The organism is Saccharopolyspora kobensis (assembly GCF_900108315.1).
GTDB lineage: Bacteria > Actinomycetota > Actinomycetes > Mycobacteriales > Pseudonocardiaceae > Saccharopolyspora > Saccharopolyspora kobensis.
Genome location: NZ_FNVB01000002.1, coordinates 1 through 227393, shown reverse-complemented (window position 1 = coordinate 227393; position 227393 = coordinate 1). Strand labels below are relative to the sequence as shown.

The 227393-nt window shown below is 70.7% G+C and carries 200 protein-coding genes, 1 pseudogene and 1 riboswitch (1 of these 202 running past the window's edge); of the genes and pseudogenes, 115 read left to right on the top strand and 86 right to left on the bottom strand.

Annotation, left to right across the window (positions count from 1 at the left end; genetic code table 11):
• Both C4T78_RS00985 and hrpB read left to right on the top strand, forming a co-directional pair.
• Positions 1–766, top strand: the end of a protein-coding gene (locus C4T78_RS00985) for an amidohydrolase (RefSeq protein WP_093346156.1). Its footprint begins 854 nt before the window's first position; 766 of the gene's 1620 nt are visible here — the last part of the coding sequence; the start codon falls outside the window, past its left edge; its stop codon occupies positions 764–766.
• A 59-nt stretch (positions 767–825) separates the two neighbouring features.
• Positions 826–3234, top strand: coding sequence for an ATP-dependent helicase HrpB (hrpB, locus tag C4T78_RS00980; protein WP_093346160.1), 2409 nt, complete (start codon positions 826–828; stop codon positions 3232–3234).
• 7 nt (positions 3235–3241) lie between these two features.
• Here hrpB and C4T78_RS00975 read toward each other — a convergent pair whose 3' ends face one another.
• The 3 genes from C4T78_RS00975 to C4T78_RS36260 form a co-directional block, all read right to left on the bottom strand.
• Positions 3242–3847: a DsbA family oxidoreductase gene (locus C4T78_RS00975; RefSeq protein ID WP_093346163.1), complete on the bottom strand. Its 606-nt coding sequence runs from the start codon at positions 3845–3847 to the stop codon at positions 3242–3244.
• Positions 3844–5166 (bottom strand): amino acid permease, encoded by a 1323-nt coding sequence (locus C4T78_RS00970; protein ID WP_218161490.1) that lies wholly within the window; start codon positions 5164–5166, stop codon positions 3844–3846. Before C4T78_RS00970 ends, C4T78_RS00975 begins: the two co-directional genes overlap by 4 nt.
• A 652-nt stretch (positions 5167–5818) precedes the next feature.
• Positions 5819–5956: a hypothetical protein gene (locus C4T78_RS36260; protein WP_177247380.1), complete on the bottom strand. Its 138-nt coding sequence runs from the start codon at positions 5954–5956 to the stop codon at positions 5819–5821.
• A gap of 355 nt (positions 5957–6311) precedes the next feature.
• On the opposite strand from C4T78_RS36260, the gene C4T78_RS00965 reads away from it, so the two are divergent.
• Together C4T78_RS00965 and C4T78_RS00960 are read left to right on the top strand one after the other, a co-directional pair.
• Entirely contained in the window at positions 6312–6521 is a 210-nt protein-coding gene (locus C4T78_RS00965; protein WP_093346168.1) for a hypothetical protein, read from the top strand.
• 83 nt (positions 6522–6604) lie between these two features.
• Positions 6605–7270 carry a peptidylprolyl isomerase gene (locus C4T78_RS00960; protein WP_093346172.1) on the top strand — a complete coding sequence of 222 codons (666 nt, stop codon included), beginning with the start codon at positions 6605–6607 and terminating at the stop codon, positions 7268–7270.
• A gap of 25 nt (positions 7271–7295) precedes the next feature.
• Here C4T78_RS00960 and C4T78_RS00955 read toward each other — a convergent pair whose 3' ends face one another.
• Positions 7296–8747 carry a xylulokinase gene (locus tag C4T78_RS00955; protein ID WP_218161434.1) on the bottom strand — a complete coding sequence of 484 codons (1452 nt, stop codon included), beginning with the start codon at positions 8745–8747 and terminating at the stop codon, positions 7296–7298.
• Between the two features lie 167 nt (positions 8748–8914).
• Between C4T78_RS00955 and C4T78_RS00950 the strand changes: the two genes are divergently transcribed.
• From C4T78_RS00950 to C4T78_RS00940, 3 genes are all read left to right on the top strand, one after another.
• Positions 8915–10609, top strand: coding sequence for an ATP-binding protein (locus C4T78_RS00950; protein WP_093346177.1), 1695 nt, complete (start codon positions 8915–8917; stop codon positions 10607–10609).
• A gap of 55 nt (positions 10610–10664) precedes the next feature.
• The gene (locus C4T78_RS00945; RefSeq protein ID WP_093348347.1) at positions 10665–11498 is read left to right on the top strand and encodes a class I SAM-dependent methyltransferase; all 834 of its coding nucleotides are present in this window, start codon (positions 10665–10667) and stop codon (positions 11496–11498) included.
• A 496-nt stretch (positions 11499–11994) separates the two neighbouring features.
• A complete protein-coding gene (locus C4T78_RS00940) occupies positions 11995–12789 on the top strand; it encodes a mechanosensitive ion channel family protein (protein ID WP_093346179.1) in 795 nt (264 codons plus the stop codon).
• A gap of 168 nt (positions 12790–12957) precedes the next feature.
• Here C4T78_RS00940 and C4T78_RS00935 read toward each other — a convergent pair whose 3' ends face one another.
• From C4T78_RS00935 to C4T78_RS00920, 4 genes are all read right to left on the bottom strand, one after another.
• A complete protein-coding gene (locus tag C4T78_RS00935; protein ID WP_093346182.1) occupies positions 12958–13317 on the bottom strand; it encodes a hypothetical protein in 360 nt (119 codons plus the stop codon).
• Positions 13266–15959, bottom strand: coding sequence for an ATP-binding protein (locus C4T78_RS00930; RefSeq protein ID WP_093346185.1), 2694 nt, complete (start codon positions 15957–15959; stop codon positions 13266–13268). The genes C4T78_RS00935 and C4T78_RS00930 overlap by 52 nt, the downstream gene beginning before the upstream one ends.
• Positions 15960–16133: 174 nt before the next feature.
• Positions 16134–16874 carry an IclR family transcriptional regulator gene (locus C4T78_RS00925; protein ID WP_235862993.1) on the bottom strand — a complete coding sequence of 247 codons (741 nt, stop codon included), beginning with the start codon at positions 16872–16874 and terminating at the stop codon, positions 16134–16136.
• Positions 16875–16944: 70 nt separating this feature from the next.
• Entirely contained in the window at positions 16945–18282 is a 1338-nt protein-coding gene (locus tag C4T78_RS00920; RefSeq protein ID WP_093346190.1) for an MFS transporter, read from the bottom strand.
• A gap of 239 nt (positions 18283–18521) precedes the next feature.
• Between C4T78_RS00920 and C4T78_RS00915 the strand changes: the two genes are divergently transcribed.
• Both C4T78_RS00915 and C4T78_RS00910 read left to right on the top strand, forming a co-directional pair.
• Positions 18522–19688, top strand: coding sequence for an acyl-CoA dehydrogenase family protein (locus tag C4T78_RS00915; RefSeq protein ID WP_093346192.1), 1167 nt, complete (start codon positions 18522–18524; stop codon positions 19686–19688).
• Positions 19689–19926: 238 nt separating this feature from the next.
• The gene (locus C4T78_RS00910; protein WP_093346195.1) at positions 19927–21123 is read left to right on the top strand and encodes a CaiB/BaiF CoA transferase family protein; all 1197 of its coding nucleotides are present in this window, start codon (positions 19927–19929) and stop codon (positions 21121–21123) included.
• Here C4T78_RS00910 and C4T78_RS00905 read toward each other — a convergent pair.
• Positions 21120–22823, bottom strand: coding sequence for a right-handed parallel beta-helix repeat-containing protein (locus C4T78_RS00905; RefSeq protein ID WP_093346197.1), 1704 nt, complete (start codon positions 22821–22823; stop codon positions 21120–21122). The two genes, C4T78_RS00910 and C4T78_RS00905, sit on opposite strands and share 4 nt — an antisense overlap.
• A 128-nt stretch (positions 22824–22951) precedes the next feature.
• On the opposite strand from C4T78_RS00905, the gene C4T78_RS00900 reads away from it, so the two are divergent.
• The 7 genes from C4T78_RS00900 to C4T78_RS00870 all read left to right on the top strand — a co-directional run bounded on the left by C4T78_RS00900 (position 22952) and on the right by C4T78_RS00870 (position 29807).
• Positions 22952–23788, top strand: coding sequence for a TetR/AcrR family transcriptional regulator (locus tag C4T78_RS00900; protein ID WP_093346200.1), 837 nt, complete (start codon positions 22952–22954; stop codon positions 23786–23788).
• Positions 23789–23876: 88 nt separating this feature from the next.
• The gene (locus C4T78_RS00895) at positions 23877–24767 is read left to right on the top strand and encodes an ABC transporter ATP-binding protein (protein ID WP_093346203.1); all 891 of its coding nucleotides are present in this window, start codon (positions 23877–23879) and stop codon (positions 24765–24767) included.
• Positions 24764–25501: an ABC transporter permease gene (locus C4T78_RS00890; RefSeq protein WP_093346205.1), complete on the top strand. Its 738-nt coding sequence runs from the start codon at positions 24764–24766 to the stop codon at positions 25499–25501. Before C4T78_RS00895 ends, C4T78_RS00890 begins: the two co-directional genes overlap by 4 nt.
• Positions 25502–25515: 14 nt before the next feature.
• On the top strand, positions 25516–26574 hold the full coding sequence (locus C4T78_RS00885; protein ID WP_235862994.1) for a sensor histidine kinase: 1059 nt from the start codon (positions 25516–25518) through the stop codon (positions 26572–26574).
• Positions 26574–27185 (top strand): response regulator transcription factor, encoded by a 612-nt coding sequence (locus tag C4T78_RS00880; RefSeq protein WP_093346209.1) that lies wholly within the window; start codon positions 26574–26576, stop codon positions 27183–27185. The genes C4T78_RS00885 and C4T78_RS00880 overlap by 1 nt, the downstream gene beginning before the upstream one ends.
• A 123-nt stretch (positions 27186–27308) precedes the next feature.
• Positions 27309–28823: an amidase family protein gene (locus tag C4T78_RS00875; protein WP_177247381.1), complete on the top strand. Its 1515-nt coding sequence runs from the start codon at positions 27309–27311 to the stop codon at positions 28821–28823.
• Positions 28824–29156: 333 nt separating this feature from the next.
• Positions 29157–29807: a class I SAM-dependent methyltransferase gene (locus C4T78_RS00870; RefSeq protein WP_093346212.1), complete on the top strand. Its 651-nt coding sequence runs from the start codon at positions 29157–29159 to the stop codon at positions 29805–29807.
• A 214-nt stretch (positions 29808–30021) separates the two neighbouring features.
• Here the strand turns inward: C4T78_RS00870 and C4T78_RS00865 are convergent, their stop codons facing one another.
• On the bottom strand, positions 30022–31167 hold the full coding sequence (locus tag C4T78_RS00865; RefSeq protein ID WP_235862995.1) for a M20 family metallopeptidase: 1146 nt from the start codon (positions 31165–31167) through the stop codon (positions 30022–30024).
• Positions 31168–31381: 214 nt separating this feature from the next.
• Positions 31382–32890 carry an AbgT family transporter gene (locus C4T78_RS00860; protein WP_093348349.1) on the bottom strand — a complete coding sequence of 503 codons (1509 nt, stop codon included), beginning with the start codon at positions 32888–32890 and terminating at the stop codon, positions 31382–31384.
• Between the two features lie 168 nt (positions 32891–33058).
• Between C4T78_RS00860 and C4T78_RS00855 the strand changes: the two genes are divergently transcribed.
• Positions 33059–34090, top strand: coding sequence for an Lrp/AsnC family transcriptional regulator (locus C4T78_RS00855; RefSeq protein WP_235862996.1), 1032 nt, complete (start codon positions 33059–33061; stop codon positions 34088–34090).
• A 9-nt stretch (positions 34091–34099) separates the two neighbouring features.
• Here C4T78_RS00855 and C4T78_RS00850 read toward each other — a convergent pair whose 3' ends face one another.
• Positions 34100–34777 (bottom strand): response regulator, encoded by a 678-nt coding sequence (locus tag C4T78_RS00850; RefSeq protein WP_093346216.1) that lies wholly within the window; start codon positions 34775–34777, stop codon positions 34100–34102.
• Positions 34774–36003: a sensor histidine kinase gene (locus C4T78_RS00845; RefSeq protein WP_093348354.1), complete on the bottom strand. Its 1230-nt coding sequence runs from the start codon at positions 36001–36003 to the stop codon at positions 34774–34776. Before C4T78_RS00845 ends, C4T78_RS00850 begins: the two co-directional genes overlap by 4 nt.
• Positions 36004–36167: 164 nt before the next feature.
• On the opposite strand from C4T78_RS00845, the gene C4T78_RS00840 reads away from it, so the two are divergent.
• A complete protein-coding gene (locus C4T78_RS00840) occupies positions 36168–36584 on the top strand; it encodes a DUF6220 domain-containing protein (protein ID WP_093346219.1) in 417 nt (138 codons plus the stop codon).
• Positions 36581–38524, top strand: a complete 1944-nt coding sequence (locus tag C4T78_RS00835; RefSeq protein WP_093346221.1) for a multicopper oxidase family protein — start codon at positions 36581–36583, stop codon at positions 38522–38524. The genes C4T78_RS00840 and C4T78_RS00835 overlap by 4 nt, the downstream gene beginning before the upstream one ends.
• 50 nt (positions 38525–38574) lie before the next feature.
• Here C4T78_RS00835 and C4T78_RS00830 read toward each other — a convergent pair whose 3' ends face one another.
• Both C4T78_RS00830 and C4T78_RS00825 read right to left on the bottom strand, forming a co-directional pair.
• Positions 38575–39639 carry a DUF418 domain-containing protein gene (locus tag C4T78_RS00830; RefSeq protein WP_235862997.1) on the bottom strand — a complete coding sequence of 355 codons (1065 nt, stop codon included), beginning with the start codon at positions 39637–39639 and terminating at the stop codon, positions 38575–38577.
• Positions 39640–39772: 133 nt separating this feature from the next.
• On the bottom strand, positions 39773–40276 hold the full coding sequence (locus tag C4T78_RS00825) for a MarR family winged helix-turn-helix transcriptional regulator (protein ID WP_093346227.1): 504 nt from the start codon (positions 40274–40276) through the stop codon (positions 39773–39775).
• 267 nt (positions 40277–40543) lie between these two features.
• On the opposite strand from C4T78_RS00825, the gene C4T78_RS00820 reads away from it, so the two are divergent.
• A complete protein-coding gene (locus tag C4T78_RS00820; protein ID WP_093346229.1) occupies positions 40544–41821 on the top strand; it encodes a cytochrome P450 in 1278 nt (425 codons plus the stop codon).
• 212 nt (positions 41822–42033) lie between these two features.
• On the opposite strand, the gene C4T78_RS00815 is transcribed toward C4T78_RS00820, so the two are convergent.
• Complete coding sequence (locus C4T78_RS00815; protein ID WP_093346232.1) at positions 42034–43371, bottom strand: DUF3100 domain-containing protein; 1338 nt, start codon at positions 43369–43371, stop codon at positions 42034–42036.
• Between the two features lie 222 nt (positions 43372–43593).
• Between C4T78_RS00815 and C4T78_RS00810 the strand changes: the two genes are divergently transcribed.
• From C4T78_RS00810 to C4T78_RS00790, 5 genes are all read left to right on the top strand, one after another.
• The gene (locus C4T78_RS00810) at positions 43594–45069 is read left to right on the top strand and encodes a chlorohydrolase family protein (protein WP_093346235.1); all 1476 of its coding nucleotides are present in this window, start codon (positions 43594–43596) and stop codon (positions 45067–45069) included.
• 20 nt (positions 45070–45089) lie between these two features.
• Positions 45090–46298, top strand: a complete 1209-nt coding sequence (locus C4T78_RS00805) for an amidohydrolase (RefSeq protein WP_093346237.1) — start codon at positions 45090–45092, stop codon at positions 46296–46298.
• Positions 46299–46519: 221 nt separating this feature from the next.
• The gene (locus C4T78_RS00800) at positions 46520–46870 is read left to right on the top strand and encodes a VOC family protein (RefSeq protein ID WP_093346240.1); all 351 of its coding nucleotides are present in this window, start codon (positions 46520–46522) and stop codon (positions 46868–46870) included.
• A 212-nt stretch (positions 46871–47082) separates the two neighbouring features.
• Positions 47083–47700 (top strand): TetR/AcrR family transcriptional regulator, encoded by a 618-nt coding sequence (locus tag C4T78_RS00795; protein ID WP_235862998.1) that lies wholly within the window; start codon positions 47083–47085, stop codon positions 47698–47700.
• The gene (locus C4T78_RS00790) at positions 47697–49364 is read left to right on the top strand and encodes an FAD-binding dehydrogenase (protein WP_177247382.1); all 1668 of its coding nucleotides are present in this window, start codon (positions 47697–47699) and stop codon (positions 49362–49364) included. The genes C4T78_RS00795 and C4T78_RS00790 overlap by 4 nt, the downstream gene beginning before the upstream one ends.
• A 3-nt stretch (positions 49365–49367) precedes the next feature.
• Here C4T78_RS00790 and C4T78_RS00785 read toward each other — a convergent pair whose 3' ends face one another.
• Positions 49368–50726 (bottom strand): MFS transporter, encoded by a 1359-nt coding sequence (locus tag C4T78_RS00785; RefSeq protein WP_093346245.1) that lies wholly within the window; start codon positions 50724–50726, stop codon positions 49368–49370.
• An 86-nt stretch (positions 50727–50812) separates the two neighbouring features.
• The gene (locus tag C4T78_RS00780; protein WP_235862999.1) at positions 50813–51256 is read right to left on the bottom strand and encodes an Rrf2 family transcriptional regulator; all 444 of its coding nucleotides are present in this window, start codon (positions 51254–51256) and stop codon (positions 50813–50815) included.
• Positions 51257–51697: 441 nt separating this feature from the next.
• Here C4T78_RS00780 and C4T78_RS00775 point away from each other — a divergent pair, with 441 nt between their 5' ends.
• From C4T78_RS00775 to C4T78_RS36255, 5 genes are all read left to right on the top strand, one after another.
• A complete protein-coding gene (locus C4T78_RS00775) occupies positions 51698–52843 on the top strand; it encodes a GAF domain-containing sensor histidine kinase (RefSeq protein WP_093346247.1) in 1146 nt (381 codons plus the stop codon).
• Positions 52840–53466: a response regulator gene (locus C4T78_RS00770; RefSeq protein ID WP_235863000.1), complete on the top strand. Its 627-nt coding sequence runs from the start codon at positions 52840–52842 to the stop codon at positions 53464–53466. Before C4T78_RS00775 ends, C4T78_RS00770 begins: the two co-directional genes overlap by 4 nt.
• A gap of 203 nt (positions 53467–53669) precedes the next feature.
• Complete coding sequence (locus C4T78_RS00765; protein ID WP_093346250.1) at positions 53670–55691, top strand: CocE/NonD family hydrolase; 2022 nt, start codon at positions 53670–53672, stop codon at positions 55689–55691.
• 13 nt (positions 55692–55704) lie between these two features.
• Positions 55705–56994, top strand: coding sequence for an ATP-grasp domain-containing protein (locus C4T78_RS00760; protein ID WP_093346253.1), 1290 nt, complete (start codon positions 55705–55707; stop codon positions 56992–56994).
• A gap of 83 nt (positions 56995–57077) precedes the next feature.
• On the top strand, positions 57078–57215 hold the full coding sequence (locus tag C4T78_RS36255) for a hypothetical protein (RefSeq protein WP_177247383.1): 138 nt from the start codon (positions 57078–57080) through the stop codon (positions 57213–57215).
• 9 nt (positions 57216–57224) lie between these two features.
• Here the strand turns inward: C4T78_RS36255 and C4T78_RS00755 are convergent, their stop codons facing one another.
• Complete coding sequence (locus tag C4T78_RS00755; protein ID WP_093346255.1) at positions 57225–59915, bottom strand: AfsR/SARP family transcriptional regulator; 2691 nt, start codon at positions 59913–59915, stop codon at positions 57225–57227.
• A gap of 94 nt (positions 59916–60009) precedes the next feature.
• Between C4T78_RS00755 and C4T78_RS00750 the strand changes: the two genes are divergently transcribed.
• The gene (locus C4T78_RS00750) at positions 60010–61509 is read left to right on the top strand and encodes an MFS transporter (protein WP_093346258.1); all 1500 of its coding nucleotides are present in this window, start codon (positions 60010–60012) and stop codon (positions 61507–61509) included.
• A 222-nt stretch (positions 61510–61731) separates the two neighbouring features.
• On the opposite strand, the gene C4T78_RS00745 is transcribed toward C4T78_RS00750, so the two are convergent.
• A complete protein-coding gene (locus C4T78_RS00745; RefSeq protein WP_093346260.1) occupies positions 61732–62268 on the bottom strand; it encodes a CGNR zinc finger domain-containing protein in 537 nt (178 codons plus the stop codon).
• A gap of 75 nt (positions 62269–62343) precedes the next feature.
• Between C4T78_RS00745 and C4T78_RS00740 the strand changes: the two genes are divergently transcribed.
• The 3 genes from C4T78_RS00740 to C4T78_RS00730 all read left to right on the top strand — a co-directional run bounded on the left by C4T78_RS00740 (position 62344) and on the right by C4T78_RS00730 (position 65003).
• The gene (locus C4T78_RS00740; RefSeq protein ID WP_093346263.1) at positions 62344–63027 is read left to right on the top strand and encodes a haloacid dehalogenase type II; all 684 of its coding nucleotides are present in this window, start codon (positions 62344–62346) and stop codon (positions 63025–63027) included.
• A gap of 569 nt (positions 63028–63596) precedes the next feature.
• Positions 63597–64118 (top strand): type 1 periplasmic-binding domain-containing protein, encoded by a 522-nt coding sequence (locus tag C4T78_RS00735; protein ID WP_235863001.1) that lies wholly within the window; start codon positions 63597–63599, stop codon positions 64116–64118.
• A 78-nt stretch (positions 64119–64196) separates the two neighbouring features.
• Positions 64197–65003 carry a GNAT family N-acetyltransferase gene (locus C4T78_RS00730; protein WP_235863002.1) on the top strand — a complete coding sequence of 269 codons (807 nt, stop codon included), beginning with the start codon at positions 64197–64199 and terminating at the stop codon, positions 65001–65003.
• Here C4T78_RS00730 and C4T78_RS00725 read toward each other — a convergent pair.
• The 3 genes from C4T78_RS00725 to C4T78_RS00715 form a co-directional block, all read right to left on the bottom strand.
• Positions 64996–65703: a class I SAM-dependent methyltransferase gene (locus C4T78_RS00725; protein ID WP_093346265.1), complete on the bottom strand. Its 708-nt coding sequence runs from the start codon at positions 65701–65703 to the stop codon at positions 64996–64998. The two genes, C4T78_RS00730 and C4T78_RS00725, sit on opposite strands and share 8 nt — an antisense overlap.
• Before the next feature lie 203 nt (positions 65704–65906).
• Positions 65907–66182, bottom strand: coding sequence for a hypothetical protein (locus C4T78_RS00720; protein WP_093346268.1), 276 nt, complete (start codon positions 66180–66182; stop codon positions 65907–65909).
• Between the two features lie 60 nt (positions 66183–66242).
• The gene (locus C4T78_RS00715) at positions 66243–67724 is read right to left on the bottom strand and encodes a bifunctional phosphatase PAP2/diacylglycerol kinase family protein (protein ID WP_093348369.1); all 1482 of its coding nucleotides are present in this window, start codon (positions 67722–67724) and stop codon (positions 66243–66245) included.
• Positions 67725–67875: 151 nt separating this feature from the next.
• On the opposite strand from C4T78_RS00715, the gene C4T78_RS00710 reads away from it, so the two are divergent.
• The 4 genes from C4T78_RS00710 to C4T78_RS00695 all read left to right on the top strand — a co-directional run bounded on the left by C4T78_RS00710 (position 67876) and on the right by C4T78_RS00695 (position 71093).
• Positions 67876–68088, top strand: coding sequence for a ferredoxin (locus C4T78_RS00710; protein WP_093346271.1), 213 nt, complete (start codon positions 67876–67878; stop codon positions 68086–68088).
• Positions 68088–69443, top strand: coding sequence for an NAD(P)/FAD-dependent oxidoreductase (locus tag C4T78_RS00705; protein WP_093346273.1), 1356 nt, complete (start codon positions 68088–68090; stop codon positions 69441–69443). Before C4T78_RS00710 ends, C4T78_RS00705 begins: the two co-directional genes overlap by 1 nt.
• A gap of 17 nt (positions 69444–69460) precedes the next feature.
• Positions 69461–70681 carry a cytochrome P450 gene (locus C4T78_RS00700; RefSeq protein ID WP_093346275.1) on the top strand — a complete coding sequence of 407 codons (1221 nt, stop codon included), beginning with the start codon at positions 69461–69463 and terminating at the stop codon, positions 70679–70681.
• A 61-nt stretch (positions 70682–70742) separates the two neighbouring features.
• Positions 70743–71093, top strand: coding sequence for a hypothetical protein (locus C4T78_RS00695; RefSeq protein WP_093346278.1), 351 nt, complete (start codon positions 70743–70745; stop codon positions 71091–71093).
• Between the two features lie 104 nt (positions 71094–71197).
• Here the strand turns inward: C4T78_RS00695 and C4T78_RS00690 are convergent, their stop codons facing one another.
• Positions 71198–72382: a styrene monooxygenase/indole monooxygenase family protein gene (locus C4T78_RS00690; protein WP_093346280.1), complete on the bottom strand. Its 1185-nt coding sequence runs from the start codon at positions 72380–72382 to the stop codon at positions 71198–71200.
• A 334-nt stretch (positions 72383–72716) separates the two neighbouring features.
• On the opposite strand from C4T78_RS00690, the gene C4T78_RS00685 reads away from it, so the two are divergent.
• Positions 72717–73265 carry a TetR/AcrR family transcriptional regulator gene (locus C4T78_RS00685; RefSeq protein ID WP_093346283.1) on the top strand — a complete coding sequence of 183 codons (549 nt, stop codon included), beginning with the start codon at positions 72717–72719 and terminating at the stop codon, positions 73263–73265.
• 98 nt (positions 73266–73363) lie between these two features.
• Positions 73364–74383, top strand: coding sequence for an SDR family NAD(P)-dependent oxidoreductase (locus C4T78_RS00680; protein ID WP_093346286.1), 1020 nt, complete (start codon positions 73364–73366; stop codon positions 74381–74383).
• 103 nt (positions 74384–74486) lie between these two features.
• Here C4T78_RS00680 and C4T78_RS00675 read toward each other — a convergent pair whose 3' ends face one another.
• Positions 74487–75689, bottom strand: a complete 1203-nt coding sequence (locus C4T78_RS00675; RefSeq protein WP_093346288.1) for a cytochrome P450 — start codon at positions 75687–75689, stop codon at positions 74487–74489.
• Entirely contained in the window at positions 75686–77119 is a 1434-nt protein-coding gene (locus tag C4T78_RS00670; RefSeq protein ID WP_093346291.1) for an MFS transporter, read from the bottom strand. The genes C4T78_RS00675 and C4T78_RS00670 overlap by 4 nt, the downstream gene beginning before the upstream one ends.
• 264 nt (positions 77120–77383) lie before the next feature.
• On the opposite strand from C4T78_RS00670, the gene C4T78_RS00665 reads away from it, so the two are divergent.
• Together C4T78_RS00665 and C4T78_RS00660 are read left to right on the top strand one after the other, a co-directional pair.
• Entirely contained in the window at positions 77384–78031 is a 648-nt protein-coding gene (locus tag C4T78_RS00665) for a TetR/AcrR family transcriptional regulator (protein ID WP_093348372.1), read from the top strand.
• A gap of 72 nt (positions 78032–78103) precedes the next feature.
• Positions 78104–79261 (top strand): NAD(P)/FAD-dependent oxidoreductase, encoded by a 1158-nt coding sequence (locus C4T78_RS00660; RefSeq protein WP_235863003.1) that lies wholly within the window; start codon positions 78104–78106, stop codon positions 79259–79261.
• A gap of 42 nt (positions 79262–79303) precedes the next feature.
• On the opposite strand, the gene C4T78_RS00655 is transcribed toward C4T78_RS00660, so the two are convergent.
• The 11 genes from C4T78_RS00655 to C4T78_RS00605 all read right to left on the bottom strand — a co-directional run bounded on the left by C4T78_RS00655 (position 79304) and on the right by C4T78_RS00605 (position 91059).
• Complete coding sequence (locus tag C4T78_RS00655) at positions 79304–79495, bottom strand: hypothetical protein (protein WP_093346293.1); 192 nt, start codon at positions 79493–79495, stop codon at positions 79304–79306.
• A gap of 119 nt (positions 79496–79614) precedes the next feature.
• Positions 79615–80193, bottom strand: coding sequence for a TIGR03086 family metal-binding protein (locus tag C4T78_RS00650; protein ID WP_093346296.1), 579 nt, complete (start codon positions 80191–80193; stop codon positions 79615–79617).
• A gap of 35 nt (positions 80194–80228) precedes the next feature.
• Positions 80229–80714 carry a (2Fe-2S)-binding protein gene (locus tag C4T78_RS00645; protein WP_093346298.1) on the bottom strand — a complete coding sequence of 162 codons (486 nt, stop codon included), beginning with the start codon at positions 80712–80714 and terminating at the stop codon, positions 80229–80231.
• Positions 80707–81552 (bottom strand): FAD binding domain-containing protein, encoded by an 846-nt coding sequence (locus C4T78_RS00640; protein WP_093346301.1) that lies wholly within the window; start codon positions 81550–81552, stop codon positions 80707–80709. Before C4T78_RS00640 ends, C4T78_RS00645 begins: the two co-directional genes overlap by 8 nt.
• The gene (locus C4T78_RS00635; protein ID WP_177247384.1) at positions 81549–83903 is read right to left on the bottom strand and encodes a xanthine dehydrogenase family protein molybdopterin-binding subunit; all 2355 of its coding nucleotides are present in this window, start codon (positions 83901–83903) and stop codon (positions 81549–81551) included. Before C4T78_RS00635 ends, C4T78_RS00640 begins: the two co-directional genes overlap by 4 nt.
• Positions 83904–84201: 298 nt before the next feature.
• Positions 84202–85329: a magnesium and cobalt transport protein CorA gene (locus C4T78_RS00630; RefSeq protein WP_218161436.1), complete on the bottom strand. Its 1128-nt coding sequence runs from the start codon at positions 85327–85329 to the stop codon at positions 84202–84204.
• Between the two features lie 61 nt (positions 85330–85390).
• The gene (locus C4T78_RS00625; protein ID WP_093346308.1) at positions 85391–86140 is read right to left on the bottom strand and encodes a class I SAM-dependent methyltransferase; all 750 of its coding nucleotides are present in this window, start codon (positions 86138–86140) and stop codon (positions 85391–85393) included.
• Positions 86137–87633 carry an ABC transporter ATP-binding protein gene (locus C4T78_RS00620; RefSeq protein WP_218161437.1) on the bottom strand — a complete coding sequence of 499 codons (1497 nt, stop codon included), beginning with the start codon at positions 87631–87633 and terminating at the stop codon, positions 86137–86139. The genes C4T78_RS00625 and C4T78_RS00620 overlap by 4 nt, the downstream gene beginning before the upstream one ends.
• Positions 87634–87812: 179 nt before the next feature.
• Positions 87813–88601, bottom strand: a complete 789-nt coding sequence (locus C4T78_RS00615; protein ID WP_235863004.1) for an ABC transporter permease subunit — start codon at positions 88599–88601, stop codon at positions 87813–87815.
• A complete protein-coding gene (locus tag C4T78_RS00610; protein ID WP_093346311.1) occupies positions 88598–89545 on the bottom strand; it encodes an ABC transporter permease in 948 nt (315 codons plus the stop codon). The genes C4T78_RS00615 and C4T78_RS00610 overlap by 4 nt, the downstream gene beginning before the upstream one ends.
• Positions 89545–91059 (bottom strand): ABC transporter substrate-binding protein, encoded by a 1515-nt coding sequence (locus C4T78_RS00605; protein ID WP_177247385.1) that lies wholly within the window; start codon positions 91057–91059, stop codon positions 89545–89547. The genes C4T78_RS00610 and C4T78_RS00605 overlap by 1 nt, the downstream gene beginning before the upstream one ends.
• 253 nt (positions 91060–91312) lie before the next feature.
• Positions 91313–91484: riboswitch (cobalamin riboswitch) on the bottom strand.
• Between the two features lie 106 nt (positions 91485–91590).
• On the opposite strand from C4T78_RS00605, the gene lexA reads away from it, so the two are divergent.
• On the top strand, positions 91591–92244 hold the full coding sequence (lexA, locus tag C4T78_RS00600; protein ID WP_093346314.1) for a transcriptional repressor LexA: 654 nt from the start codon (positions 91591–91593) through the stop codon (positions 92242–92244).
• A gap of 11 nt (positions 92245–92255) precedes the next feature.
• On the opposite strand, the gene C4T78_RS00595 is transcribed toward lexA, so the two are convergent.
• From C4T78_RS00595 to kdgD, 3 genes are read right to left on the bottom strand one after another with little or no spacing between them, the layout of a single operon-like run.
• Positions 92256–93593, bottom strand: coding sequence for an enolase C-terminal domain-like protein (locus C4T78_RS00595; RefSeq protein WP_093346316.1), 1338 nt, complete (start codon positions 93591–93593; stop codon positions 92256–92258).
• A complete protein-coding gene (locus tag C4T78_RS00590; RefSeq protein WP_093346319.1) occupies positions 93590–95173 on the bottom strand; it encodes an aldehyde dehydrogenase (NADP(+)) in 1584 nt (527 codons plus the stop codon). The genes C4T78_RS00595 and C4T78_RS00590 overlap by 4 nt, the downstream gene beginning before the upstream one ends.
• 2 nt (positions 95174–95175) lie before the next feature.
• A complete protein-coding gene (gene kdgD / locus C4T78_RS00585) occupies positions 95176–96096 on the bottom strand; it encodes a 5-dehydro-4-deoxyglucarate dehydratase (protein WP_093346322.1) in 921 nt (306 codons plus the stop codon).
• A 196-nt stretch (positions 96097–96292) separates the two neighbouring features.
• On the opposite strand from kdgD, the gene C4T78_RS00580 reads away from it, so the two are divergent.
• Positions 96293–97168, top strand: a complete 876-nt coding sequence (locus tag C4T78_RS00580) for a LysR family transcriptional regulator (RefSeq protein WP_093346324.1) — start codon at positions 96293–96295, stop codon at positions 97166–97168.
• Positions 97169–97179: 11 nt separating this feature from the next.
• On the opposite strand, the gene C4T78_RS00575 is transcribed toward C4T78_RS00580, so the two are convergent.
• From C4T78_RS00575 to C4T78_RS00565, 3 genes are all read right to left on the bottom strand, one after another.
• Positions 97180–98664 carry a tripartite tricarboxylate transporter permease gene (locus C4T78_RS00575; protein ID WP_093346327.1) on the bottom strand — a complete coding sequence of 495 codons (1485 nt, stop codon included), beginning with the start codon at positions 98662–98664 and terminating at the stop codon, positions 97180–97182.
• A 114-nt stretch (positions 98665–98778) separates the two neighbouring features.
• The gene (locus C4T78_RS00570) at positions 98779–99246 is read right to left on the bottom strand and encodes a tripartite tricarboxylate transporter TctB family protein (protein WP_218161438.1); all 468 of its coding nucleotides are present in this window, start codon (positions 99244–99246) and stop codon (positions 98779–98781) included.
• Complete coding sequence (locus tag C4T78_RS00565) at positions 99243–100244, bottom strand: Bug family tripartite tricarboxylate transporter substrate binding protein (RefSeq protein WP_093346331.1); 1002 nt, start codon at positions 100242–100244, stop codon at positions 99243–99245. Before C4T78_RS00565 ends, C4T78_RS00570 begins: the two co-directional genes overlap by 4 nt.
• 366 nt (positions 100245–100610) lie before the next feature.
• On the opposite strand from C4T78_RS00565, the gene C4T78_RS00560 reads away from it, so the two are divergent.
• From C4T78_RS00560 to C4T78_RS00550, 3 genes are read left to right on the top strand one after another with little or no spacing between them, the layout of a single operon-like run.
• Complete coding sequence (locus C4T78_RS00560) at positions 100611–101984, top strand: MFS transporter (RefSeq protein WP_093346333.1); 1374 nt, start codon at positions 100611–100613, stop codon at positions 101982–101984.
• A gap of 32 nt (positions 101985–102016) precedes the next feature.
• Complete coding sequence (locus C4T78_RS00555; protein WP_093346337.1) at positions 102017–103147, top strand: L-talarate/galactarate dehydratase; 1131 nt, start codon at positions 102017–102019, stop codon at positions 103145–103147.
• A gap of 22 nt (positions 103148–103169) precedes the next feature.
• Complete coding sequence (locus C4T78_RS00550) at positions 103170–103481, top strand: nucleotide pyrophosphohydrolase (RefSeq protein WP_093346340.1); 312 nt, start codon at positions 103170–103172, stop codon at positions 103479–103481.
• 31 nt (positions 103482–103512) lie between these two features.
• Here the strand turns inward: C4T78_RS00550 and dctA are convergent, their stop codons facing one another.
• Both dctA and C4T78_RS00540 read right to left on the bottom strand, forming a co-directional pair.
• Complete coding sequence (dctA, locus tag C4T78_RS00545) at positions 103513–104910, bottom strand: C4-dicarboxylate transporter DctA (protein WP_093346342.1); 1398 nt, start codon at positions 104908–104910, stop codon at positions 103513–103515.
• A gap of 50 nt (positions 104911–104960) precedes the next feature.
• Positions 104961–106094, bottom strand: coding sequence for a glycerate kinase (locus C4T78_RS00540; protein ID WP_093346345.1), 1134 nt, complete (start codon positions 106092–106094; stop codon positions 104961–104963).
• Between the two features lie 157 nt (positions 106095–106251).
• Here C4T78_RS00540 and C4T78_RS00535 point away from each other — a divergent pair, with 157 nt between their 5' ends.
• Together C4T78_RS00535 and C4T78_RS00530 are read left to right on the top strand one after the other, a co-directional pair.
• Positions 106252–107169, top strand: a complete 918-nt coding sequence (locus tag C4T78_RS00535; RefSeq protein ID WP_093346347.1) for a LysR family transcriptional regulator — start codon at positions 106252–106254, stop codon at positions 107167–107169.
• Between the two features lie 98 nt (positions 107170–107267).
• Positions 107268–108353, top strand: a complete 1086-nt coding sequence (locus C4T78_RS00530; protein ID WP_093346350.1) for a tartrate dehydrogenase — start codon at positions 107268–107270, stop codon at positions 108351–108353.
• Between the two features lie 50 nt (positions 108354–108403).
• On the opposite strand, the gene C4T78_RS00525 is transcribed toward C4T78_RS00530, so the two are convergent.
• Positions 108404–108823 carry a DUF5997 family protein gene (locus C4T78_RS00525; RefSeq protein WP_093346352.1) on the bottom strand — a complete coding sequence of 140 codons (420 nt, stop codon included), beginning with the start codon at positions 108821–108823 and terminating at the stop codon, positions 108404–108406.
• A 61-nt stretch (positions 108824–108884) separates the two neighbouring features.
• On the opposite strand from C4T78_RS00525, the gene C4T78_RS00520 reads away from it, so the two are divergent.
• Positions 108885–109613, top strand: coding sequence for a LysR substrate-binding domain-containing protein (locus C4T78_RS00520; protein ID WP_235863005.1), 729 nt, complete (start codon positions 108885–108887; stop codon positions 109611–109613).
• A 3-nt stretch (positions 109614–109616) separates the two neighbouring features.
• Here the strand turns inward: C4T78_RS00520 and C4T78_RS00515 are convergent, their stop codons facing one another.
• Both C4T78_RS00515 and C4T78_RS00510 read right to left on the bottom strand, forming a co-directional pair.
• The gene (locus tag C4T78_RS00515; RefSeq protein WP_093346357.1) at positions 109617–110477 is read right to left on the bottom strand and encodes an NAD(P)-dependent oxidoreductase; all 861 of its coding nucleotides are present in this window, start codon (positions 110475–110477) and stop codon (positions 109617–109619) included.
• 48 nt (positions 110478–110525) lie between these two features.
• A complete protein-coding gene (locus tag C4T78_RS00510; protein WP_177247387.1) occupies positions 110526–111254 on the bottom strand; it encodes an alpha/beta hydrolase in 729 nt (242 codons plus the stop codon).
• Between the two features lie 42 nt (positions 111255–111296).
• Between C4T78_RS00510 and C4T78_RS36250 the strand changes: the two genes are divergently transcribed.
• A complete protein-coding gene (locus tag C4T78_RS36250; protein ID WP_143121793.1) occupies positions 111297–111476 on the top strand; it encodes a hypothetical protein in 180 nt (59 codons plus the stop codon).
• A 22-nt stretch (positions 111477–111498) separates the two neighbouring features.
• Here the strand turns inward: C4T78_RS36250 and C4T78_RS00505 are convergent, their stop codons facing one another.
• Complete coding sequence (locus tag C4T78_RS00505; RefSeq protein ID WP_093348385.1) at positions 111499–112773, bottom strand: SLC13 family permease; 1275 nt, start codon at positions 112771–112773, stop codon at positions 111499–111501.
• A 238-nt stretch (positions 112774–113011) separates the two neighbouring features.
• Here C4T78_RS00505 and C4T78_RS00500 point away from each other — a divergent pair, with 238 nt between their 5' ends.
• Positions 113012–113815, top strand: coding sequence for a DUF4365 domain-containing protein (locus tag C4T78_RS00500; protein WP_093346362.1), 804 nt, complete (start codon positions 113012–113014; stop codon positions 113813–113815).
• Positions 113816–113906: 91 nt separating this feature from the next.
• On the opposite strand, the gene C4T78_RS00495 is transcribed toward C4T78_RS00500, so the two are convergent.
• Positions 113907–114674 carry an HpcH/HpaI aldolase family protein gene (locus C4T78_RS00495; protein WP_218161439.1) on the bottom strand — a complete coding sequence of 256 codons (768 nt, stop codon included), beginning with the start codon at positions 114672–114674 and terminating at the stop codon, positions 113907–113909.
• A 306-nt stretch (positions 114675–114980) separates the two neighbouring features.
• Here C4T78_RS00495 and pdxA point away from each other — a divergent pair, with 306 nt between their 5' ends.
• The 8 genes from pdxA to C4T78_RS00450 all read left to right on the top strand — a co-directional run bounded on the left by pdxA (position 114981) and on the right by C4T78_RS00450 (position 121108).
• Positions 114981–115982 carry a 4-hydroxythreonine-4-phosphate dehydrogenase PdxA gene (pdxA, locus tag C4T78_RS00485; RefSeq protein ID WP_235863006.1) on the top strand — a complete coding sequence of 334 codons (1002 nt, stop codon included), beginning with the start codon at positions 114981–114983 and terminating at the stop codon, positions 115980–115982.
• Between the two features lie 12 nt (positions 115983–115994).
• Positions 115995–116807: a DeoR/GlpR family DNA-binding transcription regulator gene (locus C4T78_RS00480; protein WP_093346369.1), complete on the top strand. Its 813-nt coding sequence runs from the start codon at positions 115995–115997 to the stop codon at positions 116805–116807.
• Between the two features lie 63 nt (positions 116808–116870).
• Positions 116871–117503, top strand: a complete 633-nt coding sequence (locus tag C4T78_RS00475) for a maleylpyruvate isomerase N-terminal domain-containing protein (RefSeq protein WP_093346372.1) — start codon at positions 116871–116873, stop codon at positions 117501–117503.
• 201 nt (positions 117504–117704) lie between these two features.
• On the top strand, positions 117705–118202 hold the full coding sequence (locus C4T78_RS00470; protein WP_093346374.1) for an anthrone oxygenase family protein: 498 nt from the start codon (positions 117705–117707) through the stop codon (positions 118200–118202).
• Complete coding sequence (locus C4T78_RS00465) at positions 118199–118642, top strand: hypothetical protein (RefSeq protein WP_177247388.1); 444 nt, start codon at positions 118199–118201, stop codon at positions 118640–118642. Before C4T78_RS00470 ends, C4T78_RS00465 begins: the two co-directional genes overlap by 4 nt.
• A gap of 4 nt (positions 118643–118646) precedes the next feature.
• Positions 118647–119807 carry a sensor histidine kinase gene (locus C4T78_RS00460; RefSeq protein ID WP_093346377.1) on the top strand — a complete coding sequence of 387 codons (1161 nt, stop codon included), beginning with the start codon at positions 118647–118649 and terminating at the stop codon, positions 119805–119807.
• Positions 119804–120469: a response regulator gene (locus C4T78_RS00455; RefSeq protein WP_093346379.1), complete on the top strand. Its 666-nt coding sequence runs from the start codon at positions 119804–119806 to the stop codon at positions 120467–120469. Before C4T78_RS00460 ends, C4T78_RS00455 begins: the two co-directional genes overlap by 4 nt.
• Positions 120470–120517: 48 nt before the next feature.
• Positions 120518–121108, top strand: a complete 591-nt coding sequence (locus C4T78_RS00450; RefSeq protein ID WP_093346382.1) for a DUF1707 SHOCT-like domain-containing protein — start codon at positions 120518–120520, stop codon at positions 121106–121108.
• A gap of 23 nt (positions 121109–121131) precedes the next feature.
• Here C4T78_RS00450 and C4T78_RS00445 read toward each other — a convergent pair whose 3' ends face one another.
• Positions 121132–122397, bottom strand: a complete 1266-nt coding sequence (locus C4T78_RS00445) for an MFS transporter (protein ID WP_093346384.1) — start codon at positions 122395–122397, stop codon at positions 121132–121134.
• A gap of 286 nt (positions 122398–122683) precedes the next feature.
• On the opposite strand from C4T78_RS00445, the gene C4T78_RS00440 reads away from it, so the two are divergent.
• The 11 genes from C4T78_RS00440 to C4T78_RS00390 all read left to right on the top strand — a co-directional run bounded on the left by C4T78_RS00440 (position 122684) and on the right by C4T78_RS00390 (position 150352).
• Positions 122684–123481: a siderophore-interacting protein gene (locus C4T78_RS00440; RefSeq protein ID WP_093346387.1), complete on the top strand. Its 798-nt coding sequence runs from the start codon at positions 122684–122686 to the stop codon at positions 123479–123481.
• A 345-nt stretch (positions 123482–123826) separates the two neighbouring features.
• Positions 123827–125548 (top strand): N-6 DNA methylase, encoded by a 1722-nt coding sequence (locus C4T78_RS00435; RefSeq protein WP_235863140.1) that lies wholly within the window; start codon positions 123827–123829, stop codon positions 125546–125548.
• A gap of 257 nt (positions 125549–125805) precedes the next feature.
• Complete coding sequence (locus C4T78_RS00430; protein WP_235863007.1) at positions 125806–132060, top strand: protein kinase domain-containing protein; 6255 nt, start codon at positions 125806–125808, stop codon at positions 132058–132060.
• A 19-nt stretch (positions 132061–132079) separates the two neighbouring features.
• The gene (locus C4T78_RS00425) at positions 132080–134974 is read left to right on the top strand and encodes a DEAD/DEAH box helicase (RefSeq protein ID WP_235863008.1); all 2895 of its coding nucleotides are present in this window, start codon (positions 132080–132082) and stop codon (positions 134972–134974) included.
• Positions 134974–139101 (top strand): Eco57I restriction-modification methylase domain-containing protein, encoded by a 4128-nt coding sequence (locus tag C4T78_RS00420; RefSeq protein WP_093346392.1) that lies wholly within the window; start codon positions 134974–134976, stop codon positions 139099–139101. The genes C4T78_RS00425 and C4T78_RS00420 overlap by 1 nt, the downstream gene beginning before the upstream one ends.
• Positions 139101–140918 carry a DUF4357 domain-containing protein gene (locus tag C4T78_RS00415; protein WP_093346394.1) on the top strand — a complete coding sequence of 606 codons (1818 nt, stop codon included), beginning with the start codon at positions 139101–139103 and terminating at the stop codon, positions 140916–140918. The genes C4T78_RS00420 and C4T78_RS00415 overlap by 1 nt, the downstream gene beginning before the upstream one ends.
• Positions 140915–142108: an McrC family protein gene (locus tag C4T78_RS00410; protein WP_093346397.1), complete on the top strand. Its 1194-nt coding sequence runs from the start codon at positions 140915–140917 to the stop codon at positions 142106–142108. Before C4T78_RS00415 ends, C4T78_RS00410 begins: the two co-directional genes overlap by 4 nt.
• 11 nt (positions 142109–142119) lie before the next feature.
• On the top strand, positions 142120–144261 hold the full coding sequence (locus C4T78_RS00405; RefSeq protein WP_093346399.1) for a UvrD-helicase domain-containing protein: 2142 nt from the start codon (positions 142120–142122) through the stop codon (positions 144259–144261).
• Complete coding sequence (locus C4T78_RS00400) at positions 144258–145448, top strand: DUF6361 family protein (protein ID WP_093346402.1); 1191 nt, start codon at positions 144258–144260, stop codon at positions 145446–145448. Before C4T78_RS00405 ends, C4T78_RS00400 begins: the two co-directional genes overlap by 4 nt.
• 60 nt (positions 145449–145508) lie before the next feature.
• A complete protein-coding gene (locus C4T78_RS00395) occupies positions 145509–147230 on the top strand; it encodes a phospholipase D family protein (protein ID WP_143185725.1) in 1722 nt (573 codons plus the stop codon).
• Positions 147227–150352, top strand: a complete 3126-nt coding sequence (locus C4T78_RS00390; RefSeq protein ID WP_177247389.1) for a helicase-related protein — start codon at positions 147227–147229, stop codon at positions 150350–150352. Before C4T78_RS00395 ends, C4T78_RS00390 begins: the two co-directional genes overlap by 4 nt.
• Position 150353: 1 nt before the next feature.
• Here C4T78_RS00390 and C4T78_RS00385 read toward each other — a convergent pair whose 3' ends face one another.
• On the bottom strand, positions 150354–150977 hold the full coding sequence (locus tag C4T78_RS00385) for a TetR/AcrR family transcriptional regulator (RefSeq protein ID WP_093346410.1): 624 nt from the start codon (positions 150975–150977) through the stop codon (positions 150354–150356).
• An 81-nt stretch (positions 150978–151058) separates the two neighbouring features.
• Between C4T78_RS00385 and C4T78_RS00380 the strand changes: the two genes are divergently transcribed.
• From C4T78_RS00380 to C4T78_RS35900, 6 genes are all read left to right on the top strand, one after another.
• Positions 151059–152108: an NAD(P)-dependent alcohol dehydrogenase gene (locus tag C4T78_RS00380; protein WP_093346412.1), complete on the top strand. Its 1050-nt coding sequence runs from the start codon at positions 151059–151061 to the stop codon at positions 152106–152108.
• A gap of 100 nt (positions 152109–152208) precedes the next feature.
• On the top strand, positions 152209–154143 hold the full coding sequence (locus tag C4T78_RS00375) for a helix-turn-helix domain-containing protein (RefSeq protein WP_093346415.1): 1935 nt from the start codon (positions 152209–152211) through the stop codon (positions 154141–154143).
• 182 nt (positions 154144–154325) lie between these two features.
• Positions 154326–155603, top strand: coding sequence for a hydroxymethylglutaryl-CoA reductase, degradative (locus C4T78_RS00370; protein ID WP_093346417.1), 1278 nt, complete (start codon positions 154326–154328; stop codon positions 155601–155603).
• On the top strand, positions 155600–156025 hold the full coding sequence (locus tag C4T78_RS00365; RefSeq protein ID WP_093346420.1) for a hypothetical protein: 426 nt from the start codon (positions 155600–155602) through the stop codon (positions 156023–156025). Before C4T78_RS00370 ends, C4T78_RS00365 begins: the two co-directional genes overlap by 4 nt.
• Positions 156022–157398: a tripartite tricarboxylate transporter permease gene (locus C4T78_RS00360; protein ID WP_093346422.1), complete on the top strand. Its 1377-nt coding sequence runs from the start codon at positions 156022–156024 to the stop codon at positions 157396–157398. The genes C4T78_RS00365 and C4T78_RS00360 overlap by 4 nt, the downstream gene beginning before the upstream one ends.
• 621 nt (positions 157399–158019) lie before the next feature.
• Positions 158020–158802, top strand: a complete 783-nt coding sequence (locus C4T78_RS35900; protein WP_143185726.1) for a hypothetical protein — start codon at positions 158020–158022, stop codon at positions 158800–158802.
• A 54-nt stretch (positions 158803–158856) separates the two neighbouring features.
• Here the strand turns inward: C4T78_RS35900 and C4T78_RS36245 are convergent, their stop codons facing one another.
• Together C4T78_RS36245 and C4T78_RS00355 are read right to left on the bottom strand one after the other, a co-directional pair.
• Positions 158857–159000 carry a hypothetical protein gene (locus tag C4T78_RS36245; RefSeq protein WP_177247390.1) on the bottom strand — a complete coding sequence of 48 codons (144 nt, stop codon included), beginning with the start codon at positions 158998–159000 and terminating at the stop codon, positions 158857–158859.
• Between the two features lie 30 nt (positions 159001–159030).
• Positions 159031–159954 carry a LysR substrate-binding domain-containing protein gene (locus C4T78_RS00355; protein ID WP_093346425.1) on the bottom strand — a complete coding sequence of 308 codons (924 nt, stop codon included), beginning with the start codon at positions 159952–159954 and terminating at the stop codon, positions 159031–159033.
• A gap of 163 nt (positions 159955–160117) precedes the next feature.
• Here C4T78_RS00355 and C4T78_RS00350 point away from each other — a divergent pair, with 163 nt between their 5' ends.
• The 4 genes from C4T78_RS00350 (at position 160118) to C4T78_RS00335 (ending at position 165119) form a co-directional block, all read left to right on the top strand.
• Positions 160118–160921 carry an enoyl-CoA hydratase/isomerase family protein gene (locus C4T78_RS00350; RefSeq protein ID WP_093346429.1) on the top strand — a complete coding sequence of 268 codons (804 nt, stop codon included), beginning with the start codon at positions 160118–160120 and terminating at the stop codon, positions 160919–160921.
• Positions 160922–160950: 29 nt separating this feature from the next.
• Positions 160951–162564, top strand: coding sequence for an acetate--CoA ligase (locus C4T78_RS00345; protein ID WP_093346431.1), 1614 nt, complete (start codon positions 160951–160953; stop codon positions 162562–162564).
• 140 nt (positions 162565–162704) lie between these two features.
• Positions 162705–164030 carry an MFS transporter gene (locus tag C4T78_RS00340; protein WP_093346434.1) on the top strand — a complete coding sequence of 442 codons (1326 nt, stop codon included), beginning with the start codon at positions 162705–162707 and terminating at the stop codon, positions 164028–164030.
• Positions 164031–164228: 198 nt separating this feature from the next.
• Entirely contained in the window at positions 164229–165119 is an 891-nt protein-coding gene (locus tag C4T78_RS00335; RefSeq protein WP_093348395.1) for an aminoglycoside phosphotransferase family protein, read from the top strand.
• 68 nt (positions 165120–165187) lie between these two features.
• Here C4T78_RS00335 and C4T78_RS00330 read toward each other — a convergent pair whose 3' ends face one another.
• Together C4T78_RS00330 and C4T78_RS00325 are read right to left on the bottom strand one after the other, a co-directional pair.
• Entirely contained in the window at positions 165188–165511 is a 324-nt protein-coding gene (locus C4T78_RS00330; RefSeq protein WP_093346437.1) for a winged helix-turn-helix transcriptional regulator, read from the bottom strand.
• A 61-nt stretch (positions 165512–165572) separates the two neighbouring features.
• Complete coding sequence (locus C4T78_RS00325) at positions 165573–166388, bottom strand: NAD(P)-dependent oxidoreductase (RefSeq protein ID WP_177247391.1); 816 nt, start codon at positions 166386–166388, stop codon at positions 165573–165575.
• Between the two features lie 319 nt (positions 166389–166707).
• Between C4T78_RS00325 and C4T78_RS00320 the strand changes: the two genes are divergently transcribed.
• The gene (locus C4T78_RS00320) at positions 166708–167286 is read left to right on the top strand and encodes a TetR/AcrR family transcriptional regulator (protein ID WP_093346442.1); all 579 of its coding nucleotides are present in this window, start codon (positions 166708–166710) and stop codon (positions 167284–167286) included.
• Between the two features lie 49 nt (positions 167287–167335).
• The gene (locus C4T78_RS00315) at positions 167336–167812 is read left to right on the top strand and encodes a nitroreductase family deazaflavin-dependent oxidoreductase (RefSeq protein ID WP_177247392.1); all 477 of its coding nucleotides are present in this window, start codon (positions 167336–167338) and stop codon (positions 167810–167812) included.
• Here the strand turns inward: C4T78_RS00315 and C4T78_RS00310 are convergent, their stop codons facing one another.
• Positions 167813–168574: a sulfite exporter TauE/SafE family protein gene (locus tag C4T78_RS00310; protein WP_093346447.1), complete on the bottom strand. Its 762-nt coding sequence runs from the start codon at positions 168572–168574 to the stop codon at positions 167813–167815.
• Between the two features lie 256 nt (positions 168575–168830).
• On the opposite strand from C4T78_RS00310, the gene C4T78_RS00305 reads away from it, so the two are divergent.
• A complete protein-coding gene (locus tag C4T78_RS00305) occupies positions 168831–169016 on the top strand; it encodes a hypothetical protein (RefSeq protein ID WP_235863009.1) in 186 nt (61 codons plus the stop codon).
• Here C4T78_RS00305 and C4T78_RS00300 read toward each other — a convergent pair.
• On the bottom strand, positions 168973–169836 hold the full coding sequence (locus C4T78_RS00300; RefSeq protein ID WP_093346452.1) for a LysR family transcriptional regulator: 864 nt from the start codon (positions 169834–169836) through the stop codon (positions 168973–168975). The genes C4T78_RS00305 and C4T78_RS00300 overlap by 44 nt on opposite strands.
• 410 nt (positions 169837–170246) lie before the next feature.
• Here C4T78_RS00300 and C4T78_RS00295 point away from each other — a divergent pair, with 410 nt between their 5' ends.
• Entirely contained in the window at positions 170247–171293 is a 1047-nt protein-coding gene (locus C4T78_RS00295) for a glucose 1-dehydrogenase (RefSeq protein ID WP_093346455.1), read from the top strand.
• A gap of 102 nt (positions 171294–171395) precedes the next feature.
• On the opposite strand, the gene C4T78_RS00290 is transcribed toward C4T78_RS00295, so the two are convergent.
• Positions 171396–171746, bottom strand: a complete 351-nt coding sequence (locus C4T78_RS00290) for an ArsR/SmtB family transcription factor (protein ID WP_093346457.1) — start codon at positions 171744–171746, stop codon at positions 171396–171398.
• 80 nt (positions 171747–171826) lie between these two features.
• On the opposite strand from C4T78_RS00290, the gene C4T78_RS00285 reads away from it, so the two are divergent.
• The gene (locus tag C4T78_RS00285) at positions 171827–173065 is read left to right on the top strand and encodes an MFS transporter (protein WP_093346460.1); all 1239 of its coding nucleotides are present in this window, start codon (positions 171827–171829) and stop codon (positions 173063–173065) included.
• 1065 nt (positions 173066–174130) lie between these two features.
• On the opposite strand, the gene C4T78_RS00280 is transcribed toward C4T78_RS00285, so the two are convergent.
• The 3 genes and pseudogenes from C4T78_RS00280 to C4T78_RS00275 form a co-directional block, all read right to left on the bottom strand.
• Positions 174131–175039, bottom strand: a complete 909-nt coding sequence (locus tag C4T78_RS00280) for an NsdA family TPR-like regulatory protein (protein ID WP_235863010.1) — start codon at positions 175037–175039, stop codon at positions 174131–174133.
• 51 nt (positions 175040–175090) lie between these two features.
• Positions 175091–175261: pseudogene (locus C4T78_RS37365) on the bottom strand (helix-turn-helix transcriptional regulator); the annotation flags it as partial.
• A 150-nt stretch (positions 175262–175411) separates the two neighbouring features.
• Positions 175412–176188, bottom strand: a complete 777-nt coding sequence (locus C4T78_RS00275; RefSeq protein WP_093346465.1) for an IclR family transcriptional regulator — start codon at positions 176186–176188, stop codon at positions 175412–175414.
• A 156-nt stretch (positions 176189–176344) separates the two neighbouring features.
• Between C4T78_RS00275 and C4T78_RS00270 the strand changes: the two genes are divergently transcribed.
• The 4 genes from C4T78_RS00270 to C4T78_RS00255 all read left to right on the top strand — a co-directional run bounded on the left by C4T78_RS00270 (position 176345) and on the right by C4T78_RS00255 (position 179538).
• Complete coding sequence (locus C4T78_RS00270; protein ID WP_093159395.1) at positions 176345–177055, top strand: CoA transferase subunit A; 711 nt, start codon at positions 176345–176347, stop codon at positions 177053–177055.
• A gap of 33 nt (positions 177056–177088) precedes the next feature.
• A complete protein-coding gene (locus C4T78_RS00265; protein WP_093346467.1) occupies positions 177089–177733 on the top strand; it encodes a CoA transferase subunit B in 645 nt (214 codons plus the stop codon).
• Positions 177734–177874: 141 nt separating this feature from the next.
• Complete coding sequence (locus C4T78_RS00260; protein WP_093346470.1) at positions 177875–178777, top strand: NADP-dependent oxidoreductase; 903 nt, start codon at positions 177875–177877, stop codon at positions 178775–178777.
• A 41-nt stretch (positions 178778–178818) separates the two neighbouring features.
• Entirely contained in the window at positions 178819–179538 is a 720-nt protein-coding gene (locus C4T78_RS00255; RefSeq protein WP_093159403.1) for an alpha/beta hydrolase, read from the top strand.
• On the opposite strand, the gene C4T78_RS00250 is transcribed toward C4T78_RS00255, so the two are convergent.
• The 4 genes from C4T78_RS00250 to C4T78_RS00235 form a co-directional block, all read right to left on the bottom strand.
• Positions 179539–180558, bottom strand: a complete 1020-nt coding sequence (locus C4T78_RS00250; RefSeq protein WP_093346472.1) for a TerC family protein — start codon at positions 180556–180558, stop codon at positions 179539–179541.
• Between the two features lie 189 nt (positions 180559–180747).
• Positions 180748–181335 carry a DUF998 domain-containing protein gene (locus C4T78_RS00245; RefSeq protein WP_235863011.1) on the bottom strand — a complete coding sequence of 196 codons (588 nt, stop codon included), beginning with the start codon at positions 181333–181335 and terminating at the stop codon, positions 180748–180750.
• Positions 181323–182081 carry an ABC transporter permease gene (locus tag C4T78_RS00240; protein WP_235863012.1) on the bottom strand — a complete coding sequence of 253 codons (759 nt, stop codon included), beginning with the start codon at positions 182079–182081 and terminating at the stop codon, positions 181323–181325. Before C4T78_RS00240 ends, C4T78_RS00245 begins: the two co-directional genes overlap by 13 nt.
• A 137-nt stretch (positions 182082–182218) precedes the next feature.
• A complete protein-coding gene (locus C4T78_RS00235; protein WP_093346477.1) occupies positions 182219–182956 on the bottom strand; it encodes an ABC transporter ATP-binding protein in 738 nt (245 codons plus the stop codon).
• Between the two features lie 112 nt (positions 182957–183068).
• Between C4T78_RS00235 and C4T78_RS00230 the strand changes: the two genes are divergently transcribed.
• Both C4T78_RS00230 and C4T78_RS00225 read left to right on the top strand, forming a co-directional pair.
• Positions 183069–184172 carry a sensor histidine kinase gene (locus C4T78_RS00230; RefSeq protein WP_218161441.1) on the top strand — a complete coding sequence of 368 codons (1104 nt, stop codon included), beginning with the start codon at positions 183069–183071 and terminating at the stop codon, positions 184170–184172.
• Complete coding sequence (locus tag C4T78_RS00225) at positions 184169–184816, top strand: response regulator (protein WP_093348400.1); 648 nt, start codon at positions 184169–184171, stop codon at positions 184814–184816. Before C4T78_RS00230 ends, C4T78_RS00225 begins: the two co-directional genes overlap by 4 nt.
• A gap of 64 nt (positions 184817–184880) precedes the next feature.
• Here C4T78_RS00225 and C4T78_RS00220 read toward each other — a convergent pair whose 3' ends face one another.
• The gene (locus C4T78_RS00220) at positions 184881–185909 is read right to left on the bottom strand and encodes an Lrp/AsnC family transcriptional regulator (RefSeq protein WP_093346483.1); all 1029 of its coding nucleotides are present in this window, start codon (positions 185907–185909) and stop codon (positions 184881–184883) included.
• A 160-nt stretch (positions 185910–186069) separates the two neighbouring features.
• On the opposite strand from C4T78_RS00220, the gene C4T78_RS00215 reads away from it, so the two are divergent.
• The 3 genes from C4T78_RS00215 to C4T78_RS00205 all read left to right on the top strand — a co-directional run bounded on the left by C4T78_RS00215 (position 186070) and on the right by C4T78_RS00205 (position 189971).
• Positions 186070–187572 carry an AbgT family transporter gene (locus C4T78_RS00215; protein ID WP_218161497.1) on the top strand — a complete coding sequence of 501 codons (1503 nt, stop codon included), beginning with the start codon at positions 186070–186072 and terminating at the stop codon, positions 187570–187572.
• Positions 187573–187713: 141 nt separating this feature from the next.
• Entirely contained in the window at positions 187714–188901 is a 1188-nt protein-coding gene (locus C4T78_RS00210) for a M20 family metallopeptidase (RefSeq protein ID WP_235863013.1), read from the top strand.
• A gap of 194 nt (positions 188902–189095) precedes the next feature.
• Complete coding sequence (locus C4T78_RS00205) at positions 189096–189971, top strand: glycerophosphodiester phosphodiesterase (protein WP_093346485.1); 876 nt, start codon at positions 189096–189098, stop codon at positions 189969–189971.
• Between the two features lie 112 nt (positions 189972–190083).
• Here C4T78_RS00205 and C4T78_RS00200 read toward each other — a convergent pair whose 3' ends face one another.
• From C4T78_RS00200 to C4T78_RS00185, 4 genes are all read right to left on the bottom strand, one after another.
• The gene (locus tag C4T78_RS00200) at positions 190084–191007 is read right to left on the bottom strand and encodes a CU044_5270 family protein (RefSeq protein ID WP_093346488.1); all 924 of its coding nucleotides are present in this window, start codon (positions 191005–191007) and stop codon (positions 190084–190086) included.
• A gap of 1 nt (position 191008) precedes the next feature.
• Positions 191009–191578, bottom strand: coding sequence for an RNA polymerase sigma factor (locus tag C4T78_RS00195; RefSeq protein WP_218161442.1), 570 nt, complete (start codon positions 191576–191578; stop codon positions 191009–191011).
• A gap of 206 nt (positions 191579–191784) precedes the next feature.
• Positions 191785–192885: a M20 family metallopeptidase gene (locus C4T78_RS00190; RefSeq protein ID WP_093346493.1), complete on the bottom strand. Its 1101-nt coding sequence runs from the start codon at positions 192883–192885 to the stop codon at positions 191785–191787.
• Between the two features lie 12 nt (positions 192886–192897).
• A complete protein-coding gene (locus C4T78_RS00185) occupies positions 192898–193908 on the bottom strand; it encodes a LacI family DNA-binding transcriptional regulator (RefSeq protein ID WP_093346496.1) in 1011 nt (336 codons plus the stop codon).
• A gap of 154 nt (positions 193909–194062) precedes the next feature.
• Here C4T78_RS00185 and C4T78_RS00180 point away from each other — a divergent pair, with 154 nt between their 5' ends.
• From C4T78_RS00180 to C4T78_RS00170, 3 genes are all read left to right on the top strand, one after another.
• Positions 194063–194803: a glutamine amidotransferase gene (locus C4T78_RS00180; RefSeq protein ID WP_235863142.1), complete on the top strand. Its 741-nt coding sequence runs from the start codon at positions 194063–194065 to the stop codon at positions 194801–194803.
• A 99-nt stretch (positions 194804–194902) separates the two neighbouring features.
• Complete coding sequence (locus C4T78_RS00175; protein ID WP_093346501.1) at positions 194903–195910, top strand: DMT family transporter; 1008 nt, start codon at positions 194903–194905, stop codon at positions 195908–195910.
• Positions 195907–196944, top strand: a complete 1038-nt coding sequence (locus C4T78_RS00170) for a phosphotriesterase family protein (protein WP_093346504.1) — start codon at positions 195907–195909, stop codon at positions 196942–196944. The genes C4T78_RS00175 and C4T78_RS00170 overlap by 4 nt, the downstream gene beginning before the upstream one ends.
• Before the next feature lie 52 nt (positions 196945–196996).
• On the opposite strand, the gene C4T78_RS00165 is transcribed toward C4T78_RS00170, so the two are convergent.
• The 6 genes from C4T78_RS00165 to C4T78_RS00140 all read right to left on the bottom strand — a co-directional run bounded on the left by C4T78_RS00165 (position 196997) and on the right by C4T78_RS00140 (position 202508).
• Positions 196997–197752 carry a sulfite exporter TauE/SafE family protein gene (locus C4T78_RS00165; protein ID WP_093346506.1) on the bottom strand — a complete coding sequence of 252 codons (756 nt, stop codon included), beginning with the start codon at positions 197750–197752 and terminating at the stop codon, positions 196997–196999.
• Positions 197752–198321, bottom strand: coding sequence for a rhodanese-like domain-containing protein (locus tag C4T78_RS00160; protein ID WP_093346509.1), 570 nt, complete (start codon positions 198319–198321; stop codon positions 197752–197754). The genes C4T78_RS00165 and C4T78_RS00160 overlap by 1 nt, the downstream gene beginning before the upstream one ends.
• Before the next feature lie 36 nt (positions 198322–198357).
• A complete protein-coding gene (locus C4T78_RS00155) occupies positions 198358–199758 on the bottom strand; it encodes an MBL fold metallo-hydrolase (protein WP_235863015.1) in 1401 nt (466 codons plus the stop codon).
• Positions 199759–199828: 70 nt separating this feature from the next.
• Positions 199829–200098: a metal-sensitive transcriptional regulator gene (locus tag C4T78_RS00150; RefSeq protein WP_093159469.1), complete on the bottom strand. Its 270-nt coding sequence runs from the start codon at positions 200096–200098 to the stop codon at positions 199829–199831.
• Positions 200099–200214: 116 nt separating this feature from the next.
• Positions 200215–201144 carry an NADP-dependent oxidoreductase gene (locus C4T78_RS00145; protein ID WP_093346514.1) on the bottom strand — a complete coding sequence of 310 codons (930 nt, stop codon included), beginning with the start codon at positions 201142–201144 and terminating at the stop codon, positions 200215–200217.
• Between the two features lie 209 nt (positions 201145–201353).
• Positions 201354–202508: an alpha/beta hydrolase family protein gene (locus C4T78_RS00140; RefSeq protein ID WP_093346516.1), complete on the bottom strand. Its 1155-nt coding sequence runs from the start codon at positions 202506–202508 to the stop codon at positions 201354–201356.
• Positions 202509–202683: 175 nt separating this feature from the next.
• Here C4T78_RS00140 and C4T78_RS00135 point away from each other — a divergent pair, with 175 nt between their 5' ends.
• Complete coding sequence (locus C4T78_RS00135) at positions 202684–203451, top strand: SDR family oxidoreductase (protein WP_093346519.1); 768 nt, start codon at positions 202684–202686, stop codon at positions 203449–203451.
• Between the two features lie 38 nt (positions 203452–203489).
• On the opposite strand, the gene C4T78_RS00130 is transcribed toward C4T78_RS00135, so the two are convergent.
• From C4T78_RS00130 to C4T78_RS00115, 4 genes are all read right to left on the bottom strand, one after another.
• Complete coding sequence (locus tag C4T78_RS00130) at positions 203490–204926, bottom strand: MFS transporter (RefSeq protein ID WP_093346521.1); 1437 nt, start codon at positions 204924–204926, stop codon at positions 203490–203492.
• Positions 204927–205076: 150 nt separating this feature from the next.
• Positions 205077–205490: a nuclear transport factor 2 family protein gene (locus tag C4T78_RS00125; RefSeq protein WP_093346524.1), complete on the bottom strand. Its 414-nt coding sequence runs from the start codon at positions 205488–205490 to the stop codon at positions 205077–205079.
• Positions 205487–205981, bottom strand: a complete 495-nt coding sequence (locus tag C4T78_RS00120; protein ID WP_093346526.1) for a nuclear transport factor 2 family protein — start codon at positions 205979–205981, stop codon at positions 205487–205489. Before C4T78_RS00120 ends, C4T78_RS00125 begins: the two co-directional genes overlap by 4 nt.
• 12 nt (positions 205982–205993) lie before the next feature.
• On the bottom strand, positions 205994–206848 hold the full coding sequence (locus C4T78_RS00115; protein ID WP_093346528.1) for a TIGR03619 family F420-dependent LLM class oxidoreductase: 855 nt from the start codon (positions 206846–206848) through the stop codon (positions 205994–205996).
• Positions 206849–207046: 198 nt separating this feature from the next.
• Here C4T78_RS00115 and C4T78_RS00110 point away from each other — a divergent pair, with 198 nt between their 5' ends.
• Entirely contained in the window at positions 207047–207925 is an 879-nt protein-coding gene (locus tag C4T78_RS00110; RefSeq protein ID WP_218161443.1) for an IclR family transcriptional regulator, read from the top strand.
• A 213-nt stretch (positions 207926–208138) separates the two neighbouring features.
• Here the strand turns inward: C4T78_RS00110 and C4T78_RS00105 are convergent, their stop codons facing one another.
• Positions 208139–208654 carry a flavin reductase family protein gene (locus C4T78_RS00105; protein WP_235863016.1) on the bottom strand — a complete coding sequence of 172 codons (516 nt, stop codon included), beginning with the start codon at positions 208652–208654 and terminating at the stop codon, positions 208139–208141.
• A 176-nt stretch (positions 208655–208830) separates the two neighbouring features.
• On the opposite strand from C4T78_RS00105, the gene C4T78_RS00100 reads away from it, so the two are divergent.
• From C4T78_RS00100 to C4T78_RS00065, 8 genes are all read left to right on the top strand, one after another.
• On the top strand, positions 208831–209685 hold the full coding sequence (locus C4T78_RS00100) for an alpha/beta fold hydrolase (RefSeq protein WP_093346533.1): 855 nt from the start codon (positions 208831–208833) through the stop codon (positions 209683–209685).
• Positions 209686–209784: 99 nt separating this feature from the next.
• Positions 209785–210771 (top strand): ferredoxin--NADP reductase, encoded by a 987-nt coding sequence (locus tag C4T78_RS00095; RefSeq protein ID WP_093346536.1) that lies wholly within the window; start codon positions 209785–209787, stop codon positions 210769–210771.
• Positions 210772–210900: 129 nt separating this feature from the next.
• A complete protein-coding gene (locus C4T78_RS36860; protein ID WP_258958302.1) occupies positions 210901–211026 on the top strand; it encodes a hypothetical protein in 126 nt (41 codons plus the stop codon).
• Positions 211027–211050: 24 nt separating this feature from the next.
• Positions 211051–211959 carry an acetaldehyde dehydrogenase (acetylating) gene (locus C4T78_RS00085; RefSeq protein ID WP_093346538.1) on the top strand — a complete coding sequence of 303 codons (909 nt, stop codon included), beginning with the start codon at positions 211051–211053 and terminating at the stop codon, positions 211957–211959.
• Positions 211956–212990 (top strand): 4-hydroxy-2-oxovalerate aldolase, encoded by a 1035-nt coding sequence (dmpG, locus tag C4T78_RS00080; RefSeq protein ID WP_093346541.1) that lies wholly within the window; start codon positions 211956–211958, stop codon positions 212988–212990. Before C4T78_RS00085 ends, dmpG begins: the two co-directional genes overlap by 4 nt.
• Entirely contained in the window at positions 212990–214174 is a 1185-nt protein-coding gene (locus C4T78_RS00075; protein WP_093346543.1) for an acyl-CoA dehydrogenase family protein, read from the top strand. The genes dmpG and C4T78_RS00075 overlap by 1 nt, the downstream gene beginning before the upstream one ends.
• Positions 214175–214288: 114 nt before the next feature.
• A complete protein-coding gene (locus C4T78_RS00070; protein ID WP_093346546.1) occupies positions 214289–215206 on the top strand; it encodes a VOC family protein in 918 nt (305 codons plus the stop codon).
• 80 nt (positions 215207–215286) lie between these two features.
• Positions 215287–215931 (top strand): class I SAM-dependent DNA methyltransferase, encoded by a 645-nt coding sequence (locus C4T78_RS00065; protein WP_093346548.1) that lies wholly within the window; start codon positions 215287–215289, stop codon positions 215929–215931.
• Positions 215932–215986: 55 nt separating this feature from the next.
• On the opposite strand, the gene C4T78_RS00060 is transcribed toward C4T78_RS00065, so the two are convergent.
• Genes C4T78_RS00060 through C4T78_RS00050 form a run of 3 tightly spaced genes read right to left on the bottom strand, consistent with a single transcriptional unit; the run spans position 215987 to position 218179 of the window.
• Complete coding sequence (locus C4T78_RS00060) at positions 215987–216772, bottom strand: SDR family NAD(P)-dependent oxidoreductase (protein ID WP_093346551.1); 786 nt, start codon at positions 216770–216772, stop codon at positions 215987–215989.
• Position 216773: 1 nt separating this feature from the next.
• Positions 216774–217046, bottom strand: a complete 273-nt coding sequence (locus C4T78_RS00055; RefSeq protein ID WP_093346553.1) for a ferredoxin — start codon at positions 217044–217046, stop codon at positions 216774–216776.
• Positions 217046–218179, bottom strand: coding sequence for a 3-ketosteroid-9-alpha-monooxygenase, oxygenase component (locus C4T78_RS00050; RefSeq protein ID WP_093346556.1), 1134 nt, complete (start codon positions 218177–218179; stop codon positions 217046–217048). The genes C4T78_RS00055 and C4T78_RS00050 overlap by 1 nt, the downstream gene beginning before the upstream one ends.
• Before the next feature lie 414 nt (positions 218180–218593).
• Between C4T78_RS00050 and hsaA the strand changes: the two genes are divergently transcribed.
• Together hsaA and C4T78_RS00040 are read left to right on the top strand one after the other, a co-directional pair.
• Positions 218594–219748, top strand: coding sequence for a 3-hydroxy-9,10-secoandrosta-1,3,5(10)-triene-9,17-dione monooxygenase oxygenase subunit (gene hsaA, locus C4T78_RS00045; RefSeq protein WP_235863017.1), 1155 nt, complete (start codon positions 218594–218596; stop codon positions 219746–219748).
• 156 nt (positions 219749–219904) lie between these two features.
• Positions 219905–220513 carry a TetR/AcrR family transcriptional regulator gene (locus C4T78_RS00040; RefSeq protein WP_093346561.1) on the top strand — a complete coding sequence of 203 codons (609 nt, stop codon included), beginning with the start codon at positions 219905–219907 and terminating at the stop codon, positions 220511–220513.
• A 4-nt stretch (positions 220514–220517) separates the two neighbouring features.
• Here the strand turns inward: C4T78_RS00040 and C4T78_RS00035 are convergent, their stop codons facing one another.
• A complete protein-coding gene (locus tag C4T78_RS00035; RefSeq protein WP_093346564.1) occupies positions 220518–221447 on the bottom strand; it encodes a 3-oxoacyl-ACP reductase in 930 nt (309 codons plus the stop codon).
• 187 nt (positions 221448–221634) lie between these two features.
• On the opposite strand from C4T78_RS00035, the gene C4T78_RS00030 reads away from it, so the two are divergent.
• From C4T78_RS00030 to C4T78_RS00010, 5 genes are all read left to right on the top strand, one after another.
• Positions 221635–222753 carry a steroid 3-ketoacyl-CoA thiolase gene (locus tag C4T78_RS00030; protein ID WP_093346567.1) on the top strand — a complete coding sequence of 373 codons (1119 nt, stop codon included), beginning with the start codon at positions 221635–221637 and terminating at the stop codon, positions 222751–222753.
• A 1-nt stretch (position 222754) separates the two neighbouring features.
• Positions 222755–224953, top strand: a complete 2199-nt coding sequence (locus C4T78_RS00025; protein ID WP_093346569.1) for an acyl-CoA dehydrogenase family protein — start codon at positions 222755–222757, stop codon at positions 224951–224953.
• A 131-nt stretch (positions 224954–225084) separates the two neighbouring features.
• Positions 225085–225957, top strand: coding sequence for a MaoC/PaaZ C-terminal domain-containing protein (locus C4T78_RS00020; protein WP_093346572.1), 873 nt, complete (start codon positions 225085–225087; stop codon positions 225955–225957).
• Positions 225954–226571 (top strand): PaaI family thioesterase, encoded by a 618-nt coding sequence (locus C4T78_RS00015; protein WP_093346574.1) that lies wholly within the window; start codon positions 225954–225956, stop codon positions 226569–226571. The genes C4T78_RS00020 and C4T78_RS00015 overlap by 4 nt, the downstream gene beginning before the upstream one ends.
• A 210-nt stretch (positions 226572–226781) precedes the next feature.
• On the top strand, positions 226782–227393 hold a 612-nt coding region (locus C4T78_RS00010), incomplete at its 3' end, for a DUF222 domain-containing protein (protein WP_146075826.1).

Below are 227393 nucleotides of genomic sequence, written 5' to 3'. Positions count from 1 at the left end.
CACCTCCGGGGTGCTCTACCTCGACGCGAACGCGGTGGCCGAGCACCTGGTGGCCTGCACCCGGGCCGGTGTGCAGGCCGGCTTCCACGTGATCGGCGATGCCGGCGTGGCCGAGGTCTGCGCGGGCTTCCGCAAGGCGGCGCAGGTGGTCGGCGTCCCGGCGCTGGCGAGCCTGCGCCACCGGCTGGAGCACCTGGAGATGGTGGACGAGCAGCAGGCCGCCGAGCTGGGCCGCTACGGCGTGGTGGCGTCGGTGCAGCCGGCGTTCGACGCGGCGTGGGGCGGCTCCGGCGCGATGTACGCGCGCCGCCTCGGCGTCCCGCGCGGCACCCGGCTCAACCCGTTCTCGAAGCTGGCCGCCAACGGCGCGCTGCTCGCGCTCGGCTCGGACGCCCCGGTGACGCCGGTGGACCCGTGGCGCGCGGTGCAGGCCGCAGTGCACCACCGCACCAGCGGTTTCGGCATCTCGCCGCGCGCGGCGTTCACGGCTCACACGCGCGGCGGCTGGCGCGCGGCGGGCATCGACGACGGCGTGACCGGCACCCTCGTGCCCGGTGCGCCCGCGACCTACGCGGTGTGGGACGCCGGTGAACTCGTCGTGGCGGCAACGGATTCGCGGGTGCAGCGCTGGTCCACCGATCCGCGTTCCGGCGTCCCCCCGCTGCCGGACCTCTCGCCGCAGGCGCCGATGCCGCGCTGCCTGCGCACCGTCCTGCGCGGGGAGACGATCTACACCCGCTCCCCGGAGGACGACGAGCTCGTCTGACCGCCGCCGACGGCGCGCGGCCCGCGCTGCTGGGCGGATGACTTCGGAGGCAGGTTGTGATGGACCGGGAACTTCCCGATCTGCCGGTGCGGGCGGTGCTCGACGACGTCACCGGAGCGCTGGCCGAGCGCGGGACCGCGGTCCTGGTGGCACCACCCGGCACTGGGAAGACCACGCTGGTCCCGCTCGCGCTGGCCGAGCAGGGCTTGCGGGTCGTGGTCGCCGAACCGCGCCGGCTTGCGGCGCGTGCCGCGGCGGAGCGCATGGCGGGACTGCTCGGCGAGGACGTGGGGCAGCGCGTCGGCTACTCGGTGCGCGGTGAGCGCCGCCGGAGCGGGCGCACCGTGGTCGAGGTGGTGACCTCGGGCCTGCTGGTGCGGCGGTTGCAGGGCGATCCCGAGCTGCCCGGCGTCGACGTGGTGATGCTCGACGAGTGCCACGAACGCCACCTGGACGCCGATCTGCTGCTGGCGCTGCTGCTCGACGCGCGCGCCGGGCTGCGCCCGGACCTCCGGTTGCTGGCGACGTCGGCGACGGTCGCCGCCGGTCGCGTCGCCGAGCTGCTCGGCGACGCCCCGGTCATCGAAGCGCACGTTCGCACGCACCCGGTGCGCACCGCGCACGTGCCGCCCAACCGCGGTGAGCGGATCGAGGCCTGCGTCGCGCGGGCGGTGCGCACGGCGTTCGCGGAGCAGGACGGCGACGTGCTGGCCTTCCTGCCCGGTGCGGCCGAGATCCGCCGGGTGGCGGGGAACCTGGCCGGGTCCGATGTGGACGTTCTGCCGCTGCACGGGAGATTGCCGCGGTCGGAGCAGGATTCCGCGCTGCGGGTGGGGAAGCGGCGCCGGGTGGTGCTGGCGACGGCGGTCGCCGAGTCGAGCCTGACGGTGCCGGGAGTGCGGGCGGTGGTCGACTCCGGCCTGGCGCGGGTGTCGCGCGTGGACAACAGACGGGGGCTGTCCGGCCTGGCCACGGTGCGGGTTTCGGCGGCGGTCGCCGACCAGCGCGCCGGTCGCGCCGGGCGGCAGGGGCCGGGCGTGGTCTACCGCTGCTGGCCGGAGCACGAGCACAGCACCCTCCCGGCTTATCCGGAGCCGGAGGTCCGCACCGCCGAGCTGACCCGGCTGGCGCTGGAACTGGCGTGCTGGGGCACGCCGGACGGTTCGGCGCTGGAGTGGTGGGACGAGCCGCCGACCGGTGCGCTCGCCGCCGGCCGTGAGGTCCTGCGCGGGCTCGGCGCCCTGGACGCCTCCGGCGCGGTGACCGACCGTGGCCGCCGGATGGCCGAGCTCGGCCTGCACCCGCGGCTGGCCCGCGCGCTGCTCGACGGGTCCGAGCGGGCAGGCACCGACATCGCGGCGGAAGTGGTCGCGCTGCTCGACAACGACGCGTTGACCAACGACGTCGACGTGACCACGGCCCTGACCGGACTGCGGCGCGGCGGGCCGGGCAGCGACCGGTGGCGCAAGGAGGTGCGCAGGCTCCGCTCGATGGTGCCCGCGCATCGCGGGAACGGTGATGCCGCGCTGGTCGTCGCGCTCGCGCAACCGGAGCGCCTGGCCCGCCGTCGCGACGCCGAGTCGAACGTGTACTTGATGGCCTCCGGGACTGCCGTGCAGCTGCCGACCGGTTCGAGCGTGCGCGGATCGGAGTGGCTGGCCATCGCGGTCGCCGACCGGACGCCCGGCAGCGCCCACGGCACCGTCCGCCTGGCCGCCCCGGCGGACGAGCAGCTGGCGCGCGCGGCCGCACCCGCGCTGGTCAGCACCACCGACGAGATCGGCTGGGTGGACGGCGACGTGCGCGCGTTCCGCGTCGAGCGGATCGGCGCGATCGCGTTGAACCGGCGGAAGATCAGCGATCCCGATCCGGCCGAGCTCCGCCGCGCGCTGCTGGACGGCTTGCGGGAGGAAGGCCTGGAACTGCTGAACTGGAGCGACGACGCCCGACGGCTCCGGCAGCGCCTGGGCTTCCTGCACGACGCGCTCGGCGATCCCTGGCCCGCCACCGACGACGAATCCCTGCTGGCCTCGGTGGACGACTGGCTGGGGCCGGAGCTCGGCAGCGCCCGCCGCCGCGCGGACCTGCGGATCCCGGCGGCAACCGCCCTGCGCCGCCTGATCCCCTGGTCGGTGGCCGGGCGCTTGGACGAGCTGGCCCCGGACCGCATCGAGGTGCCCTCCGGTTCCCGGATCAAGGTCGACTACACCGACCGGCCGACGCTCCCGGTGAAGCTGCAGGAGGTCTTCGGCTGGACCGAAGCGCCGCGCATCGCCGACGGCCGGATCCCGCTGGTCCTGCACCTGCTGTCCCCGGCGGGGCGCCCGGCGGCGGTCACCTCGGACCTGAAGTCCTTCTGGGCCAACGGTTACCACCAGGTCCGCGCTGAACTCCGCGGCCGCTACCCGAAGCACCCGTGGCCCGAGGATCCCACCGCAGCCACCCCCACCCGCCGCACCAAGCGCTGAAAGCGCGTCAGCGGGGGATGGTGGTGTGCTTGTACTCGTTGAGGTCGGGATAGCCGGTCAGCAGGCCGAGGACCTTCTCGACCGCGGTGATCGACGGTTGGGGGTCCGCGCCTGCCGGGGCTCGGGTCATCAGGCGGACGAAGACGGCCTGGTCGTCGGCGATGAAGGTCGGCACGCCCCAGACGTCGTGGGAGGACACGAAGCGCTCGTGCTCCGCGCGGACCTGCTCCAGCGCCGCTCCGCTGTCGATGAGCTCGAACACCGCGTCGGCGGGAACGCCGTGGTCGGTGAGGACGCGGGCCACCACCGAGCGGTCCTCCAGGTGCAGGCCCTCGTCGTGGCGGGCCGCGAACAGCGCTCGGTGCACCGCCGGGAACTGCTGCGGGTACTCGTCGCGGACCACGACACCCGCCTGCAGCGCGACGATCCCGCTGTCCTGACCGGGTTCGTCCCACACGCTCGGGCCGTCTTCGACGTGCGCCTGGCCGAGCGAGAACGGCAGGTAGCGGACCTGCCAGTCAGCGCCTCCGGCCAGACCGGTGAGCAGGTGCTCGTGCGCGTTGCGGGCGAACGGGCACCGGTAGTCCCAGGTGACTGCGAACGTGGACGTCATGGTTTCTCAACACCTCCGGTCGGGCTCGTTGTTCCGCGGCGGCGGAACTCGTAGCCGGTGAGCACCACCGCCAGGGTCACCAGGCTCAGCCAGAACTGCGAGCGCGTTCCCGGCAGGACCGCCATCGCCGCGATCACCACGAGCATCAGGGCGATGGTCAGGTAGCTCAGCCACGGGAACAGCCACATCTTCAGCGGCAGCTGCGCCGGATCGGTCCGGTTGCGCAGGCGGACCTGGGAGATCGCGATGATCAGGTACACGAACAGCGCCACCGCGCCGTAGGAGTTGACCAGGAAGGCGAAGACCAGGTCGGGGGAGACGTAGGCGGCGATCACCGACAGGTAGCCGACGACGGTGCCGGCCAGCAGCGCGCGGCGCGGCACACCGCTGCGGCTGAGCTTGGTGAGCCCGCTCGGCGCGTCGCCTCGCCGGGTCAGCGCGAAGAGCATCCGCGAGGAGGTGTAGAGCGCGGAGTTCAGGCAGGAGAGCACGGCGGTCAGCACGATCGCGTTCATGATCGTGCTCGCGCCCGGGACGTGCAGCGCCCGCAGCACCGCCGCGTACGGGCTGACCTCGATCTCCGGGGAGTTCCACGGCACCACCGCGACCACGACCAGCACCGAGAGCACGTAGAAGGCGACCACTCGCAGGATGATCGAGCGCATCGCGTTGGCGACCGCGCGGCGCGGTTCGGCCGATTCCGCCGCGGCGATGGTGACGATCTCCGCCCCGGTGTAGAACGCGACGCACGGCACCACCGCGACCAGCACGGCACCGATGCCGTGCGGGGCGAACCCGCCGTGCGCGGTGAGGTCGCCGAGGCCGCCCGGAGCGCTCGGCCACAGGCCTGCGACGGCCAGCGCGCCGAGGAACAGGAAGACCACGATCGCGGCGACCTTGATGGAGGAGAACCAGTACTCGAACTCGCCGTAGGAGCGCGCCGACACCAGGTTGGTCAGCGTCAGCGAGGTCAGCAGCACCAGGCTGATCAGCCACAGCGGCACCTCCGGCAACCACAGCTGCACCAGCTTGCCCCCGGCCACCGCCTCGACGGCCACCACGATGACGAAGAAGTACCAGTACATCCAGCCCACTGCGAAACCCGCGCGCTCGCCCAGCGCCTCGCGGGCGTAGGCGTAGAAGGAGCCGAGGGCGGGGCGGGCCACCGTCATCTCGGCCAGCATCCGCATGATCAGCACGGTCAGCACGCCCGCGATGAGGAACGAGATCACCGCCGCCGGGCCGGTCGAGCCGATGACCACGCCGCTGCCGACGAACAGCCCGGCGCCGATCACCCCGCCGAGGGCGATCAGGCTCATGTGCCTGCGTTTCAAGCCCTGGGCGAGACCTGCGGTGTCGACTTCGGGCGCGTGCGGAGAAGGCATGGTGGATCCTCGAGGTGCGGGAGCGGGTGGCGCGGAGGCGTCACGCGCGACACGCGGCGCTGGTGATGCGGCACGTGTCGACGTGCAGCCGTGCCACCAGGAGCACTGATCTCGGGACCACGGCGCGGAATGCTACGCGGACGACGGCCCGCGGCGAGCCCGTCCCACATGCCGGACGGTCACCCCGGAGGACGTCGCGCCCAGGTTGTCCGGTTCCGCGTGGGAACGCGAATGCCGTTGCACCCCAAGGAAAACAGCGGGGTGTGGAAACGCGCATTGAACCAACACCGGAAGGGCGGCAGAGCAATGCCTTTCGTCCCCGGTAGCCGGAACGCAGCTGCGGGGCGCGATCTTTCGCAGGGGCCGCGGTGGAGCCGCGCTATGCCAGGTCGGTGCGAACCCGGATGCATCTCGCTCCGTTTCCGCTGTTCAGGACCCGTGAGTGTTTCGGGGTGCTATAGCACCCCAAAGCGCTCACGGGCGACCACCTGCGGAAACGGGGCTGCCGACGGCGATCGGCGCGCGGTCGGCGCCGCGCCGCCCGGTGGGGCGCCGACCGCGCACGAAATCGACCGGGGGCGGGTGGTCAGTCGTAGCCGCGGATGACGTGGTCTTCGTCGTGCACTTCTGCGGGCGGTTGCGGGGTTTTCGCTTCCGGGCTCGGCTGGGCGGTGTCGTGCGGGGTGGTCGGCGCGGTCGGGCGTTGCGCGGTCTGGAGCGGCACGGGTCTCCTTCGGGCCGGACACGTTCGTTGCGGAGAACGGTACGGCGGGTGGCCGTGCGGCGAGTTTGTGCTGAACGACGAAGTTCGGTGCGCGACTTGTGGGGGCGGACAAGCGGAACGCTGCGGTCTCGCGGGCGCGAGCGTCCGATCGGGGCCCTCCTGTCAGAACTTCTCCGGCTATCGAACATTCACTTACAGCTAGTTTCAGCAGGTGGAGGCGGTCTGAGTCGCCCATATACCGGCTATTTCAAAGTCACTTGGTTGTTGACGTGGGGAGCTGTTCGCGGTTACGGTGCGGATCTGGCGAGGCCGGTCGGCCTCGCGCCGGACCGTTGTTCCGAAGAGGTGGTGGGAGATGGCAGCGCGATCGCAGACCGACGCGGTGGGACCGTCCACGGCAGAGCCGTCGCTGACCTGCGCGATGGCGGCCACCTTCCTGGACGAGATCTACCGGAACCTCGACGAGACCTACGCCTCGCTCGGGCTCGCCCGCTGGAACCAGCCACCGGCGCAAGCCCTCTGGGAGGCCCGCAACCTGCCGCCCGCGGAGACCACCGCCGCCTGAAGCCCCGGACGCGGCCGCGAAGCACGCGCCGACTCGTCCGTTCGCCGGTGTGGCAGGTCCGTGCGGGTGATTAAGTTCGGCGCATGAAGTTGCGCTGGTTCGCTGGAATCTTCGCGGTCGTGCTGGCCGCCACCCCCGTCGCAGTCGCGCAGGCCGAGTCGCCGCGCCCACCGCACCGCACGACGTGCGAGTTCATCCCGACGCCGGAGAACCCGGCGGCCCGCGAGGTCGACCCGCCCGGGGAGAAGGCGAAGGCCAAGGGCACGGTGCGGGCCGAGATCGAGACCAACCGCGGTGACGTCCTGGTCGAGCTGGACCGCGCGAACGCGCCGTGCGCGGTGCACAACCTCGTGCACCTGGCGCGCAGCGACTTCTACGACCGGTCCCGCTGCTGGCGGCTGACCGATTCCGAGCGGCTCGGCGTGCTGCAGTGCGGTGACATCTGGTCGGTGGAGAAGGGCGGTCCCGGCTACCGGTTCGCCGACGAGGTGACCGGTGCCGAGACCTACCCGCGCGGCACCATCGCGATGGGCAACCAGGGCCCGGACACCAACGGCAGCCAGTTCTTCATCGTCCACTCGCACGCCAACATCAAGCCCGCCTACACGGTGCTGGGCCGCGTCCTGCGCGGCATGGACGTCCTGGACGAGATCGTCGCGGGCGGCATCGTCCCGGGCGAGAACGGCGACCCGGGCGACGGCGAACCGGCTCTCCCGGTGGAGATCGAGAACATCAAGATCCGCGGCTGACGCCCGCAGCTGGCGCAGCACGCGTTCACGGCGTGCTGCGCCAGGCGGTGAGGTGCGCGTGGATGCCGCGCAGGGCTTCGTGGGACTCGCGGTACGCCTCGAACAGCGGGTTCAGGCGGTCGGCGTCGGCAGCGGGCGTGAACACGCGGTCCACCGCGACCGTTGCCGCCGCCGCTGTGGCGATGTCCGGGTAGGTGCCGGTGCCCACGGCTCCCAGCAGGGCCGCACCGAGGACGGCGCTGTCGTGCACGCGCAGTCGCTCCACCGGGCGCTGCAGCACGTCGGCGTGGATCTGCGTCCACAGGTCGCTGCGCGCGCCGCCGCCGGAGAATGCCAAGGACGGCAACGGGAATCCGCACGCGCGCTCCACCGGCCCCAGCACGTGCCGCGCCGACATCGCCACGCCCTGCAGGACCGCCCGGGACAGATCTGCCCGCGTGGTCGCCGAATCGAGGCCGAAGAAGCTCCCGCGCACCTCGGAATCCCACAGCGGTGCGCGCTCGCCCATCAGGTGCGGGGTGAAGATCACGCCCGGCCGACCCGCTTCCGCCGAGGCCAGCACCTCCTCGACGTCGAGCCCGGAAACGCCGCACCACCAGCGAAGTGCGTCACCGGCCGCCTGCGTCGGCCCGGCGTGCACGAAGAGCCCGTCCTTCGGCGGGAAGCTCACGACTTCCGGCACCGGCACCGACTCGGCGGACGCACCCGCCACCACCAGCGACGTTCCGCACGACACCATGCCGCGCCCCGGCTCGGTGGTGCGAGTGCCGAACACCGCGCTGTAGGCGTCCATCGTGCCCACGACGACCTCGGCGCCGAGCTCGGTCGCGGGCCCCAGCACCAGTTCGGGAGCGGCGATCTCGGGCAGCTTGCCCAGCAGACCGTCGACCAGCTCGACCGCTTCGCGGAGGTAGCCGGTCGGGCCTGCGACGCGGACGGCGGAGAGCTGGTCGGTGGCGATCCGCCCGGTGAGCTTGGCGATGACGAAGTCCTTGGGGCTCAGCACCCACCGCGTCCGCGCCCACAGCTCGGGTTCGGTGCGGGCGAACCACTCCGCGCGGGAGCCGACGAAGGAGGCGTCCAGCACGATCGGGCCGCCCCAGATGCGCTTCTTGTCCGCCGCGGTCAGCCGGTCGTCGAGTTCCCGGGCAACTCCGGCGCAGCGCTGGTCCTGCCAGATGATCGCCGGGGCCAGCGGGCGCAGCTGGTCGTCGGTGAAGACGTGGGTGTTGACCTGGCTGACCACGCCGATCGAGCGGACCGCGTTCGCCTCCAGCCCGGCGAGGACGGCCCGGATGCCCGCCGCGCAGCCCCGCCACCAGTCCATCGGGTCCTGCTCGGCCCAGCCCGGCTGCGGGCGGTGGATCGGGTACGCCTCGGTGTGCGCGGCGACGAGGGTGCCGTCCAGTTCGAAGGCGGCCACCTTCACGGCGGTGGTGCCCACATCGATGCCCAACATCATCGCTGGTCGTGCCATGCACAAACATCTACCACGCCCGCTGAGCGATCTTCCGGCGCCGGACGTCGGTGGTCGTGCACCGGGAGGGGCGCCCGCAGTCCGGGCGACCTCCGAGGTTCCGCCACCGGCACCGCCGCGCAGGACGAGTGTGGAATCACTTTCATCTAGGATCGTTCGAAAAAGGCATGCCCGGAGATGGGGGCGGCATGGTCGAGGAATCCGGGACCCGCAACGAGCAGAGCGGTACCGTCAACGGCCCGGTGGCGCAGGTCGGCGCGGTCCACGGAGGCATCCACTTCAACACGCAGGCAGGGGAGCGGTTGGCGCCGGGGCAACTGCCGCCGGACATCGCTACTTTCGCCGGGCAGGCCGACGAACTCGCGGCGCTGCACGCCATGGTGGGCGATTCCGCTCGGGTGGCGGTGATCTCGGGAGCGCCCGGCGTCGGCAAGACGGCCTTGGCCGTGCACTGGGCGAACCAGGCCGCCCAGGACTTCCCGGACGGGCAGCTGTACGTGAACCTGCGCGGTTCGGATGCCGGGGACTGGCCGGTGAGCCCGACCGAGGTGCTGCGGAGCTTCCTGGAGGCGATGGGCGAAACGCGGATTCCGGCCGACGTGGCCGGGCGGTACCGCACCCTGCTGGCGAAGAAGCGGGTGCTGGTGGTGCTCGACGACGCCCGCGATCTGGCGCAGGTCCGCCCGCTGCTGCCCGGAGGCACCACCGCGTTCGTCGTGGTGACCAGCCGGAACCAGTTGACCGGCCTGATCGCCGACGGCGCTCGGTCGCTCCCGCTGGACGCGCTCGGCGCAGCGGAGTCCCGCGAACTGCTCGCACGCGCTCTCGGCGAGGAGCAGCTGGCCGGCGAACCGCGAGCGGTGGACGAGGTGATCGCGCTGTGCGCGGGATCGCCGCAGGCGTTGAGCACCGTTGCCGCGCACGCCGCCGGCACACCGATCGCCGTGCTGGCGCGGGAACTCGGTGAAGTCCTCGCCCCGCCGGGTGTCGGGAGCTGGTCGGAGCGGATGGCGTCGGTGCTCGACTGGTCCGCGCGGCGGTCGGCGACGCCACCGGCCTGGAAGGACCGCGTCGCCGGGCTGGGCTGGTTGGGCAACCGGAACGCCCTGTACGCGGCGGCCGTCGCTGCCTCGGTCACCACCGTGATCACCTACACCGACGTGATCGCCGCGTCGAGCTTCTTCGGGCTCGGCTACCTGCTGATCAGGTTCGCCCTGCTGCTGGTGGGTCTGGTGTGGTTGGAGCGCGACGGCGCTCGCGGGGCGACCGGTGCGGGCCTGGTCGTCGGAACCGCGGTCTTCTTCGCGGTGGATTCGCTTACCTCGCTGCACGGGGCAGCGACGGTCTGGGCGTGGTTGTACTTCTTCGCGGTCATCGCCTTCACCGCTGCGCTGGCATCGCGCCTGGCCCCGCTGCGCCGGGTGTTCCGCCGGAGGCGGCTCGTGCGGCCCAGCGGTCGGCCGCTGGCCTACGTGGTGCTGGGTGCGGTGGCGGTGCAGTTCGTGCTGCTGTTCGCCGGACTTCCGCTGGAGTACGGCAGCACGACCGTCATCGCCGGACTGGGCGCGCTGGGAGCACTCCTACCGGTGGTGTCCATCGGCGGCCTGTGCGCTGCGGTGGCGCTGACCGAGGTGAGCGACCGGGAGGAGCGGAGCCTCGCCGGAGCGGTCGTCGTGGCCTACCACGGCCCCGAAGTCCTGCTCATCCTGAGTTCTCTGCTGCTCGGCACCCAGTTCACCTACCTAGGTGGTGGTTACTGGGCGACTGGCGTGGAATTCGCGGCCTGGACGGTGTTCGCAGTGGCTCAAGCGGTTCTGGCCGCGGCTTCGGCGGGTGCGACGCTGGCACTGCTGCGCCGATGAGCCTCGTGCGCGAGCTGTGTGCGCGCTGTGTGCGCGGGTCGGCAGCCTGCGCGGCATGGAGATCGTGAACGAACACCAGGCAGAGGCGTGGAACGGCTACGAGGGGCAGCACTGGGCGGACAACAGGGACCGCTACGACCGGATGCTCGACGACAGCACCGGGCTCCTGTTCGAGGTGGCCGCGATCGAGCGCGCGCACCGGGTGCTCGACATCGGTTGCGGCACCGGCAGGACGACCCGGACTGCCGCGCACCGGGCGGCCCACGTGCTGGGCGTGGACCTGTCCGCGCCGATGCTGGAGCGCGCGCGGGCCGCGGCGGCCGGTGAGGGGCTGGCGAACGTGACGTTCGAGCAGGGCGATGCGCAGGTGCACGCCTTGCCGACCGCGCACTTCGACGTGGCCATCAGCCGGGGCGGGATCATGTACTTCGCCGATCCGGTAGCCGCTTTCGGCAACATCGGCGGCGCGCTCAAGCCAGGCGGCCGCCTGGTCTTCGGCTGCGGGCGTGACGGCGAGAACGTGCTGGACGTGGTCTGGGCGGCGATGGGTGCGCACGTTCCGCTGCCGGATCCCGCCGAGGACACCGCGCCGGGGCCGGTGAACTTCACCGACGGCGACCGGATCCGGGAGGTGCTGGTGGCGGCCGGGTTCCACGACGTGGTGCTGCGGGAGGCCGCCTCGGACTTCGTGCTCGGCAGCGATGCCGACGACGCGGTGGACTTCGTCTTCGGCATGGGCCCGGTCCGCTTCTGGTTGCGCGACGCCGACGGCGGCGCGGTCGGCAAGGCGCGAGAGGCGGTCGCGGCCGCGCTGCGACCGCTGGAAGGGCCGCGCGGTGTCCGGGGCAGCGTGCCGGGCTGGGTGGTCTCGGCGGTCTGGCGGCCCTGAGCGGCGGATCGGGAGCCCGAAGGTTGCCGTCCCCTTACCGCGTATGCGGGCAATGGTGTGCTGGGGTGCGGGAAGAAGACGACCAGCCGCCCGCACTCCGGCACCTGCCCGGACGGAAGCAAGCGCCGCCAGCACAACTGTCCACGTACCGCACCGGGTGTGGGAAAATGTCCGCCGACATGGCGAGATGGACAACGCGCTTCGCGCCTTCACCGTCGTGCGGCTCTCGGATCCCGCCGAGGCCATCACCGCCGCCCGCCCCTAGGTTGCCGACCGTCCTGCCGAAGCCGGTCGGGAGATCAACGAGCGCGAAGGCCGCCAGCAGGCCGCGAACCAGCAACGCGCAGCGAGCGGCGAAAGGATCGTTCTCCGAGGCACCACGTCGCAGGCGAGGGGTCGTGATCCCGACGGCTGCCTCCTTCCCAGCTCAGACGGTCCCGTTTGGCCGATCCCTAATCGGGGGAGCCTGGGACGGAACCGAGGGAAGGGGGTAGGCATGTCTCTCGCCCAAGCACCAGGAGGAATCGTCCAGACTCTGCTCAGCGGTTTGCAGACTCTCATCCAATTCATCCCGGTTCTGATCGGCGCGCTGGTGATCCTGCTGATCGGCTACATCGTCGGGAAGCTGTTGCAGAAGGGAGTCGCGAAGCTGCTGCAAAAGTCCGGGGTCGACCGGAGGATGCAGGACACGCAGGTCGGCGGCTGGCTCGAGCGGGGCGGCAGCGGGCTGACGGTCTCCCGGCTGACCGGTCGGGTGGTGTTCTGGCTGGTCTTCATCTTCTCCCTGGTGACCGCGATCGGGGCGCTGGGGATTGCATCCGTGACGACGTTCATGAACCAGGTCCTCGCCTACCTGCCGAACGTGATCGCCGCTATCGCCATCGTCGTGGTCGCCGGTCTCCTGGCGGGCGCGGTCGGCGGACTCGCGCGCCGCACCATGGGGCAGACCCCAACCGGCAGAGTGGTCGCCGCGGCAGGCCCGGCCCTGGTCATGGGCATCGCCGTGTTCATGGTGCTCACGCAACTCGGCATCGCGCCGGAGATCGTGATGATCACCTACACGGCCATGCTCGGTGCGCTCGCTCTCGGGCTCGCGCTGGCCTTCGGCCTCGGTGGCCGGGAGATCGCCGCGGAGATGCTCCGCACCGGCTACCGAAAGGCGCAGCGGGATCAGCAGGTCGAAGCCGAACGGGAACGCACGGCGGCCCCGTCCGGCGACACGGGCTGGAGCACCACACCCGCCGGCACCCAAGCCGACACACCCAGACCAGCGTCAACAACCGACATTTGATCGCTAGATCCCCGGTCGGTCAACGGCCGGGGATTCCGAGAAGACGGGCTCTTGGCTCGGCGCGAGCCCGGCCGGCGACTGGTCGGACCAGGGCGCGCCGAGGCATGGTCACCACGTGCGCCGCTCCGGCGAGCAAAGATGCCGGACAGCAGCAGGGCAGCGCCTTCGTCATGACGCCCCGAATCGCGCACGGCAGTTGATGTTCGCTTCGACGAGAGTGAGTGCCTCGGCCCTGCCGAGCGCGCGGCCCCGGGCGTAGGCGGATTCGTCGCTCAGCGCTGCGCGCAGGGATCGCGTGTCGGGATCGGTGGGGTCCGGAGCACCGCGGAGGGCCTCAGCGGCGCCGAGGACTTCTGCGGCGCTTGCGCCCTCGTGGTGGCGCAGGCGGGCTACCGCGACGGCGACCGTCGCCACCAGCGGCATGTCCAGCGTCGCTGAAGCCGTCGTGAAGGCTTCGGCGAGCTGAGCGCGCGCCGTCAGCAGGTCGCCTGTTGACACCGACAGGTTGCCGAGCGCGCAGTCGAGCATGCGCGGAGCGGTTCGTGCTTCGGGATGCCGATCGACCGGTAGAAGTCCGCCGCTGCCGCGAAGTCCCCGTCGTGGCGCGCCAGATCGCCGAGCGCCAGCCGGGCGTGCACCGCGGCGGTCGGGTGGGTTCCGAGCAGCTCGTGCAGTCGTGCTCGCGCCTCGGCCACCGCTCCCTTCCGGTGCAGGACCTGGGCCAGCCAAACTCCTTCCAGCACAGCGGGTTGTGCGGGATCGAGCTCGCGTCGCAACCGGATCGACTCCACCAGCGCGGCCTCGGCGCGGTCTAGATCGCCGAGCGCCAGTTCCGCGTAGCCGAGCGAGGACAGCGCGGTGGAGCGGGCCCAGAGCTCACCGCAGCGGCGGAACGCCTCCGCCGCGCTCACCAGTGCCGGGCGCATCGCGTCCAGCCCGCCGTTGTTGGCGTGGTGGAAGGCGCGGAGCAGGTGCGCCATCGCCTGCGTCCACTCGTCCTGGTGCGACAGCGGTGCCGCGGCTTCCGCGCGGTCGGTGGCCAGTGCCAGCGCAGCGTCCAGCAGTGCACCGACCGGGTGCTGCGGTGCGCGCTGGAGTGCAGTCGGGTCGAAACGGGCGCGGTCGGCGTTGCCGGCGAGCACGGCGTTGAGCAGGTACCAGACCGCCCCGGACGCGGTGCCGACCGCGAAGCGCAGCCGCTCAGCGGCTTCGGCGTGCATGCCACGGCAGGTCCACAGCGGACCCAGTTGGGCGGCCAGCCGGATCGCCAGGTCCCGGTCTTCGTCGAGCGCGAACCGCAGCGCGTCCAGCAGGTTGGTGTGCTCCGCGCCGATCCGCCGCAGCCAGGCGGGTTGCCGCTCGTCGCGGCTCGACGCCTCCTGCGACTCGGCGAATTCGCAAAGGTAGCGGGCGTGCGCGGTCCGGGCGGCGGGCGATTCGCCGGACGCCGAGAGTCGTTCGAGGCAGTACTCGCGGATCGTCTCCAGCATCCGGTAGCGCTCGCCGACCCGCTGCACCAAGGATTTCTCGACCAGCGCGGTCAGCGGTTCGACACCGCACACCGCTTCGGCGGCCTCCAGCGTGAAGCCGCCGCTGAACACCGCGAGCCACTGCGCGCAGCGAGCTTCTTCGGCGGTGAGCAGCTCCCAGCTCGCGTCCACCACCGCGCGCAACGTGCGGTGGCGGGGGAGAGCGGTGCGGCTGCCGCCGGTCAGCAGCCGGAAGCGGTCGTCCAGCCGCGCGGCGAGCTGCTCGACCGTCAGCGTGCGCAGCCGGGCAGCGGCCAGCTCGATGGCCAGCGGCAGCCCGTCCAGCCTGCGGCAGATCTCGGCCACGGCCGCCGAATTCTCCGCGGTGACCGCGAAGTCCCAGCGCGCAGCCCTGGCCCGGTCGGCGAACAGCCGCACCGACGGGCAGTCCACGTCGGCCGGGGCGTCGGCGGCGGGCAGGTCGAGCGGCTGGACTGCGAACAGCACCTCGCCGTCGATGCCGAGCGCTTCGCGGCTGGTGGTCAGCACCCGCAGGCGCGGGCAGCGGCCGAGCAGCTCGGCGGCGCAGGCGGCGACCGCCTCCACCAGGTGCTCGCAGTTGTCGAGCACCAGCAGCGCCTCGGTCGCGGTGAGCCCTTCGACGATCCGGTCCATCGCGGGCCGGGTTCCGCGCAGGCCGAGCGCCTCGACGATCGCAAGCGGAACCGCGGCCGGGTCGGTGACCGGTGCGAGTTCCACAAGCCAGGCATCGGTTTCGGCCGCCTCGGCGATCGCGGACGCCAGCCGGGTCTTGCCCGAACCGCCCGCGCCGACCAGCGTCACGAGCCGCGCCCCGGCCAGCTGCTCACGGATCTGCGCGCATTCCCGCTCCCGCCCGACGAAGCTGGTCACCGCGGCCCGGAGATTGCTGCTGCGGCGCTTCGCCGGTTCGCCGCGCAGCACCGTCAAGTGCGCCGCCGCCAGTTCGGGGCCGGGCTCGGTGCCGAGTTCCTCGATCACGTTCCGGCGAACGGAATCGAAGTGGCGCAACGCGGCAGCGCTCCGGCCGTCGGCGTGCAGCGCGCGCATCAGCAGCGCACTGGCCCGCTCGCGCAGCGGGTGTTGCGCGGCCAGCTCCGCCAGTTCTGCGGCGAGCGCGGCGGGATCCCGGTTGAGCTGGAGCTCGGCGGCCGCCCGGTCCTCGGTCGCCGACAACCGCAGCTCGGTCAGGCGAACCGCGGCAGCGACGGCGTACGGCGCGTCTCCTGCGTCGGTCAGCGCTTCGCCCCGCCACAGACCCAGCGCGTCCCGCAACAGTTCAGCGGCCACCGACGGCTCATCCCGGCCGAGCGCGCGGCGGCCTTCCGCCGCCAGCCGCTCGAAGCGCAGCACGTCCACGCCGTCCGGCTCGATGTCCAGCCAGTACCCGGAATCCGCCGACCGCAGCACGGATTTGTCCGGCAGTGCCCGCCGCAGCCGGGTCATGAGCGAGTGCAGCGCGTGCTGCGGATCGTCCAGCTCCTGCTCGGGCCACAGCGCCTCCACCAGCGCGGGCACCGGAACCTGCCGCCCGGCCTCCAGCGCGAGCCTGCTCACGACGGCGCGCAACCGCTTCCCGCCGATCCGGACGGCGACCCCGCCCGAGACGACCTCCAGCGGCCCGAGCAACCCCACGCGCAGCCGAGCCGGGGTGTCCGCCATCTAGCCCTCCGCCGAGAAGAGACCGGTGCGGCCAACCTACCTCGGCTCCGTTTTCGCAGTTCAGCTCCCGTGAGTGTTTTGCGGGGCCATGGCACCCCAAAGCACTCACGGGCCACCACCTGCGGAAACGGTGACGGGGAAGGCGATTTCGCGCGGAGTCCCGAGCTGTCGGACTCAGACGCGGCCGGCGAGGTGTTCGGAGACTTCGTGCGCCGCGGCCTTGGTCGCTTCGGCGATCTCGGTGATCTTGTCCGCCAGGCGGCTGCTCGGGCCCGCCACGGCGATCGCCGCGGCCACCTTGCCCTTCTCGAAGATCGGCGCTCCGACACCGCTGCGGTCCGGGAGGGTTTCGCCGCGGTTGATCGCCACTCCCGCCTCGGCGACCTCTTCGAGCTGGCGGCGGATCTGCTCGCGCTGGTCCGGGTCGGACAGGTGCCCGGCCAGGTAGCCCTCGCGGAACCGCTCGGTGCCGAAGGCGAGGATGCACTTGCCGGAACTGGTCGGGTGCAGCGGGCGGCGGGTGCGCAGCGGGGCGGAGTAGCGGATCGGCTCGGTGGACTCGATGGCGTCGGTGTAGACGACCGAGTCGCCGACCAGGGTGGCCAGCATGACGGTTTCGTCGAACTGGCGGTGCAGCCGCTCCATCGCCGGGCGGGCGGCTTCGGCGACGGTGGGCGGCGCGGCGGCCAGCAGCGAGTTGATCGCCGGCCCGATCCGGTACGCGCCGCCCTCCTCTCGCAGGTAGCCGGTCACGACGAGGCCCTTGACCAGGCCGTGCACCGACGAGCGCGGGGCGTCCAGCGCGGCGGCCAGCTCGGCCAGCCGCACTCCGGACCGGTGCGCCGCCGCCAGTTCGAGGATCGTGGTGACCCGCGAGACCGTGCGGTGCGCCTTGGCTGCTCCAGCAGGTGGCACTGCGCTCCCCATCGTCGATGCACACGGTTTTCGCCGACGAACCTACCGCCGCCGCCGCGCCCGAATCCGGTCAGGTCCGCTCGGCGACCTGCTGCTCGGCACGGGATTCCAGCCGCCTCGCCTGGTCGAAGAGCGCACCCACCCCGATGAACGCGGCCCCGGCGACGAACATCAGCGACACGGCCCAGGTGCCGTGACCGGGAGTTGCGGTGACCAGGGCGAGCGCGGCCAGCGGAGCCAGCCCGCCGGAGAACGCACCGCCGACCTCGCGGCCGGTGCCCAGCCCGGACGCCCGGGTGCGGGTCGGGAACTGCTGGGAGAGGAACGCGCCCTGCGCGCTGAGCATGGCTGGCACCACGATGCCGGTGGCCAGCACCAGCGCGGCCCAGATCAGCACGCGCTGCCCCGAGTCCAGCATCCAGAAGAACGGGAAGGCCAGCGCGGCGGTGGCCACCGCGCCCACCATCACCACGGTCTTGGCACCCACCCGGTCGCAGAGCCGGCCGGCGATCGGCACCGTGATGATGGCGCAGGCGCTGGCCAGCGTGATGCCGAACGAGCCGACGTTGGCGGGCACGTCGCGGAACTCGGTGAGGTAGGACAGCGAGAAGGTCTTGAACACGTAGCTGACGCCGTTGTAGCCGACGGTGATCGCCAGCACCACGGCCAGCCCGCGCCAGTCCGAGCGGATCAGCGACCGCAGCGGCTGGGACTTCTTGCGGGCGCTGGCCTCGCGCGCCTCGCGCTCGAACTCCGGCGTCTCCGGCATCTGCCTGCGCACCCAGAAACCCAGCGCCACCAGGGCGAAACTGGCCACGAACGGGATGCGCCAGCCCCAGCTGTAGAGGAACTCCTCGTCGAAGCTGGTGAGCACGGTGACGGTGAGGGAGGAGGCGAACAGTCCGATGTTGACGCCCAGCGCAGGTAGCGAACCGAGGCGTCCGCGGGACTTGGCGTCGGCGTGCTCGTAGGCGACCGCGATCGCGCTGCCGAGCTCGGCGCCGGCGCCCAGGCCCTGCAGCAGGCGCAGGACGACCAGCAGCAGCGGCGCGAGCAGGCCCACCGATTCGTAGGTCGGCAGCAGGCCGATCAGCCCGGAGGAGATGCCCATCAGCAGGAAGGTCACCGACAGGACCATCTTCCGGCCGAACTTGTCGCCGAGCACCCCGAAGACGATGCCGCCGAAGGGCCGGGCGAGGAAGCCGACGGCGAAGGTCGCCATCGCTCCCAGGGTGGCGGTGGTGGGGTCGCCGGACGGGAAGAACAGGCGGCCGAAGACCAGCGCGGCCATCGACGCGTAGAGGTAGAAGTCGAACCACTCCAGGGCCGAGCCGATCACCACGGCGGGCCCGACCGCCTTGCGTGAAGCCGGATCTGGGGGTGCCGGGGCAGCGCTGCCAAGCGTCATCGCTCAAGTCCTCTTCGCCGGTGATCGTCGCGCGGCTGCGCGGGGAACCCGCTCGCAGCGGGAAGGAAAGCGTTCATATATGGGAACGCGGTGTCGTAAGTGTGAATCTAGGAAGTGAACGGCGTCACTGTCAAGGCTTGACGGCGGCTTGACAGGGCGGGCCCGCGGGGATCAAGGTGTTCATATATCTGAGCCTTAGTTCGTAAATACGAACGCTGTGCCTTCGGGAGGACCACGCCATGCACTTCGAGCTGACCGCGGACCAGACGGCCCTGCGGGCCGGTGCGCGCGAGCTGGCCCGCAGCTTCTCCGACGAGTACTGGGCCGAGTGCGACGCGGCGGGTCGCTTCCCGTGGGAGTTCTACAACGCCTTCGCCGAAGGCGGCTGGCTGGGCATCGCCATCCCGGAGCAGTACGGCGGCGGCGGGCTCGGCATCCTGGAAGCGGCGCTGCTGCTGGAAGAGGTCGCGGCCTCGGGCGCCGGGATGAACGGCTGCAGCACCATGCACCTGACCATCTTCGGCCTCAACACCATCGTCAAGCACGGCAGCGAGCAGCTCCGGCAGGAAGTGCTGCCCGCCGCCGCGGACGGGTCGCTGCACGTGTGCTTCGGCGTCACCGAACCCGACGCGGGCACCGACACCACCCGGATCTCGACCTTCGCCCAGCGCGTCGACGGCGGCTACCTGGTCAACGGCCGCAAGGTGTGGATCACCAAGGCGGGCGACTCGCAGAAGATGGTGCTCATCGCCCGCACCACCCGGCGCGAGGAGGTCGAGCGCCCCACCGACGGGATGTCGCTGTTCCTGATCGACATCGACCCCGAGCACGTGCAGCTGAGCCCGATCCCGAAGCTGGGCCGCAACGCGGTCTCCTCCTACGAGGTGGTCATCGACGACCTGTTCGTGCCGGAGAGCGCCCGGGTCGGCGAGGAGGGCAAGGGATTCCGGTACCTGCTCGACGGGCTCAACCCGGAGCGGATCCTGCTGGCCCACGAAGCGCTCGGCATCGGCCGCGCCGCGCTGGACCGCGCGGTGCGCTATGCCAAGGAGCGCGTCGTCTTCGACCGGCCGATCGGTCAGAACCAGGGCATCGCGTTCCCGCTGGCGGAGGCGGTCACCCGGCTCGACGCCGCCGAGCTGATGGCCCGCAACGCGGCCTGGCGCTACGACCAGGGCCTGCCGTGCGGGCGCGAGGCGAACATGGCCAAGTGGCTGTGCGCCGACGCCGGGTTCACCACCGCCGACCAGGCGATCCAGACCCACGGCGGCATGGGCTACGCCCGCGAGTACCACGTGGAGCGCTACTTCCGGGAGTCCCGCATCCTCCGCCTGGCCCCGGTGAGCCAGGAGATGGTGATGAACTACGTGGCCACCCACGTCCTCGGCCTCCCCAAGTCGTACTGACCAGAACCCCGCACTGTGCGATCCCGTCGCAATTTCAATGGAAATCAGACGTGCGATTTCAATTGAAGTTGCGGATCGTCGGCGTGTCGCCCCACGACATGCCGACGGTTGTGGATGACTCCCCGCGATTTCAATGGAAATCGGACACCTGATTTCCATTGAAATCGCGGAACCGCGCCAGCGGGGAGTCCGCTGAACGTCAACCGGTAGTGGAAGTTCCGAGCGAACAGGACGGTTCATGAACGCATCCGAACCCACCGGCAGCCTGCGGGGCATCCGCGTCCTCGACCTGTCGCGGATCCTGGCAGGCCCGCTGTGCTCGCAGATGCTCGCCGACCACGGCGCCGAGGTGATCAAGGTCGAACCGCCGGCGGGCGACGACACCCGCAGCTGGGGCCCGCCGTTCGTCACCGGGACCATGAGCGCCTACCACACCGGGATCAACCGCAACAAGTCCAACATCTGCCTGGACCTGACCACCGCGGACGGCCAGCGGCTGCTGGGCGAGCTGCTGGCCGACGCGGACGTCGTGGTGGAGAACTTCAAGGCGGGCACGCTGGCGAAGTGGGGCTATCCCGACGAGGTCATCGCCGCGCGCTTCCCCCGGCTGGTGCACTGCCGGATCACCGGGTTCGGCACCGACGGGCCGATGGGTTCCACGCCCGGCTACGACGCGATCCTGCAGGCGTACGGCGGATTGCTGAGCATCAACGGCGAGAAGTCCGGGCCACCGCTGCGGGTCGGCGTGCCCATCGTGGACATGGTGACCGGCATCTACGCCTTCTCCGGAGTGCTGCTGGCCCTGCACGACCGGCACACCTCCGGCCGCGGGCAGCTGGTGGACTGCACCCTGCTGGACACCGCGGTCTCGCTGCTGCACCCGCACTCCGCCGCATGGCTGGCCTCGGGGGTGCTCCCGCAGCGCACCGGCTCGGCGCACCCGTCGATCGCCCCGTACGACACCTTCGACGCGGCGGACGGGCCGATCTTCATCAGCGGCGGCAACGACCGCCAGTTCCGCGCCATGGCCGAGGTCCTCGGCCTGCCCGAGCTCACCGAGGACCCCCGCTTCGCCACCAACGCCGACCGCGTCGAGCACGTGGGCGTGCTGCGCGACCTGCTGGCCGCACCGATCAGCGCCCGGACCAGGCAAGACCTCGCCCAGGCGCTGCTGCGGCGCGGTGTGCCCGCGACCCCGGTGCACGACGTCGGCGAGGCGTTGACCGATCCGCAGGTGCTGCACCGGGAGATGGTGGTGGAGAAGGACGGCTACCGGGGCACCGGGATCCCGGTCAAGCTCGGCCGGACTCCCGGCAACGTCCGCACCGCGCCGCGCGAGCAGGGCGCCGACACCAGGCGGATCCTGGCTTCCCTGGGCTACCCCGAGGACGAGATCACGGCGCTCATCGAAGCCGACATCGCCCGCACCACCTAGCGGATCCGGCCCGCGCGATCCCGGATGTGCGCGGTCGCGCTCCGCAGCCGGTCCTCGTCGGCGATCGTGGTGTTGCCCTCGTAGGTGACGCCGTCGGGGACCGAGTCGCTGCCGAGCGGGTCGGCGTCCCAGAAGTTGTTGCGGTAGCGGACGTTCTCCAGCGGCGGGCTGACGTGGAGGACCGCGGTGCTGTCGGCCCGGACGACCACGTTGCCCTCCACCGTCACCCAGGAAGCGCCGTAGTCGGTGTAGAGGCCGAAGTTGTACGGGGTCAGGGTGTCCTCGATGACGTTGCCACCGACCGTCGCGCCGCTGTCGTGGGAATCGCCCTGCGGGCCGGACACGTAGATACCGCCGCCGTCGGCCAGCGCGCCCATGGTCTTCGTGACGAGGTTGCGCTCGATGCGGGTTCCGGCGCCCGCGCCCGCGACGATCCCGCAGTGCGGCACGTCGGTGACGTGGTTGTGGGCGACGGTGCAGCCGGTCGTGCCCGCGAGCGAGATCCCCGGTGAGCCCGAGTGCTCCAGGCCGATCCGCCGAACCAGGTTGTCCTCGACGAGAACCTGCCGGCTCCCGCTGATCGAGATGCCGGCGCCGCCGAGGGCGTCGAAGTCGCACCCGCGCACGGTGATGTCCGAGCCGCCCGAGGTGCTCAGGCCGGTGGCGCCGAGGCGGGTGAAGCGGCATCCCTCGAACCGGATCCCGGTCGCGTCGTCGAGCACCACGCCTGCGGGGACCGTCTTCGTGTGCGACGGCACGGTGACCCACGACCTGCCCTCCACCACGACCACCTCCTCGACGCCGCCGCCGTCGTAGAAGTCGTTGCCGTGGTAGTGCAGGAATCCCCGGTCGCCACCGGGCCGCAGCCACGTGGCGTCCGCGAACACCAGCCCGCGGAAGGAGATCTCGCGGGCGCCCTTCGCGTGCAGCAGCGCTTCCAGGACGGGCGCTACGACGCGGGTGCGCTGCGGGTCCTCATCCGGTCGCGGGCGGTAGTGCAGGACGTGCTGTCCCGGCCGGGATCGGTCCAGGACGAACGTTCCGGGCTCGGTGAGGAAGGCGAGATCGTTCTCGACCCGGGTCGGCAGGCCGGGGCCGTCCATCACCTCCCCGTCCCACGCGGAGCGGTAGAGCTCGAGCGCCCAGCCGAAGGCGGGCTGCCGCATGCTGATCGCGGTGGAGTCGCCGTCGGGCGCCACTGCCGCGACGCCGCACCGCGCCTCCGTCCAGGGGTAGACGCCGCGGTAGACGAACTCGACCCCGGGCTGCCAGGCCAACGGCTCGCGGCTGTCGGTGACGTACCCGAAGGGCGTTCTGCGCGCCTCGCCGGGAATTCCGTCGATGCCCGCGCGCTCCGCCCGCCGGCCGTCGGCGTGGAGCTGGCGGGTGTCCAGGTCGCCGACCTCCGCGCGCCAGACGCCGTCGTGCACCTGCCAACCGGAGATCTCCCGGCCGCCGCTGACGACGGCCGTCTCCTGATCGGCGGTGCCGTAACCGCGCGCCTGGAAGGTGATCCGGCGGTCCGCCGGGTCGAGGGCGAGGGGTTCGGCCAGGACGTGGGTGCCGGCCCCGAGGTGGACGATGACCTCGCCGGTCGCCTCGCGGGCGGCGAGGCGGGCCCGGTCGATCGTGGCGAAGGGCTCATCCGGAGTGCCCGGGGCGGAGTCGTCGCCGGTGGGGGAGACGTGTAGTTCGAGCACGATTCTGCGATCTCCTTGTTTATGCCATAAACTCGTCCGGAGAGTAAAGCACGTTCCCGGTGCGGAACCGGCGGGGGTTGCCGGGGCCGCATCCGGCGGGGCGGGATCCTGGAAGGGGGAGGTGGCCGATGGCGCAGGGCGGAGTGGCCGATCCCGATCGCGGGATCGAGCTGTTGTGGCGGGACGGCGGGTCGCGGACCGGGCTGAGCCTGGAGCGGATCGTGGGCGCGGCGGTCGAGGTGGCCGATGCCGACGGGCTGGCCGGGCTGTCGATGCGCAAGGTGGCCGAGCGGCTGGGCTTCACCAGCATGTCGCTGTACCGGCACGTGCCCGGGCGGGATCAGCTCGTGGAGCTGATGCGCGATGCGGTGCTGGCGGAGCTGGGCTCCCCGCCTGCCGGGGGCGGGTGGCGCCCGCGCCTGGAGGCCTGCGCGCGCGAGAGCTGGGAGCTGTGCAAACGGCATCCGTGGTTGGCCGGGACGAGCGGCAGCCGCAGCTTGCCGGGGCCGAACGCGGTGGCGCACTACGAGCGCCTGCTCGGCATCCTCGCCGGTACCGGCCTCGCCCCGGCCGAGGTGGTCGCTGCGGTGGACCTGGTCGACCGCTTCGTCAACGCCGAGGCGGTGGCGCTGGCGGAGGTCGCTCGGGCCGAGCGCAGCAGCGGGATGACCCACGAGGAGTGGTGGGGCGCCCGGGGATCGCTGTTCGACCGCCTCGACCGCTTCCCGGTGATCACCGCGCTGTGGGAGGCGGGCGGGTACGACGAGCCGCTGGACTCGTTCGAGTTCGGACTGGCCAGGGTGCTCGACGGCATCGAGCTGCTCATCCGCAGTCGTGATGAAAAGCGTGATGAAACCTGTCGGGTGTGTGGTGAGCCGGTCGAGCAGCCGTCCGCGGGACGTCCGCGCGCGTACTGCTCGCGGGCCTGCCAGCAGCGGGCCTACCGGCAGCGCAAGTCCGGCTGACACCGGCGCGCGGATGACAATTGTCAGCCGCGTCAGGTGGGCTTGCTTCACTACTGGGCAGATCTCCGGCCGAGCACCATCGACGGGCATGGGATCTGTGCTCGAAGTGCGCGGGGTGCGGCACCGCTACGGTGCGACGCGCGCGTTGGACGATGTCGACCTCACCGTCGGAGCGGGGGAGTGCGTGGCCCTGCTCGGACCGAACGGGGCGGGCAAGACGACACTCGTGCAGCTGGTGGTCGGATTGCTGCACGCGCAGGAGGGAACCGTCCGGATCGACGGCGGCGATCCGCGGAAGGCCGCGGTGCGCAGGCGGTTGGGCGTGGTGCAGCAGTCGGTCGGTTTCCCGAGCACGCTGAAGGTCGGCGAGCTGGTCACGGGTGCCGCGGTGCGCGGCTTCTTCCCGCGCTCCGCGGCCGGTCCGGTGCTGGCCGAGCTCGGCCTGACCGATCTGGTGCGGCGGCGCGCGACCAAGCTGTCCGGCGGGCAGCAGCAGCGGTTGCAGCTGGCGATGGCGCTGGTGACCGAACCGGCGCTGCTGGTGCTAGACGAGCCCACCAACGGCCTCGACGTCGCCGCCCGGCGGCGGTTGTGGCAGGTGCTGACCGAACGCCGCGCCCGCGGCGCCGGGGTGCTGGTGACCACGCACCTGATCGAGGAAGCGGCCGCGGTCGCCGACCGGGTGGTGGTGCTGGATCGCGGCCGGGTGCTGGCCGCCGACAGCCCGGCGGCGCTGACCTCCCGGCTGCCCGACCGCACCGTGATCGCGCGGACCGCGCTCGGCCGGGACGAGCTGCGTCGGCTGCCCGGCGCGGTGTCGGTCGTCGCCGACGGCGACCTGGTCCGGCTGCGCACCCGGGAACCGGAAGAACTGCTGCGCGCGTTGCTCGCCGCCGATCCGGCCCTGTCCGATCTGCGGGTCGAAGGGGCCAAGCTGGAAGAGGCCATGCTCGGCCTGACCGAGGAGGTCGCCGCGTGAACACCAGGATCCTCGCCGCCGAGATCGCCGACGAGCTGCGCGGCATCATCCGCGAACCGGCCGCGCTGCTGTTCTCCGTCGTGATGCCGGTGGCGTTCTTCGCGCTGTTCGCCTCCCTCTTCGGCGGCGAACGGGGCGGCGCGGTGCCGACGGGCACGATCATGCTGGCCACCTTCGGCACCTTCGGCGTGCTGTCGGTGGTGCTGACCAATCCCGGCATCGGCGTCGCATCGGACCGCGAACGCGGCTGGCTGCGCGCCAAGCGCGTCTCACCCGTGCCGCTCGGCGTGACGCTGACCGCCAAGGTGGTGGCCGCGCTGCCCTACGCGGTCGGCGTGCTGGCGGCGATGACCGTGACGTCCGCGCTGCTGGGCACGTTGCAGATCTCGCCGGGCGCGCTGATCCGGCTCTGGGCCGCGCTGGTGCTCGGTGCGCTGCCGTTCGCGCTGTTCGGGCTGGCGATCGGCTTCCAGGTGGGGGCCAACGCCACCACCGCGATCCTCAACGCGCTGCTGTTCCCGATGGCGATCGCCTCCGGGCTGTGGATGCCGCTGTCCGCGCTGCCCGACTTCTTCGGCCAGATCGCTCCGTTCCTGCCGACCTACCACCTCGCGCAACTCGCGCTGGCGCAGCTGGACGGCAGCGCCGCACTCGGGCACGCACTGGTGCTGCTCGGCGCGACCGCGGTGACCGGGACGCTGGCCGCGGTGTCGTATCGTCGTGCCCGATCATGAGGATTTCCGGACTGATGTCCCACTGGGGACACCTGATCTACCTGGTGAACCTGCTGTGGTTGCCGGTGTTCTCGGAGACCTCGACCTGGGTGGACTGGGCGCTGGCCGCCGCCGTGGTCGTCGTCTTCGTCCCGATGTACGCGGTCGCCCAGTGGCGGCCGGCGCGGACGCGGTGGGCGGCGACCGTGCCGACGGTGCTGCTCGGTGCGATCGCGACGCCGTTCAACTCCGGCGCGGCGACGCTGTTCGTCTACGCCGCCGCGTTCGCCGGGCTGACCGAGCCGCGGCGCACCGCACTGCGCTGGTTCGTCGGGATGACGGCTCTGATCAGCGTGTTCTCGGTGATCTCGGTGGTGCCGATGCCCTGGCGGCTGCTCGGTCACCTGCCGTCGCTGGTGCTGCTGTGGCTGATCGGCACGCTCCAGATCGAGTGGGCGGAGAAGGAGCGCGCGCAGAACGACCTGCGCCTGCGCAACGCGCGCGTCGAGCACCTGGCCACCCTGGCCGAACGCGAGCGCATCGCCCGCGACCTGCACGATCTGCTGGGGCAGACGCTGACGGCCATCACCATGCGCGCCCAGCTGGTGAACGGGCTCGTCGGCGTCGACGACGAGCGGGCGCGCGGGGAGGCGGGCGAGATCGAGCGCGCCGCCCGCGCCGCACTCGCCGAGATCCGCGCGACGGTGAGCGGCTGGCGGCGGGCCACGCTCGACGCCGAGCTGGCGGCGGCGCGCAACGCGCTGTCCAGCTCGGGCGTCCAGCTGACCGTGCGATGGGACGTCGAGGAGGCCATCGTGGACTCGACCGAGCACGAGCTGGCCCTCGCGCTGCGCGAGGCCACCACGAACGTCGCGAGGCACTCCTCGGCGCGCACCTGCCACATCAGCCTGGAGGTCGTGCAGGAGGAACTGCGGCTGGTGGTGGCCGATGACGGAGTGGGCGGGAAGGCTCCGGACGGCAACGGGTTGAGCGGCATGCGCGAGCGGATCAGCGCGCTGGGCGGTGCGGTCCGGCGCACCGGCACGGCGGGGACGACCGTGACCATCGCGGTGCCGGTAGAGGTGGCGGCGTAGTGGGCGAGCAGATCAGGGTCGTGCTGGCCGAGGACCAGACGATGGTGCTCAGCGCCTTCGCCGCGCTGCTGGACCTGCAACCGGACGTCGCGGTGGTGGCCACGGCGGGCGACGGCGCCGAAGCGCTCGCGGCGGTCGAGCAGCACCGCCCGGACGTCCTGCTGACCGACATCGAGATGCCGGAGCGCAGCGGCATCGACGTCGCGGCGGAGCTGCGGCGGCGCGGTGTTCCGGTGCGGGTGCTGATCGTCACCACCTTCGCCCGCAGCGGATACCTGCGCCGCGCGATGGAGATCGGGGTGTCCGGCTACGTCCTGAAGGACTCGCCGATCGACGAGCTGGTCACCGCCCTGCGGCAGGTGCACGCCGGCGAGCGGGTGGTGGCGCCGGAACTGGCGGTGGCGGCCTGGGACCGGCCCGACCCGCTGACCGCGCGCGAGCGGGAGATCCTGCGCGAGGTGACGACCGGCGCGGGCAACGCCGAGATCGCCGCGCGATTGCACCTCGCGGAGGGAACGGTCCGCAACTACCTGTCCACGGCGATGGCGAAGCTGGCGGCGCGCAACCGCATCGAAGCGGCCAACACCGCCCGCGATCACGGCTGGCTCTGATCCGCGCCGGTTCCGGGAACTGCGAACGCCGGGTGTGAGAAGCGCGGAATTCCATTGAAACCGTGAATCGAGCGGTGCTGAAATCGGTTGCACGGTTGGGATCTTCGTAGTCTGATGGGGCTCATGCGCAGGACTGGCGCGCTCGCGCTGATCACCGCTCTCACCGCTGGGATGTTCATGACAGGGCAGGACGTGCGCGGGGCCGAGGCCGCTTCGGCACTCGACCTCGACACCGTGACGATTCCGCAGCTCCAGGAGCGGATGGCCGAAGGATCGCTGACGTCGAGCGAGCTGACCGCCGCGTACCTGCACCGGATCCGCACCATCGATCCCCGGATCAACTCGGTGCTGCACACGAACCCGAAGGCCTTGGCGCAGGCTGCGGCAAGCGACGTCCGGCACCGGACCGGTCGGGTGCTCGGTCCGCTGGACGGCATCCCGGTGCTGCTCAAGGACAACGTCAACACCCGGGACATGCCGACGACCGCCGGTTCCCTGGCGCTGGCCGGAGCACCACCGGACACCGACGCGGAGCTGGTGACCCGGCTGCGGGACGGCGGTGCGGTGATCCTCGGCAAGACCAACCTCTCCGAGTGGGCCAACTTCCGCGCTGAGGCACCGACTTCCGGCTGGTCCGCGGTCGGCGGGCAGACCCGCAACCCGTACGTGCTGGACCGCAACCCGTGCGGTTCCTCGGCCGGTTCCGGCGCCGCGCTGGCCGCGTCGCTGGCGCAGGTGGCGATCGGCACCGAGACCGACGGTTCGATCGTGTGCCCGGCCGGGATCAACGGCGTGGTCGGGCACAAACCGAGCCTCGGGCTGGTCAGCGGCGCCGGCGTGGTGCCGATCTCGGCGGAGCAGGACACCGCGGGCCCGATGGCGCGCAACGTCGTCGACGCCGCACTGGCGCTGGCCGTGCTGCAGGGATCGGAACCGGTGGTCCCGCGGACCGACGACCTGGCGGGCAAGCGCATCGGGCTCTGGCGGCTGCCGGAGCTCGGCCCGGAGGTCGACGCGCTGATGACCGGCGCCGCCGAGAAGTTCCGCGCGGCGGGCGCCGAGGTCGTCGAAGTGGTCCTGCCGTACCAGGACCGGCTCGGCGAGCTGGAATTCCCGGCGCTGCTCAGCGAGTTCCACCGGGACATCGACGCCTACCTGGCCACCCGCGAAGGTCCGCGCGACCTCGCCGAGCTCATCGAGTTCAACCGGCGGACACCGGAGGAGCAGACCTGCTTCGCCGGGCAGGAGCTCTTCGAGCAGGCCCTCACCGCGCCGCCGACCACGGACCCGGACTACCGGGCGATGCGCGCGGAGCTGACCGACCTGGCCAAGCGCTCGATCGACGAGACCATGGCCGAGCACCGCCTGGACGCGATCGCCTCGCCGACCAACCCGCCCGCCTGGACCACCGACTGCGCCCGCGGTGACGACGACGTGATGCCGTCCTCGACCCCGGCCGCGGTGGCGGGCTACCCGTCGATCTCGGTGCCCGCCGGATTCGTCGGCGAGCTGCCGGTCGGCCTGCTCCTGATAGCCGGTCACCGGCAGGATCCGGCCCTGCTGTCGCTGGCGGCGTCGGTCGAGCAGGAGCTGGACGCCTGGCGGGCGCCGAAGTTCCTGCCCGCGCTGGGCGGGTGAGGCCTTGCGGACCCGTCGGAAGATCGCGACTTCGGGTGAATCGGCGCAGCCGGCACCGATGTGATCACCGAGCGGAGTTCGGCATCGTTGAAGGACGAGACGATTCAGCGAGAGAACGCGTCCGACAGCGCTGACGACCTTTCGCGCAGCCGCCCGAAAACCGCCCAGCGACGAGTAGTGTCGGTGCATGTCAAGCGGCGACCCGGTCCTGCTCAACCGCACCGCAGGGGAACGTGACGCAACCCGGCCACGAGAAACCCCGACGACGCGAGGCGGAGCGCTGAACGCAACCGTTGCGCATCGCGGAGAGGCGGAACTGAGAGGCGGCACCGCATGAGCGTCGACGGGGATCGCACCGACCGGTGGCGCGCCTACTGGAACCGGTCCGCGCTCGCCTACGACGAGCAGATGAACCGCTTCGAACGACTGATGGCGCCCGGCAGTCGCCGGTGGGTGTGCTCGCGAGCCGAGGGCGAGGTGCTGGAGGTCGCCATCGGCACCGGGCTCAACCTCCCGGTCTACGGCCGTGATGTCCGGCTGACCGGCATCGAGTGGAGCCCGCGGATGCTGGACCTCGCGCGCCAGCGCGCGCAGGACCTGGACGTGCCGGTCGACCTGCGCGAAGGAGACGCCCGGGACCTGCCGTTCCCGGACGCCGCCTTCGACAGCGTGGTGTGCACCTTCGGCCTGTGCGCGATCCCCGACGAGCAGCAGGCGATCGCCGAGATGGCGCGCGTGCTGCGGCCCGGCGGGAAGCTCCTGCTGCTCGACCACGTGGCCGGCTCGGCGTGGCCGGTGCGGCTCGTCCAGCGGGTGGCCGAGCTGGTCACGATCCCGCTCGGCGGCGAGCACTTCCTGCGCCGCCCGCTGCCGCTGGTCCGAGCGGCGGGCCTGGAAGTGGAGGAATCCGACCGCTTCAAGCTGGGCATCATCGAACGCCTGGCGGCCCGCAAAACGGTACCGGCCCTCCGCGACTCGCGGTAGCGGTTGCGTTCTCTCGCTCGCGTTTTCGGGGTTCCTTGTGGCCGGTTCGCGCCACGTTCCGCTGGGGAGCGGTTGTGCAGGGCTCGGGTTGTGCCTTGGCGCTGAGGTCACCGGTTTCTACTGGCGCGACAGAGGATTCAGCGTGAGCACGGCGCAAGCGGTGTGCGGCAGCGCCCGCTCGGTTCTGCGCCGGGCGGGCGCTGCCGCTGTGCGCTCAGAAGTCGCGGAGGTTGCTGATCAGGGTGGCGAGGGTGGCGATCTGGCCGGGGGACTCGCTCGGGATCACGTGCTCGTCGCGGGAGTGCGGGCCTGCGCCCACCGCACCGAGGCCGTCGAGGACCGGCTTGTCCAGGGCGGACACGAAGTTCGCGTCGCTCACGCCGCCCACCGAGGTGCCTTCCAGGGCTCGGCCGTGCTCCTCCGCGGCTGCCTTGGCGTGCTCGAAGAGCTTCTCCGAGAGCGGGTTCGGGTTCATCGGCGGGCGGTTCCAGCCACCGGTGAGCTCCACCCGGATGCGCTCGTCGGCCACCGCCAGCTCGCGGAAGCCCGCGTCGATCCGCGGCATCTCGGCCGGGTCCTGGATGCGGATGTCGATCTCGCAGGTCGCCCGGCCGGCCACCACGTTGCGGCCGGTGCCGCCGTTGAGCAGACCGACGTTGATCGTGGTGCCGCGCTCCGGCGCGGCGAGCGAGGTGATCGCCGGGATGAGCTCGGCGATGGCGTGGATGGCGCTGGCACCAGCGGTCGGGTCGAGACCGGCGTGCGACTCGACGCCGTGCACCGCCAGGTCGAACAGGCCCAGGCCCTTGCGGCGGATCTTGGCCATGCCCTCCCGGCTCGGCTCCAGCACGAGCGTCGCGGTCGCCTCGGTGCACGCCTGCTCGATGTGCGGGCGCGAGGAGATGCTGCCGATCTCCTCGTCGCCGTTGAGCAGGAACCGCACCGACGGGTGCGGGATGTCCAGTTCGCGCAGCAGGCGCAGCGCCCACACGCCGTGCACGATGCCGAGCTTCATGTCCAGGGCGCCGGGCGCGGTGATGCGGTCGCCGTCGACGGTGAACGGCCACTCCGCGAGCGTGCCCACCGGCCACACCGTGTCGTAGTGGCACAGCAGCAGCACCGTGCCACCGGTCGTGCCGGGGTAGGTGACGTCGAGGACGTCGCCGCGCGGGCCGCCGTCGTGGCGCTGCCGGGCGACCGGCGTGCCGAGACGTTCGGTGAGCCACTGCTCGATGTCGGCCAGCCCGGCGTCCAGAGCCCGCTTGTCGTTGCTGGGGGTTTCGTGCTCCACCAGCCTGCGCAGGTCCGCGAGCACCTCGGGGAGCTCCTGCTCGGCCCGCGCCACCAGCTTCGTCGTCACAACTCCACCTTCCACATCTGTCGAATCCATCCGCCGCCACAGCGGCCCGGAGCCTCCGACTCCGGCCCTCCCGCCCCGCCGGGCGGGAGCGGCTCCGTGCGAGATCCCCAGGGCGGCTCCGGTCTTGCTGGTGGGCCCGTGAGCGCTTTGGGGTGTTGTAGCGCCCCAAAGCACTCACGGGGACTGACCAGCGGGAACGGCGCCGTGCGGTTGCTCAGCGCACCGGGACGCCGGGGCCGAGGGGGATGCCGAGGGCCCACCAGGCCATGAAGAGCAGGGTCCAGCTGACCAGCACCGCGAAGGAGATCGGGATCGTCAGCGACATCAGGGTGCCGATGCCCGCTTCCTTGCGGTAGCGCTGCAGCAGCCCGAGCGCCATCGCGAAGTACGGGCTCATCGGTGTGATCAGGTTGGTCGCCGAGTCCGCGATCCGGTACACCGCCTGCGTCGTCTCCGGTGAGACGTCCAGCAGCATCAGCATCGGCACCACGATCGGCGCCATCAGCGCCCACTGCGCGGAGCCGCTGGTGATCACCAGGTTGATGCAGGTGACCAGCACGATCAGGCCGAGGAACAGCACCAGCGGGTGCACGTTCGCCGACTTCAGCAGCGCCGCGGCGTGGATGGCGAGGACCTCGCCCATGTGGGTCCACTTGAAGAAGGCCAGGAACTGCGAGGCGGCGAAGAACAGCACCACCACCGGCGCGAGGTCGACGACGCCCTTGGCCATCGCGCCGGGGATCTGGCGGGCCGTCGGGATGCTGCCGGTGGTGCGGCCGTACACCGCGCCGGTCAGCAGGAAGATCACGCCGAGCAGGTAGGCGACACCGGTGACGATCGGCGAGTTGAGGATGCCGCCGTCCTCACCGCGGAACGGCGAGGCGGGCGGGGCCAGCGCGACCACCAGCAGCACCACGGCGGCCAGCAGGGTGAGCCCGGCGTTGCGCAGGCCGCGGCGCTCGACGGCGCTCAGCTGCATCTCGCCCAGCTGCTCGTCGATCCCGTCGCCGTCGGCGGTCATGCCCGCCGCGCGCTTGGTCAGCACGAACTCGGTGACCAGCGTGATCACCACGGCCAGGAAGAGCGCCGAGCCGATCGAGAAGAAGTAGTTGGCCAGCGGGGTGACCGTGTAGGCCGGGTCGATGAAGTGCGCCGCCGAGGTGGTCAGCCCGGCCAGCAGCGCGTCGGTCGGCGTGAGCAGCAGCGAGGCGTTGTACCCGGCCGAGATCGAGCCGAACGCGACGACCAGGCCCAGGATCGGGCTGCGGCCGACGGCCTTGAACACCAGCGCGCCCAGCGGGATCAGCACCACGTAGGCGGCGTCGGAGGCGACGCTGCCGGTGATGCCCGCCAGCGCGACGACGAACGTCAGGTACTTCGCCGGGACGCGGGTGACGCTGCCGCGCAGCATCGCGTTGAGCAGGCCGCTCTGCTCGGCGACCGAGACGCCCAGCATCACCACGATGATCAGCGCCAGCGGCGGGAACTTCGCGAAGTTCTCCACCGCGTCGCCGATGATGGTGGACAGCCCCTCGGCCGTCAGCAGGCTCTTGACGCGGATCGTCTCGCCGTCCACCGGCGACACCGCGGAGGCGCCCAGGGCGTTGAGCACCGCGCTGAGCGCGATGACCAGGACGGCCATCATGGCGAACAGCCAGAACGGGTGGGGCAGCTTGTTCCCGACGCGTTCGACGCCGCGCAGGAAGCCCAGCAGCAGCGACATCGACCGGGTGGGCCGCGCGTTCTCCGTGTTGGTCAACCGAGCTCCTCGAAATCCGACCGGCCGATGGCGAGCATTCAAATCGGACATGGCGTGATCTGTCAATAGCGGGGAGCGCTGTGGCGTATCTATTCGATATACGTGCCGAGCGTGGGGGTAGTATCACTGCCCGTGGACGGTGACCTCGTGCTGGACGACCTCGACCTGGACCTGGTGTCGGCGTTGCAGGAGGCGCCGCGCGCGCCGATCAACGCGCTGGCCGATGCGGTGGGCAGTTCGCCGAGCACGGTGGGTCGGCGGTTGCAGCGGCTGCACGCCGGGCGACTGCTGCGGGTGATCGGCCAGCTGGACTGGACGCTGATCTCCGACACCCATCCGCGGCACGTCTGGATCACCACCGCGCCCGGCCGGTTGCAGGACGTCGCGCGGAAGCTCGCCGAGCTCCCCGAGGCCCAGTACGTCGCGATGACCACCGGCCGCGCCGACGTGTACTGCACAGTCCGGCCGCTGGGCCGCGAGGCGGTGAAGGACCTGCTGACGCAGCGCATCCCGTCGGTGCCGGGCGTGGTCTCCACCCAGTCCGACCTGGTGCTCAAACCGTTCGGGCGGGCGGAGGCCTGGCGCGTCGACCGCCTGGCGGAGGCCCAGCGCGCGGTGCTGGCTCCGCACCGCGTCGATCCGCAGGAAGTCGTTGAGCCGCACGCGCTTTCCGAGCAGGAGCGGGAGGCGACCCGGCTGCTGCACGCCGACGCCAGGCTGACCTCGAGCGACCTGTCCCGGGCGCTGGGCGTCAGCCAGTCCACCGCGCACCGGCTGATCGCCGGGCTGCTGGAGCGGCAGGTCGTGCGCCCGAGGGTGGAGATCGAGCCCGCGCTGCTGGGCTTCCCGCTGGAGGTCGCGCTGTCGTTGTCCACCGAGCCCGGCTCGACGGAGGCGGTGGGACGAGCGTTGGGGCGGCATCCCTCCGCCCGCTACGTGTCGATGGTCGCGGGCAACGCGACGGTGATCCACCAGGGCGTGTTCCGCGGCGAGGAGCACCTCGCCGACTTCCTGTCCGCGGACCTGGCCGCGCTGCCCGGAATCCGCTCGGTGGAGGTCTCGGTCGTGCTCGACGTGCTGCGCCGCTACTGGATCACGCGCACCGGACCCCGCCTCGGCCAGGCGGACCTCCCGCTGCGGTTCTTGCAGCCCCGCCGCGCGTGAAATCGAGGGCTACTCGGTGAACTGGCTCAGCCCCGTCTGGTAGGCGATCGCGACCAGTTGCGCGCGATCGCGGGCCCCGAGCTTGCCCATCGTGCGGCTGACGTGCGTTCGGGCGGTGGCCGGGCTGAGGAACAGCGCGGCTCCGATCTCGTCGTTGCTCATCCCGCGCGCCACCAGGGCGAGCACTTCGCGCTCGCGGGCGGTGAGCACGGCGAGCCGGTCCTCACCGGACTTGGCGGCCCGGCGCTGTGCGGTGAACTGGTCGATGAGGCGGCGGGTGATGCGGGGTGCCAGCAGCGCGTCACCCGCGGCGATCACCCGGATCGCGTGCAGGAGCTCGGCGGGGCCGGCGTCCTTGAGCAGGAATCCGCTCGCACCCGCCTGCAGGGCCTCGAAGACGTTCTCGTCGGTGTCGTAGGTGGTCAGGACGAGGATCTTGACCCGCTCCAGCCCGTCGGTCCCGGCGATCCGCCCGGTGGCCCGGATGCCGTCCAGCTGCGGCATCCGGATGTCCATGAGCACGACGTCCGGACGCATGCTGCGGGCCAGCTCGACGGCTTCCACGCCGTTGGTGGCCTCGCCGACGACGGTGATGTCGTCCTCCAGGTCGAGCAGGACCTTGAAACCGGACCGCACCAGCCGTTCGTCGTCGGCGAGCAGGACCCTGATCGGCGGCGCGGAGTTCACAAGCGCGATCCGACCGGGGTGAGCGGCAGGCGCGCGGTGACCTCGAACCCGCCGGTGGGCAGCGATTTCGCGTCCAGCTGTCCGCCGAGCAGTTGGACGCGCTCGCGCATCCCGACGATGCCGCGCCCCTTCGCCGATCCGCCGCCGGGCTGCGCCGGGACCTTCGCCGTGTCGCGGCTTCCCTCGTCGGCCACCCGGATCCGCAGCGCGTCGATTCCCGGGGCGAGCACCACCGTCACCCGCGTCGGGCCGACGTGCCGGATCACGTTGGTGATCGATTCCTGCACGATGCGGTAGGCGACGCTGCCCACCGCGCTCGGCAGCGGCGTCGGCGGAGCGGACTGCTCGACCGAGATGTCGAGCCCGGCGTCGCGGGCCTTGTCGGTCAGCTCCTGGATCTGGTCGAGGCCGGGTGAGGGTTCGCGCCCGTCGCCGTCGCGCAGAACGCCGAGGATGGCGCGCATCTCGCGCAGCGCCCGGGAACTGGTGTGCTCGATGGTGCGCAGGGCGTCGCGGGCCTGTTCCGGTCGCTTGTCGAGCACGTGCGCGGTGACTCCGGACTGCACGTTGATGATGGCGATGGCGTGGGCGACGGTGTCGTGCACCTCGCGCGCGATCCGCAGCCGTTCGGCGTCGACGCGGGCCCTGGCCTCCTCCTCGCGGGAACGCTCGGCCAGCTCGGCCCGCAGCTGCGCGTCGGCGGCGATGACCCGGCGGGACCGGACGGATTCGCCGATCGCGGTGCTGATCACCGACATCCCGATCCGGAAGAACACCCAGCCCACGGCGGCCTGCGGCTCGATGTCCGCCGCGGCGATCAGCCAGCCCGCGGAGAGCACCGCGATGCCGATGCCCGCGATCTGCAGCGACCGCCGCCCGTTGCCGTAGGCGGCGAGGGTGTACAGGGCGACGAACATGCCCAGGCAGGACAGCCGGTCCGGGAAGCCGAGGCCGAAGTAGACCAGGCTGATCCCGCCGGTGACCGCGAACACCAGCACCGGCCACCGGCGGCGGACCACGACCACCAGCCCGCTGACGACCAGCAGCGCGTAGCCCAGGTTCCCGAAGTCGGTGATCGGCCTGGCGACCGGCTCGAAGGCGCTGTAGTCCGCGATGTTCTGGACCTGGATGAGCGTGACGAACAGCGCCAGCAGCACGTCCGGGACCCAGGCGGGTCGGCGGGAGAACCAGGCGGACAGCCGTCGTGACGTTCCCCGCAGTTGCATGCCGTGATCGTACGACACCGGCGAGTGCCGACGCGGCCGTTCGGGAGCGCAGTCGACTACGACGACCGACGTATTCCGCCGCGCTCTGCTCGCGCGCGGCGACGTAGCCGGTGTCAGCCGTCGCCGGACGCGGCGGGTGACCGGTCGGCGACACGATCAGCGGCATGAGAAAAGTCTTCGCCGTCCTGGCGGCTCTGCTGCTGCTCGCCGTGATCGTGCAGTTCTACCTGGCGGCCAGCGGCGCTTTCGACGCCGCGCCGATAGAGGAGTCCTTCGAACCTCACCGCCTGCTCGGGAACGTGGTGCTCGGCTACTCGGTCGTGCTCACCGTCTTCGCCGCCGTCGCCAGGGTGCCCGGCCGGCTCATCGGGATGACGGGCCTGGTCGCCGGACTGGTGCTCGTCCAGTCGTTGATCCGGGAGGTCGCCAACGCGCTCGGCGACGCTTCCAGCGCCGGGCACTTGGTCTTCGGCCTGCACGCGATCAACGGGCTGGTAATCGTGTCGCTGATCGCGACGATCGCGCGGCGGGCGCGGCAGATCGCCTGGCAACCGGCCGAAACCGCCCTCACCACGTCATGACGACCGTCGGCTGGATCATCGTGGATCACGCCATCGCCGTGCTCGGTGCCATCGCCTGGTTCGGGGCCGGTGTCACCGCGGCGCGGCGGCGGGCCCGGCCTGCCCTGGCGCTGCTCGGCGTGGCACTGCTGGTGACGTTGACCAGGGCGGTTTCGGTGGCGGCGCTGGCCGCGCGGGGCTGGTGGTTCGTCGAGGAGAAGGTGCTGCTCGGGTTGCCGCTGCTCGCGGTCGCCGCACTGGCGGCCGCGGTGATCGCCGGGCCTGGGCTGCTCGCGCGGGCCAGGAGCGGCGGGCAGCCCGAAAGCTCCGGTGCGGCCGGTGTCGTCGCGCTGCTCACCGCCGGCTACGCCGCTTCGGCGAGCTTCGTGGTGACCTTCTTGGCCGGGCCGCCGACCTGGGGCACGGCGCTGATCGCTATCGCGGTCGTGCTCGCGGGTGCGCTGCTGACCATGCGGGTGCTGGCTCCGAGCCCGGAGCCGCGGAGCGGAGCGGCCGTGTCGCGCCGCCGCTTCTTCGGGCTGACCGGCGGGCTGGTCGTTCTCGGTGCTGCCGGTGCCGGATTCGGCTTCTCGGCCAGGCCCCGTGCGGTGGCCGACACCGGGGGCGGCCCCGGGCCGGTTTCGCCCGCGACCACCTCGGTCACCGACCTCCGGGGTCCTGCGGCGCCCGCGCCGGGCGGCGTCCGGCGCGAGCACGTGCTGACCGCGCGAAAAGCCGCCGTGCGATTGGAAACCGGGCGGGACTTCGACGCCTGGACCTTCGACGGCGCGGTTCCCGGACCGGCGATCACGGCCACCGAGGGCGACCTGATCGAGGTCAAGCTGATCAACCAGGACATCGACGGCGGGGTGACCCTGCACTGGCACGGCTACGACGTGCCGTGCGGTGAGGACGGTGCGGAGGGCGTCACGCAGGAACCGGTGGCCCCCGGTGGTGAATTCCGCTACCGGTTCCGCGCCGATCAGGTGGGAACGTACTGGTACCACACGCATTTCGCCTCCCACATCGGTGTCCGCCGGGGTCTCTACGGAACTCTCGTGGTGCGGCCGCGCGTGGATCCCGACCCGGCAGGGCTGGACCTGACGCTGCCCGTGCACACCTTCGACGGTGCCGTCACGATCGCCGGTGGTGCCGAACACCGCGCTCCGGTCGGCAGCACGGTGCGCCTGCGGCTGGTCAACACCGACTCGGACCCGCACCGGTTCGCCCTGGCCGGCACCGCGTTCCGGCTGGTCGCCGTCGACGGCCGCGATCTCGAACGGCCCGGCGAGGTCAGCCGGCAGGTGCTGCGCCTGCCCGCGGCCGGTCGCTACGACGTGGTGTTCACCATGCCGAGCGAACCGGTGGTGCTGGTGGTCGACGAGCACGCCGCCACCGTGCGGTTGCAGCCCCAGAACGGCAGTTCTGCACCGGAACCGTCTACACAGGACGCCTCGTCGTGGCCTGAACTGGACCTGCTCGGCTACGGTGCTCCGCTTCCCGTCGCGCTGCGCACCGCCCCCGTCGACCGCCGCTTCACCCTGGTGCTCGACCGGGGTGTGGCGATGGTCGACGGATCACCGGCGTACGCGCACACCGTCAACGGGCGCGGGCATCCGTCGATCCCCGATCAGCTCGTCTCCGAAGGCGACGTCGTCCGGATGACCGTGGTCAACCGGAGCCTGGAAACCCACCCGTGGCACCTGCACGGCCACCCGGTGCTGGTGCTGTCCCGGGACGGCCAGCCCGCCTCGGGCAGTCCGCTGTGGGTGGACACCTTCGACGTCCGCCCCGGCGAGGTGTGGGAGGTCGTCTTCCGGGCGTCGAACCCGGGGATCTGGATGAACCACTGCCACAACCTGCCGCACGCCCACGAGGGGATGATGCTGCAGCTGCGCTACGACGGCATCACCACTCCCTTCGGCGGCATGCACATGGCCGGTGCCGGGCACCACGGCTGACCGACGCGCAGGCGTGCCGCTGCCCGAGGACTCCGGGCAGCGGCTCGTGCTCAGCTGGCGCGTGGTGCCGGGCTCGGCTTCCGGCGGAAGGGGACGATGCGCCACCACGTCGCGCAGCGCCAGACCCACTCCATCGGCCCGTACTGGAAGCGGGCCAGCCACCAGCGGCTCCACAGGACCTGGACCAGGATGATCCCGGCGGCCATCGCCAGCAGCAGCTCCCACTCCGTGGATTCGCGCATCCCGAGCAGGTGTCCGAACGGGATGATCAGCAGCGTGGCGGTGACGTAGTTGGTGAGCGCCATCTTGCCGAGCGGTTCGAGGACCGGCGACAGCACGCGCGACGCCGGAGTCCGCAGCAGCAGGAGGAAGCCCGCGGAGTAGGCGATCGCCATGAAGAGACCGGCCGCGGCGGACTCGCCGTTGAAGCCCGCGTTCAGCGGATTCTGCTCCTGCAGCACCAGGAATCCGGCTCCGGCGAGGGCGGACACCGCGAACACGGCGGCGAGCTGGCCGCCGAGGCGGGGCAGCTTCGCGGGCAGGCCGGCCTGGGCCAGCGCGAAACCGGTCAGCAGCAGGCACGGGATCAGCAGCATGCCGCCGCTGGTGAGGGACAGCGTGGCGGCGGTCATGGCCACGGCGATGGGCAGGTTGGCCCACCACGGCAGGAAGCTCATCGGCAGCAGCACCACCAGCCCGAAGATCGCGTAGGGCAGCAGCGCTTCGCCGGGTTGCAGGAAGTGGTGCAGGACGCCGAAACCGGCGAGCACCAGCAGCCGCCGCAGGAGCACGACGCGCGGCCGCGCCGTGCGCTGGCTCGCGTTGCCCAGGAAGATGCCGAACCCGACGCCGAACAGCAGCGAGAAGATCGGGAAGAACCGCTGCTGGACGAACATGTCCAGCGCGTGCGGGATCGGTAGCTTCTGGAAGTCGACGATGCCCTGCAGGTACAGGATCTGCGCGATGTTGACGAAGAGGATTCCGCACAGCGCAAGACCGCGCAGCGCGTCGAGCTCACCGATGCGCCGACCGCCGGAGGCGGCGGGCAGGCGTACGGTGGGTGCGTCGAGCGGTGGCGCGGCACGTCCGGGGGAGTTGGGGATCGCGGGATTCACAGCGACAAGTCTGCGGTGCCCGGGTGATCGCGCAACACGACTCATCGGCTCGTCGGCATCGGTCGATCGGCCGACGTTCGATGCCGCGATCTCGGCCGATCGGCCGAGCTGAACCCGGTGGTCAGGTGTCCGGCTAGCCCCACTGCGCGGTGATCCGCGGGGTGGCCGGGCCGGGCGGTTCGCCGCCGGCTTCGGTGAACGCGGCCAGCGCGCCGACGAGGCCGCGCCGCGCCGCGGCGGGCATCCGCTTGACGATCCGCGCGATCTCCGACCGGCGCCGCGCCGTGACCTCGGCCACCACGTCGGCGCCGTTGGGCGTCAGCGCCACCACGTTCTCCCGGCGCGACGCCGGATTCGGCCGCCGGTCGACGAGTTCGGTGCCGATCAGGCGGTCGATCATGCGGGTCACCGTGGACGGGTTGACCCCCAGCGCCTCGGCCAGCGCGGCCAGCTTGAGCGGGCCCGCGCTGGAGAGCACCACCAGCAACCGGAACTGCGGCAGGGTCAGCGAGTTCTCGACGGCGGCGATCGAGCGAGCCGATGCGGCCACCAGCAGTCGGGAAGCGGTCAGCACCGCGTCGGTGACCGCGTCCACGTCCGCGTCGGGCGGGTTGCCGCCGGTCTCAGCTCGGGCCATGTGCTTGTTCTACCTCATCGGAATCCTCCGGCACGACGCGCCGCGATCACGCCCGGGTGTAAGTTGCCGGGGGCGGCTTTCCGGCCGGGTGCCGGGGAATCCACGCCGGCGGTGCGATGTGGACTCGTCAGGGCACCGAATATTGCACTTGGCAACAGTTGCTCGGGGCAAGGTAGAGTTGCGGGTCGCCGTGCGGATCATCGACGCGGCGCCGGGCCGCTGATCCGGTCGGGGAAACCGGCGGCGGTCGCTCACCGACCAAGCTTGATGGGGGTTTTACCAGTGGGACGGCTTCGGGCCACGATCACCGGGCTCTTCGCGCGGTTATACCTCGCGCGCGCCCGCCGGAAGGGGCTGAGCTCCGTCCTCCCGGCGGCCGCGCTCATGCCGCTGCAGCGGACCGGGCTCGACCCCGTCCCGGCGCTCGGCGAGGTCCGCGCGCAGGAGCCGATCAGCCGCCTCCCGCTGCCGGTCGCCACCAACGTCTGGCTGGTCACCGGTTACGACGAGGCCAAGGCGGTGCTCGGCGACGCGAAGCGGTTCAGCAACGACTTCACCAACCTCGTCGGCTACGCCGGCGTCACCGAGGCGGACAACCCGGGTGGTCTCGGGTTCACCGACCCGCCGGTGCACACCAGGTTGCGCCGCCTGCTGACGCCGGAGTTCACCATGCGGCGGCTGGCGCGGCTGACCCCGGAGATCCAGGCGATCGTGGAGCAGCGGCTCGACGCGATGGCCGCCGCCGACCAGCCGGTGGACCTGGTCACCGAGTTCGCGGTGCCGATCCCGTCGCTGGTGATCAGCGAGCTGCTCGGGGTGCCCTACGGCGACCGCGAGGAGTTCCAGCAGCTCAGCGTCGCTCGCTTCGACGTCTTCGACGGGGTGGGCGCGTCGCTGGGCGCGATGTCGCAGTCGCTGGAGTACCTGCACGGCGTCGTGCGCAAGCAGCGCGAGGAGCCGGGCGAGGGACTGCTCGGCGCGCTGATCCGCGATCACGGCGACGAGGTCACCGACCGAGAGCTGGCCGAACTCGCCGACGGTGTGCTCACCGGTGGTTTCGAGACCACCGCGAGCATGCTGGCGCTCGGTGCGCTGGTGCTGCTCCAGGACCGGGAGCTGCTGGAGCGGGTCCGCGACGACGACGAGGTGGTGCCCGGGCTCGTCGAGGAGCTGCTGCGCTACCTCACCGTCGTGCAGGTGGCTTTCCCGCGCTTCGCCCGCGAGGACGTGGAGATCGCCGGCACCGAGATCTCGCAGGGCGACGTCGTGCTGTGCTCGTTGAGCGGCGCGGACCGCGACGTCGCGCTCGGCCCGGACATGGAGCGGTTCGACGCGACCCGGAACCCCACCTCCCACCTGGCCTTCGGGCACGGGCTGCACCGCTGCATCGGTGCCGAGCTGGCCCGCATGGAGCTGCGCGCGGCCTACCCGGCGCTGGTGCGCCGCTTCCCGGACATCCGGCTGGCGGTGCCCGCCTCGGAGCTGGAGTTCCGCAAGGCTTCCATCGTCTACGGCCTGGACTCGCTGCCCGTGCACGTCAAGTAGCCGCTGAGAGCACTGTCGGCGGAGCCGTCCGCGCATTTGCAAGCGGCGTCTGCCGCTTTGAGCGCGCACGCAAGGTGACCACCGGCGGGCTCTGAGTGTTTTCCGGCGGGGCGGCCCCTCCGCCGCGTATTCGGTCATGCACCAGGAGGGGCACCCGCAGTCCGGGGTTCCGCCAAGCGACCAGCCCGGCAGATCGACCGCAAACACGCTTTTCACAGGTGCAGGACGGACTGGCCGAGCGCTGCGGCGGCGAGGAAGGACGAGGTGTAGGTCAGCAGTGCGACCAGCACGATCTTCCAGCTGAGCTGCCGCAGCGCTTGCACGTCGCGGCCCAGGGTGAGCCCGATGAGCGCCAGTCCCGGCAGGCCGATCAGCATCACCTCCAGGTTCGGCAGCAGGTCGGTCAGCCAGGCGCCGGTCGGCAGGAAGCCCGCTGACAGCAAGGTGCCGATGCCCAGGACGAACACGCTGGAGGGGATCGCGGGCAGCAGCTTGCCCAGCGCGATCGCGACCCGGACGATCACCAGCAGCACGGCGATGCCGATCGCGTCCTCGACCGCCAGCGACCAGGTGCCCAGCGCGTTGACCAGCAGCCCGGCCACGCCGACGATGACGTAGCTCAGCAGTCGCGACCAGGGCGTCATCCGGACCTTCGGGTCCTCCGCGACCGCCAGCACCTCCTGCTCCGCTGGTGCGGAGGTCCGCTGGGCGCGGTGGCGCCGGCCCTCGTCGTCGCGGCCGAAGAACCGGCTCCAGAAGGCGTAGAGGCGGCGGCACAGAGGCAGCGCCAGGAACACCCCGGAGTAGAAGCCGACAATGTTGGTGACCAGGTTGGACAGTGCGGCCAGCGCGGCGATCTCGGCCGCTTGCTCCGGGTAGAGCAGCGACAGCGCGCCGACGCCGCCGAGCATCATCGACCCCGAGCCCAGGCCGAGGCCCAGCGCGAGCGCGAGCGGGCTGAGGATGCCGAGGCTGCCGGTGAACCCGGCGAGCAGCGAGACGTAGAGCGCGCCGAAGACGGTGCCGATCAGCCAGACCGAGAAGACACCGCGGTACTCGGGGGAGCGGACGCCGAAGCGCTCGATGGCGAAGGCCAGGTAGGACTCGCGGTCGATGGACCAGGTGGCGCCGATCGAGGCCCGCCCGATGCCCAGCGCCACCGCGACCGGCAGCGCGATGACGACCGTGCCGAAGATGTGCCCGACCTCCTGCAGCACGATCGCCGGGCCGAGGTTCTGGAACTTCGCCAGGGTGGGGCCGATCTCGGTGCCGAGCTTGGCCAGGAAGAGCAGGATGCTGATCTCCAGCAGCACGCCTGCCACCGACCGGGTGGCGCCGGAGACCGGACGCCAGCGCTGGACGCCGACGATCGCGCCGATCAGCACCGCCCACACGATCGGGAACAGCGCGATGGCGGCCGGGCCGATGTCGAACTTGTGCTCGCCGATCAGCACCGCGATGGCGGAGACCGCGGTGGACAGCACGGTCGCGGTCACCCAGTGCGCGCGGGTGATCTGGCCGGGCGCGGCGGTTCCGGCGCCTGGTTCCATGGCAGTCTCCGAAGTGGTCGACCGGTTCGGTATACCGGCGGGAGCCTAGCTGTTGGCTGCCGAAACGGTGTTCGCTACCGCAAATACCTGTGTCAACTGTTGTTAATCAAGGTGTTTCGCGAAGTTCGGCGGAGTCGCTTGCTGGAACCCGTGCTGAGGGCGGGTTTCTGGTATGCCAAATGTTAGGGTTCGCCGCAGGTTCTGCCGGAGGAGGTCTTCCCGATGCGCACTCGATGGCGCGCCAGTCACGTCCTCGCCCACCGGGCCGGGCACCACGCGCTGCTGCGCGGCGGCGAGGTCGTCTGGGAGGACGACGTCATCGTCCACGTCGGACACCGCTACGACGGCCCCGTCGACACCGAGGTGGACCTCGGCGATTCGCTGGTCCTGCCGGGGCTGATCGACCTCGACGCGCTCACCGACATCGACCACCTGGTGCTCGACTCGTGGGCCACCCCGGAGCGGGCCGACGGGCTGCAGTGGTCGCTGGACTACTTCCGGAACCGGCGCCGGGACGTGTTCACCCCGCAGGAGCGGGCCACCGTCCGCGAGTACGCGCTGGTGCAGCTGGCACTGCACGGCATCACCACCTACATGCCGATCGCCTCGGAGATCCACAGCTCGTGGGCCGAGCCGTTCGACGAGCTGGTCGCGATGGCGGAGACCTCCCGCCGGATCGGTCTGCGCGGCTACCTCGGGCCCGCGTACCGCTCGGGCGTCAACGTCGCGCTGCCGGGAGGCGGCCGGGACGTGGCCTTCGACGAGGAGCAGGGCCGCGCCGGCCTGCGCGACGCGATCCGGTTCCTGGACCACGCCGCCGAGCTGTCCGATCCGCTGGTCACCGGCGTTCTCCTGCCGTGCCGCATCGAAACGCTCACCGAGCAGCTCATGCGCGACACCGCGGAGATCGCCCGGCAGCGCGACGCGATCGTGCGCCTGCACAGCCTGCAAGGCCTGCTGGAGCGAGAGCTCGTGCAGCGGCAGCACGGCGCGACGCCGCTGGAGGTGCTCGACCGCACCGGCCTGCTCGGCACCCGCTTGCTCATCCCGCACGGCCTGGTCCTCGACCGGCACCCCCAGGTGCACGGCGAGGACCGCGGCGATCTGGCGACCCTGGCGGAAGCCGGGGTGTCGATCGTGCACTGCCCGCAGACGTCCTTGCGCTACGGGGCGGTCCTGCGCTCCTTCGGGGACTACCGGCGCGCCGGGATCAACCTGTGCCTGGGCACTGATTCCTTCCCGCCGGACCTGATCCGCGGCATGGACCTCGGCGTGCACATCGCCAAGGTCCTGGACGGGCGGATGGACGCCGCCCCGGCCGAGCACTACGTCGACGCCGCGACCCTCGGTGGTGCCCGCGCGCTCGGCCGCACCGATCTGGGCCGCCTGGAACCGGGTGCGCAGGCCGATCTGGTGGCGTTCCGCATCGACGACATCCGCGACGGCGTCCTCGACGACCCGGTGCGGACCTTCCTGCTCAGCGGAACCGCCCGGCAGGCAACGCATTCGGTGGTCGCGGGTCGGCCGGTGCTCGTCGACTCCCGCATCCCCGGTGTCGACCTCGACGACCTCCGCGAGCGCGCGCAGCTGCTCTTCGAGCGCATGCGCGAGGCCTACTCCGAGCGCGACGTGCTGCGCCGCCCGGCCGCGGAGCTGTTCCCGCCCACCTACCCGGACTTCGACGAGACGCGCTCGTGAGCGACCACGACGGAGGAGCAATGCTGATCACCAACGTCCGCCCGTGGGGCGGCCCGCTCGCCGAGATCGCCGTCGAGGACGGCCGGATCACCGCCATCACCGAGCTCAAGTCCGAAGTGGACATCGCCGGTGCGGTCGACGGGCGCGGGCGGCTCGCGCTGCCCGCCTTCTCCGACGTGCACTGCCACCTCGACTCGACCCGCATCGGCCTGCCGTTCCGCCCGCACACCGGCAGTCCCGGCATCTGGCCGATGGTGATGAACGACCGCGAGAACTGGCGCGACGCCGAGTGGACGGTGGCCGAACGCGCGACCCACACGCTCGGCCGGATGATCGCGCAGGGCACGACCCGAGTGCGCAGCTACGCGCAGATCGACGCCGACTGCGGGCTGGAGCGCTTCGAAGGCGTGCTGGCCGCGAAGGAGACGCACCGCGACCGGTGCGAGGTGGAGGTCATCGCGTTCCCGCAGGCAGGCCTGCTGCGCGAGCCGGGCGTCCCGGAGCTCATCGACGAGGCGCTGGCTTCCGGGGCCGCGGTGGTCGGCGGGATCGACCCCTGCACGCTGGACCGCGACCCGGTGCGCCACCTGGACGTCCTGTTCGGGCTGGCGGACAAGCACCAGGTGCCCGTCGACGTCCACCTGCACGAGCCGGGCGAGCTCGGGGTGTTCTCCGTCGACCTCATCCTGGAGCGCACGCGCGCACTGGGCATGACCGGCCAGGTCACCATCTCGCACGCCTACGCCCTCGGCAGCGTCTCGGAGAGCACCACTCGCCGGCTGGTGGAGGAGTTCGCCGAGCTCGACGTCTCGATGGCCACGGTCGCGCCCGCGCAGAACGGCTCGCTGCCGCTCACCGAGCTGACCGCGGCCGGTGTCCGCGTCGGACTGGGCCAGGACGGCCAGCGCGACTACTGGTCGCCCTATGGGAACGCCGACATGCTCGACCGCACCTGGCAGCTGGCCTTCACCAACCGCTTCCGCGAGGACGAGCTGATCGAGCACTGCCTGGCCGTGGCCTCCCGCGGCGGCGCGTCGATCCTCGACCGCGACCTGCCCCGGCTGGCCTCGGTGTCCGACCGCCCCGGCCTGGCGGTCGGCGACCAGGCCGACATCCTGCTGGTGGACGGCGACACCCCGACGGCGGCGGTGATGGACCGAGGCCGCGACCGGACGGTCCTGCACAACGGCCGAGTGGTGGCCGAAGGCTGCGAGCTGCTGGACAAGTAGGGCTGCGGCCCCCACGCTGCGGCCCCTCCCACGCTACGGCCCCCTCCCGCCCTGCGACCCCCTCCCACGCTGCGGTCCGGCGGCCCCGACGCGGTCTGCGCAATTTCAATTGAAATCAGCGCGTTGATTTCAATTGAAATTGCGGTGGGGTACCGCGGTGGCCGGTGCGGAGATTCCATTCCTGCAAGGCGGTGGGGGAGCGCGGCGGCGAGGATGGGGAGATGGTCAGCAGAATCATCCCCTACCTCGTCGGCGACGCCTCCGCCGCCAAGAGCTTCTACGTCGACGTGCTCGGGCTCGAAGTGGCGATGGAAGACCCGGTGGTCTGCCTGCGGTCGCCGGACGACCCCGCGGCGCAGCTCATCATCTCGCCGCCGGGCATGGAGAATCCCGAGCCGCGCTTCGGGATCGACGTCGGCGAACCGGACGCCGTCGACGCGGCGCACGCCGAGTGCATGCGCCGCGGGCTGCACATCGTCTACCCGCTGACGAACGAGCCCTGGGGCGTCCGGCGCTTCTTCGTCGAGGACCCCACCGGCGTGGTGATCAACGTCCTCGCGCACCTGTCCTGACCCGGCCAAAGGCTCCGCTTCTCCTGCTCAGGGCCCGTGAGTGGTTTGTGGTGTCATAGCGCCCCAAACCACTCACGGGCCTCCACCTGCGGAAAGGGTGTTCTCGCGCGGAATCGCCGCGTCGGGTCCTGGCTCGGAGCTGGTGTTCCGGGGGTTCCGATGCACGGATGCATCCGATACGCTCGTGCATCCATCGATCCGGGAGGGCGTCGGTGAGCGTGCAGCGGCGGGTGACCAAGCGGCGGGGGCAGACCCGGCAGCGACTGCTCGACGCCGCGCTGGTCGTGTTCGCCGCCGAGGGTTTCGGGCGGTCGACGATCGAGCAGATCTGCGACCGCGCCGGGTACACGCGCGGTGCGTTCTACTCCAACTTCGCCTCGCTGGAGGAGCTGTTCCTCGCGATGTGGGAGCAGCACTCGCACCGGATGCTCGCCGAGGTCGAGGCGGCGCTCGACGCGGCGCGGACCGCCGGTGTCGACGACGTCCGCACGGCCGTCGAGCGGCTGCTCGAAGCGGTGCCGGTGGACGACGACTGGTACCGGGTGACCGCCGAGTTCAGCGCGCACGCGTTGCGCAATCCCGCGCTGCGCCGGGTCGTGGTGGCCCGGGAGGAGGCGATCGCGGCGGCGATCGTGCCCGGCATCGAGGCGCTGCTGAACCGGATCGGGCGGCGGGTCCCGGATCCGGTGGCGCTCGGGCAGGCACTGGTCGCGGTGCACGACGGGACCGCCGTGCAGTGCCTGATGGAACCCGGCGGCCCGGCGGTGCGGCGCCGGGTCGATCTGTTCGAGCAGGTCGTGCTGGCCTACAGCGTGGAGAGCAGGGGATGAACGTGGACACCGAACCTGACGTCATCGTGGTCGGCGCCGGGCTGGCCGGGCTGGTGGCGACCTACGAGCTGGTCCAGGCGGGGCGCCGGGTGGTCGTCGTCGAGCAGGAGAACCGCGCCAACCTGGGCGGTCAGGCGTTCTGGTCGCTCGGCGGGCTCTTCCTGGTCGACAGCCCGGAGCAGCGGCGGCTCGGCGTGCGCGACTCCTACGAGCTGGCGCTGCAGGACTGGCTGGGCTCGGCCGGTTTCGACCGCGACGACGAGGACAGCTGGGCCCGCCGGTGGGCCCGCGCGTACGTGCGGTTCGCCGCCACCGAGAAGCGCCAGTACCTGCGCGATCTCGGGCTGCGGCTGACGCCGCTGGTCGGCTGGGCCGAGCGCGGCGGCGGAGTCGCGGGCGGGCACGGAAACTCGGTGCCCCGCTTCCACATCACCTGGGGCACCGGGCCCGAGGTGGTCCGGGTGTTCGCCGAACCGGTGCTGGCCGCCGAGCGGCGCGGGCTGGTCCGGTTCGCCTTCCGCCACCAGGTCGACGAGCTGATCGTGCAGGACGGCGCGGTGGTCGGAGTGCGCGGCACCGTCCTGGAACCGAGCGAAGCCGACCGCGGGGTGGCGTCCTCGCGCGCGGCGGCGGGCGATTTCGAGCTGCGGGCCAGGGCCGTCGTCGTCACCTCCGGCGGGATCGGGCACAACCACGAGCTGATCCGGGCGAACTGGCCGGTGGACCGGCTGGGGCCGTGCCCGGAGACGATGATCTCCGGAGTTCCCGCGCACGTGGACGGGCGGATGATCGGGATCACCGAGGCCGCGGGCGGGCGCATCGTGAACCGGGACCGGATGTGGCACTACACCGAGGGAATCCACAACTGGGACCCGATCTGGCCGGACCACGCGATCCGCATCCTGGCCGGGCCGTCCTCTTTGTGGTTCGACGCCACCGGCAAGCGGCTGCCCGCGCCCTGCTTCCCCGGCTTCGACACCAACCGGACGATGAAGGAGATCCTGGCCACCGGGTACGACTACTCGTGGCTGGTGCTCACGCAGTCCATCCTGGCCAAGGAGTTCAGCCTCTCCGGTTCCGAGCAGAACCCGGAGATCACCGGCAAGGACCTCAAGCTCACCATCAGCTCCCGGCTGGCGAAGCAGGCGCCGGGCCCGGTGGACGCGTTCAAGAACAAGGGCGTGGACTTCGTCGTGGCCGACGACCTGCGCGAGCTGGTGGCGGGCATGAACCGGATCGCCCGCGGCCCGCAGCTCGACCACGACGAGATCGAGCGGCAGATCGCGGCCCGGGACGGCGAGGTCGCGCACAAGCACACCAAGGACTTCCAGCTGATGGCGGTGGCCAACGCTCGCCGCTACCTGGCCGACAAGGTGTCGCGGGTGGCCAAGCCGCACCGCATCCTCGATCCGGCGCACGGCCCGCTGATCGCGGTGCGGCTCAACGTCCTGACCCGCAAGACCCTGGGCGGTGTGCAGACGAACCTCGACTCGCAGGTGATCGGCCCGGACGGCGCACCGCTGCCCGGCCTGTACGCGGCGGGTGAGGTGGCCGGGTTCGGCGGCGGTGGCGTGCACGGCTACAACGCGCTGGAGGGAACCTTCCTCGGCGGCTGCATCTTCTCCGGCCGCGCGGCCGGCCGAGCCCTGGCCCGGAGCCTCTGACCATCAGCGCTCGGGGCGCATCCGCAACGCCGCGACCAGTGCGAGCACGACGATCACCGCCATGGTCAGGAAGACCTGGGAGAAGGCGGTTTCGGCGCCGGTGTGCTGCTGCCGCGCGGCGAGCAGCACGCCGAACAGCGCCGGGCCGGTGCCTGCGCCGAGGAACTGGGCTCCCTGCAGGATTCCGATGCCGACGCCGACCTGCTCGGGCGGCAGCGCACCGGCCGCGGCGTTGATGATCGGCGTGAGCACCAGGATGAAACCGACGCTGAGACCGAGGATTCCGGCTGCGGTCGGCACCACCGAGTGGGCCGCGGCGAGGAACCCGGCCGACAGCGCCATGATCACCAGGCCTGACCCGACCAGCAGGCGGGTGCCGATGCGGTCGGTGATCCGGCCGATCAGCGGGGAGAGCGCGGCGACGGCGATCCCGGCCGGGATCATGACCAGGGCGCCGGTTCCCGGGGCCAGGCCGTTGACGTCGACCAGCAGCAGCGGCACGAAGACCAGGCCGCCGAGGTTGACGGCCATGGCCAGGAACGTGACGAGCACGGCGATCCGGTAGACGCGGTTGGTGAACAGCGAGGGCGGCACGAAGGGCTGCGCGGCGCGAACGGTGCGCCACCCGAACAGCGCGATCGCGACTGCTGACGCCAGGAAGCTGCCCCAGGCCGGGGAAGCGGTGAGCCCGGAGACCTGCGCCTGCGTCGCGCCGAAGAGCAGGAATCCGGCCCCGGTGCCCAGGAGAACGCCGCCGAGCAGGTCGAACCTGCTCCCGCCCGCCGGGGCGGCACCGGGCAGCGCGCGCCACGCCGCCGGGAGCAGCACGAGCACGATCCCGGCCATGAACCAGAACAGCGTGCGCCAGCCGAGGAACTGGCCGATCCCACCGCCCAGCGCAGGCCCGGCCGCGGTGCCGACGCCAGCGGCCGCGCTGACGACGCCGATCGCCGTGCCGCGCCGGTCCGCGGGCAGCAGCCTGGTGATGGCGATGACCGAGAGCACCGGTATCGCGGCCGCGCCGATGCCCATCGCGATCCGCCCGAGCACGAGGACGGGTAGATCCGGTGCCAGCGCGCACACCAGGCTCCCGGCGGCGTAGGCCAGCAGCGCGAAGCCGAACAGCTGCCGCAGGCCCACCCGGTCGGAAACGCGGCCGTAGACGGGGATTCCGACCGCGAACACCAGCAGGAACCCGGTCACCACCCAGGCGAGTTCGGCCTCCGCGGCGCCGAACTCCGCGCCGATCGACGGGAGCATCAGGTTGACCATGTCGCTGGCGATGACCGTGGTGAGGACCGCGGGCATGAGGACCGCCAGCAGGCCCACCCCCGATCCGGTCCGTTCGATCGCGGCTGTCATCGAGTGCTCCTCCTGCTGGATTTACTGCCACCGAATTGGTTGCAGTTCGGGTGTGAAAATGGCGGCGGGAGTCCTCCGCCGCCCGGCTACCGGTTCAGCTGTGCTTCGCGCTCGATCGCCAGCACCTTCGTGACCAGGTCCGCGATGGTCGTGCGGCCGAGTCGCTCGGCCATGGCGTCTTCGGCGTCCTGGAACTCCGATTCGAGCAGGGCCTGCATGTTCCGCCCGACCTCGCACGCGTTGCTGGGCGGGTGCGGGTGCCGCGACAGGAGCGGCCCGGTCTCGACGGCGAGGTAGGCGTCGTGGAGCGTGATCGCGCGCGGCGCGCGGGTCAGGGTCCAGCCACCGCCGCGTCCTTCGGTGGATCGCACCAGGTCGGCGTCCCGCAGGCTGCCGAGGACGCGCCGCACCAGGACCGGGTTGCTCGCCAGGCTGTCGGCGATCTCCGCGGAGGTCAGCGACTTGTCGCTCCAGCGCGCCAGCATGGTGAGCGCGTGGATCGCGACCGCGCTCCTGCTGCTGAGGCTCACCGCGCTCCCTCCGTCCCGCTCGAACTGCAACGAACCTAGTTGCGGTTGGGTGCGGCGTCAAGCGGTGCACCCGGAGCGAGCGCGTTCGATGCCGCGGTCCGTGCCCAGTCCCGGGCGTTCGCCGGGTGGCCCGCAGCCGGGTCAGCGCGATGAGCCACGCCAGTTCGGCGAACAGCAGGCCGGACGTCGTGGTGCAGGGAGCACCCGGCGGCAAGCCGGTGAGGTGGTGGCGGATCGCGGTACCGGCGGAGAACAGGAACAGCGCGCCGCGCACGCGCGGGCGAGGCCGCGCTCGCCGACCGCAGGAGCACCAGGCCGTTCACCTCGGACCCGGTGCCTTTCGGCCGCCGCTGTGCACTGTGCGGGGTCTCACAGTGCACAGTGGATCGTGGAAGGCCGGGTAGCATCCGGCGCGCTGGGAGAACGCGGACGGGGGTCCAGGTGGCGCAGCGGCATCGCTCGGAGCGCGTGGCCGAGCAGGGGCGGCGGTTCGGCCACCTGCTCGACGAGCACGCCCAGGTCCTGCACCTGCTCGACGACGCGGCCGCACTGCGCGGCCTGGCGCGGCGGGTCCGCGAGGAGACCGGTGCGCACATCGGCCTGGCCGGCCCGGTCGAGGCCGAGCAGGTGCTGGTGCTGCGGCAGTGGAACGGCACCTGGGCGACCGGCCTGCACGACCTGCACGTCGAGATGGGCTTGGGCCTGGGCGGGCTGGCCGCGGCCGAGCGCCGCCCGGTCTGGGTGGCCGACTACTGCTCCTCCGAGCTGATCACGCACGACTTCGACGCGCCCATCTCGGCGGACGGGATCAAGACCATGCTCGCGGTGCCGATGGTGCGGGCGGGCCGGGTGCAGGGCGTGGTCTACGCGGCGATGCGCGAGGTGTCCTACTTCGGCGGCAGGCAGCTCGACGCGGCGGTCAACCTCGCCGACAGCGGCGGCCTGGCGCTGCAGACCGCGTCCGCCGCGCGCCGCCAGCGGGAGCAGGCCGCCGCGGCCGAGCGCCGCCGGATCGCCGCGGAGCTGCACGATTCGGTCGGAGCGCGCCTGTTCCGCATCGGCGCCGAGCTGCGCGACCTGCGCACGCACGCCCAGCCCGACAGCGCCGAACTGCTGGACCGGCTGGCCTCGCTGGAGGACCAGCTGGCGGAAACCGCCTCGGCGTTCCGCGATTCGGTGCACGCCCTCGATCACGACGAACCGGCAGGCGGCCTGGCCGCGACCCTGTCCCGCGACTGCGCGGCCTTCCAGCGCCGGACCGGGATCTCCGCGCAGTCGGTGGAGATCGGGCAGCTCCCGGCCTGCGACCGGCACCGCACCCGGGCGCTGCTCGCGGCGACCCGCGAAGCGCTGCTCAACGTGGAGAAGCACGCCGGAGCGCGGTCGGTGCTGATCAGCGCGATCGCCCTGGACGACGGGATCGCGATCTCGGTGGCCGACGACGGCAACGGCTGGTCCGAGCCCGCGGGCGGTGGCATCGGCCTGCGCACCACCGCCGACCGGCTGGCCGAGCTCGGCGGCACGCTGTCGGTGGTGGCCAACGAGGACGGCGGGCTGACGGCGCGGATCTGGATACCGCTGCCGTGACCGAGATCCGACTCGTGGTCGTCGACGACCACCCGGTGGTCGTCGACGGGGTGCGGCTGCTGCTCCGCGACGACCCGGCCATCCGCGTCGTCGGCGGCGCGACCGACGCGGCCTCGGCGGTCCGGCTGGCCGCCCGGACCAGCCCGCACGTGATCCTGCTGGATCTGCGGCTCCCGGACGCGGTGGCCAGCGAGATGGTCGCCCCGCTGCGCCAGGCGGCCCCGGGCGCGCGCATCGTGGTCTTCACCGCCTACCGCGACCACGCGGCGCTGCGCACCACCCTCGACGCGGGGGTCGACGGCTGCATCCTCAAGGACGCGAGCGCGACGGACCTGGTCTCGGCGGTGCGGCAGGCGGCCAGCGGCATCCAGATCTTCGACCCGCGGGTGGACGACCGAGCGGCGCCGAGGATGCGCTCCCGCCTGCACGAAACCGGGCTCACCCAGCGCGAGTACGACGTGCTCCGGCACGCGGCGGCGGGCCGCACGAACCCGGAGATCGCCGAGCAGCTGGGCCTGACCCGCCACACGGTCACCGGCTACCTCCGCAACGCGATGCGAAAGCTCAACGCCCGCAACAGGATCGAACTCATCACCAGAGCGGCCAAGTCCGGCCTGCTGTGACAGTCCCGCCTCTCCGCGTTTTTCAGTGGTGGTTGCGTTCGGAGTCGTTCTCGCGTTTCGCGGTTTCTTGTGGCTGGGTTGCGTCACGGTCCCCTGGGGTGCGGTTGAGCAGGGCTCTGGTTGGTACAAGGGGTTAGGGCTGCGCATGACCGGCTCCGCAACCGGGTAGTTGACGGGGAGGTACGAGCGCGGGAGGCGGTTCGATGCGAACGGTGGAGGTGCTGCCCCACCCGGTCAAGGAGGAGTCGGGCTGGATCCCGCTGGCCGACGGCACCCGGCTGGCCGCCCGGATCTGGCGGCCGGTGGACTCCGACAACGAACCGGTCCCGGCCGTCCTCGAGTTCATCCCGTACCGGCAGCGCGACCTGACCGCGCGCCGGGACTCCGTCAACCACCCCTACCTGGCCGGGCACGGCTACGCCTGCGCGCGGGTGGACCTGCGCGGCAGCGGCGACTCCGCGGGCCTGCTCACCGACGAGTACCTGGAGCAGGAGCTGCAGGACGCCGCGGAGATCCTCGGGTGGCTCGCCGAACAGCCGTGGTGCAGCGGGCGCACCGGGATGATGGGCATCTCCTGGGGCGGGTTCAACGCGCTGCAGGTCGCCGCCCGCCGCCCGCCGAGCCTGGCCGCGATCGCGGTGCTGAGCTGCAGCGATGACCGATACGCCGACGACGTGCACTACATGGGCGGCTGCCTGCTCAGCGACAACCTGTCCTGGGCGTCGACGATGTTCGCCTACACCTCCTGCCCGCCGGACCCGGCGACCTTCGGGGAGGGCTGGCGGCGCCAGTGGTTCGAACGGCTGACCGCCTGCGAGCCGTGGCTGGTGGAATGGCTGCGCCACCAGCACCGGGACGACTACTGGCGGCACGGTTCGGTGTGCGAGGACTACAGCAGCGTCGGCTGCCCGGTGCTGGCGGTCAGCGGTTGGGCCGACGGGTACTCCAACGCCGTCTTCCGGTTGATGCAGCACCTCGACGTGCCGCGGCGCGGTCTCATCGGCCCCTGGTCGCACAAGTACCCGCACCTCGGCCAGCCCGGCCCGGCCATCGGTTTCCTGCAGGAGCTGGTCCGCTGGTGGGACCACTGGCTCAAGGACGCCGACAACGGCGCGATGGACGGACCGATGCTGCGCGTGTGGATGCAGGAGAGCATGCCGCCGTCCACCGCCTACGACGAGCGCCCGGGGCGTTGGGTGGGCGAGCCGTCCTGGCCCTCCCCGCACGTGGACCGGGTGAGCTTCCCGCTGGGCCAGAACCTCATCGCCCGGCCCGGCGAGGAACCGTCGTCGCGCCCGCTGTCGGTGGAGTCGCCGCTGTCGGTGGGGCAGTTCGCCGGGAAGTGGTGCTCCTACAACGCCCCGCCGGACCTGCCCTACGACCAGCGCGAGGAGGACGGCGGATCGCTGGTCTTCGACACCGCCCCGCTGACCGAGCGCTGCGAGATCCTCGGCGGGCCGGTGGCCGAGCTCGACCTCGAGGTGGACCGGCCGACGGCGATGGTGGCGGTGCGGCTCTCCGACGTCGCGCCCGAGGGCCGGGCCACCCGCGTCACCTACGGGCTGCTCAACCTCACCCACCGCGACGGGCACGGTGAACCCAGCCCGCTGCAGCCCGGCCGGCGCTACCGGGTTCGGGTGCAGCTCAACGGTGTCGCTCAAGCGTTCCCGCCCGGGCACCAGATCCGGATGTCGCTGTCCACCTCCTACTGGCCGCTGGCCTGGCCGCCGCCGGAACCCGTCCGCATGACGGTGCACCCGGAGAACAGCGCGCTGCAGCTGCCGATCCGCCCCGTCGACGAGCCCGACGAGGTGTCGACCCCGGCGTTCGCCGAACCCGAGGGCGCACCCGTGTCGGCGACCACCCAGCTGCGGCCCGGCGAGCAGTGCTGGAACGTCTCCCGCGACCTCGTGGGCTACGACTCGGCGCTGGAGGTGATCAAGGACCTCGGCGTGGTCCGCTTCGACGACATCGACCTGGCGGTGACCCGCCGCGCCTACGAGCGCTACAGCTGGACCGCGGACCAGCTCGATTCGGTGCGCGGTGAGATCGAGTGGACGATGGCGTTCGAACGCGGCGACTGGTCGGTGCGCACCACCACGCGCACCGTGCTGACCTCCGATCGCACCGAGTTCCACCTGCACGCCGAACTGGACGCCTACGAGGGCGATCAGCGCGTGTTCTCCCGCAACTGGCAGCAGACCATCCCCCGTGACCTGGTGTGAGCGGTGTTCCTCCATGACCAACGTGTTCGTCGTGGGACTCGACCCGGGCAACCTCGCGCTGCTGCGCGGTTCGTTCCCGCGGAACTACTCCTTCCACCCCTTGTTCGGCAAGTCGGAGATCATGCCCGCTGCGGCGGACTTCCCCGTGCTGCTGGAGGAGGCGCACCGCCGGCTCGACGAGTTCGGCGGTCCGATCGACGCGATCGTCAGCTACTGGGACTTCCCGGGCACTTCCCTGGTGCCCGCCCTGTGCCCCGACTACGGCGTGCCGGGGCCCCGGCTGGAGCCGGTGATCAAGTGCGAGCACAAGTACTGGAGCCGCATCGAGCAGCGCAAGGCCGCCGATGCGCACCCGAAGTTCGGGCTGGTCGACCTGGCGGGCGAGCCCGGCCTCCCGCCCGGGCTGAGCTTCCCGGTGTGGCTCAAGCCGGTGAAGTCCTACAGCTCGGTGCTGGCGTTCCACGTGGCCGAACCCGCTGAGCTGGCCCGGGCGATGGCCGAGATCCGGCAGGGCATCGACGTGGTCGGAAAATCCTTCGACGCGGTGCTCAGCGGTCTCGAAGTCCCGCCCGAGATCGCGGTGGCCGGCGGCCGGGCCTGCCTGGCGGAGGAGGAGATCAGGGGCGTCCAGGCCACCGCCGAGGGCTACTGCTACCACGGGGAGCCGCACGTCTACGGCGTGATCGATTCGCTGCACTACCCGGGAACGTCGAGCTTCCTGCGGTACCAGTACCCCTCCCGGCTGCCCGCCCCGGTCCAGCGGCGGATCGCCGACGTCAGCACGCGGGTGATCCGCCAGATCGGCCTGGACTCGACGGCGTTCAACATCGAGTTCTTCTGGGGCCGGGACGACGACGAGCTCAACGTCCTGGAGATCAACCCGCGGATCTCCCAGTCCCACGCGCAGCTGTTCAAGCTGGTCGACGGCCTTCCGAACCACCACTGCATGGTCCGGTTGGCGCTGGGCGAGGAACCGGAGATGCCGCGCCGCCGGGGAACGCACGCCGTGGCGGCCAAGTGGTTCCTGCGCGCCTTCGCCGACGGGGTGGTGCGCAGCTGCCCGACCGAGCAGGACATCGCGCGGGTCCGCCGCGAGATGCCGGAGGCGACCGTCGACGTGGTGGCGCGCGAAGGGATGCGGCTGTCCGAACTGGCCGTGCAGGACAGCTACAGCTACGAGCTGGCCACCTGCTGCCTGGGCGCCCGAGACGAAGCGGAGCTGATCGACAAGTTCCACCGCTGCACCGAACTGCTGCCCTTCACCTTCGACGACCGCGAGGGAGCTCCAGCCCCCCTCATCTGAGGGGGCCGACTGTGCGAGCTGCGTCTCACCCACCCTTCGGTGGTCGTGCACGAATCGGAGTTCCAGCAGGTCAGGAGTCTGCGGTGGGGTGCGCGCGCCGGTTGTCCGCCGAACCCGGCGGAGAGGCTGGGGACATGAACAAGACCTCGAACCTGGCGCTCATCATCGTCGTCGGCGTGATCGCCGTCGGCCTGCTCGTCCTCGCGGTGACCATGCAGTGAGCCTCGCGGTCAGCTGGTGCGGAGCAGCGTCCAGGACGGTTCGCCGCGGGTGATGTCGTCGAGCTGCTTGCGGGCCTGGAACACGCCGCAGTGGTAGGAGCGGTCGGTGGAGATCCGCAGCGCCCGCTCGGAGAACCGCCGGGCCTGCGCGGGGTCGCCACCGGCCAGCGAGTTCTGCCCCAGCCTGCAGAGGGATTCGACCACCTCCGTCCACAGTGCCAGGTCTTCGGCGCTGCGCAGCCCTTCGCGGTGCATGCGGGCGGCCTGGGAGCGGTCGCCGTCCGACTCGGCCAGCTCCGCCAGCGAGCGCGCCGCGCGCAGCTGTCCCCAGCGGTCGCCCAGCTCGCCGAAAACCTCCGCAGCGCGCTCGACGTCGGTGCGGCGCTCCACCAGTACCGCGGCTTCGGTCCAGCGGTCCCGGTGCGCGCGAGCGTCGGCCAGGCTCTGCTCCAGCATCCGCACGCCCAGCTCGTGCTCGACGTCGTCCAGCAGGCCTGCGCCGATGAACCACCGCAGCCGCGCGAGCAGCACGGGATCGGTGATGGCCGCCAGATCCGGCACCGGCACCGCGTTCGGCGTGCTCCGCAGTTCGACTCCGGTCAGCCAGCCGCTCGCCGCGGCCCGCAGCGCCGGTGCTCCGCCGTCGGTGGCCAGCGCTGCTTGCAGCGAGCGGCGGGCCTCGCCGTGGCGGCCGCGCAGGTACCAGTACCACGTCATCGCGTTCACCAGGCGCAATGCGGATTCGGCGTGCCCGCCCCGGATCGCCAGATCCAGGGCGCGGCGGAGGTTGACGGTCTCGGCATCGAGCCGGGTCAGGTGGTGCTGCTGCTCCGGGCCGCGCAGCTCGCGGTCCGCGAGTTCGGCGAGCTCGACGTGGTGGCGCACGAACCGGTCGCGCACGGCGTCGAGCTCACCGGCTTCGGCGAGGCGCTCGGCGCTGTAGGCCGCGACCGACTCCAGCAGGCGGAACCGGTCGCCGTCGCGGACCACCAGCGAGCGATCCACCAGGCGGGCCAGCAGTTCCAGCACGCGCGGTGCGGGAATGCCCTGGTCCGAGGAGACCGATTGCGCCGCGCGCAGGGTGCAGCCGTCGGCGTGCACCGCCAGCCGCCGCAGCACGGTCCGCTCGTCGGGGCCGAGCAGCTCCCAGCTCCAGTCGATCATCGCGCGCAGCGTCTGCTGCCGGGACGGCCGTCCGCGACCGGCGCCGGAGGGCAGGCTGAACCGGTCGTCGAGGCTGTCGGCGAGCTGCTCCGGTTCGAACATCCGCAGCCGCGGCGCGACCAGCTCCAGCGCCAGCGGAATGCCGTCCAGGCGCCGGCAGATCGCCGACACGGCCCGCACGTTGCCCACGTCGAGGGCGAAACCGGGAACAGCGGCGGTCGCGCGCTGCACGAACAGCTCCACGGCGCTGCAGCTCTCGGCTGCCAGGACTTCTCCCGCGGCCGCGTCGTCGGGCAGCTCCAGCGGCGGCACCGGGCGGACGACCTCGCCGGGGACGTCGAGCGGTTCGCGGCTGGTCAGCAGCAAGCGAGCGCCGGGCACACCGGTCAGCAGGCGTTCGGCCAGCGTCGCGACCTGCTCCAGCACGTGCTCGCAGTTGTCCAGCACCAGCAGCAGGTCCTTGCCCGCCGCCGCGTCGACGAGGCAGTCCACCAGTTCCGCGGCCTGCGGGGTCGAGGAGCTCTCGCACAGCCCCAGCGTCGTCATGACCCGGTCGGCGATGTCGGCGGCGGAGGCGGCGCGGTCCAGCCCGGCGAGCTCGACCAGCCACACGCCGTCCGGGAACCGCATCCCGTCGGCGGCGGCCAGCGCGAGCCGGGTCTTGCCGACACCGCCCGCACCGGTCAGCGTCACCAGCCGCGCGCCCTGCTCCACCAGCGGTGCGCGGATCCCGGCGATCTCCGCGACGCGCCCGATGATCGGCGTCAGCGGCGTGGGCAGGTTGCTGCGCTCGCGCGCGGCCACCGGTGGGGCCAGGTGCGGTTCGTGGCGGAGCATCGCCTCGTGCAGGGCGGCCAGCTCCGGCCCCGGCGCCACGCCCAGCTCCTCGCCGAGCTCGCGGCGCAGCTCGTGGAAGCTGTTCAGCGCCTCGGTCTGCCGCCCGGACCGGTACAGCGCGCGCATCTGCGCCATCCGCAGCCGCTCGCGCAGCGGATGGCTGCCCACCAGGTCGCCGAGCTCGGCCGCGACCGCGGTGTGCTGCCCCAGCTCCAGCCGCGCCTCGGCGCGATCCTCGACAGCGGTCAGCCGCAGCTCTCCTAGCCGGGCGATCTCGGCGCGCGCGAACGGCGAGTCGGCGAAATCGGCGTACGCGGGGCCGCGCCACAGCCCCAGCGCGTCATCGAGCAGATCGGCCCTGACCCGCGGTGAACCGGCTGCGCGCGCACGGTCGACCAGTTCCTCGAACCGGTGCGCGTCGACCTCGTCGACCAGCAGCCGGTAACCGGCGGGCTGGTGGACCACCTGGTCGCGGCCCAGCGCCCGGCGCAGCTGCGAGACCTTGCTCTGCAGGGTGTTCAGCGGGGTGGCCGGGGGAGCGTCGGCCCACAGGTCGGTGACCAGCCGGTCGGCCGAAACGGGGCCGCCGCCGTGAGCCAGCAGGATCGCCAGCAGCGCGCGCACCTTCGCCTCGGGAACCCGCACCACCCGGCCGTCGCTGTCCCACGCCGTCAGCGGTCCGAGAACCCCGTATCGCATGCCCGGAGGATATCGCCGGCGAACCGTCAGCCGACCGCACGCGCGGCGCGACAGCGTGGTCGGTGACCACTCGACGACAGCGAATTGGAGTCCCATGCACACCCCCGTCGCGCACCGCGCCGGTCCGCGGGAATGGACCGGGCTCGCGATCCTCGCGCTGCCCACGGCGCTGCTCGGCCTCGACGTCAGCGTGCTGTACCTGGCGCTGCCCGCCCTGTCGGCGGACCTGCAGCCGACCGCCTCCCAAGCGCTGTGGATCATGGACGCCTACGGGTTCCTGATCGCCGGGCTGCTGATCACCATGGGCACGCTGGGCGACCGGATCGGCAGGCGCAAGCTGCTGATGATCGGTGCCGCCTGCTTCGGAGCCGTATCGGTGGTGGCCGCGTTCGCCACCAGCGCCGAGCTGCTCATCGCCGCGCGGGCCGCCCTGGGCATCGCCGGGGCGACCCTGATGCCCTCGACGTTGTCGCTGATCAGCACCATGTTCACCGATGCGCGGCAACGCGCGGTCGCGATCGGTGTCTGGGCCACCATGTTCGCGCTGGGGATGGCGGCCGGTCCGCTGGTGGGCGGCGTGCTGCTGGACCACTTCTGGTGGGGCTCGGCGTTCCTGGTGGCAGTGCCGCCGGTCGGCGTCCTGCTGCTGACCGCACCGATGGTTCTCCCGGAGTACCGCGCGCCGGGCGGCGGTCGGCTGGACCTGCGCAGCGTGGTGCTGTCGCTGGCCGCGATCCTGCCGCTGATCTACGCGGTGAAGCACACTGCCGAGGCGGGCCTCGACCCGGGTGCGGTGGTGTCGTTGCTCCTCGGAGCGGTGTTCGCGGTGGTGTTCGTGCGTCGGCAGCGCGAGCTGGCCGATCCGCTGCTGGACATGTCGCTGTTCCGCAGCCGCACGTTCAGCGCCGCGCTGGGCGTGCTGCTGTTCGGGCTGGTGGGCGTCGGTGGCGTGATGTTCCTGGTCACCCAGTACCTCCAGCTGGTCGAAGGGCTCTCCCCGTTCGCGGCCGGGCTGTGGATGGGGCCGCCCGCGCTGATGATGTTCCTGGCCGCGCTGGCCGCCCCGCTGATCGCGCGGTGGGTGCGGCCCGGGGTGATCGTCGCCGCGACGCTCGCGCTGTCCGCCGCTGGCTACGTCCTGCTGTCCCTCGTGGACCCGGGCGACACCAGGCTGGTCGTGGCCGGTTTCGGCCTGGTGTACCTGGGATTGGGCGCGATCGCGGCACTGGGCACCGACCTGGTCGTCGGCGCCGCCCCGCCGGAGAAGTCGGGTTCGGCCGCGGCGCTGTCGGAGACCGTGCAGGAACTGGGCCTGGCGGTCGGCGTCGCGGTGCTCGGCAGCCTGACCTCGGTGATCTACCGGAGTCAGCTGCCCGACCTGCCGCCCGGGCTGGCCGTGGTCGAGGACGGCCTGGCCGGAGCGGAGGCGGTGCTGCCGGGCGATCTGCTGCGCCAGGCGCGGGAAGCGTTCACCGCGGGGCTGAACGCGACGGCCCTGGTCACCGGTATCGGAGTGCTGGCGCTGGCGGTCGTGTCGGCGACCGTGCTCCGGCACATCGGAACGATCGGCGACGACGGCTACGACGAACGCTGACCGTTGGCCCGATCCTTGCGCACAATGGCCATCGGGCCACTGGTTGCCGACCGGCCTGCTCCGCACGATGGAAGGCGACGGACGTGAACGCGGCTAGGAGGTCGTCATGTGGACGTTGTTGCTGGTGGAGGCCGTGATCGCATTCGGGCTGGCCACGTGGGCGGCCGCTTGGGCGCAGCGCACGCGGGCGGGAGGGCGTGGGTGCTCGGCGGTGCCGAACGCTCACGACGAACGTTTGCGGGCTCGGTAGGCGGCAGCCTTGACGCGGTTCCCGCACTCCTCCATGCCGCACCAGGTGCGGCGGGCTCCGCGGGAGCGGTCGAGGTAGATCCGGGTGCAGTCGTCGCGGCCGCACTCCTTGAGCTGGGCGTCGGCGTCGGCGAGCACGGCGATGGCGCTGCGCGCGATCTGGGTGAGCGCGGCGGTCAGATCCCCCGATGTGCGCAGGCCGGAGTCGCTGAGCTCGATCGTGGGCACCGGCCCGGCGGCCGCGTCGTTGACGACTTCGAGGCTCTCCGGGTCGAAGGGCCGGCCGAGGACGCGATCGAGCGCGAGCCGGTAGACCGCTTCCCGCAGGCGCAGTGCGGCCTCGAACGTCGTGGCGTCGGCGGAGACGTGATCGGGCAGCCCGTCGCACTCGGCCACCCAGCGCTCCAGGTCTGCGGTGCCGGTCAGGGCGTCGACGGGCCGGCTCCGGCGCGAGCCCACGGTGCCTGCCAGGTCCAGGGCGGGGTTGCCGCTGACGAACGCGAAATCCACGTCACCATCTTGACCGGTGACGCGCTGCGGTGGCAACCTCGTCACCGGTCTAACTGGTGACGTGAGGAGGACGGCATGGCCGAGGTCGGGGATGTCGAGGTCGTCGTGTTCGACGTGCTGGGGACGATGGTCGACGAAACCAGCGGTCTCCGAACGGCGATCCGCGAAGCGGCCCCCGGCGGCGACGTCGACCAGCTGATCGCGCTCTGGCAGCGGTACGTCGAGCGCGAACAGCAGCGCATCGCACGAGGTGACCGCGCGTACGCCGACTCCGAGGTCATCGACGGGGAAGCAGCGCGACGAGTCGCCGAGCGCGCCGGGGTCGCCGATCCGGCGGCGATCGAGCGGCTCGCGGCGGCGGGGCAACGCCTGCCCGCCTGGGGCGACTCCGCCGCCGGTCTCGAACGGCTCGCCCGGCACTTCCCGGTGCTCGGTCTCTCCAACGCCAGTCGCACCGCTCTGCTGCGGCTCAACGCGCACGCCGGATTGCGCTGGCACCAAGCCCTGTCCGCCGAAGCGGCCTCGGCCTACAAGCCGGCGCCGGAGGTCTACCGGCTCGCCATCGACAGCGCCGGTTGCCCGCCGGAGCGCGTCCTCATGGTGGCCGCGCACGCATGGGATCTCCGCGGCGCTCAGGCGATGGGGATGCGCACGGCCCACGTCCACCGGCCGGTGGGTGATCCGCCGACGAGCACCGACGTCTTCGACTGGCAGTTCAACGGGTTGCCCGAACTGGTGGACGAGCTGACGGCCGGGTAGTCCTGCGTGGACAGAACAGGCGCCGAGCCCCTATGTCAGGATCGTGGGAGGGGTGCGTGTGGATGGGGAATTCAAGGTGGCCCTGTCGTCGTGCGGTGGTAACGGGGTGGGTTTTGCGTGGAAAGCGCGGGTGGGGTGGGGGCGCCCTTGGGTTCAAGGCGGTGGGTGGTCGCCTGATGCGTGTGGCGATTTCAATTGAAATCGACACTCTTCTCGGTGGGGGCACCCGTATCGCGGAAAGTCGATTTCAAGTGAAATCGCAGAGGTCACCACTCCGCGACAGGGTGCTGGATCCGCTGTCCGGGGACGTGGGAGTCACCGGAGGTTCTTCGAACGCGTGACAAGGCCGATTTCAATTGAAATCGCTGCACCACCCGACGCGCCGCTTTGAACCCCGGCCTGACCCGTCCCCGACCGGACGTCACCTCGCGAACTCATCCGGTATCACCGCCGATCCACGGGTAGTGCGGCGACCGCCAGGTTCCTCCTGTCCGGTCGGAGACCCGAGTGATCAGCGCAAGGTCTGGATCCCGCCAGTTCTCGCGGCCGCGGCCTGCCAGTGTGGGAGCGTGCGCACGAAGTCACCGCTGATCGACACCGCGGAACTGGGGTGGCTCGGCGAGTTCGCCGAGCCTGCTCCGCACACCACCGCTGAGCTCGCGGCGGTCATCGACCTGCTGCCGTCGCGGTCGATCGCCGTCACCGTCGGTCACAGCCGCGACGACGCCTCCCGGACGGCGACGGCGGCGTTCTCCGCCGCTTGGCGAGCTCGCGGCGGAACCGTTCTGACCACAGTGGACTGGCCGGAGGTGGCTGCGTCCTGGCTGCGCGCGGCGAACCGGATGACAGCCGGTGCCCCGGACGCGTGGGTGGTGGCGGCCGCGCCGCTCGGCTTCGCGCAACTGGCCCGGAGGCTGCGGCACAGCACGGCGTGGGAACCGTCCCGCACGGTCGCCTTCGCGTCCCTGCGGGATTCCAGGTTGCCCGCGCTCGCAGCCGATCTCGGCGGTCTGCGCGGCGCAACGGCCGACGGCGACACCTGGGAGGTGCGCGGTCGCTGGGTCCGCACGATCGCGACCGGGCGGAGCTGAGTCGGTGCGGTCGTCGCACCACAGTGGACGGTGGAAATTCGGGTGCGCCACCGGGCGGGCTGTGGTGGAATCCGTCAGGTGAGTTCACCGCGCCCCGCCGATGGAACCGACCTGCTCGACCGCATGGAGCGGAACCTGGCCGAGCACGCCTGCCACCTGCACCGCGCCCTGCCGGGCGCGACGGTCACGCGGACCGACGACCTGCTGGTGGCCGACAGCGGCCTGGACGACGACACGTTCAACATCGTCGCGACGGCCCGCTTCACCCCGGACACCGCCGCCGTCCGCATCGACGAGACCGCCCGGGTGCTCGCCGCGACCGGCCGCCGCTTCTCCTGGTGGGTAGGCCCGGCCTCGGCACCGGCGGATCTGGGCGCCCGCTTGTCAGCGGCGGGCCTGCCCGAATCGGAGCGCGAAACGGCGATGTGGGCCGAGCTCGACGACGGTCTGCCCGAGCCCGCGGTCGCCGGGCTGGAGATCCGCACGGCGACCACGCCCGAAGAGCTGGCCGACTACGCCCAGGTGCTCGCGGCGAACTGGGACCCGCCGGCCGAAACCGTCCGCGACTTCTTCGCGCGGACCGCCGACCGCGCGCTCGCCGCCGACTGCCCGTCCCGCTACCTGGTCGGCTACGCGGACGGGCAGCCGGTCAGCTCGGCCGAGGTGTTCCTGCACGCGGGAGTCGCGGGCATCTACAACATCTGCACGCTGACCACCCACCGCCGCCGCGGCTACGGCGGAGCCATGACGCTGGCGGTGCTGCACGCCGCTCGCGCCCGCGACCACCGCACCGCGGTCCTGCAGGCATCGGCCGACGGAGAGCCGGTGTACCGCCGCCTCGGCTTCCAGGCCTGCGGCGAGTTCGTCGAGCACTCCGTCAACTGAGCCGCGGCAGATCGGCGACGCGCCACAGGGCGAGGGCCTTGTCCGCGTAGTGGCCGTCGCCCTCCCGGCAGCCCTCGGTGATCACCTCCAGCGGTTCGGGGAAGGCGAACGGGGCGAGCTGGAGGTTCAGCGGGCGCCAGTCGCCGGTCTGGATGTCCACGTTGACCGCCAGTTCCGGGAACGTGGTGGTCAGCAGGTACCGCACGCCGCTGTCGCGGATGTTGCGCAGCGCCGCCCGGATCCGCTCGAAGTCGAGGTGCACCAGGCAGTCCCGGCACAGGACCAGGTCCGCGGCGGGGAGCCGGTCCCGGGTGAGGTCGAGCACCTCGAAGCGCCGGTCGTCGGCGGCGTAGCGCAGGCGGTTGTGCTCGACGAGCTCGGGCACGATGTCGGCGCCGAAGTAGCTCGCCACGCCCAGATCGGTCGTCGACAACCAGCCGAAGTCACCGCACGGCACGTCCGCGACCGACCGCACGCCCCACCTGCGCAGCAGCGCGGGGATCTCGGTGCGGATGTGCGCGGTGGCGGCGCTCTCCGAACCCGCCCCGGACACCGATTCCGCGCTGCCCCAGAGGTTCCGCTCGAAGATGTAGCGGAACACCCCGCTGGTGTCCTGCTGCGCCAGCTGTTCCCGGTGCGCGCGGAACGTGGCGTTCGTGTCGAGTTCCGGCCGTCCCCACGACGTTCCCGCTGAACCCATAGCGTCGTCCTCCTGCTCGCCCGAACGGACCCGGACGACGTTGTCCGCGTCGGAGCCCTCCGGGCCCCGACACCGAAGTGCACCAGCTCCGAGGCCACCACGCCATCACGCATCAGGAGTACCCCGAAGCGCCCGGCTGCTCGGGGGATTGCGCCACCGGAACGCAGGCGGTCGCCGCGAAATCGGGCGGGGTGCGGCCGACGTCAGTCGGGGAGCAGTTCGCTGACGTGGTAGTGGGCCGCGACCAGTTCGGACGCGCATTCTTCCGGTCGTTCGGCCGCCGCGTGGTCGAGCGCTCTGCGGAGTGCGGCCAGTGCCTCGGGCGCTGAGTCGGTGAGCAGGGCTGCCGCGCGGTCGGTGGCCCTGGTGAGGTCGACGAGGAGCGCTTGGACCTCGATGCTGTCCGGTCTGACGATGAGAGCGGGGATCGTGCTGCGGAGTTCGGCGCGCAGGCTGCGCAGGACGTCATCGGCGGTCACGGCATCCCTCCTCGAGCGCATCTACCCGTGCGACGTTCCGGCGGTCGGTCCGTGACGCGCTCAGCCCGCGTTCTCCGGGCGGTAGACGCGCAGCGCCTCGTCCCGGGAGGCGAAGCTGAAGGTGCGTCCCGGCGGGATGACCTCGCCGTCGCAGGCCAGCGCCACCGGCTCGCCGAGCACTTCGACGCGCACCGACTCCCGCTCCAGCTGGACGTAGGTGCGGCTGTTGAACAGCGCGCCGGTCAGCGCCGCGAAGGCGAAGCGGGTGCGGGACAGCGGGAGGTCGGCCCGGACGTAGCGGATGTCGAGGACGCCGTCGTCCAGGCGCGGGCGCCAGGTGGGGGCGAAACCCTTCGGCTGGTAGCCGTTGGCGCCCGCGAACAGCAGCCAGATCTTGCGGTGGGCGCCGTCGATGCGGACCTCGATCGGTTCGGCCTCGGCGAGGATGCGCAGCAGCGCGGCGGCCGCGGCGGGCCACTTGCCCCAGAGCGGCTCCCACTTCTCCCGCAGCCGGACCATGTCGGGATAGCCGCCGAGGCTGGCGGTGTTGACGAACCACTGGACGGGCCGGTCGTCGACGCCGACCGCGCCCAGGTCGACCTGCACGGCGGATCCGGCGGCCAGGGCGCGGTCCGCGTCCTGCGCGCTGGTCACGCCCAGGTCGCGGGCGAAGTGGTTCAGCGTGCCCGCGGGGATCACGGCCAGCGGCAGCCCCCGGACGGCGGCTGCGGAGGCGGCGGCGGCCACGGTGCCGTCGCCGCCCGCCACGGCCAGCGCGCGAACGGAGTCACCGGCCTCGTCGAGTTCGCGGTGCAGCTGTTCGACGATGTCGGCGCCGGGATCCGGGTGCAGGACCTTCGCCGCCGGCCACAGGTCGGTGAGCACGGCGGACGGGTCCCGGTCGCCGGACGAGGTGTTGACCAGCAGCGCGAGGCCGTTGCCGTCGGTCAGCGCGGCGACGTGCTCGCTCGGCCGCGCCAGCCCGGGTGCGGCCGGGCGCACCGGCCACCACCTGCGGGTGGCCAGCCCGATGGTGCAGCCGATCGCGGCCCCGAACGCCACGTCGGTGGGCCAGTGCACGCCGACGTGCACGCGCGAGTAGGCGACCGCTGCCGCGATCGGCACCACGGCCGCACCGAGCAGCGGCGACTCCATGCAGGCCGCGGTGGCGAACGCCGCTGCGGAGGCGGCGTGCCCGGACGGGAACGACGAGGAAACCGGCCGATGCACCAGCCGCCGGTGCATCGGCAGCAGGTCGCTGGCCGGTCGGCGCCTCGGCAGCAACTGCTTGGCCAGCAGGTTCGTCACGGCGCTGGTGGCCGAGATGGCCGCCACTCCGCGCAACGCCGCCCGGCGCGTCGGCCCTTTGCGCACGGCGAGCGCACCGGCCAGCGCGAACCACAACTTGCTGTGGTTCGCCATCCGGCTGAGCTGGCGCAGCCCGGGGTCGACGACGCTCTTGGGCAGCCCGGCGCACCGGTGCACGAGATGCCGATCAGCGGAGGAGACGTGCCTGCGAGCCGTGCCGAGAGCCTTGAGCATGCCCACATGCTATGACCGGCGCCGACGCTCCAACCCGGTCGAGGTTCACCGCCGCTGCGGCGATCGTGAACCCGCCCGCCGCGGTGCGTTGGTGGTCATGCCGGGCGTCGGTCAGCATGGGGCCAGCCCGACTTCGAGGGGGCGAGGTCAGTTGCGGATCAACGTCGATCTCAACCGGTGCCAGGCCTACGCGCAGTGCGCCTTCCTGGCACCGGACGTGTTCCGGTTGCACGGTGACGAGGCACTGCTCTACCAGCCGAACGTCGACGAGGCGCGGCGCGACGACGTGCTGCGGGCCGCGGCCGCCTGCCCGGTCCAGGCGATCCTCGTGGACCGCGTCGAGGTTCCGAGGGACGAGCGGTGATGATGCGGGACGGTCGCATCGTGATCGTCGGCGCGTCGCTCGCGGGGCTGCGCGCCGCCGAGCACCTGCGCGATGCGGGTTTCGCCGGCTCGCTCACGCTGGTCGGGGACGAGCCGCACGAGCCCTACGACCGGCCACCGCTGTCCAAGCAGGTCCTGCTGGGGCAGGTGCTGCCGGAGCACACCGCGCTGCCCCGCACGCGCGAGATCGACGCGGAGTGGCGGCTCGGCATCGCCGCCGCCGGGCTGGACCGCGACCGCAGGCGGGTGCAGCTGGCCGACGGTTCCGAGATCGAGTACGACCGGCTGCTGATCGCCACCGGCGTGCGCTCGCGGCCGTGGCCCAACGAGTCCGAAGCCGCCCTGGACGGGGTGTGCGTGCTGCGCACCCGCGACGACACCGCGCGTCTCGGCCGCCTGCTGGCGCGGCGCCCGAGCCGGGTGCTGATCATCGGCGCCGGGTTCACCGGTTCGGAGATCGCCTCGGCGTGCCGGGAGCGGGGATTCGCCGTCACCGTCGCCGAGCGCGGCGCAGCTCCGCTGGTGGGCGCGCTCGGCGGCGTCGTCGGCGACGTCGCGGCGCAGCTGCAGCGGGAGCACGGCGTCGACCTGCGCTGCGGTGTCATGGTGACCTCGCTGGAGGGCGATGCCGGTGGGCGGCTCAGGCGCGCCCACCTCTCCGACGGTTCCGCGCTGGACGCCGACATCGCCGTGGTGGCGCTCGGTGCGGTGCGCAACACCAGGTGGCTGGAGGGATCGGGCCTGGCGGCAGGACCGCGCGGCGTCGCCTGCGATGCCGGGTGCCGGGCCTTCGACGTCCACGGCATCGTCACCGACGACGTGTTCGCCGCGGGCGACGTGGCCCGGACGCCGCACCCGCTGTTCGGCTACCAGTTCCTCTCGCTGGAGCACTGGGGCAACGCCGTGGCGCAGGCCGAGATCGCCGCGCACAACATGATCAGCGCCGATTCCCGGCGGCGGCCGCACCTGTGGACGCCGTCGTTCTGGTCGGCGCAGTTCGGCGTGAACATCAAGTCCGTCGGTGCGCCGACGATGGGCGAGGAGATCGTGGTGACCCAGGGCTCGCTCGCCGACCACAGCTTCGCCGCCGCCTACGGCTACCAGGGCCGGGTGATCGCCGCGGTCGGCTTCGACCACGGGAAGTGGATGGGCGGCTACCGGCGGCTGATCGAGCAGGCCGCGCCGTTCCCGCCCGAACTGCCCGGCAGGCGCGGCGAGCGCCCGGTCCCGGCCCGGTTCCCGGATCCGGCGCTGCCCAGCCACGGGCCGACCGTCACCCTGACCGGCCACTCGCCCAGCGAGAAGCGGGTCGTGTTCACCCCGGCCCGAGCCTGAGCGACGGGAGACCTCGGATGTCCTCGACCAGCCCGGTGCAGCGGATCGCCGACCAGGCCGCGCGCCCCGATCCCTACCCGGTCTACGCCGAGCTCCGCCGGAGCCCGGTGATCCGCGACGAGAGCGGCGTGCACCTGGTCACCACCTACTGGGAGATCCACGACCTGCTCCAGGACTCGCGGATCAGCTCCGACGCGCGCAACCTGGCGCCCGGCGCCAACCCGCTGCTGGGCGAGGAGGACGAGGCGACGCTGCCGCCCAGCTTCATCCGCCTGGACCCGCCCGAGCACGACCGCCTGCGCCGCCTGGCGATGCGGCCGTTCGGCCCGCCGCACAGCCCGCGCCGCATCCACGACATGCACGGCGAGCTCACCGCGATCGTCACCGACCTGCTCGACGGGCTCGCGGGTCGGGAGCGGTTCGACGTCGTCGACGACTTCGCCTACCCGCTGCCGGTGGCGGTGATCTGCCGGCTCCTGGGCGTGCCTGCGGAGGACGAACCGCGCTTCCGCGTGATGGTCGACGGCGTGGTCGCCGGGCTGAACCCGGCCCAGCCGGTGGAGGAGCGGCGCGCCGCGCAGCACAGCCGCTTCCAGCTCGGGCAGTACCTGGCCGAGCTGATCGAGGAGCACCGCCGCCACCCCGGCGAGGACATGCTCTCCGCGTGGGTCACCGATGAGGGCCCGGAGGGGCGGATGTCGTTGGTGGAGATGGTCACCAACGCGGTCCTGCTGCTGATCGCCGGGCACGAGACCACCGTCAACCTGATCGCCAACGGCATGCTCACGCTGCTGCGCCACCCGGACCAGCTGCGGCGCCTGCGCGAGAACCCGTCGACGGCGCCCCGGCTGGTGGAGGAGCTGCTGCGCTACGAACCGCCGGTGCAGTTCCTCCCGCAGCGGACCACGCTGACCGATCTGGACGTCGCGGGCACCGTGATCCCGAAGGGCGCGCCGGTGTGGCTGCTGCTGGCCTCGGGCAACCGCGACCCGCGGCGCTTCACCGATGCGGACATCTTCGACCCGGCCCGCGAGGACAACCAGCACCTCGGCTTCGGCTTCGGCATCCACGCCTGCTTCGGCGCACCGCTGGCCCGACTGGAAACCCAGGTCGCGCTGACCGAACTCGTCGGCAGGCTGGCCGACCCGCAGCTGCCGGAGGACCCGCCGCCGTACCGGCCTAGCCCGGTGCTCCGCGGCCCCCGCCACCTGGAGATCACCGGGCGGCTCGTCGCGTAGCGGTGTCCACAGAGGACATCGCCGGCGACGCCCGGCCCGGCGCTTCCGGTAGGCTGGGTTCGTGCCGTTGATCGAGGTCGTCCACGCGCCCGATGTGCCGGAAGAAACCCTTCACCGGCTCGGTGATGCGCTGCCGCACCTGGTTTCGCTCGCGGTCGAGTGCCCCGAAGAGCCCTACGACCACGACCTCGAGCCCGGCGATGTGGAACTGCGCTTCCGGCAGCTCGGCCCCTACGACCGCAGCGGCCTGGCCTTCGTGGTCGAGGTCCGCTCGAAGTGGTTCGAGAGCCGCGCCGTCAACCGCCAGGAGCGCGTGGATCACCTGCACGAGGCGATCGAGAAGGCGACCGGCGTGAGCGATTTCGGCGTCTACCTCTCGCTCCCGGTAGCCGCCTGGTCCCAAGGCGACTGAGGGACGCACCGCTCGGGGTGGAACGTGACGGTTTTCCGCGGCTCGGCGCTCGGTGGTGATGGCGAGGCCGGGTGCGGGCGACGCAGGGCCGCGGCGCAGTAGGTTCAGGTGCTGAGGAGCCAGTCGGGGTCTTCGGCGGTTTCGATGATGCCGGTGAACTTCCGCAGGGTCGCGTGGTCGTTCGCCGAGTTCATGAGGCGTTCCAGCAGTTGCGGTGGGGGATTGAGCAGCGTGTTGGCGATCGCCGTGGAGTCGCGGCCGCCGCCCGGTGCGGTCCACCACGCGTCGTGCGTTCGCTGCATCCACTCCGCGTCGAAAGCTCCGGTGTGCTCGGTGATGGCCGCTGCGTGCATGGCGGCGGCGGTCACCGCGGAGTTCGCCCCTGATGCGGTCAGCGGATCGTTGGTCACGACCGCATCGCCCAGGCCGAGCACCGCGCGTCCGGACGGCAGCACGGCGACGGGGTGGCGCACGACGGGAGTGATCGCGCCGGACAGCGCGGCGCGGTCGTCGGTCAGCGTCGTGCCCGCGAGCGCCTCGTGCTCGCGCGGGACGTCGCGCAACAGCTCGCGGATCCGCTTCCACAGCTCGCCGGCCTGCGGGCGGTCGCGCCAGACGTCCCACGGCCCGCCCGGCAGCGCTTCGACGACCACGGCGTGGCAGGGGCCGGTGAACGTCAGCGCGGGCACGACGAGCAGCTCACCCGCGCCGGGCACGATGGACCAGCGGACCGTGTCGATGTCGTCGGCGCCATCCGGAACCCGCAGGTAGACCGCGGCGATCTGGCGCTGCGGCTCGGTGTGCTGCGACAGCTCGTCGTTTCGCCGGAAGAGCCCGCCGCCGCGGCCGGTGGTCACCAGCACCAAGTCGTGTTCGGCGGCGAGGGCATCGAGCGCGCTCCGGTCGACGGTCCGGTGGTGCACGGTCGCGCCGTCGGCGGCGCCGAGCGCCTCCATCCAGGTGGCCAGCTTCATGCGGTGGTCCACCGACTGAGCCGGGGAGTCGAGCAGGGCGTCAGACCAGTCCAGCACGCACTGCTCTTCCAGCCAGATGGATAATCGACCGTTCGCGATCACCGGCGCGGTGTCGTCCCAGAACGCCAGTCCGGCGCCGCGTTCGGGGCGCAATCGGGGGCCGAACACGCACTGCGTGGAGATGATCGGGCCGTTGCGGAGATCGTCCGGTCGCTGCCCGGACAGCAACGTCACCCGATGCCCGTCGCGTTGCAGCAGATGTCCGGTCAGCAGACCGGCGACTCCACCGCCGACGATCGCAACGCTCCTGGTCATGGTGCCTCCTCATCGGGTGACCGCGCTCAGGCGGTGGTCGATGCGTCCCGGTCGCTCTCGGCGAATTCGGCATTGCTCCTCCCGCGTTCCGGGCCGATCACGGACGGATATCGGGATGCCGGGACGACTTCCGGGAGATGGTGGCAAGAAAGCGGCGCAATCGTAAGCCGATTCGCTTCTGCGGAGACCGGTAAAATTACCATGAAACGAATCCGATGAATTCCTCCTGTTCGGGGAGTCGGCCGCGCGAGAAATGGTTGAAATAGTGACTAGCCCGGCTGTGCCGACCGCACCGTTCGGTTGACCGACCGGATCGGTCGGGTAGGGTCGGGGCATGGCACGAGCGTTGCGGCAGCACGTGGACGAGGAGATCCTCGACCGCGCGGCTGCGCTGTTCGCCCAGCACGGCTTCGAGCAGACGTCGTTGAAAGCGCTGGCGGACGCTGTCGGGCTGTCGAAAGCGGGCCTGCTGCACCACTACCCGAGCAAGGAAGCGCTGCACGCGGCTGCGCTGGAGTTCTCCGCGGTGCGGAGCAGGCAGGTGCTCGACCGGGTCGCGGCGCTACCGCTGGGCCCGGCTCGGGACCGGCGCGTGCTGGAGCTGCTGACCGACACCGCGCTGGACCGCCCGGGCCTGGTGGCGCTGCTGTTCCGCCCGGTCACCACACCGGAGGCGCACAGCGCTGAGCACGACGCGCTGCTGTCCGAGCTGTTCGCGATCGACCCGTCCGACGAGGAGCGGCTGATCCGGGTCACGGGCGCGCTGAGCGCGTTGGCGGTGCTGAGCCTGGCCGCCAACTACCGCGGCGAGAAGACCTCGTGGCGGCCGCGCATCGTCGACACCTGCTTCGACGCCCTCGGCCACGCGGGCTCAGCAGGCTGATGCTCGGTCGGGCTGGCGATTTCGCGCGGGATCGCCACCCGCCCCTCGGGGAGACCGCTGACCTCGCGCGAAATCGCCCCCGCAGTCGAGGAGATGACATGGCAGCCGAAACCGAGCCGCTGACCGCGAACAGCCCGGTCGGGGAGTGGCTCGCGCATCCCGAAGGCGCGCCGCTGCTGCGGGAGCTGCTGGCGCAGGCCGGTTTCGACGAGCAGGTCCTGACACCGGTGCGGCAGCTGCCGCTGCAGCAACTGGCCGACCTGAGCCGCGGCTCGCTGCCGCAGGAAGTCGTCGACGACCTGGTCCGGAACGCCAACGGCGGCACGGCGCCCGAGGCGTTCGAGGAGGCCGCCGGGTGGCGGGAGCGGATCACGCCGGGGCGCTTCGACGGGCGGACCGTGATCGTCACCGGCGCCGCTTCCGGGATCGGCCGGGCCACCGCCTCCCGGATCGCGCGGGAGGGCGGCCGGGTGGTGGCGGTGGACATCTCCGCGCAGCGGCTGGCGGAGCTCGCCGCGCAGCTGCCCGGCTCCGACGTGGTCACCGTCGTCGCCGACCTGACCGACGCCGGCCACCTGCAGCGGATCCTCGACGCAGCCGGGCCGCGCATCGACGGGCTGGCCAACGTGGCGGGCATCAGCGACGACTTCTCGCCGATCCACGAGGTGTCCGACGAGGTCTGGCAGCGCGTCTTCGCGATCAACGTCGACGGCCTGTTCCGGCTGACCCGCGCGGTCGTCCCGGTGATGCTGGCGGCCAGCCGCGGCTCGATCGTCAACGTCGCGTCCGAGGCGGCGCTGCGCGGATCCGCGGCGGGCGTCGCCTACACCGCTTCCAAGCACGCCGTCGTCGGGATCACGCGCAGCACCGCGTTCATGTACGGGCCGCAGGGAATCCGGGTCAACGCGGTGGCGCCCGGCGGCGTGGCCACCGGGATCACCAGCGCGGGCAGCACCTCGGAGTTCGGCGGTGGCCGCATCCGCGACTTCCTCGCGCTGATCCCGCCGATCGCCACCGCCGAGCACCTCGCGGCCTCCATCACCTTCCTGCTCAGCGACGACGGCGTGAACGTCTCCGGTGCGGTCCTGCCGTCCGACGGAGCCTGGTCCGTCCAGTGAGGATCGCCCGCCGCGACCCGTTTCCGCTGGTGGTGTGCCGTGAGTGTTTTGCGGTGCTATGGCCCCGCAAAACACTCACGGGACCTGGTGCCACAGCACGTGGTCACGACCAGGCGACGGGGAGTTCCTTGAGGCCGTAGATGGCCTGGTGGGTGGCGAAGGCGACGTCCTCGTCCGGCACGGCCAGGCGCAGGTCCGGGAACTTGCGCAGCAGGGCGGGGAAGGCGATGCGCATCTCCATGCGGGCCAGCGGTGCTCCGAGGCAGTGGTGGATGCCGTGGCCGAAGCCGAGGTGCGGGACGGCCGGGCGGGTGATGTCCAGGCGGTCCGGGTCGTCGGTCAGCTCCGGGTCCCGGTTGGCCGCCGGGAGGTTGAACACCACCAGGTCGCCGCGGCGGATGGTGCTGCCCTCGAACTCGACGTCGCGGGTCGCCATCCGCGGCGAGCCGGCGTTGACCACGCTGAGCCAGCGCAGCAGCTCCTCCACGGCCCTGGCCGCGCTCTCCGGGTCGTCGCGGACCAGCGCCAGCTGCTCCGGGTGGCGCAGCAGCGCCAGCGTGCCCAGGCCGAGCATGTTCGAGGTCGTCTCGTGGCCCGCCACCAGCAGCAGGTTGCCGATGCCGACCAGCTCGGCGTTGCTGAGCCGGTCGTCGTGGTCGCGGATCAGCATGCCGATGAGGTCCTCGCCGGGATCGCGGCGGGCGCGCGCGACGAGTTCGTCCATGTAGGCCAGCGACTGCGCGGCGAGCTCGGCCTTCTCGGCCTCGGGCAGCGTGGTGTCGAGCTGGCGGCTGGTGCGCTCCTGGAACTCTGCCTGGTCGCCGGTGGGCACGCCGAGCAGCTCGCAGATGACCAGCGACGGGATCGGCAGCGCGAACTCGGCGACCAGGTCGGCCGGTGCGCCGCCGCGCGCCATCGCGGCCAGGTGCTCGTCGACGATCTCGACGATGCGCGGTTCGAGGCGGCGCATGCGCCGCACGGTGAACTCCGGGGTGAGCATCCGGCGCAGCCTGGTGTGGTCCGGCGGGTCCAGGGAGAGCAGGTTCCCGCTGCGGTCGCCGGAGAGCTGGCGCGGATCCAGCACCAGCCCGTCGAGGTCGTCGGGCCCCCAGCCGTTGCGGAAGGCGTCCGCGTCGCCGAGCATCCGCCGCACGTCGGCGTGCCGGGTCAGCAGCCACGCCGACGGCCCGAACGGCGTCGGCACCTGGACGATCCCGGGCCGTTCGCGCAGCGCCGCCACGTCGGGCGCCGGGCCGAACCCGGTGCGGAGGCGGCCGTTTCGCTCAGCGGAGGTGGACTGGTTCATGCGGGCTCCTCTTCGGACGACTGCCGGTGGGCGGGCAGGAAAGCGGCGATCACCAGGGCGAACAGGGCGGTGACCGCGCCGATGACCAGCACCAGGCGGAACCCGGCGAGGGACGGGACCGCCACGCCGCCCAGGTCGATCGTCAGGTGCGCGAGCACGACGCCGGCGACCGAGCTGGACAGCGAGGTGCCGATGGAGCGCATCAGCGTGTTGAGGCTGTTGGCCGCCGCCGTCTCGGACACGGGCACCGCGGCCATGACGAGCGCGGGCAGCGCGCCGTAGGCGAGCCCGATACCGGCGCCGATGACGCTGGAGGCGATCACGAGCTGCCAGATGCTCGACATCATCACCAGGCACAGGCCGTAGCCGGCGGCGACGACGAACGCGCCGGTCATCAGCGTGACCTTCGGGCCCCTGCGCCGCGAGATCCGGGCCGACACCGGCGCCATCGCCATCATGATCAGCCCGTTCGGCGCCATCACCAGCCCGGCGGCCAGTATCGACTGCCCGAGCCCGTACCCGGTGGCCTCTGGAAGCTGCAGCAGCTGCGGGATGACCAGCGACGTCGCGAACATCGCGAACCCGAACACCACGGAGGCGGTGTTGGTGAGCAGCACTTGGCGGCGCGCGGTGGTGCGCAGGTCGACCAGCGGTTGCGGCGCGCGCAGCTCCCACCAGCCCCACACCGCCAGCACCACCAGCCCGGTGCCGAGCAGCCCGAGGGTCCAGCCGCTGCTCCAGCCCCAGTCGGCGCCCTTGGAGATCACCAGCAGCAGGCACAGCAGCGCGATCGACAGCCCCACCGCACCGGGCAGGTCGAACCTCCCACCGGTGCGCACGCGCGATTCGGGCACCAGCGCGGTCACGAGCACGGCTCCGACGGCGCCGAGAGCCGCGGCCACCCAGAACAGCGCGTGCCAGTCGAGGTTCTCGGCGATGAGCGCGGCCGCGGGCAGCCCGAGCGCCCCGCCGACGCCGAGGGATCCGCTCATCAGCGCGGTCGCGCCACCGAGCTGCTCCGGCGGCAGCTCGTCGCGCATGATGCTGATGCCCAGCGGGATCACGCCGGCGGACAGGCCCTGCAGCACCCGTCCGGCCACCACCGGGCCGAGCCCGTTCGACAGCGCGCAGACGAGCGAGCCGAGCACCAGCATCCCGAGGCTGAACAGCAGCATCCGCCGCTTGCCGTACATGTCGCCGAGGCGGCCGACGGTGGGCGTGGCGACGGCCGCGGCCAGCAGCGTCGCGGTGATCGCCCAAGCCGCGTCCGCCGCGCTCGCGTGCAGCAGCTCGGGGAGCTGGGGGACCAGCGGGATGATCAGCGTCTGGGTGAGCGCGACGACGATTCCGCTCAGCGCCAGCGCCGGGACGACGGTGCTCGACCGCGCCTGCGGGGGCGGGGCCGCGACGGGCGTGGAGGCACGGGTCATGGGTGGGAGGGCTCCCATCGTCTGCGCGACCGGGTCCGGCGGTTTCCACGAGGGCCGATCGGCGCGCTCGCCGCCCACCCCTTTTTAAGTCAGCTGCTTGATTGACGATAGCAGCGGCCACCGCGCCCGCCCGGGGTGCCCGCCGGAGGCGGGCGAACTGCAGGTCACACTGGAGGCGCCGCGCTGCGCGCCGGGGACGACGGTGCCGCGCCGGTGGAGGGGCTCGTCGTCGACGGGCCGCGAGGTTCGGATGCGGTGGTGAACATGATGGTGCGAACGACGGGATCGGCGCGGTCCGCGGCGACGCGGGAGCTGATCCTCGCGGCCGCGGAGCGGCTCTTCGCCGAGCACGGCGTGGCCGCGGTGTCCAACCGCCAGGTCAGCGAGGCGGCCGGGCAGGGCAACAACACCGCGGTCGGCTACCACTTCGGTTCCAAGTCCGACCTGATCCGCGCGATCGTGCGCAAGCACAGCAGGCCGATCGAGCAGCTGCGCGGCGAGATGGTCGCCGCGGTGGGCGATTCCTCGGACGTGCGCGACTGGGTGTCCTGCCTGGTCCGCCCGTCCACCCGCTACCTCGCCGAGCTCGGCTCACCGACCTGGTTCGGCCGCTTCGGCGCGCAGGTGATGACCGACCCCGCCTACCGCGAGATCATGGTGGCGGAGTCGCTCGGCTCGGCAGCGGTGCTGCGGGCGACCGACGGGCTCAACAGCTGCCTGCCCGATCTGCCGCTGGAGGTGCGGCTGGAGCGCCGGGACATGGTGCGCCAGCTGATGGTGCACATGATCGCCGAGCGGGAGCGCGCGCTGGCCGACGGCGAGCCGACGCCGCGGGCGTCGTGGGAGGACGCGGCGAACGGCCTGATCGACGGCATCGTCGGCCTGTGGACGGCACCCGTTTCCAGCCGCTGACGCGCCGGAGCTGGCATTGTGGGTTCATCCGGTTCCGGTGCGCGCCGGTGCCGCCGAGTTGAGCGAGGTGTCGTGAACGACCTGCGAGAGGTCCTGGTGGTCGGCGCGTGCGCCGCTGGTCTGTCCACAGTGGAGGCGCTGCGGCGGAGGGGCTACGACGGCGCGGTGACCGTGCTCGGAGCCGAGCAGCACCTGCCCTACGACCGGCCGCCGCTGTCGAAGAAGGTGCTCTCCGGCGAGTGGCGGCCCGACCGGACCAACCTGCGCCAGGAATCGGCGCTGACGGCGCTGAACGCGGAGTTCGTCCTCGCCGACGCCGCCGTCGGCCTGGATCCGGCGACGCGCACGGTGCGGACCGCCTCCGGCCGCGCGCTGACCGCGGACGCCGTCGTCATCGCCACCGGCGCGGACCCCCGGGTCCTGCCGGGGCAGGACGGCCTGGACGGCGTCCATGTCCTGCGCACTCTGGAGGATTCCCTGGCGCTGCGGGAAAGCCTGCTCGCGGCGTCCCGGCTGGTCGTCGTCGGCGAAGGCGTGCTGGGCGCCGAGATCGCCGCCACGGCCCGCACCATGGGGCTGGCCGTGACGATGGTCGGCCCGCAGCCGATGCCGATGCACGCCCAGCTCGGTCCGCTGGTCGCGAAGCGCCTCGCCGCGCTGCACGCGGAGCGCGGCGTCGAACTCCGGCTGGGAGCCGGTGTGGACGGCTTCACCTCCGAAGGCGGCCGGGTCACCGGCGTGCACCTCAGCGGTGGCGAGGTGCTGCCCGCCGACGTGGTGGTGGTCGCGATCGGTGCGGTGCCGCAGACGGCCTGGCTGGCCGGGAGCGGGCTGGAGCTCGACAACGGCGTGGTCTGCGACTCGCACTGCCGCGCGGCACCGGGAGTGTTCGCGGTGGGCGACGTCGCGCGCTGGTGGCACGACCGGCTGAACGCGCTGGTACGCCTGGAGAACCGCACGAACGCGACGGAGCAAGCCGCCGCGGTGGCGGCGAACGTCCTCGGCGAGAACCTGCCGTACGCGCCGGTCCCGTACTTCTGGAGCGACCAGTACGACGCCAAGATCCACGTCCACGGCCTCGTCCCACCGGGCGCGGAACCGACCGTCGTGGACGGATCGCTCGAAGAGGGCCGCTTCGTGGCGAAGTACGACCGCGACGGCCGCACGACCGGCGTGGTGGGCTGGAACATGGCCAAACAAGCCCGGATCCGCCGCCAGGAGCTCATCTGACCCGAACGCGGACCCGGGGCGCGGTCACCGGGTGGCGAGGTGTCAGGAGATGTCCGCCCCATGGGCTTCTCCGCCGGAACAAACGGGGAAGCCGTTCTCGTCGTCCTCGATGACCTCGCCACCCAGGAGGACGCATTCCTCTCGTGAGACCACATCGACCGCGTGGGCGGCCATCGCGGCGGGGCCCAGCAGCACCAAACCGGCGAGCAGACCCGGCATGATCACTCGGCGCATGGAGAATCCCTTCATCCGCCCCGGACCGGGGCGCTTCGCTGGCAGGGACATACCAGCACCGAGGTGGCGCTCGTGCTCACCGCATCGCCGGATCGGCTGTCATCCGCCAACCGCGCCGGTCACGGGTGGCGGCCCGTGTAGGCGGCGAGGCGGGTGTAGACGTCGGCGTCGTCGGGAACCGGTACGACCGGGCCGAACGTGCCCTTGTCGCTGCGCTGTTCCGGTGGTGCGAACGCGGGCAGCACTTCGAGCGCGCGGGCGGCCAGGTCGGGGTCGAGGTCGGCGATCAGGCCGGTGGCGCGGGCGAGGTCCCAGGAGTGGATCGTGAACTCGTGGGTGTAGGCGTCGAGGGCGGTCCGGCCGGGCAGCGCGGCCCACCGCAGGTCGACCGTGCGGTCGAGCACCTCGTCGTCGGCCCACACCCGCTCGACCTCGTCGCGGGCCCGGGCGAACGCGTCGGACCAGCCGTCGTCGTCGATGCCGACGATCACACCCGGGACCTCGCTGAAGTCGGCTCCGGCGCCGGCGAGGGCGAGTCTGCGCAGCACGGAGACCACGTGCCCGAGCAGCGCGCGGACGTCGTACTCGGTGCAGGGCGTGCGGTTGCTCAGCTCGTCGGGACGCACTGCTGCGACCTGCTGCCCGATCTGGTCCAGCGACCGGGTGAAGAACGGACGTGGGTCCGGTTGCGTCGTCATGCCCGGGAAGCTACGCGCGCACCCCGACAACGCCACTAGCCCGGCGTGCGGCCCCAGGCCTTGTTCACCGCTTCGACGATGTGCTGGTAGCCCGTGCAGCGGCACAGGTTCCCGGCCAGGAGTTCCCGGATCGCGGCGTCGTCCGGGTGGTCTTCGGGGTTCGCCGCCGCGAGGGTCGTGATGAAGCCCGGCGTGCAGAAACCGCACTGGAGGCCGTGGCAGTCCTTGAAGGCCTGCTGCATCGGGCTGAGACCGTCCTCCGGGGTGAGGCCTTCGACCGTGGTGACCTCGGTGCCGTCCGCCTGCACCGCCAGCGTGATGCAGGAGCGCGCCGGGTCGCCGTCGATCAGCACCGTGCAGGCGCCGCAGACGCCGTGCTCGCAGCCCGCGTGGGTGCCGGTGCGGCCGAGGTCGTCGCGCAGGAAGTCGACCAGCAGGCGGCGCACCGGCACCGTTCGCCGGACCTCGCGGCCGTTCACGGTGAGCGTGATCTCCCGGTTCGCGGAAGGGTTCTCAGGCATTCGACACCTGCTTCAGGGCTCGCTGCACGGCCGCGCGCAGCGCAGCGCGCCGGGTCGCGGGATCGGCGTGGAAGTCGTCGGTCGGAGTGGCGGAGCCGGTCGCTTCGGCGGCGGAGTCGATCGTCCCGTCGTCCAGCGCGACCCCGTTCAGCACCGCTTCCGCATCGGTGAGGCGCTGGACCGTGCCGCCGATGCCCAGGCCGACCAGCCGCGCGTCGGCGACCCGGCCGTCCTCGAAGCGCACCACCGCGGCCGCGCCCGCGAGGGCGAAATCGCCCGAACGCCCGCTTATCTCGGCGAATCCGCTGCGCGCGCCGTCGATCGGCAAGCGCACCTCGGTGAGGATCTCCTCCTCCGACAGCGAAGTCTGGTACGGCGCCACGAACAGCTCGGCCGCCGGGATGGTGCGGCGACCGCTGCTGCCGGTCACCACCACCTCGGCGTCCAGCGCCAGGGCCGCCGCGCACAGCTCCGCCGCCGGGTCGGCGTGGGCCAGGGAACCGCCGATCGTGCCGCGGGAGCGGATCTGGTGGTGCCCGACGTGGCGCAGCGCCCGGCCGAGCAGGGGACAGGTCTCGCGGACCAGCTGAGCGGTCTCGGCGGTGCGCTGGCGCACGCCAGCGCCGATGACCAGGACGTCGTCCTCGCGGCGCAGCGCGGACAGCTCCGGCAGGCGGCCGATGTCGACCAGGACGCTGGGCCGGGCGAGCCGGAAGTTCATCATCGGCAGCAGGCTCTGCCCGCCCGCCAGGGCCTTCGCGTCCTCGTCGGCGGCGAGCAGCCGCACCGCTTCGGCGAGGCTGTCCGGGCGGACGTAGTCGAACGGCGGCGGCTTCACGACCGGGCCTCCTCGATCAGCCTGCGCACCACCGGCGGCGTCAGCGGCGTGGCGTCGACGCCGGTCACGCCCAGCGGTTCCAGCGCGTGCTCCACGGCGCGCGCGATCGCGGCGGGCGGGCCGATGATGCCCGCCTCACCGGCTCCCTTGATGCCGAACGGGATCTCCGGCGCCGGGCTGCAGAGCTCTTCGGTGGTGATGTCGGGGATCTCGCACGACGTGGGCAGCACGTAGTCGGTGAAGGTGGTGGCCAGCGGTTGCCCGTCCTCGTAGGGCAGCTGCTCGTGGAGCACGCCGCCGATGCCCTGCGCGACACCGCCGTGGATCTGCCCGGCCACGGTCATCGGGTTGATCACGCGCCCGCAGTCGTGCACCGCCGCGTACCGCCGGACCCGCACCACGCCGGTGCCGGGATCGACCTCGACGACCGCGGCGTGCGTGGAGTTGGTGTAGTTGGCCGAGGCGTTCATCTTCCCGTCCGGGCGCGGCGCGTGCTCGATGCCCGGCGGCTCGTAGCTGGCCCGCGCGTCGAGTCCCGGCGCGGTTCCCGGCGGCAGCTCGAACGTGCGGGTCAGCGCCACCCGCGCGATCTGCGCCCACGGCACCGCGCTGCCCGGGCTGCCGCGCACCTGGAACCCGCCATCGGCCAGCTCCAGGTCCTCCGGCGCGGCCTCCAGCAGGTGCGCGGCGATCCGGATTCCCTTGCGCCGCAACACCTCGGCGGCTTCCGCGACGGCCCCGCCGGCCACGAGCACGCTGCGGCTGGCGAAGCTGCCCAGGCCGAACGGGGCGGTGTCGGTGTCGCCCATCACCACCCGCACCTGGTCGATCGGGATGGCCAGCGCCTCGGCGGCCAGCGTCGCCACCGCGGTGTGCGCGCCCTGGCCCATCGCCGAGATGCCCACCGCGACGGTGACCCCGCCGTCGGCGTCGAAGCGCACGTCCGCCGAGTCCTGGCCGCTGCGGCTGGCGGTGACGGGGAAGGCGCTGGCGGCCACCCCTTCGATGTAGGTGGCGTATCCGACGCCCAGGTGCGCGCCGGGTCCGGCGCGCTCGCGCTCCTCGGCGAGCATCTGCTCACCCAGCTCGACCGCGCGCTCGAAAGCCTCGCGGTGGCTGCCGGAATCCAGCCGCGCGCCCGCGGCGGTCTCGTAGGGCAGGTCGTCCGGATCGATGATCATCCGGCGGCGCAGGTCGAGCGGATCGATGCCCAGCTCGCGGCCGATCTTGTCCACCAGCCGCTCGATCGCGAAGGTGCCCTCGGGCATGCCGTAGCCGCGGTAGCCGTTCGTCGGGGTCTTGTTGGTGACCACGCCTTCGACGGCCACGCACAGGTGCGGGATCCGGTACGGCCCGCACAGCGAGCTGACGGCCACCACGGCCGGGCCGTAACCGCCCGGGAACGTCTCCCCGGAGCCCAGATCGGCGCGGACCCGCCCGCGCAGCGCCGCGATGGTGCCGTCGTCGCGGACCGCCGCCGACAGCTCGATGCTCATGTCCCGCGCGTGGCTGGAGGCGAGCAGGTGCTCGTGGCGGTCCTCGACCCAGCGGACCGGGCGGCGCAACCGCATCGCCAGCCACGGCACCAAGTACTCCTCGGGGTAGATCACGTTCTTCTGGCCGAAGCCGCCGCCGACGTCCGGCGTGATCACCCGGACGTCGCGCTCGGCCAGCCCGAGCACGTCGGCCAGCATCGTGCGCACCAGGTGGGCGGCCTGGGTGGAGGTCCACACCGTCAGCCGGTCGTCGCGGTACTCGGCCACGACACCGCGCGGTTCCAGCGGGGCGGCCGCGTAGCGGTGCGTCGTGTAGGTGCCGCTGATCGTGCGGAAGCGGTCGAACGCGGCGTCGACGGCCGGGTTCTCCGGGGTGATCGACAGCAGCCGGTTGTCGCCCCACTCCGGGTAGAGCAGCGGCGCGTCGTCGGCCAGCGCCGCTTCGGCGGTGTCGACGACGGGCAGCGGCCGGAGGTCGACCTCGACGAGCTCGGCGGCGTCCTCGGCCAGGTAGCGGTCATCGGCGACCACCACCGCCAGCGGGCACCCGACGTAGCGGACCCGGTCGCGCGCCAGCGGGAAGTGCTGGACCGGACGCACCCACGGGACGAGGTCCGGCACCGGGCCGACGGGCAGGTCCGGGCCGCCGTACGCGGCGTGCGCGCCCGCCTCCAGCGCCGCGGAGACGTCGACGCGGTCGATCTCGGCGTGCGGCAGCTCGCTGCGGACGAACGCGGCCTCGACCATGCCCGGCAGCACCACGTCGGCGACGTAGCGGGCGCGGCCGGTCAGCAGGCGGTCGTCCTCGATCCGCGGTATCCGGGCGCCGAGCAGCGTGGGGCGAGTGCTCTGCATCGGTCGCACCATCCGGCCTCCCGGTCACCGCATCCCGCCTGCTGCCGTGCAGCAGAGGCGATCCTCCGGAAGCCTGCGGCAACCCCGCGCCACGCGCAATCCACCGGAAGGGCACTACCGCTCGCCCGGGACGGCAACTGGCCACCGTCGGGCGATCGAAGCGCTCGCCGCGATCTGTGCCGACCCCACGCTCAACCGCGCCCAACGGGAACGCGACGCAACCCAGCCGCGGAAACCGCGCAGCGCGAGATCAGTGCAGAACGCGACCACCACTGTGAATCGCGGAGAGGCGGAACCGTCAGAGCCAGTTGCGGCGCTTGAAGATCGTGTAGAGGGTCACGCAGACCGCGGCCATCAGGATCACCGCGAACGGGTAGCCGAGGTCCCAGTGCAGTTCCGGCATCAGGTCGAAGTTCATGCCGTAGACCGTGCCGATCAGGGTCGGGGCGAACAGGATCGCCGCCCACGCCGAGATCTTCTTGACCTCCTCGTTCTGGGCGAGGCTGGCCTCGGTCATCTTCTGCATCTCGGCGTTCTGCGCCTGGGTGACCATGGTGGCGTTGACGGTGAGGATCTTGTCCAGGAGCTGCCGGAAGCCGTCCACGCGCTCGCCCACCGTGGTGGCGTGGTCGGCCACGTCGCGCAGGTAGCGCTGCAGCTCCTCGTCGATGCCGTACTTGTCGAAACCCGCCTCCAGGTTGCGGAGGATGGTCAGCAGCGGCTGCGTCGCCCGCTGGAACTCGATGACCTCGCGGGTCAGCTCGTAGATGCGCCGCGACACGTGCGGTTCGGCTTCGAAGACCTCGGTCTCGATCTCGTCGATGTCGTTCTGCAGCCCGGCGATCACCGGGGCGTAGCCGTCCACCACGTTGTCCAGCACCGCGTAGAGCACCGCTTCGGGCCCGCGGCGCAGCAGGTCGGGATCCTCCTCCATGCGCCGCCGGACCGCCGACATGTCGGGGGACTGGCCGTGCCGGACGGTGAGCACGAAGTTCGGGCCGATGAACAGGTGCAGCTCGCCGAAGCTGACCTCTTCGGCCTCGTCGACGTAGGTCGCGGCGCGCAGCACCACGAACAGCGTGTCGCCGTAGCGCTCGATCTTCGGCCGCTGATGGGCGACGATCGCGTCCTCGACGGCGAGCTTGTGCAGGTCGAACTCGTCGGCGGCGGCCAGCAGCTCCTCCTCGGCCGGCCGGTACAGCCCGATCCAGGCCATCGTGCCGGGCTCGCGGCGCAGGTGGCGGTAGGTCTCGGCGAGGCTCGCCGGAGTGGCGACGCGCACGCCGTCGCGGTAGATCGCGGTGTCGATCAGCGGCCGGTCGGCCAGCGGGCGCTCGTCCTCGGAACGCGGATCCATCGAGTGCTCGGGCGCTGGGGGCGCGGCCTGCCGGGGCTTGCGCAGCGACCGGGGACGCCATTCGGGCACGAGAACCTCCTGGGTGTCGGGGCAGACCGGCCGAAGACCTCGCTGTCCACGCTCGGTGAGCCTACCCAGCCGTGGGCCCGGGCCGCTCTCCCGGCGCGGTGCCCAGGATGAAGAAGTCCGTGCTCACCGGGTGGGAGTGCACGGGCAGGAGGTGGTCGTAGCGGGTGCCGCTGCGGAACCCGCTCGCGGCCAGCAGGACGCGGGTGCGCTGCGCCGTCAGCCCCGCCCAGTGCGGTGTCGCGCGGCCGATCCGGGCGTAGTCGCGCGCCAGCCGCCACAGGAAGCCGTGGTCGGCGCCGGGCCGCAGCGAGTGCAGCGCGCGGCGCAGGTCGTGGCGCCAGGAGTGCCAGCGGCCGTCGGCGAGCAGCAGGGCGCCGCCCGGCTCCAGGACCTGCCGCCACGCCCGCAGCGCGGCGACGGGTTCGGGCAGCGTCCACAGCACGTACCGCGCGGTCACCAGGTCGAACCTGGTGTCCAGCGCGGCGACGTCGTGCGCGCCGCAGGCCTCCAGCCGCACGTCCACCCCGCGGGCGTGGGCGGCCGCGCGGGCGCAGTCGAGCATCGCGGTGGCGGGATCGATCGCCGTGACCTGGTGGCCGAGCTCGGCGAGCAGCGTGGACAGGAACCCGGTCCCGGTGCCGACGTCGAGCACGCGCAGCGGCCGGTCGCCGCACAGCTCGGCGAGGATCCGCCGGTAGGCCGCGCGCCACTCGTCGCGCTTGTGCTGCGGGTACTGCTGGTAGAAGCGGTCGTAGGCGGGTGCCCGCTCGTGCCGGCTGTCGCGGACGGCGGCCAGCGCGCGCTGGTTCATCGGGATTCCTCCGTGCTTCCGTGCGTCGAGTCCGCACTGTCCACCAGGGAGCGTGCCACCGCTGTTCGCGGGCGGGCGAGGAGTTCGGCGGTGGGGGAGTGCTCGGTGCAGCGTCCCGCGTCGAGCACCTGGATCTCGTCGGCGATCGCGGCGACGGCGGCCAGGTCGTGGCTGATCAGCACCAGCCCGGCGGAGGTGGTGCGGGTGAGCAGGTCGAGCAGCTCGGCGCGGTTGATCGGGTCCTGGCCGGTGGTGATCTCATCGCAGATGAGCACCGAGGGCCGGGCCAGCAGGGCGCGGGCCAGCGCCGCGCGTTGCAGCTGGCCGCCGGAGAGGGCCGCTGGTCGGCGGGCTGCCTGCTCCCGGTCGAGGCCGACCGATTCGAGCGCGCGTTCGGCTTCGGCTCGGGACTGCGCCGTCCGGGCCAGTTGGGCGAGGACCGGGCGGAACTCGTCGAAGGACGCCCGCGCGTCCTGGTGGACGTACTGCACCTTCGTCCGTTGCCGCCGGTCGCGGTGCCGGATGTCGGCGGCCAGCGCGACGCCGTCGAGCAGCACCTCACCGGCGGTCGGGCGGGTCAGCCCGGCCAGGCAGCGGGCGAGGGTCGTCTTGCCCGAGCCGGATCGGCCGACGATGGCGACGCAGCGGCCCGGCGGAACCGCGAGATCGACGCCGTCCAGCAAGCGATCGCCGTTCCTGGCGATCTTCGTGAGGCCGCTGGCCCGCAGTCCGCCCTCCGTCGCGTCGGTGCGGGGAGCCGAGCGCACGCGAGGTGCGGCGGCGAGGAGAGCGCGGGTGTGGTCGTGGGCCGGGGCCGTGAGCACGTGCCGGCCGCGTTCGGCGATACGGCCGTCGTGCAGCACCACGACGGAATCCGCGGTGCGGCGGGCAAGTCCCAGGTCGTGGGTGAGCAGCAGGATCGCGGTGCCACGGCTGGAGATCTGGTTGAGCGCCTCGACGGCTTCGGACTTGGTGATCGCGTCGAGTCCGGTCGCCGGTTCGTCGAGGACGAGCACGTCCGGGCGGTTGAGCACGGCCTGCGCCAGCACCGCGCGCTGCTGCTGGCCACCGGAGAGCTGGTGCGGGTAGCGGCCGAGCAACCCGGCGTCGAAGCTGGCCGCTTGCAGTGCTTCGGGAATCGCCCGGTCGTCGCGGGCCAGCTCGGCCAGCACCCGGCCGATCTTGCGGAGCGGGTTGAGCGCGGCGCCGGGGTGCTGCGGGAGGTAGCCGATGACCGCCGCGCGGGCCGCCCGGCGCTGAGCCGCGGGAAGCCCGAGCAGATCGGTTCCGCCCAGGGCGACGGTCCCGCCGAGGCGCACTCCGCTGCGGCTCTCGCCCTGCAGCGCCAGGCCCAGCGTCGTCTTGCCGCTGCCGGATGCGCCGATCACCGCGGTGATCTCGCCCGGCCGCAGCTCCACGTCGACATCGGCCAGCAGCGCCCGCGCCCCGGCGGAGGCGTGCAGGCCCTGCGCGCTGAGGACGGGTGCGCTCACCGGCTCCCACCTCCGGAGATGCGGCGGTTCCGCCCGAAACCGCCTTCCCGCGCGCCGTTTCGCCAGGTGGTGACCCGTGAGTGTTTTGTGGTGCTATGGCCCCTCAAAGCGCTCACGGGAGCTGAACAGGGGAAACAGAGCCCATCGTGGTCGCGGCGGGCATCGTCGGAGGTGGGCATTCAGGCCTCGTTCCCGCGCGCGAGCGCGTGGTCCAGGAGCAGGTTGACGCCGGTGCACAGCGAGACGAGCAGGCACGCCGGGACCAGGACCGCCGGCGGTTGCAGGAAGAGCGCCTCCTTGTTGCGCTCCACCAGCACCGCCCAGTCGCTGGCCGACGGGGCGAGCCCGAGACCCAGGAAGTTCGCCGACGCCAGCAGGTACAGCACCAGGCTCAGCCGCGTCCCGGCATCGACCAGGACCGGACCCAGCACGCACCGCCCGACGTAGCCGAGGTGGATCCGCCACCACGGCTCGCCCTGCATCGTCATGGCCTCCACCGCCGCGCGGCAGCCGGGCGCCAGCGCGGCGCTGCGGACGATGCGCACCACGGCCGGGAGCTGGAGCAGCGCGATGACCAGCGCCAGCGCGACAGCTCCGCGCCACCCGGCGGCGGCCAGCACCATGAGCACCAGCAGGCCGGGCAGCGCGAGCAGGAAGTCCAGCGCCCGCAGCAGGATTCCACCTGCCCGGCGTTCGGCCAGCAGCAGCGCGAGCGGAACTCCGATCGAATAGGACATCAGCAGCGCGGCGCCGGTCAGCCCGACGATCGACGCGCCGCCGCTGAGCGCGAGCGCCAGGACATCGCGCCCGAGCACATCGGTGCCCAGCGGAAAGGCCGCGTCAGGCGGCTGCATCGGGCGGGCTCGGGACCGCACCGGACCGGCCAGCAGCGGCCCGGCCAGCGCGATCAGCGCGGGAACGCCGAGCAGCACCGTGCCGACGACGACGGTCACCGAGGGGCGTCTCACGCGACCACCTCCCGCTGCGGGACGAGCCGGTGCGACACCACGTCGGCGACCAGGTTCAACGCGATCGTGGTGGTCGCGAACACCAGCGCGTAGCCCTGCACGGCGGGCAGATCGCGCGCCAGCACCGCGCCGGTGAAACCGGAACCCATGCCGGGCAGCGCGAAGACGGCCTCCACCACCACGACACCGCCGAGCAGGCCGTCCACCGCCCGGGCCAGCTGCTGCACGGCCGGAGCCAGCCCGTTGGGCAGCACGTGCCGGAACAGCACGGTGCGCTCGGGCAGCCCGTGCAGCCGGACGTGCAGGGCGTACTCGGCGCCGTCGGCCTCGGCCACGCCGATGCGGACCTGGCGGGCGAGGGCGCACAACTGCTTGCACACCAGCACGCCGACCGGCAGGACGAGCGCCGCCGGCTGGGCCAGCAGCTCCCAACCGGATGCTCCGGCGGCGGTGGCCGGGAGCCAGCCGAGCTGGAGCGAGAACAGCGCGACGAGCAGCAGCGCGAGGGCGAACTCGGGCACCGAGTCGAGCGCGACGATCACGCCGTTGAGCGCTCGGTCCAGCCGCGATCCCCGGCGCATCCCGGTCGTCACGCCGACCGCCACCGCCAGCGGGACGACCACCGCGAGCGCGAACAGCGCCAGCACCGCGGTGGTGGCGAACCCGCGGGAGATCTCGTCGGTGACCGGCGCCCCGGTCAGCAGCGACGTGCCCAGATCGCCCTGCACCGCCCCGCCCAGCCAGTCCAGGAACCGCTCCCGCACCGGCCGGTCCAGCTGCAGCTGCGCGCGCAGCACGGCGATCTGCTCGTCGGTCGCGTGCTCGCCCAGGACGACGACCGCGGTGTCGCCGGGCAGCAGCGAGGTGAGCGCGAAGACGGTGACCGCCACCGCGGCGAGTTGCAGCGCGGCGACCGCCGACCGCCGCAGCACCAGTGCTGCCATCAGCCCAGCGACGCCCGTTCGAAGCGGGCCCAGTCCAGCGAGTTCGGCGGGGCCGCCCGCACACCCGACACCGAGGCCGACACCGCCACGTTCCAGTCGCTGAATCCCCACACGAGCAGTCCGCTCTCGTCCCGTGCCAGGCGCTGGGCATCGCCGAGCAGCCGCGACCGCTCCACTTCGTCCACTGCGGACATGGCTCGGCGGAACAGCGAGTCGAACGCGGGCGAGCGGTACCCGGTGTAGTTGCCGGTGCCCGCACCGCTGCGGATCCGCTCGGACAGGAACGTCGGCAGCGGCAGCGGCGCGGTCCGGGTGAGCGCGGCGACGCCGCTGGTGCGGATGTCGCTGAAGTAGGTCTCCGGCGGGCCGACCCGCGGCGAGACCCGCAACCCGATCTCGGTCAGCTGCTGGGCGATCAGCGCCGAAGCCGACTCGAAGCAGGGATCGACGGTGCTGGTGAGCAGCTCGACCGCGAGACCCTCCGCGCCGGCCTCCCGCACCAGCGACCGGGCGCGATCGGCGTCGCGCTCGCGCTGGGGCAGATCCGGCGGGTAGTGCCGCAGGCCCTTGCCGAACAGGTCGTTGCCCAGCCTGCCGTGCCCGCTGAGCGCGACGTCGACCAGCGCCCGCCGGTCCACACCGGACAGCGCGGCCCGCACCAGGCGCGGGTCGTCGAACGGAGCCCGGTCGACCTTGAGCGCCACGGCCTGCATGGTTCCGTGCGGCGCGGCGAGCAGCCGCGCCCGGCCGTCACCCTGCACCAGTTGCGCGGAGTTCGCGCTGATGTCGTGGATGTAGTGCACCTGGCCGGAGAGCAGGGCCGCGACGCGGGCGCTCTCGTCGTTGATGGGCACGAACTCCAGCTCGGGCAGCTCCGCGGCGCCGTCCCAGTAGCCGTCGAACCGGGTGAACACGGCGGGGCGGCCGGGCTGGAAGGAGCCGAACCGGAACGGGCCGGAACCGATCGGCGCGGTGAAGTCGCTGGTCCCGGCCGGGACGATCTCGGCGGCCGGGGCGCCCCACGCCGACGGGAACTCGAAGTTCGGGGTGTGCAGCACGAGTTCGAGCTCGGAGGCCGACCGGGCCCGGCTGGCCGCGAAGTCGACGTCGAGGAACTGCTTGCGCGCGGGCGAGGAGGTGGCCGGATCGGCGATGCGGCGGTAGCTGTGCAGGACGTCATCGGCGGTGACCGGGCGGCCGTCGTGGAAGCGGGCCTCGCGGAGCCGGATCGACCACCGCGTCCCGGTGGCGTCGGACTCCCACGACTCGGCCAGCCGGGGCACGACGCTCATGTCGTCGGCGTAGCCGACCAGCGTGTCGAACAGCGCCTTCGCCCGCGCCTGGTCGACGAACAGCGAGCTGGTGTGCGGATCGAGCGATTCCTTCGCGCCGCCGGTCGGGAACGCCACGCGCAGCCGCCCGTCCGGCCCGCCCGCGCCGCCACCGCAGGCGGCGAGCGAGGCGACCGCGAGCGATCCCAGCGCTGCTCCGAACAACGCCCGTCGGTTGATCATCGAGTTCCCTTCCCGCGGCCCCGGCACGTCGGCCCGCCGCCGTCCGCGACGGGTTCTCGGGCGCGCGCACGTCATCCCCCGCAGCGCCGAGGGCTGCAGGAGTCTTGGGCGGGGGAGAGCTACGGAATCGTCGAGGAGTCCGGTCGGCGCGCGCGGGCAGCCGCTGCTACGGCGAAGGGCGGTGGTGGCCGGTGCGATCTCGGGCAGCGCGTCGCCGCATGTCCGCGTACCTCCTCCGGGGCTCCGCGACCCCGTGCGAATCGGCACGACGGCGTCAGTCTCCTGACTCGTGGATCGGCGCTGACCGCCCGCCTTCCCGCCGCGGCAGCGGCAGTGGCCCAGGTGGCGGCAGCTCCCCACTCACAGTGGCGGGACCGTGCCGGATTCGCACCGGCTTCCTGCGCACCGTCGCATGAACTCCAGCGGCGACGTTGGCACCGGCCGGGGCGGGTGTCAAGGGCGGTGGCCCGAGATCACGCCCGGAGCCGGGCCAGTGCTCCGGGCGGCGGTGTTGACCTCTACCATTCGGGGGTGGCCGCCTACGACTTCGACGCCTTCGAGCACCTGGACGCCTCGGCCCTGCCGCAGCGCCAGCAGCAGATCCTGGCCACGATCCAGGACTGGGTGAACCGGCACGGGTACTCGCCGAGCACCCGCCAGATCGGCGAAGCGGTCGGCCTGCGCTCGTCCTCTTCGGTCTCCAAGCACCTGAACGCGTTGGAGGACAAGGGATTCCTGCGCCGCAGCGCCACGGTGTCCCGCCCGATCGACGTCCGCGCCTTCCTCCGGCCCGCGGCGGCGCGCGACGAGACCTCGGTGCCGGTGCCCGTGGTCGGCGACATCGCGGCGGGCGCCCCGATCACCGCGGACGAGCACCTCGACGACGTGATGAGCCTGCCCCGCGAGCTGACCGGCCGGGGCAACGTGTTCGGCCTGCGGGTGCGCGGCGACTCGATGGTCGACGCGGCGATCTGCGACGGCGACATCGTGGTGGTCCGCCAGCAGCAGGAGGCGCACTCGGGTCAGATCGTGGCGGCGATGATCGACGACGAGGCGACGGTGAAGGTCTACCGCCGCCGCAACGGCCACGTCCACCTCGAACCCCGCAACCCGGCCTACGAGGTCATCGACGGTGACAACGCGGTCATCCTGGGCATCGTCGTCTCCGTCCTCCGCAGCGTCTGACCCGCGGTCGGCTACGCCCGGTCGAGCGCCGGGCGCTTGGGATCGAAGGTCCAGCCCGGGTGCAGGTGCTGCATCGCCGCCGCGTCGTCGCGGGATCCGAGGCCCTGGCTCAGGTAGAGCTCGTGGGCTTCGGCGACGCGGTCCATGTCGAGGTCGACGCCCAGACCGGGGCCGGCGGGAACGTCGATGCCGCCTTCGGAGATGCGCAGCGGGTCGCGGGTGAGGCGCTGGCCGTCCTGCCAGATCCAGTGCGTGTCGATCGCGGTGATCTCGCCGGGCGCCGCCGCCGCGACGTGGGTGAACATCGCCAGGGACACGTCGAAGTGGTTGTTGGAGTGCGAACCCCAGGTCAGACCCCACTCGTGGCAGAGCTGCGCCACCCGCACCGAGCCGCTCATGGTCCAGAAGTGCGGGTCGGCCAGCGGGATGTCCACCGCGGCGGCGCGGACGGCGTGGTGCAGCTGCCGCCAGTCGGTGGCGATCATGTTGGTGGCCGTGGGCAAGCCCGTCGCGCGGCGGAACTCCGCCATCGTCTCGCGGCCCGAGTAGCCGCCTTCGGCGCCGCACGGGTCCTCGGCGTAGGCCAGGACGTCGCGCAGTGCGCGGCCGATGCCGATCGCTTCGGCCAGCGACCACGCGCCGTTGGGGTCGAGGGTGATCCGCGCTTCGGGGAACCGCTGCGCCAGTGCGGTGACCACTTCGGCTTCGGCCGGGCCCGGCAGCACGCCGCCCTTGAGCTTGAAGTCGCGGAACCCGTAGCGCCGTTGCGCCGCCTCCGCCATGCGCACGACGGCCTGCGGTGTCAGGGCTTCCTCGTGGCGCAGGCGCAACCAGTCGTCGTCGGGCTCGTCCACCGGATCCGGGTAGGGGAGATCGGTCCTGCTCCGGTCACCGACGAAGAACAGGTAGCCCAGCACCGGCACCCGGTCGCGCTGCTGCCCGTCGCCGAGCAGTTCGGCCACCGGCACCTCCAGGTGCTTGCCGAGCAGGTCGAGCATCGCAGACTCGATCGCGGTGACGGCGTGGACGGTGACGCGCAGGTCGAAGGTCTGCGCACCGCGACCGCCTGCGTCGCGGTCGGCGAACCGGCCGCGCACCTCGTTGAGCACCGAGCGCACGCGGGCGACCGGTCGCCCGACGACCAGGTCCGCCGCGTCTTCGAGCGTCCGGCGGATCGGCTCGCCGCCGGGCACCTCACCCACCCCGGTCCGGCCCTCGGAGTCGGTGAGGACCACCAGGTTGCGGGTGAAGTGCGGGGCGTGCGCCCCGCTGAGGTTGAGCAGCATGCTGTCGTGCCCGGCGACCGGGACCACCCGCATCGCGGTGACCACGGGCTGCTTCTGAGTCATGCGTTCCTCCGCGCAGGATCGGGAATCGGGACCGCCCCGGGACAGCTGCCGTCCGCGATCGCGCCCGGCAGCAGCGACGCGGGGACGTCCTGGTAGGCCACGGGGCGCAGGAACCGTTCGATCGCGAGCGTGCCGACGGACGTCGTGCGGGAGTCCGAAGTGGCCGGGAACGGTCCACCGTGGACCATCGCGTGCCCGACCTCGACCCCGGTCGGCCAGCCGTTGAACAGGATCCGCCCGGCCGTCAGCTCCAGCACGGGCAGCAGCTCCGCGGCTTCGGCGTGATCGGCTTCGGCGGCGTGCACCGTGGCGGTCAACTGGCCCTCCAGCCCCTCGGCCACCGCCCGGACCTGGTCCGCGTCGCGGCAGCGGACCACCAGCGAGCACGCGCCGAAGACCTCCTGCTGCAGCTCGGTGTCCGAGGCGAAGCTGTCGGCATCGGTGGCCAGCAGGGCCGCCCGGCAGGTGTTCGGCAGGTCGCTCTCCGCGCCCCTGGCCAGCACCTCCACGGCCGCGTGCGCCGAGAGCCGGGCCACACCGTCGGCGTAGGCGCGGGCGATGGCCGGGGTGAGCATGGTGCTCGGCCGGTTGTCGGCGACCGCCGCGACCGCCGATTCCAGGAAGGTCCGCAGATCGGGTCCGTCGACCGCGATGACCAGGCCAGGATTGGTGCAGAACTGCCCGGCGCCCAGCGCGAGCGAGGTGACGAACCCGTCGGCGATCTCCGCCGCCCGCTCGGCCAGCGCGCCGGGCAGCAGGAACACCGGGTTGGTGCTGCTCATCTCGGCGTACACCGGGATCGGCTGCGGGCGCGCCTGCGCGGCGGCCGCGATCGCCAGCCCGCCGGAGCGCGAACCGGTGAAGCCGACGGCCTGGATGCGCGGGTCGGTGACCAGGCGGATGCCCAGCTCGGGACCGGAACCGAACAGCAGCGAGAAGGTGCCGGGCGGCAGCCCGAGGTCGGCGACCGCGCCGGTCACCGCCCGCGCCACCAGCTCCGAGGTGCCGGGATGGGCGTCGTGGGCCTTGACCACGACCGGGCAGCCGGCGGCGAGCGCGGCCGCGGTGTCCCCGCCCGCGACGGAGAAGGCCAGCGGGAAGTTGCTCGCGCCGAACACCGCGACCGGGCCGAGCGGGATCTGCCGCCGGCGGATGTCGCTGCGCGGCAAGGGCTTCCGGTCGGGCTGTGCCGGGTCGATGCGCGCGCGGGACCAGCTGCCCGCCCGCACGACCTCGGCGAACAGCCGCAGCTGACCGGTGGTGCGAGCGCGCTCTCCGGTCAGGCGGGCGACGGGGAGGCCGGTTTCGCGGTGCGCGCGTTCGATCAGCGCGTCCCCGAGCGATTCGATCCGGTCGGCGATCCGCTCCAGGAACTCCGCGCGCTTCGCATCGGGCAGCGCGCGGTAGTCGGCGAACGCCGCGCGAGCGGCGGTGCAGGCGCGATCGACCTCGTCGGCACCGCCGTGCCCGAAAGCGGGTTCCAGTTCGGCGCCGGTGCTCGGGTCGACCGCCCGGATCTTCTCACCGGTCCCGAAGACATCGGCCCCGGCGATCAGCATCTGTCCGGTGGGTCGCGTCATGATCAGTCCTCCGGCACGCGCTCGACCAGGTCGGCCAGCGCGGCGAGTTCGGCGTCGTCCAGATCGACCAGCGGCGGCCGCACCGGCCCGGCCGGGCGCCCGATGACCCGCATGCCCGCCTTCACGATGCTCACCGCGTATCCGGCGCGCCGGTTGCGGATGTCGCAGTACGGCAGCACGAACTCGTTCAGGTACCGGTACACCGCGGTGCGGTCCCGTTCGGCGACCGCGCGGTAGAAGCGCAGCGCGAACTCGGGCACGAAGTTGAACATCGCCGACGAGTAGGTGGTCACGCCCAGCTCCAGCAGCGGCAGCGCGAAGGTCTCCGCGGTCGGCAGTCCGCCGACGTAGGTGAGCCGGTCGCCGAGCCGGGAGTACAGGCGGGTCATCTTCTCCACGTTGCCCACGCCGTCCTTGAACCCGACCAGGTTCGGGCAGTCCTCGGCCAGCTCCGCGACGGTGGTGTCCTCGAAGACCGCGTTGGCCCGGCTGTAGAGGACCACGCCGAGCTCGGTGGCGGCGCAGACGGCCCGGACGTGCGCGGCGAGCCCCGCCTGGTCGGCTTCGGTGAGGTAGGGCGGGAGCAGCAGCAGCCCGGCGGCTCCGGCGCGCTCGGCGGCGCGGGCCATCTCCACCGCCGTCGCGGTGCCGTACCCGGCGGGCGCGATCACCGGCAGGCCCGCCGGTGCTTCCGCGACGGCGGCGGTGACCACCTGCTCCACCTCGGCCGGGGTGAGCGAGAAGAACTCGCCGGTGCCGCCGGCCGCGAACAGCCCGGCCGCGCCGAAACCGCTCAACCAACCGATGTTCTCGCGGTAGGCGGCCTCGTCGAAGCCGAGGTCGGGCCGGAAGTGGGTCACCGGGAAGGACAGCAATCCGCTGGCGAGCTGCCGGGCCATGCCGGTGGGCGAGTACGCGGACATCAAAGATCTCCTCCGTGGGCGGTTCCTGGCGACGTCGTTGCCGTCCGCGCGGCCCGGCGGCTGGGCGGTGCGTCCGCTGACGAGCAGGAGCGACTTCTTCGGGACGATGCGGGACCGGCCTGCGATCGACAGTAAGGTGGCGCATCAATGCCGGTCCAACTCAAACAATGCATCTACTGATACCGGGACAGCATCGATGTTCACGCTCAACCAACTCACCGGTTTCGTCGCAGTGGCCGAGGAGCAGCACTTCGGCCGCGCCGCGCAGCGGCTGCGCATGACGCAGCCCCCGCTGACGCGGCAGATCCAGCAGCTGGAGAAGGAGCTCAAGGTCCAGCTGTTCGACCGCACCAGCCGCACCGTGCGGCTGACCCCGGCGGGCCGCGCGTTCCTGCAGGACGCGCGACGCCTGCTGCACGAGGCGGAGAACGCCGCGCTCTCGGTGCGGCGCGTGACGCTGGGCCGAGCGGGCATCGTCCGCATCGGCTTCACCGCCACCTCGGCCTACGGCGTGCTCGGCGGCCTGCTGGCCACCGTTCGCGAACACCTGCCGCACGTGGACGTGGTGCTGCACGAGCTGGTGACCCGCGACCAGGCCGAACGGCTGTCGGGCGGTTCCCTGGACCTCGGGCTGGCCCGCCCGCCTGCCGCGCGCCCCGAGCTGGCGTCGCGGCTGTTCCGCTCGGAGCCGCTGCTGGCCGCGCTGCCGGAGGGGCATCCGCTCGCCGGGAGCTCCGAACCGCTGGAACTGGGCGAGTTCCACGGCGCCGACGTGGTGATGTACTCGCCGACCGAAGCGCGGTACTTCCACGAGCTGCTCGTCACGGCCTTCGGCCGGGCCGGGGTGCAGCCGACGTACGTGCAGCACGTCAGCCAGATCCACACCGCCCTGGCGCTGGTCCAGGTCGGGCTCGGCAGCGCGCTGGTGCCCGCGACCGCGGCACGGCTGCGCTTCGAGGGCGTGCGCTTCCGCCCGCTGCGGCTGCCCGAACCGGATCCGGTGGAACTGCACCTGGTCTGGCGCCGCGCGAACGACAACCCGGCCCTGCACGCGCTGCTCGACCTGCTCTGACCCGCGGGCACTCAGCGGCTCCTCGCCCGGACGAGCCGCTGCACCAGCGGGAGCAGGGCGACCGCGGCCAGGAGCACCAGCAGGGTGCCGGAGATCGGCCTGGTGAAGAAGCCCGCCGGGTCGCCCCCGAACAGCAGCAGCGACCGCCGCAGCGAGGTCTCCAGCAGCGAACCGAGGACGAAAGCCAGCACCAGCGGGCCGGGTTCGAAGCCGTACTTCTTCATCAGGTAGCCGAGCACGCCGAACACGATCACCAGCGCGATGTCGAAGGCGCTGTTGCGGACCGTGTAGACGCCCAGCAGCGTGATCAGCACCGTGATGGGCGCGAGCACCGACGGCCGCACCCGCAGGATCTTCACGAACAGCCCGACCAGCGGGACGCTCATGATCAGCAGCAGCACGTTGCCGAGGTACATGGAGTTCACCACGCCCCAGAACAGCTCCGGGTCCTCGTCGACCAGCTGCGGTCCCGGCGTCACGCCCTGGACCAGCAGCGCGCCGAAGATCATCGCCATCGTGGCGTTCGCCGGGATGCCGAGCGTGAGCAGCGGGATGAACGACGACGTCGCCGCGGCGTTGTTCGCCGTCTCCGGTGCGGCCACGCCCTCGACGGCACCGCGACCGAACCGCTCCGGGCTCTTCGACCGGCGCTTCTCCACCGCGTAGGCCGCGAGCGAGGAGAGCGTCGCGCCACCGCCGGGCAGCACGCCGAGCACGAACCCGAGCACCGAGCCCCGGCCGATCGCCCCGGCCGACTGCCGGAGGTCTCCGCGCGACGGCCAGGCGTTGGCGACCCGAGCGGCGGTCGTCGCGCCCCGCTGCCGCTGTTCGAGGTTGTGGAGGATCTCGCCCAACCCGAACAGGCCCATCGCGATCGGCACGAAGTCGAGCCCGTCCGACAGCGGCAGCAGGTCGAAGGTGAACCGCTCGGCGCCGGTGAAGGAATCCCGGCCGACCGTGGCCAGCAGCAGGCCCGCGCACGCGGCGACGAGAGCCTTCACCCGGCCGCCGTTGCTGACGGTGGTGACCAGCAGGATGCCGAGCAGGGCGAGGGCGGTGTACTCGGGCGGGCCGAAGTCGAGCGCGAACCCGGCGATCAGCGGCGCGAGCACCGACAGCGCCACGATCGAGGCGGTGCCGCCGACGAACGAGCCGATCGCCGCGATGCCCAGCGCTGTCCCGGCCCGGCCCTGGCGGGCCAGCGCGTGGCCGTCGAAGACCGTCACCACCGACGACGCCTCGCCGGGCAGCCGCAGCAGCACCGAGGTGATGGTGCCGCCGTACTGCGCGCCGTAGAAGATGCCTGCCAGCATGATGATCGCCGTGACCGGCTCGACGTTGAAGGTCAGCGGCAGCAGGATCGCGATCGTGGCGGCCGGGCCGAGCCCGGGCAGCACGCCGACCAGCATCCCGATCACCACGCCGAGCAGGCAGTGGAGCAGGTTGGCGGGTTCGAGAACGACGCCGAACCCCTCGATCACCGGGGCCAGATCCATCGCCGCTCCTAACGACAGTGTTGGGGTGCGAAGCGACCCGGTGAATGCACCGGAACGGGAGGCCTTTTCCGGCGCAGCGTTGCCGGTTCCGGCCGCTTGCGGGCAGATTCGTGCCTAGAACAGGTGGGGGACGGGCACCTTCAGCAGGCCGACGAACACCACGTAGAACGCCACCACGATCCCGAGGCCGCCGAACACCGACGTCGACCACGACTCCCGGCCGAGGAACCGCAGCCACGCGAACGCCAGCAGTGCGGCCGGGATCTCGAACCCGATCACCGTGATCGCAGCGGCGAAACCGGCCATGGCGGCGACACCGGCCAGGACCGCCCAGCTCGCCGACGACATCCGCTCCGCGTCGTCCGTCCGCCGCACCAGCAGGCCGAGCACGACGCCGAGCACCGCGATCGCCGCGCTGACCAGGAACGGCCAGGTCCCCGCCGCCGGTTCCGCGGCGCTGCCCAGCCCCAACGACCAGGACCCGACCGCGCCGCAGATCCCGACGCCGACCACGACGAGCGCGACGACCGCGTTCGCGGCCATCCCGGCCGGACGCCCGGGCTCCGGCCCGGCGTCGCTCACTTCGGCCCGCCGAGGTCGATCCCGTGCTGCCGGGTCATGGCGCGGTAGCTCTCCAGCGAGCTGGTCCACTCCTGAACCACCTGCGCGCCGTCGACCTCGTGCGGCGTGAGCAGGTTGTCCTCGTTGAACTTCCGGTAGCGCTCGGTGGCGAAGGTGGCCTGGAACGCCTTGCGCAGCCGCTCCACCCGCTCCGGCGGGGTGTCCTTCGGCGCGACGATCGCGCGGAACTGCGAAACCCGCACGTCGTAGCCCTGTTCCACGGCAGTCGGAGTTTCCGGCAGGTACCGGCTGCGCTGCGCGGCGAAGGTGGCGAGCGGGGTCAGCCGACCGGCCTCGATCTGGCCGATCGCCTCGCCGAGCTGGACGGCGGCGACGTCGACCTGGCTGCCGAGGACCGCGGTCATCGCCGGTGATCCGCCGTCGAAGGGCACCGCGGTGCCTGCGATCCCGGCCTGCTCGAACAGCAGCTCCTGGGCCAGCTGGCTGCCGGTGCCGACGCCGGTCGTGGCGAACTTGAGGTCGCGGCCGGCCCGGGCCAGGTCGGGCACCGAGCGCAGGCCGGAAGCGGTGTTGGCGACGAGGACGTAGTCGTCCTGCGAAACCCCGGTGATCACCTCGTAGTCGTTGATGTCCACGGCTTCCTCCGGCGCGACAGCCAGCGGCGTGATGGAGGTCAGCGACGCGTTGAGCACCAGGACGTGCTGGCCGTCGGGCTGCTCGCCGGCGAGTTCGTTCGCGGCCAGCGCCCCGTTGGCGCCGGGAGTGTTGACCACCGGCATCGCGACGCCGAGGTCGTCGGCGGCACCGTCGGCCAGGGCGCGACCGATGAGATCGGTGCTCCCGCCGGGAGCCTGGCCGACCAGCATCGTCACCGGGCCGCTGGGGAACTCCGCGCCGCCGCTGGAGAGGTTTCCCCCGCACGCGGCGAGCGGCAGGGAGAGCACCGCGGCGAGCGCGGGTGGCAGAACTCTTCGGCGTGCAGGCGATTTCGACGTCATTCGGGGCTCCTTCGGTCCGAGGCGGCCCACCGTTCCGCTGTGAGCGCGGTCACGATGTCGAACGCTCGGCAGCCTAAGTTCGCGTCCGATGCGTGTCCAAGGTCGATTGGGTATCGAGTGATACCGTCCGCGCATCGCCACCGGAAACCCGCGCGTCACCCGGGGTGGCGCCCATTTCGCGAGGAATCGACCGTCACCCGGGTGAACGTCGATTTCGGCGCGAGATCGACGCATCGGCGGCGCAGGGCGTGCTCTCGATGCGGGCAGGGTATTGATCGATGTTCATTCGGTGTTGGACCGGAATCGCCGCGCCGACTTAACGTCCTGGTCACCGCGGACCGCTCCGCAGCGACCGGGAGGACACCGATGTCTGACACCGCAACAGCTTCCACCGTCGGGCGGGCAGGTGCGCCGACCAGCCGCCGCCGCATCCCGACCCGATACTTGGTCCTGTCGCTGATCTTCATCATCACGGCCCTCAACTACGCCGACCGCAGCAGCCTGTCGATCACCGGAACCAGCCTGCAGGCCGATCTCGGCTTCGACAGCGTGCAGCTCGGCTACATCTTCTCCGCGTTCAGCTGGGCCTACGTGGTGGGGCAGCTGCCCGGCGGAATCCTGCTCGACCGCTTCGGCGCCCGCCGCGTCTACGCCCTGAGCCTCGCGCTGTGGACGGCGGTCACCGCCGCGATCAGCCTGGTCGGGCTGATCACCACACCGGTGCTGGTGTCGGTGGCGATCATCTTCGCGCTCCGGCTGCTGCTGGGCGTCTTCGAATCGCCCGCGTTCCCGGCGAACGCGCGGGTGGCCACGGCCTGGTTCCCGACGGCCGAGCGTGGTCGCGCCACCGCGGTGTTCAACTCCGCCCAGTACTTCGCCACCGCCCTGTTCGCCCCGCTGATGGGCTGGATCACCCACGAGTTCGGCTGGCGGTGGGTGTTCGTCCTGCTGGGCGTGCTCGGCCTGGCGCTGGCCGTGATCTGGCTGCGCTGGATGGATTCGCCGCGCAACCACCCGCGCGTCACCGCGGAGGAGCTCGAGGCGATCAGCGCAGGCGGCGGGCTGGTCGACCTGGACGCCCCGAAGACCGCCGAGGCCCACCAGCGCACCCGGCTCGACCGGCGGACGATCGCCCAGATCTTCTCCGCCCGTCCGCTGTGGGGCCTCTACCTCTCGCAGTACGCGGTGAACGCGCTGACCTACTTCTTCATCACGTGGTTCCCGGTGTACCTGGTCGAGGGCCGCGGATTGTCCCTGCTGGAAGTCGGTTTCGTCGCGGCGCTGCCCGCGCTGTGCGGGTTCGCCGGTGGTCTGGCGGGCGGTTTCGCCTCCGACGCCCTGCTGCGCCGCGGTCACTCGCTGACCTTCGCCCGCAAGCTGCCGTCGGTCATCGGCATGACGCTGGCGACCAGCATCGCGCTGTGCAGCACCACCGACAGCAGCGCGCTGATCGTGGCGATCATGACGCTGGCCTTCTTCGGCAAGGGAATCGGCTCGCTGGGCTGGGCGATCACCACGGATCTCGCGCCGCCGCAGGCGACCAGCTTCGTCGGCTCGACGATGAACGCGTTCGGCAACATCGCGGGCATCGTGACGCCGATCGTCATCGGCTACACCGTGCAGGCCACCGGTTCCTTCGACGTGGCGCTGTGGTTCGTCGCCGCGCACGGGGCGCTGGCGCTGGTCGGGCTGGCCGTGATGGGCACGATCAAGCGCATCCGGCTGGACGAACCGCGATGAAGTCCACAACAGACGAACGGAAGAGGGAGCTCATGACCGCAACGCTGGACCGGATCACCCGCGTGGAGATCTCGTCGGTGACGCTGCCGCTGCCCACCGCGATCAGCGACGCCAAGGTGCTCACCGGGCGGCAGAAGCCGATGACCGAGGTGGCGGTGCTCTTCGCCGAGATCACCACGGCGAGCGGTCTGGAGGGCATCGGGTTCAGCTACTCCAAGCGCGCGGGCGGCCCCGGGCAGTACGCCCACGCGCGGGAGATCGCCCCGGTGCTCATCGGCGAAGATCCCAGCGACATCGCCAAGATCTGGGACAAGCTCGTCTGGGCCGGAGCCTCCGTCGGCCGCAGCGGGTTGTCGGTGCAGGCGATCGCCGCCTTCGACGTCGCGCTGTGGGACCTCAAGGCCAAGCGCGCGGGCCTGCCGCTGGCGAAACTCCTCGGCGCGCACCGCGATTCGGTGCGCTGCTACAACACCTCCGGCGGTTTCCTGCACGCGCCGATCGGGGAGGTGGTGGAGCGGGCGGCGGAGTCGGTGGCCGGTGGCATCGGCGGCATCAAGATCAAGGTCGGCCACCCGGACAACGCCGTCGACCTGGCCCGGGTGAGCGCGGTCCGGGAGGAGATCGGCGACGGTGCGGCGCTGATGGTCGACGCCAACCAGCAGTGGGACCGCCCCACCGCGCGGCGCATGTGCCGAGCCCTGGAACCGCTGAACCTGGTGTGGATCGAAGAGCCCCTGGACGCCTACGACTTCGAGGGCCACGCCGCGCTCGCGTCGAACTTCGACACCCCGATCGCGACGGGTGAGATGCTGACCAGCGCGGCCGAGCACCGCGAGCTGATCCGGGCGGGCGGGGCCGACGTCGTCCAGCCCGACGCCCCGCGGGTCGGCGGCATCACCCAGTTCCTGAAGGTGATGTCCCTGGCCGACGACCGGAACCTCCAGCTGGCCCCGCACTTCGCGATGGAGATCCACATCCACCTCGCGGCGGCCTACGCCCGGGAACCGTGGGTGGAGCACTTCGAATGGCTCGACCCGCTGTTCGGCGAGCACCTCCGCATCGAGAGCGGCCGGATGCACCTGTCACCGCGCCCGGGTCTCGGTGTGACGATCAGCGACCAGGCCCGCGCCTGGACGGTCGCCCGGCACGAAGTCCGCGCCTGACCCGGCGGCTACGGTGTCCGGCATGGACAGCGTGGACGGGATCCGGGACAGGTTGCGGGAGTTCGCGGCGGCGCGGGACTGGGAGCAGTACCACACGCCCAAGAACCTCGCGATGGCCCTGAGTGGGGAGGCCGGCGAGCTGGTCGCCGAGCTGCAGTGGCTCGACGGTGCCCCGGGGCCGGTGGAGGGGCCGCTCAAGGAGCGGTTGGCCGACGAAGCGGCGGACGTCCTGCTCTACCTGATCCGGCTGGCCGACGTCGCCGGCATCGACCTCGTCAAAGCCGCCAACGCCAAGATCGACCGCAACGAGACGCGGTTCCCCCCGGCCACCTGAGCCCGGTGGCCGGGGTAGCAGCACACCCGTTTCAGCGGCTCGCGTCCGTCGGGGCGAGGGTTTCCGCCGACGCCTGCCGCGGCACGCCGGAAGGCTGAGGTTCCGGCGCGGTCGCTCGTTCCGCGGACGTCCGGTCGGCGAGGACCTGGCGGGCTCTGGTGATGTCGAGGGCTCCGTCCCACTTGGCGATCGCCAGGGTCGCCACCGCGTTGCCGTAGAAGTTGACCAGCGCCCGGCACTCGGACATGAACTTGTCGATGCCGAAGATCAGCATGATGCCCGCCGCGGGGACGGTGCCGATGGTCGACAGCGTGGCGGTCAGGGCGATGAAGCCGCCGCCCGCCACGCCGGCCGCGCCCTTCGAGGTGAGCAGCATGACCGCGAGCAGGCCGAGCTGCTGGCCGACGCTCAGCGGGGTGTTGGTGGCCTGGGCGATGTAGACGGCGGCCAGGGAGAGGTAGATCGCCGCACCGTCGAGGTTGAAGCTGTAGCCCGTGGGGACCACCAGGCCCACCGTGGTGCGGTCGGCGCCCATGAAGGTCATCTTCCGCATCAGGCCGGGCAGCGCCGGTTCGGCGGTGGAGGTGCCGAGGACCAGGAAGAACTCGTCCTTGAGGTAGCGGAACAGCTGGAAGATGTTGAGCCGGACGTAGAGCGCTAGGAAGCCGCCCAGGACGACCACCACGAACAGGATCGAGGTGGCGTAGAACAGCGCGATCAGCGAACCGAGGCTGGTCAGGGTGGACAGCCCGAACGCCCCGACCGCGTAGGCCATCGCGCCGAAGGCGCCGAGCGGGGCGGCTTTCATCACGAAGCTCAGCACCTTGAACACGACCTCGGTCAGGCGCCTGACGCCCGCGGCGATCGGCTCGCCGATCGGGCCGACAGCCTTGATCGCGATGCCGAAGAGCACGGCCAGGAAGATGATCTGCAGGATGTCGCCTTCGGCGAAGGCGCCGAAGAAGCTCTCCGGGACCAGATGGGTGAAGAACTCCCACCAGTGCTGGGTTTCGCCGGACTCGATGTACTGCTGCGCGCTCCCGCTGGCCTGGATCTTCGCCGGGTCGGCGTTGACGTCTTCGCCGAGCCTGACGAGGTTGATCGCGACGAGTCCGATCACCAGCGCGACGATGGTGCCGACCTGGAAGTAGGTCAGCGCTTTGAGACCGGTGAGCCCGACCTTCTTCAGGTCGGCGACGCCGGCGATCCCGCCGATGATGGTGAGGAAGACGATCGGGCCGATGAGCATCTTCATCGCGGCGATGAAGGTCGTCCCGATCGGTTGCATCGCCTCGCCGAGACCGGGCCACCGCCAGCCGAGCAGGACGCCGATGGCGATCGCGACCAGGACCTGGACGTAGAGCTGCCGGTACCAGGGTTTCGCACCGGATCTCCCGGGCGGCAGCGGTTTCTGTGCGGTCTGCGTCATTGCATTCTCCTGCACGTGGTTCGAGCGGGCGTTCTCAGCGGCGGGTGGTGTCACCCGGAGATCGGTGCGGTGACGAGGAATTCGGCGGCGATCCGCTCGCCGATCCGTTCCAGCAGCGGTTCGGGTTCGCGCAGGCAGCGGCCGACGTCGGCTTCGACCTCGGTGAGCGCGAAGGCCGCGGTGAAGCCCGCCGCGGCGAGCTCCGCAGGGGCGAGCTGGTTGCGCCCGGCGACCGCGACGACGGGTGCTCCGGCTGCGCGGGCGGCCGCGGCGACTCCGGCGGGTGCCTTGCCGCGCAGGGTCTGGCGGTCCAGCGATCCTTCTCCGGTGATCACCAGGTCCGCGCCCGCGAGTTGCCCGGCGAACCCGGTCAGTTCGAGGACGAGCTCGATCCCGGAGCGCAGCTGCCCGCCGAGGGCCAGCAGCGCGAATCCGGCTCCGCCCGCCGCACCGGCGCCGGGGTGGTCCGAAACCGCCGTGCCGGTGGCGCTTTCCAGCAGCCCGGCCCAGCGGCCGAGAGCGGATTCGAGTTCGGCGATCGCGCTCGCGTCGGCACCCTTCTGCGGCCCGTAAACCGCGGCGGCGCCGTTCGACCCGAGCAGGGGATTGTCGACGTCGCAGGCCGCGACCAGCCGGGCGGCGTCCGGCCCGGTGAGACGCGGGTGCAGACCGCTGAGGTCGACTGCGCGGACTTCGGTGAGCGGCGCGGCCCGGTTCGCCCGGTCGAGCAGCCGGCCGCCGAGCGCCGCCACGAGGCCCGTTCCGCCATCGGTGGTCGCGCTGCCGCCGAGTCCTACGACGACGGTGCGGTGGCCCGCGTCGAGGGCGGCGGCGATCACGCGTCCGGTGCCGTGCGAAGACGCTGCCAGCGCGGTGACGGGTGCGGGCTCCGGGACCCGGCTCAGGCCGGAAGCGTCGGCGAGCTCCACGATCGCGACGCCGTCGCGGTGGACGTAGCCGGACTCGACCGGACGCCCGAGCGGATCCGCGGCCTCGACCGGGCAGCGGGTGAACCCCGCTGCCTCGAACGCATCCAGGGTGCCTTCACCGCCATCGGCCACGGGTTGTTCGCGAACCGCGGGGCGGGAGTGGTGGCGCCGCAGCCCGCGGGAGAGCGCGGCGGTCGCGCGTGTCGCGTCGATGGAGCCCTTGAACGAGTCGAGAGCCACGACCACCCTGTGCATGCATCCTCCTCGCCGGAGCGAACGTGGGCACCACAGTGACCGCGGACGCATCGCGCCGTCCAAGAGAAAGTTGCTACGAGACTGATAGGTTCCGCTGATCAATGGGCTCCGACCTGCTCAGATGCGGGTTCCGTCCGAGGTGGAGGAGAGTGCGCCCGTGGATGTGCGCCAACTCGAGTACTTCCTGGCGATCGTCGATCACGGCGGTTTCGGCAAGGCGGCGCAAGCGCTGCACGTCGCCCAGCCCTCGCTGTCCCAGGCCATCGCCGGCCTGGAGCGCGAGCTCGGGGTGCAGCTGTTCCACCGGATCGGCAGGGGCGCCGTGCTCAGTAACGCGGGCACCGAGCTGATCGGCCCGGCCCGGCAGGTCATCCGCGACCTGCGCACGGCCCGGTCGACGATGGACTGGGTCAAGGGAGCTCGCCGCGGCCAGGTCGAACTGGTGACGATGCCCTCGCCGGGCATCGAGCCCCTCGGCACGCTGACCCGCCTGTTCGCCCAGCAGCACCCGGGCGTCACGGTCGGCGCCGATGCCGCCTTCACGCCCGAGGAAGTGGTGCGGAAGGTCGAGCAGGGCGCGAGCGAGCTCGGGCTGGTCGGAACGCCCGGCCCGCTGCAGGCCCCGGGCTTGGACGTGCTGCCCCTGGAAGCCCAGGACTTCGTCCTGGTCGGGGCACCGGACGCGGACTTCCCGAGCGGCGACCCCGTCCTGCGCTCGGCGCTGACCGGTGCGCGCCTGATCGTCTCGCCGCCCGGCAGCCTCATGCGGCAGATCGTCGACGAGGTGCTGGCCGCCGGTGCGGACCTGCAGATCGTCGCCGAGGTGGCGCACCGCACGTCCATCCTCCCGCTGGTGATGCACGGCGTCGGCCTGGCGGTGCTGCCCTCCGCGTGGGCTCCGCTGGCCCGTCGCGCGGGCGCCCGAGTCGCCCGCATCGACCCTCCGGCGCAACTGCACGTCGCCCTGCTCAGCCGGTCGGCCCCGCTGACCCCCGCGGCGCGCGCCTTCCTCGCCGTGGCCCGCTCCTACCGGCCCGCGGACCACCTGGCGGCGGAACGTGACCAGCCGGGATAAGCAGAACCTATGAATGGCATCGCGAATGCGTGTTGGACGCCCCGAGCCCCGCCGGGCTTCACTCGGGGCACCAGCACCGAGACCAGGGGAGTCGTTCGATGTCAGCTCAGCCCACGACCAGCACCTTCAAGATCGCGGCGGTCCCGGCCGACGGGGTGGGGACCGAGGTCGTCGCAGCCGGGCGCGCGGTGCTCGACGCGCTGGCCGCGGGATCGGGCGGTGCGTTCGCCTTCGACTGGACCGAATTCCCGTGGGGCTGCGGATATTACGAGCGCACCGGCCGCATGATGGACGAGGACGGGCTGGAGCGGCTGCGGGAGTTCGACGCCATCTACTTCGGTGCCGTCGGCTGGCCGTCGGTGCCCGACCACACCAGCCTCTGGGGGCTGCGGCTGAAGATCTGCCAGAACTTCGACCAGTGGGCCAACATCCGGCCGGTGCACTTCCACCCCGGCATCACCTCGCCGCTGCGCAAGGCCGACCACATCCCGCTGGACTGGGTGGTGGTCCGCGAGAACAGCGAAGGCGAGTACGCGGGCCTCGGTGGCCGCAACCTCTCCGGTCGCGGCCCGGGCAACGAGGTCGCGCTGCAGACCGCGCTGTTCACCGAGCGCGGCTGCGAGCGGATCATCCGGTTCGCCTTCGACCTGGCCCGCACCCGGACCCGGAAGAAGGTCTCGTCGGTCACCAAGAGCAACGCCCAGCAGTACGGCATGGTCCTGTGGGACGAGACGTTCGCCCGCGTCGCCGCCGACTACCCGGACGTCGAGACCGAGAGCGTGCTGGTCGACGCGATGTCGGCGAAGTTCGTGCTCAAGCCGGAGGACCTCTCGGTCGTGGTGGCCTCCAACCTCAACGCCGACATCCTGTCCGACCTCGGTTCGGCGCTAGCGGGCAGCCTCGGCCTGGCCGCCAGCGCGAACCTGAACCCGGAGCGCCGGTTCCCGTCGATGTTCGAACCCGTCCACGGCTCCGCGCCGGACATCGCGGGTCAGGGCCTGGCCAACCCGATCGGTGCGATCGGCAGCGCGGCGCTCATGCTCGACCACTTCGGACTGGTCGACGAAGCCGCTCGCGTGCACAAGGCCATCGAAGCCACCACGGCCGCCGGTGTCCTGACCCCGGACGTCGGCGGTACCGCCACGACCGACGAGGTCGTCGCCTCGATCATCGACCACCTCTGAGGAAGTCGTGAGTGCGCAGCAGCGCTCGAACGCTGTTGCGCACTCACGACTCACTTGCGCTGCCCGCGCTGCTCGCGGAGGCGCGCTGCTTCCGCCTTCTGCTCGGCCTTGTCCTTGATCCGAGCGGCTTCCCGCTTGACCTCGGCCTGGGTGGCGCGCTCCTGCTGGAGCCACTCCGGGTCCTGCTCCTTGAGCTCGTTGATCTGCTCGGTGGTGAGCGGGTCGGTGATGCCCGCGCGGGTCAGGCCGCCGATGGAGATGCGCAGCCTCGCCGCCACGACCTGGCGGGGGTGCGGGCCGTTGCGGCGCAGCTCGCGGAGCCACTCGGGCGGATCTGTCTGCAGCGCGTTGAGCTCGTCGCGCGAGACGACACCCTCCTGGAACTCCGCGGGGGTGGCTCCGAGGTACACGTTCAGCTTCTTCGCCGCGGTCGCGGGCTTCATCGTCTGGGAGGTCGGGCGCGACTTCATGCCCTCCAGGGTATCGACCGCATGCGCACCACCTGCGCAGACGCCCGGTAACCTGGGCCGCGTGACTGGATCGGCCGAGCAGCCCTCGTTCACGCTCGCCTACGTGGCGGGTGTGACGCCCGGCAAGTGGGCGCGCAAGTGGGCGGAGCGGGTGCCCGACGTGCCGCTGGAACTGCTCCAGGTGCCCGCGGCCGACGCCACCGCCGCGGTGCGGAACGGTGACGCCGACATGGTGCTGCTGCGGTTCCCGGCCGACCGCGAGGGACTGCACGCGATCCCGCTCTACACCGAGACGACCGTGGTGGTGGTCCCGAAGGACCACGTGGTGGCCGCGGTCGACGAGGTCTCCGGCGAGGACCTCGCCGACGACGTCGTCCTGCACCCGCTCGACGACACCCTCGACTGGGAGCGCCCGCCGGGCCGGCCGGCGATCGAGCGCCCGGCCACCACCGGGGACGCCATCGAGCTGGTGGCGGCCGGGGTGGGACTGCTCGTGGTCCCGCAGTCGCTGGCCCGCCTGCACCACCGCAAGGACCTCACCTACCGCCCGCTCACCGACGCCCCGCAGTCGCGCGTCGCGCTGTCCTGGCCGGAGGAGGAGACCACCGACCTGATGGAGCAGTTCATCGGGATCGTGCGCGGCCGGACGGTCAACAGCACCCGCGGCCGCCCGCCGACACCTCCGCAGGAGAAGCGCAAGCGCCCGGCCGAGGCCAAGAAACCGGCCGCCCGCCCGCGCGCGGGCAACCCGCGGGGCGGCAAGCGCGGGAAGCCGCGCCGCCGCTCGTAGCCGTCAGCGGTCGAAGCTGGCGAAGTAGGCGGCGGCCATGTCCTCGCCGCCGTGCCCCAGCTCGGCGGCGCGGTGGAAGCGCTGCGCCGCGGCCTCGGCGACGTCGAGCCGCACACCGTGCTCCCGGCCGGCCTGCACGATCAGCTCGGCGTCCTTCGCGGCGGTGGTCACGGCGAAGCTCGGCGGGCTCAGCCGGTCCTCGAGGATCGCCCGGCCCTTCGCGTGCAGGTAGCCCATGTCCAGCGCGCCGCCGCTGATGACGTCGAAGAAGCCCTGCGGGTCCACGTCCAGGCCCTTGGCCAGCGCGAGCGCCTCACCAGCGGCGTTGGTGACGGCCAGCACCCAGCTGTTGGCCACGAGCTTGAGCTTCGTGGAGCTCGCCGCGGCACCGTCCTCGCCGGTCCACACCGTGCGGGAGCCGATGGCTTCGAACACCGGCGTCACCGCATGCCTGCTCTGGCTCGGCCCGGCGGCGAGCACGACGAGCGTGCCCTCCTCCGCGGGCTGGCGGGTGCCGAGGACCGGAGCGTCGAAGAAGACGAGCTGCTGCTCGCGGGCCAGCGCGGCCAGTTCGCCGATGGCCCCGATCCCGACGGTGGTCGACTGCACCCACGCGGTGCCGGGACCGGCCCCGGCTTCCCGCATGACGTCGAGCACCGCCGCACCGTCGTGCAGCATCGTGACGACGACGTCGGCGCCTTCGACGGCCTCGGCCGGGGTGCCCGCGACGTGCACGCCGTCGGCGGCCAGCGGTTCGGCCTTCGCCCGCGTGCGGTTCCAGGTGCGCACGGTGTGACCGGCGCGAGCGAGATTGCGGGCCATCGCGGTGCCCATGATCCCCGTGCCGAGCACGCTCGTGATCATGATGTCCTCCTCGTTTTCGCAGTCTCCTGCCGCCGGGCGAGCAGCAGGTCAGGGTCGGGCCTCGACGCGGGCGAGGCCGTCGAGCGTCGCGGCGATGATCTGGCGCTGGGCCTCGGCCCGGCTGGTGGTGGGCTGCCCGTCGCCGGATTGCGGGCCGTAGTCGCCGAAGTGCGCGTGGATGGCGCCGGGGACGGCGACGAACTCGGTGTCCGCCGGCAGCGGCGCCTGCCGGACCGCGTCGGGATCGGACAACCCGTCGCGGGTGCCGTAGATCGAGGTGACGTCGAGGTCGCGGACCTCGACGTCGGGGTAGGACGCCCACAGCAGCAGGCCCCGCACCCGGTCGGGGTGGCTGTTGGCCAGCCGGGCCGCGGCGGGGCCGCCGAGCGAATGCCCGCCTGCCACCCAGCGCTGTGCGCGGCCGAAGGCCTGCTCGCCCTGGCCGGATTGCAGGATCGCCATGCCCAGCGGTGGTTTGAGCACGACCACCGGGTACCCGGCCTCGGCCACCTGGCGCAGCAGCGGCAGGTAGGCGCGGGAATCGACGCGGGCTCCCGGGTGGAACACCAGCCCGGTGCCGCGGTGCCGTCCGCTGGGGATCAGCTCGATCTCGGTGGCGCGGTCCACGACGGTGACCGCCGCGTCGCTGCGCATCTCCTGCTGCGCGGCGGGCGTGGCGGCCAGCGGACGGGCGTAGATCAGGACCGCGCACGCGATGGCTGCGGTCAGCACGGCCAGAGAAGGCGTGATCCAGCGGCGGAGCGGTGCGGAGGGCATGGTCCGGGAGGTTTTCGTCCGGTGGTGCGTAGGGTCTGCGGCGTGGTGACGCGTCGTTGGTTCCGGGCCGGGTTGTCGGCGATCGTCCTGGCCGTGGTGGCCGCGATCGGCGTCGGCGCGTGGGAGCCGGTCGCCGCGATGCACCCGGCTTACGCGACGGTCCTGGTCGTGACCGGCGCGGTGGCGCTGATCGGCGTGGTCACCGGTCTGCGGCAGCGGTGATCCCATGCTACGCCACTGATCGTCACCCCAGCCCGGGCAGCACGAGCACCAGCCACAGCGCGGCCGGGACGACGGCGACGATGACCGCGCCGTAGAGCATGAGCTGCCGGAAGAACGCGTCGCGGTCGACTCCCTTGGCGTTGGCGAGCACGATCGCGCCGTTGGTGGAGAACGGGCTGACGTCGACCACGGTGGCGGCGATCGCCAGCGCGGTGATCATGCCGATCGCGCCGATGCTGCCGGTCTGCAGGAACGGAACGGCCAGCGGGATGAGCGCGCCCATGAGGCCCACCGACGAGGCGAAGGCCGAGACGATCGCGCCGATGTAGCAGAGCAGGAGCGCGGCGAGCAGCGGGACGCCGATGCCCGCCACGGAGTTGCCCACGTAGTCGATCGTGCCCATCTCCCGCAGCACGCCGACGTAGGTGAGCACGCCGCAGATCAGCAGCACGGTCGGCCACGCGACCTCGCTGGGCGCCTGCTTGCACATCTCGGGGGAGAGCACGCTCAGGACGACGGAGATGGTCATCGCCACGAGCCCCACGTCCAGGCCGAACCCGAGCGTGGTGACCACCAGGACGACCAGGCCGGTCAGCGTGAGCACCCGGTCGCGGTCGAGGCGGAGCTCCTCGGCGGGTTCCGCACCGGCGTCGCCGGTTCCCGCGCCGACGGTGACCAGCTGCTCGTCCGCGGCGCGCAGCCGCAATCCGCCGAAGACCACGAACACGACGGCGGCGATCGCCGCGTTGACCACGAGGCTGCCCAGGAACAGCACGACCGGATCACCCGGCAGCCCGCTGCGCTCCACCACGCCGTTGACGATGCTGCCGTAGATGCTGATCGGGGAGAAGCTGCCCGCCTGCGTGCCGTGCACCACCATCGCGCCCATGAGCAGCGGGTTGATCCGGTACTGCGCCGCGAGGTTCAGCGCGATCGGCGCGACGATGGCGGCCGCCGCCGGGCTGACGGCCCCGATGGCGGTCAGCACCGCGCCGATGCCGAACATCACCCACGGGATCAGCGCGATCCGCCCGCCGACCAGCCGCACGGCCTGCCGCACCAGCCAGTCCGTGGTGCCGTTGGCCCGCGCGATGGCGAACAGGAACGTGACGCCGACCAGGACGACGAACAGGTCACCGGGGAACCCGGCGAAGATGTCGTCCTCGGACATCCCGCCGACCAGGGTGCCGACCAGGAACGCCGCGGCGAAGGCCAGCAGGCCCATGCTGACCGACAGCGTCGTGGTGATGACGAACGCGGCGACCAGCACCAGGATCGAGATCAACTCGGGCGGCACCATTGCCTCCTTGCCGAGCGGGGCGCCGGCACCTCGGGATGTGGTGCGTGGCACAGTGGCTGATTGGCCAGGCCACTTTCAGCGATCAGATCCCTGAAGTCAAGACCCGAATGGCCAACTGGCTCAGCCAGTGCTGCGCGGGAGCCGAAGTGTCCCGATCCGCGGGGATGTCGGACGCCACCGGTATGACTGGGCATGACCGTGAGCGCGCACGGCTTGACGAGAGGAATGTCGGAACATGCCCCCGCACATCCCTGATTCGCACCTCACCTCCCGGCAGGCGGTGAACCGCGTGCGCCTGCTCCTGGAAGGTGCCGGGCACATCGTCGAAGAGGTCTCCGGGACCAGTGATTTCGGTGAGGACCTGCGGGTGACGTTCGGAGCGAAGAGCAGGAGGACTCCGTACACGGTCGCGATCCAGGTCAAGGGCGGTCGTTCCCACCGGCGGAAGTACGGGTACTGCGTCCGCGTCGGCAAGCACGGCGACAACTGGGCGGAAACCAACATTCCGGTCGCCTGCGTCGTGCACGACCCCGACGTGGACGGGCTCTTCTGGACGAACGCCAGCCGTGAGCTCCGCCATGCGAAGCTCACGATGACCAGCCTGGCCTCGCTGCGCATTCCTGGCGATGCGCATCTCAACGAGGAGACCCTGCCCGGGTTCGTCGGCGAGATGCGCGGCTACATCGACGGATCGAGGGGCATCGACCGTGCTGTTGAAGAGCTCTGCGGAGTACGCGTCGGGCCGAGGGACTACGTCGCCTACGCGCCGAACATCCACGGAGAGCAGATGGTCTTCATCCAGCGGTGGGAAGCGGAACGCTCACTGCTTCTCCACGTCGATCTCGATTGGCAGCCGATCGAGATCACCAAGGAGGACTTGCTCATGCCCGGAACGGACGAGCACAGACGGCGCATACCTCACGAGATGCTCCGCAACACGCCGTTGATCGGAGACATCATTCTGGACATGAACGAAGCGATCTGGATCATGTCGTGCTTCATGAACAGCGAGTGGCACAGCCCTCGGCGGGACTCCTGACCGGAATCGGCGGTCGAGCCACGCTCCCGTGGTCCGGCTCGGACCTGGCCGAACCGCAGGGCTTGTAGCGCAGGGCCTCCGGGCAGGCGGCTCACCGCTCGCCGCGGGCGGCCGACAGGTGCGCCTTCGCCGCTTGCTCCAGGTGCACGAGGTCGCAGGACACGGTGGCGTAGGTGTAGCCCTGTGCGAGGCGGTGCGCGGCGACTTCGCCGCTGGGGGTGTGGATGCCCGCCGCGATGCCGGCGTTGGCGGCGGCCTCGGCGATCTTCGCCAGCGCCGCTTCGAAGGCGTCGTCCACGGCGGGGTCGGACGCGGTCGCGCCGCCCACGGCCAGCCGCAGGTCGGCCGGGCCGACGTAGATGCCGTCGAGGCCCGGCGTCGCGCAGATCCCGGCGACGTTCGCCAAGCCCTCCGGGGTCTCGATCATCGCCAGGACCAGCACCGATTCGTTCGCCTCGGCGGGATCGGGTCCCACCCGCAGCTCGCTGCGCATCGGGCCGTAGGAGCGGCGGCCTTCCGGCGGGTAGCGCGTGGCGCGCACCGCCGCCGCGGCGTCCTCGGCGGTGTCGACCAGCGGCACGATGATGCCGGTCGCGCCCGCGTCGAGCACCCGGCCGATGGCGAACGGATCGTTCTGCTCGACGCGCACCACGGCGGCCGACGTCGCGCCCGCGTCGATGGCGAGCATCGCGTTGCGGATGCCGGTGGAACCGAGCATGCCGTGCTGGGCGTCGACCACCACGTAGTCGTAGCCGAGGCGGGCCAGGCGCTCGGTGGCGATCGGGTCGTCGAGCACGACCCAGTAGCCGACGGCCTGCCTGCGGCCGCGGACGTGGCGGGCGAACTCGAGTGCGTTCACGGACTGTCCTCCTGGTCCCCGGGCCGCGCCCGGGCTCGCGCGCCGGTACCTGGTGGTTCGGAACGCTGGCATAGTTGCGCGCAATGCGCAATATGGATAGCGTGAATTGCGCAGAATGAGCTGCGAGGAGGCGTGCATGGGAGCGCCGGGTTCCGGCGGGATGTTCCGCAGGTTCCTGACGTGCCGGTGCCGTGGGGGAGCCGCCGAGTCGGGGATCTTCACGATCATGAGTGCGCGTTTCGCGCAAAAACGGGAAAACCGATTCGACCCGTTCGCGGCCAGCCGACGCGACCTCCAGGAGGCACAGTGAGTCCCTCGCCCGTCATAGCCGTCACCATGGGAGACGGGGCAGGTGTCGGCCCCGAAGTCGTGGTCGGCGCGCTCGCCGACGCCGCCGTGCACGAGCTGTGCCGCCCGCTGGTCGTCGGCGACGCCCGCCGCCTGCGGGAAGCGGCCCGGCTGCGCGGTGCGGCGGTCGACGTCGTCGCGGTCGGCTCCGCGGCCGAGGCGCGCTTCGGGCCCGGCCGCATCGATGTGCTCGATCTCGGCCTGCTGCCGGAGGACCTGCCGTGGGGCGAGCTGAGCGCGGTCGCCGGTGAAGCGGCCTACCAGTACGTGCGCGTCGCCGCGGAACTCGCGGTCGCCGGTGAGGTGCAGGCGATCTGCACCGCCCCGCTCAACAAGGAGGCGCTGCACGCCGCGGGGCACCTCTTCCCGGGGCACACCGAGCTGCTCGCCGCGCTGACCGGCACCGAGGAGGTGTCGATGATGCTGTCCACGCCGAAGATCAAGGTCATCCACGTGACCACGCACATCGGGCTGATCGACGCCATCGCCCGGATCGAGCCCGGCCTGGTGGCGCGCACCGTTCGCCGCGGCTACGAGGCGATCCGCGCCTCGGGCGTCGACGCGCCGGTCGTCGGCGTCTGCGGGATCAACCCGCACGCCGGGGAGAACGGGTTGTTCGGCGCGGGCGAGGAGGAGGAGAAGATCGTGCCCGCGCTGGAGCAGCTGCGCGCCGAGGGCATCGACGCGCGCGGCCCGCTGCCCGCCGACACCGCGTTCTTCCTCGCCGGCCGCGGTGACTACGACCTGATCGTCGCGATGTACCACGACCAGGGGCACGCGCCGGTCAAGGTGCTGGGCATCGAGGCGGGCGTCAACATCACCGTGGGCCTGCCGGTGATCCGCACGTCGGTGGACCACGGCACGGCCTTCGACATCGCCGGAACCGGCGCGGCCGACGTCGGTAGCATGATCGAGGCGCTGCGCCAGGCCGCGGACCTGGCGCCGGTTTCCGTCAGCTGAAAGGGACGTCGAGTGCCCCGCGATTCCAAGCTCCGCCGGGAGGCCATCGTCCAGCTGGCCACCACCACCGGGCTGACCGGTGTGGACGAGTTGTCCGCCCACTTCGGCGTCACCGCGTCGACCATCCGGCGCGACCTCGCCCAGCTGGAGCGGGCGGGCGCGCTGGCCCGCACCTACGGCGGTGCGATGGCGATCGTCGCGCACCCCGAGGCGAGCCTGCGCCAGCGCGTCGGCGAGGAGTTCGAGGCGAAGCGGGCCATCGCCCGCTGGGCGGCCCGGCAGCTCAGCGCGGGTGAAACGGTGCTGCTCGACGCGGGTTCGACCACCGGCGCGCTGGCCCACGAACTGCGCGGCGGACCGGCGCTGACCGTGGTGACCACCGGCATGACGGCCCTGCAGGAGCTCTCCGCCTCCGAGGAGGTCACCGTGGAGTGCCTCGGCGGTGTCCTGCGCCCGAAGAGCCAGGGCTTCATCGGCCCGCTGGCCGAAGCGGCGCTGGAGCGCCGCACCTTCGACCGGGTCTTCCTCGGCGCCGACGGCGTCACGGCCGAGGACGGCATCTGCGAGGCCGACATCCGCCAGACGCGCCTCAAGGAGCTGATGGCGCGCCGCGGCGACCACGTGTACGTCCTGGTCCACGCGGCCAAGATCGGTCGCCGGCCGTTCCACGCCTGGGCCCCGCTCCCTCCGAAGTGGACATTGGTCACGGATGAGACAGCGGACGAATCGGACCTGAAGCCCTTCCGCGCCAAGGACATCCGGGTCGTCCTCGCCGACGAGCACGGCAACGACGTGTCGCAAGGAACAACACCGAAAAACAGGTGAGAACCGACGCGCGGTGGGCCATACTCGAGCAGGCGTTGATCGGGTGTGGCTGGAAGGACGACGATGACCACCATGAGCCGGGCTTACCTGCAAGCGGCGCAGGCGGCGGTGGAACTGCTCCGGGACCCCGCGGTCGCCGCGGTGTGGGACCGGCCCAGCGCGCTGCCGGAGTTCAGCGTCCGCGGGCTGGCCGGGCACCTGGGCTCCCAGGTCCTGGGCGTCTCTCGGGTGCTGGCCAAGGAGCCGGTCACCGAGCGGCCGTTCTCGCTCACCGAGTTCTACGCCGCCGCCGAGGCGTTCCACACCGGCACCGATTCCGACGTCAACGTCCGGATCCGCGACATGGGCGAGGAGTTCGCCGCCCGCGGTGCCGAGGCGCTGGCCGCCGAGGTCGCCTCGGCGGTCGAGGGGCAACGCACCGCGCTGCCCGCTGAGGCCAGCGACCGGGTGGTGTCCTTCGGCGGTCGGCCGGTGCGGCTGGCGGACTTCCTGCTGACGCGCATGATGGAGATCGCGGTGCACTCCGACGATCTCGCCCACAGCGCGGGAATCGAGACGCCGGAAGTCCCGGAGGAAGTCCTCGAACCGGTGCTCGCGCTGCTCGCCAAGCTCGCCGTCGTGCGCCACGGGCAGACCGCGGTGCTGCGCGCGCTGAGCCGCGCCGAACGCGCGCCGAGCACCATCGCGGCGGTCTGATCGAGGCCTGGTCGGCTCGAACGCGCACGTCATCGGCCGTTGTCGACTTCGGACGTACGGCTCCGCCGCGGGCGTACGTCCGAAGTCGTGGTCGGTGAGCGTCGCTGCGCGGACGATTTCGGCGACTCCGCTCCGTAGCGTTCCGGGAGTCAGGAAGTTCAGCTGTCCGGGACTCTTCCCCGGACCTCTCCCGGAGTTCGGATGGACAACAGCAGAGCCGGATTCATCGTCTCGACGGTCTACCTCTGGATCGCGGTGGTCGCCTTCGGCGGGATCCTCGCCGAGACGATCATCATCTATCCCAACGTGTTCCACGACGTCCCGGCATCGCTGGGCACGTCGGTGGAGTTCATGGTGGCGGCCGGGCCCGCCGATTTCTTCCCGCCGCTGGGCGCGCTGACCGTGGTCGCCGCGTTCACCGCGCTGGCCGTGCTGCGGCCCGCGCGGAAGTGGGTGGCGGCCGGCCTGGTTTCGCTGCTGCTCGGCGAGTTCCTGTTCTCCGCGCTGTTCTTCTGGCCGCGCAACGACGTGATGTTCGAGGAGGGCGCAGCGGTGCACTCCGCGGAGGTCCTCCGGCAGACGGCGTGGGAGTTCGAGACCGGCCACTGGGTGCGGCTGGCGATGAGCCTGCTCACCGCGGTGCTCGCCTTCGCGGCCTTCGTCCGCTACCAGGAACACCGCCGCGGAGCGCTGCGGTGAACGGGACGAAGCTGTCCGCGCTCGGCATCATCGGACTGGCGGCGCTCGGCGTTCCGCGCGTGATCGCGCACGACCTGCGCCTGGTGGGCCCGGTGGTCAACGCCCTGCTGGTTTTCGTGCCGATCGCCGTGTGGTTGCTGTACGTGCTGTGGCGGCGGGTGCCGAACCCGTTCCGCACCCTGCTCGGCATCGGTTTCGCCTACGGGCTCATGCTCGCCGTGGCGCACCAGCTGCTGTGGGAGCACGCCTACGCCGGGAATCCGCCGAGCCTGGGCGGTAATCTCGCCGGAATCCTGCCCGGAACCGCCGAAGTCGTGCTGATGCGCGGTTTCGCGTTCGTCAGCAGCGTCGCGACCGGCACGGCGGTGGGCGCGGCCCTGGGAGCAGTCGGCTGGGGGCTCGCGCGCCTGATCCCCGGTCACTCGCCGGAGAAGAGGTGATCGCATGACGGCGGCTGGGGAGCGGTCCGCACGGGTGGTCGATCTGCTGCTCGGCACTGCTGTGCTCGTGGTCGTCGGCACCGCCGTCGCCGCCAACGTCGGTACCGGCACCGAGCAGCCGAGCCCGGCCGCCTACGCGTTCGCGATCGTGCTCGCGGCGGTCGTGCTCGTCCGCCGCCGGTGGCCGGTCGCGACGCTGGTCGTCACGGCGGTGATCCTGATCGTCTACTACATGAGCGGTTACCCGCCGATCGGGCTGGCCGTGCCGCTGGCCGCCGCGCTGTACTCCGCCGCCGAGCAGGGGAAGCTCCGCGCCGCGGCGGCGATCGGCGGATCGCTGCTGGTGCTCTCCACGCTGGTGCGCATCCGGCAGGGCGACGACCTGGCTTACCTGCTCGGCTTCGAGTTCGCGACGACGGCGTGCCTGATGGCCGCCGTCGTCGCGCTCGGCGACAGCGTTCGCTCCCGGCGCGGCTGGCGGGCCGAACTGGCCGAGCAGGCCCGCATCGCCGAGCTGGAGCGCGAGCGGGAAGCGGGGCGCCGGGTCGAGCAGGAACGCCTGCGCATCGCACGGGATCTGCACGATCTGCTCGCCCACACCATCTCGGTGATCTCGCTGCACACCGACGTGGCGCGGGAGGCGGTCCGCGACGATCCGACCACCGCCGAGAAGTCGCTGGTCGCCGTCCGGACCGCGTGCAGCGGTGTGGTGCGCGAACTCCGCGCGACGTTGCAGGCGTTGCGCCGGGAACCGGCCGACATCCAGCCCGCCGGGCTGGCGCAGTTGCGCTCGTTGACCGACGCGGCGGCCGAAACCGGGCTGGCCGTGGACGTCGTGATCACCGGTGAGCCCCGGACGCTCCCGGTGGTCGTCGACACCACGGCCTACCGGGTGATCCAGGAAGCGCTGAGCAACGTCCTGCGCCACGCCGACGCCTCCTCGGTGACCGTGGGATTGGCGCACGGCGCCGACGTGCTCGAAGTCCGCGTCGAGGACGACGGCCGCGGTGCCACGCCGGAATCGCTCGCGAGCGGAGCTGCCGGATGGGGCATCATCGGGATGCGCGAGCGGCTCGCGCTGCTCGGCGGCCGACTGGACGCAGCACCGCGCTCCCCGCGCGGAACAGCGGTCGTGGCCACGATTCCGCTGGAGGAAACCGGATGATCCGCGTGGTGCTCGTCGACGACAAGTACCTCGTCCGCGAAGGACTCCGGGGGCTGCTGGAGCGCGCCGAGGACATCACCGTGGTCGGCGAGGCCGCCGACGGCGACTCCGGACTCGCCGTCGTGCGCCGCGAGCGACCGGACGTGGTCCTGATGGACATCCGGATGCCCGGCGGCGACGGGTTGGCCGCCACCCGCCGGATCCTCGCCGACCCGGCCCTGCCGGAGGTCCAGGTCGTCCTGCTGACCACCTTCGACACCGATGAGCACGTGTTCGACGCGATCCGCGCCGGGGCGGCCGGTTTCCTGCTCAAGGACACCGGCCCCGACGACCTGCGCAACGCGGTCCGCGTCGTCGCACGCGGCGATGCGCTGCTCTCACCGTCCGTCACGCGGCGCGTGATGCGGGCAGCGGCGCTGGGCGAACCCGCCCGCCGCGGCGAGCTGATCGAGGGGCTGACCGACCGGGAGCGGGAGATCCTCGCCAAGGTCGGCGCCGGGCTGGCCAACGCCGAGATCGCCGAGCAGCTGTTCATCAGCCCGGCGACGGCGCGAACCCACGTCAGCCGGCTGCTCGCCAAGCTCGGTGCCCGCGACCGCTCGCAACTCGTCGTGCTCGCCTACGAAACCGGCCTGGTCACCCCGGGCGGCGAGCCCCGATGACGCCGAAACCGTCGGTTGCCGGACACCGCGTTGGATAGGATCTGGCGCATGACGTCCGAAGTGCCCGAGTCCGTCCGCAGGGAAATGCGCGCCTCCAACGCCGACCGCGATGCGGTGGTGCAGCGCCTCCAGGAAGCCGCGGGCGAAGGGCGCATCGACCTCACCGAGCTGACCGAGCGGGTTGACCTGGCGCTGGCGGCCAAGACCTACGCGGACCTGGAACCGCTCACCGCCGACCTGCCGTCCGGGCGCACCGCGGATCCGGGCAAACCGCTGTTCCTCAAGGGAGGCCTGCACGGCGCGTCGCGGACCGGCCGCTGGCAGGTGCCCGCGCAGATCACCGCGCACGGCGGGATGGGCGGCGTGAAGCTCGACTTCACCCAGGCCGATTGCCGGCTGCCGCTGGTCGAGCTCGAAGCGCACGGCCAGATGGCCGGGGTCACCATCATCATCCCCGAGGCCTGGTCGGCGGAGACCGACGAGGTGGACCCGGGCCTGGGCGGCCTCAAGGACAAGACCACGCCCGACCGCCACCCCGGAGCGCCCCTGATCCGCCTCACCGGCTCGGGCGGAGCGGCAGGAGTGGTGATCCGCCACCCCAACGGCTGGGAACGCCGAAAGCTCCGCCGCGGCCGCTGACCGTCCACAGCGGACGGAGGTGGTCACCGCATCGTCGACCACTCGAGGTCGGCGGCGTGCAGGTCGTGCGGGCGGCGGGCGGCGAGGGACGCGAAGAGGAACTGCACGAGGCTGAAGAACAGCAGCGCCGTCAGCGCCCAGTCCGTGGTCGTCGCGACGTCGGTGAGGGCGCCCATCAGCGCCGGGCCGAGTGCCGCGAGCAGGTAGCCGTAGCCCTGGGTCATCGCCGACAGCCGCGTCGTCTCGCCGCTGCCGGTGGTGTGCGCCGGGATCGCCGCCATGGCCGGGGCCAGCGCCGACATGCCCACGCCCAGCAGGCCGGCCCACAGCACCGGCTCGGAGTTCGGGGCGACGAGGAGCCCGAGCAGCCCGATCCCGCCGCTCCCGGTGGTCAGGACCATCCAGGTGCCGATGTACCGGGCGTTGCGGTAGCAGGAAGCGGTGATGATCGCCGAGGAGACGATGCTGACCACCAGCGTGCCCGCGCTGAGCGCGGCGGCGTGACCCGGGCCGATGCCGGTGGTCCGGAGCAGGACCGGCTGCCAGGACAGCAGGGACAGGGCTTGCAGGGACTGCAGGCCCATGAACATCGTCAGGTACCAGGCCCGGGCGCTGCGCAGCAGGGAGCGGCGGCCGCGGGAGATCGTCGGGGCCGGGGTGCGGGCCGCGGAGGACTGGGAGAGCGGCGACCACAGCAGGAGCGCGGCCACCACCGGCAGGATCCAGAAGCCCAGCCCGGTGCGCCAGCCGCCGATCTCGGTCAGCCACGGCGTGGTCGCGGTCGCGGTGGCGGCTCCGGCGCCGATCACGCTGGCCGACAAGGTGGTGAGCGCCGCGGCGTGCGGGCCGCCGACCTGCTGGCAGACCGCGGGCAGCAGGACCTGCAGACCGCCGATCGCGCAGCAGGCCAGGACGGTGCCCGCGAGCAGCAGCCACTGGCCGTGGGCGATGCGGACCGCCTGGCCGGCCATCAGGACGCCGAGGAACACCACCGCGCTGGTCATCGTGCCCATGCGGCGGCGGAGGAACGGCACGAGGAACGTCGTCGCGGCGATGCAGAGGCAGGGCAGCGCGGTGAGCACTGCGACCGCCGCAGTGCCCAGCCCCAGCGCGGCGCGGAGCTCGGGCAGCGCCGCGCCGACCGCCGTCACCGCCGTCCGGGCGTTGAACGCGGCCACCACGATCGCCGCGATCGCCAGCACCCGCCATCGCAGCGGCGGTGCCTGGGTCGGCACCACGCGGCTGATCGGCAGCGTCTGCTCGGTGGCGGTCGCGACAGAGGTGGACATGCGCTTTTCCCATGCCTGGCTGGCGGATTTCGGCGTCGGCGCGAGATGTTCGCTGCGCCGGATGCGACGGCGGGACCGATGGGTCCCGGTACGGGATGATCATAGGGGTGCCCGCCCGGCGGCGATCTCCGGCCCGACGATCCACTGTGGATGTGCTGTGCTACCGGATTCCGCGGTGCCGCACGCGCATCCGGGCCGGGCGTCCACCCCGTGCTGGCGATCGGGGCGCCGGACAAGTTAGCCTTGCCTAACGGAGTGGTGGATCCCCGGCGAGTTGAGGAGTCCGATGACGACTTACCTGACCGTGACCAGCGCGGAACTGGTGACGCCCTGCCTGCGGCGGGTGTGGTTCCGCAGCGACGACCTGTCGGCGTTCGCCGGCAGCGACCACACCGACAGGTACGTCAAGCTGATCTTCCCGAAGCCGGGCGCGACCTACCCGGACCCGATCGACGTCCGGGCGCTCCGCGGCGTGCTGCCCGACGAGCAGCTGCCGGACGTGCGCACCTTCACCGCGCTGTTCCCGGACGTGGCCGACGGCACGATGGCGATCGACTTCGTGCTGCACGGCGACGAAGGCGTCGCGGGTCGCTGGGCGGCGAAGGCCGCACCGGGCGACCGGCTGATGGTCAACGGCCCCGGCGGCGCCTACCGGCCCGACCGGGCGGCCGACTGGCACCTGCTGGTGGGCGACGAGACCGCGCTCCCGGCGATCACGGCGGCGCTGGCCGACCTGGAGCCGGACGCCGTGGTCCGGGCCATCGTGCTGGTCGATTCCGCGGCGCACGAGCCGAAGCTGGACATCCCGGCGCGCGGCGAGCTGACCTTCCTGCACCGCGACGAGGTCGGCGCTGACGGCGTCCTCGAAGCCGCGGTGCGCGAGCTGGACTGGCTGCCGGGCCGAGTGCACGCGTTCGTGCACGGCGAAGCGCACGAGGTGATGCGCCGGATCCGCCCGTACCTGTTCCGCGAGCGCGGCCTGGCCCGAGACCAGGTGTCGATCTCGGGCTACTGGCGCCGCGGCCGCACCGAAGAGGGCTTCCGCGAGTGGAAGGCGGAACTCGCCCGTGCCGAGGGCCGCTGATCGACGCGGCGGCGGGAAGCGCCAGTTCCCGCCGCCGACGCACACCATGCCCGCGGAAGAGCTGAGTCAGCAGCCGAATGCTGTCTGGTTGCTGCATGCGTTCACAGTCAACATGCAATATGCTGGATGCTAAGGTCTCCCGTAACTTGACGGGAGGTGTGCATGTCCGACAACACACTCGTTGCGGCGGCTGAGATTGCTCGGTTGGCGGGCGTCGGACGGGCTGCGGTGAGTAACTGGCGTCGGCGGTACCCGGACTTCCCGGAGCCGGTGGTTGGGTCGGGAGCCAATCCAGTTTTCCGGTTGAGTGACGTAAAGCAGTGGTTGTATGAGCAGGGGAAGTTGGTGCGCACCAGCACTCCTGGGCATTTGTGGCGGGTGCTGGAAGCGGGTTCGCGTGGTGACGAACTCGTAAGTTTAGTTGCAGACATTGCTCTCCATTTGCGGTCGCCAGATTCTGTGAAACTGCCGGAATGGGTTCTGGAATCGCTTTCTGCCGTTGCGGATGTGCAGTCGCCGGATGAATTGATTGAGTCGCTGGTGGCGTACTTGTTTCAGCGTCAGCAGCGGCAGCACTTGGTGACGCCAAGCGGTCTTGCGGAATTGATTCTGGCGCTTGCTGGCGGTCTTAATGGAACCGTACTTGATCCGGCGTGTGGTCCGGGAAACTTGTTGAATGCGGCAATCGGGTCCGGAGCTGGGGAGGTGGTAGGGCAGGAGGTCGACCCTGCCCTCGCGAGACTTGCGGCTGCGCGTTTAGGCGAACGCGATGCGGTGCGCATCGCGCAAGGTGATTCTCTCCTGGCTGATGGATTTGTTGGACTGGAAGCTGACGTTGTCGTATGCGATCCGCCGTTTGGCGTACGCCACTGGGGGCATGAAGAGCTCGGAGTCGACCGACGCTGGGTATATGGATTCCCGTCGAAGGGCGACCCTGAGCTGGCCTGGGTGCAGCACTGCCTCGCGCACGCCAAGCCTGGCGGAAGTGTGATCATTGCGATGCCGGCGAGTGTGGCCTCACGTCGGTCTGGCCGATCGGTTCGGCAGGCAATGCTTCGTGGTGGAGTGGTGCGCGGGGTCATTGAATTGCCGGCGGGTGTGCTGATGTCTACCGGAATTCCCATTCAGCTGTGGGTCCTGCGTAAGCCGGATTCTCCAGGTGTTGGTCCGATTCTGCTAATGGATGTAAGCCAGTACCGTCCGAAACGTCGTGGGCAGGTGGATTGGGTTTCGATTCGTGGCGATGTGCTGGAGGTGTGGCGTCAGTTCGAGGAGGACGGTGCTATTGAAGAGATTCCTGGTCGGCAGCGAACAGTGGAAGCCATCGAGCTGCTTGATGAGGATGTCGATCTTACACCAGCGCGACACCTGCCGACGCCGCCGAAAGTGATCGATCTGGCGGCTTTGCGGGAAACACGGGAGGAAATCCGCCGACTCCTTGCTGATCTTGAGGTGCGGTTGCCCAGGGCTGAGGAGGCGGAGCCGCAGGTTCGTTCAGTCCGGACAATCCAAGAACTAGCCCGAGCGGGGGCGCTGGAAGTGCGTCAGCAGCTACGTCCAGTGGACGGAGACGACGCGGCAGGAGGGCCGCTTGTGCTCTCCGGGCGGGACGTAGCGCTGGGCAAAGAACCCAGCATGCGGCTGGCTCCTGGCCAGAGCGGCTTTGTCGAGCTTCGGGCAAAGGATCTTGTGGTCCCGTTGATCAACGCCGACGATGGGCTGGTCAAGATCAGGGTGATGGATGCTGCGGGCTATGTACTCGGCGCGAACGCGCAGCTCATCCGGGTTGATGACAAGCAGTTGGATGTCTGGTTCCTGGCGGGGCAGCTTCGTTCTCGCAATGGGGGCCGAACCGGCAGTGTGACGGCCTCTGGTGTTCACCGTGTTGATGTGCGTCGGGTTGAGGTTCCCATGCTTGATTTAGAGGAGCAGCGGCGCCTTGGCGTGGCGTTTCGGAACCTGACTGAACTCGAAGACGGGCTTAGCCGCGCTGTGGATCTTGGTGTCGGTCTCGTGCAGGATCTGATCGATGGCCTGGCGGACGGCATTGTCAGTCCGGTGAACTGACTGAAACGTTCCTGGGGTCACCCGCGACATCCCTGGTGTGAGTCCGTGAACGGCTCGTCGGATGGTGCTGGGCTTCCCGTATGGATGGTCTTCTTGGGTGACACCGGGTCAAACCACTGGTGTGCTGGCTTTTGTGCGACTAGGCAGCGAGGTGGCCTTTGGTAGCGACCTGTGATCTTCCTTCAACTTGAAGGGCCTGTTGACACTGTCAACGGGCCCTTCTCTATGTACCTCGTGTGGTCTCGTGTACGCTGCCGGTGACGGTGGTGGCGTTGTTTTCGAGTACGGCGTGGGAGGATGCGTTGTCCGCAGAGCCGGAGATCGTCGCTGGCCGGTTCCGGCTGCTCGGACCCCTTGGCAAGGGCAACATGGGCGAAGTTCACCGTGCCGAGGATCTCGAGGATGCCAACCGTGTGGTGGCGGTGAAGCGTGTCCTGCGCCCCCGGGTCGGCAATGCGATCGATGCGGACACGAAGGCGGTCGATCGCTTCCGCCGAGAAGTGCGGATCATGCGCGGTCTTGCCAACCCGAACGTTCCTCACTTGATCGACGGTGGTGTGGACGATTCCGGACTGGCCTATCTGGCGATGGAATACCTCGACGGCCGCACGCTTCGCGACCTGATCTCCGACCAGGCGCAGTCGCCGGTTTCCTGGGTTGCGGCGATCGGGGCCCAGATCGCCGAAGGGCTGGCCGCGGTGCACGCGAAGAACGTGGTGCACCGTGATCTGAAGCCATCGAACGTGATGGTGGTGCGTGGCGGCTGTGTGAAGGTGCTCGACTTCGGTATGGGCCGGATCGTGGGCGACACCGACGGCACCCAGATCACGAGCACTGGCGTCACCGTCGGCACCGCTCGCTACATGGCCCCGGAACAGTTCGGTGAGTCAACGGTGGGGCCGGCGGCCGATCTGTATGCCCTCGGGTGCGTGCTGTTCGAGTTGCTCACTGGTGGCCCGCCGTTCTACAGCGAGAACGCGCACGTCTTGGGAGAGAAGCATCGCTCTGAACCACCGTCGTCGCCCATGCTTTTGCGCCGGGATACACCAACGGATCTGGCGCGATTGATCGCAAGATTATTGGCGAAGGAACCGGCCGATCGGCCCGCTGACGCTCTCACCGTGCGCGATGAACTCACGCCGTTGATCTCGGCGGGAGAGATGGTACCCGGTTGGGAGGAGTTCAACCCGGTTATCCGGTTCGAGACTCCGCAGGAGACCGAACCAATGGAGGAGCCTGCGAGCGACGCCGCGCCTGCGGTGGCAGGTATGGACGTCTTCGGTGTGCACCGGACGCTACTCCGGGACTATCGGGCGTTCACCGAAGGCGGCACGGTCATTCGCGACGAACGAATCAAGGAGTTCGTCGAACGGGACTTGGACACCAAATCGCAGTGGCCGGACCCCTGGCTGTCGCTGAATCCGTTCTTCGCCTCTAGCGGCACGGTTCTCGAGCTGGTCAACGAAGGCGTGCTGCATCCCGAATGTGCTCGGATCTTCCAAGCGGGAAAAACCGATGGTGGGACGGTATGCGACGGGCGGTCGCTGGTGTTTCACCAGCACCAGCGTGAGGCGATCGACGTTGCCGCATCCGGTGAGTCCTATGTGCTCACCACGGGCACGGGATCCGGGAAATCGTTGTCCTACATCGCCCCGATCGTCAACTCGGTGCTCAAATCCCGCGAACAGGAAGGAAAAGACGCGCCGAAGCGGGTGCGGGCGATCATCGTCTATCCGATGAACGCGCTGGCCAACAGCCAGCTCAACGAACTCAAGAAGTACCTGGTCGACGGTTACGGCGAGGGACGCGAGCCGGTCACCTTCGCCCGCTACACCGGACAGGAGGGAGACGAACGGCGCCGGGAAATTCAGAAGAACCCGCCGGACATCCTGCTGACGAACTACGTGATGCTGGAGCTGATGCTCACCCGGCCCGATGATCGGCGTTCGCTGATCCGGATGGCCAGTGGGCTGGAGTTTCTCGTCTTCGACGAGCTGCATACCTACCGTGGTCGGCAGGGCGCGGACGTGGCGCTGCTCATCCGGCGGGTTCGGGAGGCGTGCGCGGCGCGGAATCTGCAGTGTGTCGGGACCTCGGCGACGATGTCCAGCGAGGGTACGGTCGCCGACCGCCGGGAGGTCGTGGCCGAGGTCGCTTCCCAGCTGTTTGGCACTACGGTGCGTCCGGAGAACGTCATCGGTGAAACCCTGGTGCGTGCGACCGATGAAGATCCAGAGGTGGTCCCGGCCGAACGGCTTCGGGCCGGTGAACCTCCGCGTTCTTACGACGAGCTGAAAGCCGATCCGCTCGCGCGGTGGATCGAGACCTACTTCGGGCTTGCGACGGAGCCGGACACCGGACGGCTGGTTCGGCAGCGCCCGGCGAAGATCGAGGACGCGGCGGCCGAACTCGCACGAGACAGCGGTGTGCCGGAGAAGGATTGCGCCGCGGCGATCCGGCGCACCCTGGAGGCCGGTTCACAGGCTCGGCATCCGGTCACCGACCGTCCGTTGTTCGCCTTCCGGCTGCATCAGTTCCTGTCCAAAGGTGACACCGTATACACCACTCTGGAGGACAAGAAAGATCGGCAACTCACCCGGATCTACCAGCGAGAACAGCCGGGATCTGGCGGGAAGATCCTGTTGCCGTTGGCGTTCTGCCGGGAGTGCGGGCAGGAGTACATGACGGTCTGGCGCCGAGAGCGTGGCGGTCACATCGTCTACGAGCCCCGGCGGGACACCGCCGCGACGGCAGGCCGGGCTGAGGATGGCTACCTCTATGTCGACGCGGATCGCCCCTGGCCCCGGACAGCCGAGGAAGCCGTCGTCGATCGCCGGCTGCCGGAGTCGTGGCTGGAGGACAGCAACGGTCAAGACGTGGTGCGGGACAGCTACCGCAAGCGGGTGCCGGTGTCGGTGACCGTCGATCCGCACGGCCATGAGGGATCCGGTGAACTGCAAGCCGCGTTCATCCCGGCACCGTTCATGTTCTGCATGCACTGCGGCGTAAGTTACGAGAAGACCAGGGGCAAGGACTTCGCGAAGCTAGCGACTCTGGACCAGGAGGGGCGATCGTCGGCGACATCGCTGGTGTCGTCGTCGATTGTGCGTTCGCTGCAGCAGGTTCCGGTCGAAGGTCTGAGCAAGAAGGCGCGGAAGCTGCTCACCTTCGTCGACAACCGGCAGGACGCATCGCTGCAGGCCGGGCATTTCAACGACTTCGTGCAGATCACTCAGCTGCGGGCCGCGCTGTACCGAGCGGCGCTGGATGCGGGTGCCGACGGACTTCAGCACGAAGATCTGGCGACTCGGGTCACCGAGGCACTCCAGCTCGAACCCACCGACTACGCGCGTAGCGCCGACCTGCCGCCGTCAGCGGCCCGGAACGCGGCCCGGACGCTTCGCGATGTCGTGGCATACCGGCTGTATCTCGACCTGCAACGCGGCTGGCGGGTCACCATGCCGAACCTGGAACAGACCGGCCTGCTGGAGATCCACTACGAGGATCTGGGCTGGCTCGCCGCGAACGAGGAACGATGGGCGAAGGCACAGCATGAGCTGCGTGCCGCCGAACCGGGACAGCGCGCCGAGATCATGAAGGCGCTGCTGGATGAGATGCGCCGTGAGCTGGCCATCGATGTTCAGTACTTCCGGGACGATTTCGACACCCTCCGGCGTGCGAGCGAGGAACGCCTGGTCGATCCCTGGGTGCTTTCCACCAGAGATCGCCCGAAGCCGAGCACGGCGTTTCCGCATGGGGCAAAACCGGGCATGGACCGGTCGCATCTCTTCTTGTCCGGCCGGGGGAAGTTCGGCAAGTACCTGAAGCGAGTGCACTTTCCCGGTCTGTCCGTTGACGATCGACAACACATCATTGCTGACCTGCTTAAGGTCTTGGCCGAAGCGGGGATCCTGCGGAAGGTCGATGAGTCCCCCCAGTGGGCAAGGCGGTTCCGCAGGGCCGCACAACCGACGATGACCGGCTACCGAATCGCTTCGAGTGCGTTGATCTGGCGGGCCGGCAACGGGATTCGCGGCGTGCACGACCCGCTTACTCGCACTTACGCCAGCGGAGATGGTCCGAGGGTTAACACGTTCTTCCGCGATCTGTATCGCCAGACAGCCGAGCAGTTGTCCACCCTGACCGCCAGGGAACACACCGCACAGGTTGATCCGCTGGAGCGCGAGCGCCGTGAGGAGCAGTTCCGCAACGGTGATCTCAAACTGCTCTACTGCTCACCGACGATGGAGCTTGGTGTTGATATCTCCGAGCTCAACGCGGTGATGATGCGCAATGTGCCACCGACCCCGGCCAACTACGCGCAGCGCAGCGGCCGGGCTGGCCGGTCCGGGCAACCAGCCCTGGTGACCACCTACTGCGCCACTGGTAACAGCCATGACCAGTACTACTTCCGTCATTCCGAGCGCATGGTGGCGGGTACGGTCACACCACCCCGGCTGGACCTGGCCAATGAGGATCTCGTGCGTTCGCACGTCCAAGCGATCTGGCTGGCCGAATCCGGCCTCAAGCTGGGCCGGTCGATTCTTGAGGTCATCGACATCGGCTCTGATGAGGACGCTGCACATCCCGATTCCGAGCTGCCATTGCATGACCATGTTGCCGAGGCTGTCCGAAACCCCGACGCGCAGGCCCGTGCGGTGACGGCCGCGCGTGAGGTGTTCGGGGGTCTGGCTGCCGACTTCGGGGATACGACTTGGTGGCATGACACGTGGATTGACGAAACTGTCCGGAAGGCGCCGCACGAGTTCGACCTCGCATTCAAGCGCTGGCGTGATTTGCTCCGGGCCGCGTTGGTGGATCAGGCCGAGCAGAACCGGCGGGTGCTTGACCACACCCTGACCGACCAGGACCACCATGCCGCGCGGCGGCGCCGGGCAGAAGCCGAGACTCAGCTGGCGCTGCTGAAGAATCAGAGCGTGGAGAGCAGATCGCTGCTGTCGGATTTCAACCCGTACCGCTACTTGGCGAGCGAGGGTTTCCTGCCTGGATACTCGTTCCCGCGGCTGCCGCTGGCCGCCTACATTCCGACTTCGGGACGTCGCTACGACGATGGTGACTACCTGCAGCGCCCGCGGTTCCTGGCCATCCGGGAATTCGGTCCCGGTGCGCTGATCTATCACGAAGGTGCGCGCTACCAGGTCACGAGGATTCAGCTGCCGCCGGATTCCTCCGGTGATGTGGTGACCACCAGGGCCAAGCGGTGCACAGCCTGCGGGTACCACCACGAGTCGCGGGAGCGGGCTGACCGGTGCCAGATGTGCGACGAACCGTTGCGTGAGGAGACCACTGGCTTGCTTCAGCTGCACACCGTGTACACGAAGCTCCGGGCGCGCATCTCCTCGGACGAGGAGGAGCGCCGGCGAGCTGGTTTCCGGCTGGTGACCTCGTATCGGTTCCACGATCACGGCGCGCGTCCTGGCCGGCGCGATGCCCGGGTAGTCGACGCGGATGGGCAGATTGCCACCGTCAGCTACGGGGACTCGGCGACGGTGCGGATCACCAATGTCGGCCGCTTGCGCGCAGCCGAGAACGAGCCGCCAGGGTACTGGCTCGATCCCACCAGCGGTGAGTGGATGACCGAGGCCGCGGCGGCCGAGGCCGCCGGTGATTCCAGCGAGATGCCGGTGGTCGGCGCTGACGGGCAGGAGAAGCGACGCAAGATCCGGGTCATCCCGTATGTCGAGGACCGCCGCAACATCCTGGTCGTCAAGCTCGACCGGCCGCTGCCTGAACCGGTTGCGCTGTCGCTGATGTATGCGCTTGAACGCGGCATCGAGGCGGCCTTCGAACTAGAGGACTCCGAGCTCACGAGCGAATTGCTGCCGCCGGACGAGGGCGACCGCGACCGAATGCTGTTCACCGAGGCGGCCGAGGGCGGGGCTGGTGTGCTGCGCCGTCTCCAGTCCGATCCGCTGGCACTGGTGAAAGCGGTCGAGACCGCGCTGGAGATTTGCCACTTCGATCTCGAAGGTAACGATCTCGGCGGACCGCATCCGGACCGCCCCTGCGCCCGTGGCTGCTACGAATGCCTGTTGACCTACGGCAACCAGCCCAACCACGGTGCGATCGACCGCCGTTCGATCGCGGAATTGCTGGTGCGGTTGGCGAAGGCAAGAGTGCAGGACACGGGCCGAGGTGAGTCCCGCACTGAGCAGATGGAGAGGTTGTCCGGACAGTCGGACACCGGGCTTGAGCGCCGATTCGTCGTATGGCTGAAGGAGAATGGCTACCGTCTGCCGGACGAAACACAAACGTTCATTCCATCAGCCCTGGCACGTCCCGACTACGTGTACCGGCTCCCCGGGGGGAACGTCGCGGTGTTCGTCGACGGGCCGGTGCATGACCATGCCGCTGTTGCCCAGCGAGATGCTGAGGCGGAAGACCGGCTGCTCGACGACGGATGGGACGTCGTGCGATTCCCGCATGACGCGGACTGGGCGAAGATCGCGCGAAGCGCAGAACACTGCTTTGGCCCCGGTGTGGGCGTCTGAGACGAGAAGACGAGGACTGATGACTAGCTTCACCGTGGGTTCCCTGGTCTCCGCGCGTGGCCGTGATTGGGTCGTGCTGCCGGAGAGCGCCGAGGACATGCTCGTGCTGCGTCCGCTGGGCGGCTCTGATGATGAACTTGCAGCGGTGTTCCCGTCCCTCGAAGAGGTGCGGCACGCCGAGTTCGCGCGTCCGTCCGCTGACGATCTGGGTGATGCACTGGCAGCGGGTTTGCTCCGGTCCTCGCTCCGGATCGGATTCCGCTCGGGTGCCGGCCCGTTCCGGTCGCTTGCGGGAATCGCTGTGGAGCCGCGTGCTTACCAGTTGGTTCCGCTGATGATGGCGTTGCGGCAGCGGGTTGTTCGGATGCTGATCTCCGATGATGTCGGTATCGGTAAGACGGTCGAGGCCGGCCTGATCGGCAGTGAGCTGCTGGCGCAGGGCAGCGCACAGCGTTTGGCGGTTCTGTGCTCGCCGGCGTTGGCCGAGCAGTGGCAGGAGGAACTGCGCACCAAGTTCGGCATCGACGCGGAACTCGTGCTGGCCTCGACGGTGTCGAAGCTGGAACGGCAGCTCGACCTGGGACAGTCTCTGTTCGACCGGCACCCGTACGTGGTGGTGTCGACGGACTTCATCAAGTCGACGCGGCATCGAGATGACTTCGTCAAACACTGCCCAGACATGGTGATCGTGGACGAGGCACACTCGTGTGTGGCTACCGACGAAACTGCTTCCGCGCAGAGTCAGTTGCGACACGAGCTGCTCGAGCGCGTAGCCGCTGACCCGGAACGGCACCTGCTCCTGGTTACCGCGACTCCACACAGCGGCAAGGAAAGCGCGTTCCGGGCTCTGCTCGGAATGGTCAAGCCAGAACTGGCAGATGTCGACCTGGATTCCGAATCCGGACGGCGCCTGTTGGCAGCGCACTTCGTGCAACGCAAGCGTGCCGATGTCCGGCAGTTTCTGAGCACGAAGGACGGACTGGCCGACGACAGCCTCCGTGAGGACACCGCCTTTCCTGGCGACCGGTTCTTCAAGGACGAGACATACAAGCTGTCACCGGCATACCGTGCTTTGCTGGACGACGCTGTGGCGTATGCGAGTGAGCGGGTCACGGCAGCCGGGGAGCAAGGTCGGCGCGAGGCCCGGATCGCGTGGTGGTCGGCGATCGCGCTGCTGCGTTCCCTGGTGTCGTCGCCGCGGGCCGCGGAGCAAACACTGCGTACTCGCGCCGCGGCAGCGCAGGCCAGCTCGGCTGACGAAGCAGACCGGTTGGGCGCGCCGTTGACCAGTGACTCGTCCGACAGCGATGCGCTTGAGGGCTTTGATGTTGCGCCAGGCGCGGAGACGGATCAGGCCGGTTCGCGCCTGGCAGAACTGGCGAAGCGTGCCAAGACCCTGGAAGGGCCGACCGAGGACCGGAAGCTGGCTGCGCTGGTTAAGCACCTCAAGGCTTTGCTTGCGGAGGGCTACCACCCGATCGTCTTCTGCCGGTACATCCCCACCGCCGAGTACGTCGCTGAGCACCTGGAGGGTAAACTCGGCAAGCGGACCGTGGTCCGATCCGTGACTGGTCGGCTGTCACCTCAGCAGCGGGTGAAGCGGATCGAGGATCTCGCCGCCGAGGCGGGCGAGGATACGGCGGCCAGGCGAGTGTTGGTCGCCACCGACTGCCTGTCCGAGGGCGTGAACCTGCAGCACTACTTCGACGCGGTCGTGCACTACGACTTGGCCTGGAACCCGACCCGCCACGACCAGCGGGAAGGCCGCGTAGACAGGTACGGGCAGAAGCGCGACATCGTCCGTGTCGTCACGCTCTACGGCAGTGACAACGGCATCGATGGCAAGGTCCTTGAGGTTCTGATCAAGAAGCACCGGCAGATTCAGAAGGATCTCGGCATTTCGGTGTCGGTCCCGGACAGCACCTCGGCCGCGGTCACCGATGCGATCGTCGAATGGCTGCTGATGCGTAAGACTCAGCCCGAACAGGCCAGTCTGTTCGAAGCGGACACGTTCAAGACCAAGGCCGATGAGCTGGAAGCCGACTGGAAGTCGGCCGCGGATCGGGAAAAGACTTCGCGGTCGAAGTTCGCCCAGCGGTCCATCCACCCGGAGGAGATCGCGCGTGAGGTTGCCGCGGTGCGCGACACACTCGGCCGGGCCACCGAGGTCCGCGGCTTCACCCGGCACGCATTGAACTCGTTGAACGCCGTCCTACGCGAGGACGGGGAGGGTGGTTTCACCGCAGATCTCAGCGGCACGCCGTCGGGTCTGCGGGACGCTCTGGCTCCGATTCTCGGTGGCGAGGCGATCGAACCAGACAGCCAGGTGGCGTTCCGGAGCACCGCTGCGGTCGCGCGCGGCGAGGTGGCCTTGGTGCGTACCGACCCGGCAGTGGGGGCACTGGCCGGGTATGTCCTCAACGCTGCGCTGGACGAGTCGGCCCCAGGCCCTCGGCCAGCCCGGCGCTGCGGGGTCATTCGCACTCGTGGGGTGGAAACGCGCACAACGTTGCTTTTGGTGCGTTACCGGTTCCATCTCGCACTGCCGTCGCGGGCCACCGAGCGGCAGGTGGTCGCCGAGGACGCCCGGCTGCTGGCTTTCCAGGGCTCGCCGGCCACCGCAACATGGTTGAAGCCGGAGGATGCGGTGGCGCTGCTGGAGCTGTCCGCTGACGAGAACACCGATCCGGGGTTCGCTGAGCGAACGATGAAGCGCGTGCTGGACGGGCTCGATGCCACCACGCCGTACCTGGAGCAGTACGGCGACGAGCTGGCGGCCGAGTTGCTCGCCTCGCACCGCCGGGTCCGCAAGGAGTCCGGTGAGATCGTCCGCGGTGTGACGGTCACCGCCCAGAAGCCCGCCGACATCCTCGGCGCCTACGTGTACCTGCCGGTGTCGGGAGGCGCCGCCTGATGTCCGCTGTCATTCGTAACCAGGTGTTCTCCGCCGTGCACACCATCGGTGGGCTGCTGCCGGCCGACATGCTCGTGCGCATCTCCGAAGGCAAGGACGTTAGCGGCAGCAAACCGTCCGACTACCGGGTGATCGGCGCGCGGTCGGTCAGCGACGAGGCAGAACGGCATTGGGACTACCTCAAGTCCGTTTGGGCCGAGCTGCGGACGAAGCTGCCGGTCGCGCCGGAGTCGGCGGTCGCGCCGGACCACACGGGCCTTGCGGTCACCCAGTGGCTGCTGCCGCTGTTCGCCGAGCTCGGCTTCGGCGAGCTCACGACGGTAGGCACGTCGGGCATCGCGTCGGACGACGGGTCCAAGACTTTCCCGATCAGTCACCGCTGGAATCACGTGCCCATCCACTTCGCGGCGTGGGACCACGGGCTGGACAAGCGGCCGGGCGGCGCGGGGACAACCCCGCCGCAGTCCTTGGTGCAGGAGTGCCTCAACCGCACGGAGTCTCAGCTTTGGGCCGTGGTAACCAACGGCCGCCAGCTGCGGCTGCTGCGTGACTCCAGTGCCTTGGCTACCGCCTCGTACGTCGAGTTCGACCTGGAAGCGATCTTCGACGGCGAGCTGTTCAGCGAATTCCTGCTGCTGTACCGGCTTCTGCACGTCTCGCGTTTCGCAATTGCTGAAGAAGCCTCGCCGGCGACGTGCTGGCTGGAGACCTGGCGCACCGACGCGATCACGTCCGGAACACGCGCGCTGGACCAGCTGCGGGACGGTGTCCGGAACGCGATCACCACGCTGGGCACGGGGTTCCTCCAGCACCCGGACAATGCTCAGCTGCGCTCGAACGTCGACGTCACCGCCCTGCACCAGGCGCTGTTGAGACTGGTGTACCGGCTGCTGTTCGTGTTCGTCGCCGAGGACCGGGATGTGCTGCATCCGCCCGCGCCAACGGACGCTGAGGAGAAGAAGCGGCACGAGCTGGCACGTCGCAGGTATGAGGAGTACTTCTCGTCCGCCCGCCTGCGGCGCATCGCGCGCCGTCGCCGGGGTACCGCGCACGGCGACTTGTATCGGAGCCTGCGGCTCGTGCTGGATGCGCTTGGCGACGAGGCTGGTCGGCCTGAGCTGGGCCTGCCGGGCATCGGCGGGATCTTCGACGAGACCGAAGCCGATGCCGTGTTGCACGGCTTGTCGCTGACCAACGAAGCGCTGCTCGCAGCGGTCCGCCACCTCGCGCAGGTCCGCGACGTCGCATCGCGTCGCATTCGGGCGGTGGACTACCAGCACTTGGGCGCCGAAGAGCTGGGCTCGGTGTATGAGTCGCTGCTGGAGTACGTTCCCAAGCACAGCCCGGCAGAGCGGAAGTTCGAGCTGGTCGAACTGGCTGGCAATGAACGCAAGACCACGGGCTCGTACTACACGCCGTCGTCGCTGATCGAAACGCTGCTGGACACCACGTTGGATCCGGTGATCGACGATGCGATGAAGCGCGGCGAGCAGGCGGCCTCCGCAGCTGGTGAGGCGGACCCGACTGAAGCGATCACACGCGAACTGCTGTCGCTGACCGTATGCGATCCGGCCTGCGGCTCCGGGCACTTCCTCGTCGCAGCGGCACGACGTATCGCCAAGCGCGTCGCAGCAGTGCGGGAGCACAACCCCGAGCCGACGCTCGGTGCGGTGCGGCACGCGCTGCACGAGGTGATCGCCCGCTGCATCTACGGTGTGGACCTGAACCCCATGGCCGTGGAACTGGCCAAGGTGTCGCTGTGGCTGGAGGCGTTGGAACCGGGCAAGCCGCTGAGCTTCCTCGACGCACACGTGAAGTGCGGTAACGCCCTCATCGGAGCTACACCTGCGCTGTTGCGCGGAGGCATTCCGGACGAGGCGTTCAAGCCGATCGAAGGCGACGACAAGAAGTTCGCCAAGGCACTGGAGAAACAGAACAAGAAGGAACGCGAAGGCCAGTTCAGCCTGTTCGACACGGACACGGCGGCGAAGATCTCGAACACCGTGTTCGCCAGCAGCCTGCGCCGGATCACCACAGCCCCGGCGGACAATCTGACCGACGTGCGCCGCCAGGAATCGGCTTACGATGACTTCACCGAGTCGCCGGAGTACAAGCGTGCACTGCAGGTGGCCGACGCGTGGTGTGCTGCGTTCCTCTGGCGCAAATCCCCAGACGCTCCGCGCGCGGTCACTGCTGACATCTTCCGCGACCTCCAAGAGCCCGAGGTCGCAGCGGCATCGCAGGCAACTCACGACGAGATCGCCCGACTGCGTGACCAGTACCGGTTCTTCCACTGGCATCTGGAGTTCCCAGACGTGTTCACGGTGTCGGACAGCGGCTCGGGAGTGGACGAAGTGAGCGGCTGGTCAGGTGGGTTCTCCTGTGTCCTTGGCAATCCGCCGTGGGAGCGCATCAAACTTCAGGAACAAGAGTTCTTCGCCCAGCGAGACGAGGTAATCGCGACCGCGCGGAACGCTGCTGCACGCAAGAAACTAATCGCCGAGCTTAAGGGCGACCCTGACCGTAAAGATCTGTACGTCGAGTTCGAAGTGGCGAAGCGGAAGGCGGAAGGCGAGAGTCACTTCCTGCGGATAGGTGGCCGCTACCCGTTGACCGGACGTGGCGACATCAACACGTATGCGGTCTTCGCCGAAACAGACCGGACGCTAGTCGGGCCGCACGGTCGGATGGGTGTGATCGTGCCAACCGGCATCGCCACCGATGCCACGACGCAGCATTTCTTCCGCGATCTGGTGGTAAGTCGATCCCTGGTGGCCGTTCTGGGTTTTTATGATCGGAAGAAGATCTTCACGGGCGCCGATGTTCACGGTTTCTGTTTGTTTGCGGTCGCTGGGCGAAGTCAGGAGGTTAGTGCTGCTGAATTTTCGTTCTTTGTTCAGTCCATTGAGGATCTGGGGGTCCCTGGAGTTCGCTACAGGTTGACACCGGACGAGATCATGCTCCTCAATCCCAACACGGGCACGTGTCCAGTGTTCCGCTCCCGGCGTGACGCTGAGATTACCCTCGGCATCTACCGCCGGGTGCCAGTCCTCGTCAAGGAACCTGATGAACAGGGGGAGGGTGGCAGCAATCCGTGGGGTGTGTCGTTCATGACGATGTTCCACATGTCCAACGACTCGCACCTATTCCACACACGTGAGGCTTTGGAAGCAGACAGCTGGACCCTGGTCGGCAACGTCTTCACAAAGGGCGACGACCGTATGTTGCCGCTCTACGAATCGAAGATGCTGCATTACTACGACCACCGCTGGGGCACCTACGACAAAGCCGGCGACATTCGCGATCTTGATCTTGATGGCAAGCGGGATGTCAACGCGGTCGCCATCCCGCGCTATTGGGTATCTGAAGACAATGTGCCGACCGATCGCTTCGACAAAAAGGGCGATCGAATCTACGAACCTGGTGTTGAGGCCCGTCTAGCCGGGAAGCGATGGGACCGTGATTGGCTTCTTGGGTGGCGTGACATCTGTCGTGCGACAGATGAGCGCACTGCCATTACTGGGGTGTTTCCGCGTTGTGGTGTTGGGAATAATCTTCCGGTGTCGACTATTGATGCTGACTGTCGTGACGCCGGCGGCCTACTGGTTGGTTGCTTGGCCTCATTTGTACTCGACTTTGTGGCTCGGCTCAAGGTTGGCGGAGTTCACCTCAATTTCTTTATTTCGCGGCAGCTTCCAGTTCTCCCGCCGAATGTGGTGTATCCTCACGCAAAATTTATTAATGATCGCGTTCGAGAACTAGCCTACACGTCGCGTGACATGGAGCCATTCGCTAGAGATCTCGGTGACATCGGCGCTCCGTTCAGGTGGGACGACGAACGTCGCACGATGATCCGGGCAGAGCTGGATGCGTTGTTCTTCCACCTCTACGGAATCTCCCGTGACGACGCTGACTACATCCTCGACACGTTCCCTGTTGTCAAGCGGAGGGATGAGGCCAAGTACGGCACCTACCGGACCAAGGAGCTGATCCTTGGCGAGTATGACCGGATGGCTGCGGCTGGGGTCAGCCTTGACACTCCGCTTGTCGATGGGCAGAACTACACTTCCACGCTCACGCCGCCTCCCGGCCACGGTCCCCGGCACCCTGCTCGCGAGGAGGTCTGATGCCCGCCGAGTATCCCGAGTTCCAGCTTCGGATGCCGAAGAACGGGCCAGTCGCGCGTGGTGAGCTGTTGCCGGAGAAGGGTACGAACGGGAGCCAGCAGTTCCGAATTCTCGTTGGGGCTCCGGCGCGTTCGGGCGTCGTGCCGTCCTTCCCCGTGCGCAAGCAGTCGACGAACCGGTTGCGGGAGCAGTTCATCGATGATGGCCTGCTTGTCGAGTCCTCCAGGTATCCCGGGTATCTGGAGGCAGCTGAGGAGATCACCTGCAACTCGCCGTCGGCAGCTGCTTCGGTGCTGCTTGGGCGCTCGACCAACGGGTATGTCGAATGGAAGTCTGCGGACGGTCGTCCGCTGGCCGATTTCCTGGAATCCACCTGGTGGGGCCCGAACCGGGCCTGGTTGATCCGCGGTTCCAACGTCACCGGGCTGGACCTCGTTCAGCATTTGTGGTTGCCCGAAGGTGTAGCGAGCCTGCCTGCTGGGCACTTGCGCGATGACGTTCAACAGGGCATCAGCAAGGAGAACCTGCGCGCAGCGGTGGAAAAGGACTACGAGGGCATACTCACCTACAGTCAGCAGGTTCGCCTTGTTGACTCGCTGCACTTCTTCCTGTCCAAGATGAAGCCGGGCGATACGGTCTGCACGATCTCCAACGGCGATCTGTACGTCGGCGAGATCACTGGTGAGGTGCAGCGGGTCCAGTCGGAAGGCAACCGCTCCAACCTGCGTCGGGCAGTTGAGTGGTCGGACGCGGCTTACCCGTACCACGAGCTCCCTGAAGAGCTCCAGCAGAAGCTGTCCCTCCAGTACGACGTCGTCGATCTGACGTCCGTTGAAGGGTTGGTCGCTGGGCTCGGCCGGAGCAGTGAAGAACTGGAAACGGAAAGCGAGGAAGCGCCAGGGGAGTCAAGCGCGGAGATCGCCGCACTGGCTCGTCGTGAGCTCGAACTTCCCAAGCCCACCGACGAGCTCGCCGATGAGCTGCTGGTGCATGACACCGCCTGGTTGCAGGAGGTCCGCGATCTGCTGTGGGATGACCGGCAGATCGTGTTCTACGGACCGCCCGGTACCGGCAAGACCTACCTGGCCATGAAGACCGCCGAGTTCCTCGGTGGTGGGCCGGAACAAGTCAAGCTCGTGCAGTTCCACCCGTCGTACTCCTATGAGGACTTCTTCGAAGGCTTCCGGCCGCAGGAAGACAAGGAGACTCGCGAGGTCGCCTTCCGGATCACCGATGGCCCAATGCGCGAGATCACCGACCTCGCCACCCGAGAGGGCAACCGGCACATCCCGCACTTCCTCGTCATCGACGAGATCAACCGGGCCAACCTGGCGAAGGTCTTCGGCGAGTTGTACTTCCTGCTGGAGTACCGCAACAAGTCGGTCCGGCTGACCTACTCCGGTGACGACTTCGCGCTACCGCCCAACCTGTTCATCATCGGGACCATGAACACCGCGGACCGTTCTATCGCGCTAGTGGACGCTGCGATGCGTCGGCGCTTCTCATTTGTCGAGCTGTCCCCGCGCATCGAGCCGACGTGCGGACTGCTGCGCCGGTGGCTGAAGCAGGAAGGGCATGCTTCCGAGCCGGCCGAGCTGCTGGATGCGCTCAACGCCCGCATCGGTGACCCTGACTTCCAGGTGGGGCCTTCATACCTGATGAAGAAAGGTGTCTACCGAGAAGGCGGTCTCGAACGAACTTGGCGCACGAAGATCCTGCCACTGTTGGAGGAGCACCACTACGGCGAGGGGTTGAACGTCGAACAGCGCTACGGCCTGCCAGCGTTGCGTAAGTCCTTTGCTCCTGATGGCGCATGACCGATATCGAGCTGGTCGAGAACGTGCCGCTCTCGTTACCGCTCGGCGATTCTGCCGGGCGTGCCCTCGCTGGCTCGGGAGTGGTTGAGGCGACGCCTGATCTGGGCTCAGCTGGATGGTGGAGAGTCCGGGCGAAGAATGTCGTCGGTGTTGCAGCAGTCCGTGTCGCAGGCGGCGAGACGATCACCGTTCGGGTCTCGCCGAAGGTTCCGATCAACCGCTTGATGTTCCTCCTTGGCTACAGCCGCAGCTTCAACGGATGGCGCGACGACCAGGTTCAGGTCGACGACGAACCTGACCTGCTCCCGGTATTCGCCCGCGTTTTCGCGCTCCACGCCGAACAGGCGCTTCAGCAAGGCTTGCTCAAGGGATACCGTGAAGTTGAGGAGACCGCCCAGGTCATGCGTGGCCGTATCCGGTTCTCGGAGCAGGTCCGCCGGCATCACGGCCTGCTCGTGCCGCTGGAGATCACGCACGACGAGTACACCACCGACGTTGCCGAAAACCGCCTGATCCGCAGCGCATGCGAGGTTTTGCTACGACTCCCGGATGGGATTCCTGGCGATGTGCGCACGAGGCTGGCCCGACTGAAGCTCCGGCTCGCCGACGTCACTCCGGTTCCCCATGGGCATCCGTTGCCGGCTTGGCGCCCCAACCGCCTCAACGTGCGCTACCACGATGCGCTGCGTGTCGCCGAGCTTGTGCTCCGCGGTGAGTCTGTCGAGCACCGACCAGGTGAGGTCACGGTGCACGGCTTTCTGTTCAACCTCGCGAAGGTCTTCGAGGACTTCATCACCGTCGCGCTTCGCGATGCGCTTGGCCAGTCCGGCGGGTATTCGGTCCTGCAGGCAAGTCACCATCTGGACGACCGGAACGCGATCCGGATGGTTCCCGACTTCGTCCACTACGAGGCCGACGGCACTCCGCTGGCGGTCGTTGACGCCAAGTACAAGGCCCAGCGGCCCGACGGGTTTCCTGACGCGGATCTTTACCAGATGCTCGCGTACTGCACGGCGCTGAACCTGCCGGAGGGTCACCTCGTCTACGCCAAGGGCAATGCTCCGCACGGGGCCCACCGAGTTCGTTATGCGGGTACCGTCCTGCATCAGCATGCCGTTGACCTCGATCAGCCGTCGGCCGGAGTGCTGGCCGATATTCGGACCGTGGCCCAACGACTCGTCAGCAGCTGAAAGGGTGCAGTATGCCGCAACTCGCCTTCGCCCAGAGCTTCCTCGAAAGCTACGCGGGACTGGAGAAGAAGGTGCGAACGCAGGTGGAAAAGGCCATCGAGAAGTTCCGGCAACTCTCGATCGCCGACCTCTACGCGGACAAGGGCCTGCATCTGGAGTCGGTCAACAACGCGCGTGACCCGCGGTTGAGGTCCATCCGGATCGACAACTTCTGGCGTGGTGTGGTGCTCGCGCCGGATGATGGTAGCGACGTTTTCCTGCTGGTCAGGGTCGTCCCGCACGACGATGCATATACCTGGGCGGCTAAGCAGGTGTACACGATCAACACGGCCACCCACGCGGTGGAAGTGCGTGACATCCAAGCGATCGAGCAGCTTACGCCTCCGCTTGAGGAAAATGCCGCAAGCGCGCCGACCCTGCTCTTCGAGAAGCATTCCGATACGGTGCTCCGCGGGCTTGGGATCGATGATCAGGTCCTGCGTGCCGCACGTGCGATCACCGAGAAGGCGCAGCTGGAGGCCTTCGGGAACTTCTTGCCCGAGGACCAGTTCGAGGTCCTGCAATTCCTCGCTGAGGGATTCTCCCCGGAGGATGTCTACCACGACCTGGTCACGATGCGGCGGCCAGTCGTGCCTGAACCGGGCAGCGGCACCCTCGCTACCGCCATTTCCAACTCCAGCAGCCGGATCACCTTGGTGACCGGTGCCGACGAACTCGCCGACATTCTGGACAAGCCGTTCGCAGCATGGCGGGTGTTCCTGCACCGTTCGCAGCGTCGGGTCGCGTATCGCGCGTCATACAACGGCCCTGCCCAGGTCACTGGAGGTCCAGGGACGGGGAAGACAGTGGTCGCCCTGCACCGGGTGAAACACCTGCTGTCCCGGTCACCAGACGCGCGAGTGCTGCTCACGACTTACACGAACGCCCTCGCCGGGATGTTGCGTGAGAATCTGGCGTTGTTGCTCGACGACGATGCCCAGCTCAGCCGGGTTGATGTCACCACGGTGGATGCTTTCGCCAACCGGGTCCTGCGGGAGCACACGGGGAGAACGCCGAATCCGATCGGTGATCTCGACGAGCGGCAGCTCTGGCGCAAGGTCCAGCGGCGGCTGGGGCTGCCGTGGACTGAACAGTTCCTGGAGCAGGAGTTCAGGCACGTCGTGCTCGCTCAGGGAATTGAGACAGAAGCACAGTACATCGCCACCGTACGTCGTGGACGTGGCACCGCACTGCGCACTTTCCAGCGCAAGCAGCTGTGGGAAGCGATTGAGGCCTTCCGGGCAGAGCTTCGTGATTTGGGAAAGACCACGTACCTGCTGATTTGTGCGCAGGCCGCAGACCTGCTCGCGGCGAACACTGGTCATCCGTACGCGCACGTAGTTGTCGATGAAGCGCAGGATCTGCATCCCACACAGTGGCGCGTCGTGCGTGCTGCCGTGGAAGAGGGCCCGGATGACCTGTTCATCACGGGTGATCCGCACCAGCGCATCTATGATTCGCGGGTTTCGTTGCGGACGCTCGGAATTTCTGTGACGGGCCGGAGCAGTCGGCTGCGGATCAACTACCGGAGTACTGCGGAGATCCTCACCTGGGCCACCGGCGTTCTGCGCGATACTCGTGTTGACGATCTCGGGGGCGATGGTGCGGATACGCTCGTCGGATACCGGTCCCTGCTCAGCGGTAAGCACCCGCAGTTGCAGGGATACGACAGCGAGCACGCCGAGGTCACGGCACTGGTTGAACGTGTTCGGGAGTGGCTGCAAAGCGGTGTGCTGCCTGCCGAGATCGCGGTGTGCGCGCGGTTCAACCTCATGCTGGACAAGGTCTTCGATCGTTTGAAGAGCGTCGGGATTCCAGCGGTTCGCGTGAAGGATCGCCCGGGAGACGGTGTTGACGGTGTGCGTCTGGCAACGATGCACGCGATGAAAGGCCTTGAATTCCGCTGCGTCGCCGTTGTGGGCGCGACGGCTGGTGCTGTTCCGTTCGCGAAGGAGGTTACGCCGCTGGAGGTTGACGGGCAGCAGCACGCTAGTGACATGCTCAAGCAGCGGTGTCTGTTGTTCGTGGCTTGCACCCGGGCGCGCGAGCGGCTTGTGGTGTCGTGGAGTGGTAGTGGTGGGGCGAGTCCGTTCTTGCCCGAGGTCGTTCGGTGAGCTCGACGTTCGGCTGGCTGGATGTGGACGACGAGCAGCGGCGTCGGATGTTGCAGGTCGTCGAGCTGTTCAAGGAGAGCGGGACGCTCGACGAGCTGGGCATCGGTTCGGTTCGGGATGCGATCGCTGATCTGCTCTTTCCCGGGACATCGACGCTGCACACCAGGTTGCGCTATTTGCTGCTCGTGCCGTGGGCGATGACCGAGGTCGTGGATTCGGGGCGGCACGGGGATGCTGTGGCGCGGATGCGCCGGCTTGAGATCAAGACGATCGGCGCGTTGCTGACCGGGTCCAGTAGCCGGGACGGCATCATCGGCAGGGATTCCAAAGCGCGGTTGAAGCGGATGCCCAGTGAACTGTACTGGGGCGCGCTGCGCACCTACGGGATCGTTTCCGTCGATATGAGCGCACAGAACTGGTTCCGGCAGGCGCGACGGGTGACGTCGGACGTCGAGGACAGCACGGGGCGCACCAGGGGAATGATCTTCGGCTTGCATCCGGACCTGCCCGGACCTCCGCAGGACTGGTTGACGTCGTGTTCCACCGAGCTCCGGCTTGCCGAGGCTGACTTCCTGCGCGACCGGTTGCAGTCGGCCGTGGGCACTTCGCTGCTGGGCTGGCTCGCGGCGGCTGACCAGCACTGGGACACATCGGGCGGGATGATCTGGGAACATCCGGCATTGGCGAGTTTTCCGTCCGGGATACGCGATGTCGTGGACAACGCCCGCAGGCTGAGCGTTTCCTTCCACGGCGCGATGCTCCTCTACAACCTGATGCTGGCTGAGAAACTGAGCGATGAGGACGAGGCCTCGCTGGTGGACGACTACCGCGAGCTGCTCGATGAATGGGAACAAGAGTTGTCCGGCGCACGCGTTCTGGATGGTTGGGACCACCGCGTCCTCTGGGAAATAGCGGAAACCAGCGGGCGCCGGGTGAAGCCAGGGCTGCGGCAGTTCTTCGGCAGCTGGATCCGCATCCTTGAGTCCGGCGGACCGCTCGCGGGCAGTGCGGCGGCTCGCGAGCTCGTTCGGGCCCGCGAACGGACGCTCAAGGGCAGTCGTTCCCGATTCGACAACCGAGCCGCGCTGAACGCCTGGTCCGGGGAGAGCGGGCTCGGACGGCTGAGCTTTCGCTGGCCAGTGGCCAGCAGGTGGCTCGACGACCTCAACGCCGCGGGAGGACGGTGAATGCTCGCCCCCGACTCCCGTCACCTGCTGGGTGACGCACTCCGACCCCCGCCCGGGCACGTGGTCGACGTCGCCGTCGGAACCACCTACAGCCTCGACCTCACCTCGCTGTTGACGGCGCCGCTGTCGTTTGCGCTGCACGACACGACGAACGCGGCGGATGGGTTGACCGACCCGGTGACGTTGCTGCACGCTTTGCGCCGGCACGCGGAACACACGACGGTCTTCTTCCAGGCGGGGGAATTGGCGGTTCCCTCGGCTTACCGGTCGGTGTTCGCCCACCTCGAAGACGTGGCGCACGGAGTCACTGCTCCTGCTGCCGGGTACCTGTTCCACCCGAAGCTCTGGGCGCTGCGGTTCCGGGCCGCCGACGGGCAGGCGCGGCACCGGGTGGTGTGTCTGAGCCGGAACCTCACCGCGGACCGGAGCTGGGACACGGTGGTCAAGCTCGACCAGGCGGACCAGGACGGGCACGCCTCGATCGGCGCCGAACCGCTCCGGCAGTTCCTGCGCGGACTTCCCGGGTGCGCGGCCCGGCCCCTGCCGATGGCTCGGCGAGGCCAGGTTCACGACCTCGTGACCAGCCTCGACGGTGTTGCCTTCGAGGTGCCTATCCCGTTTCGCTCGGGCGATCTGCTTCCCCTGGGACTGGGTGCCGAGCCCGAGCCGCCGGACCGCCACGTCGACCGCGCCGTGGTCATATCGCCGTTCCTGGACAGCCGGTTCGTCGCGTGGATGCGGCAGCGCGCCGGGCAATGCACCTGGGTGTCTCGTGCCGAGACCTTCGAACGACTCGGTTCGAAGGCGTTCGCCGACGACGATCTATACGTTTTGCAGCCCCAAGCCGAGGACGATGACGTCCAGGGTGAATCGTCGCTGTCCGGGCTGCACGCCAAGGTCCTGGTTCTCGACAAAGGCGGCTCAGCGAAGGTGATCACGGGTTCGGCGAACGCGACCTGGGCGGCGTGGAACGGCAACGCCGAGTTCGACGTCGTGCTCAACGGACCGAGCGCGTCCTGCGGGGCGGCGGCTCTGTTCGGCGAAGGCCGTGGGCAGGGCGGCCTGCGCACCATTCTGTTGCCGTACGAGATCGACTCCATCAACCCGGCGAAACCGGCAGCTGAAGTGCTGGAAGAGGAAGTCGAGGACTGGCTGCGCGCCCTGGCCGTGGCACCTCTCGATCTCCACGTCGAGCCCGACGGTGAAGAATTTTACCTCCGCTTGCACCTGCCAGCCGTTGCGCAGCTCGGCACGGTGCGAATCGCACCAGCGCCCCTCCCGTTCGAGGTGCATGCGAAAAGCTGGGCCGGTGAACTGGCGTGGCATAGGCTGACGCTGCAGGACATCTCGCCATACCTCGCGGTCGAGGTCGTCCTGGAGCGCAACGGGCTTAAGGTGACCCGGCGACGTCTCCTGGTCGCCGACCTGCACGGCGATGTGCCCGACCGGCAGCGGAAACTGCTGGCGAACTTCCTGCGCAGCAAGAAGGACGTGCTGCGGCTGCTGGTGCTGTTGCTCGGCGACGAGGCCGCGGCTGAACTCTTCGCGGCGGAGCTGACCGATCGGGACAGCGGTGCGCTGCGAAACCGCGCTGGTGAGGAGCGGACCCCGCTGTTCGAGCGGCTGGTGCGCGCGCTCGCACGGGACCACGCGGCTTTGCGGCGGGTGGACCGATTGCTCGCGGACATGGCCTCGGATCCGGGTCTCCTGGACCTGCTGCCGGACGGATTCGGCGAGCTCTGGCAACCAGTTCGGCAGGTATGGCGGGAGCAGGACCGATGAACGAACTGCCGGAGGCCGAAGCGGTGCTGCGCGACCTCAAGGACTTCCAGCGGGCCACCGTCGATTACGCCCACCAGCAGCTGTGGGCACCCACCGGATCCCGGCGGTTCCTGGTGGCCGACGAGGTCGGACTGGGCAAGACGCACGTCGCACGCGGTGTCATCGCCCGGACGATCGAGCACCTGCGCGCGTGCGGGGACGACCGGATCGATATCGTCTACATCTGCTCGAACACGCAGATCGCGGAGCAGAACCTGCGCAGGCTCAACATCCTCGGCGGGCACCATGTCCAGCACGCCGACCGGCTCACCATGCTGCCGACGGTTCTGCACGAGCTCGACACCACGCCGGTCAACTTCATCTCGTTCACCCCGGGCACGTCGTTCAACCTGGACCGCAGCGGCGGCCGGAAAGAGGAACGGGTTCTGCTCTACCGGTTGCTAGAACTGTGCCTGGGGCGTGAGGAGATCAACCCGCGCAAGACATACTGGACACGGTTCTTCGCGGGGACGGTGGAAACAGCGAACTTCCGGGAGTTGCTGAAGAAGCGTGCTCGGAAGGCGGTCCCGGACCAGTTCGTCGAGCGGTTCGCATCAGCGTTGCGGGAGGCGCGCACCGAAGATGCGGTCCCACTTGTCACGGCCGTCCAGGAATGTGCCGCGCGGTTCCACAACCTGCGCGGCAAGCCTGATCAGTCCCTGTCGTCGCAGCGGTACCGGTTGATCGGCTCGCTCCGCGCGCTCGTGGCCCGCATCGCGGTCACGATGCTTCGCCCGGACCTGGTAATTCTGGATGAGTTCCAGCGCTTCAAGGATCTGCTCACCGACGACAGCCCAGCTGCCGATCTCGCCAGGGAGCTGATGGGCGATTCCGGGACGCGCGTCTTGCTGCTCAGCGCGACGCCCTACAAGATGTACACGCTGCCGGATGAACCCGGCGGCGAGGACCACCACGAGGACTTCGTCGCGACCTACGGCGTTCTCGCCGGGGAAGCGAAAGCCGACGAATTGCGCGATTTGCTCCGGCTGCAGCGCGGTGCCTTGCAGGGGGTGCGCGACGAGGTCGAGGGCAAGCGCGCTACCGCCGAGATCGAGTCGCGCTTGCGGGAGGTGATGTGCCGGACGGAGCGCACGGTGGCGGGTGCCCTGGACGGCGGCATGCTCGTGGAGCGGACCTTCGGCGAGCTGCGGGTCGACGCGCAGGATCTTCGCGACTGGCTCGGCATCGCCGAGGTCGCGGCGGCCCTCGACGCGCCGGATCATTTCGAGTACTGGCGCTCGGCGCCGTACCTGCTGAACCTCATGGACAAGCACTACCGGCTCAAGCAGGAACTGGTCACCCGAGACAACACCCGCGACCCGGAACTGGCCAGCGCGCTGCGGAAGGCCAGCGGACTGCTGCACCACGACGACATCCGGCGCTACGTCGCGATCGATCCGGGCAATGCGAAGATGCGTGCGCTGCTCGACGATGTGGTCGGCAAGGGTGCCTTCCAGCTGCCTTGGATCGCACCGAGCCTGCCGTACTGGACGTTGCAAGGCCCCTACGCGGACCCCGGACTGGCCGCCTTCACCAAACGGCTCGTGTTCAGCTCGTGGTCGGTGGTGCCGAAAGCCATCAGCGTCGTGCTCAGCTACGAGGCCGAACGCCGGCTCGTCGGTGAAAGCGAACGTGACTACGACCACCGGGGGCAGACGCAACTGCTGACGTTCGCCTTCGACGTCAACAACCGGCCGACCGGCATGCCGCTGTTCGGCCTGATGTATCCGAGCCCGACGCTGGCGCAGATCGGTGATCCAGTGCGAGCGGCGGCAGCGACCGGCACCCCATTGCCGTTGGAACGGTCGTGGCTGCTGGAACGCGTAACGGCCGAGATCCAGGCACGGCTCGATCGGCTCCCGCGCGGTGACGGCGCTGTTGTCGACCAGCGGTGGTACTGGGCCGCACCGCTGGTGCTGGATGCCGAAGCAACCGATCAAGCGGAATTCCTACAGACGCTCGCATCGGGCTCCGAGAACCCGGAGGACTGGTCGGAGAGCATGGCCAGACACCTGCGGTACGCCAGGGAACTCGATCCGGCCGGTCTCGGCCCGATGCCGCGCGATCTCGCGTCCGTGCTGGCATCCCTGGCGTTGGCCGGGCCGGGCACCGCCGCGCTGCGGGCGTTGGCGCGGACATTGGACGAGCTGGACGTCGAGGACCTCGATGTGCGGCGTTTCGCATGGTGGTGCAGCGAGGGGTTCCGCTCGCTGTTCAACAAGCCGGAAGTCGTCGACATGGTGCGCAGGCAGCGCACTGGACAGCCCTACTGGCGGAATGTGCTCAGGATGTGCCTCGACGGTTGCCTCAGCGCGGTCCTGGACGAGTACGTGCACATGCTCGTCGAGTCGAAAGGGCTGCGGAACGTCGATGCGCACGACGGGGCCTACTGGATCGGCTGGGAGATCTACTACGCGCTCACTACACACATCGTGCGGAGTTCGGTCGACACCATCAGAGCGGGGCGTCGTGACCAGGTCACGCTCGATCGGAACACCATGCGAGGGCATTTCGCCCAGCCGTTCGGCAGGCAGGACGGGAATAGCGGCTCGGATTGGGAGACCCGTCTGCGCACCGCGTTCAACTCGCCGTTCTGGCCGTTCGTGCTCGCCTCGACATCGGTGGGACAGGAAGGGCTCGACTTCCACACCTACAGTCACGCCGTGGTGCACTGGAATCTGCCGGGCAATCCCGTCGATCTGGAGCAGCGCGAAGGCCGGGTGCACCGGTTCAAGGGTCATGCGGTCCGCAAGAACGTCGCCGCCGCCTACGGCCAGCGGCTGACCCTGGCCAGCAGGGACCCCTGGCAGGAGCTGTTCGACATGGCGCGCGAAGAGCGCGACGCCGCGGCCGATGACCTCGTGCCCTACTGGGTTTTCCCGGGTGAGGCGGCCATCGAACGGTACGTGCCCGCTATGCCGTTGAGTCGCGAGGTCGACAAGAAGCGTCGCCTGCTGCGGACTCTTGGTGCTTACCGCCTCGTTCTCGGACAACCTCGGCAGGAAGATCTGCTGGCCTACTTTGGCGGTGAGGCAGACCACTCTTGGACCCGCATCGACCTTCGGCCGTCGATCCTGGACTAGTTCACCCCCTCGTGCGGTTGGCCGCGGCCCGCTGGTGGCCGTCGATGACCACCCGGGCTGCTGCGGTGGACTTCCGGACGACTTGGTCCGGCGTGTAGCCGTGGCGGGTGAAGACCCCGTCGAGCCAGAACATGCCGTAGCCGTGGGCTTGGGTGAACAGCTGCTCCATCAGTTCGAGGGCTCCCTGCGGGCTTTCCGAGACCGCTAGGCACAGCGTCAGGAACTGGTCCGTCATCTGCCGGGTCTGCTCGTGCAGGTCGGCGTGCTTGGGGCCTTGCAGGCCCTCCGCGTAGATGACGTCCATGCCCGCTCGGCGTTCGAGGAGGTAGCCGGTGTACGCGCCAGCTGCTGCGGCGAGCGCGTCCGCTGGGTCGTCGTGCCCCTCGACTGCGCTGCGCACCCGCTCCGAGAGCTGGCACGCGACGGTCGCCGCCGCGGCGGCCAGGAGGCTCTCGCGCTCCGGGAAGTGGCGGTAGGGCGCTCCCGGGCTGACCTTGGCCCGCCGCGCCACCTCCGCCACCGAGAAGCCGGCCGGGCCGCGTTCGGCGATCAGGTCGAGGGTGACCCGCACGAGCTCAGCGCGGAGGTCGCCGTGGTGGTACTTGCCGCCCATGGCGTGGGTCACACCTCCCGGCCGGAATATGTAAGAGCCCTCTCACGTCTCCAATGTAAGAGGTCTCTTACGAAGTTGTTCCACGGAGGATTCATGAGCACGATCACGCACGCTATCGCCGCACCGGCTCCGGGGGCACCCCTGGCACCGACGACGATCGAGCGACGTGACCTCCGGCCCGACGATGTGCTGATCGACATCGCCTACGCCGGCATCTGCCACAGCGACATCCACCAGGCCAAGGAGGACTGGGGCACCGCGATCTTCCCGATGGTCCCCGGGCACGAGATCGCCGGCGTCGTCGCCGCGGTCGGTTCGGCCGTGACGAAGTACCAGGTCGGCGACCGCGTCGGCGTCGGCTGCATGGTCGACTCGTGCGGCGAGTGCGAGTACTGCCTGGCCGGTTCCGAGCAGTTCTGCGTCAAGGGCAACGTCCAGACCTACAACGCCGTCGGCTTCGACGGCGAGAACACCTACGGCGGCTACAGCCGCCAGGTGGTGGTGAAGGACGCCTTCGTGTGCGCCATCCCGGAGGGCATCGGGCTGGACGTCGCCGCGCCGCTGCTGTGCGCGGGCATCACCACCTACTCGCCGCTGCGGCAGTGGGGTGCGGGCCCGGGCAAGAAGGTCGCCGTGGTCGGCCTCGGCGGGCTGGGGCACATGGCGGTCAAGATCGCCGCCGCGATGGGCGCCGAGGTGACGGTGCTCAGTCAGAGCCTGAAGAAGCAGGAGGACGGCCTCAAGCTCGGCGCGAAGGACTACTACGCGACCGGCGACGAGTCGACGTTCGAGTTGCTGAAGGGCCGCTTCGACCTGATCCTCAACACGGTCTCGGCGAAGTTGCCGATCGACGCCTACCTCGGCCTGCTGCGGGTGGGCGGCGCGATGGTCAACGTCGGCGCGCCCGGTGAGCCGTTGTCCTACAACGCGTTCTCGCTGCTGGGCGGCAACAAGGTGCTGGCCGGATCGATGATCGGCGGCATCGCCGAGACGCAGGAGATGCTGGACTTCTGCGCGGAGCACGGGATCGGCGCGGAGATCGAGCTCATCTCCGCCGACCAGGTCAACGAGGCCTACGAGCGGGTGGAGAACAGCGACGTCCGCTACCGCTTCGTGATCGACACCGCCACCATCGGCGCGTGATGACTCCGGCGGCGGTGCGTCCATCCCCCGAGCGCACCGCCGCCGGTCCCCATCGGCTCGTACGATGCCGTGGCAGTGACGATTCGCGCAGGTGGTGGGGATGAGCGGTGCCGGGCAGCGGGGTATTTCGGTCGGTGCCGTGCTGGCGCTGCTCGACCTGGCCGCGAAGGGCGTGCCCGACGAGCACGATGCCGTGGCGGAGCTGCTGGCCGCCGAGCGGCTCGACCCGGCGGCGGTGACGCAGGTCGGGCAGCGGGTGCGCGAGCTGCAGGGCGCTGTCGCGCGGTTGCACCGGCGCGGACGGGAGCTGTCCGCGCTGTTCTCCTGCGCGCGGGAGCTCGCCGCGCTGCACGACGTGGAGGAGCTGGTGGCCGGGCTGGTCCGGCGCGCCCACGACCTCGCGGGCACCGATGTCACCTACCTGTCGGAGTTCGACGAGGAGACCAGCGAACTGCGGGTGCGGTCCACCGCGGGCACCGTCGCGTCGGCCTTCCAGCGGCTGCGGGTGCCGCCGCACACCGGGCTCGCGGGCAAGGTCGTCGAATCCCGCGCTCCACAGTGGACTTCGCACTACGCGCACCTGCGGGACGTGCCGCACGCCGACAGCATCGACGTCGCGGTGCGCGCCGAAGGGCTGGTCTCCATCCTCGGCGTGCCGCTGATCGCCGGTGATCACGTGCTGGGCGTGCTGTTCGCCGCCAACCGCAGCGAGCACGCCTTCTCCCCGGAGGAGGTCGCGCTGCTGTCGGCCTTCGCGGACAACGTCGCGGTCGTGCTGCAGACGACGAGGCTGCTCTCGCAGGCGCGGGATGCCGCGGAGGAGACGCAACGCGCTTACGCCGAGCTGGCCCAGCACGTCGAGGCCATGGAACGGGCCGGGCAGGTGCACGAGGAGCTGACCGCGGCCGTGCTGCGCGGTGGCGGCGCGGCCGATGTCGCCCGGACGCTGAGCGATGCCCTGGAGCGCCCCGTGGTCATCGTCGACGAGAACAACGCGGTGCTGGCCTCGTCGGACGGCGCGGCGGCGACGGTGATCGATTCCGCTCCGGTGCGGGCAGCTCTCGCCGACAGCCGGCGATCGGGGCGCTGCACGCTGCTCGAACCGCGGCAGGACGACTTCCGCGCGGCGGTCGCCGTGCTGGCCGGGGACATGGTGCTCGGCGGGCTGCTCATCGGTGACGGCGCGGTGGAACTCGGTGCCGTCGAGCAGCGCACCATCGAGCGCGCCGCGCAGATCACCGCGCTGCTCACCTTGAAGCAGGATGCCGTCCGCTACGCGGAGGACCGGGTTCGCGGCGAGCTGCTCAACGACGTGCTCAGCCCCGACGTGCGCAGGCATTCCGACCTCGCGGCCAGGCTCCGCGCGCGCCGGGTGCGCCCGCAGGACCTCCGCACCGTCGTGGTCGCCGTGGTCGCTCCGGAACACCGCCGGGCGGCGCTGCGCGCTGCGCACGTGCTGGCCTCGGCATCGGGTCTGTTCGGCGAGGTCGAGGGCGTCGTCACGCTGGTCCTGCCGGAGGCCGATCCGCGGGAGGCCGCGGCGCTCGTGCGGGACCGGGTGCGCGCGGGAACGGGCGTGGACGAAGTCCTGGCGGTGGCCGCGCGCCCCGCCGATGTCCTCGGTGAGCTCTCCGCCCGCTTCGCCGCGGTGCGCGACTGCAGCCGGGTCCTCGCCGCGCTGGGCGTCGAATCCGCTGCCGTCGACGCCGACGAGTACGCGCCCTACACCTCGATGTTCGCCGGCGAACCGGCCGGCGCGCAGCAGTTCATCGACCGCCTGATCGGCCCGGTCCTGCGCTGGGACGCCGACCGCGGCACCGAGCTGCTGAGCACCCTGCGCCAGTTCGTCGACTGCAACGCGAGCCCGGTGCGCACGGCCAGGAGCATGGACGTGCACACCAACACCGTGCTGCAGCGGATCGACCGGGTCACGAGCCTGCTCGGCGACTCGTGGCGCGACCCGGAGCCGTTCTTCCGGCTCTCGGTGGCGGTGCGGCTGGAAGGGCTGCGGCGCCGGTTCCAGCCTGATCGGTAGCGCTGCGTGCGCGCACCCTCGCCGACGGCGACCGGGATGTGCGATCGTCCCATTCCCGGGTGGCCCGGATGGAGCGTTGCTCCATGTTCTGGCGGCGGAGCGCTGCCTACAGTTCCTCGGCATACGGGTAACGGCGACGCGGCCGTGAGGTCGGCCGCCGCTCGCAACGCACAGGAGGAACGGTGTCGACCAGTCGACTTGCAGGCTTCAAGGACCGCTCCATCGCTCAGCGGCGGGCCTTGGTCGCCGCCCACGCGGGTGTGGACGAGGACGCGCTGGCCGTGTTCGACCCCCGCGCCGGGCTGGGGCTGGAGCAGGCCGACCACATGATCGAGAACGTGGTGGGCGTGCTGGGCATCCCGCTGGGCGTGGCCACCAACTTCACCGTCAACGGGCGCGACGTGCTGGTACCGATGGCCACCGAGGAACCGTCGGTGGTCGCGGCGGCCAGCAACGCCGCCCGGATCGCCCGCGTGCACGGCGGTTTCACCACCTCGTCCACCGACCCGATCATGCAGGCCCAGGTGCAGATCGTCGACGTCGCCGACCCGGAGGCGGCCCGGCTGCGGCTGCTGGAGGCGCGGCACGAGCTGATCGCGCTGGCCAACGAGCAGGACCCGCGGCTGGTCGAGTTCGGCGGTGGCGTGCGCGACTTGGTGGTGCGGCTGGTGGAGGCCCGCGAGCAGCGCTACGTCGTCGCGCACCTGGTGGTGGACGTGCGCGATGCGATGGGTGCGAACGCGGTCAACACGATGGCCGAGGCTATCGCCGACCGCGCCGGTCGGATCGCGGGCGGCAGGACGCTGCTGCGGATCCTGACCAACAAGGCCGATCTGCGGCTGTCCCGGGCGCGCGCGGTCTTCGACGCCGAGTCGGTGGGCGGCGCCGAGGTGGTCGCCGACATCGTGCACGCCGCCGCGCTGGCCGACGCCGATCCGTACCGGGCGGCGACGCACAACAAGGGCATCATGAACGGCATCACCGCGGTGGTGCTCGCCACCGGCAACGACACGCGCGCGGTGGAAGCCGGGGCGCACTCGCACGCGGTCAACGATCAGGGCCGCTACACCTCGCTGTCCCGGTTCGAGCAGGACGCCGACGGCAACCTGGTCGGCACCCTCGAACTCCCGATGGCCGTGGGCCTGGTCGGCGGCGCCACCAAGGTGCACCCGGTGGCGCAGCGGGCGGTGCAGGTCCTCGGCGTGTCGACGGCCGCCGAGCTGGGCGAGATCATCACCGCGGTCGGGCTGGCGCAGAACTTCGCCGCGGTGCGGGCGCTGGCGACCGAGGGCATCCAGCGCGGCCACATGTCGCTGCACGCGCGCAACGTCGCGGTCGCCGCCGGTGCGACGGAGGCGGAGCTGGCCGCGGTCGTCGCGCGGCTGGTCGCCGACAAGGCGGTCCGCGCCGACCACGCGGAGAAGGTGCTGTCCGAACTGCGCGCGGAGGCCGGGCGATGACCGAACCGGATTCGCAGCAGTACGTGCGGGTGTGGGGCGACGCGGTCGACCCGAAGCACCTGTGGCTGTCGGTTCTGCTCGGCGCCGCAACGGGTTTGGGCGCGCTCCTGCTGGCCGGGGCGGCGCTGCGGAACACCGCGGTCAGCGCCGAGCTGCAGGACGGGTACGCACTGCTGGCGGGCCTGCTCGGCTGCCTGATCGCGGCGGTGGTGTGCGCGAAGTTGTTCCCGCCCAAGCGGATCGTGCACGAGCACGCGCTCTCGCCGGACGAGCACCAGGCCGCGATCCAGGAGATCCTGGCCGACAACGGCCGGGCGTCGACCGGTGAGCTCTCGCCGCACGCGGCGCGGGAACTGCGCTCGGTCGGTCTCCACGACGCGTTCGCCCAGGCGCAGCAGCGGGATCCGGAGGTCAAGCCGTGATCCTCAACGACATCCTGATCGCGCTGAGCATGGGCCTGATCGGCGCGGTGGTGTTCTCCGCGATCGGGATGGTCTCCGGCACCGACGAGACCGCGACGCTGGCACCGCTGACGCTGCTGGTGGTGATGCTCGGCGTCCCACCGGTCGGGGTGTTCACGTTCTTCATCGCCGCCGCGGTGTCCAAGCACATGACCCACGCCATCCCGACCACGCTGCTGGGCATTCCCGGCGACACCACCGCGGTGCCGCTGCTGCCGGAGGCGAACATGCTCCGGCGGCTGGGAATCCCGCACATCGCGCTGCGCAAGGCGATCTCCGGGGCGATCCTCTCCGCGTTCATCGCGGTGCCGGTCGCCGTCGGCCTGGCCGCGGTGCTCGCCCCGCTGGGCACCCACATCACCGCCGCCGCGCCGTACGTCTTCGTCATCGCCGCGGTGCTGATCGGGTACTTCTCCCCGGGCCGCTGGACCAGCATCGTCTGCATCGTGCCGTTCGTGCTGCTGGTGACGGCGGTCAACGCGCTGTCGAAGAACGCGATCGGGGAGACGCTGAGCATCAGCTTCTTCCTCGGCATCGCCGTCGGGCCGCTGATCGCCGACCTGCTCCAGCTCGGCTCCCGCACCGGCCGCGCCGCCATGCCGCGCAGCGGGCGCAAGGTGTTCTGGCTGGCGCCGGAGGTCAAGGACTGGAGCGGCTACCTGCCCAACCCGGCGAAGGTGCTCAGCCCGCGGCAGATCGCGCTGACCTCGGCCGCCGCCGGGGTGAGCTCGACGACCTTCGTGTTCAGCCCGGTCGCCACGACGGTGCTGGCCGGTGAACTCGTCGGCTCCCGGATCAAGCACGTCTACGAGCGGCTGACCTCGGTGATGGCGGTCAAGAACGGCACCACGGAGTCGACCTACCTCGCCGAGACGCTGATCCCGCTGGTGGCGTTCGGGCTGCCGCTGAGCCCGGTCGCGGCCGGCCCGGCGGCACCGCTGTTCAACGCGCCGCCGGTGTACGGCGTGGACGAGGCGACCGGTCAGGTGAACAACCTGCACACCATGATGTCGACCTGGCAGTTCCTGGTCTTCGGGCTGGTCGGCGTGGCGCTGGCCGCGATCGTCGCCTACCCGCTGAGCATGAACTTCGCCCGGTCGGCGAGCCTGTGGGTGATGCGCAAGGTCAGCCACGAAGCGCTGATCGGCGCGTTCGCGGGCCTGATCGTGGTGATCTCCTGGTACGAGGGCGGCGCGTTCGGCGTGGCGGCCACGCTGCTGATCGCGGCGTTCGCGGGCGTGACGAACCGCCTGTTCGGGATGAACGCGGGAGTCCAGTTCATGGCCTACTACGTGGCGATCCTGTTCGTCCCCAAGGTGATCGGCCTGGCCTGAAGTTCCACATGCGACGATCACACCCCGGCTTCCCGGGGTGTGATCGTCCGTTTCGGACAACTGTCGCAAGGTCTGGCCGGGCTGGTGGACGGTCAGCCCGTTCCTTCGACAGGACTCGCCTGCAGTGATCGGCGATTGGGCTGGACAGCCGTGCCAAGGAACTGGGCGGTTGTGAAGATTAACTCTGCCGGGCGTCCTGCCTTGCTGGGCCCTCGCCAACCTTTCTGCGCAGAGATCTATACCTGCTACTCCTGACGACATCTGCTCCACAGGCCATTCCGGCTCAGCCGGTTGTGGGACTGGAGTCGCTGCGAAGGTACTGCGCCGCAGTCACCCTTGATCGGATGTGGAAATAGCAGATTCACGGCGCCGTCCCCGTGCTCGGACCAGCAGATTTGAAGAATCTGCCCGACGACAGTTGATCGAAGCTTGCTTTGGGCAGGACTTGATTGGGGCGGCTGCTCCTAGTGATACCCCCGGGGCAGAATGGAGTGCCACTGATCGAAGCCACAATTTTGGGGCTATTTCGGGGAGAAGTGACGTACTACTCTGGCAGTGGGAGGCGAGTAGGCAGTCCCTGGCTAGGAGCTACCGCCGTCCTCCAATGGAGGGAGGCCCGCAGTGACCAGTGGGTCTGGCGCTGAAGAAGAATTCGAACGGTTGTTCCATTTGATGGAGGAATTCAAGGCTGCGGAGAGGCGCAGGCAAGAGCTGCTGGCAGAAGCGATTCAGGTGATCCGCTCTTTGATCGATTGGTTCGTGGTTCCACGAGTGATCGAATCCGAGAGTTCTGGAGAGAGGCGACCCGCGGAGGAGGCCTCTGCAGAGCGAGGCGCGGCGGAGGAGAGCTCCGTGGAGGAGAGAGCTGCAGAGGACAGAGCTTCGGAGGTCAGAGCTGTAGAGGAGGGGGCCGAAGGAGAGGATGATATTCGCGATCTCCGAGGCGGGGAGAAGCGGATGATCGGAGTTCTCGTCGGCCATCGGCGGCTGACTCGGAGTCAGCTGGCCACTTTGAGCGTGCTCTCGCCAAACAGCGGCACCTTTTCCACTTATCTGTCCAGATTGCGCAGTCGTAAGTTGATCACCATCGATGGCGACGGCTTCGTTGCTCTTACGGAGCGGGGACGTCGCAGCGCAGGGGTTCGTTCGGTCAAGCCCTTGACGAAGGAGAAGATTCGTAATCAATGGCTCTCTGTGTTTCGAGGTGGCGCAAGGAGAATGCTTGAAGTTTTACTTGAGGCTGGCTCGGTGGGATTGAGTCGCGATGAGCTCGCTCGGAAAGCGGGCCTCAAGCCCACTAGCGGCACGTATTCCACGTACCTCGCGAAACTTCGAGACAACGGTCTGATTGAGGTGGTGGACGGCCGGATCCGTGTTACTGAGATCTTTGGGCTTGACGCGTGAAAAGTTACCCGGAGCAGCTGATCAAGACCGAGGTGAGCGATCTCGATGGCCCTGTCAGCTCATCCAGTGCTCGCCGGGAAGATCAATCTTCGTCGGCGCTGGAATGGTTCCGATATCCGTGCAGCTGCTTGAAAGCGCCGTTGCTGCTGTCACCTTGCCGTGCACGATGACAGCAGCAGCTGCGATCTGATGTGCCATTCCGCCGCGCCACCGCGCCGCGGCTGCTGCTCACGGTGCGGCTTCCTCGCGGTCTTCCTCGGTGTGGTGCCCGGCTGCGGCCAGGCCGATGGTGGCGACCGCGGCGAAGGCGTCGATGGCGGCGTGCCTGCGGCGCGGTACCCACACCACGGAAGTCCGCCAGGACAGCGGGGAATCCTCCAGCGGCCGCCAGACCAGGCCCTTGCGCGGCTCGCCCGGTGGCGGTTCGTTGAAGTGCACCCCGCGTCCGGCCAGGACGAGGCCGTGCACGAAGTGCGGGTTGCGCGCGTGCCGGATCGCTCCCGGGCGGAAGCCCTCCGCGCGGCAGATCGACAGGACGTGGTCGTAGAGCATCGGCGCCATCGCCCGCGGGAAGATCACCAGCGGCTGCCCGTTGAGGTCGCGCAGCCGCACCTGCTCCGACCCGGCCAGCGGATGCTCGACCGGCAGCAGCACGCCGAGCGCGCGGCGCGCGATCGGGCCGGAATCCAGGCCCGAGATGTCGCAGGGATGCCGGACCACCGCGGCGTCCAGGACGCCTTCCCGCAGCGCCGCCAGCTGCTCGTCGGTGGTGAGCTCGTGCAGGTCGACCAGCACGTCGGGGGCCCGTTCGGCGAACTCGTCCAGCAGCGTGCGCAGGGTGACGGGCATCGTGTCCGGCGGGATGCCGACGTGCACGACGCCGTTCTCGCCGGGACGCAGCCTGCGCATCGCCTCCTGCGCCGACTCGGCGCTCTCCAGCACGCGGCGCGAGTGCTCCAGCAGCAGCGCACCGGCTTCGGTGAGCGCGACCTGGCGGCGGTTGCGGTCGAACAGCTGCACCCCGAGCTCCCGCTCCAGGTCGCGGATGCGCTGCGACAGCGGCGGCTGCGCCATGTGCAGCCGGGCGGCCGCGCGGCCGAAGTGCAGCTCCTCGGCCAGCACGGTGAAGTAGCGCAGGTGGCGGAGTTCCATACCGCTTTGATATCACCGCGGGAGCGGAATGGTGTTGGACGCGGTCCCGCCCCGCTTGCTTGCATTCCATGCACCGGTTCCGGAACGCCCGGCCGGTTTCGCCGGATCATCACGCTCATTCACCGAATCTGGATCGCTTTCGCGATCTCTCGGAGGTATTCGCATGAACGTTTCAGCTGCCACCGCTTCGAGCACGGAGACCGTCCTGCTGCGGCGGGAGGCGATTCCGGGCGGCACCGTCGGCGTGGTCACCCTCAACCGCCCGGCCAAGCTGAACGCCTGGACGCACGACATGCGCACCCGGCTGGTGGAGGTCTTCGCCGAGCTCGGCGCGGACGAGGACTGCCGGGCGGTGGTGATCACCGGCGCCGGCCGGGCCTTCTGCGCAGGTCAGGACCTCGCCGAGACGGCCGCGATCGATCAGTCCGACCACGCCGCGGCGGAGGCCTGGATCGACGGCTTCGACGTGCTGTACCGGGCGGTGCGCGACATCGACAAGCCCACCATCGCCGCGATCAACGGCGTCGCCGCCGGTTCCGGCTTCCAGTTCGCACTGCTGACCGATCTCCGGGTGGGGCACGCCGGAGTGCGCATGGGCCAGCCCGAAGTGCGTTCCGGGATTCCGAGCATCACCGGGATCTGGGCGATGTGGGACATCCTCGGCAAGGCCAAGACGATCGAGTTCACGCTCACCGCGGAACTGGTGGACGGGGTGGAGGCCCAGCGGCTCGGGCTGCTGACCCAGCTCGTCGACGAGGACGCCGTGCTCGACGGTGCGATCGCGCTCGCCGCGAAGCTCGCCGAACTCCCGCCCGGCGCGGTGGAGCTGACCAAGGCGCGGCTGCGCGAGATCGACGACGCGGCGCTCACCGATGCCGTGGAAGCGGCGAAGAAGGTGCACGCCGCCGCCTACGCCAGCGGTGAACCGCAGCGCGAGATGGACCGCTTCCTGAGCAAGCGCCGCTGACCGCCACGAACAGGAGTGCACCGATCCGCATGAGCACCATCGAATCCGAACGCCCGGTCGTGCCGCCCGGTGACCTCGCCGCGGGCGAGCGCGTCTACCGGGAGCTGGTCGCCGGCCAGCGCTGGCACGTGCCCGAGCGCTACAACATGGCCGCCGACGTCGCCGACCACCACCCGGGCGACCGGACCGCGCTGATCTTCGAGGACCACACCGGCTGGCACCAGCGGGTGAGCTGGGCGGAGGTCCGCGACCGGTCCCTGCGGGTGGCCGCGCACCTGCACGCGCTGGGAGTCCGCAAGGGCGACCGGGTGGCGGTGCTGCTGCCGCAGCGGCCGGACACCCCGGCGACCTACCTGGGCGTGCTGCGCACCGGGGCCGTCCTGGTGACCATGTCGCTGCTGTGGGCCGACGAGCCGATCGCCTACCGGCTCGCCGACTCCGGCAGCACCGTCCTGATCACCGAGCACGCGGAGCTCGACCGCGCCCGGCCGCTCGCCGAGGAGGCCGGAGCCCGACTGGTGAGCGTGGACGACCCGGAGATCGCGCAGCACCCCGCGGAGTTCGCCACCGCCGACACCGCGGCCGACGACCCGGCGCTGATCTTCTACACCTCCGGCACGACCGGCGAGGCGAAGGGCATCGTCCACGCGCACCGGACTCTGCTGGGGCACAACGAGTTCCAGTACTGCCACGACCTGCGGTCCGGTGACGTCTTCTACGGCGCGGGCGACTGGGCGTGGTCGATGGCCAAGCTCATGGGGCCGCTGCGGGCGGGCGCGACGCACCTGGTCTACCGGCCCGCGGCCGGGTTCGACCCGGAAGGCCTGCTGGCCGCCATGGCGCGCAACCGGGTCACCACGGCGCTGGTGAACCCGACCTTCGTGCGCAAGATGCGCGCCGACGTCCCCGATGCGGGAACCCGCTACCCGCAGTCGCTGCGCGTGGTGTGCTGCGCCAACGAGCCGCTGACGCCCGATCTGATCGAGTGGTTCGACGAGCAGTTCGGCGTGACCCTGCTGGACTACTACGGCTCCACCGAGTCCTACCCGCTGGTCGGCAACTTCCCGGGCGTTCCGGTCAAACCGGGCTCGATGGGGCGCCCGCTGCCCGGCTGGGACGTGGTGCTGCTGGACGAGCGGGAACGGCCGGTCGAACCGGGACAACCGGGCGAGATCTGCCTGCGCGCGGGCAGCAACCCGCAGTTCCCGCTGGGCTACTGGGGGCGTCCCGAAGCGTCGGCGAAGGACTTCGGCGGCGAGTGGTACCACACCAAGGACCAGGCGGTCGTGGACTCCGACGGCTACTACTGGTTCCTCGGGCGCACCGACGACGTCATCAAGACCTCCGGCTACCGGGTGGGCCCGTACGAGGTCGAGGCGGTGCTGCGCGAGCACCCGGCGGTCGCCGACGCCGGTGTGGTGGGCGTGCCGGATCCGGTGCGGGGCCAGCTGGTCAAGGCCTGGATCGAGCTGGCCGACGGCTACTCGCCGAGTCCGGAGCTGGGCGAGCAGATCATGTCGTTCGCGAAGGCCAACCACTCCCGGTTCGCCTGCCCGCGGCTGGTCGAGTTCGCCGCGCGGTTGCCGCGATCGGCCACCGGGAAGATCCAGCGCGCCGAGCTCCGGCGGCGGGACCTGAGCTGAGCGAGCGGTGGTGGGGCACCCGGTTCGCGGTGCCCCACCGCGGTGGCCGCACCCCGGGTGGCGGCCCCACGACCCCATCGGTTTCCCTGCTACGACAGATGCCGGGCGCAGTACCGGACACAATGGACAGGAGTTCGGATATGCCACCGGACCAGCTCGCCACCGCCGCCCCGACGAACCAGGACGCCTCCAGGACGCGGCGACGGGTCACCATCGCCACGGCCATCGGCAACTTCGTCGAGTGGTTCGACTCCGGCGCCTACGCCGTCATGTCGGCCACCATCGCGATGCTGTTCTTCCCGCGCTTCGACCCGGCCGCCGCGCTGCTCGCCACCTGGGCGATCTTCGGCGCCGGTTTCGTCGCCCGGCCGCTCGGGGCCCTGTTCTTCGGCCGCTACGGCGACCGGATCGGGCGCAACCGCGCGCTGGCGCTGAGCGTGCTGTGCATGAGCGCCTCGACGCTGCTCATCGGGCTGCTGCCGACGTACTCCGCCATCGGGCTGGCGGCGCCGCTGCTGCTGCTGGTGATGCGCATGGTGCAGGGCTTCTCCACCGGCGGTGAGTACACCGGTGCCTCCTCGTTCATCATGGAGTACGCGCCGGACGGCAGGCGGGCGCGCTACGCCAGCGTCGTGCCGATGACCGTCGGCGTGGCTGCGGTGGCCGGTTCGGCGGTGGGCGTGGTGCTCACCGGCTTGCTGTCCGAGGACGCGCTGCAGTCCTGGGGCTGGCGCATTCCGTTCCTGATCGCCGGGCCGCTCGGCGCGATCGGCCTCTACCTGCGGTCCCGGCTCGCGGACACCCCGGTGTTCCGCTCGCTCGAGAACGCCGAGAACAAGACCCGGACGCCGCTGCGGGACGCGCTCAAGGTGTCGCGCAAGCAGATCTTCGCGCTGTTCGCCTACAGCATCACCAACGCGGTGGGCTACTACTTCATGAGCAGCTACATGATCTCCTACATGTCCGCCTCGCTCGGCTACAGCAAGACCGAGGCGCTGCTCACCAACCTCATCTCGATGCTGGCCTACACGGCGGCGTGCCCGCTGATGGCGATGGCCAGCGATCGCTTCGGCAGGCGCCCGATGCTGCTGGCCGCCTGCGGCGGGTTCGCGGTGCTCACCATGCCCTCGTTCCTGCTCATGGAGATCAGCCTGGCCGGTGCGGTGGTGGGCAGCTCGGTGCTGGCCGTGCTGGTGGCGACGATCGGCACCAGCAACGTCCCGGCGATGGTCGAGATGTTCCCGGCGCACCTGCGCGCCAGCGGATCGGCGATGGGCTACACCGCCGCCTACGTCCTGTTCGGCGGCACCGCGCCGCTCGTCGCGACCTGGCTGGTGGGAACCTCCGGCAATTCGAGCGCTCCGGCGTTCTACCTGATGGGAGTCGCGGTCGTCAGCCTGCTCGCGGTGATCTTCCTGGTCGCCGAGACGAAGTCGCTGTCGCTGTCCCGCACGACCATCCGCTGAGCTGCGGCGGGCGCTGCCGGGACTTCCGGCAGCGCCCGCTTCGCGGTCGGAGCGGAGTCCGTCAGCGCGGTCGGGGCCCGCTGCGCTCCATTGGAGACGTTGAGGGCCAGGGCAGCGCGGACGTCCGCTTCTCCGGTTCCGTCGCAAGAGCCTTGATCTGCCAGCCCCGGCTTGCCGCCTCAGTACACTGACCTCGCGATGACCGAGATCGAGATCACCGCTGACCTGGTCCGAGAACTGCTGCAGGAGCAGCATCCAGACCTCGCGGGGCTGACCATCCGCGAGGTGGCGGGCGGCTGGGGCAACCGGATGTGGCGCCTCGGCGACGAGCTGGCCGTGCGCATGCAGCGCATGGACCCGACCCCGGAACTCCAGCTCAAGGAACGGCGGTGGCTGCCCGTGCTGGCCCCGCGCCTGCCGCTCCCGGTGCCGAACCCGGTGCGGTTCGGCAAGCCGTCCGAGCGGTTCCCGAAGCACTGGACCGTGATGACGTGGGTTCCCGGTGAGCCGCTGGACCACGGCACGATCAGCCGCGCTTCCCACGCGGCCGACGCGCTGGCGGGCTTCCTCCGGGCGCTGCACGCGGAGGCGCCCGCCGACGCACCGATCGCCGCGGATCGCGGAGCCCATCCCAGGGACTGCACGGACGGTTTCGAGGGCTTCCTCCAGGCCGTTGCTCCCGACGACATCGCTGCCGACGTCCGCACCGTCTGGGACGACGCCGTTGCCGCCCGCGCGTGGGCGGGCCCGCCGGTGTGGGTGCACGGCGACCTCCATCCGGCGAACGTCGTCGTCTCGGGCGGAACGCTCTCCGGCGTCGTCGACTTCGGTGACATGTTCGCCGGCGATCCGGCCTGGGACCTCGCTGCCGCGTGGGTGCTGCTGCCCGCGGGCGCGGCCTCGCGGTTCTTCGACACGTACGCGCGAGCGGACGAGGCTGCGATCAGGCGTGCCCGCGGGCTGGCCGCCATGAAGAGTCTCTTCCTGATGCTCATGGGGCAGAACGGGGACCGCGGCCTCCCCGGTGGTAAGTCGCACTGGGGGCCTGCGGGCCGGGCGGCACTTGAGCGCGTTCTGAAGGGCGTTTGACAAACACCGCTTCGCGTGCAGCAGCACATCTTCGCGCATGGCCGCTCGTCCTGTCGGGCGGTGGTCGTTCACCTCGGCACGACGTGCTCGAGACTCCACTGCGTCAGCGGTTCCAGCGCTCTCGTGAGCGCCACTCCTGCTTCGGTGAGGGAGTACTCGACGTGCAGTCGGGTGCCGTCGAAGGCCTTCCGCGCGACCACTCCGTCGGCTTCCAGCTCGCGCAACTGCTCGATGAGCACCTTCTCGCGGATTCCCGGGACCAGGCGGCGAAGTTCGCCGAAGCGGCGCGGCTGTTCCAGCAACTCCCACAGGAGGAGGATCTTCCACTTCCCGCTAAGGATGTCCACCGCGGCGTTCAGGCTGCAGAAATGCGGCCTCGCGCGCACGCTCATGCTTCGCACCGCCCAATCGCCTCGTGCCCGAACAACCCGAAGCAAGGGTAGCCCCGCGCGATCAGGTGTTGTCCTTGATCGCCTGGAGCGGGTTCACGAAGTTCGCCGCCACGCCCTGGGCCTTCGCGGTGTCGATGATGTTGGTCAGCGCGACGCGCTCGACCAGCCTGCGCCCCTCGGACACCTCCGCTCCGGAGTCGACCTCCTCGGCGAGCATCGGCAGCACCGCCACCATCGAGTTCAGCCACGGCACCAGCAGTTCGTCGGTGAACTCGGTGGCCGCGACCTTCTCGGTGCCGACCATCGCGATCGCGTTGTAGGCACCGGCGAACATGCCGTACATCGCGCCGAGCAGCGCGAGGTCGTGCAGCGAGGCCAGGGCTGCGTCGGTGCCCAGGAACTTGCTGGTGCCGAGCAGATCCAGCGCCTTCGAGTGGGTGTCGAACGCCTGCTGCGAACCGCTGTAGAGGATGACCGAGTCCGGGGTGCCGATGGTCGGCGGGATGGCCATGATGCCGCCGTCGACGTATTCGGCGCCCAGCTCGGCGGCCCATTGCGCGGAAGCGCGGGCTTCCTGCGCCGTGCCGTTGGTGAGGTTCACCAGCACTCGGCCGGGCAGCTCGTCGGCCGCCGGGCCCAGGAGGGCGTGCACGGCCGCGTAGTCCAGCACGCAGACGACGATCAGCGGTGCGGCCGCCACTGCTTCGGCTACCGTCTCCGCCCGCACCGCACCCTTGGCCACCAGCGGATCCGCCTTGGCCGCAGTGCGGTTCCACACCGTCGTCGGGTGACCGGCGTCCAGGAACGCAGTGGCGAGGGCCTGGCCCATGGCGCCGAGGCCGATAACCGTCACCGGGGTGGGTCCGGTGTTGACCATTTGCTTCATCCTCCTGTGGTGCGCCGACCCGGCAGTGGCACGGCGCTTCGGTGCGGAGATCACGATGCATCCGCCAGCCGCGCCCAGCATTGTGCTGTTACCCCGCTGGCGCAAGTACTTACATCCAGGTAATCACCTTGCAGGTACAGGACATTCGGCCACGCCGAGTCAATGTCCGCTGTGGACTGTGCGGGAGTCGGTGCCACGTGTCGTCCCGACCCCGCTGGAGCGCTGACCGCCGCACGTCGGGGTGCCGTTGACGCCGGTGCTACTGTTTGGTCAGCCGCCTTGGGCAGTTGCCCAATTGGAGGTGTTCGCGATGGGGCCGAAGTCGGCTGATCGTGGCCGTGAGGTGCGGCAACGGCTGCTGGAAGCCGCGGCGGAGCTGATCGCCGAGCGCGGCTGGGGTGCGGTCAGCACCCGGATGGTGGCCGAGCGCGCCGACGTGGGCGCGGGGTTGGTGCACTACCACTTCGCATCGGTGCAGGTGCTGCTGTCGGCAGCGGCCGTCGGCGTGATGCGCGATGTGGGCGCGTCGCTCGAACCGCTGCTGGAACGGGCGGACACGCCCGCCGAGGCGCTGCAACTCCTGCTGACCTCGCTGGACCGCTACACCGGTGACGACGCCGTCTCGGTGCTGTTCGCCGAGACCTACCTCGCGGCCACGCGCGATCCGGCGCTGCGCGGCCAGGTCGCCGAGGTGCTTGCGGAGTTCAGCGCGCGGCTGGGCGGCTGGCTCGCCGAGCGCGGGGTTGCGGAGGCGGGCACGACCGCGGCGGTGGTGGGTTCGGCGATCGACGGCCTGATGATGCAGCGCGCGCTGCACCCGGGCCTCACGGCCGATGCCGTGCTCCCGGTCCTTGCCCGGCTGGTCGAAACTCCGGGCGGTGCCGGGTGAACGGCGCGGAACCGCCCGGGAAGCACGAGACCGCAGGAGGAGAGCGCGCATGGCGGTGACCGACCGGAAACCTCGTGGATTGCTGCGGGTACTGCTGCGCGCGCCGATCTACCTCTACCGCGCAGGGCTCGGCTTCCTGGCCGGGCACCGGTTCGTCTACCTCGCCCACCGCGGGCGGCGCACCGGAGCGCGGCGGGAGGTGGTCGTCGAAGTGGTGCGCTACGACCCGGACATCCCCGAAGTGGTCGTGGTGGCGGCGTGGGGCAGGAATCCCGACTGGTACCGCAACATCCAGGCCGCACCGGCCATCGAAGTCCGCCTGAGCCGCCACCGGTGGCCGCGACCGGAGCACCGGTACCTCGATGCCGCTGAGGTGCGGCGAGTGCTGCTGGCCTACAGCCGGGCTCACCCGAGCGCGTGGAAGCGCTTGGCGCCGCTGCTGGGCTTCCCGGCGGATCCGGCCGACACCCGCTGGCCGGAGGTCGCGGCCGGAACGCGCGCGATCGCCTTCCGCCCGCGCAGCTGATCAACCGCGGAGGAAGTACAGGACGGTCATCGTCACCGCTGTGGTGAGCACGATTCCGCGCACCACGCGGGCGGGCAGCCACCGGGCCAGACGAGCACCGGCGAACCCACCACCGATCGCGCCGAGAAGCACGGCGAGGACCGGCGCCGGGTAGCTCCGGACATCGGAAGCGACGAGGAAGAGCACCGCGGCCGTGCCGTACATCGCGGCCAGCTGCACGATCCGGGTGGGATTGCCCCTGGCCGGGTCGAGCCCGAGCCCGACGCTCCAGAACGCCAGCGTGAGGATCCCGACCGCACCGCCGAAGTAGCCGCCGTACGCGGCCAGCACGAACTGTCCGATCAGGACGCTCCTGGCGCTCAGGTCGACCGGGCGCCCGATCGCGGTCGAGAGCAGTCGCGAGATGCTGCGCCCGAACGCCAGGACCACGGTCGCGAACGCGAGCAGCCAGGGCACCGCGACGCGGAACGACTCCGAGGGCAGCGCCAGCAGCAGCCCGGCACCGAGCGCGCTGCCGAACAGGCTGGTCACGGTCAGCGCGGCCCGCGACGTGGTGCCGACCTGGACCACGTCCTTGCGGTAGGCCCACGCGCTGGCGAGCGCGCCGGGCAGCAGCGCCACGGTCGACGCCGCGTTCGCGGTGACCGCGGGCAGTCCGGCGGCGACCAGCGCGGGCAGCGTCACGAAGGTGCCGCCGCCGCCGACGGCGTTCAACGCTCCCGCCGCGACACCGACCGCCAACAGAGCGGTGAACTCCAGCATGCGGCAAGCATCGAATCCGGCCACCTCGACGCACAACGTGACCAGAACCGCAGAGCGGCGCGGAAGCGGCTGCGCTCCGGCCGGTTCGCCTCTCGCCGAACCGGTTCGGGACGGCCGCGACCTGCCGACACGTCGTGACCTCCGGTCGGTGCCGGCTGTCGACCGATCGATTCCGGAGATGGGACTCAGCGAAAACGGGTGTTGGCCCGAGGGGGATCGCCCGGCCAACACTGATGTCATGGTGAGTTGTGGCCCGGTGAACGCGCCTTGGCCCGGCCTGCTGCGCGCGCTGGCCCTGCGGCTGCTGGTCGTCGGGCTCGTCCTGTCGGTCACCGGCGCGACGCTGCTGGGGCTGATCGCGCTGCTGTCCGGAGCCGGGCTCCTGCTCGCCGCCGGGATCAGCCCACGAGGTGCTGGAGCAGGGCCCGAGCAGCCGGGTTGACCGGTTCCGGCTGCCTGCCCGCCAGGTAGATCGACCTGGACAGGCCCGGCTGCTCGATCCGGGCGTGCGGGAGCCCGGTGCGCTCGGCGAGCTGCGCGGGCACGATGCTCACCCCGAGCCCGGCCGCCACCAGCTCGATCAGCAGCGGCATGTTGGTGGCCTCGCACACCGGGTCCCTGCGGATCCCGGCGTCGGCGAACCGCCGGGCCACCAACTCCTGCAGCCCGCTGCCGCTGAACTCCACGAACGCCTCGCCGTCCAGCTCGGCCAGCCGGACCCGCCGCCGCCCGGACAACCGGTGCTCGGGATGGCAGAGCAGCACGAGCTCCTGCCGCCACTCGGCGAAGCCGACCAGCCCGTCGACGAGCGGCCCGTCGAAGGCGACGTAGGCGAGGTCGAGCTCGCCGCTGTCCACCGAGGACATCAGATCGGGGACGAGGCCCTGCCGCACGCGGATGCGCACGCCGGGGTAGCGCCGCTGGAAAGCACCGAGCGCACCGGGCAGATCGACGTCGGTGAGCGCCTGGATGGTGCCGATGGCCACGTGCCCGCGCGACAACCCCGCGACCGCGGAGACCTCACCGCGCGCGGCGATGACGTCGGCGGCGATCCGGTGCGCCATCGGGACCAGCGCCCGCCCGGCCTCGGTCAGCAGCACCCGCCGCGTGGTGCGCTCGAACAGCTGCGCGCCCAACTCGGCTTCGAGCTTGCGGATCGACGAGCTCAGCGCCGACTGGACGACGTGCACTTCCCGGGCGGCGCCGGTGAAGCTCCCATGACGCGCCACGGCCAGAAAGTGCTCCAGCTGCCGCAATTCCACCCGGAAGACGATACCTGCGATCTTCTCCCAGGAGCCCGACCGCCTCGCACACCGCGGGCGGGCCGGTGCGAACGCGCGAGGCGGCCGGGCCGGGGTTGCGAACGGGGCGCTGACAGGTCCCGGTGTGGGACGCCTTTCAGGTCCGGGGAGGCACCTGCTTCTGCGTCCGAGTACCAGGATCCGTCCAGAGGGTGGTTCGGCTGAGTTCCAGTTGCCGTCCGCCGGAAGTCCACTCGTGTGGCGGTTGGGAGCGGCGATGACTGAGTGGCGCAGGGGTTTTCACGTCCTGGCGAATCATCCGCCCGCCATTGACAGCGGCGCCCGACGGCAGTGCCATCGAGTGCAGGTCGGGGCGAGCTGCCCCTTGGCTCCTCCCGCACCTGCTCGACTTCGCAGGAGGGAGCTCGCAGGTGAAGGCAGCCACCGTGGTGCCAGGTAGACCGGAGTCGTCGGCGGTCTCCGAGCTGCCCGATCCCCTCCCGCAGCCCGGTGAACTGCTCGTGCGGGGGCTGCTGGCGGGGTTCTGCCGCATCGATCGCGATGTCGCCGAACGAGGGCTCGGTGCGTTGCCGCCGGGGCAGGACCGCATGGTGCTCTTCCACGAATCCGTCGGCCAGGTGATCCACGCTCCGGCCATCAGCGGATTCCACGAAGGTGACCACGTGGTCGGTGTCGTCCGGCGTCCGGACCCGCAGCCGTGCGAGGCCTGCGCTGCCGGGCAGTGGGACTTCTGCCTCAACGGCCGGTACACCGAGTGCGGCATCCGGGGACTGGACGGCTTCGGTGCTCAGCTGTGGACCATCGAGCCGCGGTTCGCGATCAGATGTCGTCCCGGGCTCGGCGACCTGGCGGTGCTGACCGAGCCCGCGTCGGTGGTGGCCAAGGCCTGGGAGCAGGTCGACATGATCGGTCGACGCGCCTACTTCGCCCCTCATCGCGCGCTGGTGACCCGGGCCGGGCCGATCGGCCTGCTCGCCGCGCTGCTGGGCATCCAGCGCGGCTTGGAGGTGCACGTGCTCGACCAGGTCGTCGAGGGGCCCAGACCCGATCTGGTCCGCGCACTCGGCGCCACCTACCACACCTCGCTGGACGAACTGCGCTGCGAGCCGGAAGTCGTGATCGAGACGACCGGATCCGGCAGGCTGGTGTTCGAGGTCCTGCAGCACACCGCGCGCAACGCGATCACGGCGTTGACCGGTCTCGCGGGCCACCACCGCACCGTCCCGTTCCCCGCCGAGATGGCGATCGACACCGAGTTGATGCTGGACAACGACGTCATCGTGAGCAGCGTCAACGCCAACCTCCGCCACTACGACCAGGCTGTGCGCGCGCTGGCCGCCGCCGATCGCAGCTGGCTGGAATCACTGATCAGCCGCCGGATCCCACTGCGCAACTGGACCGACGTCTTCGACACGGGGCCCGACGACGTGAAGGTCGTCGTGGAGCTCCAGTCCTGACCGGATGAACCCGCGCGCTTCAGGGCGAACACGAGCGCCGGCGTTGTTCCGGGGCTGGTTGTCCGGGCGTGTTCGCCCAGCAGCGCTCACGGGCCGTTGCGATCAGTCGGACCAGCCGGCGATCGCGGCATGTCCCTGGGGGATGGCGAGGTCGAGGAGGCCTGGAAAGCACGCGTCGAGATCGTCGCGGCGGAGCCGGTTCAGTCGCCGGGTGCCCTCGTCGCGCTGGTAGATCACCCCTGCTTCGCGCAGGACCTTGAAGTGGCCGCTCTGCGTGGACTTGCTGACCGGCAGCGCGAAGGTCGTGCAGGCCAGTTCGCCCTCGGGCCCGACATCGGCCAGGCGCGCGACGATGGCCAACCGGACCGGATCGCTCAGCGCGTTCAGCACGGCCGTGAACTCCAGCTGGGCGCGAGTGGGGTGCACGAGCTCGGTCGCGGTGCGGCTTGCCATGTCGCCACCCTATCAAACATGTTCGCAATTCCCGAACATGTGTTATGTTCGCCAAATCCGAACATAGAAGGGTGCGGACGATGCGAATCGATAGCCGGAGCCGTCCTGACCCGGGGAGTCCGTCGGCCGGTGGACCCGGGTCATCGGGGGAGCGGGCGGGGACGTGGCGGTTCTGGGGCGCGGCGTACGCGCTGCTGGTCCTGTTGACCGGTACGAACCTGCCGACGCCGCTGTACCGGGACTACGAGCAGCGCTTCGGGTTCTCGCCGCTGGTGGTCACGCTGATCTTCGCCGCGTACGTGGCGGTGCTGATCCCGTCCTTGCTGTTGGCGGGCCCGCTGTCCGACGCGATCGGTCGGCGTCGAGTGCTGCTGCCCGCCGTGGTGGCGGCGGCGCTGGGAGCGCTGGGTTTCGCGCTCGCGTCGGACACCGGGTGGTTGTTCGCGGCCCGGGTTCTGCAGGGCCTGGCCGTCGGCCTCGCGGCGGGGCCGTTGACCGCGGCGCTGACCGAACTCGAACCCAGCGGCGACCACCGCAAGGCGGCACTGGTGTCCACTGTGGTGTCCGTGGGGGGCTTGGGGATCGGCCCGGTGCTGGCAGGTCTGCTCGCCCAGTACGCCCCTGCGCCCCGCGTGCTGCCGTTCGTCGTGGAGATCGTGCTGCTGCTCCTCGCCGCGGTCGCGGTCTGCGCGCTGCCCGATGCGCGAGCTGTGGCCCGGCGGCGACCGCGCCGACCCGAGATCCCGGCCGCGATGCGATCCGCGTTCGCGACCAGCGGCACGGCCAACTTCCTCGCGTTCGCCGTGATCGGGCTGTTCCTCGCTCTTGTCCCCACCTACGTCGCTGCCCTAGCGAAAAGCACGAACCTGCTGCTCGGCGGCGGGGCAGTAGCGTTGATGCTGGCCTGCTCGGCATTCGTCCAGCTCGTCGGCCACGGCAAGTCGCCGCACGACCTGCAGCGCGCTGGCCTGCCGGTGCTGGCCGTCGGTCTGGGTCTGCTCGCCCTCGCGGGCAGCCTGTCATCGCTGGTCCTGCTGCTGATCGCGACCGCGCTCGCCGGCGTCGGCCAGGGCTTGGTGTTCCTCGGCGGTCTCACCGCGATCAACCAGGCCGCACCGGCCGACCGCCGCACCGAGGTCCTGTCCAGCTTCTACGTGATCGTCTACAGCGGCGTCGGCCTGCCCGTCATCGGCGTCGGTTTCCTCGCCACCGGCATAGGTCTGGTCCCCGCTGTGCGGGACTTCGCCGTGGCCGTCGCCGTGCTGTGCCTGATCGTGCTGTTCGCACTGCGCCGCACTTCCACCACGCCGACCGACTGACAGCGTTCCAGCAGATCCTCGTGGACACCGCAGAAATAGACGCCGCGTCATCCCGACCCTCGTGAGCGCTTGTGGTGGCCAGGGCGACCATTGGCACTCACGAGAGGCAGGGTGCTGCGACTTGCTCGTTGTGGCCTCGGCGGAGGACAGCGAGGTTGCCGGCTGCGTTGTGGGCGATGTGATCGCGATCGGCGACGTGGCCCCGGACGCCGCTGGGGCCGATGAAGTGGACGGGTGTTCGGTGGGCGTGCCTGCTCATCATCGTGGTGACCCAGGCGCAGGCTTCCTCCGGTGTGCACAGAACCCGGTCGGGGATCCGAACCAGCCGGAGGGATCGCGGCGGTGGGTTCCGCATCGTGTTGTTGGTGAAGGCGATGTGGGTGCGCCAGTGAACACCTCTGCAGTGTCCTTGCTCCGATTCGACCACGGTGAAACTCCTTGGCGGGCAAGCGTTCTCGACGGTTTTGGTCGGCCTGCCGGTGCGTTACGGGGGTCGCACCGGCAGGCCGCCCCTGCACCGCCGCTGTCCTGGGAGGGCGTTCAGCGGCAGCGAGGTCGAGGGATGCTTTCGGTGGCTTTGGCGAGGCAATCGGGACATCGCGGGCGCGTGGTCGTCGGGTGGCCGAGCTCTGCCCACATCACCGGTGCGCCACACGCGCCGAGCGGATGTCCGCGTTCGATGACCAGGTGGGTTTCCAGATCCCGGAGCGTGATCCCGGGAAGCCAGCGCGGATATGCCTCATCCGCGCCAACTCGAAGGCTCACCCTTGACCCTCCTTCCAGAGGCGTGGGGTGGGGTCGGCCCCCGCGCGGTGGGAACCGACCCCGTGCTCCCGCCTCGCGCCGCACAGGGGGAGGAGGCACGCGTCGCGTTCAGCGGGAGATGCGCATGGCTTCCTGATTACCTGCCACCGGAGATGTGGCCCCGGGCCGTGCAACACGTCCCGCAGGAGGGCCGTGACAAGGAAGAACAGCCGTTGCGACATGCCCTTATCGTCGTCCGAAACTCACCCGCGATGAAGCGGTTGCAGTTCATGCGCATAGCACGTGCATAGCGTGCATAGCTCATGCAGTGAGGTGGACCAGGCTCGTGAGTGCGTCATCCAAGGAAGAGGGAACGCCGTTACGACGCGCGGTTTCTGCAGCTTCGCGGATCCGCCGGCCAGCTCGGGCTGACGAGACCTGTCCGGCAAGACCGTGCAGCTGCACCGCTGCGTTCTCCGCTTCCCGCCAGTCGGAGACTTCGACCAATGCGTTGGTGAGATTTGCTCCGCTGACGAACCGAGCCCACCGATACCGTTCTGCGGTGGACTCCACCACCGTGGCGTAGCAGTCCACCGCACGAGCGGGATGTCCGAAAGCTCGCCACATCCCACCTTCGTGGACCTTGAGTTCAAGATCGGTGACCCACCAGCACCATTCGGGATCTGTGCGGTGCACGCCGTTGGACAGGTCCGACTGAGCACGCCTCATCACCGCGAATGCGCGGTCATCGCCCAGATCGGCGGCTGCACGTGCTCGACGTAGGCTGGTCATCACACGCAGCCGCGGAGAAAGCTTGAACGTTTCCATTAGTTGAACTGTGCGAAGAGCCTCGCGCGGTTGTTTCGCCTCCTGGGCCTGCAAGGCGATGTTCCCCAGGATGAACAGCTCCATGCTGCGGTCCCCGGCCGAGCGGGCCAGGTGCAGAGCCTCAAGATTCAGGGTTCTGGCAGCGTCGAAGTGCATCGAATCGAACGCGAGCCAGGCGGCCACCTCACCGAGCTCAGCAGTGATTGCGGCGAGATCGCGCTCGATCGCTGGCTCGTACCTACCAGCCGCGAGCTGGGCTGATGTCGAACGGAACAAGCGAGCGGCCATCGGCGCGAGTTCCGCTCCGCCGTGCTGCCCATCCAGTCCGACGAGTTGAGAAATGCTCCGTCGCAGTTCAGCTAGATGACCGCTCGTGACAGGCTGCGCGGATTCGAACGTCATCGGAACGTGGGAAATGATGGGCGGTGAAACAAGTTTCGCTAGCCGACCGGAAGCGTTCAGCGCGTCGTCTAGCCGTTCCGCAGTGGCGATGCCAGGCTTCGTGCGGTCATTCTCCCACCTCGACAAGGTGGATTGATCCACATGGATGCGACGGGCCAGCTGTGGTTGCGAGAGACCCGACTCTAGGCGAAGTTTCCTCAGAGTCCGCCCGAAAGTGGACATGCAGCACCCTCCTGCCGTCAGCGTCCCCCGCCCGCCGGGCCTCGGCTGGGTCGAGCTGTTGGCCGGGCTCTTCCCGAATCGTAGGTGGTCACACCGAATGGGTGATACGCCCGGATGAGCCATTCAGGGGTGGTGAGGATCGGCGCCGGTTCAGCGGAAGCCAGGGGTGTCGAGGGTTCGGGTGAGGGCGTGGGCCTCGTGGAGGAGGAGAGCGCCCAGTTCCGGTTGGCGGTCCGGGCGGAAGCGGGTCTCGATGCCCGTCAGGGTCAGGGCCCACGCCGGCTGGCCGTCCCGGTCGAACACCGCCGCCGCCATGCCCCAGCTGCCCTCCACCACCAGGCCGGGGTTGACGGCGTAGCCGTGCTGGCGGGTGCGGGCGATGCGGGCGCGGATCGCCTCGGGGGAGTGCGCCCGGCCCCAGCGGGCGGTCAGGTCGGTGTGCTCCAGGTAGGCGTCGACCTCCGCGTCGTCGAGGAACGAGAGGATCACCAGGCCCGCGGAGACCACGCCGAGCGGGAACCGGGCGCCTTCGTAGAGCACGAACGAGCGGATCGGGAAGTCGCCGTCCTCGCGCAGCAGGCACACCGTCTCGGCACCTCGCAGCGCCGAGAAGAACGCGCTCTCGCCGGTCTTGGCGGCCAGCCGGTGCACGCTCGCGCGGGCGTGGTGCGTCACGTCGTAGCGGTGGCCCGCCGTCTGCCCCAGCAGGTACAGCTCCGGGCCGAGGAACCAGCGGCCGGTGCGCCGGTCGCGGTCGACGAAGCCCTCCTCGGCGAGGGAGCTGAGCAGGCGGTGCACGGTCGGCCGGGGCAGATCGGTCGCCCTGGCCAGGTCGACGGTGGCGGCACCGGTCTCGTTGGCCGCCGACAGCGCCCGGAGCACGGCACCGACCCGGCCGACCAGGTGCGCGTTCGGGCTGCTGCTCATGTTGCCAGCCTAGCGTCCACTCAGTGAACGCATCGTGCTGAGCCTGGTCGCCGGTCGAACGATTCAGCGGTGATCGTTCCGGGTTTCTTGCGGTGAACGGGGGTACGATTCTTTACTGCTGCTGTTCGTCCAGCGGACCGATGGAGAGGTGATCAGGTGTCCAAGCTGCGCTCGAGTGCGGCCGAGGCGCTGGCCGGGGTGCTCGAAGACGGGATGACGATCGCCGTCGGCGGGTTCGGCCTGTGCGGCAACCCGAACGATCTCATCGAGGTCGTCCGGGACAGCGGGGTCACCGGGCTGACGGTGGTCTCCAACAACATGGGCGTGGACGGCAAGGGGCTCGGGCTGCTGCTGGAGAACCAGCAGGTCGCCAAGGTGATCGCCTCCTACGTGGGGGAGAACAAGCTGTTCGCCGAGCAGTACCTGGACGGGACGCTGACCGTGGAGTTCGCGCCGCAGGGAACGCTGTCGGAGCGGATGCGCGCCGGTGGCGCGGGAATCGCCGCGTTCTACACCCGCGCCGGCGTCGGGACCCCGGTCGCCGAGGGCAAGCCGCACGCGGAGTTCGACGGGCACACCTACGTGCAGGAGCGGGCGATCGTGGCGGATGTGGCGCTCGTGCACGCCCACACCGCGGACCCGGCGGGCAACCTCGTCTACCGGTCGAGCGCGCGGAACTTCAACCCGGTCGTGGCGACCTGCGGGAAGGTGACGGTGGTCGAGGCCGAGCACCTCAGCGAGGAGTACCTGGACCCGGAGGTGGTGGTGACCCCGGGGATCTACGTCCACCGGCTGGTCCAGGCCGTCCCGCGCGTCAAGGCCATCGAGAAGCGCACCGTGCGGCCCCGCGTTCCCGCGGCCGACTAGTCCTCACTCCGCACATCCTCCCTGGGAGCAACCATGACCTGGACTCGTGAAGAGATGGCGGCCATCGCCGCCGCCGAACTCCGCGACGGCGACTACGTCAACCTCGGCATCGGCATCCCCACGCTGGTCGCCAACCACATCCCGGACGGGGTGCGGGTGACGCTGCAGAGCGAGAACGGAATCCTGGGCCTCGGCCCGTTCCCCTACGAGGGGGAGGAGGATCCCGACCTCATCAACGCGGGCAAGCAGACGGTCACGATCAACCCCGGCGCCAGCTACTTCGACTCGGCGGCCTCCTTCGCGATGATGCGCGGCGGGCACATCGACATCGCCATCCTGGGTGCGCTGCAGGTCGCCGAGAACGGTGACCTGGCGAACTGGACGATCCCCGGTGCGCTGGTCAAGGGCATGGGCGGCGCGATGGACCTGGTCGTCGGCGCCCGCCGGATCGTGGTGCTCACCGACCACGTCGCCAAGGACGGCTCGCCGAAGATCGTCGAGAAGTGCACGCTGCCGCTGACCGGCGCGGGCGTGGTCAACCGGATCGTCACGGACCTGGCGGTCCTCGACGTGACCCCGGAGGGCCTCCGGCTGGCCGAGCTCGCCCCCGGCGTCACCGAGGAGGAGGTCCGGGAGAAGACCGGTGCCCCGATCCAGCAATCCGTAGCGGTGAGCTGAACTCGCGCCGCGGTCGCCGCACCCTGCCGTCCTCTGTGGAAGGACAGGTGCGGCGGCCGTCGCTTTTCCCGGCCGGGTCCGGAATTCGCCCGTGCGGGTAAGGTCGGTTCCGAAGTCGGCCTTGGGTGACGAGGAGTTGGTGTGCGGGCTTACGGTTTCTCCGAAGCGGGCGGTCCGGAGCGGGAGCGCTTCTTCGACCTGCCGGTGCCCGAGCCCGGCCCGGGCGAGCTGCTGGTGCGGGTGCGGGCAGCGGGCGTGAACCCGGGGGACTGGCGGCTCCGCGAGGGCACCTATGGCGTCGCCGGGCCCGCGGTCCTCGGGCGCGAGGTGGCCGGAACGGTCATCTCGATCGGATCCGGCGTGGCCGGGTTCTCCGTCGGTGACGAGGTGTTCGGCGGTTGTCCGGGCATGATCGGCGGCTGGGCGGAGCAGGCGGTGGTCACCGCGTCCTTCACCGCGCACCGCCCCGCCGGGCTGGCGCCGGAGGCGGCCGCGGTGCTGCCGGTCGCGGCGGGGACCGCGCACGACGCGCTGAACGACCTCGGCCTGCCTCCCGGGGCGACCCTGCTGGTCAACGGCGCCGGTGGCGGAGTGGGGATTCCGGTCGTGCAGCTCGCGCGCGCCCGGGGGATCTCGGTGGTGGGAGTGGCGAGCCCGGCCAAGCACGAGCTCCTCGCCGGGTTCGGCGCGACTCCGGTGGCCTACGGCGACGGTGTCCTGGAACGGGTGCGCGCCGCGGCACCGGACGGCGTCGACGGCGTCTTCGACCTGGTCGGCGGGGCGGCGCTGCGCACCGTCGCCGAGCTGGTCGAGGACCGGTCGAAGCTGCTGTCGGTGGCCGACAAGCCGCTGGTCGCCGAGCTCGGTGGCCGGACGGTCGTGCGGGACCGCAGCACCGCCGTTCTCGACGAGCTGGCGCGACTGGTCCTCGCGGGCGAGCTGGACCCGCTGGTCAAGCAGGTGCGGCCGCTCGACGAAGCCGGTGCGGCGCTCGCCGAGGTCGAGCACGGGCACGCGGTGGGCAAGATCGTCCTCGTTCCGTGAAAGACCTGACGCCGCCGGTCGGGATCTGATCTCATGCGGATATGACTGAGGTTCCGTTCTTCCACGATGTCGAGCCGGTCCGGCGAGTCCGCGACGAAGTGATGGACGTCCACTACCCCGACGATTCGCACGCCGGGCCCCGTCCGGCGGTGATCTTCGTGCACGGCGGGCCGGTGCCGGAGGACATGGAGCCCCGTCCGCGCGACTGGGAGGGATTCATCCGCTACGGCGCCCTGGTGGCGGCGTCCGGGCTGGTCGGGATCACCTTCAACCACCGCCTGCACTCCGACGAGCTCTACCCGGAGGCCTCCGACGACGTGGCCGCGGTGGTCGAGCGGGTGCGGGAGCTGGAGGCGGTCGACAGCGACCGCATCGCGCTGTGGTTCTTCTCCGGCGGCGGCCCGATCGGCGCCGCGTGGCTGCGGGCCGCGCCGTCCTGGCTCCGCGCGGTCGGGTTCACCTACCCGGTGCTCGCCCCGCCGCCGGACTGGCCGGGGGACAAGCCGCGCTTCAACACCGTCGAGGCGGTCTCCGAGCACCCCGAGCTGCCGAAGTTGCTGGTGCGGGTCGGCAAGGACTTCGAGTTCTTCGTGCCCAGCCAGGACGCGTTCGTGCAGGAGGCCCGCAACGCCGGTGCCGATCTGGAGGTCATCGAGATCCCGCACGCCGAGCACGGCTTCGAGGACCACGGCGCCGATCCCGAAGCCCGCGAGGCCGTCGACCGCGCGGTGAGCTGGTTCGTGAAGAAGCTGGCCGGATGATCACCGCTCGGTAGTGCTGTCCGGTGAGTCCACCGGGGAGCGGTGCGCCCGCAGCGAGCCCGGGTGCGCCTTGGCGGTCGGGTCGCGGCGGGTCTTGATCAGGCTCGCCACGGTCACGACCGCCAGCACCGCGATGATCACGGCGAGGCTGATCGAGGTCGGGATCTCCGGGACGCGCTCGTCGATGTCCACGTGCGCCCAGTGCAGGATCAGCTTGACGCCGATGAACACCAGGATCAGCGCCAGCCCGGTCGAGAGGTAGACCAGGCGCTCCAGCAGGCCCTTGACGAGGAAGAACAGCGCGCGCAGGCCGAGCAGGGCGAAGGCGTTGGCGGTGAAGACGATGTAGGCCTCGGAGGTCACGCCGAACACCGCCGGGATCGAGTCCAGCGCGAACAGCAGGTCCACGCTGCCGATCGCGATCAGCACGATGAACATCGGGGTGACCATCCGCCGCCCGTCGACGCGGGTGGTCAGCTTGCCGCCGACGTAGTCGTTGGACACCGGCAGGAACCTGCGGGCGGCGTTGACCACGGCGTTGTTCTCGACGTCGGGGTCCTCGTCGCGGTGCCGGAACAGCTGCACCGCGGTGTAGATCAGCAGCAGCCCGAAGACCAGGAACATCACGGAGAACAGCGACAGCAGCGTCGCGCCGACCGCGATGAAGATCGCGCGCATGATCAGCGCGAGCACGATGCCGAAGGTCAGCACCTTGTGCTGGTGCTCCTCCGGCACCGCGAAGGTGGTCATGATGATCACGAAGACGAACAGGTTGTCGACCGAGAGGCTCTTCTCGACGATGTAGCCGGCGAAGTACTCGGTGCCGAACTGCCCGCCGTACTGCATCGAGAACCAGATGCCGAACAGGACCGCCACCAGCACGTAGCCCACCGACCACGCGGTCGCCTCGCCGAAGCCCACCCGGTGCGGGCGCAGCCACGCCATGACCAGGTCGACGGCCAGCAGCGCGATGATCAGTGCGACGGTGAGCACCCAGGTCAGCGCGGTGATTTCGAGCACGGCCCCTCCGCTGGCGTTCGGGTGTCGTCGATCTGTCGGCGATCAGCGTAAGCACGGACCTCGCGCCCCGCTCGTCGACCGCACGATGGCCGCAGGCTACCTGATCATCGGCGATTTGTCCGGTTGGTCGTGATCAGTCCTTTGTGGACGTGTGCTGGCCCGGAGCTCGCGGTCAGGGCGGGACCGGTGTCAGATCGTGGCGAAGACCGCGGCGAGCTGGCCCAGTCCCGCGATCAGCGCGATGCGCTGCCAGCGGCCGGTGAGCGGGTCGTCGCGCTCCCAGGCGGTGGCGAACCTGCTCGCCGCGAAAACCACGACGACCAGTCCGATCGCCGACACGACGCGCACCGGCACGGCGAGATCGCTCAGCGCCGCGATCAGCGCCACCACCGGCATCCCGCCGAACACCACGGCACCGGCCCGCTCGTGCCGGGCATGGTTCTTGGAGTGCGCCTGCGGAGCGGCGTCCGGCGTGCCGGGCGGGTAGCCGCGCATCGGATCCATCCGCCAGACGCCCGACGCGACGAGAGCGATGCCGAGCACCGCGATCCCCAGCGCCAGCATGGGCGCGGCATTCCAGGCCCCGAATGCTCCGGCGGTGATGCAGAGCCCGCTGAGCAGGAAGTTCGCCGTCTGCAGCCAACCGCGCGGGCCGAGGGCCAGCGCGCTCACCGGGTGCCGCCGCGGCCGGTAGCCCGGTCGCGTCCAGCCGTCGATGCCGAACACCACCAGGAAACCGACGCACGCCGCGGCACCCAGCGCGGTCAGCGGTCCCACCGGAACAGCAGCGCGGAGGCCGTGGTGCCGAGAACCGCGGTCACCGCGAGGCTCACCAGGCTCGCCGTCGCGACCGCCTGCCCGGCCCACGCCGCGGCAAGGGCCTGCACGCTCGCGCCGAAGGGCAGCACCTGGCCGATCTGCGCCGCGGTGTCACCGAGCCCGCCCGTGCCGCCGAACAGGCCCCCGAGCGCCCCGAGCGCGAAGAACAGGACGAGACCGATCGCGACGGAGGAGTTCGGCGTCGGCGCGACCGAGGCGACCACCATGCCCAGCGCGTACATCGCCGCGACGGACAGCGCGAGCACACCGATCGCGACGCCCAGGTCGCGCGGTGGCTGCGCGCCGAAGGCCAGCACGGCGATGCCGAGGGCCGCAGCGGTGCCGAGCAGCACCTGGGCGAGGCTGACGACGACCTGCGCGATGAGCACCATCAGCGGTGACGCCGGGGTGACGGCGAGCCTGCGCAGGACGCCGGTCTTGCGGTAGGTCGCCAGGAAGCTCGGCATGTTGATGAGGCCGAGCATCGCGATGACGATGGTGAGCACGAGCGGCAGCACGAACGCTTCGAGCGCGGTGAGCCCGGCCCCGACCTCCTCACCGCCGGCACCGGCGGCGTTCATGACCAGGATCAGGATCGGCATGCCGAGCGGCACGATCAGCCCGGCGGTGTCCCGGACGACCATCTTCAGCTCGCTGCGGATCAGCAGCGCCCAGGCCCGCGCCCCGATCCGGTGCGCCGTCACGCGCAGTCCCGCCTCTCCGCGATTTTCAGCGGTGGTTGCGTTCGGGATGTATCTCGCGTTCTGCGATTTCTTGTGGCCGGGTTGCATCACGGTCCCCTGATGTGCGGTTGGGCAGGACTTCGGTTGACACGAGGGCGTCATGTGACTTCCTCCTCGACTTCGACGTAGCGGCCGGTCAGCGCCACGAACGCCTCTTCGAGGCTGCTCGTCCCCGACTCCGCGACGAGCTCTGCCGGGGTGCCGAGCGCGATCAGCCGTCCGGCTTCCAGCAGCGCGACCCGGTCGCAGAGCTCCTCCACCTCGTCCATCGCGTGGCTGACCAGGAGCACCGCTTCCTCGCGCAGCGAGGCGATGGAGGCCCAGATGCGCCGCCGGGCGCGCGGATCCAGCCCGGTGGTGAGCTCGTCGAGCACGACGACCTTCGGCCGCCCGGCCAGGGCCAGGGCGATGGACAGCCGCTGCTGCTGCCCGCCGGAGAGGCGGTCGAAGCGGGTGCCGCGCTTGGCGGTGAGCTCGACCATCTCCAGGAGCTCGCTCGCCGGGCGGGGATCCGGGTAGAAGCCGCGGTACAGCTCGACGAGCTCGGCGACGGTGAGCGAGTCGTGCAGCCGGGCCTCCTGGAGCTGGACGCCGAGCAGGTGCCGGACGGCGCGGCGGTCGCGCTGCGGATCCAGCCCCAGCACTCGGACCCGCCCGCCGTCGGGAGCGCGCAGACCGGCGATCAGCTCCACCGTGGTCGTCTTGCCCGCGCCGTTGGTGCCGAGGATGCCGAACACCTCGCCGGGCGCGACGGAGAACGAGATGTCCTGGACGGCGACGTTGTCGCGGTAGCGCTTGTGCAGGTGCTCGACGAGCACCGCCGGGTTGCCTGTCATGCCGCTGACGCTAGGAACGGCGGGCGGGTGCGCACATGTGCCGCTGGTCAGTGATCAGGACCATGACTTTCGGCACCTGCCCGCGGCCGGCGGCCGACCGTAGGCTGGCGCGATGCGAGGTCTCGGTGCGGAAGGCTGGTCCGGAATCGCCATGCTGCTGGTGTCGGCGGGCGTGGGCCTCCCGGTGCTCGCCGGCGCGGTGGACCCGGAGCTGCCCCGTCCGATGTGGACAGCGGCGTTCGCGGCGATCTTCGTCGCCGTGTGGTTCCTGCTGAGCTCCGAGCGCCGCAACGTCCGGCTGGCCTGCTTCGCCTCGGCCACCGCGCTGGGCTGGCTGACGGTGCTGACCGCGCCGGGCGCCGGGCTGATGCCGGTGCTGCTGGTGGTGATCGTGGCGCTCGGCCCGGAAGTCCTCGGCGTGCGGGCCAACTTCGCGGTGGTGCTGCTGAACACCGCGGTGATCATCGCGAGCATGGTGATGCGGGAGCTCGGCGCCGCGGATCTGTGGATCGCCGGTGGGTTCTACCTGCTGATCCAGGTCTCCGCCGTGCTCAGCGTGCTGGCCATCGGCCGGGAGAAGCGGATGCGCCGGGAGCTGACCGAGGCGCACGTCGACCTCCAGGCCGCGACGGTGCTGCTCGGCGAGTCGGCGCGATCGACCGAGCGGCTGCGGATCGCCCGGGAACTGCACGACCTGGTCGGCCACCAGCTCACCGTGCTGACGCTGGAGCTGGAAGCGGCCCGCCACCGCGACGGCGAGGCCGGGCGCGAACACGTGGAGCGCGCGAACTCCGTGGCCCGCGCGCTGCTAGCGGACGTGCGCGCGACGGTAGGCGAGATTCGCGCGGCCCCTGCAGGTTCGCTCGCCGACGCGCTCGCGGAGATCGGCCGCGCGGTGCCGGGGCTGGACGTGGCGGTGGACGTGGCCGCCGATGTGGAAGTGGACGAGGAGCAGACGACGGTGCTGGTGCGCGCGGTCCAGGAGATCGTCACGAACGCGCTGCGGCACGCCGGTGCGAAGGAGTTGTGGGTGCTGGTCGAACGCGACGGGACGAAGGTGCGGCTCACCGCGGGTGACGACGGGCGCGGCGCATCGCCGGTGGTCCCCGGCAACGGCCTGCGCGGCCTGGTCGAGCGCTTCGCGAACGCAGGCGGCGAGGCCGAGTTCGACGGCAGCAACGGCTTCCGGGTGGCGGCATGGGTGCCGGCCCGATGACGAGGGTGGTGGTGGTCGACGACCAGACTCTGGTCCGCCAGGGCATCGTGACGCTCCTGGAACTGGCCGGCGTGGAGGTAGTGGGCCAGGCCGACGACGGCGCGGCGGCACTCGACGTCATCGAGCAGCAGGAACCCGACGTGGTGCTGCTCGATCTGCGGATGCCGCGCCACGACGGGATCTGGACCCTGGAACGCCTGCGGGAGCGGGCCTGCCCGGTCCCGGCGCTGATCCTCACGACGTTCGACGACGACACCCTGGTCCTGGACGCCCTGCGCGCCGGAGCCCGCGGTTACCTGCTCAAGGACGTGACCGTCGAGCAGCTGGCACGGGCGGTGCGAACGCTGGCCGACGGCGGAACCCTGATCGCCCCGTCCATCACCGACCGGCTGCTGCGCGCGATCCAGGACGGTCCGGCTCCGGTCGGCGCGGAATCGCCGGTGGCGGTCCAGGAGCTCACCGGCCGGGAGCTGGAGGTCCTGCGCCTGATGGCCGAGGGCTACAGCAACCGCGAGATCGCGGCGGCCCTGACCCTGGCGGACGGAACGGTGAAGAACCACGTCTCCACGATCCTGCTGAAACTAGCGGCCAGAGACCGCACCAACGCGGTCCTCAGAGCCCTCCGCGACGGCCTGCTCAGCTAGACGCACGCGGCCCGCGATTTCGCGTGAGATCGGCGTTCCCCGGGGTGCCGTCAGGTGCTGAGTGTCATTCGGGGCTGCGCGGTTCCAGGATGTCGTGGACCTTTTCTCCGATGTGGATGTCGTTCTCGCGACTGATCCACTGGCGGCGGAGGACGCCGAGGGCCGTGGACATGTTCAGGCCGTTGATGCCCGGGAGAGCGCCGACGTCCTCGGTGATGAAGCGGGAGAGGTCTGTTTCGTCCCGGAAGACGCCGTGGTGGGTGATCGCTGCCGGTCCGGCCGTCATCACGGTGAAGCGGCCGGAGGGATGGGCGCTCAGGGACTTCAGGACCGCTGGGATGTGCTGAGGTTGGACGTCGAGGGTCAGCAGGGCTGTGATCGGGTAGCCCAGGACCGCCGGTTCGATCTCCACGCGGGGGCGGGCCGCGCCCTTCTCCAGGACCGACTGGATCAGGCGGTACGCCGTCGAGCGGCTCACATCCAGTTCGCGGGCCGCTTGCGCGGCGGTGAGGCGGCCGTCCTCCCGGAGAAGTCGCAGGACCGCGAACTCGGCTTCGCCGAGCGGATCCATGGTTTCCGGGGGCGCGCCGGGATCGGCGTCCGCGTGCTCGCGGAGCGCTGCCTCCTGTTCTCCGGTCAGCCGGTCCAGGTGCCACGACACGGCTTGTCGGGACGTGTTCAGCACCAGGTGAGCCTGGATGGAGGCGATGCCCGGCGTCGCAGGGAGGGCGCGGGTCAGCAGGTGGCGCAGATCGGTTCCCGGCAGCGGGTAGATGGTGCAGTAGACGTCCGCGTCGCCGCTGGTGATCAAGATCGACTGGGCCTCCGGCACCTGCTGGATCGCCGCCGCGACCTCTGGTGTCGTGCCGGGTTCGCACTTGATCCACACCACGTAGGGGTTGCCGGTGAGCAACAGCGACCAGTGCACCGTGGAGATGAAGCGCAGCAGGCGCTGGTCCTGCAGGCGCTGGATCCGCCGGCCGACGGTGGTGGCAGAGCTGCCCAGGACCTCGGCCACGGCGTTCAGCGGTGCTCGGGGCGCGAGCTGCAACGCGGCGACGAGGTCGAGGTCCGCGTCATCCAGTTGTTGCACAGCGTCACCTCGATGTGAACTATTCAGCCGATCTTTTCGCTGTCATTGACACATTACTCCACAAGTGTGTTTGATGCTGGATCAAATCACCGACCGGTGAAGAGGGGAGGCAGTCTTGGGCACGGTGGCGAAGCAACGACGTTCGGTGACGTCGGTGGTGATGCGCGCGCTCGACGTGGTCGATCGGGTGGGCAACAAGCTGCCGCACCCGTTCTGGCTCTTCGTGATCCTGAGCGTGCTGGTGGTGCTGGCGAGCTGGCTGCTGTCGGCGCTCGGGGTCTCCGCCGTCTCGCCGGTGGACGGCGAGGAAGTCGAGGTCAAGAACCTGATCTCGGGGCCCGGCGTGCAGATGATGCTCGGCGACCTGATCGACAACTTCGTCAACTTCCCGCCGCTCGGGATGATCGTGGTCGTCATGCTGGGCGTCGCGATCGCCGACAAGTCCGGGCTTCTGGCGGCGATGATGCGGGCTGCGCTGGCCAGGGTGCCCGCCGGGCTGGTCACCTTCGCCGTCGCGCTGACCTCGATGTTCGCCCACATCGCCTCGGACGCGGCGTTCGTGGTGATGATCCCGCTGGCCATGATCGCCTTCCGCGCCGTGGGGCGCAGTCCGATCATCGGCGCCGTCGTGGCCTACGTGGCGGTCGGGGGTGCCAGCAGCATCAGTCCGGTGATCGAGGCTTCCGACGCCGTGTTCGCCGGGCTGTCCACCTCCGCCGCGCAGACCATCGACCCGGGCTACGTGGTCACCCCGGTCGCCAACTACTACTTCTCGCTGACCTCCTCGCTGCTGCTGTCGGTCTCGATCACCGTCGTGACCGAACTCGTCGTCGCCCGCCGGGTGGCCGCGATGAACGCCGCCGAGCCGGAGCTGACCGACGTCGACGAGCTGCCGGACATGTCCCTGTCCGCGGCCGAGCGCAAGGGCGTGCGGCGTGCGTTGATCGCCGCGGCGCTGTACCTCGCCGCCGTGGTCCTCGCGGTGCTGCCCGGCGGGTCACCGCTCCGGGGTGGGGGCGGGTCCATCGTGGACTCGGTGCTGATGGACAACGTCGCGGTGGTCATGATGCTGTTCTTCATGATCATCGGCACCGTCTACGGCGTGACGGTGCGGACCATCACCTCGCCCAAGGACTTCCCGGAGCTGATGGGGCAGGGGCTGCGCGAGCTGGTCCCGGTGCTGGTGCTGTTCTTCGCGGTCTCGCAGTTCCTCGCCTACTTCAAGTGGACCAACATCGGCCAGGTCATCGCCATCGGCGGGGCAGGTCTGCTGGACTCGATGGATGCGCCGGTGGTGGTGATCTTCCTGGGCGCGGTGTTGCTGATCAGCGTGCTGAACCTGCTGCTCACCAGCGGTTCGGCCATGTGGGCGCTGGTCGCCCCGGTGCTGGTTCCGATGCTGATGCTGCTGCACATCCAGCCGGAGACGACGCAGGCCCTGTTCCGCATCGCCGACGCGCCCACCAACAGCCTCACCCCGATGAGTCCCTACTTCGTGATCGCGCTCGGTTTCATCCGCCGTTACCGTCCATCCGCCGGGATCGGCACGCTCATGTCGCTGGTGCTCCCGCTGGCCCTGGTGAACCTGACCGTCTGGGTGCTGATGTTCCTGGCCTGGTACGCGCTCGGACTCCCGCTCGGCCCCGGCGTCCCCATCCGATGACGTTTCCCCACCTCGTCCTGCGCGGCGGTGCAGGTTGCTCAGGTGGGCCCGAAAGCGCCGTGCGGCGCTTGGCGACAACTGTCGTGGTCGAGGCGGATCAAGCCTCGCGGCTGGGATGGCCAGCCAGGATGAAGTAGGTCGATGAACCCGCGCAGGAAGGTGCTCGATTTGTCCGCGAAGCCGTTGTCCACCTGGTGCCGAGATCGGCTGGAGGAGCTGCTCGGCGACGTCTCGATGCTGGTGCACCGGGAGACGCCCAGCACCGACAAGGCGTTGCTGGACAGCGCTGCCGACTCCATCCTCGCGTGGCTGCGCGACCGGCTCGGCGAGCCGGCGGAGCTGGTTCGCCACGAGCACGCTGAGCACGGCGATTTGCTGGAGGTGACCTACGCGGGCGCCACCGCCGACCCGGTGCTCCTGGTCGGGCACTACGACACGGTGTGGCCGGCGGGCACGGTGGATCGCTGGCCGTTCGCCGTGCGGGAGGACGGGACAGCGACCGGTCCGGGCATCTACGACATGAAAACCGGCCTGGTGACCGGGGTTTGGGCGCTGCTGGCGCTGCGCGAGGCCGGATTGCCGTGCCCGGCGGTCCGGTTCATGTTCAACGGGGACGAGGAACTCGGCAGCCCGGTGTCCCGGCCGCACATCGAGCGCGCCGCACCGGCCTGCCTGGCCACGCTCGTGCTGGAACCGGGCGTGGGGTGGGACGTCAAGGCGGAGCGCAAGGGCGTCGGGATCTTCACCATCACCACCTCCGGGGTGGAGGCCCATTCCGGAAACGACCCGGCCGGGGGTGCCAGCGCGATCCACGCGCTCGCCGACATCATCCACCGGATCACCCGGGAGGCCGACCTCGACCGCGGGACGTCGATCAACGTCGGCACGATCGGCGGCGGCACCGCCCGCAACGTCATCGCGGGCGAGGCCACCTGCCTCATCGACGTCCGGGTCGGCGAACAGGCCGAGGCGGACCGGATCGACGCCGTCTTCGCTGACCTGACCGCCGCCGATCCGCGCGTCCAGGTGCGGGTCGAGGGCAGGTGGAGCCGACCGCCGATGAGGCTCACGCCGGTGAGCCGGAAGCTGTTCGAGCTGGCCGACGACGTCGCGGCCTCCGTGCGCGCACCGCTGGAACCGATCAGCGTCGGCGGGGGCAGCGACGCGAACTTCGTGTCCGCCCTGGGGCTTCCGGTGCTCGACGGCCTCGGTGCCAGCGGTGAAGGGGCGCACGCGCTTCACGAGCACGTGGTCGTCGACCGCATTCCCGACCGGGTCGCCCTCGTCGCCGGGATCCTGACCCGGCTCGCCGAAGAGCGGCCCGAGTAGTCGTCCGGTGCCGGACTCCGTTGAGCAGTGGGAGTCGGCCGATCGCGCAAGGTGACCGGGTCGGTCCACTGTGTACTCGCGAGGTCGAAGGTTCACGTCCGGGACACCCGTTGGTCCTGCGGTGATCACGCGGGCGATGGGTGCGGCGCTCAGGATCTGATCGACGTTTCGGACAAAGCAGACGAGGAGTTCGCATGTTGCGCCGGACCGTGGTTGCCGCGGCAGCCGCACTGGTGGCCTCGATCGGCCTGGCACCCGCAGTGGTCGCCGCGCCCGTCGCCACCGCCGCCAAGACCGACGTGGCCACCATCGCCCACCGCGGGGCATCCGCGTACGCGCCGGAGAACACCCTCGCCGCGGTGCGGCTCGGGGTCCGGATGCGCGCGGACCTGGTCGAGATCGACGTCCAGCAGACCAAGGACGGCGAACTGGTCGTCGTCCACGACAACACGCTGGCGCGCACCACCGACGCCGAGCAGAAGTTCCCGGACCGCGGGCCGTGGCGGATCTCCGACTTCACCCTCGCCGAGATCCGCACCCTGGACGCCGGTTCGTGGAAGGCCCCGGAGTTCGCCGGTGAGCGCGTCCCGACGCTGGCCGAGGTGCTCGACGTGCTGCAGCGCGGACCGTCGGGGCTGCTGCTGGAGGCGAAGTCGCCGGAGCTGTACCCGGGGATCACCGAACGCATCGCCGACGAGCTCCGGGCGCGGCCGTCGTGGGTCCGTCCCGACCCGAAGGCGCGCAACCTGGTGGTGCAGAGCTTCAACTGGGACTTCATCCGCGACTTCCACGGCCTGCTGCCGGGCGTGCAGGTGGGCGTGCTGGGCGCGCCGTCCGAGGCCGAGCTCGCCGAGGTGGCCACCTACTCGAACCAGGTCAACCCGAACCACGCGCAGGCCACGCCGGAGTACATCGCCGCGGTCCACGCGCACGGGATGAGCATCAACCCGTACACGGTCAACGAGGCGCCGCTGATGCGGGCGCTGATCGACCGCGGGGTGGACGGGATCATCAGCGACCGCCCCGACGTCCTGCGCGAGCAGATCCACGCCGCCCGACGAGTCGGCTGATCTCGAACACCGCAGAGCGGGCCGCTCCTTCCGGAAGCGGCCCGCTCAGTCGTTGCGGCGGGTGCGGCGCGATCCGATGAGCGCGAGAACCGATGTCAAGCGGTTCTCGCGGTCACGGCCTCTGGCCGACGTCGGCCACGAGCCCGGAGCTGAGCACGGCGTCGGCGTCGGTGCGGCCGTCGTGGACCACGCCCAGCACGCCGAGGACCTGGAACGTGCTCCGGTCGAACATCAGGACCGTGCGGTCGCCCGCGTTGTTGACCGTGCGGGCCACGCCGATCCCGTTGCGGCCGACCGCGTCGGTGACGTCGTCGACGAACTCCACGTCCGGGATCGTCGCCGCGACGCGGTAGAGCGCGGCCTTCAGCTCGGGCGGCGCGGCGCCCGAGACCAGACCGCTGATCATCTGGAACACCAGCTGGTCGACCGTGTACAGCTGCGCGGCGCCCGGTCCGGAGCGGTCGAAGTGCGCCTGCACCTGCGCGTAGATCTCGGCGCGGAGCGCGGTCGGATCCGTCGGCAGCGTGGTCAGGTACTGGTAGGTCGGGTTGTACAGCGAAGGCGGCCCCAGGTCGAGGGTGGTGGGCTTGATCTCGTCGACCACACCGTTGCGGTCGGTTCGCACCAGGGCTTCCGTGCCGTCCACCTTCTGCCAGGTCTCGGTGCGGATGACGTGCCTGCCGGCGTCTTCGAGCACGATGACCGTGCTCAGGTAGGTCCAGTCGCCTCGCCCGGCAGGAGTGCTGGCCACCGCATTGGCCGCGTTGGCCAGCACCACACCTGGTGAGGAGAACGCCGGGGCGACGGGCGCGGGCGGCGGGGCCGTCGGCGTGCCCGGGACGGGCAGGACGACCACAGCCGTGACGACGCCGATCAACGCGAGCGCGGCGACGCCGACCGCGAGCCGGGGAACCGGCCAGCGCCGCCTCCGGACGCCGGCGCCGTTCAGCAGCGCGGTCCGGTGCCCGGCGAGGACGGCGGGATCGGGCTCGGGCGTATCGGGGCGCAACCGGGAGAGCAGGTCGAGCTCGTCCATGTCAGTGGTCCTCCTCGGGGAGCGCCTCGCGCAGCTTCCGGCGGGCGCGGTGCATGCGGGAGCGGACGGTGCCGATCGGAATGCCGAGAGCCAGCGCGACCTCGTCGTAGGAGAGGCCTTCCCAGGCGATGAGCAGCACGATGTCGCGCTCGGCCGCGGAGAGTCCCGCGAGCGCCTTCCGCAGCGGTCGGGTCGCCGCGGTGACCCGGTTCGACACCAGCTCGTCGTGGCCCTCCTGGACGGTGTCGGGTGCGGCTCTGGCCAGCGCCCGGTGCTGCCGCACCTCGGTCCGGCGGTGCCGCCGGAGCAGGTTCGTCGCGATGCCGTACAGCCACGGGAGCGCGCTGCGCTGGGTGAGGTCGAACCGCCGCCGCTGGTCGAACGCGACCAGCATGGTCTGGCCGGTGAGGTCGTCGGCGAGTTCGCCGCCGACGCGGCGCGCCAGGAACCGGTGCACGGTCACCGCGTGCCGGTCGAAGATGACGGCGAACGCGTCGACGTCGGACCAGGACCGCTCGACGATCGAGGCGTCGTCGAGCTCTTCGGCGTCCACGCCGGAACGCGCGGGCATGGTCATGTGGAACCTCGCATCGGGCCTCCGTCTCGGAAGGTGCTCTCACCTTCCATTGCCCGGTGCCCGGGATCGAGTTCCCAACGACCCGTCGCCGCGACTTCCCCGAAATTCCAACCTCGTGGTGCGCGGCCGAACTTCAGCACCCGAGTCCTGACCTGATCGGTCCCGGACTCGGGTGCGCCGACCTCATCGGCCGAGCGGGGTCACCCCTGGTCCCGGACGGAGGGCCACGTGGTGAGCAGGCGGGTGATGGCCTCGGTGGCTTCGCGGGTGGCCGCGACCGAGCAGGTCTCGTCGCTGACGTGGGCCTGGTCGGGGTCGCCCGGGCCGTAGACGATCACCGCGGGGGAGCCGAGCGCCGGGGCCAGGACCGAGGCGTCGGTGAAGTAGGTGGCGTACTCCGGTCGCTGGTCGGGGTTGTCCTGGTGCAGCACCGCCACGATCGCCCGGGCGAGCGGGTCCTCGGCGCTGGTCGCCACGCCCGGCAGGTCCAGGTCGGCGGTGATCTCGGTGCCGGGCAGCGCCAGTCCGGCGATCGCGGCGCGCGCGTCGTCGGCGGTGAACTCCGGCGTGGTGCGGATGTCGAGCACCAGCTCGGCGCGGTCGGGCACCAGGTTCGGCTGCACGCCGGAGTGGAACGAGCCGACGTTGACCGTGGCCGGGCCGTGCGTCGGGCTGACCGGCCAGCCCTCGTTGCGGTGGATGCGCACCGCCGTTTCGGCGAGCGCGGCCAGCGCGTTCTCGCCGAGTTCGGGCCGCGATCCGTGCGCGCTGCGGCCGTGCGCGGTCAGCCGCAGCCACAGAACTCCCTTGTGCCCCAGCACGATCCGGTTCGCCGTGGGTTCGGCCACCAGCAGCGCGGGGCTCGGGGTGAGCTCGGGCAGCAGGGACGCGCCTTCGCAGCCGGTCTCCTCGCCGAAGGTGAACACCAGCTGCGCGGAGAGATCCTCGGGAGCGGTGCGGGTGGCCCGCACCGCGGCCGCGACGATCGCCGCCACGCCGGCCTTCATGTCGCTGCTGCCCCGGCCGCGCAGCCGGTCGCCGTCGATCTCGCCGCTGTGCGGGTCGAACGACCACGTGGCCGGGTCGGCGGGAACGGTGTCGAGGTGCCCGGTGAGGGTGATCGGCGCGCCGGTGCCGAAGCGGGCGACGAGGTTCGCGCGGCCGGGTCGCGGCTCGTCGACGGTGACCGCGAAGCCCGCGTCGGTGAGCAGCGGCGCGAGCAGTTCGGCGGCGGCCTTCTCGCCGGCCGCGCGGGTGTCGAGGCGGATCAGTCGCTGGGCGAGCTCGATGGGATCGGGCACGGGTCCTCCGGATCAGTGCTGGGGCGGGACCGCGGAACCGCGGATGACCAGTTGCAGCGGGAGATTCCGCCGCACGGTGCCGCCGCCGGGATCGGTGATGCGGGCGTGGACGAGCTCCAGCGCGCCGCGGGCGAGTTCGGCGACGGGCTGCTGCAGGGTGGTCAGCTTCGGGCGCAGCCATTCGCCGACCCGGATGCCGTCGCAGCCCACCACCGAGAGGTCCTCGGGAATGCTCAGGCCGTGCAGTTCGGCGGCGCCGAGGACGCCGACCGCAGCGATGTCGCTGCCGACGAACACCGCGGTGGGCGGCTGCGCGGCCCCGGTCAGGTAGGGGAAGGTGCTCGCGCCGAACTGCTCGGTGTAGGGGCCGTGCAGGATCAGTCCCTCGTCGACGTCCAGCCTGGCGTGCTCCATCGCGTCGCGGTAACCGCGCAGCCGGTCGCGGGTGGTGGACAGCTCCCGCGGCCCGGCGATGTGCGCGATGCGCCGGTGGCCGAGCTGCGCCAGGTAGGCGGTGGCCTGGTAGGCACCGCCGTAGTTGTCCACGCCGATGGTGTCCACGCCGGTGGTGTTGGCGATCTCCTCGTCCAGGACGACCACCGGCAGCCCGTCGGCGATGGCCTGGAGCAGCCGCGGGTTCTCGCGGTGCATCCCGACGTAGATCATCCCGTCGATGTCCTCGGTGCCCGCGACGAAGTCGCTGACCTTGGCCTCGCGCTGCGCCTGCCTGCCGGTGACGCCGATGACGAGCGAGGCGCCGCTGACGGCGGCCGCGGTGGCGATCTCCTCGGCCAGCGCGGCGAAGAACGGGTTGGCCAGTTCCGGGACGATCAGCGCGATGACCGGCGCGTGCTCGCGCGCGCCGTCCGCGGTGGCCGCCGGGCGCACCTCGTAGTGCAGCTCCCGGACGGCGGCGTCGATCCGCGCGGCGGTCTCGGGCTGCACCTTCAGCTGGCCGCGCAGGTACCGCGACGCCGTCGAGGTCGACACTTGCGCACGTTGCGCAACGCGCGTCAACGTCATCCGCGCCCCTTCCGTCGAGTGCTCTGGGCGCAGTGTATCGGCAAGTCGGCGCAGGTGGGCTCTTGACGGCGGGTTCGGCGCGGATTAGTTTGCGCAAAACGGAGCGCAAAGTTTGCGCAACATCATTCCAACCGGGGAGGCGGAATTGAGCCGCGTGCTGCTGGCCGGCGAGTCCTGGGTGGCCAGGACCACCGACGTCAAGGGCTTCGACGCCATCGACCGAGCCCAGCTCGAAATCGGCGCCGAGGCGTTGCTCGCCGCGTTGCGCGGAGCGGGCCACGACGTCGTCCACCTGCCGTCGCACCTCGTGGCGACGGACTTCCCCGCGTCGCTCGACGAGCTCGGCGAGTACGACGTGGTGATCCTGTCGGACATCGGCGCGAACTCGCTGCTGCTGCACCCGCAGGTGTTCAACCAGGGGCGCCGGTTCCCGAACCGGCTCAAGCTGCTGGCCGAGTGGGTGCGCGGTGGCGGCGGGCTGGCGATGGCCGGCGGCTACCTCAGTTTCCAGGGCTTCCAGGGCAAGGCGAACTTCCACGACACGCCGATCGAGGAGGTGCTGCCGGTGGAGATCCTGCCCTACGACGACCGCGTGGAGAGCCCCGAAGGCGTCTTCGGCGAGCTCACCGGCACCGAGCACCCGGTCACCGCGGGCCTGGACCAGCAGTGGCCGGTCCTGCTCGGCTACCAGAAGCTGACCGCCAAGCCCGACGCGACCGTGCTCGCCACCGTCGACTCGCGCCCGTTGCTGGCGGTGCGCAGCGAGGGAGCGGGCCGCACCCTCGCCTTCGCCTCGGACATCTCGCCGCACTGGGCGCCGGCCGAGTTCCTGGAGTGGGACGGGTACCGTCGGCTGTTCGACCAGGCGGTCACCTGGTTGGCCGGCGACCGGTAGTCCACCCGGGCCCTGCCGGCAGCGTGCGGCAGGACTCATCCAGAGCAATCCGCAGCAACCCCACCGGTGCAGCGAGGACGACAAAGGAGTCGCACCGCCATGACCAACACGCCCGCCCCCGAGCTGAGCCCGCCGGCCGCGTCCGGCCGGGCGGCCCGGAGCGCCACCACGACCGTCCTGGTGCTGCTGACGGTGCTGGCAGGCATGCTCAGCCCGATGCAGTCCGCGGTCAACGGCGCGCTCGGCGCGACCGTCGGCGACGGCAACAGCGCCGCCGTGATCTCCTTCGGCAGCGGCCTGGTGCTGATGCTGGTGATCGTGTTCGCGCGGCCCGCCACGCGCAAGCAGGCGCTGAGCATCCCGCGGCTGATCCGCAGCAAGCGCATCGGCTGGTGGAACTACCTGGCCGGGCTGTGCGGCGGCGCGGTGGTGCTCTCCGAGGGCGTCTCGGTGGGCGTGCTCGGCGTCGCGGTCTTCCAGATCACGCTGATCGCGGGCCTGGTCATCTCCGGGGTGATCTGCGACCGCATCGGCGTGACCGCCACGGTCAAGCAGCCGATCTCGGTCACCCGCGGTCTCGGCGCGCTGCTGGCCGTCGCGGCCACCGCGGTCACCATCTCGCCGAACTTCCACGTGCCGCACGCCATCGCGCTGGCCGTCCTGCCGTTCGCGGCGGGCCTGCTGGCCGGGTGGCAGCCGGCGGGCAACGCCGCCGTGGCGCGGGAGACCGGTTCGATGCTGGTCTCGATCACCTTCAACTTCCTGGTCGGGTTCGTGGTGCTGCTCGCCGGGCTGCTGGTCCGGTTGGCGCTGGGCACCGGGCAGTTCTCGCTGCCGCCGACGTGGTGGATGTACACCGGCGGTGTGCTGGGCCTGCTGTCCATCGGCTTCATGGCGCTGCTGGTGCGCGGGCTCGGGCTGCTGCTGCTCGGGCTGGGCTCGGTGGCCGGTCAGCTGGTCGGCTCGCTGCTGCTGGACCTGGTGGTGCCCTCGGTCGGGCACCCGATCCACCTGGCCACCGTGATCGGCACGGTGCTCGCGCTGATCGCCGCCGGGATCGGGATGATCCCCTCGCGCAGCGCGGACGCAGCGGGAGCCGCGCGATGACCGGTGTCGTGCAGACCGTCACCGGCCCGGTGCCCGCGGCCGAGCTGGGCCTGGTCCTGCCGCACGAGCACCTCTTCAACGACCTGTCCGGGGTGCGCGACGAACCCAGCTACGGGTTCAGCGAGTTCCTCGTGGACCGCGCGGTGGACGCCGGGGCCGCGTGGGCGCTGCGGCACGACCCGTACTGCTGCGCGGACAACCTGGCCGCCAAGCCGGTGGCCGATGTGATGGGCGAGATCGCGGCCTTCCAGGCGGTGGGCGGCCGGACCATCGTCGACGCCACCTCCAGCGCCGCGATCGGCCGGGACCCCGACAAGCTGGTCGAGGTGGCCCTGCGCACCGGCCTGAACATCGTGATGGGTTGCGGCGCCTACCTGGAGAAGTTCGAGGGCGAGCGCATCGCGGCCCGGGCGGTCGAGGCGCAGGCGGCGAGCATCGGGGAGGAGCTGGCCGGCGGTGTCGGCGAGCACCGCGCCCGGCCGGGGATCATCGGTGAGATCGGGGTGTCGCCGGACTTCACGCCGGCGGAGCGGGCTTCGCTGCGCGCTGCGGCGCTGGCCCAGCTCGACCACCCGGGCGTCCCGCTGATGATCCACCTGCCCGGCTGGCAGCGCCGCGGCGGCGAGGTGCTGGACGTGGTGCTCGGCGAGATCGGCGTGGCCCCGGATCGCGTCGTGCTCTCGCACATGGACCCGTCGGCGGCGGACACCGCGTACCAGCTCGGGCTGGCCGAGCGCGGGGTGTGGCTGGAGTTCGACATGATCGGCATGGACATCACCTTCCCGAAGGAAGGCGCTTCGCCGTCGACCGCGACGACCGCGGCAGGCGTGGCCGAGCTCGTCGCGGCCGGTCACGGCGACCAGGTGCTGCTCAGCCACGACGTCTTCCTGAAGCAGATGTGGACGCGCCACGGCGGCAACGGTTTCGCCTACGTCCCGACGATCTTCGCCGAACAGCTGCGCGAGCTCGGCATCGGCGACGACCAAGTCGAAGCTATGACCGGCAGCAACCCGGCCCGCATGCTCTGCGGTTGAGAGGTCGTGAGTGCGTAGCGGCGTTCGGACACTGCTACGCACTCACGACCGGCTACGCCGCTGTGGCGAGTCCGATCACCGACGAGATGCCCACGCCCGCTGCGATGGCCAGCACGGCCCAGGCGAACGCGCGGCGGACGGTGTTCGCCGGGAGCCTCCCGGCGAACCGGGCGGCACCGATCGAGACCAGCATCGCGGTGCCCGCGAAGGCCACCAGCACGCCGAGGTCGAGCTGCGCCACCGCGCCCGAGTGCGCGATCAGCCCGCTGATGGAGTTGATCGTGATCACCACCATCGAGTTCGCGATGGCCTGCTGCGCGGTCAGCCCGAGCAGCAGGGTCAGCGCGGGCACGATGACGAATCCGCCGCCGACGCCGAAGAGCCCGGTCAGCACACCGACCCCGGCCCCGGCGGCGGCCGTCTTCGGCATCAGGTTGCCCTCCGGGGTGCCGGCGCGGTCGTTGCCGCGGAACATGCGCGAGGCGACGACGACCATCAGCGCCGCGAAGCCCAGCATCAACCAGTCCTGCGGCAACGACCGGCCGAGCGCCGCGCCGCCGATCGTGCCGGGTATCCCGGCGATCCCGAAGATCAGCGCCACCGGCCACTGCACGAGCCGCAACCGGCTGCGGGAGCACAGGCCGCCGATGGCCGACGCGGCCACCACGACCAGCGCGGTGGGAACAGCGGTGCTCAACGGCTGACCGACGCCGTACACCAGCGCCGGAACGGCCAGGATGGAACCACCTGCGCCGAGCAGACCGGTGGAAAGGCCGATGACGACGCCGAAGACGATGGCGGGCAGCATCACGTCAGCGCCGCGAGCAGCGACGGCACGTCCTGTTCCGGCGTCCGGTTGTACGGCAGCAGCGAGAGCACCCGGGCCATCCCGCAGGTGTTGCTCAACGCGGAGTAGGTGAGCCCGGCGCCGATGAATCCGGCCAGCCACTTCAGCTTCGGCGCGGCCACGCTGCCCACGACCCCGGCGAGCACGAGGGAGCCCGCGGCCAGCCGGACCTGCCGCTCCATCGCCCACTTCCCGCGCCCGCGCGAGACCGGAGCGCCCTGCTGCTCCCAGGCGCCGATGCCGCCCTCGAGGACGGTGAGCTTCGGGAGCCCGGCAGCGGCGAGCAGGCCGCGGGCTTCCTCGGCGCGGACGCCTGAGCCGCACACGAGCACCACCGGGTCGGAGTGGTCGGCGGTCAGCTCGGTGTGGTGCGCGCGCAGCACGTCGAGCGGAACGTTGCGGGAGCCCGGGATGTGCGCCGCGGCGAACTCACCGGGCGTGCGCACGTCGATCAGCCGGGTCCGCGGCGCCGAGCGCACCAGCTCCCGGGCATCGGCGACATCCACTGTGGACTCTAACGTGCCGGTCATGCTTCTCCTTCGAATGCGGTTCTTGCCGTGCGTGGTTCAGTGCGTCAGGGTGACGCCGGAGGATCGGGCGGAGGCGAAGGCGTCGTCGATGACGACGGCGGTGCGGCCGGCGGACTCCAGCAGCGAGGCCGCCGCCGTGGCGCGGTAGCCGCTCCCGCAGTGCACCCACACCGAACCGGCCGGGACCTCGTCGATCCGCTGGGCCAGCTCGTAGAGCGGGATGTGCACGGCGCCGTCGACGTGCGAGTCGCGCCATTCGTTGTTCGTCCGCACGTCGAGCACGACGTCCGCGCTCGGGAGCCCGCCGGGCTCGCCGTCCAGCGCGTCGGCCAGCTCGGCGAACGTGGCCGTCGGGGTGCTCACCAGCTGCGCGGGATCGGCGGCCAGCTGCGCGGGCTGCCCGGCCGCGGCCGCGGCGGGCTGGTCGATGCCGATGCGCACCAGCTCGCGCTGCGCGTCGGCGATCTGCTCACCGGACTCGCCGACCAGCGTGATCGGCGAACCCCACTCGATCATCCAGCCCAGCCAGGTCGCCATCGGCCCGTCCAGGCCGAGGCTGACCGTGCCCGCCAGGTGGGATTCGACGTAGGCCTTGCGGGAGCGCAGGTCCACCACCCACTCGCCGCGCCGCAGGCGCTCGGCCAGTTCGCCGGGAGCCGCCTCGGCCGGCGCGCGGAGGTCCAGCGGTGCCGGGCCGGTGATGTTGCGGGCGCCCATGTGCGCGTAGTACGCGGGGTAGGCGTCGAGCCCGGCCAGCGTGGTCTCGACGAAGTCCTGCTCGGCCAGCGACAGGGCGGGGTTCGCCGCGCGCTGCTCGCCGATGGTCGACGAGTCGCCGCTGGCCTGCGTCGCCGAGCAGAAGCTGCCGAACCCGTGCGTCGGCCAGATCTGCGCCCCGGCGGGCAGCAGGTCGGCCAGCTTGCGCGCCGACCGGTGCTGGTGGCGGGCGAGCTCCACGCTGTGCTGCTCGCCGAGCAGGTCCGTGCGGCCGGTCGTCCCGTAGAGCAGCGAACCGCCGGTGAACACGCCGACCGGTTCCCCGGCGTCCTCCAGCACGTACGAGAGGTGGTGGAAGGTGTGGCCCGGCGTGGCCACGACGCGCACCCGGAGGCGGTCGGTGACCTCCAGCAGGTCTCCGTCGCGCAGCGGGCGGTGCGCGAACGGCGCTTCGTCGGCCGCGGCGATGCCGTACTCGGCCCCGGTCAGCCGGGCCAGTTCCAGGCCGCCGGAGACGTAGTCGTTGTGCACGTGGGTTTCGAGCACCAGCGCGATCCGCGCACCTGCGCGCCCGGCGGCGGCGAGGACGCGGTCCACGTCGCGCTGCGGGTCGATCACCACGGCGCGGTGGCCGTCGGTGGCGAGGTAGCTGCGGTCGCCCAGCGAGGAGGTCTCCACGACCTCGACCTGGAGTCCGCTGAGCTGGGGCAGTGCTGTCACGGCGATTCACCTCCGATACCCCGGGGGGTATGCGATGGATGCATGGGTGGTGTGCTCGGGTCGGGCGGGGTCATGCGAGGGCGAGGAAGAGGCGTTCGAGCTCCTGCTCGGTCATCGGCGGCTCCTCGCCGTCCTCCCGGGCCTGCTGGCAGTACCGCATGCCGCTGGCCACGATCTTGAAGCCGGCGCGGTCGAGAGCGCGGGAAACGGCGGCCAGCTGGGTGAGCACGGCGGCGCAGTCGTCGCCCTCTTCGATCGACTCGATGACGCTCGCCAGCTGCCCCTGCGCGCGCCGCAGGCGCGTCAGCGCATCGCCGAGCAGTTCGGGTTTCATCTGCATGTCCCCGACGGTACCCCCGGGGGTATGGGAACGCACGGTGCTGTGGCTCAACGCACTCGGCGCCCGCACGGCGGCCAGGAGGCCCGCCGAGGTGCGAACCGGCGGGCCTCGCCGCTTCAGCGATCTTCGGTGGAGAGCACCAGCTTGCCGCGCGTGTGCCCGAGCTGGTTCAGGCGCCAGGCCTCCGCCGCTTCGGCGAGCGGGAGCACCTGGTCCACGTGCACGGTCAGGCGGCCGCTGTCGGCCAGTCCGGCGAGCACCGCGAGGCCCGCCGAGTCGGGGCGGACCCAGACGTAGTGGCCGCCCTTCGCCGCGGCCTCCGGATTGGCGATGGAGGCGAGGCGCTCCGGCTTCTCGATCAGCTGCAGCGATGTGTCGACCGCGTCGGCCCCGAAGAAGTCGAGTGCCGCGTCGACGCCGTCCGGTGCAAGCCCGGCCACGCGGTCGGCGAGCCCGGGGCCGTAGGTCACCGGTTCCGCGCCCAGCTGTCGCACGAATTCGTGGTTGCGCTCGCTCGCGGTGCCGATCACGCGGGCGCCGCGCGCCACGGCGATCTGGACGCCGAGCGAACCGACCCCGCCCGCCGCCGCGTGGATCAGCGCGGTGTCACCTGCGCCGATGCCGACCCGGTCGATGGCCTGGAGCGCGGTCAGCCCGGCGAGGGGAACGCCCGCGGCCTGGTCCCAGGAGAGCGCTACGGGCTTGCGGGCCAGCATGCGCACGTGCGCGGAGACCAGTTCCGCGTAACCGCCGTGCTGGGCGGTGTCCTTGCGGATGTAGCCGTACACCTCGTCGCCGGGCGCGTACTCCTCGACGTCGAAGCCCACCCGTTCGACGATCCCGGCCACGTCCCAGCCGGGGATCAGCGGGAAGTGCGTCTCCATGAGGCCGTCGAGGCCGCCCGCGGCCAGCTTCCAGTCCACCGGGTTGACGCCGGCGGCCTTCACCCGGATCAGCACCTCGCCGGGGGCGACCTTCGGCTCCGGGAGGTCGGTCAGCCGGAGGGCCTCGGGCCCGCCGTACTCGTCGAGGACGATCGCCTTCACGCCGCAACCCCCGTTCGTGCCGAGGGCTGCGGACTCGCAGCTGTGCGCCGAGCAGTGGTCATCGGGTCTACCTCCGCCGTGCTGTGAGACTGTTTGCGCGCGATATTACTTGCGTGTGCACTTATGCTGCATGCGCGTGTTGAAGGCGTGCAAGAAGAGCTGCTCCGGTCCGGGCTCGATTGTCCGCGCCGTGCGGGCTCGGCGCCGGGTCACGGCCGGGGGCAGGCGCTCTGCGGTCGTCCGCCGGCGAGGAGCGTTTCGGTGAATCGCTGGGCAGCGGGCTGGGAGGCGGCGAGGACTCGGCGGTGGTCCGCGCCGTCGAAGACCTGGTAGCCGATCGCGGGGGAGCGCGCGCACAGCGCTTCGACCAGGCTCGCGGTGCCCGGTTCGCTCACGAGCGCATCCGCACTGCCCTGCAGCACCAGCGTCGGGACGCGCAGTGCCAGGCCTTCCGGCTCCTGCGACTTCAGGTACGCGGTCAGCCCACCCAGGTCGGCGCCATCCCGGAAGACCCGGTCGGCGTCGATCGTCGCGGCGGCTTCGCGGACACCGTCCTGGCAGGTCCGGCGCGCTGCGTCCAGCACCGGCCGGGCCTGCTCGTCGAGCAGGTCCTCCGGCACGATCCCGGGATCCACGGCGGCGGCACCGATGAGCAGCGTGGGCAGGAACGGCAGCGCCGCCCGGACGCTCCGCTCGTCCGTCTGCTGCTGGAAGTACGCGGTGGTCCGGCTGCTCTGGAAACCGCCCGGCGCGATGGCCACCGCGCCGCGCAGCGACAGGTCGTGCTGGTCGGCCGCCGCGGTGTGGAGGGCGGCGTGCCCGCCTTGGCTGTGGCCCATCGCGAACCAGGCCGAGCCGATGCCGGGGGAGACCTGGCGCGCGGCGCGGACGATGTCGGCCACCGCGTTCGCCGCGCTCCGGCCGTTGAGGTACGGGTGCTCGCCGGGCGTGCCGAGGCCCTCGTAGTCGGTCTGCACCACCGCGTAGCCCGCGGCGACCCACCGGTCCAGGGTCTGGTCGGCGAGCCCGACGTAGCCGTGCGCCGGGCCGCCCGGGCGGTCGGCGGAAGGCGCGCAGACATCGGCGGTGCCGGTGGTGCCGTGCGCCCAGCTGATCACCGGCCAGCCCTGCTGCGGCGGTGGCGACGCGGGCACCGAAACGGTCCCGGAGACGGTGACCGGTTCGCCGCGAGCGCCTTCGGAGGTGTAGGTGATCAGCCACTCGCTCTGCGCGCTGGGCAGTCGTTCGTGCTCCAGCGGAGCCGAGCTCGTCAACGTGCCGCGCGCGGGCTCCGGAGAGGTGCCCGCGGAGCAACCAGCCACGAGCAGCGCGGTCAGCAAGGTGGTCAGGGCCAGCCGGTTCACGGGCGTTTCCTCCTGTGCGGGCAGATGGCGTTCCGGAGAGACAACCTCCTCGGAAACCGCCGGCGGGTGCGCAGATCCCACTCAGCGGTACGGATGTGCTGCGCCGGTGCCGAGCTCGGCTAGGCAGGAGGACGGTGCAGCCGGAGGTGAGCTGCGAACCGTGTGAGGAGAGCGCATGACACGCCGCATCGCAGTGACCGGCTCGGCATCGGGCATCGGCAAGGCGCTGGTGGAGCTGCTGCGAGCCCAGGGCGACACCGTCATCGGCGTCGACCGGGAGACCGCCGACATCCGGGCCGATCTCTCCACTGAGGACGGACGGGCTCGGGCGGTGGCCGAGCTCGGCGCCGGGCCGCTGGACGGAGTGGTCGCGTGCGCCGGTGTCTCGGCGCCCGAACCGATCAGCGTGAGCGTCAACCACTTCGGCGTCGTCCGGCTGCTGGAAGGCCTTCGCCCGGTGCTCGCCGCCGCGCCGAACCCGCGGGCGGCGGTGGTCGGTTCCATCGCGGGCACCCAGCCGGTGGATCAGGCGGTGGTGGACGCCTGCCTGCGCGATGACGAGCCGGCCGCTCTGGAACTCGCCCGCGCGGCGGTCGCGAACGGCGCCGGGCACCGGCTCTACCCGTCGTCGAAGTCGGCTCTCGCGCAGTGGCTGCGCCGAGCGGCGGTCACCGAGGAGTGGGCCGGTGCGGGCATCCCGCTCAACGCGGTGGCGCCGGGCGTGGTGCTCAGCCCGATGGTCGCACCGCTCATCGCGGACGAGGCGATGAAGGAGGTCATGGACCGAGCGGTGCCGATGCCGCTGAACGGCTACGCCCGGCCCGCCGTCATCGCCACCGCGCTGAACTGGCTGATCAGCCCCGGGAACACGCACATGACCGGTCAGGTGATCTACGTGGACGGTGGTGCGGACGCGACCTTGCGCGGGCCGGGCGTCTTCTAGCGGTGTGAGCGGGCTGCGCGACCGCAGCCCGCTCGCGGTCATCGCCGTTGGTGGAGCGGGCCGACCAGCAGTGCGCTGGTCAGAGCGATCGCGCCGCACGCGGCGGTGGCGAGGAAGGCGAGCACGAAGCCGGTTTCCGTGTAGTGGGCGCCGGGCAGCAGGAGCAGCACGATCAGCACCTGCGAGCCGATGGAGCTGCCGAAACTGCCCACCAGGTTCAGCATTCCGCCGCTGATGCCCTGGACGTCCGCCGGAACCGCGTGCACGAGCACGTTCGGCAGCGCCGCCGACGCCGAGCCGATGCCGATCCCGAACACCAGCTGGGCCAGCAGGACCGTCGTCGCGGTGTCGTGCACGAACGCGATCAGGGTCGCCCCGGTGACGAGGGCCGAAGCACCGAACACCATGCCCGCGCGGGGCCCGAAGCGACGCGAGATCAGGCCGCTGACCGGGCCCGCCACCATCGCCGACACGCCCGATGCGGCGAGGAACCCGGCCACCTCCAGCGCGGTCGCGCCGAACCCGAAACCGCCCTCCGGGGCGGACATGACGAACATCGGGACCAGCATCGAGTTCCCGACCAGCGCGAACTGGACGCACGCGTTGGCCAGCAGCGGCAGTCCGACCCGCCGTTGCGCGAGGAGTTCGATGCGCACCAGCGGATCGGCGGCGCGCCGTTCGTAGTGGAACCATCCCGCGATGAGGAGCGCGCCCGCACCGATCCCGCCCAGCACCGGCACCGAGAGCCAGCCCGCGCTCTTGATCGTGCCGACGCCGAAGAGGAAGGCCAGCGCGCCGAACCCGAGCAGTGAAGCGCCGATCCAGTCCACGCCGGCCCTGGCCCGCAGGCCGCTCTCCGGGACGAAGCGCCACACCAGCAGGCCCACCACGATCGCGTAGCCGAACTGGAACCAGAAGATGCCGCGGAAGGTGAACGGCTCGACGAGCAGCCCGCTGATGACCGGACCGATGATCGCGCTGGCGCCCATGCCGGTGCCGATGAAGCCCAGCGCGATCGGGATCAGCCGCTTCGGGAGCACGTCCCGGACCAGCCCGTAGGCCAGCGACAGCACGGCAAGCCCGAAACCCTGCAGCGCGCGACCGGCGATCAGCAGCGGCAGCACCGGGGCCGTCGCGCACAGCGCGGTGCCGACGGCGAACACCGCGGAGCACACCAGCGCGACCGCCTTCTTGCCGCAGACGTCGCCCAGCTTCCCGCACACCGCGAAGGCGATGGCGCCGACCAGGGTCACGGCGGTGACGATCCAGGAGATGTCGGGCGAGCGGTAGGCGGCGGCGATCTCCGACAGCGCCGGGGTGACCATCGTGTAGGTGAGGCCGGTGATCTCCACCAGCAGGACGAGGAGTGCGACGATCGCGCAGTTCTGCGCGGTGGAGCGGTCCTGGCGCACGGACTCGCCGTCGGCGTCCGATCCGGTGGCGGCCGTTCTTCGCGGTGGAGGTGCCTGTTCCATCGTGACTCCTCGTCGAGTCGGGTGGCGGGAACGTCGAAAACGGCCCAGCAGCGGGAAAAGCGGCTGGTCGTGGTGCCCGGGAGGGCGGTGCACCGGACGCTAGCCACCCGGCTGAGGAGAGTTCGGCGCGGTCCCGCTCACCGAGAGCGGTCAGCGCTCGGCCGGGCCGAAAACGCCGAAGTCGCCGAGGAAGATGCGCATGTCGAAGACGCGGGAGGACAGTCGCCAGCCCTCGGGCGTTCGCACCCAGCGGTCGTCGTACTCGCCCATGCACTCGAAGAACTTCCCGGCCATCGCGCCCGCTCCGGAGTGGTGGACGCGGGCGTAGGTGAGGGAGCGCGCGGTGTCGCCGTCGACCGTGATGCGGTGGTTGCCGAGGAGGTGCTGGGTCGGGCCGCAGGCGCCGAGGTGGTCGCTGATCTGGCGGACGATCGCCTCCGCTCCGTCCTTGCGGTAGCCGTGGGCGTTCGGGAGGAAGGCGGCTCGGACCGATTCCCAGTCGCGGGCGTCGATCGCGGCGGCCAGCTCGGCCAGTCGTTCGGCGATGTCGTCCCGGTCGCTCATCGGTCCTCCTCGTCGATGTCGAGCGCCGCGAGCAGGCGGGGCGCCTCCTCGCGGCCGTCGAGGACCCGGCTCGTTCGCCGGGTCACCCGCCAGCCCTGCGGGCCTCTGCGCAGCTGCCAGCGGTTGGCGGTGGCGCGGCGCACGACGAACTCGCCGTCGCGGTGCACGATCATCAGCGAGTGGCCGACCGCGACCGCGTCGTCGTCTTCGACCGTCACGTGCGCCGGGCCGAGGAAGTGCGCGCAGCCACCGCGGATCCAGCTCTGGTGCCGCGGCCCGGCGACCATCGCGGTGATCTCGTCGCGGCCGTTCATCGCCAGCTCGTCGACGTCGTAGGCGCCGTCGGGTTCCCAGCGGTCGGCCACGGCGTCGGCGCTGCCGCTGTCGACCAGCGGGCCGTAGCTCGCGATGAGCCGGGCGATCTCCTGCTGGTCCTCCATCCTCCGCACGCGGGCCGCCAGTTCGGCGAGTTCGGTGGGCTGTTCGGCCATCGGTGCCTCCGCTCAGTCGATGTCGGCCGCTGCTGCCAGGGCTTCGAGCTGCTCGCAGTAGTGCTCGGCCGATCGCGCCCGCAGCTGCGCGCCGACCAGCGTCGCGCCCGCATCGCGCGCCCGAGTCAGCGCTGCCTCGGTCGCAGCACGGTCACCGGACGGATCGAGCACCTCGCCGGCGGGGAGCACGACTTCGAAGCCTGCGGGCAGCTCCACCTTCGCCAGCATCTCCCGCAGTCGTGCGCTGGTGAGCCCGAACGGCACCCAGCCGTCGCCGTGCGTCGTCGCGCGCCGCAGCGAGCGCAGGGTCCGGCCGCCGATCCACAGCGGTACGCGGTCCTGCACGGCGTGCGGCTCCACGACGAAGCCCGCGTAGTCGTAGTGCTCGCCGTGGTACGCCGGCTCCCGGTGCGACAGGCTCGCGCGCAGTGCGGCGAGCGCATCATCGGCGCGGGCGCCCCGGTCGGCGAATTCCGCGCCGAGCAACCGGAATTCCTCTTCGAGGCTGCCGACGCCGAGGCCCAGCACCAGGCGGCCGCCCGACACGCGGTCGAGGGTGCCGTAGCGCTTGGCGATCTCCAGCGGGTGGTGGTAGCCGAGCACGAGGACCTGCGTGACGAGCCGGATCCGGCTGGTGCGCGCGGCCAGGTACCCGAAGGTGGCCAGCGGGTCCCAGTACGTCGCGCCTCGTTGCGCGGCGACCTCCCGGGGCACGGCCACGTGCTCGCTGCAGGTCAGGTGGTGGAACCCCAGGCGGTCGGCGGTCTCGGCGATCCGCCCGAGGTCGTCGATCCCCGCGGTGCGCTCCCACTCCGAATGGGCCCCGGGCACCCGGGTCACCACCGGGCTGACGATGCCGATCCTCATCCGCGCACCTCTCCTCGCCGGAACCGGCAACCAGGTGTAGCCCAGCGGACCTCCAGGCCTCCAGGCCCGTCCCGGTCATCGGGAGCGGCGAAACTCCGGTGCGAGGGTTCCGCCTCGGGCGTGGCGCTGCTACCGTCGGGAAGACGGGTGGAATTCATTTCAGTTTTGCCCTTCGTCAACCGGGCTGAGGGGAGCACCATGACCGTCCCTGCCGTTCCCGCCTCCCCGCGTCGCGAGCTGCCGCCCTCCATGGTGGAGCGGATGACCCTGATCCTCGACTCCTTCGAGCGGTGCTCGGTCCGGCTCACCCTGGAGGACGTTGCGCGCAGAACGCATCTGCCGAGGTCGACGGCCCACCGGATCCTCGATCAGCTGGTCCGGCTGGACTGGCTCCGGCACACCGCGGCGGGCTACTCGCTCGGCCGCCGGGCGCTGCGCCTCGGCGGTCGGGCCAACGCGCACGGCGAGCTCCGCAACGCCGCCGCACCGCTGCTGCACGACCTCCAGATGCGGACTGGAATGGTCGTTCACCTCGCGGTGCTCGACGGGGTCGAGATCCGCTACCTGGACAAGGTGGGCGGGCGGTTCGCGGCATCGGTGCCCTCGCGGGTCGGCGGCCGGGCTCCGGCGCATTCGACCGCGCTGGGCAAGGCGATGCTGGCGTGGCTGGAACCGGAAGCGGTGGACGAGCTGCTCGGCGAGCACATCGGTCGGCTGACCGACCGCACCATCGCCGACCTCGACACGCTGCACCAGGAGCTCGACCGCATCCGGCGGCGTCGCGGGCTGGCCTTCGAGCGCGGCGAGTGCGTCCGCTCGCTGGCCTGCGCGGCGGTCGCGGTCCGCGGCCCGGAGGGGCCGGTGGGCAGCATCTCCCTGGTGGGCCGCGTCCAGACGCCGCTGGAGAAGGTGGCGCCGCTGGTCGTCGACGCCGCGCGGCAGGTCTCCGACGAGCTCCACCCGCCGGTGCCCAGAACCCGCTCGTGGCGGCAGATGCACGTCGTCGCACCGGAGCGGACCTGGTCCAGCGCGACGCTGGACCGGATGATGGCAGCGGGCTCCGGCGACTGGTTCTGAGAGCGCTGCCGGCGGGCCGCCCGCGCCTTTAGAAGCGGCGGCAACCGCTTTGAGCGCGTACGCAGAACCACCCGCGGGTTCTGAGTGCTTTCCTGGCGAGGACGGGCCCTCCGCCCTGCATTCGTGCACACATCAGGAGGGGCACCCGCAGTCCGGGGAAGCACTCAGGTTCCGCTGGGCGACCGGCCAAGCAACTTGACCACCAACGAGCTCTCAGGCCCAGTCCCAGGCGTCGGGCAGTACCAGCTCCGGCTCGATCCCGAAGCCACCGCGGAAGAACACCATCGGCCGGTCCTGCGTCGGCGTCTCGAGTTCGAGCACCTCGCCGATCACCACGTCGTGGTCCCCGGCGGCGTGCACCTCGTGCACTCGCGCGTGCACCCGGGCGAGCACGCCCGGCAGCACCGGACTGCCCCACCGGGACAGCTGCCAGGACAAGCCCGCGAACTTCGCTCCGCGGCTGGAGCCGAACCGGTCGCACAGGTCGCTCTGCTGCTCGGCGAGCACGTTCACGCAGAAGCCCCCGGCCTTGCGGATCCGCGGCCAGGCCCGGCCCCGGTGATCGGCGCAGAACAGCACCAGCGGCGGGTCGAGCGAGACCGAGGCGAAGGACTGGCAGGCGAAGCCGACCGGTTCGCCGTCGTCGCACCCGGTGACCACCGTGACGCCGCTGGCGAAGGAACCCATCGCGCGGCGCATCTCCAGCGGTGTGGGCAGGTGGGGAGTCACGAGATCGACGGTAGGCGCGCTGCCGAGGGCACCGGCCCGGCATCCCGTTGAGCGGGAGGTCCTTTCCGGCCGCGCTCCGCGATCCCGCTGATCGGGAGTTCGCGCCCCGGATCCCGCGCGATCGCGCCTAACGTGCACCGGCGAAACCCCGAAAGTCCTTGGGAGCTGGGCGCGAGATGACCGAACTGAGCTACGAGTCCACGCTGCGCGAGCTGCGGACGGACCGAGGTGTGCTGCGCTACCACGAAGCCGGTGCCGGGCCGCCGCTGCTGATGCTGCACGGTTCCGGGCCCGGCGTGACCGGGTGGCGGAACTTCCGCGGCAACCTGCCGGTCTTCGCCGAGCGCTTCCGCTGCCTGGTGCTGGAGTTCCCCGGCTTCGGCGTCAGCGATCCGGTGGACGAGCACCCGATGGTCGCCGCGCCCGCCGCGGTCCGCCGCTTCCTGGACGGCCTGGGCGTCGAGCGGGCCGACGTGATCGGCAACTCGATGGGCGGCATCGTGGGGGCCCGGTTCGCGATCAGCGACCCGGACCGGGTGCGCAGGCTGGTCACCATCGGCGGGATCGGGCGGTCGCTGTTCAGCCCGTCGCCGGGCGAGGGCATCAACCTGCTGATCGAGTTCACCGAGGATCCCACCCGCGAACGGCTCGTGGCCTGGCTGAACTCCATGGTGCACGACCGGTCGCTGGTGACCGAGGAGCTGATCGAGGAGCGCTGGGCGCACGCCACCGAGCCGAGCACCCTGGCCAGCGCGCGGAAGATGTACAGCCGCAAGGCCATCGAGGCCGCTGCGGCCTCCGCCGAGCCGCCGTACTGGGCCATGCTGCACCGGATCCGGGCCCGGACGCTGATCACCTGGGGCCGCGACGACCGGGTCAGCCCGGTCGACATGGCGCTGCTGCCGATGCGCACCATCCCCGGCGCCGAGCTGCACGTCTTCCCCGACTGCGGGCACTGGGCGATGATCGAGCAGAAGGAGGCCTGGGAGAGCGCGGTGCTGGCGTTCCTGACCCGGGAGGAGCGGTCGTGACCCGGGGCGACGAGTACGCGGGTCACGGCGCCGCCACCGGGTTCGGCCACACCGCGGCCGTGCACGCCGCCGGCGAGCTCTGAACCGGTGGGAGGCACCATGTGGCAGCTGCGCGTGGTCGAGGTGGTCCGGGAGACCGCGGACGCGCACACCCTGGTCCTGGAGCGGCCCGGCGTGGACTTCGACTACCGCCCCGGTCAGTTCCTGACCATCCGGATCCCGGGCGGGGCCGCGCGCTGCTACTCGCTGTGCAGCTCGCCGGTCTGCGACGACGAGCTGAAGGTGACCGTCAAGCGCACCAAGGACGGTTACGGCTCGAACTGGCTCTGCGACAACGTCGTCGCGGGCGACGTGCTCGACGTGCTGAGCCCGGCGGGCACCTTCACGCCCGCGTCGCTGGACACCGATCTGCTGCTGGTCGCGGCGGGCAGCGGGATCACGCCGGTGCTCTCGATCGTCAAGTCGGCGCTGCGCGCCGGCCACGGCCGGATCGCCCTGCTCTACGCCAACCGCGACGAGCACTCGGTGATCTTCCGCGATCAGCTGGCGGCGCTCGCGCGCGACGACGACCGGCTCACCGTCGTGCACTGGCTGGAATCCGTGCAGGGAACACCGACCTCCGCCGCGCTGCGCGCGCTGCTGCGGCCCTACGCCGATCGCGAGGCATTCGTCTGCGGGCCAGCGGCTTTCATGGAGTTGGCAGTGGAGTCCTTGAAGGCGCTCGGGGCATCCCGGGTGCACGTGGAGCGCTTCACATCGCTGACCGGTGATCCGTTCGCGGAGCCCGAAGCTCCGGCCGCGACCGGGCCGGTGAGCGAGGTCGAGGTGACGCTCGACGGGCAGACGCGCACCGTGACGTGGCCGCGGGACAGCAAACTGCTCGACGCGCTGCTCGCGGCCGGGCTGGACGCGCCGTACTCCTGCCGCGAAGGAGCGTGCAGCGCCTGCGCTTGCGTGCTGCTCGACGGCGAGGTCGAGCTGGAGCACAACGAAGTGCTCGACGAGCACGACCGCGCCGATGGCCTCATCCTCGGCTGCCAGGCGCTTCCGCTCACCGACCGGCTGAAGGTGACCTACGATCCCTGATCCCGGTGAACGGCCGAAACCCGCGGCGCAGCACGCTCGTGCCGCGGGTTTTCGCTTGCCGGGGAAGGGAAGTCCCGGTGAGCGGGAAGGACACCGCACTCGCGCCACCGCAGCTGGCACCGTTCGAGCGTGCTCGGCGGGACGACCCGACAGGCCCGGCCGGGTTCGCGCACCAGAGCAGTCGACGTCGTACCGGACGCGGAGTTCCGCGCCGACTTCACCGGCCTCTGGCCGGTCACGGCCCGCTTCGCGTGAGCCGGGAACCGGAAAGGACGAACAGTGACCAAGGCGACCGCAGCCGTCGTGGGTTCCGGCAACATCGGCACCGACCTGATGTGCAAGCTGCTGCGCTCCGAGACCATCGAGCCGCGCTGGATGATCGGCGTCGATCCCGCCAGCCCCGGCCTGCAGCGCGCCCGGCAGAACGGCCTGATCAGCTCGGCCGAGGGCGTCGACTGGCTGTTCGCGCAGGACGAGCAGCCGGACCTGGTCTTCGAGGCGACCTCGGCCCACGTGCACCGGGAGAACGCGCCCAGGTACGCCGAGCGGGGCATCCAGGCGATCGACCTGACCCCGGCGGCGCTGGGGCCCGCGGTGGTGCCCGCGGTGAACCTCGGCGCGCACCTCGACGCACCGAACGTCAACCTGATCACCTGCGGCGGGCAGGCCACCATCCCGATCGTGCGAGCGGTCTCGCGGGTGGTCGAGGTCGCCTACGCCGAGATCGTCGCCAGCGTGGCCTCGCCGTCGGCAGGCCCCGGCACGCGGGCGAACATCGACGAGTTCACCATCACCACGGCCCGCGGCATCGAGGACATCGGCGGCGCCGACCGGGGCAAGGCGATCATCATCCTGAACCCGGCCGAACCGCCGATGCTGATGCGCGACACCGTGTTCTGCGCGATCCCGGCCGACGCCGACCGCGACGCGATCGCCGAATCCGTCCACCAGGTCGTCGCCGACGTCGCGAGCTACGTGCCCGGCTACCGGCTGCGCGCCGATCCGCAGTTCGACGATCCGTCCACTGTGAACGGCGGCATGGCGCGGGTCGCGGTGTTCCTCGAAGTCGAGGGCGCCGGCGACTTCCTGCCGCCGTACTCCGGGAACCTCGACATCATGACCGCCGCGGCGACCCGCGTCGGCGAAGGCTTCGCCCAGCGGATCCTCGCGCAGGAGGGACGGCGATGACGCACCGGATCAGGATCACCGATTCCTCGCTCCGCGACGGATCGCACGCCAAGCAGCACCAGTTCACCACCGAGCAGGTCCGCGACGTCGTGGCGGCTCTCGACGGCGCCGGAGTCCCGGTCATCGAGGTCACCCACGGCGACGGCCTCGGCGGCTCGTCGTTCAACTACGGCTTCAGCCGCACTCCCGAGCAGGAGCTCATCAAGACCGCGGTGGAGGCCGCGCAACGGGCGAAGATCGCCTTCCTCATGCTGCCCGGCGTCGGCGTCAAGGACGACATCCGGGCGGCGGCGGACGGCGGAGCCGCGATCTGCCGGATCGCCACGCACTGCACCGAGGCCGACGTCTCCGTCCAGCACTTCGGGCTGGCCCGGGAGCTGGGCCTGGAGACGGTGGGCTTCCTGATGATGGCCCACAGCCGGCCGCCGGAGGCGCTCGCCGGGCAGGCCCGGATCATGGCCGACGCGGGCTGCCAGTGCGTCTACGTCGTGGACTCCGCGGGCGCGCTGGTGCTGGAGGACACCAGCGACCGGATCGCCGCGCTGGTGACCGAACTCGGCGACGACGCGCAGGTCGGCTTCCACGGCCACGAGAACCTGGGCCTGGGCGTGGCGAACTCGGTGCTCGCGGTGCGCGCCGGAGCCACCCAGATCGACGGCTCCACCAGGCGCTTCGGCGCCGGTGCCGGGAACACGCCGGTGGAGGCGTTCGTCGCCGTCGCCGAGAAGCTCGGCATCGCCACCGGCGTGGACACCATGAAGATCATCGACGCCGCCGAGGACGTGGTCCGGCCGGTGATGGACGGCGAGTGCCTGCTCGACCGCCTCTCGCTGACCATGGGATACGCCGGCGTCTACTCCAGCTTCCTCAAGCACGCCGACCGGGCCGCGGCGAAGTACGGCGTCTCCGGCGCCGAGATCCTCGTCGAAGCGGGCAGGCGCAACCTGATCGGCGGCCAGGAGGACCAGCTGATCGAACTCGCCGTGGACCTCGCCGGTCGCGGTGCCGACACCGAATCGAGGGCCAGCTGATGCCGCACCCCGTCCTGACGGCCGTCGAGGAGCGCGCCGAGGAGATCACCGCCGCTGCCGAGTCCAACGAGCGCCTCGGCAGGCTCGACGACCAGGCCGCCAAGGTGCTGCGCGAGACCGGCGTCATCAAGATGCTGCAGCCCGCCCGCTACGGCGGCGCCGAAGCGCACCCGGCCGAATTCGCCGAAGCGGTGATGAAGGTGGCCGGCCGCGACGGCTCGACCGGCTGGGTCGCCGGGATCGTGGGCGTGCACCCGTGGGAGATGGCGATGGCCGACGAGCGGGTGCAGGAGGAGATCTGGGGCCGCGACAACGACACCTGGATCGCCTCGCCGTACGCGCCGATGGGCGTGCTCACGCCGGTCGACGGCGGCTACCGCTTCACCGGGCACTGGCAGTTCTCCTCCGGCACCGACCACTGCGACTGGATCTTCCTCGGCGCCTTCCTGGGCGACGAGTCGGGCGAGGTGGCCAAGCCGCCGGTGTCCTACCACGTGATCCTGCCGCGGTCGGACTACCGGATCGTCGAGGACTCCTGGGACGTGGTGGGCTTGCGCGGAACCGGCAGCAAGGACATCCTCGTCGAGGACGCCTTCGTCCCGGCGCACCGGGTGATCCCGTTCAGCAAGATGCTCGACGGCTCAGCACCCGAGGAAGCCGGGCTGACGAACCCGACCTACCACGTCCCGTTCACCACGGCATTCCCGCTGGGCATCACCGCGGCGGTGATCGGCATCTGCGAGGGCGCGCTCGCGCACCACCTGGCTTACCAGCGCAAACGCGTGCAGATCACCGGTACCAAGGTCAAGGACGACCCGTACGTGCTCTACGCGATCAGCGAGGCGGCGGCCGAGATCCACGCCTCCCGCGTCGCGCTGCTGGACAACGTCTCCCGCATCTACGACGAGGTGGCGGCGGGCGCCGAGATCTCCTTCGCCGAGCGCGCGGTCAGCCGCCGCACCCAGGTCTCGGCGGCCTGGCGGGCGGTGCGGGCGATGGACGAGATCGTGGCCCGCTCCGGCGGCAACGGCCTGCGGATGGACAACCCGATCCAGCGCTTCTGGCGCGATGGCCACATGGGCATGGTGCACGCGATCCACGTCCCGGGCGCGGTCTTCCACGTCTCCGCCCTGACCGAACTGGGCGTCGAACCGCCCAACGGCCCGCTGCGCTCGATGATCTGACCTTCCTTGCCTGGTCAGAGACCGTGAGCGTTTTGGGGCGCTATAGCACCCCGAACCACTCACGGCGTCTGACCTGCACAGCTGTACCCGCCGCACAGAGATTGGACGAACGCGATGCCCCAGATCCGCGGTCTCGGATACCTGACCGTGCAGACCCAGGACGTCGACCGCTGGCGCGAGCTCACGGTGGAGGCGCTGGGGCTGCAGGAGACCACGGGCCCGCATCCCGACGGCCTCTACCTGCGCATGGACGAGCGGGCGGCGCGGCTGGTGGTGCTGCCCGGCGACGCCGACCGGGTGGTCGCCGTCGGCTGGGAGGTGCGCGACCAGTTCGGGCTGGCCGCCGTGCGCGGCGCGGTGGAAGCCGCCGGGATCGCGGTCGAGACGTTGTCGCAGGCCGAGTGCGATGAGCGCCGGGTAGAGGCCGCGATCTCCTTCGCCGACCCGACCGGCACGCCGGTGGAGGTGTTCTTCGGCCCCGTGCTCGACCACAGCCCGCTGCTCACCAAGCACGCCCACCGGTTCGTCACCGGTGACCAGGGGATGGGCCACGTGGTGCTGCCCAGCACCTGCCCGCAGGAGACCGTCGAGTTCTACACCGAGGTGCTCGGTTTCCTGCCGCGCGGTGCCATCCGGCTGGGCGGCGCCGCGGACGGCCCGCCGCGCCGGGTGCGGTTCATGGGCGTCAACCAGCGCCACCACAGCCTCGCGGTCTGCCCCGCGCCGCACGGCGAACCGCCGGGCCTGGTGCACCTGATGATCGAGGTCGAGGAGATCGACACCGTGGGCCGCGCCCTCGACGAGGTCAACCGCCGCGGCTTCTCGCTGTCCTCGACGCTGGGCAGGCACACCAACGACAAGGCGATCTCCTTCTACGTCCGCGCTCCCGGCGGCTGGGACGTCGAGTACGGCTGCGACGGCCTGCTCGTCGACGAGACGTACTACACGGCGGAGGAGATCACCGCGGACAGCTACTGGGGCCACGACTGGTCCGGTTCCGAACCGCTCGCGGCGTTCACCGCGGAGCGCTGACCCGGCAACTCGCGCGCCGGAGGCCTGGAACGGGCCTCCGGCGCTCTCATCGTCGGACCTGACCGCTACGGTCCTCGGTCGTGACCGACCCTTCTTCGACTTCCCGGGCGGCAGCGGACGCCTACAGCGCCGTCGCCGCCCTTTACGCCGAGCTGCCCCGTGACGACCTCGAAAGGCTGCCCCTGGACCGAGCCGTGCTCGCCGCGTTCGCCGAGCACGTGCGGGCCGGCTCGCCCGGCACCGTCGCCGAGCTCGGCTGCGGGCCGGGCCCGGTGACCGCGCACCTGCGCGACCTGGGCCTGGACGTCTTCGGCATCGACCTGTCCTCGGCGCTGATCGACATCGCTCGCGAGACCTACCCCGACCTGCGGTTCGAGGTCGGCTCGATGGACTCCCTGGACCTGGCCGACGACGAGCTGCGCGGCATCGTGTCCTGGTTCTCGATCATCCACGCGCTGCCGGAGGAGGTACCCGGCTTCTTCGCCGAGTTCAGCCGGGTGCTGGCACCGGGCGGCCACCTGCTGCTCGGGTTCTTCGAAGCCGGGGACGGCCCCGTCGAGCCGTTCGACCACAAGGTGGCCACGGCTTACCAGTGGCCGGTCGACGAGCTGGCGCGCCTGGGTCGCGAAGCCGGGTTCGTCGAGGTCGGCCGGGTGCTGCGCGAGGCCGTCGAAGGAGAGCGCGACATCCGCCGGGGAAACCTGTTGATGCGCCTGAGCGACTAGTCCACTAAGGACGAGCAGTGCCGGTGCGGGCGAAATCGGCAGCCCGCACCGGCGTTCAGGCCTTCGGCAGCAGGCGCTTGGACGCCTCGTGCGCCCCGAGCGCGAGCGCGGCCCGGTCGGGGCCGCTGCGCTTCGCCGCGGCGTCGGCGTTGCCGCCGGCCACCAGCACCGGCCCGCGCGCAAGGTGCGCCAGGCCTTCCCGGGCCACGTCGTCGGGCTCGGCGACGTTCAGCCCGGGGATGTCGAAGTTGAGCCCGGCGCGCTCCATCGCCGGAGTCCGGGTCACGCCGAGGACGAGCTCCAGCACGTCGACGCCGTGCTCCCGCAGCTCCAGCCACAGGCCTTCGGCGAAGACCCGCGAGAACGCCTTCACCGCCGAGTAGACGCTGATCCGCGCCTGCCCCAGATAACCGGCCATCGAGCCGACCAGCAGCACCCCGCCGCGGCCCCGCTGCTTCAGCAGCGCGCCGAAGTGGTGGGTGAGCGCGAGCTGCGCGGTGATGTTCAGGTCGATCACCTCGCGCACCCGGTCGAGATCGCCAGTGACGAACTCGTGCCCGTAGCTGTTGGCGCCCGCGTTGAAGATCAGCAGTCCCACGTCGAGGTCGTCGGTGACCGACCGGATGGTCCGCAGCGCCTCCGGGGCGAGCAGGTCGAGCTCCAGGGTGCGCACCTCGACGCCCTTGTCCCGCACCCGTGCGGCCGTGTCGGCCAGCGGCCCGGGCTTGCGGGCGATCAACACCAGGTTGATCCCGGCATCGGCGAGCTGGTCGGCGAACGCGGCGCCCACGCCTTCGGAACCACCGGCGATCACCGCCCACGGGCCGTAGGAGTCCAGCACGTCAGTCCTCCACCTGGATCGGGATCTCGCCTCGGGTCGCCGCTGCGCGCACGGAATCGCGCAATGCGGTGCAGCCGTTGAAGAACTCGCCGTTCGGGCCGGACCCGGGCCGCGCGGCGCGACGCTCGGCGCAGGCGCGCAGCGAGTCGGCGTGCCACTGGATGCTGGTCTGCTCCCAGCTGCTCTTGCGAACCTCGACCTGACCACCGCAGGCGTCGCACCGCACGGGCCGCATGGGGGAGTCGGCCAACCGGCCGTCCGCGCGGACCGCCATCAGGCGCTCCCGTCCGCGGCGGCCAGGTTCGCCTCGACCTCGCGGCGCCAGGCCTCGTTGGGCCGGGTGGTGTCGATCTCGTACTCGAAGCGGTCCACCATCTCCGGCGTCACGTCGGCCACGTCCACGTAGAACTGCTCGTACCAGCGGCGCAGCTGGTAGACCGGGCCGTCCTCCTCGCACAGCAGCGGGTTGTCGATGCGGGTCTTGTTCCGCCAGATCTGCACGTCCTGCTCGAAGCCGATCTTGATGAACTCGCCGATCCTGCGCGCCGTCTCGTCGGCGTCCGGCAGCCGGTCGGAGCGCTTGACGATGATGCCGTACTGCAGCACGAAGGAGTTCGCGGTGACCGGGTAGTGGCAGTTGATCAGCACCGATTCGACGTCGCCGTCGCTGTAGTGGTACGTCAGGTCGTCGATCATGAATGACGGCCCGTGGTAGGCGGCCACCGAGGTGTTGCCGAGCATCTTGGGCGCGCCGCTGCCGGTCTCCTGCGGGCGCGCGTCCTCCCGCCCGACGCCGTTCTGCACCTGGGTGGCGGTGTGGCCCTCGAAGATGTTCTTGAAGTACGTGGGGAACGAGTAGTGCACGTAGAAGAAGTGCGCCATGTCCACCACGTTGTCCACGATCTCGCGGCAGTGCGCGTTGTCGATGGTGATGGAGTACCACTGCCAGTCGGTCCAGCCGTCGTCGGTGGCGCCGGCGATGCGCGGGATCGTCACCTCCGGCGGCGGCGGATTGCCCTCCGGGTCGTTCCACACGAAGAACATGCCGTCCTGCTCCAGCGTCGGCCACGCCGCGGTCCGCGCGCGCAGCGGAACCCGGCGCGCGTACGGGATGTTCTTGCACCGGCCGTCGCCGCCCCAGCGCCAGTCGTGGAACGGGCAGGCGATCTCGTCGCCCTTGACCTCGCCCTGCGACAGGTCGCCGCCCATGTGCCTGCAGTAGGCGTCGAGCACGTTGAGCTCACCACGGGAATCGGCCCAGACGACGAGCTTCTGCCCGAACGCGTGCACCGTGTGCGGCTTGCCGTCCTTGAAGCCGTCGGCGAGCCCGAGGCAGTGCCAGCCGCGGGCGAACCTGGTGGGTGCCTCGTCCACCTCGATCTGCCGGACCTCCTCCACAGCGGTCATGCCCTGCCCCGCCTCTCCGCGTTTTTCAGTGGTGGTTGCGTTCGGGAGTGATCTTGCGTTTGGGGGGCTTCTTGTGGCCGGGTCGCGCCACGGTCCCCTGAGATGCGGTTGAGCAGGGCTGGGGTTGGCACAGGGGGTGTCATGCTCGTCGTCCCTTCCGGTGGGCAGCAGGTCCGGCCGTGAAGTTAGGTGCCTGCGGCGGCCGGAATGGCCGGTGATCCCACTCACCGGTACCTCCCGGCGGCCCGGTGCCCCGCCCGATCGCAGGATGGCGCAGTGCCAGCCCTTCCCCAACCGGAGTCCTGCTCGACCGCACCTCAGAGGACCGTGATGCGACCCAGCCACAAGAAACCGGGAAACGCGAGATCGATCTCGGGCGGAACCACCGCTGAAAATCGCGGAGAGGCGGACTGCGTGCTGGAACGGATCCGCGACGTGCTGCCGGCGATCGCGGAGCGAGCCCGGGACGCGGAGGAGTCCCGGCGACTGCCGGTGGAGACGGTGGCCGACCTGGTCTCCGCCGGTGCGTTCCGGATGCTGCAACCGGAGCGGTTCGGTGGCCTGGAAGGAGATCCGGCGCAGTTCTACGAGGTCGTCCGCGAGGTGTCGGCGGTGTGCGGCTCCACCGGCTGGGTCCTCTCGGTGCTCGGCGTGCACCCGTGGCACGTCGGCCTGTTCCCGGGCGAAGCGCAGGAGGAGGTCTGGGCGGACGGCCCGGACGCGCTGATCTGCTCCTCGTACGCACCCATCGGGCGGCTCCGCGCGGTTGGCGGCGGATGCGTGCTCAACGGCCGGTGGAGCTTCGCGTCCGGCTGCGATCACGCTAGCTGGGCGCTGCTCGGCGGGCTGGTCGTCGGCGACGGCGGGCGACCGCTCGACTTCCTCAGCGTCCTGGTGCCCCGCGAGGACTTCCAGATCCTGGACGTGTGGGATCCCGTCGGCTTGCGCGGCACCGGGAGCAACGATGTCGTCGTGGACGAGGCCTTCGTGCCCGATCATCGGATCGTCCGCAACTACGACATCGCGCAGCTGCGCGGCCCCGGCCGGGCGGTGAACCGCGGGCCGTTGTACGCGATGCCGTTCGGCGCGGTGTTCACCACGGCGGTCGCGGCTCCGGTCGTCGGCGTCGTGGCGGGCAGCTACGCCGCCTACGTCTCGGTCATGCGCGACCGGGTGCGGCTCAGTCTCGGCGGTGGCCGCTTCGTGGAGGACCAGGGCGCGCAGGTGGCGGTGGCGCGCGCTGCATCGGAGATCGACGCGGCGGTCCTGCAGCTGGACCGCAACATCACCGAGCTCTACGACCACGCGGTGCGCGGCGCGGAGATCCCGGTGGAGCTGCGGCTGCGCACCCGCCGGGACCAGGTGCGCGCCACCGAGCGCGCGGTGGGGGCGATCGACCTGCTCTTCCAGAGCGCGGGCGGGAATTCGCTGCGCCGGGGCAACCCGGTCGAACGGGCCTGGCGCGACGCGCACGCGGGCAGCATGCACGTGGCCAACGACGCGCAGCGCGCGCTCGCGCTGTACGGCAAGGGTGAGTTCGACCTGCCGGTCGAGGACACGCTGGTCTGAGCTCAGGTGCGGCGCCTCGCGGTTCGATCGAGTGCTCGACCACACAAGCGCACGCGGGCGGCGCGACCCGTCCCGGTGAGCGGTACGTTGGCGGGGACGGCGACCAGGCGCCCCGCACAATCAGGGGCGCAACCGGATCGACCGAGGGGGAACAGGGTGCCCAGAATCGCCGAGGCCAGGCCGCCTGCGGAGCCCAGCTCGCAGGAGCAGAAGGCGCGTCAGCGCCGGATCCTGCGCGCCGCCGCGAGCCTCGCCACCGAGCGAGGGCTCGACCGCGTGCAGATGCAGGACGTGGCGAAGGAAGCGGGCGTCGCGATCGCCACGCTGTACCGCTACTTCCCCTCGAAGACGCACCTGTTCACCGCCGTCATGGCCGAGCAGGTGGAGCAGCTGGACGGCCTGGCGCGCCCGCCGCGGCCCGGCCAGGACCCGGTCGAGGCGGTGTGCGAGCTGCTGCTGCGCTCCAGCCGGAAGCTGCTGAGCCGCCCGCTGCTGGCCAGCGCGATGATGCAGTCCAACGTCCAGGCCAACGCCGCGACGGTCAGCGAAGCGATCCGCATCGACAAGCTGATGCAGGACGCGGTGCTGCGGATGCTGGGCATCGACAGCCCGACGGCCCGGGACATCCGCCTGGTGAGCCTGGTGATCGAGTGCTGGTACGGGATGCTGAGCTCGGCGCTCAACGGCAGGCTGTCCATGGCCGACGTGGAGGAGGAGATCCGCCTGGCCTGCGGTCTCCTCCTCGCCGCCCGCTCCAACGCCTAGCCGGTCACCTGCGGGACGCGATGTTCTGGATTCCCGTGGTGTCCAGCTCCGCGACGCTGTAGGCCGCGTAGGTCCGGTGCGGTTCGCGACCGGAGAAGTACGGCGTGAGTTCCTCGTCGAGCTCGTCGACGCTGAAGGTCCCCGACGCCGCGGTGAACTTCCGCTCCACCGTGGGCGGGGCCAGCAGCGCGACCATGTCGCCGTAGACCACGAAGACCTGCCCGTTGATCTCCTCCGCCGCCGGTGACGCCAGGTAGGCCGCGAACGTGCCGACCCGCTCCGGGGCCAGGATGTCCAGTTCACCGCCGCTGGGGTCGGCGCTGAAGACGTGGGCCGTCATGTCGGTGCGCGCCCGCGGGCAGATCGCGTTGGTGCGCACGCCGTACCGGGACAGCCCTTGCGCGGTGGAGAGGGTCAGCGCGGTGATGCCCGCCTTGGCCGCCGAGTAGTTCGGCTGCCCGGCGGCGCCGAACAGGAACGCCTCGGACGTGGTGTTGACGATGCGGCCGTAGACCGGGCCGCCCGCGGCCTTGCTGGCGTTGCGCCAGTGCACCGCCGCCGCGCGCGAGACCGACGCGTGCCCCTTGAGGTGCACGCGGATGACGTCGTCCCAGTCCCGCTCGGTGAGGTTGAACAGCATCGTGTCCCGCAGGACGCCCGCGTTGTTCACCACCACGTCCAGGCTGCCGAAGGCGTCCACCGCGGCTTCCACCAGCCGGTCGCCGGTGGACCACTCGCCGACGTCGCCGGTCACCGCCACCGCGTCGCCGCCCGCGGCCTTGATCTCGGCCACGACGCCGTCCGCTGCCGGGCCCATGTCGTTGACGACCACGTTGGCGCCGTGCGCGGCCAGCGCGAGCGCTTCCGCGCGCCCGAGTCCGGCACCGGCACCGGTCACGACCGCGGTGCGGCCCTCCAGCGTGCTGCCACCCATCGAGTTCTCCTTCGTCCGACGATCGACTGCCGCACGAAGCTAGTATTCGTTCTCTTTTTCGATCCTGCGCTGTCCCGCTGAGTGGGCCTGTCGCAGCAAAACACCGGGAAGAGCCGGTTGGATGCGATGGATAACGAATTCTAGTAGTGCGAGGTGTCGCCGCCTCGTGCCCGAAGGAGGGGAGCAGATGCCCGAAGCCGTCATCGTCGAGGCCGGTCGCACACCGGTCGGGAAGCGCTCCGGCGCGCTGTCCGGGCTGCACCCGGCCGAGCTGCTCGGACACGCCCAGCGAGGTGTGCTCGCGCGAGCCGGACTCGATCCGGCGCAGGTCGACCAGGTCGTCGGCGGCTGCGTGACCCAGGTCGGCGAGCAGTCCAACAACGTCACGCGCAACGCCTGGCTGCACGCGGGGCTGCCCCACGGCACCGCGTGCACCACCATCGACTGCGCCTGCGGCTCGTCGCAGCAGGCGGTGCACCTGGTGGCCGGGCTGATCGCCGGCGGCGCCATCGACATCGGGATCGGCTGCGGCGTGGAGTCGATGAGCCGCGTCTTCCTCGGCGCGGCGCTGACCCCGGACACCGGGATGCCGGTGCCGGACTCGTGGACGATCGACATGCCCGACCAGTTCACCGCCGCCGAACGCATCGCGCGGCACCGCGGCATCACGCGGGCCGACGCCGACGCGCTCGGCCTGGCCTCCCAGCGGAAGGCGGCGGCCGCCTGGGCGGAGGGGCGCTTCGACGGCCAGATCATCCCCGTCGGACAAGTGACCCGCGACCAGGGCCTGCGCGAGACCACGGCCGAGGCGCTGGCCGGGCTCGACCCGGTCATGCCCGACGGCATCCACACCGCGGGCAACTCCTCGCAGATCAGCGACGGGGCGGCGGCCGTGCTGCTGATGAGCCGCGAGCGGGCCGAAGCCGAGGGACTGCGGCCGAGGGCCCGGATCATCGCCTCCGGGATGGTGGGCGCAGACCCGTACTACCACCTCGACGGCCCCGTGCTCGCGACCGAGCACGTGCTGGCGAAGTCGGGCATGAAGCTCGGCGACATCGACCTGGTGGAGATCAACGAGGCGTTCGCCTCCGTGGTGCTGTCGTGGGCGCAGGTGCACGAGGCCGACATGGAGAAGGTCAACGTCAACGGCGGGGCGATCGCGCTCGGCCACGCAGTCGGATCCACGGGCGCCCGGCTGATCACCCAGGCCGTCCACGAACTGGAGCGCAGCGACCGCTCCACCGCGCTGATCACCATGTGCGCCGGCGGCGCGCACGCCACCGCAACCATCGTCGAACGGATCTGAGATGGCACGGGAAACCTTGGGGTTGAGCGAAGAGCACCGGCACCTGCGGGATTCGGTGCGGGCCTTCGCCGGACGGCACATCACCGAGACCGAGGTGCGCACCGCGGTCGATGCGAAGACCGAGCAGCTGCCGCCGTTCTGGGCGCAGCTGGCCGAGCAGGGCCTGTTCGGGCTGCACCTGCCGGAATCGGTCGGCGGCGCGGGCTTCGGACTGCTCGAACTCGCGGTCGTCCTGGAGGAACTCGGCCGCAACATGGCGCCGGGACCGTTCCTGCCGACCGTGCTCGCCAGCGCGGTGCTGCTGGAAGCCGGGCACCACGAGCACCTGCCGGTGCTGGCGGACGGCTCGGCGACCGGCGCGGTCGGGCTCGGCGACGGCTTCACCGCCGAGCGCGCCGAGGACGGCGGCCTGCTCGTGTCCGGCTCCGCTGCGCCGGTGCTCGGCGCACACCTCGCGGACGTGCTCGTCCTCCGCGTCGGCGCGGATTCCTGGGTGGTGCTGCCGGGCTCGGCGGCCGAGGTGAGCGAGGTGCCCAGCCACGACCTCACGCGGCGGCTCGCCACCGTGACGCTGACCGGAGTGCACGTGCCCGCTGCGGACGTCCTCGACATCCCGACCGACCGGCCCGGCGACCTGGCGGCGATCCTGTTCGCTGCCGAGGCGTGCGGCATCGCCGACTGGTGCACCACGACAGCTGCGGAATACGCGCGGGTTCGCGAGCAGTTCGGCCGACCGATCGGGCAGTTCCAGGGCGTCAAGCACCGCTGCGCGCGGATGCTGGCCCGCACCGAGGCTGCCCGCGCGTGTGCCTGGGACGCGGCACGCGCGCACGACGCCCAGGATGCAGCGGAAGAAGTGGCCCTGGCGGCCACGGTCGCGGGAGCCACCTGCGTCGAGGCCGGGTTCAGCACCGCGAAGGACTGCATCCAGGTCCTCGGCGGCATCGGGTTCACCTGGGAGCACGACGCCGGACTCCACCTGCGCCGGGCGCAAACCTCGCGCCTGCTGCTGGGTTCCACCGCGCACTGGCACCAGCGGATCGCGCGGCTGGCGCTCGGCGGTGCTCGCCGCGAGGTGACGGTGGACCTGCCGCCGGAGGCGGCCGAGATCCGGGCCGCGGTCCGCGCCGAGCTCGCCGAAGCCGTCGCGCTGCCGGAGGAAGAGCGGATCGCCTACCTCGCCGAGCACGGCTACACCGCACCGCACCTGCCGAAGCCGTGGGGCCGGGGCGCCGACGCGGTCGAACAGCTCACCATCGCCGAGGAGATGCGGGCCGCGCAGCTCAGGGCGCACGACATGGTGATCGGGAACTGGGTGGTGCCGACGCTGATCCGGCACGGCGACGAGGCGCAGCAGCAGCGGTTCCTGCCCGCGAGCCTGCGCGGGGACATCACCTGGTGCCAGCTGTTCTCCGAACCCGGCGCGGGATCCGACCTGGCCGGGCTGGCCACCAGGGCCGAGAAGGTCGACGGCGGCTGGAAGGTCAACGGCCAGAAGGTGTGGACCTCGGTGGCCACCGAGGCGCACTACGGAATCCTCCTGGCCCGCACCGACCCGGACGCGCCCAAGCACAAGGGACTGTCCTACTTCCTGCTGGACATGGACAGCCCGGGCATCACCATCCGGCCGCTGCGCGAGCTCACCGGCGAGGCCCTGTTCAACGAGGTGTTCCTGGACGACGTCTTCGTGCCCGACGACATGCTGGTCGCCCAGCCCGGCGACGGCTGGAAGCTCGCCCGCACCACCCTGGCCAACGAACGCGTCGCCCTGTCCCAGGACTCCTCGCTGGGCGCAGGCGGCGAAGCCCTCCTGGAACTGGCGGCGGCACGAGCGGACGACCACCGCCTCGCGGTGCTGGGCCAGATCCTCGCCGACGCCCAGGCGGGCGCGCTGCTCGGCCTGCGCCAGACGATCCGCTCGCTGAGCGGGCAACAGCCCGGCGCGGAGTCCTCCATCGCCAAGTTCCTCGGCGTGGAGCACGTCCAGCAGGTGTGGGAAACGGCGATGGAGTGGCAGGGCCCGGCGGCACTGCACGCCGACCACCACCGCCCGGATACCGGCGTTCCCACCGCGACCTGGAAGTTCCTCAACACCCGGTGCCTGTCGATAGCCGGCGGCACCACCGAGGTCCAGCTCAACATCATCGGCGAACGGCTCCTCGGCCTGCCCAGGGACCCCGAACCCCACCCCAAACCCTGACCCCGCCCCACCGGCCGTCACCCGGCGCCCGGTCGATTTCGCGCGAGATCGACGTTCACCCGGGTGACGGTCGATTTCGCGCGAGGTCGGTACCACGCGCGGAACCCGACGACACAGGAGAGAACCCGAAGATGGCGATCGACCCCGCCGCGGCGCTGGCGGCCCCACCCACGACGCGCGAGATCTCGTGGACGCAGCGCGACGTGCTGCTGTACCACCTCTCGCTCGGCGCGGGAGCCCGCGCCGACGTCGACCCGGAACTGCCCTACACCTACGAGGCGAACCTCCAGGTGCTGCCCACCTTCGCGCTGGTGGCCGGACAGGGGATCTCGGCGGGTGACCGCGGCGCACCGGGCCTGGCGCTGCCCGGCATCGACGTCGACCTCCGCAAGATCCTGCACGCGGGCCAAGCCCTCGAAGTGCACCGCCCGCTCCCGGCATCCGGCGCGGCAACGGTCAGCAACCGCGTGACCGACGTGCGGGACAAGGGAAAAGCAGCGCTGATCGTCCTCGAATCGACGGCGGCGGACGACACCGGTGCGGCGCTGTGGACGACGACCATGCAGATCTGGGCGCGCGGAGAAGGCGGCTTCGGCGGCGACCCCGGCCCGGAAATCTCCACCGCACTGCCGGAACGCGAGCCGGACGCGGTGCTCAACTCGCCGACCGCACCGGATCAGGCGCTCCTCTACCGCCTCAACGGCGACATGAACCCGCTGCACGCCGACCCCGGATTCGCCCGAGCAGCGGGCTTCGACCGGCCCATCCTGCACGGCCTGGCGACCTACGGACTGGTCGCGAAGGCGATCGTGGACGGACTGCTCGGCGGCGACGCCACCCGCCTGCGCGCGATGTCCGCGCGATTCGCCGGAACACTGCTGCCCGGCGAAACCATCCGCACCGAGGTGTGGCGCGAGAGCGACCGACTCGCGCTCCGCTCGACGTGCCCGGAGCGCGACGGCGCGCCGGTTCTGACCCGCGCGACCGCGGAGGTGACGGCATGACCGCGCCCCAGGAGCTGACTGCTGATCCGCACCAGGACGGTGTCGACGCGGCGGTCGCGGCAGCCCGCCGGGTCATCGAGTCGCTGCTGCGAGCCGGCGGCGGTTCGACGGCGGAGATGGGGCGGATCGCCGACCAGCTCAACTCCGTGGCAGACCACCTCGACGAGCACGCACCGGCGATGAACCAGCGGATGGTGGACATGTGGGCGGGGGAGGGCACCACCCGCCACGACCCCGTGACCGGCCCGGAGAACGCGATCGCGCCCCCGCTGCACCTGACCGGCCGGCCCGACGGCTCGGTGCGCGGAGTCCTGACGCTCGGCCTGCCGTACCAGGGCCCGCCCGGCCACGTGCACGGCGGGATCTCGGCGCTGATCCTCGATCACACCCTCGGGGTGGCCAACCACTGGGCCGGGATCTCGGGCATGACGGCGGAGCTGACGCTGCGCTACCACCGGCCGACGCCGTTGTTCGAGCCGCTGACCGTCACGGGGGCGCAGACCGGTGTGGACGGGCGGAAGATCCGTACGAGCGGTGCCGTCACGGCCGGTGGCGAGGTTTGCGTGTCGGCTGAGGGGTTGTTCATCGCCAAGCACCTGCCTCGTCCGCGTTGATGTCGGTTGGGTTCGATGTCCTAATAGGACAACAAGGGATTCACGTTACCGTGTGAGCAAATGACAACGACACGCCGAGCTGTCCCCCGTCTGTTTTGAGAATTTATGCTGCGAGGCAAGGGCTTTCGCGTTTGATGGGTGTTGTGATCACCTGATTGTGGGACGGTTATTCGCTCGAAACCACGTTCGATCCTTGGGAGAATTTGATGCATGACACCGCTGATGGCTTCCCAGGACGCGACGCCCGCCGCTGGCGCGGGTGTGGTCGTGTCCGCCTTGCCCGCGTGGGACGTGCCCGCGCCGGGTGGGGTGTGGCCGTCTGCGGTTCGGTCCCTTTCCGATGAGGAACTGGCCTCCCGGATCGGGGAGGTGGAACAGCGGATCCGCCAGGCCCGCATGCAGCAGCTCCGGCTGATCGCCGAGGCCGACCGCCGCCGACTGCACACCGCCTGTGGTGCACGCTCGACGCAGGTGTGGTTGCAGACCCTGCTCAACATCGACGGCCAGGACGCCACGACCCGAGTCCGTATCGCCACCGCCACCACTCCGGCCGCGCCCACCGACGCCGCTGATGGTGTGGCTGGGCCGGAGGTGTCCCTTCCGGCGACTGGGGAGGCGTTGGGTGAGGGTGTGATCGGGCTGGAGCATGCGCGGGTGATCTCCCGCTGTGTGTCCCGTCTGCCCGCGCACGTCCGGCACCAGGCCGGTGAGGTGGAACGATTGCTGGTGGACAACGCCTGCCGTCAGTGCCCCCGTGATCTGGAGAAGTTGGCCGACCGGGTGCGCTACACGCTCGACGCTGACGGTGCTGTGGCGGACGAG

Excerpts from the sequence above, each read along its gene's own strand:
- hrpB (WP_093346160.1), top strand. The coding sequence starts at position 826 with ATGGACCGGGAACTTCCCGATCTGCCGGTGCGGGCGGTGCTCGACGAC.
- C4T78_RS00975 (WP_093346163.1), bottom strand. The coding sequence starts at position 3,847 with ATGACGTCCACGTTCGCAGTCACCTGGGACTACCGGTGCCCGTTCGCC.
- C4T78_RS00970 (WP_218161490.1), bottom strand. The coding sequence starts at position 5,166 with ATGAGCCTGATCGCCCTCGGCGGGGTGATCGGCGCCGGGCTGTTCGTC.
- C4T78_RS00965 (WP_093346168.1), top strand. The coding sequence starts at position 6,312 with ATGGCAGCGCGATCGCAGACCGACGCGGTGGGACCGTCCACGGCAGAG.
- C4T78_RS00960 (WP_093346172.1), top strand. The coding sequence starts at position 6,605 with ATGAAGTTGCGCTGGTTCGCTGGAATCTTCGCGGTCGTGCTGGCCGCC.
- C4T78_RS00955 (WP_218161434.1), bottom strand. The coding sequence starts at position 8,747 with ATGGCACGACCAGCGATGATGTTGGGCATCGATGTGGGCACCACCGCC.
- C4T78_RS00950 (WP_093346177.1), top strand. The coding sequence starts at position 8,915 with ATGCCCGGAGATGGGGGCGGCATGGTCGAGGAATCCGGGACCCGCAAC.
- C4T78_RS00945 (WP_093348347.1), top strand. The coding sequence starts at position 10,665 with ATGGAGATCGTGAACGAACACCAGGCAGAGGCGTGGAACGGCTACGAG.
- C4T78_RS00940 (WP_093346179.1), top strand. The coding sequence starts at position 11,995 with ATGTCTCTCGCCCAAGCACCAGGAGGAATCGTCCAGACTCTGCTCAGC.
- C4T78_RS00935 (WP_093346182.1), bottom strand. The coding sequence starts at position 13,317 with ATGCTCGACTGCGCGCTCGGCAACCTGTCGGTGTCAACAGGCGACCTG.
- C4T78_RS00930 (WP_093346185.1), bottom strand. The coding sequence starts at position 15,959 with ATGGCGGACACCCCGGCTCGGCTGCGCGTGGGGTTGCTCGGGCCGCTG.
- C4T78_RS00920 (WP_093346190.1), bottom strand. The coding sequence starts at position 18,282 with ATGACGCTTGGCAGCGCTGCCCCGGCACCCCCAGATCCGGCTTCACGC.
- C4T78_RS00915 (WP_093346192.1), top strand. The coding sequence starts at position 18,522 with ATGCACTTCGAGCTGACCGCGGACCAGACGGCCCTGCGGGCCGGTGCG.
- C4T78_RS00910 (WP_093346195.1), top strand. The coding sequence starts at position 19,927 with ATGAACGCATCCGAACCCACCGGCAGCCTGCGGGGCATCCGCGTCCTC.
- C4T78_RS00900 (WP_093346200.1), top strand. The coding sequence starts at position 22,952 with ATGGCGCAGGGCGGAGTGGCCGATCCCGATCGCGGGATCGAGCTGTTG.
- C4T78_RS00895 (WP_093346203.1), top strand. The coding sequence starts at position 23,877 with ATGGGATCTGTGCTCGAAGTGCGCGGGGTGCGGCACCGCTACGGTGCG.
- C4T78_RS00885 (WP_235862994.1), top strand. The coding sequence starts at position 25,516 with ATGTCCCACTGGGGACACCTGATCTACCTGGTGAACCTGCTGTGGTTG.
- C4T78_RS00875 (WP_177247381.1), top strand. The coding sequence starts at position 27,309 with ATGCGCAGGACTGGCGCGCTCGCGCTGATCACCGCTCTCACCGCTGGG.
- C4T78_RS00870 (WP_093346212.1), top strand. The coding sequence starts at position 29,157 with ATGAGCGTCGACGGGGATCGCACCGACCGGTGGCGCGCCTACTGGAAC.
- C4T78_RS00860 (WP_093348349.1), bottom strand. The coding sequence starts at position 32,890 with ATGTCGCTGCTGCTGGGCTTCCTGCGCGGCGTCGAACGCGTCGGGAAC.
- C4T78_RS00845 (WP_093348354.1), bottom strand. The coding sequence starts at position 36,003 with ATGCAACTGCGGGGAACGTCACGACGGCTGTCCGCCTGGTTCTCCCGC.
- C4T78_RS00840 (WP_093346219.1), top strand. The coding sequence starts at position 36,168 with ATGAGAAAAGTCTTCGCCGTCCTGGCGGCTCTGCTGCTGCTCGCCGTG.
- C4T78_RS00835 (WP_093346221.1), top strand. The coding sequence starts at position 36,581 with ATGACGACCGTCGGCTGGATCATCGTGGATCACGCCATCGCCGTGCTC.
- C4T78_RS00825 (WP_093346227.1), bottom strand. The coding sequence starts at position 40,276 with ATGGCCCGAGCTGAGACCGGCGGCAACCCGCCCGACGCGGACGTGGAC.
- C4T78_RS00820 (WP_093346229.1), top strand. The coding sequence starts at position 40,544 with ATGGGGGTTTTACCAGTGGGACGGCTTCGGGCCACGATCACCGGGCTC.
- C4T78_RS00815 (WP_093346232.1), bottom strand. The coding sequence starts at position 43,371 with ATGGAACCAGGCGCCGGAACCGCCGCGCCCGGCCAGATCACCCGCGCG.
- C4T78_RS00810 (WP_093346235.1), top strand. The coding sequence starts at position 43,594 with ATGCGCACTCGATGGCGCGCCAGTCACGTCCTCGCCCACCGGGCCGGG.
- C4T78_RS00805 (WP_093346237.1), top strand. The coding sequence starts at position 45,090 with ATGCTGATCACCAACGTCCGCCCGTGGGGCGGCCCGCTCGCCGAGATC.
- C4T78_RS00800 (WP_093346240.1), top strand. The coding sequence starts at position 46,520 with ATGGTCAGCAGAATCATCCCCTACCTCGTCGGCGACGCCTCCGCCGCC.
- C4T78_RS00790 (WP_177247382.1), top strand. The coding sequence starts at position 47,697 with ATGAACGTGGACACCGAACCTGACGTCATCGTGGTCGGCGCCGGGCTG.
- C4T78_RS00785 (WP_093346245.1), bottom strand. The coding sequence starts at position 50,726 with ATGACAGCCGCGATCGAACGGACCGGATCGGGGGTGGGCCTGCTGGCG.
- C4T78_RS00765 (WP_093346250.1), top strand. The coding sequence starts at position 53,670 with ATGCGAACGGTGGAGGTGCTGCCCCACCCGGTCAAGGAGGAGTCGGGC.
- C4T78_RS00760 (WP_093346253.1), top strand. The coding sequence starts at position 55,705 with ATGACCAACGTGTTCGTCGTGGGACTCGACCCGGGCAACCTCGCGCTG.
- C4T78_RS00755 (WP_093346255.1), bottom strand. The coding sequence starts at position 59,915 with ATGCGATACGGGGTTCTCGGACCGCTGACGGCGTGGGACAGCGACGGC.
- C4T78_RS00750 (WP_093346258.1), top strand. The coding sequence starts at position 60,010 with ATGCACACCCCCGTCGCGCACCGCGCCGGTCCGCGGGAATGGACCGGG.
- C4T78_RS00740 (WP_093346263.1), top strand. The coding sequence starts at position 62,344 with ATGGCCGAGGTCGGGGATGTCGAGGTCGTCGTGTTCGACGTGCTGGGG.
- C4T78_RS00725 (WP_093346265.1), bottom strand. The coding sequence starts at position 65,703 with ATGGGTTCAGCGGGAACGTCGTGGGGACGGCCGGAACTCGACACGAAC.
- C4T78_RS00715 (WP_093348369.1), bottom strand. The coding sequence starts at position 67,724 with ATGCTCAAGGCTCTCGGCACGGCTCGCAGGCACGTCTCCTCCGCTGAT.
- C4T78_RS00705 (WP_093346273.1), top strand. The coding sequence starts at position 68,088 with ATGATGCGGGACGGTCGCATCGTGATCGTCGGCGCGTCGCTCGCGGGG.
- C4T78_RS00700 (WP_093346275.1), top strand. The coding sequence starts at position 69,461 with ATGTCCTCGACCAGCCCGGTGCAGCGGATCGCCGACCAGGCCGCGCGC.
- C4T78_RS00690 (WP_093346280.1), bottom strand. The coding sequence starts at position 72,382 with ATGACCAGGAGCGTTGCGATCGTCGGCGGTGGAGTCGCCGGTCTGCTG.
- C4T78_RS00685 (WP_093346283.1), top strand. The coding sequence starts at position 72,717 with ATGGCACGAGCGTTGCGGCAGCACGTGGACGAGGAGATCCTCGACCGC.
- C4T78_RS00680 (WP_093346286.1), top strand. The coding sequence starts at position 73,364 with ATGGCAGCCGAAACCGAGCCGCTGACCGCGAACAGCCCGGTCGGGGAG.
- C4T78_RS00675 (WP_093346288.1), bottom strand. The coding sequence starts at position 75,689 with ATGAACCAGTCCACCTCCGCTGAGCGAAACGGCCGCCTCCGCACCGGG.
- C4T78_RS00670 (WP_093346291.1), bottom strand. The coding sequence starts at position 77,119 with ATGACCCGTGCCTCCACGCCCGTCGCGGCCCCGCCCCCGCAGGCGCGG.
- C4T78_RS00665 (WP_093348372.1), top strand. The coding sequence starts at position 77,384 with ATGATGGTGCGAACGACGGGATCGGCGCGGTCCGCGGCGACGCGGGAG.
- C4T78_RS00655 (WP_093346293.1), bottom strand. The coding sequence starts at position 79,495 with ATGCGCCGAGTGATCATGCCGGGTCTGCTCGCCGGTTTGGTGCTGCTG.
- C4T78_RS00650 (WP_093346296.1), bottom strand. The coding sequence starts at position 80,193 with ATGACGACGCAACCGGACCCACGTCCGTTCTTCACCCGGTCGCTGGAC.
- C4T78_RS00645 (WP_093346298.1), bottom strand. The coding sequence starts at position 80,714 with ATGCCTGAGAACCCTTCCGCGAACCGGGAGATCACGCTCACCGTGAAC.
- C4T78_RS00635 (WP_177247384.1), bottom strand. The coding sequence starts at position 83,903 with ATGCAGAGCACTCGCCCCACGCTGCTCGGCGCCCGGATACCGCGGATC.
- C4T78_RS00625 (WP_093346308.1), bottom strand. The coding sequence starts at position 86,140 with ATGAACCAGCGCGCGCTGGCCGCCGTCCGCGACAGCCGGCACGAGCGG.
- C4T78_RS00610 (WP_093346311.1), bottom strand. The coding sequence starts at position 89,545 with ATGGCAGCACTGGTGCTGCGGCGGTCGGCGGTCGCCGCGCTGCAACTC.
- C4T78_RS00605 (WP_177247385.1), bottom strand. The coding sequence starts at position 91,059 with ATGATCAACCGACGGGCGTTGTTCGGAGCAGCGCTGGGATCGCTCGCG.
- C4T78_RS00595 (WP_093346316.1), bottom strand. The coding sequence starts at position 93,593 with ATGACTCAGAAGCAGCCCGTGGTCACCGCGATGCGGGTGGTCCCGGTC.
- C4T78_RS00590 (WP_093346319.1), bottom strand. The coding sequence starts at position 95,173 with ATGACGCGACCCACCGGACAGATGCTGATCGCCGGGGCCGATGTCTTC.
- kdgD (WP_093346322.1), bottom strand. The coding sequence starts at position 96,096 with ATGTCCGCGTACTCGCCCACCGGCATGGCCCGGCAGCTCGCCAGCGGA.
- C4T78_RS00580 (WP_093346324.1), top strand. The coding sequence starts at position 96,293 with ATGTTCACGCTCAACCAACTCACCGGTTTCGTCGCAGTGGCCGAGGAG.
- C4T78_RS00575 (WP_093346327.1), bottom strand. The coding sequence starts at position 98,664 with ATGGATCTGGCCCCGGTGATCGAGGGGTTCGGCGTCGTTCTCGAACCC.
- C4T78_RS00565 (WP_093346331.1), bottom strand. The coding sequence starts at position 100,244 with ATGACGTCGAAATCGCCTGCACGCCGAAGAGTTCTGCCACCCGCGCTC.
- C4T78_RS00560 (WP_093346333.1), top strand. The coding sequence starts at position 100,611 with ATGTCTGACACCGCAACAGCTTCCACCGTCGGGCGGGCAGGTGCGCCG.
- C4T78_RS00555 (WP_093346337.1), top strand. The coding sequence starts at position 102,017 with ATGACCGCAACGCTGGACCGGATCACCCGCGTGGAGATCTCGTCGGTG.
- C4T78_RS00550 (WP_093346340.1), top strand. The coding sequence starts at position 103,170 with ATGGACAGCGTGGACGGGATCCGGGACAGGTTGCGGGAGTTCGCGGCG.
- dctA (WP_093346342.1), bottom strand. The coding sequence starts at position 104,910 with ATGACGCAGACCGCACAGAAACCGCTGCCGCCCGGGAGATCCGGTGCG.
- C4T78_RS00540 (WP_093346345.1), bottom strand. The coding sequence starts at position 106,094 with ATGCACAGGGTGGTCGTGGCTCTCGACTCGTTCAAGGGCTCCATCGAC.
- C4T78_RS00530 (WP_093346350.1), top strand. The coding sequence starts at position 107,268 with ATGTCAGCTCAGCCCACGACCAGCACCTTCAAGATCGCGGCGGTCCCG.
- C4T78_RS00525 (WP_093346352.1), bottom strand. The coding sequence starts at position 108,823 with ATGAAGTCGCGCCCGACCTCCCAGACGATGAAGCCCGCGACCGCGGCG.
- C4T78_RS00515 (WP_093346357.1), bottom strand. The coding sequence starts at position 110,477 with ATGATCACGAGCGTGCTCGGCACGGGGATCATGGGCACCGCGATGGCC.
- C4T78_RS00510 (WP_177247387.1), bottom strand. The coding sequence starts at position 111,254 with ATGCCCTCCGCACCGCTCCGCCGCTGGATCACGCCTTCTCTGGCCGTG.
- C4T78_RS00500 (WP_093346362.1), top strand. The coding sequence starts at position 113,012 with ATGCCCCCGCACATCCCTGATTCGCACCTCACCTCCCGGCAGGCGGTG.
- C4T78_RS00475 (WP_093346372.1), top strand. The coding sequence starts at position 116,871 with ATGACCACCATGAGCCGGGCTTACCTGCAAGCGGCGCAGGCGGCGGTG.
- C4T78_RS00470 (WP_093346374.1), top strand. The coding sequence starts at position 117,705 with ATGGACAACAGCAGAGCCGGATTCATCGTCTCGACGGTCTACCTCTGG.
- C4T78_RS00460 (WP_093346377.1), top strand. The coding sequence starts at position 118,647 with ATGACGGCGGCTGGGGAGCGGTCCGCACGGGTGGTCGATCTGCTGCTC.
- C4T78_RS00455 (WP_093346379.1), top strand. The coding sequence starts at position 119,804 with ATGATCCGCGTGGTGCTCGTCGACGACAAGTACCTCGTCCGCGAAGGA.
- C4T78_RS00450 (WP_093346382.1), top strand. The coding sequence starts at position 120,518 with ATGACGTCCGAAGTGCCCGAGTCCGTCCGCAGGGAAATGCGCGCCTCC.
- C4T78_RS00445 (WP_093346384.1), bottom strand. The coding sequence starts at position 122,397 with ATGTCCACCTCTGTCGCGACCGCCACCGAGCAGACGCTGCCGATCAGC.
- C4T78_RS00440 (WP_093346387.1), top strand. The coding sequence starts at position 122,684 with ATGACGACTTACCTGACCGTGACCAGCGCGGAACTGGTGACGCCCTGC.
- C4T78_RS00425 (WP_235863008.1), top strand. The coding sequence starts at position 132,080 with ATGACTAGCTTCACCGTGGGTTCCCTGGTCTCCGCGCGTGGCCGTGAT.
- C4T78_RS00420 (WP_093346392.1), top strand. The coding sequence starts at position 134,974 with ATGTCCGCTGTCATTCGTAACCAGGTGTTCTCCGCCGTGCACACCATC.
- C4T78_RS00415 (WP_093346394.1), top strand. The coding sequence starts at position 139,101 with ATGCCCGCCGAGTATCCCGAGTTCCAGCTTCGGATGCCGAAGAACGGG.
- C4T78_RS00410 (WP_093346397.1), top strand. The coding sequence starts at position 140,915 with ATGACCGATATCGAGCTGGTCGAGAACGTGCCGCTCTCGTTACCGCTC.
- C4T78_RS00405 (WP_093346399.1), top strand. The coding sequence starts at position 142,120 with ATGCCGCAACTCGCCTTCGCCCAGAGCTTCCTCGAAAGCTACGCGGGA.
- C4T78_RS00390 (WP_177247389.1), top strand. The coding sequence starts at position 147,227 with ATGAACGAACTGCCGGAGGCCGAAGCGGTGCTGCGCGACCTCAAGGAC.
- C4T78_RS00380 (WP_093346412.1), top strand. The coding sequence starts at position 151,059 with ATGAGCACGATCACGCACGCTATCGCCGCACCGGCTCCGGGGGCACCC.
- C4T78_RS00375 (WP_093346415.1), top strand. The coding sequence starts at position 152,209 with ATGAGCGGTGCCGGGCAGCGGGGTATTTCGGTCGGTGCCGTGCTGGCG.
- C4T78_RS00365 (WP_093346420.1), top strand. The coding sequence starts at position 155,600 with ATGACCGAACCGGATTCGCAGCAGTACGTGCGGGTGTGGGGCGACGCG.
- C4T78_RS36245 (WP_177247390.1), bottom strand. The coding sequence starts at position 159,000 with ATGGCACATCAGATCGCAGCTGCTGCTGTCATCGTGCACGGCAAGGTG.
- C4T78_RS00355 (WP_093346425.1), bottom strand. The coding sequence starts at position 159,954 with ATGGAACTCCGCCACCTGCGCTACTTCACCGTGCTGGCCGAGGAGCTG.
- C4T78_RS00350 (WP_093346429.1), top strand. The coding sequence starts at position 160,118 with ATGAACGTTTCAGCTGCCACCGCTTCGAGCACGGAGACCGTCCTGCTG.
- C4T78_RS00345 (WP_093346431.1), top strand. The coding sequence starts at position 160,951 with ATGAGCACCATCGAATCCGAACGCCCGGTCGTGCCGCCCGGTGACCTC.
- C4T78_RS00340 (WP_093346434.1), top strand. The coding sequence starts at position 162,705 with ATGCCACCGGACCAGCTCGCCACCGCCGCCCCGACGAACCAGGACGCC.
- C4T78_RS00335 (WP_093348395.1), top strand. The coding sequence starts at position 164,229 with ATGACCGAGATCGAGATCACCGCTGACCTGGTCCGAGAACTGCTGCAG.
- C4T78_RS00330 (WP_093346437.1), bottom strand. The coding sequence starts at position 165,511 with ATGAGCGTGCGCGCGAGGCCGCATTTCTGCAGCCTGAACGCCGCGGTG.
- C4T78_RS00325 (WP_177247391.1), bottom strand. The coding sequence starts at position 166,388 with ATGGTCAACACCGGACCCACCCCGGTGACGGTTATCGGCCTCGGCGCC.
- C4T78_RS00320 (WP_093346442.1), top strand. The coding sequence starts at position 166,708 with ATGGGGCCGAAGTCGGCTGATCGTGGCCGTGAGGTGCGGCAACGGCTG.
- C4T78_RS00315 (WP_177247392.1), top strand. The coding sequence starts at position 167,336 with ATGGCGGTGACCGACCGGAAACCTCGTGGATTGCTGCGGGTACTGCTG.
- C4T78_RS00310 (WP_093346447.1), bottom strand. The coding sequence starts at position 168,574 with ATGCTGGAGTTCACCGCTCTGTTGGCGGTCGGTGTCGCGGCGGGAGCG.
- C4T78_RS00290 (WP_093346457.1), bottom strand. The coding sequence starts at position 171,746 with ATGGCAAGCCGCACCGCGACCGAGCTCGTGCACCCCACTCGCGCCCAG.
- C4T78_RS00285 (WP_093346460.1), top strand. The coding sequence starts at position 171,827 with ATGCGAATCGATAGCCGGAGCCGTCCTGACCCGGGGAGTCCGTCGGCC.
- C4T78_RS00280 (WP_235863010.1), bottom strand. The coding sequence starts at position 175,039 with ATGACGTTCGAATCCGCGCAGCCTGTCACGAGCGGTCATCTAGCTGAA.
- C4T78_RS00275 (WP_093346465.1), bottom strand. The coding sequence starts at position 176,188 with ATGAGCAGCAGCCCGAACGCGCACCTGGTCGGCCGGGTCGGTGCCGTG.
- C4T78_RS00265 (WP_093346467.1), top strand. The coding sequence starts at position 177,089 with ATGACCTGGACTCGTGAAGAGATGGCGGCCATCGCCGCCGCCGAACTC.
- C4T78_RS00255 (WP_093159403.1), top strand. The coding sequence starts at position 178,819 with ATGACTGAGGTTCCGTTCTTCCACGATGTCGAGCCGGTCCGGCGAGTC.
- C4T78_RS00235 (WP_093346477.1), bottom strand. The coding sequence starts at position 182,956 with ATGACAGGCAACCCGGCGGTGCTCGTCGAGCACCTGCACAAGCGCTAC.
- C4T78_RS00230 (WP_218161441.1), top strand. The coding sequence starts at position 183,069 with ATGCGAGGTCTCGGTGCGGAAGGCTGGTCCGGAATCGCCATGCTGCTG.
- C4T78_RS00225 (WP_093348400.1), top strand. The coding sequence starts at position 184,169 with ATGACGAGGGTGGTGGTGGTCGACGACCAGACTCTGGTCCGCCAGGGC.
- C4T78_RS00215 (WP_218161497.1), top strand. The coding sequence starts at position 186,070 with ATGCGCGCGCTCGACGTGGTCGATCGGGTGGGCAACAAGCTGCCGCAC.
- C4T78_RS00210 (WP_235863013.1), top strand. The coding sequence starts at position 187,714 with ATGAACCCGCGCAGGAAGGTGCTCGATTTGTCCGCGAAGCCGTTGTCC.
- C4T78_RS00205 (WP_093346485.1), top strand. The coding sequence starts at position 189,096 with ATGTTGCGCCGGACCGTGGTTGCCGCGGCAGCCGCACTGGTGGCCTCG.
- C4T78_RS00200 (WP_093346488.1), bottom strand. The coding sequence starts at position 191,007 with ATGGACGAGCTCGACCTGCTCTCCCGGTTGCGCCCCGATACGCCCGAG.
- C4T78_RS00195 (WP_218161442.1), bottom strand. The coding sequence starts at position 191,578 with ATGCCCGCGCGTTCCGGCGTGGACGCCGAAGAGCTCGACGACGCCTCG.
- C4T78_RS00185 (WP_093346496.1), bottom strand. The coding sequence starts at position 193,908 with ATGACGTTGACGCGCGTTGCGCAACGTGCGCAAGTGTCGACCTCGACG.
- C4T78_RS00175 (WP_093346501.1), top strand. The coding sequence starts at position 194,903 with ATGACCAACACGCCCGCCCCCGAGCTGAGCCCGCCGGCCGCGTCCGGC.
- C4T78_RS00170 (WP_093346504.1), top strand. The coding sequence starts at position 195,907 with ATGACCGGTGTCGTGCAGACCGTCACCGGCCCGGTGCCCGCGGCCGAG.
- C4T78_RS00165 (WP_093346506.1), bottom strand. The coding sequence starts at position 197,752 with ATGCTGCCCGCCATCGTCTTCGGCGTCGTCATCGGCCTTTCCACCGGT.
- C4T78_RS00160 (WP_093346509.1), bottom strand. The coding sequence starts at position 198,321 with ATGACCGGCACGTTAGAGTCCACAGTGGATGTCGCCGATGCCCGGGAG.
- C4T78_RS00150 (WP_093159469.1), bottom strand. The coding sequence starts at position 200,098 with ATGCAGATGAAACCCGAACTGCTCGGCGATGCGCTGACGCGCCTGCGG.
- C4T78_RS00135 (WP_093346519.1), top strand. The coding sequence starts at position 202,684 with ATGACACGCCGCATCGCAGTGACCGGCTCGGCATCGGGCATCGGCAAG.
- C4T78_RS00130 (WP_093346521.1), bottom strand. The coding sequence starts at position 204,926 with ATGGAACAGGCACCTCCACCGCGAAGAACGGCCGCCACCGGATCGGAC.
- C4T78_RS00125 (WP_093346524.1), bottom strand. The coding sequence starts at position 205,490 with ATGAGCGACCGGGACGACATCGCCGAACGACTGGCCGAGCTGGCCGCC.
- C4T78_RS00120 (WP_093346526.1), bottom strand. The coding sequence starts at position 205,981 with ATGGCCGAACAGCCCACCGAACTCGCCGAACTGGCGGCCCGCGTGCGG.
- C4T78_RS00115 (WP_093346528.1), bottom strand. The coding sequence starts at position 206,848 with ATGAGGATCGGCATCGTCAGCCCGGTGGTGACCCGGGTGCCCGGGGCC.
- C4T78_RS00110 (WP_218161443.1), top strand. The coding sequence starts at position 207,047 with ATGACCGTCCCTGCCGTTCCCGCCTCCCCGCGTCGCGAGCTGCCGCCC.
- C4T78_RS00100 (WP_093346533.1), top strand. The coding sequence starts at position 208,831 with ATGACCGAACTGAGCTACGAGTCCACGCTGCGCGAGCTGCGGACGGAC.
- C4T78_RS00095 (WP_093346536.1), top strand. The coding sequence starts at position 209,785 with ATGTGGCAGCTGCGCGTGGTCGAGGTGGTCCGGGAGACCGCGGACGCG.
- dmpG (WP_093346541.1), top strand. The coding sequence starts at position 211,956 with ATGACGCACCGGATCAGGATCACCGATTCCTCGCTCCGCGACGGATCG.
- C4T78_RS00075 (WP_093346543.1), top strand. The coding sequence starts at position 212,990 with ATGCCGCACCCCGTCCTGACGGCCGTCGAGGAGCGCGCCGAGGAGATC.
- C4T78_RS00070 (WP_093346546.1), top strand. The coding sequence starts at position 214,289 with ATGCCCCAGATCCGCGGTCTCGGATACCTGACCGTGCAGACCCAGGAC.
- C4T78_RS00055 (WP_093346553.1), bottom strand. The coding sequence starts at position 217,046 with ATGGCGGTCCGCGCGGACGGCCGGTTGGCCGACTCCCCCATGCGGCCC.
- C4T78_RS00050 (WP_093346556.1), bottom strand. The coding sequence starts at position 218,179 with ATGACCGCTGTGGAGGAGGTCCGGCAGATCGAGGTGGACGAGGCACCC.
- C4T78_RS00035 (WP_093346564.1), bottom strand. The coding sequence starts at position 221,447 with ATGGGTGGCAGCACGCTGGAGGGCCGCACCGCGGTCGTGACCGGTGCC.
- C4T78_RS00030 (WP_093346567.1), top strand. The coding sequence starts at position 221,635 with ATGCCCGAAGCCGTCATCGTCGAGGCCGGTCGCACACCGGTCGGGAAG.
- C4T78_RS00025 (WP_093346569.1), top strand. The coding sequence starts at position 222,755 with ATGGCACGGGAAACCTTGGGGTTGAGCGAAGAGCACCGGCACCTGCGG.
- C4T78_RS00020 (WP_093346572.1), top strand. The coding sequence starts at position 225,085 with ATGGCGATCGACCCCGCCGCGGCGCTGGCGGCCCCACCCACGACGCGC.
- C4T78_RS00015 (WP_093346574.1), top strand. The coding sequence starts at position 225,954 with ATGACCGCGCCCCAGGAGCTGACTGCTGATCCGCACCAGGACGGTGTC.